The 230686-nt window shown below is 56.9% G+C and carries 195 protein-coding genes, 1 tRNA gene and 5 pseudogenes (1 of these 201 cut by a window edge); 110 read left to right on the forward strand and 91 right to left on the reverse strand.

Annotated features, from left to right (window positions below; translation table 11 throughout):
• Nucleotides 1–235 (forward strand): hypothetical protein (locus DSL70_RS22385; protein WP_205563115.1); only part of this gene is annotated, 235 nt, incomplete at its 5' end.
• Between the two features lie 282 nt (nt 236–517).
• Here the strand turns inward: DSL70_RS22385 and katG are convergent.
• Nucleotides 518–2695, reverse strand: a complete 2178-nt coding sequence (gene katG, locus DSL70_RS00010; RefSeq protein ID WP_119306535.1) for a catalase/peroxidase HPI — start codon at nt 2693–2695, stop codon at nt 518–520.
• 198 nt (nt 2696–2893) lie between these two features.
• On the opposite strand from katG, the gene DSL70_RS00015 reads away from it, so the two are divergent.
• Nucleotides 2894–3826, forward strand: coding sequence for a hydrogen peroxide-inducible genes activator (locus DSL70_RS00015; protein WP_119305857.1), 933 nt, complete (start codon nt 2894–2896; stop codon nt 3824–3826).
• Between the two features lie 33 nt (nt 3827–3859).
• On the opposite strand, the gene DSL70_RS00020 is transcribed toward DSL70_RS00015, so the two are convergent.
• From DSL70_RS00020 to DSL70_RS00045, 6 genes are all read right to left on the reverse strand, one after another.
• Nucleotides 3860–4585 carry a FadR/GntR family transcriptional regulator gene (locus tag DSL70_RS00020; RefSeq protein WP_119305858.1) on the reverse strand — a complete coding sequence of 242 codons (726 nt, stop codon included), beginning with the start codon at nt 4583–4585 and terminating at the stop codon, nt 3860–3862.
• Complete coding sequence (gene yjfF, locus DSL70_RS00025; RefSeq protein ID WP_119306536.1) at nt 4582–5571, reverse strand: galactofuranose ABC transporter, permease protein YjfF; 990 nt, start codon at nt 5569–5571, stop codon at nt 4582–4584. The genes DSL70_RS00020 and yjfF overlap by 4 nt, the downstream gene beginning before the upstream one ends.
• On the reverse strand, nt 5571–6638 hold the full coding sequence (locus tag DSL70_RS00030) for an ABC transporter permease (RefSeq protein WP_119306537.1): 1068 nt from the start codon (nt 6636–6638) through the stop codon (nt 5571–5573). Before DSL70_RS00030 ends, yjfF begins: the two co-directional genes overlap by 1 nt.
• Entirely contained in the window at nt 6638–8149 is a 1512-nt protein-coding gene (locus DSL70_RS00035) for a sugar ABC transporter ATP-binding protein (RefSeq protein ID WP_119305859.1), read from the reverse strand. Before DSL70_RS00035 ends, DSL70_RS00030 begins: the two co-directional genes overlap by 1 nt.
• A gap of 93 nt (nt 8150–8242) precedes the next feature.
• Complete coding sequence (gene ytfQ / locus DSL70_RS00040; RefSeq protein ID WP_119305860.1) at nt 8243–9196, reverse strand: galactofuranose ABC transporter, galactofuranose-binding protein YtfQ; 954 nt, start codon at nt 9194–9196, stop codon at nt 8243–8245.
• A gap of 259 nt (nt 9197–9455) precedes the next feature.
• On the reverse strand, nt 9456–10187 hold the full coding sequence (locus DSL70_RS00045) for a DUF1868 domain-containing protein (RefSeq protein ID WP_119305861.1): 732 nt from the start codon (nt 10185–10187) through the stop codon (nt 9456–9458).
• Between the two features lie 275 nt (nt 10188–10462).
• On the opposite strand from DSL70_RS00045, the gene DSL70_RS00050 reads away from it, so the two are divergent.
• Nucleotides 10463–10891 carry a secondary thiamine-phosphate synthase enzyme YjbQ gene (locus DSL70_RS00050; RefSeq protein ID WP_119306538.1) on the forward strand — a complete coding sequence of 143 codons (429 nt, stop codon included), beginning with the start codon at nt 10463–10465 and terminating at the stop codon, nt 10889–10891.
• 291 nt (nt 10892–11182) lie between these two features.
• On the forward strand, nt 11183–11965 hold the full coding sequence (locus DSL70_RS00055) for a protein-tyrosine phosphatase family protein (protein WP_245418049.1): 783 nt from the start codon (nt 11183–11185) through the stop codon (nt 11963–11965).
• 14 nt (nt 11966–11979) lie between these two features.
• On the opposite strand, the gene DSL70_RS00060 is transcribed toward DSL70_RS00055, so the two are convergent.
• Nucleotides 11980–12627 carry a hypothetical protein gene (locus DSL70_RS00060; protein ID WP_162916256.1) on the reverse strand — a complete coding sequence of 216 codons (648 nt, stop codon included), beginning with the start codon at nt 12625–12627 and terminating at the stop codon, nt 11980–11982.
• Between the two features lie 290 nt (nt 12628–12917).
• Between DSL70_RS00060 and DSL70_RS00065 the strand changes: the two genes are divergently transcribed.
• A complete protein-coding gene (locus DSL70_RS00065) occupies nt 12918–14492 on the forward strand; it encodes an inorganic phosphate transporter (RefSeq protein WP_119305863.1) in 1575 nt (524 codons plus the stop codon).
• Nucleotides 14493–14591: 99 nt separating this feature from the next.
• On the forward strand, nt 14592–16430 hold the full coding sequence (locus tag DSL70_RS00070; protein ID WP_119305864.1) for a Na/Pi cotransporter family protein: 1839 nt from the start codon (nt 14592–14594) through the stop codon (nt 16428–16430).
• A 76-nt stretch (nt 16431–16506) separates the two neighbouring features.
• On the opposite strand, the gene fghA is transcribed toward DSL70_RS00070, so the two are convergent.
• From fghA to DSL70_RS00100, 6 genes are all read right to left on the reverse strand, one after another.
• On the reverse strand, nt 16507–17337 hold the full coding sequence (gene fghA / locus DSL70_RS00075; RefSeq protein WP_119305865.1) for an S-formylglutathione hydrolase: 831 nt from the start codon (nt 17335–17337) through the stop codon (nt 16507–16509).
• Nucleotides 17338–17408: 71 nt separating this feature from the next.
• Nucleotides 17409–18518 (reverse strand): S-(hydroxymethyl)glutathione dehydrogenase/class III alcohol dehydrogenase, encoded by a 1110-nt coding sequence (locus DSL70_RS00080; protein ID WP_119305866.1) that lies wholly within the window; start codon nt 18516–18518, stop codon nt 17409–17411.
• A gap of 243 nt (nt 18519–18761) precedes the next feature.
• Nucleotides 18762–19028 carry a metal/formaldehyde-sensitive transcriptional repressor gene (locus DSL70_RS00085; RefSeq protein WP_119305867.1) on the reverse strand — a complete coding sequence of 89 codons (267 nt, stop codon included), beginning with the start codon at nt 19026–19028 and terminating at the stop codon, nt 18762–18764.
• 176 nt (nt 19029–19204) lie between these two features.
• Nucleotides 19205–20509 carry a TRAP transporter large permease gene (locus DSL70_RS00090; RefSeq protein ID WP_119305868.1) on the reverse strand — a complete coding sequence of 435 codons (1305 nt, stop codon included), beginning with the start codon at nt 20507–20509 and terminating at the stop codon, nt 19205–19207.
• Nucleotides 20510–20524: 15 nt separating this feature from the next.
• Complete coding sequence (locus tag DSL70_RS00095; RefSeq protein WP_205563116.1) at nt 20525–21031, reverse strand: TRAP transporter small permease; 507 nt, start codon at nt 21029–21031, stop codon at nt 20525–20527.
• Nucleotides 21032–21046: 15 nt separating this feature from the next.
• On the reverse strand, nt 21047–22036 hold the full coding sequence (locus DSL70_RS00100) for a sialic acid TRAP transporter substrate-binding protein SiaP (RefSeq protein ID WP_119305870.1): 990 nt from the start codon (nt 22034–22036) through the stop codon (nt 21047–21049).
• A gap of 186 nt (nt 22037–22222) precedes the next feature.
• On the opposite strand from DSL70_RS00100, the gene DSL70_RS00105 reads away from it, so the two are divergent.
• Genes DSL70_RS00105 through DSL70_RS00125 form a run of 5 tightly spaced genes read left to right on the forward strand, consistent with a single transcriptional unit; the run spans nt 22223 to nt 29821 of the window.
• Entirely contained in the window at nt 22223–23119 is an 897-nt protein-coding gene (locus DSL70_RS00105; protein ID WP_119305871.1) for a dihydrodipicolinate synthase family protein, read from the forward strand.
• A gap of 44 nt (nt 23120–23163) precedes the next feature.
• A complete protein-coding gene (locus DSL70_RS00110) occupies nt 23164–23826 on the forward strand; it encodes a GntR family transcriptional regulator (RefSeq protein ID WP_245418050.1) in 663 nt (220 codons plus the stop codon).
• Entirely contained in the window at nt 23827–26517 is a 2691-nt protein-coding gene (locus DSL70_RS00115; RefSeq protein ID WP_119305873.1) for an alpha-L-rhamnosidase, read from the forward strand.
• A gap of 58 nt (nt 26518–26575) precedes the next feature.
• A complete protein-coding gene (locus tag DSL70_RS00120; RefSeq protein ID WP_119305874.1) occupies nt 26576–28156 on the forward strand; it encodes an FGGY-family carbohydrate kinase in 1581 nt (526 codons plus the stop codon).
• Between the two features lie 24 nt (nt 28157–28180).
• Complete coding sequence (locus DSL70_RS00125; RefSeq protein ID WP_119305875.1) at nt 28181–29821, forward strand: signal transduction protein; 1641 nt, start codon at nt 28181–28183, stop codon at nt 29819–29821.
• 77 nt (nt 29822–29898) lie between these two features.
• On the opposite strand, the gene DSL70_RS00130 is transcribed toward DSL70_RS00125, so the two are convergent.
• The 8 genes from DSL70_RS00130 to DSL70_RS00165 form a co-directional block, all read right to left on the reverse strand.
• Complete coding sequence (locus DSL70_RS00130) at nt 29899–31068, reverse strand: Gfo/Idh/MocA family protein (RefSeq protein WP_119305876.1); 1170 nt, start codon at nt 31066–31068, stop codon at nt 29899–29901.
• Nucleotides 31069–31072: 4 nt separating this feature from the next.
• A complete protein-coding gene (locus DSL70_RS00135) occupies nt 31073–32131 on the reverse strand; it encodes a sugar phosphate isomerase/epimerase family protein (protein WP_119305877.1) in 1059 nt (352 codons plus the stop codon).
• Between the two features lie 4 nt (nt 32132–32135).
• Nucleotides 32136–33194: a LacI family DNA-binding transcriptional regulator gene (locus tag DSL70_RS00140; RefSeq protein WP_119305878.1), complete on the reverse strand. Its 1059-nt coding sequence runs from the start codon at nt 33192–33194 to the stop codon at nt 32136–32138.
• Nucleotides 33195–33199: 5 nt separating this feature from the next.
• Complete coding sequence (locus DSL70_RS00145) at nt 33200–34195, reverse strand: ABC transporter permease (RefSeq protein WP_119305879.1); 996 nt, start codon at nt 34193–34195, stop codon at nt 33200–33202.
• A 10-nt stretch (nt 34196–34205) separates the two neighbouring features.
• On the reverse strand, nt 34206–35174 hold the full coding sequence (locus tag DSL70_RS00150; protein WP_119305880.1) for an ABC transporter permease: 969 nt from the start codon (nt 35172–35174) through the stop codon (nt 34206–34208).
• Complete coding sequence (locus DSL70_RS00155; protein ID WP_119305881.1) at nt 35174–36670, reverse strand: sugar ABC transporter ATP-binding protein; 1497 nt, start codon at nt 36668–36670, stop codon at nt 35174–35176. The genes DSL70_RS00150 and DSL70_RS00155 overlap by 1 nt, the downstream gene beginning before the upstream one ends.
• Before the next feature lie 102 nt (nt 36671–36772).
• Nucleotides 36773–37795, reverse strand: coding sequence for a substrate-binding domain-containing protein (locus DSL70_RS00160; protein WP_119306540.1), 1023 nt, complete (start codon nt 37793–37795; stop codon nt 36773–36775).
• Between the two features lie 235 nt (nt 37796–38030).
• A complete protein-coding gene (locus DSL70_RS00165) occupies nt 38031–38714 on the reverse strand; it encodes a 4Fe-4S dicluster domain-containing protein (protein ID WP_119305882.1) in 684 nt (227 codons plus the stop codon).
• A 411-nt stretch (nt 38715–39125) separates the two neighbouring features.
• Between DSL70_RS00165 and DSL70_RS00170 the strand changes: the two genes are divergently transcribed.
• Nucleotides 39126–40184 carry an aldo/keto reductase gene (locus tag DSL70_RS00170; RefSeq protein ID WP_119305883.1) on the forward strand — a complete coding sequence of 353 codons (1059 nt, stop codon included), beginning with the start codon at nt 39126–39128 and terminating at the stop codon, nt 40182–40184.
• Nucleotides 40185–40287: 103 nt separating this feature from the next.
• Here DSL70_RS00170 and DSL70_RS00175 read toward each other — a convergent pair whose 3' ends face one another.
• From DSL70_RS00175 to DSL70_RS00190, 4 genes are all read right to left on the reverse strand, one after another.
• Nucleotides 40288–40809: a GNAT family N-acetyltransferase gene (locus DSL70_RS00175; RefSeq protein ID WP_205563117.1), complete on the reverse strand. Its 522-nt coding sequence runs from the start codon at nt 40807–40809 to the stop codon at nt 40288–40290.
• Nucleotides 40806–41864 carry a permease gene (locus DSL70_RS00180; RefSeq protein WP_119305884.1) on the reverse strand — a complete coding sequence of 353 codons (1059 nt, stop codon included), beginning with the start codon at nt 41862–41864 and terminating at the stop codon, nt 40806–40808. The genes DSL70_RS00175 and DSL70_RS00180 overlap by 4 nt, the downstream gene beginning before the upstream one ends.
• A gap of 49 nt (nt 41865–41913) precedes the next feature.
• Complete coding sequence (locus tag DSL70_RS00185; RefSeq protein WP_119305885.1) at nt 41914–42234, reverse strand: ArsR/SmtB family transcription factor; 321 nt, start codon at nt 42232–42234, stop codon at nt 41914–41916.
• A 133-nt stretch (nt 42235–42367) separates the two neighbouring features.
• The gene (locus DSL70_RS00190) at nt 42368–43216 is read right to left on the reverse strand and encodes a MurR/RpiR family transcriptional regulator (protein ID WP_119305886.1); all 849 of its coding nucleotides are present in this window, start codon (nt 43214–43216) and stop codon (nt 42368–42370) included.
• Nucleotides 43217–43321: 105 nt separating this feature from the next.
• On the opposite strand from DSL70_RS00190, the gene DSL70_RS00195 reads away from it, so the two are divergent.
• Genes DSL70_RS00195 through DSL70_RS00215 form a run of 5 tightly spaced genes read left to right on the forward strand, consistent with a single transcriptional unit; the run spans nt 43322 to nt 48200 of the window.
• Nucleotides 43322–44059 (forward strand): 5-formyltetrahydrofolate cyclo-ligase, encoded by a 738-nt coding sequence (locus tag DSL70_RS00195; RefSeq protein ID WP_119305887.1) that lies wholly within the window; start codon nt 43322–43324, stop codon nt 44057–44059.
• A gap of 39 nt (nt 44060–44098) precedes the next feature.
• Complete coding sequence (locus tag DSL70_RS00200; protein ID WP_119305888.1) at nt 44099–45073, forward strand: ABC transporter substrate-binding protein; 975 nt, start codon at nt 44099–44101, stop codon at nt 45071–45073.
• Complete coding sequence (locus tag DSL70_RS00205; RefSeq protein WP_119305889.1) at nt 45070–45840, forward strand: ABC transporter ATP-binding protein; 771 nt, start codon at nt 45070–45072, stop codon at nt 45838–45840. Before DSL70_RS00200 ends, DSL70_RS00205 begins: the two co-directional genes overlap by 4 nt.
• Entirely contained in the window at nt 45830–47440 is a 1611-nt protein-coding gene (locus DSL70_RS00210; protein ID WP_119305890.1) for an ABC transporter permease, read from the forward strand. Before DSL70_RS00205 ends, DSL70_RS00210 begins: the two co-directional genes overlap by 11 nt.
• A gap of 19 nt (nt 47441–47459) precedes the next feature.
• Nucleotides 47460–48200, forward strand: coding sequence for a 5-formyltetrahydrofolate cyclo-ligase (locus DSL70_RS00215; protein ID WP_119305891.1), 741 nt, complete (start codon nt 47460–47462; stop codon nt 48198–48200).
• A 209-nt stretch (nt 48201–48409) separates the two neighbouring features.
• Here DSL70_RS00215 and DSL70_RS00220 read toward each other — a convergent pair whose 3' ends face one another.
• Complete coding sequence (locus tag DSL70_RS00220; RefSeq protein ID WP_119305892.1) at nt 48410–49339, reverse strand: LysR family transcriptional regulator; 930 nt, start codon at nt 49337–49339, stop codon at nt 48410–48412.
• Nucleotides 49340–49457: 118 nt separating this feature from the next.
• On the opposite strand from DSL70_RS00220, the gene DSL70_RS00225 reads away from it, so the two are divergent.
• From DSL70_RS00225 to DSL70_RS00235, 3 genes are all read left to right on the forward strand, one after another.
• Nucleotides 49458–50324 carry an alpha/beta fold hydrolase gene (locus DSL70_RS00225; protein ID WP_119305893.1) on the forward strand — a complete coding sequence of 289 codons (867 nt, stop codon included), beginning with the start codon at nt 49458–49460 and terminating at the stop codon, nt 50322–50324.
• A 55-nt stretch (nt 50325–50379) separates the two neighbouring features.
• The gene (gene dcuC / locus DSL70_RS00230; protein ID WP_119305894.1) at nt 50380–51756 is read left to right on the forward strand and encodes a C4-dicarboxylate transporter DcuC; all 1377 of its coding nucleotides are present in this window, start codon (nt 50380–50382) and stop codon (nt 51754–51756) included.
• Between the two features lie 120 nt (nt 51757–51876).
• Complete coding sequence (locus DSL70_RS00235; RefSeq protein ID WP_119306542.1) at nt 51877–53010, forward strand: M20 family metallopeptidase; 1134 nt, start codon at nt 51877–51879, stop codon at nt 53008–53010.
• Between the two features lie 130 nt (nt 53011–53140).
• On the opposite strand, the gene DSL70_RS00240 is transcribed toward DSL70_RS00235, so the two are convergent.
• Nucleotides 53141–53449, reverse strand: coding sequence for a hypothetical protein (locus DSL70_RS00240; protein ID WP_162916257.1), 309 nt, complete (start codon nt 53447–53449; stop codon nt 53141–53143).
• Between the two features lie 346 nt (nt 53450–53795).
• Between DSL70_RS00240 and DSL70_RS22700 the strand changes: the two genes are divergently transcribed.
• Entirely contained in the window at nt 53796–53930 is a 135-nt protein-coding gene (locus DSL70_RS22700; protein WP_280955326.1) for a hypothetical protein, read from the forward strand.
• Between the two features lie 482 nt (nt 53931–54412).
• Nucleotides 54413–56533 carry a putative bifunctional diguanylate cyclase/phosphodiesterase gene (locus tag DSL70_RS00250; protein WP_119305897.1) on the forward strand — a complete coding sequence of 707 codons (2121 nt, stop codon included), beginning with the start codon at nt 54413–54415 and terminating at the stop codon, nt 56531–56533.
• 138 nt (nt 56534–56671) lie between these two features.
• Here the strand turns inward: DSL70_RS00250 and DSL70_RS00255 are convergent, their stop codons facing one another.
• The 12 genes from DSL70_RS00255 to DSL70_RS00310 all read right to left on the reverse strand — a co-directional run bounded on the left by DSL70_RS00255 (nt 56672) and on the right by DSL70_RS00310 (nt 69361).
• Nucleotides 56672–57838 (reverse strand): M20 aminoacylase family protein, encoded by a 1167-nt coding sequence (locus tag DSL70_RS00255; RefSeq protein ID WP_119305898.1) that lies wholly within the window; start codon nt 57836–57838, stop codon nt 56672–56674.
• Nucleotides 57839–57856: 18 nt separating this feature from the next.
• Nucleotides 57857–58318, reverse strand: coding sequence for an L-2-amino-thiazoline-4-carboxylic acid hydrolase (locus tag DSL70_RS00260; protein ID WP_119305899.1), 462 nt, complete (start codon nt 58316–58318; stop codon nt 57857–57859).
• Nucleotides 58319–58330: 12 nt separating this feature from the next.
• Nucleotides 58331–59641, reverse strand: a complete 1311-nt coding sequence (locus tag DSL70_RS00265) for an NAD(P)/FAD-dependent oxidoreductase (protein ID WP_119305900.1) — start codon at nt 59639–59641, stop codon at nt 58331–58333.
• Nucleotides 59642–59786: 145 nt separating this feature from the next.
• Nucleotides 59787–60503, reverse strand: coding sequence for an ABC transporter ATP-binding protein (locus tag DSL70_RS00270; protein WP_119305901.1), 717 nt, complete (start codon nt 60501–60503; stop codon nt 59787–59789).
• Nucleotides 60503–61258: an ABC transporter ATP-binding protein gene (locus DSL70_RS00275; RefSeq protein ID WP_119305902.1), complete on the reverse strand. Its 756-nt coding sequence runs from the start codon at nt 61256–61258 to the stop codon at nt 60503–60505. The genes DSL70_RS00270 and DSL70_RS00275 overlap by 1 nt, the downstream gene beginning before the upstream one ends.
• Nucleotides 61255–62253: a branched-chain amino acid ABC transporter permease gene (locus DSL70_RS00280; protein WP_119305903.1), complete on the reverse strand. Its 999-nt coding sequence runs from the start codon at nt 62251–62253 to the stop codon at nt 61255–61257. The genes DSL70_RS00275 and DSL70_RS00280 overlap by 4 nt, the downstream gene beginning before the upstream one ends.
• Nucleotides 62246–63160, reverse strand: coding sequence for a branched-chain amino acid ABC transporter permease (locus DSL70_RS00285; protein ID WP_119305904.1), 915 nt, complete (start codon nt 63158–63160; stop codon nt 62246–62248). Before DSL70_RS00285 ends, DSL70_RS00280 begins: the two co-directional genes overlap by 8 nt.
• A gap of 68 nt (nt 63161–63228) precedes the next feature.
• Entirely contained in the window at nt 63229–64341 is a 1113-nt protein-coding gene (locus DSL70_RS00290; RefSeq protein WP_119305905.1) for an ABC transporter substrate-binding protein, read from the reverse strand.
• Between the two features lie 166 nt (nt 64342–64507).
• Nucleotides 64508–65020, reverse strand: a complete 513-nt coding sequence (locus tag DSL70_RS00295) for an L-2-amino-thiazoline-4-carboxylic acid hydrolase (protein ID WP_119305906.1) — start codon at nt 65018–65020, stop codon at nt 64508–64510.
• Between the two features lie 950 nt (nt 65021–65970).
• Nucleotides 65971–67734, reverse strand: coding sequence for a dihydroxyacetone kinase subunit DhaL (dhaL, locus tag DSL70_RS00300; RefSeq protein ID WP_119306543.1), 1764 nt, complete (start codon nt 67732–67734; stop codon nt 65971–65973).
• Between the two features lie 86 nt (nt 67735–67820).
• Nucleotides 67821–68648 (reverse strand): sugar-binding transcriptional regulator, encoded by an 828-nt coding sequence (locus DSL70_RS00305; protein ID WP_245418051.1) that lies wholly within the window; start codon nt 68646–68648, stop codon nt 67821–67823.
• Between the two features lie 122 nt (nt 68649–68770).
• On the reverse strand, nt 68771–69361 hold the full coding sequence (locus DSL70_RS00310) for an SIS domain-containing protein (protein ID WP_342635276.1): 591 nt from the start codon (nt 69359–69361) through the stop codon (nt 68771–68773).
• Between the two features lie 151 nt (nt 69362–69512).
• Between DSL70_RS00310 and DSL70_RS00315 the strand changes: the two genes are divergently transcribed.
• The 5 genes from DSL70_RS00315 to dhaL (DSL70_RS00335) all read left to right on the forward strand — a co-directional run bounded on the left by DSL70_RS00315 (nt 69513) and on the right by dhaL (DSL70_RS00335) (nt 76040).
• The gene (locus tag DSL70_RS00315) at nt 69513–70460 is read left to right on the forward strand and encodes a substrate-binding domain-containing protein (RefSeq protein WP_119305909.1); all 948 of its coding nucleotides are present in this window, start codon (nt 69513–69515) and stop codon (nt 70458–70460) included.
• A gap of 169 nt (nt 70461–70629) precedes the next feature.
• Nucleotides 70630–72141: a sugar ABC transporter ATP-binding protein gene (locus DSL70_RS00320; RefSeq protein WP_119305910.1), complete on the forward strand. Its 1512-nt coding sequence runs from the start codon at nt 70630–70632 to the stop codon at nt 72139–72141.
• A complete protein-coding gene (locus DSL70_RS00325) occupies nt 72131–73093 on the forward strand; it encodes an ABC transporter permease (protein ID WP_119305911.1) in 963 nt (320 codons plus the stop codon). Before DSL70_RS00320 ends, DSL70_RS00325 begins: the two co-directional genes overlap by 11 nt.
• Nucleotides 73094–73223: 130 nt before the next feature.
• Nucleotides 73224–74105: a sugar phosphate isomerase/epimerase family protein gene (locus DSL70_RS00330; RefSeq protein ID WP_119305912.1), complete on the forward strand. Its 882-nt coding sequence runs from the start codon at nt 73224–73226 to the stop codon at nt 74103–74105.
• A gap of 78 nt (nt 74106–74183) precedes the next feature.
• The gene (gene dhaL / locus DSL70_RS00335) at nt 74184–76040 is read left to right on the forward strand and encodes a dihydroxyacetone kinase subunit DhaL (RefSeq protein WP_119305913.1); all 1857 of its coding nucleotides are present in this window, start codon (nt 74184–74186) and stop codon (nt 76038–76040) included.
• Between the two features lie 191 nt (nt 76041–76231).
• Here dhaL (DSL70_RS00335) and DSL70_RS00340 read toward each other — a convergent pair whose 3' ends face one another.
• From DSL70_RS00340 to DSL70_RS00355, 4 genes are all read right to left on the reverse strand, one after another.
• Nucleotides 76232–77512, reverse strand: a complete 1281-nt coding sequence (locus DSL70_RS00340) for a TRAP transporter large permease (protein ID WP_119305914.1) — start codon at nt 77510–77512, stop codon at nt 76232–76234.
• Nucleotides 77509–77985, reverse strand: a complete 477-nt coding sequence (locus DSL70_RS00345) for a TRAP transporter small permease (protein ID WP_119305915.1) — start codon at nt 77983–77985, stop codon at nt 77509–77511. The genes DSL70_RS00340 and DSL70_RS00345 overlap by 4 nt, the downstream gene beginning before the upstream one ends.
• A 103-nt stretch (nt 77986–78088) precedes the next feature.
• Nucleotides 78089–79063: a TRAP transporter substrate-binding protein gene (locus DSL70_RS00350; protein WP_119305916.1), complete on the reverse strand. Its 975-nt coding sequence runs from the start codon at nt 79061–79063 to the stop codon at nt 78089–78091.
• A gap of 49 nt (nt 79064–79112) precedes the next feature.
• Nucleotides 79113–79940: a phosphogluconate dehydrogenase C-terminal domain-containing protein gene (locus DSL70_RS00355; RefSeq protein ID WP_119305917.1), complete on the reverse strand. Its 828-nt coding sequence runs from the start codon at nt 79938–79940 to the stop codon at nt 79113–79115.
• A 151-nt stretch (nt 79941–80091) separates the two neighbouring features.
• Here DSL70_RS00355 and DSL70_RS00360 point away from each other — a divergent pair, with 151 nt between their 5' ends.
• Complete coding sequence (locus tag DSL70_RS00360) at nt 80092–81474, forward strand: four-carbon acid sugar kinase family protein (RefSeq protein WP_245418052.1); 1383 nt, start codon at nt 80092–80094, stop codon at nt 81472–81474.
• A 70-nt stretch (nt 81475–81544) separates the two neighbouring features.
• On the opposite strand, the gene nanR is transcribed toward DSL70_RS00360, so the two are convergent.
• Complete coding sequence (nanR, locus tag DSL70_RS00365) at nt 81545–82264, reverse strand: transcriptional regulator NanR (RefSeq protein WP_205563118.1); 720 nt, start codon at nt 82262–82264, stop codon at nt 81545–81547.
• Nucleotides 82265–82662: 398 nt separating this feature from the next.
• Here nanR and oiaX point away from each other — a divergent pair, with 398 nt between their 5' ends.
• From oiaX to DSL70_RS00385, 4 genes are all read left to right on the forward strand, one after another.
• The gene (gene oiaX / locus DSL70_RS00370) at nt 82663–83943 is read left to right on the forward strand and encodes a 3-oxo-isoapionate-4-phosphate decarboxylase OiaX (RefSeq protein ID WP_119305919.1); all 1281 of its coding nucleotides are present in this window, start codon (nt 82663–82665) and stop codon (nt 83941–83943) included.
• 76 nt (nt 83944–84019) lie between these two features.
• Entirely contained in the window at nt 84020–85201 is a 1182-nt protein-coding gene (locus DSL70_RS00375; protein ID WP_119305920.1) for an MFS transporter, read from the forward strand.
• Nucleotides 85202–85375: 174 nt separating this feature from the next.
• Nucleotides 85376–86140 (forward strand): DeoR/GlpR family DNA-binding transcription regulator, encoded by a 765-nt coding sequence (locus DSL70_RS00380; RefSeq protein ID WP_119305921.1) that lies wholly within the window; start codon nt 85376–85378, stop codon nt 86138–86140.
• A 3-nt stretch (nt 86141–86143) separates the two neighbouring features.
• Nucleotides 86144–86917: a triose-phosphate isomerase gene (locus DSL70_RS00385; protein WP_119305922.1), complete on the forward strand. Its 774-nt coding sequence runs from the start codon at nt 86144–86146 to the stop codon at nt 86915–86917.
• Between the two features lie 888 nt (nt 86918–87805).
• Here the strand turns inward: DSL70_RS00385 and DSL70_RS00390 are convergent.
• Complete coding sequence (locus DSL70_RS00390; RefSeq protein ID WP_119305923.1) at nt 87806–90085, reverse strand: heavy metal translocating P-type ATPase; 2280 nt, start codon at nt 90083–90085, stop codon at nt 87806–87808.
• Between the two features lie 422 nt (nt 90086–90507).
• On the opposite strand from DSL70_RS00390, the gene DSL70_RS00395 reads away from it, so the two are divergent.
• Nucleotides 90508–91005: a MoeA family protein gene (locus DSL70_RS00395; protein WP_162916258.1), complete on the forward strand. Its 498-nt coding sequence runs from the start codon at nt 90508–90510 to the stop codon at nt 91003–91005.
• Between the two features lie 320 nt (nt 91006–91325).
• Nucleotides 91326–91883 carry a helix-turn-helix domain-containing protein gene (locus tag DSL70_RS00405; RefSeq protein WP_119305926.1) on the forward strand — a complete coding sequence of 186 codons (558 nt, stop codon included), beginning with the start codon at nt 91326–91328 and terminating at the stop codon, nt 91881–91883.
• Between the two features lie 75 nt (nt 91884–91958).
• On the opposite strand, the gene DSL70_RS00410 is transcribed toward DSL70_RS00405, so the two are convergent.
• Nucleotides 91959–92816, reverse strand: coding sequence for a hypothetical protein (locus DSL70_RS00410; RefSeq protein WP_119305927.1), 858 nt, complete (start codon nt 92814–92816; stop codon nt 91959–91961).
• Between the two features lie 427 nt (nt 92817–93243).
• Between DSL70_RS00410 and DSL70_RS00420 the strand changes: the two genes are divergently transcribed.
• The 5 genes from DSL70_RS00420 (at nt 93244) to DSL70_RS00440 (ending at nt 98017) form a co-directional block, all read left to right on the forward strand.
• The gene (locus tag DSL70_RS00420; RefSeq protein WP_119305929.1) at nt 93244–94053 is read left to right on the forward strand and encodes an IclR family transcriptional regulator; all 810 of its coding nucleotides are present in this window, start codon (nt 93244–93246) and stop codon (nt 94051–94053) included.
• A 126-nt stretch (nt 94054–94179) separates the two neighbouring features.
• On the forward strand, nt 94180–94830 hold the full coding sequence (locus DSL70_RS00425; protein ID WP_119305930.1) for a 2-dehydro-3-deoxy-6-phosphogalactonate aldolase: 651 nt from the start codon (nt 94180–94182) through the stop codon (nt 94828–94830).
• 88 nt (nt 94831–94918) lie between these two features.
• Nucleotides 94919–95881: a Bug family tripartite tricarboxylate transporter substrate binding protein gene (locus tag DSL70_RS00430; protein WP_119305931.1), complete on the forward strand. Its 963-nt coding sequence runs from the start codon at nt 94919–94921 to the stop codon at nt 95879–95881.
• A gap of 74 nt (nt 95882–95955) precedes the next feature.
• The gene (locus tag DSL70_RS00435) at nt 95956–96477 is read left to right on the forward strand and encodes a tripartite tricarboxylate transporter TctB family protein (RefSeq protein ID WP_119305932.1); all 522 of its coding nucleotides are present in this window, start codon (nt 95956–95958) and stop codon (nt 96475–96477) included.
• Nucleotides 96478–96502: 25 nt separating this feature from the next.
• On the forward strand, nt 96503–98017 hold the full coding sequence (locus tag DSL70_RS00440; protein WP_119305933.1) for a tripartite tricarboxylate transporter permease: 1515 nt from the start codon (nt 96503–96505) through the stop codon (nt 98015–98017).
• Between the two features lie 250 nt (nt 98018–98267).
• Here the strand turns inward: DSL70_RS00440 and DSL70_RS22140 are convergent, their stop codons facing one another.
• A complete protein-coding gene (locus DSL70_RS22140) occupies nt 98268–98492 on the reverse strand; it encodes a hypothetical protein (RefSeq protein ID WP_162916259.1) in 225 nt (74 codons plus the stop codon).
• Between the two features lie 102 nt (nt 98493–98594).
• On the opposite strand from DSL70_RS22140, the gene DSL70_RS00445 reads away from it, so the two are divergent.
• Nucleotides 98595–99461, forward strand: a complete 867-nt coding sequence (locus DSL70_RS00445) for a GGDEF domain-containing protein (protein WP_245418082.1) — start codon at nt 98595–98597, stop codon at nt 99459–99461.
• Nucleotides 99462–99578: 117 nt separating this feature from the next.
• Here the strand turns inward: DSL70_RS00445 and DSL70_RS00450 are convergent, their stop codons facing one another.
• Nucleotides 99579–100649 carry an MFS transporter gene (locus DSL70_RS00450; RefSeq protein WP_119305935.1) on the reverse strand — a complete coding sequence of 357 codons (1071 nt, stop codon included), beginning with the start codon at nt 100647–100649 and terminating at the stop codon, nt 99579–99581.
• A 270-nt stretch (nt 100650–100919) separates the two neighbouring features.
• On the opposite strand from DSL70_RS00450, the pseudogene istB reads away from it, so the two are divergent.
• Nucleotides 100920–101493 (forward strand): annotated as a pseudogene (gene istB / locus DSL70_RS00455) (IS21-like element helper ATPase IstB); the annotation flags it as partial.
• A gap of 152 nt (nt 101494–101645) precedes the next feature.
• Nucleotides 101646–101780 (forward strand): annotated as a pseudogene (locus DSL70_RS00460) (DUF2384 domain-containing protein); the annotation flags it as partial.
• 234 nt (nt 101781–102014) lie between these two features.
• Here the strand turns inward: DSL70_RS00460 and DSL70_RS00465 are convergent.
• The gene (locus DSL70_RS00465; protein WP_119305937.1) at nt 102015–103220 is read right to left on the reverse strand and encodes an MFS transporter; all 1206 of its coding nucleotides are present in this window, start codon (nt 103218–103220) and stop codon (nt 102015–102017) included.
• Between the two features lie 136 nt (nt 103221–103356).
• On the opposite strand from DSL70_RS00465, the gene DSL70_RS00470 reads away from it, so the two are divergent.
• Nucleotides 103357–103938 (forward strand): TetR/AcrR family transcriptional regulator, encoded by a 582-nt coding sequence (locus tag DSL70_RS00470; RefSeq protein WP_119305938.1) that lies wholly within the window; start codon nt 103357–103359, stop codon nt 103936–103938.
• A gap of 525 nt (nt 103939–104463) precedes the next feature.
• On the opposite strand, the gene DSL70_RS00475 is transcribed toward DSL70_RS00470, so the two are convergent.
• The 4 genes from DSL70_RS00475 to DSL70_RS00490 form a co-directional block, all read right to left on the reverse strand.
• Complete coding sequence (locus tag DSL70_RS00475; RefSeq protein WP_162916261.1) at nt 104464–104973, reverse strand: hypothetical protein; 510 nt, start codon at nt 104971–104973, stop codon at nt 104464–104466.
• Nucleotides 104964–105416 carry a hypothetical protein gene (locus DSL70_RS00480; protein ID WP_119305940.1) on the reverse strand — a complete coding sequence of 151 codons (453 nt, stop codon included), beginning with the start codon at nt 105414–105416 and terminating at the stop codon, nt 104964–104966. Before DSL70_RS00480 ends, DSL70_RS00475 begins: the two co-directional genes overlap by 10 nt.
• A gap of 86 nt (nt 105417–105502) precedes the next feature.
• Nucleotides 105503–105997, reverse strand: a complete 495-nt coding sequence (locus tag DSL70_RS00485; RefSeq protein ID WP_119305941.1) for a hypothetical protein — start codon at nt 105995–105997, stop codon at nt 105503–105505.
• Nucleotides 105998–107126: 1129 nt separating this feature from the next.
• Nucleotides 107127–107216: transfer RNA gene (locus DSL70_RS00490), tRNA-Ser, on the reverse strand.
• 377 nt (nt 107217–107593) lie between these two features.
• Between DSL70_RS00490 and DSL70_RS00495 the strand changes: the two genes are divergently transcribed.
• Nucleotides 107594–107914, forward strand: a complete 321-nt coding sequence (locus DSL70_RS00495) for a hypothetical protein (RefSeq protein ID WP_162916262.1) — start codon at nt 107594–107596, stop codon at nt 107912–107914.
• A 182-nt stretch (nt 107915–108096) separates the two neighbouring features.
• Nucleotides 108097–108738 (forward strand): peptide-methionine (S)-S-oxide reductase MsrA, encoded by a 642-nt coding sequence (gene msrA, locus DSL70_RS00500; protein WP_119305943.1) that lies wholly within the window; start codon nt 108097–108099, stop codon nt 108736–108738.
• Between the two features lie 96 nt (nt 108739–108834).
• Here msrA and mepA read toward each other — a convergent pair whose 3' ends face one another.
• Nucleotides 108835–109803: a penicillin-insensitive murein endopeptidase gene (mepA, locus tag DSL70_RS00505; protein WP_119306545.1), complete on the reverse strand. Its 969-nt coding sequence runs from the start codon at nt 109801–109803 to the stop codon at nt 108835–108837.
• A 323-nt stretch (nt 109804–110126) separates the two neighbouring features.
• On the opposite strand from mepA, the gene DSL70_RS00510 reads away from it, so the two are divergent.
• Nucleotides 110127–110702, forward strand: coding sequence for a DUF2799 domain-containing protein (locus DSL70_RS00510; protein ID WP_162916263.1), 576 nt, complete (start codon nt 110127–110129; stop codon nt 110700–110702).
• 307 nt (nt 110703–111009) lie between these two features.
• Nucleotides 111010–111933: a GGDEF domain-containing response regulator gene (locus tag DSL70_RS00515; protein WP_119305945.1), complete on the forward strand. Its 924-nt coding sequence runs from the start codon at nt 111010–111012 to the stop codon at nt 111931–111933.
• Between the two features lie 110 nt (nt 111934–112043).
• Here DSL70_RS00515 and lepA read toward each other — a convergent pair whose 3' ends face one another.
• Together lepA and DSL70_RS00525 are read right to left on the reverse strand one after the other, a co-directional pair.
• Nucleotides 112044–113849: a translation elongation factor 4 gene (gene lepA, locus DSL70_RS00520; protein WP_119305946.1), complete on the reverse strand. Its 1806-nt coding sequence runs from the start codon at nt 113847–113849 to the stop codon at nt 112044–112046.
• Nucleotides 113850–114007: 158 nt separating this feature from the next.
• Entirely contained in the window at nt 114008–115120 is a 1113-nt protein-coding gene (locus DSL70_RS00525; protein WP_119305947.1) for a TRAP transporter substrate-binding protein, read from the reverse strand.
• 305 nt (nt 115121–115425) lie between these two features.
• Between DSL70_RS00525 and DSL70_RS00530 the strand changes: the two genes are divergently transcribed.
• The 4 genes from DSL70_RS00530 (at nt 115426) to DSL70_RS00545 (ending at nt 119075) form a co-directional block, all read left to right on the forward strand.
• Nucleotides 115426–115917, forward strand: coding sequence for an Lrp/AsnC family transcriptional regulator (locus tag DSL70_RS00530; RefSeq protein ID WP_119305948.1), 492 nt, complete (start codon nt 115426–115428; stop codon nt 115915–115917).
• A gap of 254 nt (nt 115918–116171) precedes the next feature.
• Nucleotides 116172–116411: a FeoA family protein gene (locus DSL70_RS00535; RefSeq protein WP_119305949.1), complete on the forward strand. Its 240-nt coding sequence runs from the start codon at nt 116172–116174 to the stop codon at nt 116409–116411.
• Between the two features lie 91 nt (nt 116412–116502).
• Complete coding sequence (gene feoB, locus DSL70_RS00540; RefSeq protein ID WP_119305950.1) at nt 116503–118842, forward strand: Fe(2+) transporter permease subunit FeoB; 2340 nt, start codon at nt 116503–116505, stop codon at nt 118840–118842.
• Nucleotides 118839–119075 (forward strand): FeoC-like transcriptional regulator, encoded by a 237-nt coding sequence (locus DSL70_RS00545; protein ID WP_119305951.1) that lies wholly within the window; start codon nt 118839–118841, stop codon nt 119073–119075. Before feoB ends, DSL70_RS00545 begins: the two co-directional genes overlap by 4 nt.
• Nucleotides 119076–119098: 23 nt before the next feature.
• Here DSL70_RS00545 and DSL70_RS00550 read toward each other — a convergent pair whose 3' ends face one another.
• From DSL70_RS00550 to infC, 8 genes are all read right to left on the reverse strand, one after another.
• Nucleotides 119099–119776, reverse strand: a complete 678-nt coding sequence (locus tag DSL70_RS00550; RefSeq protein WP_119305952.1) for a nucleotidyltransferase family protein — start codon at nt 119774–119776, stop codon at nt 119099–119101.
• 38 nt (nt 119777–119814) lie between these two features.
• Entirely contained in the window at nt 119815–120207 is a 393-nt protein-coding gene (locus DSL70_RS00555; protein ID WP_119305953.1) for an ASCH domain-containing protein, read from the reverse strand.
• Between the two features lie 72 nt (nt 120208–120279).
• A complete protein-coding gene (gene pheT / locus DSL70_RS00560; RefSeq protein WP_119305954.1) occupies nt 120280–122700 on the reverse strand; it encodes a phenylalanine--tRNA ligase subunit beta in 2421 nt (806 codons plus the stop codon).
• On the reverse strand, nt 122697–123779 hold the full coding sequence (gene pheS / locus DSL70_RS00565) for a phenylalanine--tRNA ligase subunit alpha (RefSeq protein WP_119306546.1): 1083 nt from the start codon (nt 123777–123779) through the stop codon (nt 122697–122699). Before pheS ends, pheT begins: the two co-directional genes overlap by 4 nt.
• A gap of 300 nt (nt 123780–124079) precedes the next feature.
• Nucleotides 124080–124439 (reverse strand): 50S ribosomal protein L20, encoded by a 360-nt coding sequence (rplT, locus tag DSL70_RS00570; RefSeq protein ID WP_119305955.1) that lies wholly within the window; start codon nt 124437–124439, stop codon nt 124080–124082.
• A gap of 45 nt (nt 124440–124484) precedes the next feature.
• On the reverse strand, nt 124485–124682 hold the full coding sequence (gene rpmI / locus DSL70_RS00575; protein WP_119305956.1) for a 50S ribosomal protein L35: 198 nt from the start codon (nt 124680–124682) through the stop codon (nt 124485–124487).
• Between the two features lie 379 nt (nt 124683–125061).
• A complete protein-coding gene (locus DSL70_RS00580) occupies nt 125062–125520 on the reverse strand; it encodes a TspO/MBR family protein (RefSeq protein ID WP_119305957.1) in 459 nt (152 codons plus the stop codon).
• 163 nt (nt 125521–125683) lie between these two features.
• A complete protein-coding gene (gene infC / locus DSL70_RS00585; protein WP_119305958.1) occupies nt 125684–126220 on the reverse strand; it encodes a translation initiation factor IF-3 in 537 nt (178 codons plus the stop codon).
• Between the two features lie 319 nt (nt 126221–126539).
• Here infC and focA point away from each other — a divergent pair, with 319 nt between their 5' ends.
• Nucleotides 126540–127400 (forward strand): formate transporter FocA, encoded by an 861-nt coding sequence (gene focA, locus DSL70_RS00590; protein WP_119305959.1) that lies wholly within the window; start codon nt 126540–126542, stop codon nt 127398–127400.
• Between the two features lie 73 nt (nt 127401–127473).
• Here focA and DSL70_RS00595 read toward each other — a convergent pair whose 3' ends face one another.
• Nucleotides 127474–128091 carry a LysE family translocator gene (locus tag DSL70_RS00595; RefSeq protein WP_119305960.1) on the reverse strand — a complete coding sequence of 206 codons (618 nt, stop codon included), beginning with the start codon at nt 128089–128091 and terminating at the stop codon, nt 127474–127476.
• Nucleotides 128092–128247: 156 nt separating this feature from the next.
• On the opposite strand from DSL70_RS00595, the gene DSL70_RS00600 reads away from it, so the two are divergent.
• Entirely contained in the window at nt 128248–129195 is a 948-nt protein-coding gene (locus DSL70_RS00600) for an AraC family transcriptional regulator (RefSeq protein ID WP_119305961.1), read from the forward strand.
• A 40-nt stretch (nt 129196–129235) separates the two neighbouring features.
• Here DSL70_RS00600 and DSL70_RS00605 read toward each other — a convergent pair whose 3' ends face one another.
• Nucleotides 129236–130417, reverse strand: a complete 1182-nt coding sequence (locus tag DSL70_RS00605) for a glycosyltransferase family 4 protein (RefSeq protein ID WP_119306547.1) — start codon at nt 130415–130417, stop codon at nt 129236–129238.
• A gap of 84 nt (nt 130418–130501) precedes the next feature.
• Here DSL70_RS00605 and DSL70_RS00610 point away from each other — a divergent pair, with 84 nt between their 5' ends.
• Nucleotides 130502–131317 (forward strand): alpha/beta hydrolase, encoded by an 816-nt coding sequence (locus DSL70_RS00610; RefSeq protein WP_119305962.1) that lies wholly within the window; start codon nt 130502–130504, stop codon nt 131315–131317.
• On the opposite strand, the gene DSL70_RS00615 is transcribed toward DSL70_RS00610, so the two are convergent.
• A complete protein-coding gene (locus DSL70_RS00615) occupies nt 131305–132234 on the reverse strand; it encodes a 5'-nucleotidase (protein WP_119305963.1) in 930 nt (309 codons plus the stop codon). The genes DSL70_RS00610 and DSL70_RS00615 overlap by 13 nt on opposite strands.
• A gap of 232 nt (nt 132235–132466) precedes the next feature.
• On the reverse strand, nt 132467–133771 hold the full coding sequence (locus DSL70_RS00620) for an aspartate aminotransferase family protein (protein ID WP_119305964.1): 1305 nt from the start codon (nt 133769–133771) through the stop codon (nt 132467–132469).
• A gap of 119 nt (nt 133772–133890) precedes the next feature.
• Between DSL70_RS00620 and DSL70_RS00625 the strand changes: the two genes are divergently transcribed.
• Entirely contained in the window at nt 133891–134739 is an 849-nt protein-coding gene (locus tag DSL70_RS00625) for a LysR family transcriptional regulator (protein ID WP_119305965.1), read from the forward strand.
• An 88-nt stretch (nt 134740–134827) separates the two neighbouring features.
• Here the strand turns inward: DSL70_RS00625 and DSL70_RS00630 are convergent, their stop codons facing one another.
• From DSL70_RS00630 to DSL70_RS00645, 4 genes are all read right to left on the reverse strand, one after another.
• A complete protein-coding gene (locus DSL70_RS00630) occupies nt 134828–136219 on the reverse strand; it encodes an NAD-dependent succinate-semialdehyde dehydrogenase (protein ID WP_119305966.1) in 1392 nt (463 codons plus the stop codon).
• Between the two features lie 508 nt (nt 136220–136727).
• Nucleotides 136728–138098, reverse strand: coding sequence for a tryptophanase (locus tag DSL70_RS00635; RefSeq protein ID WP_119305967.1), 1371 nt, complete (start codon nt 138096–138098; stop codon nt 136728–136730).
• A gap of 258 nt (nt 138099–138356) precedes the next feature.
• Nucleotides 138357–138719, reverse strand: a complete 363-nt coding sequence (locus DSL70_RS00640) for an MmcQ/YjbR family DNA-binding protein (protein WP_119305968.1) — start codon at nt 138717–138719, stop codon at nt 138357–138359.
• On the reverse strand, nt 138716–139648 hold the full coding sequence (locus DSL70_RS00645) for a LysR substrate-binding domain-containing protein (protein WP_119305969.1): 933 nt from the start codon (nt 139646–139648) through the stop codon (nt 138716–138718). Before DSL70_RS00645 ends, DSL70_RS00640 begins: the two co-directional genes overlap by 4 nt.
• A 123-nt stretch (nt 139649–139771) precedes the next feature.
• Here DSL70_RS00645 and DSL70_RS00650 point away from each other — a divergent pair, with 123 nt between their 5' ends.
• Nucleotides 139772–140428 carry a peroxiredoxin gene (locus DSL70_RS00650; RefSeq protein WP_119305970.1) on the forward strand — a complete coding sequence of 219 codons (657 nt, stop codon included), beginning with the start codon at nt 139772–139774 and terminating at the stop codon, nt 140426–140428.
• 93 nt (nt 140429–140521) lie between these two features.
• Here DSL70_RS00650 and DSL70_RS00655 read toward each other — a convergent pair whose 3' ends face one another.
• The gene (locus DSL70_RS00655) at nt 140522–142036 is read right to left on the reverse strand and encodes an ATP-binding protein (RefSeq protein ID WP_162916264.1); all 1515 of its coding nucleotides are present in this window, start codon (nt 142034–142036) and stop codon (nt 140522–140524) included.
• Nucleotides 142037–142372: 336 nt separating this feature from the next.
• Here DSL70_RS00655 and DSL70_RS00660 point away from each other — a divergent pair, with 336 nt between their 5' ends.
• The 10 genes from DSL70_RS00660 to rsgA all read left to right on the forward strand — a co-directional run bounded on the left by DSL70_RS00660 (nt 142373) and on the right by rsgA (nt 154265).
• Entirely contained in the window at nt 142373–143125 is a 753-nt protein-coding gene (locus tag DSL70_RS00660) for a pyrimidine 5'-nucleotidase (RefSeq protein WP_119305972.1), read from the forward strand.
• 419 nt (nt 143126–143544) lie between these two features.
• Complete coding sequence (gene rpsT, locus DSL70_RS00665; protein ID WP_119305973.1) at nt 143545–143811, forward strand: 30S ribosomal protein S20; 267 nt, start codon at nt 143545–143547, stop codon at nt 143809–143811.
• Nucleotides 143812–144508: 697 nt separating this feature from the next.
• Nucleotides 144509–144949, forward strand: coding sequence for a rhodanese-like domain-containing protein (locus DSL70_RS00670; RefSeq protein ID WP_119305974.1), 441 nt, complete (start codon nt 144509–144511; stop codon nt 144947–144949).
• 257 nt (nt 144950–145206) lie between these two features.
• Nucleotides 145207–146622 carry a chromosomal replication initiator protein DnaA gene (dnaA, locus tag DSL70_RS00675; RefSeq protein ID WP_245418053.1) on the forward strand — a complete coding sequence of 472 codons (1416 nt, stop codon included), beginning with the start codon at nt 145207–145209 and terminating at the stop codon, nt 146620–146622.
• A 195-nt stretch (nt 146623–146817) separates the two neighbouring features.
• The gene (gene dnaN / locus DSL70_RS00680; RefSeq protein WP_119305975.1) at nt 146818–147936 is read left to right on the forward strand and encodes a DNA polymerase III subunit beta; all 1119 of its coding nucleotides are present in this window, start codon (nt 146818–146820) and stop codon (nt 147934–147936) included.
• A gap of 180 nt (nt 147937–148116) precedes the next feature.
• Complete coding sequence (gene recF, locus DSL70_RS00685; protein ID WP_119306549.1) at nt 148117–149274, forward strand: DNA replication/repair protein RecF; 1158 nt, start codon at nt 148117–148119, stop codon at nt 149272–149274.
• Nucleotides 149275–149295: 21 nt separating this feature from the next.
• Complete coding sequence (locus tag DSL70_RS00690; RefSeq protein ID WP_119305976.1) at nt 149296–149724, forward strand: cytochrome c; 429 nt, start codon at nt 149296–149298, stop codon at nt 149722–149724.
• Nucleotides 149725–149894: 170 nt separating this feature from the next.
• Nucleotides 149895–152330, forward strand: coding sequence for a DNA topoisomerase (ATP-hydrolyzing) subunit B (gene gyrB, locus DSL70_RS00695; RefSeq protein WP_119305977.1), 2436 nt, complete (start codon nt 149895–149897; stop codon nt 152328–152330).
• A 98-nt stretch (nt 152331–152428) separates the two neighbouring features.
• A complete protein-coding gene (locus DSL70_RS00700) occupies nt 152429–152854 on the forward strand; it encodes a cupin domain-containing protein (protein WP_119305978.1) in 426 nt (141 codons plus the stop codon).
• Nucleotides 152855–153167: 313 nt separating this feature from the next.
• Nucleotides 153168–154265: a ribosome small subunit-dependent GTPase A gene (gene rsgA, locus DSL70_RS00705; protein WP_119305979.1), complete on the forward strand. Its 1098-nt coding sequence runs from the start codon at nt 153168–153170 to the stop codon at nt 154263–154265.
• A gap of 88 nt (nt 154266–154353) precedes the next feature.
• Here rsgA and DSL70_RS00710 read toward each other — a convergent pair whose 3' ends face one another.
• The 3 genes from DSL70_RS00710 to DSL70_RS00720 form a co-directional block, all read right to left on the reverse strand.
• Nucleotides 154354–154866, reverse strand: a complete 513-nt coding sequence (locus DSL70_RS00710) for a ferritin-like domain-containing protein (RefSeq protein WP_119305980.1) — start codon at nt 154864–154866, stop codon at nt 154354–154356.
• 213 nt (nt 154867–155079) lie between these two features.
• The gene (locus tag DSL70_RS00715) at nt 155080–155925 is read right to left on the reverse strand and encodes a fumarylacetoacetate hydrolase family protein (protein WP_119306550.1); all 846 of its coding nucleotides are present in this window, start codon (nt 155923–155925) and stop codon (nt 155080–155082) included.
• Between the two features lie 96 nt (nt 155926–156021).
• Complete coding sequence (locus tag DSL70_RS00720; RefSeq protein ID WP_205563119.1) at nt 156022–156993, reverse strand: quinone oxidoreductase family protein; 972 nt, start codon at nt 156991–156993, stop codon at nt 156022–156024.
• Between the two features lie 201 nt (nt 156994–157194).
• Here DSL70_RS00720 and DSL70_RS00725 point away from each other — a divergent pair, with 201 nt between their 5' ends.
• Together DSL70_RS00725 and olsB are read left to right on the forward strand one after the other, a co-directional pair.
• Complete coding sequence (locus DSL70_RS00725; RefSeq protein WP_119305981.1) at nt 157195–159555, forward strand: ATP-binding protein; 2361 nt, start codon at nt 157195–157197, stop codon at nt 159553–159555.
• Between the two features lie 256 nt (nt 159556–159811).
• Entirely contained in the window at nt 159812–160783 is a 972-nt protein-coding gene (gene olsB, locus DSL70_RS00730) for a l-ornithine N(alpha)-acyltransferase (RefSeq protein WP_245418054.1), read from the forward strand.
• Nucleotides 160784–160916: 133 nt separating this feature from the next.
• On the opposite strand, the gene DSL70_RS00735 is transcribed toward olsB, so the two are convergent.
• A complete protein-coding gene (locus tag DSL70_RS00735; protein ID WP_205563120.1) occupies nt 160917–163205 on the reverse strand; it encodes an NADP-dependent malic enzyme in 2289 nt (762 codons plus the stop codon).
• 398 nt (nt 163206–163603) lie between these two features.
• Between DSL70_RS00735 and mutS the strand changes: the two genes are divergently transcribed.
• The 14 genes from mutS to DSL70_RS00805 all read left to right on the forward strand — a co-directional run bounded on the left by mutS (nt 163604) and on the right by DSL70_RS00805 (nt 181189).
• Nucleotides 163604–166261 (forward strand): DNA mismatch repair protein MutS, encoded by a 2658-nt coding sequence (mutS, locus tag DSL70_RS00740; RefSeq protein ID WP_425359325.1) that lies wholly within the window; start codon nt 163604–163606, stop codon nt 166259–166261.
• A gap of 152 nt (nt 166262–166413) precedes the next feature.
• Nucleotides 166414–169215, forward strand: a complete 2802-nt coding sequence (locus DSL70_RS00745; RefSeq protein WP_119305984.1) for a [protein-PII] uridylyltransferase — start codon at nt 166414–166416, stop codon at nt 169213–169215.
• Nucleotides 169216–169469: 254 nt separating this feature from the next.
• Complete coding sequence (gene murJ / locus DSL70_RS00750; RefSeq protein ID WP_119305985.1) at nt 169470–171029, forward strand: murein biosynthesis integral membrane protein MurJ; 1560 nt, start codon at nt 169470–169472, stop codon at nt 171027–171029.
• A gap of 178 nt (nt 171030–171207) precedes the next feature.
• Nucleotides 171208–172284 (forward strand): tryptophan--tRNA ligase, encoded by a 1077-nt coding sequence (gene trpS / locus DSL70_RS00755; protein WP_119305986.1) that lies wholly within the window; start codon nt 171208–171210, stop codon nt 172282–172284.
• Between the two features lie 211 nt (nt 172285–172495).
• Entirely contained in the window at nt 172496–172996 is a 501-nt protein-coding gene (locus DSL70_RS00760) for a universal stress protein (protein WP_119305987.1), read from the forward strand.
• Nucleotides 172997–173222: 226 nt separating this feature from the next.
• Nucleotides 173223–173777 carry a NifU family protein gene (locus DSL70_RS00765; protein ID WP_119305988.1) on the forward strand — a complete coding sequence of 185 codons (555 nt, stop codon included), beginning with the start codon at nt 173223–173225 and terminating at the stop codon, nt 173775–173777.
• A gap of 41 nt (nt 173778–173818) precedes the next feature.
• Nucleotides 173819–174544 (forward strand): tRNA (adenosine(37)-N6)-threonylcarbamoyltransferase complex dimerization subunit type 1 TsaB, encoded by a 726-nt coding sequence (tsaB, locus tag DSL70_RS00770; RefSeq protein WP_119305989.1) that lies wholly within the window; start codon nt 173819–173821, stop codon nt 174542–174544.
• Nucleotides 174545–174687: 143 nt separating this feature from the next.
• Nucleotides 174688–175227 (forward strand): ribosomal protein S18-alanine N-acetyltransferase, encoded by a 540-nt coding sequence (gene rimI, locus DSL70_RS00775; RefSeq protein WP_119305990.1) that lies wholly within the window; start codon nt 174688–174690, stop codon nt 175225–175227.
• Nucleotides 175224–175655: a Fur family transcriptional regulator gene (locus DSL70_RS00780; RefSeq protein ID WP_119305991.1), complete on the forward strand. Its 432-nt coding sequence runs from the start codon at nt 175224–175226 to the stop codon at nt 175653–175655. The genes rimI and DSL70_RS00780 overlap by 4 nt, the downstream gene beginning before the upstream one ends.
• A 67-nt stretch (nt 175656–175722) precedes the next feature.
• Nucleotides 175723–176592 (forward strand): lyso-ornithine lipid O-acyltransferase, encoded by an 870-nt coding sequence (gene olsA / locus DSL70_RS00785; protein WP_205563121.1) that lies wholly within the window; start codon nt 175723–175725, stop codon nt 176590–176592.
• A gap of 168 nt (nt 176593–176760) precedes the next feature.
• Nucleotides 176761–178125, forward strand: coding sequence for a tRNA (N6-isopentenyl adenosine(37)-C2)-methylthiotransferase MiaB (miaB, locus tag DSL70_RS00790; RefSeq protein ID WP_119305992.1), 1365 nt, complete (start codon nt 176761–176763; stop codon nt 178123–178125).
• A gap of 176 nt (nt 178126–178301) precedes the next feature.
• Nucleotides 178302–179408, forward strand: coding sequence for a PhoH family protein (locus DSL70_RS00795; protein WP_119306554.1), 1107 nt, complete (start codon nt 178302–178304; stop codon nt 179406–179408).
• Complete coding sequence (ybeY, locus tag DSL70_RS00800) at nt 179405–179935, forward strand: rRNA maturation RNase YbeY (protein ID WP_119305993.1); 531 nt, start codon at nt 179405–179407, stop codon at nt 179933–179935. The genes DSL70_RS00795 and ybeY overlap by 4 nt, the downstream gene beginning before the upstream one ends.
• A gap of 84 nt (nt 179936–180019) precedes the next feature.
• Nucleotides 180020–181189: a transporter associated domain-containing protein gene (locus DSL70_RS00805; protein WP_119305994.1), complete on the forward strand. Its 1170-nt coding sequence runs from the start codon at nt 180020–180022 to the stop codon at nt 181187–181189.
• Between the two features lie 436 nt (nt 181190–181625).
• Here the strand turns inward: DSL70_RS00805 and irrA are convergent, their stop codons facing one another.
• Nucleotides 181626–182054: an iron response transcriptional regulator IrrA gene (irrA, locus tag DSL70_RS00810; protein ID WP_280955327.1), complete on the reverse strand. Its 429-nt coding sequence runs from the start codon at nt 182052–182054 to the stop codon at nt 181626–181628.
• A 595-nt stretch (nt 182055–182649) separates the two neighbouring features.
• On the opposite strand from irrA, the gene fabA reads away from it, so the two are divergent.
• The 18 genes and pseudogenes from fabA (at nt 182650) to pnp (ending at nt 204874) form a co-directional block, all read left to right on the forward strand.
• A complete protein-coding gene (fabA, locus tag DSL70_RS00815) occupies nt 182650–183159 on the forward strand; it encodes a 3-hydroxyacyl-[acyl-carrier-protein] dehydratase FabA (protein WP_119305995.1) in 510 nt (169 codons plus the stop codon).
• Between the two features lie 296 nt (nt 183160–183455).
• Nucleotides 183456–184673, forward strand: a complete 1218-nt coding sequence (gene fabB / locus DSL70_RS00820; protein ID WP_119305996.1) for a beta-ketoacyl-ACP synthase I — start codon at nt 183456–183458, stop codon at nt 184671–184673.
• A 12-nt stretch (nt 184674–184685) separates the two neighbouring features.
• On the forward strand, nt 184686–185501 hold the full coding sequence (fabI, locus tag DSL70_RS00825; protein WP_119305997.1) for an enoyl-ACP reductase FabI: 816 nt from the start codon (nt 184686–184688) through the stop codon (nt 185499–185501).
• A 263-nt stretch (nt 185502–185764) separates the two neighbouring features.
• Nucleotides 185765–187297 carry a putative bifunctional diguanylate cyclase/phosphodiesterase gene (locus tag DSL70_RS00830; RefSeq protein WP_119305998.1) on the forward strand — a complete coding sequence of 511 codons (1533 nt, stop codon included), beginning with the start codon at nt 185765–185767 and terminating at the stop codon, nt 187295–187297.
• A 331-nt stretch (nt 187298–187628) separates the two neighbouring features.
• Nucleotides 187629–189197, forward strand: a complete 1569-nt coding sequence (locus DSL70_RS00835) for a putative bifunctional diguanylate cyclase/phosphodiesterase (protein ID WP_119305999.1) — start codon at nt 187629–187631, stop codon at nt 189195–189197.
• A gap of 171 nt (nt 189198–189368) precedes the next feature.
• Nucleotides 189369–190958 (forward strand): apolipoprotein N-acyltransferase, encoded by a 1590-nt coding sequence (gene lnt, locus DSL70_RS00840; protein WP_119306000.1) that lies wholly within the window; start codon nt 189369–189371, stop codon nt 190956–190958.
• A gap of 180 nt (nt 190959–191138) precedes the next feature.
• Nucleotides 191139–191552, forward strand: coding sequence for a helix-turn-helix domain-containing protein (locus DSL70_RS00845; protein ID WP_119306001.1), 414 nt, complete (start codon nt 191139–191141; stop codon nt 191550–191552).
• 68 nt (nt 191553–191620) lie between these two features.
• Nucleotides 191621–192016, forward strand: coding sequence for a hypothetical protein (locus DSL70_RS00850; protein ID WP_162916265.1), 396 nt, complete (start codon nt 191621–191623; stop codon nt 192014–192016).
• Nucleotides 192006–193178, forward strand: coding sequence for a methionine adenosyltransferase (gene metK / locus DSL70_RS00855; protein ID WP_119306003.1), 1173 nt, complete (start codon nt 192006–192008; stop codon nt 193176–193178). Before DSL70_RS00850 ends, metK begins: the two co-directional genes overlap by 11 nt.
• Before the next feature lie 166 nt (nt 193179–193344).
• Nucleotides 193345–194082, forward strand: coding sequence for a tRNA (guanosine(46)-N7)-methyltransferase TrmB (trmB, locus tag DSL70_RS00860; RefSeq protein WP_119306556.1), 738 nt, complete (start codon nt 193345–193347; stop codon nt 194080–194082).
• Between the two features lie 325 nt (nt 194083–194407).
• Nucleotides 194408–195013: a ribosome maturation factor RimP gene (gene rimP, locus DSL70_RS00865; RefSeq protein ID WP_119306004.1), complete on the forward strand. Its 606-nt coding sequence runs from the start codon at nt 194408–194410 to the stop codon at nt 195011–195013.
• Nucleotides 195014–195025: 12 nt separating this feature from the next.
• Nucleotides 195026–196762: a transcription termination factor NusA gene (gene nusA / locus DSL70_RS00870; protein WP_119306005.1), complete on the forward strand. Its 1737-nt coding sequence runs from the start codon at nt 195026–195028 to the stop codon at nt 196760–196762.
• A gap of 76 nt (nt 196763–196838) precedes the next feature.
• Nucleotides 196839–197504, forward strand: a complete 666-nt coding sequence (locus DSL70_RS00875) for an RNA-binding protein (protein ID WP_119306006.1) — start codon at nt 196839–196841, stop codon at nt 197502–197504.
• A gap of 17 nt (nt 197505–197521) precedes the next feature.
• Nucleotides 197522–200434, forward strand: a pseudogene (gene infB, locus DSL70_RS00880) (translation initiation factor IF-2).
• 153 nt (nt 200435–200587) lie between these two features.
• The gene (gene rbfA / locus DSL70_RS00885) at nt 200588–201043 is read left to right on the forward strand and encodes a 30S ribosome-binding factor RbfA (RefSeq protein ID WP_119306008.1); all 456 of its coding nucleotides are present in this window, start codon (nt 200588–200590) and stop codon (nt 201041–201043) included.
• The gene (gene truB, locus DSL70_RS00890; RefSeq protein WP_119306009.1) at nt 201040–202086 is read left to right on the forward strand and encodes a tRNA pseudouridine(55) synthase TruB; all 1047 of its coding nucleotides are present in this window, start codon (nt 201040–201042) and stop codon (nt 202084–202086) included. The genes rbfA and truB overlap by 4 nt, the downstream gene beginning before the upstream one ends.
• Nucleotides 202087–202097: 11 nt before the next feature.
• The gene (gene rpsO, locus DSL70_RS00895) at nt 202098–202367 is read left to right on the forward strand and encodes a 30S ribosomal protein S15 (protein WP_119306010.1); all 270 of its coding nucleotides are present in this window, start codon (nt 202098–202100) and stop codon (nt 202365–202367) included.
• A gap of 377 nt (nt 202368–202744) precedes the next feature.
• Nucleotides 202745–204874 carry a polyribonucleotide nucleotidyltransferase gene (gene pnp / locus DSL70_RS00900; RefSeq protein WP_119306557.1) on the forward strand — a complete coding sequence of 710 codons (2130 nt, stop codon included), beginning with the start codon at nt 202745–202747 and terminating at the stop codon, nt 204872–204874.
• 92 nt (nt 204875–204966) lie between these two features.
• Here pnp and DSL70_RS00905 read toward each other — a convergent pair.
• Together DSL70_RS00905 and DSL70_RS00910 are read right to left on the reverse strand one after the other, a co-directional pair.
• Nucleotides 204967–205092, reverse strand: a pseudogene (locus DSL70_RS00905) (GNAT family N-acetyltransferase); the annotation flags it as partial.
• A gap of 29 nt (nt 205093–205121) precedes the next feature.
• On the reverse strand, nt 205122–205649 hold the full coding sequence (locus tag DSL70_RS00910; RefSeq protein WP_205563122.1) for an SH3 domain-containing protein: 528 nt from the start codon (nt 205647–205649) through the stop codon (nt 205122–205124).
• Between the two features lie 455 nt (nt 205650–206104).
• Between DSL70_RS00910 and DSL70_RS00920 the strand changes: the two genes are divergently transcribed.
• Nucleotides 206105–207094, forward strand: a complete 990-nt coding sequence (locus DSL70_RS00920; protein WP_119306012.1) for a 2-hydroxyacid dehydrogenase — start codon at nt 206105–206107, stop codon at nt 207092–207094.
• Nucleotides 207095–207136: 42 nt separating this feature from the next.
• Here DSL70_RS00920 and moeB read toward each other — a convergent pair whose 3' ends face one another.
• The 5 genes and pseudogenes from moeB to DSL70_RS00945 all read right to left on the reverse strand — a co-directional run bounded on the left by moeB (nt 207137) and on the right by DSL70_RS00945 (nt 212263).
• A complete protein-coding gene (moeB, locus tag DSL70_RS00925; RefSeq protein WP_205563123.1) occupies nt 207137–207886 on the reverse strand; it encodes a molybdopterin-synthase adenylyltransferase MoeB in 750 nt (249 codons plus the stop codon).
• Nucleotides 207887–207908: 22 nt separating this feature from the next.
• A complete protein-coding gene (locus tag DSL70_RS00930; protein ID WP_119306013.1) occupies nt 207909–208664 on the reverse strand; it encodes a DUF2259 domain-containing protein in 756 nt (251 codons plus the stop codon).
• 279 nt (nt 208665–208943) lie between these two features.
• Complete coding sequence (gene cysK, locus DSL70_RS00935) at nt 208944–209918, reverse strand: cysteine synthase A (protein WP_119306560.1); 975 nt, start codon at nt 209916–209918, stop codon at nt 208944–208946.
• A gap of 273 nt (nt 209919–210191) precedes the next feature.
• Nucleotides 210192–210377 (reverse strand): annotated as a pseudogene (locus DSL70_RS00940) (dUTP diphosphatase); the annotation flags it as partial.
• A gap of 431 nt (nt 210378–210808) precedes the next feature.
• Complete coding sequence (locus tag DSL70_RS00945) at nt 210809–212263, reverse strand: hypothetical protein (RefSeq protein WP_162916266.1); 1455 nt, start codon at nt 212261–212263, stop codon at nt 210809–210811.
• Between the two features lie 233 nt (nt 212264–212496).
• Between DSL70_RS00945 and DSL70_RS00950 the strand changes: the two genes are divergently transcribed.
• The 6 genes from DSL70_RS00950 to DSL70_RS00980 all read left to right on the forward strand — a co-directional run bounded on the left by DSL70_RS00950 (nt 212497) and on the right by DSL70_RS00980 (nt 220884).
• On the forward strand, nt 212497–215178 hold the full coding sequence (locus tag DSL70_RS00950) for a class I SAM-dependent DNA methyltransferase (protein WP_119306016.1): 2682 nt from the start codon (nt 212497–212499) through the stop codon (nt 215176–215178).
• Entirely contained in the window at nt 215179–217251 is a 2073-nt protein-coding gene (locus tag DSL70_RS00955) for a DEAD/DEAH box helicase (RefSeq protein ID WP_119306017.1), read from the forward strand.
• Nucleotides 217251–218459 (forward strand): GIY-YIG nuclease family protein, encoded by a 1209-nt coding sequence (locus DSL70_RS00960; protein WP_119306018.1) that lies wholly within the window; start codon nt 217251–217253, stop codon nt 218457–218459. The genes DSL70_RS00955 and DSL70_RS00960 overlap by 1 nt, the downstream gene beginning before the upstream one ends.
• Before the next feature lie 319 nt (nt 218460–218778).
• On the forward strand, nt 218779–219126 hold the full coding sequence (locus tag DSL70_RS00965) for an antitoxin Xre/MbcA/ParS toxin-binding domain-containing protein (protein ID WP_119306019.1): 348 nt from the start codon (nt 218779–218781) through the stop codon (nt 219124–219126).
• An 82-nt stretch (nt 219127–219208) separates the two neighbouring features.
• A complete protein-coding gene (locus DSL70_RS22850; protein ID WP_119306020.1) occupies nt 219209–219322 on the forward strand; it encodes an integrase core domain-containing protein in 114 nt (37 codons plus the stop codon).
• A 1004-nt stretch (nt 219323–220326) separates the two neighbouring features.
• Nucleotides 220327–220884: a recombinase family protein gene (locus tag DSL70_RS00980; protein WP_119306022.1), complete on the forward strand. Its 558-nt coding sequence runs from the start codon at nt 220327–220329 to the stop codon at nt 220882–220884.
• Nucleotides 220885–221364: 480 nt separating this feature from the next.
• On the opposite strand, the gene DSL70_RS00985 is transcribed toward DSL70_RS00980, so the two are convergent.
• Together DSL70_RS00985 and DSL70_RS00990 are read right to left on the reverse strand one after the other, a co-directional pair.
• Nucleotides 221365–223089 carry a UvrD-helicase domain-containing protein gene (locus tag DSL70_RS00985; protein ID WP_119306023.1) on the reverse strand — a complete coding sequence of 575 codons (1725 nt, stop codon included), beginning with the start codon at nt 223087–223089 and terminating at the stop codon, nt 221365–221367.
• Nucleotides 223086–224825, reverse strand: a complete 1740-nt coding sequence (locus DSL70_RS00990) for an ATP-dependent nuclease (protein ID WP_119306024.1) — start codon at nt 224823–224825, stop codon at nt 223086–223088. Before DSL70_RS00990 ends, DSL70_RS00985 begins: the two co-directional genes overlap by 4 nt.
• Nucleotides 224826–226160: 1335 nt before the next feature.
• On the opposite strand from DSL70_RS00990, the gene DSL70_RS00995 reads away from it, so the two are divergent.
• From DSL70_RS00995 to DSL70_RS01005, 3 genes are read left to right on the forward strand one after another with little or no spacing between them, the layout of a single operon-like run.
• Complete coding sequence (locus tag DSL70_RS00995) at nt 226161–227093, forward strand: restriction endonuclease (protein WP_119306025.1); 933 nt, start codon at nt 226161–226163, stop codon at nt 227091–227093.
• 44 nt (nt 227094–227137) lie between these two features.
• Nucleotides 227138–227422 carry a HigA family addiction module antitoxin gene (locus DSL70_RS01000; protein WP_119306561.1) on the forward strand — a complete coding sequence of 95 codons (285 nt, stop codon included), beginning with the start codon at nt 227138–227140 and terminating at the stop codon, nt 227420–227422.
• A gap of 57 nt (nt 227423–227479) precedes the next feature.
• Nucleotides 227480–227716, forward strand: a complete 237-nt coding sequence (locus DSL70_RS01005; protein ID WP_119306026.1) for a type II toxin-antitoxin system Phd/YefM family antitoxin — start codon at nt 227480–227482, stop codon at nt 227714–227716.
• Nucleotides 227717–227916: 200 nt separating this feature from the next.
• On the opposite strand, the gene DSL70_RS01010 is transcribed toward DSL70_RS01005, so the two are convergent.
• The 3 genes in view from DSL70_RS01010 to dut are tightly spaced (at most 30 nt apart) and all read right to left on the reverse strand, a layout consistent with a single transcriptional unit that may run on beyond the window.
• Nucleotides 227917–229953, reverse strand: a complete 2037-nt coding sequence (locus DSL70_RS01010) for an AAA family ATPase (RefSeq protein ID WP_119306027.1) — start codon at nt 229951–229953, stop codon at nt 227917–227919.
• On the reverse strand, nt 229928–230398 hold the full coding sequence (locus DSL70_RS01015; RefSeq protein WP_162916267.1) for a hypothetical protein: 471 nt from the start codon (nt 230396–230398) through the stop codon (nt 229928–229930). The genes DSL70_RS01010 and DSL70_RS01015 overlap by 26 nt, the downstream gene beginning before the upstream one ends.
• Before the next feature lie 30 nt (nt 230399–230428).
• Nucleotides 230429–230686 carry the 3' portion of a dUTP diphosphatase gene (gene dut / locus DSL70_RS01020; protein WP_119306029.1) on the reverse strand. 195 nt of this gene lie beyond the right edge of the window, so 258 of the gene's 453 nt are visible here — the last part of the coding sequence; its start codon lies beyond the right edge, outside the window — the gene reads right to left on this strand; its stop codon occupies nt 230429–230431.

Below are 230686 nucleotides of genomic sequence, written 5' to 3' on the forward strand. Positions count from 1 at the left end.
AAAAGACCAAAAGCCTTTTCTCAGAACTCAAAGCAAGCACCTAATCACTCGCCAAATTCCAAATTTTGAGGCGAACCGCCCCGCCGCCAGCAGCGCCGCCGCTGTCGATGAACGGACTTATAGACCCCACCCCAATCAGAGTCAAACAATAAAATACATTTTTATGACAACGTTTGAGGATAAAATTTTATGCCTCTCAAAAAGGCCAGATTTCTGCGGATTTTCTACTGTGTAAAAATTCAACAATTGCCCAGAGGATAAACAGGGGTGTGAATTTCTCCAACAAATATAGTGCCCACTTTCTATTCTCCAACCTTTTGGCCGCCTAGTTTTTTATCAGTTTCGTGACGGGACAAGGTCAACTTCCTGCTAAAATCTCTCTTTTCCATGGGCTCGGCCACCCCTTGCAGCGTCATCCGCCCTCGCTCAAAAGATGAAAGCGGCCCTCCTGTCAGAAGGACCGCTTTCCTGTTTTCAAATCTATGCTGGCTCTCTCATTATAGAGAGGCCCCCGGCTTCATGATTTCACATCAAACCGGTCAGCGTTCATGACCTTGGTCCAGGCAGCAACAAAGTCCTTGGCGAACTTCTCCTTGTTGTCGTCCTGGGCATAGACCTCGGCATAGGAGCGAAGAATGGAGTTGGAGCCGAAGACCAGATCAACGCGGGTTGCAGTCCACTTGACGGCGCCGGTCTTGCGGTCCTGGATCTCATAGGTGTTCTTGCCGGTTGGTACCCACTTATAGGCCATGTCGGTAAGGTTGACGAAGAAGTCGTTGCTCAGTGCACCTTCATTCTCCGTAAACACGCCATGCTTCGTGCCGCCATAGTTGGTTCCAAGCATTCTCATACCACCAATCAGAACGGTCATTTCCTTTGCCGTGAGACCAAGGAGCTGGGTGCGATCGAGCAGCATTTCTTCCGGGCTGACCACATAGTCCTTCTTGGCCCAGTTGCGATAGCCGTCGGCCAGCGGCTCAAGCGGATCAAAGGACGGAGCGTCGGTCATTGCCTCGGTCGCATCACCACGGCCCGGAACGAATGGCACCGCGATATCGAGTCCACCTGCCTTGATGGCTTTTTCCAGACCGACATTACCTGCCAGCACAATGGTGTCAGCGACGCTAATGCCAAACTCTGCGGCGATCGGTTCAAGGACTGCCAGAACCCTGCCCAGACGTCCGGGTTCATTGCCTTCCCAGTCCTTCTGCGGTGCAAGGCGAATGCGTGCCCCGTTGGCGCCACCGCGCATGTCCGATCCACGATAGGTGCGGGCGCTGTCCCATGCGGTTGCAACCATTTCGCCAACCGAGAGACCGCTCGCGGCGATCCTGGCTTTCACAGCGGCAATGTCATAGTCGGCCTTGCCAGCGGGAATCGGATCCTGCCAGATCAGGTCTTCCTCTGGCACCCAAGGACCGATGTAGCGGGCCTTCGGCCCCATGTCGCGGTGGGTCAGCTTGAACCACGCCCGAGCAAAGGTCTGAGAGAAATAATCGGGGTCGTTGATGAAACGCTGGCAGATCTCGTTATAGACAGGATCCATTTTCAGCGCCATGTCGGCATCGGTCATGATCGGCGCGCAGCGAATAGACGGATCCTCCACGTCGGCGGGCATGTCTTCCGGTTTCATGTCGATAGGCATCCACTGCCAGGCACCGGCCGGACTCTTCTTCAATTCCCATTCGTAGCCGAACAGATAATTGAAATAGCCCATGTCCCATTTGGTCGGTTCGTAGGTCCATGCACCTTCGATACCACTGACCACCGTGTCGCGCCCGATGCCGCGGCCCTTGGTGTTCATCCAGCCCATGCCCTGATATTCAGGACCTGAGGCTTCCGGATCCGGGCTCAGGTTTTCAGCGCGACCATTGCCGTGGCACTTGCCGATGGTATGGCCACCCGCAGTCAGAGCGACGGTTTCTTCATCGTCCATGGCCATGCGGGCAAAGGTTTCGCGCATCTGGGCCGCGGTCTTCAGCGGATCAGGACTGCCATTGACCCCTTCCGGGTTGACATAGATGAGACCCATCTGAACCGCAGCCAGCGGATTTTCCATGGTCTCCGGTTTTTCGACATCGCCATAGCGGCCATCGCTCGGAGCCAGCCATTCTTTTTCGGCGCCCCAATAGGTATCCTTTTCCGGATGCCAGATATCCTTGCGGCCAAAGCCAAAACCGAATGTTTTGAGACCGGCAACCTCATAGGCAATCGTGCCCGACAGGATGATCAGGTCAGCCCAGGAAAGCTTGTTGCCATATTTCTTCTTGATCGGCCAAAGCAGACGACGGCCCTTATCAGTGTTGACGTTGTCCGGCCAGGAGTTGAGCGGTGCAAAACGCTGGTTGCCGGTGCCACCGCCACCACGACCATCGGCCAGACGATAGGAACCGGCCGCATGCCATGCGACGCGAGCAAACATGCCAACATAGCTGCCCCAGTCGGCAGGCCACCAGTCCTGGCTGTCATTCATCAGGGCGCGCAGATCCTGTTTGACGGCCTCATAGTCGAGCGATTTGACTTCTTCGGTGTAATCGAAATCTTCACCATAGGGATTGGTCTTGGTGTCATGCTGGTGCAGAATGTCCAGATTGAGAGCATTCGGCCACCAGTCCATGACACCGGTTCCCATGGCGGTGTTGCTGCCGTGCATGACAGGGCATTTTCCAGTCGATTTGGTTTCGTTATGGTCCATTTGGTCCTCCAAAAAATCAATCAAACGTTTCTCGCGCACAAGACTGGCTTGCCGTTCCAATATTGATTGGCGGCCTTGTCTGAAGATCAACCGAGCCTGTACACCATTTTAGCGTGTCTTCTTGCCTTATGCTACGTCTACCAAACTCTATCCATTAAAGGAAATTGCATTTTCTAAGGATTGTGATAAGAATTTCTAATGATAAACCTATCCATGAAGCAGTTGCGCTATTTCGATGCCCTCGCCCGTCACAAGCATTTCGGGCGGGCAGCTGAAGATTGCGCGGTTACGCAGCCTGCCCTCTCCGTACAGATCAAGGAACTGGAAGCACTGATCGGTGCGCCGCTGGTCGAGCGCGGCCCGCGCCAGATCCACTTGACAGCACTCGGCAGCGCATTTGCAGAACGCGCCCAGCAGATTTTGCAATCGGTGAAGGAACTGGAGGATCTGGCCCGCAGCACGCACGGGCCGCTGGGCGGGCAGTTCCGCTTCGGCATCATCCCCACGGTTGCCCCTTATGTCCTGTCCGACTTCATAAAGACCATGGGCGACCGTTTTGCCGGACTGGAGCTGCGCCCGAGAGAGGCCAAGACCCGGCGGCTGATTGCCGACCTTCTCGATGCGCGCCTTGATGCCGCGATTGTCGCCTTGCCCATTTCCGAGCCATCGCTGGAAGAAGTACCTCTGTTCGAGGAAGAATTCGTGCTGCTGCGCCCCGAGGAGGATGCGCAAAGGCCGGTTCCCAATCCCGAGATGCTTCAGACGATGCGCCTGTTGTTACTGGAAGAAGGTCATTGTTTCAGGGATCAGGCCATTTCCTATTGCAACAGCAATGCCGCCCTGCCGCGCAACCTGATGGAAGGCAGCTCGCTGACGACGCTGGTGCAGATGGTGGGAGCAGGTATCGGCGTCACGCTGATCCCGGAAATGGCCGTTCGGGTGGAGATCCGCTCGGCGCCGGTATCCATCGCGCATCTGCCCGCGCCCGCGCCAACACGGACCATCGGCATGGTCTGGCGCCGCAGCAATCCGTTGCGACAGCAGTTCCTCGAGATCGCCGAGCTCTTCAAGGCGACAGCCACCGGCATCAGGAGTGCTCCGATCAATGATGAAAAGACATCGTCTGGCTGAGCGTACCGGATGGGTGCGGCTGCGATTTGAGCGTCAGGACAGATTTTCCCTGAACAGGACAATGGCATCGGCCATCGTTGCTTCCGCCCGCTCGGCGTCGCCCTGACGAATCGCGTCGACCAACTGACGATAGGTATCGATCGAAGCCTGCTGCATGTTGCCCGTGGCCTCGATGCGCGCCCGGTCATGGCCAATCCGATAGACAGAGAAAAGGGCTGCCTGCACCATATCACCCAGCGATGACAGGAACCGGTTTCTGGAAAGATGCAGGATAGAGGTGTGAAACTCGATATTGGCAACGGCATAGGCGACATGATCGGTTGCAGCCGCCATTCGCCTGAACTGCCGGGTCAGTTGTTCGCAATCGGCTGGCGAGGCGCGCCTTGCCACCATCGCGGACGCCGCTGGTTCGAAGATGAGACGAATTTCATGCAGTTCATTGAGAAAGGGGCCCGGCTTGCGCAGGCTTGCATGCCAGCGCAACACATCCGGGTCAAACATGCTCCAGTCCGAGGAGGGGCGCACACGCGTCCCAACCTTGGCTTTTGACTGCAGCAGCCCCTTGCCCACCAGAGTTTTCTTCGCTTCCCGGATGACCGTGCGGGATACGCCGAACATTTCTTCCAGATCGGGATCCAGCGGGATCATCGTCTGTTCTGCGTAGTCCCCCGAAACAATGGCCATTCCGAGCTGGTCAACGACCTTGGACGTATTGTTGAAGGCTTGTTGTGAGGTGCCTCCAGCGGACGTAAGGCTCATGATCGCATCGCGAATTCTGTTGCTGGTTTTCTTCTCGCCGTTGTCGCCCAAGCCAGTACCTTTTGAAGCATGATGAAGGTGAACAACAGGATGCCAATCACGATCTTGGTCCACCAGCTCGACAGGGTGCCATCAAAGACAATGTAAGTCTGGATCAGTCCCATGATAAGGATACCGAAGAATGTTCCAGCCACGAATCCCGTGCCACCGCTGAGCAATGTGCCACCAATCACAACCGCAGCAATTGCATCCAGTTCCACGCCGACTGTCGACAATGAATAGCCTGCTGATGTGTAAAGCGAATAGACGATTCCTGCAAGTCCCGCCAGTCCGCCGGATGTCGCATAGATGAGGATTGTCGTGCGGGCTATGGGCACGCCCATCAGCTGGGCCGTCTGAACTCCGCCGCCCAGCGCATAGACATTCTTGCCGAACTTCGTGCGGTGTAACACCACCATGGCTGCGATGAAGACAAGCAGCATCACGCCACCGATCAGTCTGAACCTCCCGCCACCGGGCGCTTTCCAGTAGATCGACTGCAGCACGTCATAAAACTCATGCGTGACGGGGACCGAATCCGTCGAGAGCACATAAGCGAGCCCACGCATGAGGAACATGCCGGCCAGCGTGACAATGAAGGCCGGCATCTCCAGATAGTGAACGATTGCCCCTTCTGCCGCACCGAAAGCGATCGTGATGGTCAGCACCAGACCGAAGGCAACCAGCGGATGAATGGACGTGTCCCGCAGGATAACGGCAATGAACACACCGGTGAAGGCGATGACCGAACCGACCGAGAGGTCGATCCCGCCCGTCAGGATGACGAAGGTCATGCCGACGGCCGTGATGCCCAGAAAGGCGTTGTCCGTCAGAAGGTTCGCGACAACCCGGGTCGAGAACATGCTGGGGAACTCCCAGATACAGAGCAGATAGGCGAGGAAAAAGGTCGCCATGGTCAGGTAAAGCGGCAGCCTTGGCGATTTCATCATGACAGACTCTCCCTAGCGGTCTGATTGTTCTTGTGGGATTTCTCGGCGCTTTTCTCGGCTCGTTCCTCAGTGGGCGCATGCGGCGGTGTGGAGGCACGGAACAGGTAGATCGCGTGCTGTACCGTCGGCGACTGGATGAACAGGATGACGATAATCAGCAGCGCCTTGATCACCAGGTTGAATTCCGGAGGCATGCCGGACAGGAGAATGACGGAGTTGACCGACTGGATGATGAGCGCCCCGAGCAGCGAGGCGACAATCGAAAACCGCCCCCCGAGCAGCGAGTTGCCACCGATGACGACGGCGAGGATGGCGTCAAGCTCCATCCACAGCCCGGCGTTGTTGGCGTCGGCCCCCTTGATGTCGGCGGCAACGACAACGCCCGCCAGCGCTGCGCAGAAGCCGGTGACCAGATAGACCGCCACCAGCAGCACGCGCGAGTTGATACCCGCCAGCCGTGAGGAGGTTTCATTGATACCGATAGCCTCGATGAGCATGCCCAGAGCGGTACGGCGCACCACATAGGTCACCAGACAGCCCATGATGATCCAGATCCAGACCGGGGTCGGCACGCCAAGGATCGTGCCAGCCCCCAGATGGATAAGGCCGGGGTTGATGAAGGTCATGATCTTGCCTTCGGTGATCAGCTGGGCAATTCCGCGCCCGGCCACCATCAGAACAAGCGTGGCGACAATCGGCTGCACCCGAAAGATGGCAACCAGAATGCCGTTCCATGACCCGCATGCAAGCCCGGCGGCAAGGGCGGCCAATAGTGCGGGGACCCAGCCCCCTCCTGCGGTAACCACACTTGCAGCAACCGCCCCGGCGATGGCCATGACCGCGCCGACCGAAAGATCAATACCCTTGGTGGCGATGACCAGTGTCATGCCGGTGGCCAGCAGGGCGACCGGCGCACCACGGTTCAGCACATCAATGATGTTGCCGAACAGGCGACCATTCTGGAATTCAATGGAGAAGAATCCCGGAAAAACGATAAAGTTCAGCAGAATGACGACTGCCAGAATGACCAGCTGCGGCGCAATGCGCCGGAGAGTATCGCTCATCATTGTTGCGCCCCTCCCTCCTCTGCGATGGATCTGACGATCGCACCAATGGAAATTTCATCGCCGCGCAATTCCCTGACCTGACGGCGATCCCGCAGAACCACAATGCGACTCGAATAGGTGATCAGCTCTTCCAGCTCTGACGAGGCGACGATCAGCGCCATGCCCTGGGCCCGGAGGGTCTGGATCAGTTCGATGATCTCGGCATGGGCACCAACATCGATGCCGCGGGTCGGTTCATCCAGAATGAGAATGTCCGGCTCGGTTGCCAGCCAGCGCGCAAGCAACGCCTTCTGCTGATTGCCACCCGAAAGCAACCGGATCGGCATGTCAAGGCTGGCGAGACGGATGTCGAGTTTCTTGACATAGTCTTCGGCGATCTTTTCTGCCTTGGCGCGGGTGATCGGACGCATCCAGCCGCGGCGGGCCTGCAGGGACAGGATGATATTCTCGCGCACCGAGAGGTCGCCGACGATGCCGTCCGTCTTGCGGTCTTCCGGGCAGAGTCCGAAGCCGAGATGGATGGCTGACCGGGGATTGTCGAGCTTGATCGGTTTGCCGTTGAGGCTGGCCGTACCCTGATCGGCGGGGGTCGAGCCGAAGATCACGCCCGCCGTTTCGCTGCGGCCCGAACCCAGCAGCCCGGCAAGGCCAATCACCTCACCCTTGTGCAGAATCATGTCGAACGGTTCGATGGTGCCGCGACGGCCATAGCTCTTGAGTTCCAGAATGGTCTCGCCAATGACGGCCTTGCCACGTTCCTTCTTTGCTTCCTCAAGCTCGCGGCCCAACATCATGGTGACGATTTCGGTTTGCGTCACGTCTGCCAGAACCCGCGTGCCGACGATGCGACCGTTGCGCAGGATCGTTGCCCTGTCAGAGATTTCGAACACCTGATCGAGAAAATGCGTGATGAAGACAACCGCCAGACCGCGCTCGGTGAGCTTACGGACAACGGAGAAGAGAAGATCGATCTCCTCGCGGTCGAGACTGGCCGTCGGCTCGTCAAGGATCAGCACCTTGCCCGCCAGTTCCACGGCGCGCGCAATGGCGACGACCTGCTGGATGGCGATGGAATAGCTGGAAAGCAGCAGCGAGGGGTCGATATCAAGCCCGAAGCCCGACAGGATTTCCTTCGAGCGCTTGAGCATGACCCGGTTATCGATCATGCCGTGGCGCATGGGCTGCCAGCCAAGGAAGAGATTCTCGGCAACCGTCATGTTGGAGAGCAGGTTGACTTCCTGATAGACCGTACCGATGCCAAGGGCGAGGCTGTCCTGCGGATCGCGCGGGTTGATCTCCTGACCGGCCAGTAGAATCGTGCCGGCGTCGCGTTTGTAGGCGCCTGTCAGACATTTGATGAGAGTGGATTTTCCCGCCCCGTTCTCACCCAGTAGGGCATGCACTTCACCGGGGTACAGAGAGAGGGAAACATCATCCAGCGCGATGGCGCCGGGGAAGAATTTGGAAATACCGGTCGCCTGTAGGACCGGCTCGGGGGTCATGGACATGGTTTGATCCTGAGGGCTACCAGAATTGGATGAAAAGCCGAGTGAACGTGATGATGGGCAGCCAAGGCTGCCCATCAAGACGAAAGTCAGAGATCAGTAACCCAGGCTCTTTTTCATTTCATAGACGGCTTTGTTGTCGTCTTTCTGAGTATAGAGCTTGGATTCGGTCTGTACCCATTTTTCTGGCAGGGTGCCATCTTTCCAGTAGGCGTCGAGGATGTCGAATGCCGGGCCAGCCATGTTCGGGGTCAACTCAACGGTGGCGTTTGCTTCGCCGTTGGCAATGGCCAGATGCATGTCAGGAACAGCGTCGATGGCGACAACCAGAATGTCGGAGCCCGGTTTGGCGCCAGCTTCCTTGATGGCCTGGATAGCACCAACGGCCATGTCGTCGTTGTGGGCATAAAGAGCGCAGATGTTGGCAGCGCCTTCAGCCTTCAGGAAGCTTTCCATGACCACTTTACCCTGAGCGCGGGTGAAGTCGCCGGTCTGGCTGCGAACGATCTTGAGGTTCGGAGCGTCGGCAATGGCCTTTTCAAAGCCCTTCTTGCGGTCGATGGCAGGAGAAGAGCCGGTGGTGCCCTGAAGCTCGACAATGCGGCAGTCCTTGCCTGCAACGGCTTCCTTGAGCCAGTTGCCAGCCACTTCACCTTCATAGACGGTGTCGGACGTAACGGCAGTCATGTAGAGGCTTGGGTCGGCGTCAACCTTGCGGTCGAGCAGAATGACGGGAATTTTGGCATCCTGAGCTTCTTCCAGAACAGCGTCCCAGCCGGTAGCAACCACCGGAGCCAGGAAGATGGCGTCAACGCCTTGTGCAATGAAGCCACGCAGAGCCTTGATCTGGTTTTCCTGTTTCTGCTGAGCATCAGCAAATTTCAGGGTCACGCCGCGTTCTTCGGCCTGCTGTTTGGTAACAGTGGTTTCAGCAGCGCGCCAACCGGATTCAGAACCGATCTGCGAGAAGCCGACAGTTTTGCCAGCAGCCATAGCTGTCATTGGCGCCAGAACGAGTGCACTGGCGAGCAGAATGGAGCTTAGTTTCATAGTTTCCTCCCTAACGAAAATATCTCCCAAAGCCATTAAGTAATACTTATTGAAAAGCGTAAATGGATGATCCGGCTACTTTCATGGCCTATTTCACCACAGCGTGCCTACTAAGGTCTCAACAATCTAAAAGAGAATGAGGCAGAAGGCCAATGATACAAAAATTCATGGCTCGGCGGTCGCATCAAAGGACAACCAGCAACGGGATCGCCTTTTGCCAAAATGGGCAATCCCGACAAAATGCCGGTAAAATTGCCAGCTAGAGCCGCAAAATCCGGTCAAATTGATGCATATTTTCGAAACTGCAAAACTCGACAGCAGGAATGTCGATGGTAATCAACTCGTCCCTGTAACGGGCAAACAGCCTGTCGCTTTCCTCGCTGATCGAGCGGGCTGTCCCGGGATCCGTGAAGGTCAGAGGGTAGGCCAATGTTATATGGAATATATAGGTATCGTGCGCATGATAGCGGATGGAGGTGATCCTCGACAGCTGATCCCGTATTTGTCTCAGCACCGTCTCGTCCGTTTCAGTTGCCCCGGCCACGGAGATCGAATGGAGTGCAAACAGATCCGTTGCGTCCACCTTCATCCCTTGCGGGAAGCTGTGTCCGGACAGGCTGTTGACGAAAATGTCCGTAACGACATCCCTGTCGGTCCCCGGCGGCACTGCAGCGGGCCAGCCCTCGGCAACGCTGGTGCAGCCGGGTGCCACGCCTTGAAACACAGTCATGTGCAGGCTTGCGGGCGGCAGAAACGTGAAATAGTGCCCGTAGGGGCCTGACCTGATCTCCTGTTGCAGCGCCCGCAACGCCCGATGCGCTCTTGATGTCGGGTCGATATGGCAAAGAAACGTGTTGCCCGGAAAGGGGAGACACACGCCCTGAGGCGTGAATTTGCCGCCACCGCCTTCGTCGGTGATCGCTGCCGGTCGCGGTGTTCGGCTGAGCTGGCCGGACATATAGAGCACCGGATCGGTATGCTTGATTGTCATCGTCTGATTGGTCCGTCATGCCAATAAAGAAAAACAAAGAGCCTTCAAAAAAAAGATCTTCCCTTTTCATAGCCCGCCCGCGTAAGCAAGGCCAGCCTTTCGATGCGGCTCCCCTGCCCGCCTTGATGATGTTGCCCTGCAGTCCACTCGATGGCAGATTGGCAAAGCGTGAGGTCAGGTCTTTTTGCTATTTCTCTCTATAGTATATAAGAAAGTGGCATTGCCGCTTTCAAAGCCCTTTGACGCCGATCACGCTCAACCTGTCGGGACCCATCATGTTCACTGTTCTCCACGAAACCCTTTCCTTGCGAACGTCAGGAAAGAGCATGCTCACCATAACCGGCGAGGTGTCCCGCTGGCTCAATGAGGCGGGTGCCGTCTCGGGGACGCTGACCGTCTTCTGCAAGCACACTTCGGCATCGCTGACCATTCAGGAGAATTTCGATCCGACCGTACAGCAGGACCTGTTGCAGTATCTTGACGATGCCGCGCCTGAAAGCCGCTATTACGAGCATTCGCTGGAAGGCCCTGATGACATGCCCGCCCACATCAAGACCATGCTAACCTCGGTCAGTCTGACCATTCCTGTCAATGCCGGACGCATGGCTCTGGGCCAATGGCAGGGGATCTATCTGCTCGAACACAGGGCAAGGGCCCACCTGCGCGAGATCCATCTTTGCTTTACCGGCCTTGCGCGGGACTAGGCGGCAACATTGACGCAAGGTCGAAAGGTTGCTAAGTCACTCCGGTTTGTGCGAAACACCGCTTCGGTTCCTTGGGCCGGTGTCACTGGAAGTGCGAGCAGGAACGATCTGTTGCTGTCCGAAAGTCGTTGTTTGCACACTCCCCATGCCTTAGGCAATATGGGTCATGAACCGAGTCGATGCGTTGCGATTTGCCGGACGGATTTGCTTGATCGCTTGCGGGCCATGATGGCTGACATTGTTGCGGACTGTAAGACCCCGTCTCCGACGATGGATAAAGGGAAATGCTGAGTGAGCTATTCACCTGACAATATACCGGAAACCATGCGGAAGGCGCCCTTGTCAAAGAGGGCGCGCAAAGCCGTCTACAAACAGATCGCCCGGCTGCGAGATACCATCTCGGATATGTCTCCGAACTGGTTGCGCCGTTTCTTCGCCCCGATCTATGACTATGCGGAAATGATCTTCGTCGATCACGGGATGTTCCGCACGCCTTATGCCAACCGGCACAAGGTTTCCGAGCGAGCCTGGCGCTCGTCCCAGCCGTGGCCCCATCAGATCCGCTACTATGCTCAGGAACTCGGCATCCGCACGATCCTCAATCTGCGCGGCCCGAGAGACTGCGGCAGTGACAGGCTGGAACGCAAGGCCTGCGAAGACTATGGCATTGTCATGCGGGACGATCTGCAGGTGCGCTCACGCGGGGCACCGTCCCGCACAACTATTCTCGGCCTGCGGGACTATTTCTCTTCGCTGCAATATCCCATCCTTCTGCATTGCAAGGCGGGAGCGGATCGGGCGAGCCTCATCTCGGCGCTTTATCTGATCATCATGGAAGACGTGCCGGTGGAAAAGGCCCGCGAGCAGCTTTCGATGCGGTTTGGCCATTTCAAGCAGGCCAAGACGGGGATTCTCGACCATTTCTTCGAGCAGTATCTCGCCTACAAGGCCGTCCATGACATCAGCTTCATGGAGTGGGTCGAAACCGTCTATGACGAAGACGGGCTTATGAACTCCTTCCAGTCGGAACGCTGGACCAGCCTGCTCGTCGACAGGATTCTCAATCGCGAATAGAGCGAGGTCGAGCCCTATTGCTCGGCTTCCAGAGTCTGCCGCATGACGCGATAGTCTCTGCGCTCGTCTTTCAGGCTCTCGACCTTCCATCTGAGCTCATCAATCTGTTTTTCATAGTCGGCGATCCGAGCGTCTGCCTCGCTGATCTTCCGGTCTGCGGCGTCTTCATTGTTGCGGATGGCATCAACAGCTGACTGAAACAGCGCCTCGATCCGGTTGAGATAGGCGCCATCCAGCACCGAGCGGGTTGCCGGGAAGCGGGTGCGTACATTGGTGACAAACCGCTTGAGGCTGATGCTCTCCCACTCGTCCCCATCTTCCTTGAGGCGGGCATTCTCGATCACCCAGTTAACCGACTCCTCAATGTCCGGTACCATGATCGACATGCGCAGCAGGGTGAATTCCTCGTCCTGATCCAGCCCCTCATAAGCACTGCCGAACAGCTTCTCGGCAAAGCCGCGATCCTCGCCTTTCAAGCCGCAATAGCGAGTCACGAATGTTTCCATCTTCATGTCCGACAGACTTTTGACAAAGCGCGTGTGAACGGCATTGCTGATCTCGGCCGGAGCCGGATTTTTCTCTTCGAGGCAGGCTGCCGCAGAAACGGTCATGGATGCGAGGGCAATCAGAAATGGAAAAATGGCTCTTAAGATCAACTGCATGATGTAGATGGAGTCCAACGGCTGGTTTTCAACAGGATGAGTGCACGGTGTGCACTCCTTTGCGGGCGTTCTTTCCCTTTTAATGCACGGGGTGCGCTTTGAGAAATTTATTTGTCGATTTCTCTGGAAATATCGACAAATTTCCGCCACTCCCTTCGTGGCTGACGCCACCAGCAGCCAACACAATAGCAGAAATTCATCTATGCAAAAGAGCGGACCTTTGCCTCCGAGGGCCTCATAGCCAGGGAGCAGCAACCGCCGGGGATGCAAAAAAGCTAAAGGCAGGCAATATGAAAGTTGGAGATTTTCTCAAGATCGAGAATGCAACTGATTTGAGCAGATCTGAAGTGGGGCGGCTGGGCACGGCCATTCTTTTCATGGTCGGTGTCATGATCTACGCTGGCACACAGTTTGCCCATGTAGAACAATCTTTCCTCCTGATCGCGGCCGCAGTGATCGGCGCTTACATGTCGCTGAACATCGGCGCCAACGACGTGGCCAACAACGTAGGTCCGGCGGTCGGCTCCTTCGCCATGACCCTGACCATGGCCATCATGATTGCAGCGGTCTTCGAGGCCGGTGGCGCCATCATCGCCGGTGGTGACGTGGTTCACACCGTCAAGAAGGGTATCATCGACCCGGCCAACATCGCCGATACCGATACCTTCATCTGGGTCATGATGGGCGCGCTTCTGGGCGCTGCAATCTGGCTCAATGCAGCGACCTGGCTTGGTGCGCCCGTGTCCACCACCCATTCGATTGTGGGTGGCGTGATGGGCGCCGGTATCGCGAGTGCCGGCTGGGATATCGTCAACTGGGACTCGATGTTCAAGATCGCATCCAGCTGGGTCATTTCCCCGCTTTGCGGCGGCGTCATTGCCGCACTGACACTCTATATTCTCAAGAAGCTGATCTTCTTCAAGGAAGACCCGATTTCGGCGGCGCGCCGGGTGATGCCATACATGATTTCGGTCATGGCCTGGGCTTTCACCACCTACATCTGCCTCAAGGGGATCAACCAGGTCGTCAAGGTCAACTTCTCGACCGCCGTGTCCATCGGAACTGCCGCCGCCGTTGTCTGCTTCTTCATCGTGCGGCCGATCATTGCCCGGGCCACGGACCGGATAGGCGAAGACCGCGACGGCGTGAACAAGCTGTTCACCATCCCGCTGATCTTCGCTGCCGCTCTGCTGAGTTTTGCCCATGGCGCCAACGATGTCGCCAACGCGGTTGGTCCGCTCGCCGGGATCGTCGAAGTGCTGACCGTCGATGGCGGCAACCACGCTCAGGTCAGCATCCCGCTTTGGGTGATGGTCATCGGTGCGCTCGGCATTTCCTTCGGTCTTGCCCTGTTTGGCCCCAAACTCATTCACACGGTGGGCTCTGAAATCACCGAACTCGACCGGTCTCGCGCCTTCTGCATCGCCCTTGCGGCAGCGATTACCGTGATCATCGCCAGCCAGCTCGGCATGCCGATCAGCTCGACCCATGTGGCACTGGGTGCCGTGTTCGGCGTCGGTTTCCTCAGGGAGTTTCTCGAACAGCGCATGAGCAAGGTGGTCGAGGACGTGCTCTCCAAACATGTGGGCAGCCCGTCGCTTGCCAAGGTGGAAATGGTTCTGGCCGAATTCCGCAACGCTCCGGCAGACGAAAAGAAACGCATGCTGGATGCCCTCAAGGCAATGGGGCCGGAAGCCGTGATCTCGGCCGCTCAGCGCAAGAAGCTGCGCAAGGCACTCAAACGCCAGCTGGTCAAGCGTTCGACACTGCTCAAGATCGCCTCGGCGTGGATCATCACGGTCCCCGTCTCCGGCGTGCTGGCTGCCCTGTTCTACTTCGCCCTCAGAGGCATGATGCTTCCTTAATGATTTGGGTGTACTCTGTGCGCTTATAGCCCGGTTCGCAGGCTGGCCATCGGGCCACCTGCCTGAACCGGGATAAAGGCGGACCGAGGTGACCCGTTCATGAAGAAAACGCTGCTGCCCATCATTCTGGTTCTCATGCTGGCCGCCTTCTGGGTCAGCATGGACTTTCAGGAAATCGCCGCCGGGGTGGCAGTCTTTCTGTTTGGCATGCTGATGCTGGAGGACGGGTTCAAACTGTTCTCCGGCGGATTTCTCGAAAAGATACTGGCACGGATGACAGGGTCCACCCTGCGATCCATCAGCTTCGGCGTTCTGACCACGTCCCTGATGCAGTCGAGCTCCCTCGTCTCGGTCATCACCATTTCCTTCCTTTCTGCCGGTCTCATCTCGCTGGTCGCCGGGGTCGGCATCATTTTCGGGGCCAATATCGGAACCACGACCGGGGCCTGGCTGATTGCCGGGTTCGGGCTCAAGGTCAAGATCTCCGCCTATGCGATGCCAATGCTGGCCATTGCCATCGTGCTTGTCTTCCAGCACAACAAATATCTGCGCGGGGCGGGCCATGTGCTGGCAGGGCTCGGATTTCTGTTTCTGGGTATCCATTTCATGAAAGAGGGCTTTGATGCCTTCAAGGACCAGTTCGACCTCACGCGGTTCGCGCTGTCAGGGGTGCTGGGGCTCATCGTCTACACGCTCGTCGGCTCCGCTGCCACCGTCGTCATGCAATCGAGCCACGCAACGATGGTGCTCATTCTGACGGCGCTGGCCGCCGGTCAGATCTCCTATGCCAATGCTCTCGCCCTCGCCATCGGGGCCAACATCGGCACCACCATCACCGCCATCATCGGCTCGCTGACCGCCAACTATCAGGGCAAGCGGCTGGCGCTGGCTCATCTGCTCTTCAATCTGGTCACGGCAAGTGTTGCGCTGGTATTCATCAACCAGTTGCGGCAGGTGGTCGATTTCATCAGCTTCGAGGTCGGCATTGCCAGCGATGACTATGCGCTGAAGCTGGCAGTGTTCCACACCATTTTCAACGTGCTGGGGGTGCTGATCATGGTGCCGCTGATGGGCCAGCTCATCGGTTTCCTCACCCGCCGAATCCCGGAACCCCGCACCGATGTCTCACAGCCCAAATATCTCAACGAGGCGGTGGATGCCTTCCCGGCGACCATTGAACTGGCCCTGCGCAAGGAAGTGCTGCATCTGCAGGACAATGCCGTCGAGCTGATCGCCCACGGGCTGAATATCCATCGCCACGAGCTATACGCCAGCGTTGATATCGCCCGGACCGTCCGGACCAGCCGGGCGACCTTCGAGATTGATATCGACGCCCGCTATGAGGCGCGCGTCAAGACGCTCTATTCAGCCATCGTCGACTTCACCTCGCGGGTCGGGGACAAGGATCTGCCGCATATGGAACTGGAACGAGCCTACCGCTTGCGCGATGCGGCAACTGCTATGGTGCGAGCGGTCAAGGCGATCAAGCATATGCGGCGCAATGCCAACCTGTTCACCCACAAGCCGATGGGAACGGCGACAGATCTTTACAACGGGCTGCGCATCGAGATTGCTCGGATCCTTGTCGAGCTGCACAAACTGAACCAGATGGAAGAGGCCGACCGCGACGGCGTCTGGCTGGAAGAGGAACTGGCGACCATCAAGAAGAACAAGAGCGCCACCACCCACATGGTTGAAGCCCATATCCGCGCTGGCGATCTGGAGATCCAGTCGGCGACCTCATTCCTCAACGATTCGGACTATGCCTACAAGGCCATGTCGGATCTGCTCAAGGCGGCAAGGGCGATCTATGCCGAACCGGAAAGCACCGAAGAACAGGTCGAGCGGGTGCTGCAGTCCGATGATACCGGCCCGAGGCTTGGCGTGCAGCCCCTTGATGAGGATCAGACAGACGAGCTTGAAGCGCATCCCGTCTAGGCAAGCAGCAAAAAGCCCCGCGCTTGGCACGGGGCTCTTGGTGTCTTGTGGCAAGGCTGCCATCTGCCGGATTTCGTCAGGCCTTCAGGGCGGCAGCGTGATGGGCGATATGCTCACCGATGAAGCTGGCGATGAAATAGTAGCTGTGATCATGACCCTTCTGCATGCGCAGAACCACCGGATGACCGACCCGGTTTGCCTCTTCGACAAACAGTTCAGGCTTCAGCTGTCCGGTCAGGAACTCGTCGGCGTCGCCCTGATCGATGAGAATTGGCAGGCGTTCTTCGGCAGTGGCCAGCAGGGCGGTTGCGTCATGGGCCCTCCATGCGTCCAGATTGGCTCCGAGATAGGCAGAGAAGGCCTTTTCCCCCCATGGTACCCTGGTGGGTGCGACGATGGGCGAGAAGGCCGAGACAGCCTTGTAGACACCCGGATGACGCAGCGCCAGCGTCAGTGCACCATGACCTCCCATGGAGTGCCCCATGATGGAGCGTTTGTCACTGGCGGGAAAATTGGCCTCAATCAAGGCTGGCAGCTCCTTCGTGACATAGTCTTCCATGCGGAAATGGCTTGCCCATGGTTCCTCGGTCGCATTGAGGTAGAAGCCGGCGCCCTGTCCCAGATCATAGGCCTCGTCATTGGCCACATCGCCGCCGCGCGGGCTGGTATCGGGCGCGACCAGAATCACCCCATGCTCGGCAGCATAGCGCTGGGCGCCAGCCTTGGTGATGAAATTCTGCTCGGTACAGGTCAGCCCGGACAGCCAGTAGATAACCGGCAGACGCGCGCCATCCTCATGCTCGGGCACAAAGACCGCAAACGACATGTCGCACGAAAGGGTCTGAGAGCTATGGCGATACACGCGCTGCGTACCACCGAAACTGGCGTGTTGTTCGATGCATTCCATGCTTTCACACTCCTGTTCTTGAAGCAAAGACGCGGCAGAAACCGCCGCGCCGGAAGGGTTTGCACGCGGGATCAGTATTTGATCACGGAGCGGATGGACTTGCCCTCATGCATGAGGTCGAAGGCATTGTTGATGTCATCAAGGGGCATGACGTGGGTGACGAATGGCGCAAGGTCGATGTCGCCATGCATGGCATCTTCCACCATGCCCGGCAGCTGGGTGCGCCCCTTGACGCCGCCGAAGGCCGAACCGAGCCAGCGACGGCCGGTCACCAGCTGGAACGGGCGGGTGGAAATCTCCTGCCCGGCACCGGCCACGCCGATGATCACCGACTGGCCCCAGCCGCGATGAGCGCATTCGAGCGCCGCGCGCATGACATTGACATTACCGATGCATTCAAAGGAATGGTCGACACCCCAGCCGGTCATCTCGATGATCACCTGCTGGATGGGCTTGTCGTGATCCTTGGGGTTGACGAAATCGGTCGCGCCGAACTGTTCGGCCAGCTTGAACTTGTCCGGGTTGGTGTCAACGGCGATGATGCGTCCAGCCTTGGCCTGACGGGCACCCTGAATGACCGCAAGACCAATGCCGCCCAGACCGAACACGGCAACGCTGTCGCCTTCCTGCACCTTGGCGGTGTTGTGCACGGCGCCGATGCCGGTGGTCACGCCACAGCCGAGGAGACAGACATGCTCGTGGTTGGCTTCCGGGTTGATCTTGGCAAGCGATACCTCAGCCACAACCGTATATTCGGAGAAGGTGGAGCAGCCCATATAGTGGTAGATCGGCTCACCATTGTAGGAGAAACGGGTGGTGCCATCCGGCATCAGGCCCTTGCCCTGCGTGGCGCGCACGGCAACGCAGAGGTTGGTCTTGCCGGACTTGCAGAATTCACATTCGCCGCATTCGGCGGTGTAAAGCGGAATGACATGATCGCCGGGGGCAACGGAGGTGACCCCTTCGCCGACTTCAACCACCACGCCTGCGCCCTCATGGCCGAGCACAGCAGGGAACACGCCTTCCGGATCGTCGCCGGAAAGGGTGAAGGCGTCGGTATGGCAGACGCCGGTGTCGGTGATGCGGATCAGCACTTCGCCCTTTTTGGGGGCAGCAACGTCGATTTCGACAATTTCAAGCGGCTTGCCAGGGCCGAAGGCAACGGCGGCACGAGATTTCATACGTGTATCCTTGATCAATGGTGTGGTCTGGGGTGTGGTCTGGACCGCAAGCTCGCCAGCCTTTTGTCTTCAAGCCAGAAGCAGGAGCGCAATGATGTGTCCTGATCTGGATTGCAAGACCCTTCAGACAGTCCATCCTGTGGCCTGTCTGGACCAGCGAGACCGCATCCGGTTTCTATAATTGTTTACAAGACCGACGCCTGCGCGCCGGGCTTTCTTCAGCGCACCATGACGGCACGCGATCTATTTGAGATAATTCCGAACAAGATGGAGCAACTCCTGCGTCTTCTTGCCGCCGGGGTCATCGGGGAAGATGAACTCCTCCCGGATGTGACCTTCCATCACTTCCACCATAAGCCCGTTGACCGCACCGCGAACCGCAGCGATCTGCTGCAGGATCGGTGTGCAGTCCATACCGGACTCGATGGCCCGTTCCAGCGCTTCGCATTGGCCTTTAATCCGGCGCACACGGGTCAACGCACGTTTCTTGTCCTCGGGACTTTTGGGCATCCTGTTCACCTTATCCTATACTGGGGTATAGTATACTGAGATACGTAAATATACAAGCCCTCGGACCTTGGCAAGACGGAAATTTCCTCTCGGGGAAAAGTCTGCGGCAAAATCAAAAAAACGGGCGGATCCGTTGAAGGATCCACCCGTTGTCTTTTATCTGTCCTCAAGGGATATCAGAGCATACCGGCATAGTGCGGGAGCCAGAGCACCAACTGCGGGAAGAAGGTCAGCAGCAGCAACAGCACAATCAGCAACCCGAGGAACAACCAGGCCTCACGGATCATTTCACCGAGCGGAATACCGTTGAGGGCCTTGATGATGAACAGCAGGATGCCATATGGCGGGGTCACCAGACCGATCATCATGTTGAACACCAGCACGATGCCAAGGTGATGCAGATCGATACCGAGGGCCAGAGCTGTCGGGATGAACAGCGGGGTCACCACCAGCATGATCGTCGAGCAATCGAGAACGCAGCCGAGCACGAGGAACAGGGCGTTAAGGATCAGCAGAAACTGGACGCGGTTGAGATCCATCGCATCAAAGAAGGCGAAGACCTGCTGCGGAACCTGCTCCACCGTGACGATATAGTTGAAGATATAGGCGCCGCACAGGACGATCGTGACAACGGCAGTCGTCTTGACGGTTTCCTTGACTACGGCAATGAAGGACCAGAAGCCGAGAACCCGATAGGCAAAGGCAGCCAGCAACAGGGCGTAGAAGGCGGAAACGGCAGCCGCTTCGGTCGGCGTGAAGGCACCCGAGTAGATACCACCCAGAAGGATGACCGGCATCAACAGGGCAGGCAGTGCACGAATGAGGATCAGCGGAAACGCCTTGAGCGGAATGGCCTCTTCAACCGGGAAACCACGCATCTTGGCCATGATGTAAACCGCAATACCCAGCGTGGTGCAAACCATGAGAGCCGGGATCACACCACCAAGGAACAGCACGCCCACCGACGTGGAGGAGATGAGGGCGTAGAAGATAACCGGGATGGACGGCGGAAAGATCGGCCCGACCACGGCAGACACCGCAGTGATCGCTCCGGCAAAACCGCGCGGATAACGGTCTTCCTTGATCATCATGTCCGTCAGGACCTTGCCAACGCCGGCAACGTCAGAGATGGCCGAGCCACTCATGCCGGAGAAGATAAGGGAGGTCATGATGTTGACCTGGGCCAGACCGCCAGGCACGCGCCCGACCAACGCCAGGGCAAAGGTGAGGATCCGGTCGGATACCTTGCCGGCATTCATGATATTGGCGGCGAAAATGAACAGGGGTACAGCCAGCGCAACGAAGTTGCCGAACACACCGTTCAGCACGTTCTCGGCGGCGAGCCCGACATCCTGCCCGGAGAAAAACAGATAGAAGATACTCGCGACAATCATCGAGATGCCCATGGGCAGCCCGGTAACCGTGATGCCAATCATGATGATCAGCATCAGACTGAGAGCGTGATCTGCGAAGAAGGTCATTCTAACCCAACCCTTTTAGATGAATTTTTCCCACTTCTTGCCCAACAGGCCATACAAACGGTAGGCCGCCTGAACGATGAACCCGAGAATGAACAGCATGTAGCAGCCGTAGATCCAGTACATGGGCAAACGCAGGACAGAGCTTTTCTTGCGCGTGAGGAATTGAAGATAATCCCAGGTCGCCGGCACCAGCAGCACGAATGCAACAAACAGTGCCACCATGGAAATGATGCAGAAGATCCGGCGGGTGTTGGGTCTGACGACGTCATAGACCACATCGAAGGAAACGTGGGACTGGACTGGCGTCATGAAAGCTGCGGCCCAGAATACGGTCCAAATGAATGCGATCATCGTGATTTCTTCTGTCCACAACAGGGGCGCATTCATCACGTAGCGATAGAAGATCTGTACGATGAATCCGCCAAAGGCGAACAGGAAGAGCAGGACGCCGATCGCGTCGGCCGCCTTTTTCAAAAGGCGACCGGTTGCGAGCAGCATATCCTTTGAAAGGATACCAGCCATGGCAGCAAATGCTCCTTATTCGGCCATTGCGTTGATCTTCTCAACCCAGCCTTCCGGCCAGTTCTTGGAACGATCAGAATTGAAGTAGAAGTCCTGCACGTGCTTGCGGAATGCAGCAACGTCAGGCTTCGTGACCTTCAGGCCCTTTTCCTTGAAGAAGTCGATGAGGCGAGCTTCTTCCTTGTAGCGGTTCTCGTTGTTCCAGTCGCAAGAAGCCTGGGCGGCTTCGGTCATGGCAGTCTTTTCGCTATCGCTAAGCTTTTCCCAGGTCTTGTTGTTGACTGCAATGTTCAGACCATCAACCAGGTGATCGGTCAGGGTGATCTGCTTGGTCACTTCGTAGAACTTTGCAGCTTCAACCGTAGGCAGAGGGTTGTCCTGAGCGTCGATGGTACCGGTCTGCAGACCAAGATAGACTTCGCCGAACGGCAGCGGTGTCGGGCTGGCGCCCAGTGCCTGACCGAGGAAGAGCCATGCATCGGAACCAGGCATACGCAGTTTGACACCTTTGAGATCGTCAGGGGTGTTGACTTCCTTCTCGGCGCGCAGGTTCAGCTCACGGGTACCCAGATAGCAGGTATCGAGCAGCTGGACATCCATGTCGCTGGAGACGGCTTCTTTCAGCTCGACGCCCAGATCGGAGTTGAGGAAGGTGCGATAGTGCTTGGCATTCTGGAACAGGTAGCCAGCGGTCAGAACGCTATACTGCGGAAGGTTGTCAGCGATCAGCTGGAATGACAGATAGGTCATTTCGGCGTTGCCGCGCTGCAGGGCATCAAGGTCTGCGCCTTGTGCAAACAGGGTGCCGGAATCATAGAGCTGAACGTCGAAACGGCCAGGAACCTTCTTTTCCAGTTCTTCCTTGAAGACCTGCATTGCCTTGGTATGCAGGTCCGAAGGAACCGAGGCAGTGGTGTATTTGATGGTGAGCTTGTCTTGAGCCGCTGCAGGAACAGCAAGGAATGTGCAGCAGAGGAGAGCGGCTGCGATACCACGAGACATCATGTTTGTCCTCCCGAACATAGATTGATCATGCACCAGAACCCTCCAGCTCCGGTGTATTGGATTAGCTCCAAGGGGCAGATTACCCCGTGAAAAATTGTTTGACCAGTTGATATTAACACTTATTGTATCAGTTATCAAATTGAGTATACTACATTCGATCAAAATGTTGATGGGAGGCATCACCTAATGTTGGAAACTTCCGACCTCAAAGGTGTCGTCGGTGCGGCCATTACGCCGTTCACCGAAGATCATGAAATCGAAATCGCACAGCTAAAAAGGCACTGTGATGCCCTGCTCGAAGCAGGCTGTGCATACACGTCCGTATTCGGAACCACGGGTGAAGGTCCTTCGCTCTCGGTTCGGCAGAAACTGGACGCTCTGCGCGCCATGGCCGACATGGGCATGGACATGTCCCGGCAGATTCCGGGCATCATGACCTCGTCTCTGGACGATGCTGTCGCCATGTATACCGAGGCGCACAAACTGGGTTGCCGTGCGGCCCTTATCATTCCGCCTTTCTATTACCGTAGCGTTGGTGTGGAAGGGGTTGCAGACTATTATGAAGCCCTTGTTGAAAAAGCCGGCAATCCGGGTCTCGACATCGTGCTCTACAACTTCCCGCACTTCAGCGGCATTCCTTTCAGCGTCGAACAGGTCAAGGCCGTTCAAAAGCGCATCGGTTCGCTGGTTGTCGGCATCAAGGATTCCACCGGCTATCTGCCCGGCGGGCTTGAACTGATCAAGGCATTCCCCGAGCTCTCCATCTTTACCGGCAGCGATGCCATTCTGCGCGACATGGTCGATGCCGGTGGAGCCGGGATGATCGGCGGCATGACGAACCCGTTTGCAAAGGACTGCGTGCAGTTGTATCGTGGCGGTGTTTCGGAAGGCTTCGTGAAACGCGCCACCCTGCGCATCGAAACGGTCGATGGCAATGGCGGTTTGAATGTGCTCAAGGCTCTGATGGCCAAAGTCTATGACAATCCTGCTTTTGCACGCACCATGCCCCCTATGGAGCCTCTGTCTTCCGAGAAGTTGGCTGCAATTGAAGCTGCCTTGGCGGAAGCTGAAAAGGCTCTCTGAAGGTGTCAAGGTGAAAGGGAAGTAAAGTGATGGCAGGTCGCGCAATGACGAAACCCGCAGATAGCTCTCGCAGCGTCAAGGAAACGGCGTACGAGCTGTTTCAGGCTGCCCTTTTCGAAGGGGCCCTGAAGTCAGGTCAACTCGTCAGCCAGAGGGACCTCGTCAATTTGCTGAACCTGTCCATCGGGGCCCTGCGTGAACTTCTGCCGCGTCTGGAATCGGAAGGTCTGATCACGGTCGTTCCCCAGCGCGGCATACAGATCACGGCGATTGACCTGCCGATGATCCGCGACGCCTTCCAGATGCGGGCTGCACTGGAACGCGAAGCGGTCATTCACGCGGTCAAGAACATGCCGGACAGTGTTCTGGAAGAACAGCGCCAGCGCCATCTCGATATTGTAGCCGCCGTGGAAAGCGGCCTGACGGAAGAAATCCTCAAGCGTGGCCAGCAGATCGACACGGATTTCCACAATGTGCTGATCCGTCTGACCAACAATGAAATCCTCATTCAGGCCTACAATATCAACGCCATCCGCATCAAGCTGATCCGCCATGATCGCATCAGCCTGACGGAACTCCTGCTCCCCCACACCTTCACCGACCACCTGGCTATCATCGACGCCATCGCCAAGCGCGACACCATTGCGGCAATCGAGGCGATGGATATCCATATCTCTCATGCTCGACAGAGGGCAACGGAGCTTTAGGTGACACTATCGAATATCGGGCAAGTCGGGGCGATCCTTGCGAAAGGCCTGAAATGCCAGCATCTTGCGCGCGTTCAGGGGCTGAATGATCGCAGGCCCTTCTTTAGCTGGGCGCTGGAGGAAAGCAGCTTTGCAACACGCAATGCCTGCCAGAGCGCATGGCGTCTGGTCATCGGCTCGACCAGAGCCTCGGTGCTGGACGGACAGGGATCGATCTGGGATTCGGGCAAGCGCTCTGGAAACGGCAATTTCACCTATCTTGACGAAGACCTGACACTACCGCGTGACAGTCACCTGTGGTGGAGTATTCAGGTCTGGGACGGGGAAGACAAGCCTTCGCAGATGGCCGAACCGGGCGAGATATTCACAGGTCTTGCGGCCGACGCCTTCAAGGCGAGCTGGATCGGGCGTTATTTCGTGCTGCCCGCAGGCCGCGATGTGCCTCAGGACAATCTCTACGACAACCGTTTTCAGGCCCGGCCAGCCGATTATCTGCGCCGCGAGATCAGGCTCGACGAGGCACCCGTCCGTGCGACCGCCTATCTTTCCGCCCTCGGGCTTTATGAATTCTACATCAACGGCAAGCGCATCGGAAACGATGTCATGGCGCCGGGCTGGACCGACTACCACACCCGCGTGGAATACCAGACCCATGATGTGACCGAGCATCTGGCCGCAGGCGACATCTGTCTTGGTGCCATTATCGGCGAGGGCTGGTATTCGGGCCGCATCGGCCACAACCAGCGCCGCGCCGGCAACCATTATGGCGGTCGTCCGGCTTTCCTGTGCCAGCTGCATCTGGAATATGCCGACGGACGCATCGAGACCATTCTCTCGGACGGCAACTGGATGACCCGGCAGGGACCGATCTGCTATTCCGATTTCCTCGCCGGAGAAATGGTGGATGCCCGCCTCTCCCTCGGCGACTGGTGCCAGTGCGGCATCGACACAACCTATTGGCAGCCGGTGGAAGAAATCATTCCCGAGCCAGGCCTGCCGCAGATTGATGCCTCCCGCTGCCAGCCGGCGCGCGAAGTGGCACGCCTTGCGCCCGAATCGGTGTTCATTCAGGACGCTCAAACCACCATCTACGACTTCGGCCAGAATCTCTCCGGCTATGTGGAAATGACGGTGAGGGCCAGCAAAGGCACGCGCTTCCTGTTGCGTCATGGTGAAATGCTGGACGCGGATGGCAGGCTCTATACCGAAAACCTGCGCTATGCGGTGTCGGAAGACATCTATATCGCCAGCGGCGAAGGCAAGGAAGTTTTCCACCCGCGTTTCACCTTCCACGGCTTCCAGTTTGTTGAGCTGACCATTGAAGGGGAAACCGAGGCCGAGCCGGATCTGATGGCCATCGCCATCCAGACCGATACCCCGGTCACCGGCCAGATGAAGACCGGTCACCCCATGGTCAACCAGTTGCTGTCGAACATCTTCTGGAGCCAGCGGGACAATTTCCTTTCCGTGCCCACCGACTGTCCACAGCGGGACGAACGCTATGGCTGGGCGGCGGACGCTCAGGTCTTCTGGCGCACGGCAGGCTATTTCATGGATATCTCGGCCTTCCTGACCAAATGGATGGAAGACCTGATCGACGGCCAATCCGACGAGGGCGTTTTCCCCGATGTGGCGCCGACCAAGCCGCTCAACCCCTATCGCCTGACGCCGCAACCGGGCGCTCCGGCATGGGGGGATGCGCCGATCATCATGGGCTGGATGCATTATCAGCGCTATGGTGACAAGGATCTGCTCGACCGCTGCTGGCACCCGTTTGTTGACTGGATGACCTATATCGAGCGGCACAACCCCGACGGCATCCGGCGCAGGGAAGTGCACAACAATTACGGCGACTGGCTCAGCATCGGACCGGCAACGGACCGCGACCTGGTCAACACCGCCTACTGGATCTATATCGCCGATCTGATGATCGATATCGCCAGCGCTCTAGGCAAGGAGCCCTTGCCATGGCGCACTCTTGCCGACCGGCTGCGCAAGGCCTTTATCAAGGCCTTTGTGATGGAAGACGGCAAATTGAAGGGCGATACCCAGACAGCCTATCTGCTGGCGCTCGATTTCAACATCCTGCCTGAAGATCTGCGCGGGGCCGCGGCGCGGCGGCTTGTCGACCTGATCGAAGCGGCAGGAGGGCATCTGCAGACTGGCTTTCTGGGGGTTCGCCACCTCTGCCCGGTGCTCAGCGACATCGGCGCGGAGGAGCTTGCCGTATCCCTGCTGCTCAAGGACACCTACCCCAGTTGGGGCTTTTCCATCAAGCATGGCGCCACCTCTATCTGGGAGCGCTGGGACGGCTGGACCGAGGAGAAGGGGTTCCAGAGCAAGGCCATGAACAGCTTCAACCACTATGCCTATGGCTCGGTGGGAGAATGGATCTGGTCACGGCTGGCGGGTATCGACTGGGACGTGGAGGCGCCGGGCTACCGCGCCCTCGTCATGCGGCCGATATTCGACAAGCGCATCGGCTTTGTGGAAGCCATTTACGACGCCCACACCGGGCGCATCGAGAGCCATTGGCATTTCAGGGAGAGTGATGTTGAATGGGCCATCGCCTTGCCACCGGGGGTTAGCGCCTCGGTAAGGCTTCCCGAGGCCATGACATCGGATCGCGGCAGCCAGTTTACGCTGGAGCCCGGTCATCATGTGATCAGGGCCTATCCGATCACAGCATAAACCAGCAAGAACGATCCCGTCCGGGCCGGTTGGCAAGGCGGGATCCGGGAGGAAAAACATGTATTACATCGGCATTGATGTCGGGTCTGCCAGCACGCGGACCGGGGTCTATGACGCAGGCGGCACCCGCCTTGCCTTTGCGACCCGCGCCATCAAACAGTTTCACCCCAAGGCCAATTTCGTCGAGCAGTCATCTGCCGACATCTGGGGAATGATCTGCGAGGCTACGAAAGAGGCCGTTCAAAAGGCCGGGATCGACCCCGCCCAGATCCGCTCCATCGGCTTTGATGCCACCTGCTCTCTGGTTGCCGTTGCAGAGGACGGATCGTCCATTTCGGTGTCTGAAGGCGGTTCCGCCGAGCAGGACATCATCATGTGGATGGACCATCGCGCGGACGCGGAAACGGCAGCCATCAACGCCACCGGCCACGATGCCCTGAAATATGTCGGCGGCGAAGTTTCCATCGAGATGGAACTGCCCAAGATCCTGTGGCTGAAAAAGAATTATCCCGATCGCTATGCCGCCGTCTGGCGCTTCTTCGACCTTGCCGACTATCTGGTCTGGCGCTGCACCGAGGGCGACACGGCAAGCACCTGTACCCTCACCTGCAAATGGAACTATCTGGCCCATGAAGGGCGCTTTCCGACCGACATGCTCGACGCCGTCGGCCTCACTGACTTGACGGCCAAGGTTCCGGCCAAGGTTCTGCCGCTTGGCGATTCCGCCGGTGTTCTTGGCAAGGTTGCAGCGTCCCAGCTCGGTCTGCCGGAAGGCATCACCATCGCCGCCGGCATCATCGATGCCCACGCCGGTGGGCTGGCGCTGATCGGAGCGGAGCCGGACGGTGGACTGGCGCTCATTTCAGGCACCTCCAACTGCCATATGATCGTCAATCAGAATCCTGTCATGGTTCCCGGCGTCTGGGGCCCCTATTTCGGCGCCATGCTGCCCGGCTTCTGGCTGGGAGAAGGCGGCCAGAGCGCAGCCGGATCGCTGGTCGAATGGACCATCCACCAGTGCGAGGCCTGGCCTCAGCTGCAGGAAGAGGCCAAGGCGGCGGGCAAGCATCCGATTGCCCTGCTCAATGAGTGGGTTGCCGATCTGGAATCCCGTGAGGCCAATCCGACTGCGGCCCTGCATGTGCTGGGTGACCATCATGGCAACCGCTCTCCGCGCGCCAATCCCCATGCTCGTGGCGTGGTCTCCGGCCTGACGCTGGAAACCGGACGCGACCAGCTGGCCCGGCTCTATCTGGCCACCCTGCAGGCCGTTGCCTATGGCACGCGCCACATCATCGAGGAAATGAGCAAGGCGGGCCATTCCATCAAGACTCTCTATGTCTGTGGTGGCGCAACCAAAAACCCGCTCTGGCTGAGAGAATATGCCAACATCACCGGTCGCGATATCCAGATGGCCAGTGAGGAGGATGTTGTCACCCTTGGCGCGGCGATCCTCGGCGCTGTGGCTTCAGGCGACTTCGCAAGCATTCCGGCCGCCAGTGCCGCTCTCGTCCAGCCGGGCGCCAGCGTCAAGGCCGATCCATCAACCGCTGCCTTCCATGCAGCAAAATATCAAGTCTATCTCAATCTCTATGACAACCGCGAACATCACAATGCGCTGATGGCTGCGGTCCTCTGATTTGCAATATTCGGGAGTTGAACCATGTTGAAATTGCCTGAACCGGCCGAGCTGATCACAGCTGGCGACAAGGAAATCCTGGTCGTCACCAACGCCGACCTGCGCGAAAGCGCCAACGTGCCTTGCTGGCCCGTTTACCAGAGCTTCTCCGAAGCGCTGGAAAAGGAGCTCAATGCCCAGGGCTACAAGATGAAGCGGGCCCATCCTTATCATGAAGACCGCAAGCACGGCTTCATCTCTTCCCAGAAGGAAGGCTCCGAGCTGTTCTCCCGCATCGATCCGGACGCTCCGCTGATCGTGCTGCTGACCGCCTGGCAGTATTCCCACCATATCGCGCCATCGCTTGCCAAGCATCGCGGCCCGATTCTGCTGATGGCAAACTTTGATGGCACCTGGCCGGGGCTCGTCGGCATGCTCTGCATGGCTGGCACCCTGACCTCTCTGGGTGTTTCCTATTCCCGCCTGTGGTCGGAAAAATGCGAAGACGAGTTCTTCAAACAGGGCCTGGCCACATGGCTAAAAGACGGCAAGCTTGAGCAGGACACCAGCTATCTCAGCGACGTGACTGCCGATCATCCGCTGATGAAAAGCGATGCCGGGCAGGATGGCGTCAAGGTTGGCGAATATATCCTCAAGCACAAGGCCATTCTCGGCCTGCATGACACCTTCTGCATGGGCATGATGAACGGCTTCTTCCCGGTCAAGGCTCTCACCGACATCGGCATGCCGCTTGAGTCTCTTTCCCAGTCGGCCCTGCTGGTCGAAATGGCAAAGGTTCCTGCCGAGCTGCGCGAAGACTGCCTCAAATTCTATGAAGACCGCGGCATGCAGTTCCAGTGGGGCAGCGACAACGCAACCGAGCTGACCCGCGAACAGGTGCTCGAACAGTGCGCCATGATGATTGCCATGGCCCGCATCACCACCCGCTTCGGCCTCACCGCCGTTGGCGTGCAGTATCAGCAGGGCCTCAAGGACTGCTGCGCCGCTTCCGACTTTGCCGAAGGCGCCATCGGTTCCACCGAACGCTTCCCGATCCCGGACGAAGACGGCTCCATCATCGCCGAAGGCAAGCCGATTCCGTGCATCAACGAAGTGGACATGGGCACCGCCATTCCGCAGGCCATGCTGTTCCGTCTGCTCGACGCCATGGGGCTTCCATCCGAAACCACCCTGCATGACGTCCGCTGGGGCAGCGAATTTGAAGGCACCTTCTACTGGGACTTCGAGATTTCCGGTTCCGTTCCGTTCGAACACCTCAAGGGTGGCATCAAGGGAGCCAAGGGCTTCCGTCAGCCAGCCATGTTCTTCCCCAAGGGTGGTTCGACCATTTCCGGCCAGTGCAAGGCAGGCACCTTCATCTGGGCGCGCGCCCACTATGAAGGCACCGAAGTGATCATGCACATCGGTACCGGCATGGGACATGAACTTCCGGAAGCCGAATTTACCCGTCGTCTTCTGGCCACCAACAAGGAATGGCCGCTGATGAACGCCACTCTCGATGGCATGGGCCGCGATGATCTGATGGCCGGACACCAGTCCAACCACATCACCATCGCCTATGTACCGGAAGACAAGCTGGCCTATGTGCTGAAGGCCTTCGTGGCCCAGGCTCTGACCCAGGGCATCAAGGTGAAGATTGCCGGTACGGCAAAAGACATGCTCTAGGCTCTCTTAAGTTAAAGAGACGAAGGGGATGCGGCACACCGCATCCCCTTTTTATTTCCTATCAGATCGTCGCCGTATCAGGCCTTGTCCTTGAGGGACACCCAAACGCCACCCTTTGCCGAAGATTCAAGGCTTGCGGTGACAAAGGCCAGACCGTTGACACCATCATTGGCATTCGGCACGAGAGCTGCCGCCTCGTTCTTCTCGATGGCATCCGCCGCATCGCGGTAGATATTGGCAAAGGCTTCCAGATAGCCTTCCGGGTGGGCGGCTGGGATACGGCTACCTGCCACGGCTGCCGGGGTATTCTCCACCCCGTTACGGCGCAGCAGGCGACGCGGTTCGCCAAGCGGCGTATACCACAGCTCTTCGGGCTTTTCCTGCCACCATTCAAGGCCGCCCTTGGCGCCATAGATACGCAGCGAGAGATTGTTGCCATTGCCAGCAACCACCTGACTGGCCCAGATCGAGCCGCGGGCCCCGTTGGCATAGCGCAGCAGCACACAGGCATCATCGTCAACCTTGCGGCCCGGCACCAGCGCCGTCAGCTCGGCCAGAATCTCGGTTGGCTCGACGCCAGCCACGAAGGCAGCCAGATTGTAGGAATGGGTGCCGATATCACCGATGGCTCCGCCCTGCCCGGCCTTCTTGGGGTCATTGCGCCAGTTGGCCCCTGCGGCTTCCGGGTCTTCATCCGGCGCGGCGAGCCAGTCCTGGGCATATTCCACCTGCACCCGGCGCAGCTCGCCGATGGCACCGTTGGCCACCATTTCGCGCGCCTGGCGCACCATCGGATAGCCGGTGTAGGTGTGAGTGAGGAACAGGGTCTTGCCGGTCTTCCTGACGGTCTCGGCCAGAATCTTCGCGTCTTCAAGCGACGTCGTCATCGGCTTTTCGCAAATCACGTGGAAGCCAGCTTCCAGAGCTGCCTTGGCCACCGGGAAATGCAGGAAGTTCGGCGTCACGATGGCGATCACGTCAGGCCGGTCTTGCCGTCCCGCTTCCGCCTTGATCATTTCCTCGTAATTGTCATAGGCACGTTCCGGCGCAATGCCGATGGCGACGGCAAAGGCCTTGCCGCGTTCGGGATCATTGTCCAGCGCTCCGGCGACCAGCTCGTAACGGTCATCAATGCGCGATGCGATCCGGTGAACCCCGCCGATGAAGGCGGTAACGCCACCACCCACCATGCCCAGCTTGAGCTTGCGGTGGCTTACGATCTTCATGTTGGTATCGTTGAGGGCCATGGGATCAGTCCTTTTCAAGGCCAAGCAGACGGCGGTTTGTGGCTTGATCCACGCCGGAGCTGGCAAAATCGTCAAATGCGTGTTCGGTCACGCGGATGATATGATCGGCAATGAAGGTTGCCCCTTCGCGGGCGCCGTCCTCAGGATGCTTGAGAGCGCATTCCCATTCAAGAACCGCCCAGCCGGGGAAGTCATACTGGGCCATTTTCGAAAAGATGGCCTTGAAGTCGACGGAACCGTCGCCCAGCGAACGGAAACGGCCCGGACGATCTACCCAAGACTGGTAGCCGCCGTATACACCGGAGCGGCCGCTGTATTGCAGTTCGGCATCTTTCACATGGAAGGCCTTGATGCGATCATGATAGATGTCGATGAAGGCCAGATAGTCCAGCGCCTGTAGCACGAAATGAGACGGATCATAGAGAATGTTGGCGCGGCTGTGGCCGCCCAGCTCCTCAAGGAAACGCTCGAAGGTCACCCCGTCGTGCAGATCCTCGCCCGGATGCAGTTCATAGGCGACATCGACGCCGATCTCCTCGTGATAGTCCAGAATCGGCTTCCAGCGTCTGGCCAGTTCGGAGAAGGCTTCTTCCACCAGACCGCCCGGGCGCTGTGGCCATGGATAAACGTAGGGCCATGCGAGGGCACCGGAAAAGCTGACGTGGGTCGCAAGACCGAGATTCTTCGAGATGAGACCGACCTTCTTGACATGGTCGACGGCCCAATCCTGCCGTGCCTTGGGGTTGCCACGGACAGCGGCGGGGGCAAAGGCATCGAACAGCGCGTCATAGGCCGGATGCACGGCGACCAGCTGGCCTTGAATGTGGGTCGACAGTTCGGTGATCTGCACGCCGATTTCAGCCAGCTTGCCCTTCAATTCGTCGCAATAGTCGGTGGAAGTGGCCGCCAGATCCAGATCAAACAGATTGTCGCCGGTCGGGATCTGCAAACCCTTGTAGCCCAGATCCGCAGCCCAGTGGGCAATGGCGAAAAGATCGTTGAACGGGGGCTTGTCTCCGACGAACTGAGCCAGAAACAGCCCGGGGCCTTTCAGTGTTTTCATAGGGTCAATCTCCTTGTTGCGTCCCCGATCTTGCGTCGTCGAAAGGCGCAACCGAATTTCGGGTAATGAGCTCGGTTGAAAATTGCTGATCCTCAAGCACTTCATTCCGGGCCAGCGGGTCTGCGGCTTGGGAGGAGAGCTTGCGGATCATCATCGCCATGGCAGCGCGTCCGATTTCGCGCCGTGGCTGGTAAACCGTTGTGAGGGGTGGATAGAAGATGGAGGCAATCAGTGTGTCGTCGAAACCGACAAGAGACACGTCTTCCGGAATCGAAAGTCCCTTTTCTCTCAGGGCACTGGCGGCACCGATGGCCATCTGGTCACTGGACGCAAAGATGGCACTGAACTGCCCCCCATCCGCCAGCAGCCGAGCCGTCTGGTCATAGCCCGCGTTGAGGCTGAAATCTCCCGGCATGATCAGGCTTTCGTCCACGGGCAATCCCGCCTTCTGGAGAGCCTGTCGATAGCCTTTCAGACGGGCCTTGCCAAGATACTCATTGAGCGGGCCGGTCAGGTGCACGATGCGCTTGTGTCCCTTGGCAATCAGATGGGCAACGGCCCCTTCGGCGGCGGCCACATTGTCCACCCGCACGGTCGGAGCCTTGAGACCATCGATTTCCTCAAGGGCCACGACAATCGGCGGCAACCGGTCCGTCTGTTCGAGCAGCTTCTGCGGAAAGCTGCCGATCATCAGGATGAGGCCATCAGCATGACACTCGCGCACAGCCTCGATATAGTGGGTGATGCGTTCGTCGTCTTCCCGCGCATCGCCCATCAGAACCTTGTAGCCAGCCGCAAATGCCGCCTCTTCAACCCCCTTGTAGATATCAAGATAGAAGGGGTTGGAGATATCACGCACCAGAAGAATGACGGTATTGCTCTTGCGCGAGCGAAACATGCTCGCCTGGCGATTGGGAACAAATCCGGTCTTCTCTACCGCATCCATCACCTTCTTGAGGGTCGCCTCACGCACCTTGTCCGGCTGGGCAAGGGCGCGGGAAACCGTGGCCGTAGAAACGCCTGCGGCCTTGGCAACATCGCGGATATTGGGCTGGTCAACCATGGTGATTAGATCCGTGCACTTTTCTGACGTCCATAGAACATGAGCAGCAGAAGCAGGGTGCCGCCAAAGATCAGCTGGCGGCCCCAGAATTCAAGATGCAGCGTTGTCAGAACGCTCTGCAGCAGAATCAAGGCAATTGCTCCCGCAACCGTCCCAATATAACCACCAGATCCACCCGCAAGGGAAGTGCCGCCGATGACAACCGCGATAATTGACGGCAACATATACTGGTCACCTACACTAATGAATGAGTTGCCTGTGTAACCGATAACAAAAACCCCGGTAAGACCGGCAAGTGCGCCGGAAAGACCGAACACGATGGTACGGATGGCCTTCACCGGCAACCCGACCAGACGGGCGGCCTGCGGGTTGGCTCCGACAGCATAGATGGACAGGCCGAACGCCGTGGCGCGCAGCATGAAGACCATGCCGATGATCAGCACCAGCCAGATGAACAGGATGCCCGGAATGCCGAAGACAACCGGCTGATTGATGAAGTTCATCAGGGCCGGGGCAGCATTGCCCGAAGGAATGCCACGCGAGAAGACCACAAGGCCGCCCTGAATGACCGAGGTCATGCCAAGGGTCATGACAAGGGGCGGAATGCGGATCAGGTTGACGCCCAGTCCGTTGACCATGCCGATGAGGAAGGTGACACCGCTGGCGACAATGACCGCCGGAATGATGCCGCCGTTGCTGCCGTCCATGACGTTGCCGGCGATGACAGCGCCAAGCGAGATCATGGCACCGACTGACAGATCGATGCCTTCGCCACCGGCCAGCACCACCAGATTCTGGCCAGCTGCAGCAAAGCCCAACAGGGCCGCAACCGTCAGCAGCTTGATGATCTGGTCGCCACGGGCAAAGCCGGGAGAGACCGCTTCACCGATACCCAGCAGGATGATGATGGCGAACAGGGCGAGCACCACGGGTTCGCGCAGGATCGCGGCAAGACGCAGACGGGCGTTTTCAGAGTTCATGTTGCTTGAAGTTTCAGACATTTCAATCTCCTCACTTGCGCGCCACGAGAACGCCGCCAGCCAGCGCGGCCAGAACGATCAGCCCCTGCACCAGCGTCTGATATTCGAAGGGCAGTCCGGCAAAGAAGATCACGTTGCCGATCATGCCGAGCAGCAGAGCCCCGAAGATGGAGCCAACAGCGCCACCGACGCCGCCTGACAGCATGGTGCCGCCCAGAACCACGGCCGAGATCGAGCCCATAGCAAGGCTCTGACCGAGCAGCGGGTCACCACTGGCCGTCTCACCCGTCAGGCACAGGGCCGCGAACCCGGCAAACAGGCCGCAGAGGGCAAAGGACAACAGCCGGGTGAAACTCATGTCGATACCGCTCTGGAACGCCCCGGCGCGGTTACCGCCGACAGCCTTCAAATGGCTTTCAAAGGGCCGACGCTTCATGATGAGCACAAAGACAAAACCAGCCACCAGGATCCAGAGTACCGTCGGAACGCCCAGAATGGTGCCGCCATAGGTCATCCAGTAGACATCGGGCACGGCAAGGCCCGCCTGCGGCAGGATCCACAGGGCCAGCGCCGAGAAGATGATGCCGGTGCCGAAGGTTGCGACCATCGGCTGCAGGCGTAGATAGCTGATCAGCAGGCCGTTGAAGGCGCCACAAAGCACCGCAACGACGAGACCTGCCACAAGGCCAATCGGCACGCTGGCGCTGTCGCCACCAGCCATGGCAATCACGCTTACGGTGACCACGTTGACCAGCGCCGCAATGGAACCGACAGACAGATCGATGTCCCCGCCCATGATGACGAAGGTCTGGCCGATCGCCACCAGAATGAGCGGCAGAAAGGTGGTCAGGTTGGAATGCAGCACCATGCCGTCAAAGAAAGATGGCTGCAGATACCAGTTGATGAGGATCAGGACCACAAGAAAGCCAAAGGCTACGAACCAGGCAGGCTTCTTGAGCGAGCCCGAAGCCGGTTTGGCTGCGGAAAGGGTGTTTTTCATCAGGCCTCTCCATAGGCTGCGCGGGTCAGATGGAAACTGTCCATCTCGGCGCCGGAAAGTTCGGTGACAATTGCCCCGTCGTTGAACACGGCAATTCGGTCGCAGTTGTCGAGCAGTTCGGATTCCTCGCTGGAATAGAGCAGAACGGCAACGCCGGAATCGGCCAGACCGCGAATGAGGGCGAACAGGTCGGCCTTGGCCGCAAGGTCGATGCCCTTGGTCGGGTCATCGAGCAGGATCAGCTGCGGATTGGTGGCCAACCAGCGGGCAATGAAGATCTTCTGCTGATTGCCGCCCGAAAGGGTGCCGATGGCATCGGTCATGCGGGCATATTTGGTCTTGAAGGCAGAAGCGACCCCGGCCAGTTGCGGCTGCAACTCCTTGGCACGCACCAGCTTGCGGCGTTCGCTGACCAGAATGGCGGCCGCCAGATTCTCAAAGATCGAGCGACCGGGAAGCGCAGCATCCGGGCCCCGGTCACCGGAGACATAGGCAATCTTGCGATGCACAGCATCGGCCGGTTTGCGAATGGACACGGGTTCGTTGTTCAACAACACCTCACCCGATGTGATCGGCAGGGCGCCGAACAGACTGCGCAACAGGGTCGATTGCCCCTGCCCCTGCAGGCCACCAAGACCGACGATCTCGCCGGGCGCCACGGAAAGAGAGACATTGTCAAGCTGAGCACTGCCAACCGCATCGAGCTTGAGCAGTGGCGCCTTGTCGTCCTCATCCCGGAGCTGTCGTTTGGGGGCCTTCTTCACATCCCCCACCATCATGTGCACCACATGTTCTGGTGTCGTGTCGGCAATGGTGGTTTCGGCCACAACAGCACCGTTTCGCATGATGGTCGCGTGATCGCAGATCTCGAACACTTCATCAAGGCGATGGGAAATAAAAATGGTGGAGACGCCTTCCTCGCGCTTCTTGCGCAGAATGTCAAAGAAGACTTTCACCTGTCGGCCATCGAGCGCAGCGGTTGCCTCATCCATGATGACGATGCGCGGCTCTTTGGCATAAACTTTCAGGATTTCAACGATCTGGCGTTGACCGGGGGTCAGATCCGCCACCAATGCATCGGGGCGGATATCGTCGCCAACCGCCTCCTTGAACATCTCCAGCAGCTTGAGCGTCTCGGCGCGCATCCTGTCGCGATCGATGAAGCCCAGACCATTGCGCGGTTCGCGCCTCAGAAAGATGTTGGCCTCAACTGACATTTTCGGGATCAGGCTCAACTCCTGATAAAACAGGGCAATACCCATCTGTTCGGCATCGCGCGGACTGCGGAAGGACACTTCCTTGCCGTCGATGAGAACGGTCCCGGAGGTGGGCGCATAGGCCCCGGCGACAATCTTGGACAGGGTGCTCTTGCCGCATCCATTGGCACCAAGCAGTGCGTGGATTTCCCCACGTTCAACCGTCAGGCGACCATCGGTCAACGCATGAACCTTGTCGAACCGCTTGGTGAGATCGCGCACCGTAATTGCTGGAGACATGACAATCCTCGGATTTTGCAAAGTCTGGACGCCCGCCCGCGATCAAGAATCGCGGGACGTTGAAATCCCTCATTGACGGGAGCAGGCGGGCGCCTGGTTCATTTATTTGAAGAAAGCTTCGGCTTCTTCCGGCGTGACAACGTCGCTCACGGACCAGTAGCCGGGCTTGTCTTTGGCTTCAGCGAGCTTTTCATCGAGGTTGTTGTTGTCGATGAACGGGATCGGAATGTAGATCGCGTTGCCATAGACACCTTCAAAGATGCCGTCCTTGAATTCCTTGCCCTGCATTTTCATCACGGCAACGTTGAGCGCGGAAGCCATAACGCCGGGAGGATTGACTGAAGCGGCAGAGTTCAGACCCTGTTCCTTCCAGGTCACCATGAAGTCCTTGCGGATTTCGCCGGTGGCGGCAATGCTGTCAGCCTTGTTGGCAGCCATGATGGAGCGCCATGCACCGGCAGCCATACCATCCTGCACCCATACGCCCTGAATGTCAGGATAGGTTGCGAGCAGGTTCTGCATGGCCTGCTGGCCCTGAGCCTGATCCCAGTTGGCGTTGGCTTCGTTCAGTACCTTGATGTCCGGATGAGCGGCGAAGGCTTCCTTGTAGCCTGCAACGCGCATTTCGTTGGCCGGGTTGCCTGCCACACCATTGATGGTGACCACATTGCCCTTGCCCTTGAGGGTTTCAGCCAGCCATTTGGCAGACTGGAAGGCCCACTGCTTCTGGTCGATGCCGACATAGATGGCATCCTTGGAAGAAACCTCTGCGTCTGTTGCAATGACCATGATGCCGCGTGCCTTGGCCTGTGCGAACACAGGATTGAACGCTGACGGGCTATTCGGATCGATGATGATCGCATCAACACCCTGGTTGATGAAATTGCGCACCTGGCCGACCTGACCCTGCGCGTCCACGTTGCCACTCTGGACAACGACTTCAACGTCTACGCCCTTGGCTTTCCATGCCTCGGCTGCGGCCTGTGCCTCTTCAATCATCTGGGTGCGCCATTCGCTGCCAACCCAGCCATTGGACAGTCCGATCTTGAAGCTTTCTGCATTCGCTACGGACGCAGAGACCCCTGCCGCAACCAACATGGTTGCAGCCAAAAACCATTTCTTCATCATATCGATTTCCTCCAACCAAACATAAATGTAACCGATTACATTTATGTTTCCATTTCCAAGGCACACGAGCCATGGTTGGGATATATTCATAATGTAATCGGTTACATTTGTCAATGCCTCAATCAAAGTCGCCGCTTTTGGGAAAAATGGCCGTGATTTCAATCCTATCCCTCTTTCGGGTGAAAGATCGAGCCAGAGCGGGATTGAAAATGTGATCCGGGACGAGGAGACCTCAGGAGAGGCTCTCGATTTCCTTGTGATAGAGACGCAGCGCCCGCATGTGGAAGGACGCCTGTTCAGGCGCAAGCTGATAGTCCTTGCCCACCGGGCAGGCACGACGGGCAAGGCAGCCGTTTGTCATGCAGTCCTCCGAATCCGGGCCTGCCAGATGGTCGGCGCAGAGCTTGATTTCCAGCCCCCTGTTTGAGAAGGCACCAACCGGACAAGCTCCAAGACACGGCGTGTCAACGCAGCTTTTACAGGGATGTTGCGTCTTTTCATGCTCGGGCAATTCCAGACGCTCTGCGAACAGAAGCGCTCCGCGGGTGGCGTGCCAGAGGCCATAGACAGGATGGATCTCGATGCGCAGGGGAGACTTGAAGCAAGTCCCGGTTCGCTTGTCCCATCGCTGGAAGGGATAATAGGGCCGGTCAAACGGAAAGACCGGATGCGCGCCGAACTGCCCGGCGATAACCTTAAGCCTGCGCTCGGTCCACTCATCCAGCGGGTGAGGGCAATCGGCCCGTTCCTTCTGGAATTCCTGCCACATGCGCGGACCAACGCTGCCAACGACAAGCAGGGTGGCCACTGCCTGCCCATCGGGTAACAGGGGGACATCATCAGCCGCCTCGGGATAAAAACCCCCACGCAGAAAAAAGCCGCACTGCTCCAGTGCATTTTCGAGCGCTGATTTCATTTTCTTCTCCGTGGCCCTGATTGGCGCTGAAACAAACCCGGCGCCATGCCTTGTTCATTCCGCCGATGCCTTTGGCGCCGCTACCCTAATCCCCTCTGTCATCGAATCGCAAGACGCAACGGCAGGAAAGCACCCGTGACCGTCCCAAGCGACGTGCTTTTTTCATCCATTGATCGGTCTTGAACGATTGAAATTTTCCCATATGCTCGTCATTCGGGATATGATGATTTCTCCAGACAGATCCGGTCGCCCCTCACATGAAGATCACAGAGGTTACGCAAGGGCCGAACACCCATCCGTCCGCACCGACCTTGCGCCATTCCAGCTCCGGCCGCCCCAATGGTTTACGCCGGAATTGACCCGCCAACATTCGTTCCAGAGGCTCCACCGGGATCACATGAGGACAGTTCGATGAAATATAATTATCTGGGCCGGTCAGGCCTCAAGGTATCGGCCCTGCAACTGGGCACAATGACCTTTGGTGGTGAAGGCTTCTTTGCCAAGGCAGGCAGCACCGGGCTTGAGGGCGCTCGCCGCCAGATTGCCATGGTGCTCGACGCCGGGGTCAACATGCTGGACACCTCCAACATCTATTCGGATGGTCTTTCGGAGGAAATCATCGGCGCGGCAATCGAGGGTCGGCGCAACGAGCTGTTGCTGGCAACCAAGGTGCGCTTCCCGACTGGCACAGGCCCCAATGACCGGGGCCTGTCGCGCCACCACATCATAGAGGCCTGCGAAGCGAGCCTCAAGCGGCTGAACACCGATCACATCGACCTCTACTGGTGTCACGAATGGGACGGCCAGACACCGGTTGAAGAAACCCTGCGGGCCATGGATGATCTGATGCAGGCTGGCAAGATCCGGTATCTCGGCGTTTCCAACTTTTCCGGCTGGCACATCATGAAATATCTCGGAGCCGCCGAGCGGGATCGTCTGGTGCGTCCCATCGCCCAGCAGATCCATTACACGCTACAGGCACGGGAAGCCGAGCAGGAACTGTTGCCCGTGGGGATCGATCAGGGTCTCGGCGCTGTGATCTGGTCGCCGCTCGCCTGTGGCCTGTTGACCGGCAAATACCGTCGCGGCCATCCGGACCCGGAAGGCACCCGCCGTGTCCTTGGCTGGACGGAACCACCGGTTTATGACATCGAGGCGCTCTATGATATTGTGGAAGTCCTGCTTGAGGTTGCCAATGCCTATGAGGGGGCGACGCCTGCACAGGTGGCTCTTGCCTGGCTGATAAGTCGGCCCGGCGTTGCCAGCGCCATTGTCGGCGCACGGTCCGATGAACAGTTGGCGGACAATCTCAAGGCCGTCGATCTCACGCTCGATGCCGAGGCTTTGGACAAGCTTGAAAAGGTCAGTCGCAAGCCGCTCGCCTATCCCTATTGGCACCAGCGGGTCACAGCTCCGGACCGCCTGTCGGAAGCCGATCTGTCACTGATCTCACCGCATCTTGACGACTAGGACTTCGGCTGTGTTCGTCACTGGCCACACCAAAAAACAGCAAAGCCCCTCGGGTTCTCCCGAGGGGCTTTTTGTATTCCAGTCTCGCCAGACAGTGTTGGCATCAGTCGATGCCGACGATCCTGCTGCGCCGCTCCATCATGATGGTGTCGCGCCATGTGCCCTTGAGCGGGCCAAAGCTCATGCGGCCGACCTTTTCCCGCGTCCCGACGGTTCTGAAGCCGCAGGCCCGGTGGAGGGCAAGGCTCGCTTCGTTTTCGGGAAAGATCTGGGCAATGAGGCTCCAGTAGCCCCGCTCCTCGGACAGCCGGATCAGCGCTTCGAGTGTAGCTCGTCCCACTCCCTGTCCCTTGCTGGCCGGTGCGATATAGATCGATACCTCTCCGACACCGCGGTAGACACACCGGTCTGAAACCATCGCAACACCGGCCCATCCGGCCAGTTGCCCATCCACCTCAGCAACAAGGGCAAATCCCTTGTCTTCCAGATAGGTCCGGGCGAATTTCTGCCAGTCGTAAGGGTCGGATCGGAATGAGGCATGTCCTGTTGCCAGCCCGGCAGCATCAATGGCAGAAAGAGCAGTGGCATCCTCCGCGCGTGTTGCCCTGAAACGGATACCCATCATGACAGCCACCCCTGAAACAACAGTCCGGCGAGGAAGGAGCCCGAAAGGGCCAGACCGATATAGAGCAGGAACACCGGCGGGCGGACCAACGCCCAGACGGCAATCGCGGCGGGCAGAGAACTGGCGCCCCCGGCAACAAGAAAGGCCAGCGCGGCTCCCCCGGCCATGCCCTGTTCCATCAGGCCATGAACCAGCGGCAGTGCTGCATAGCCGTTGAGATAGGCCGGGACGCCCACCAGCGCTGACATGCCGATAACGCCAATGCCATCACCGCCAAGGGTCCGGGCGACCAACTCACCGGGAACATAGGCGATCATCAGGCTTTCAAGAACAAAGGCCAGCGTCAGCCACTTGAGCAGGAAGACTGTCGTCTCGACGAACCGCCGCCTGAACATCTGTTTTCGGTCGCTATCCTGCCAGAAGGCCCAGGCCACCGGCTCAGCCTCAGGCCCCTTTTTCCGACTGCTGCAACACCCGCCGCAACCACTTGTCTTGCGCAATGGAGACGACAACAGACCGGCTCTCTCGGCGGCAAAGGTCACCCCGCCGCCCAGCAGGCCCAGCCCGATGGCCGCCAGCGTCTTGGCAATGGCGAATTGCCAGCCCATCACGCCTGCTGTCAGCATGAACATCGACGGATCCATCACCGGCGAGGCGAGCCAGAAGGCCATGACGGCGGAAACGGGAACCCCTGCCCCGAGCAACGCCGCGACCAGAGGGATCACGCCGCAGGAGCAGAAAGGCGACAATGCCCCCACCAGCGCGGCCATGACGATCATGACGGCGGGTGATCCGGCAAAGGCCCTTGCGATCAGGGCATCGGCACCCGAGGCTGTGGCATAGGCGCTGAGCAGAATGGACAGGATGAGGAATGGCCCGGTCTCTGTGAGGGAGGAGGCCACCAGGTTCAGCGTTGCCCGGCCCTGATCCGGAACCCAGATCAGCAAGGCAAGAATGATCGCGGCAGACAACAGCCAGACCAGCTGTCGTTTGGCGGCGGCACCCAGATTGCCCAAAAGGCTGTCCGGGGAGGTGGAAGCATAGGAGTCAAACAAAACTATATCTCCGGTTTTATAGTTTTTTAAAAGCCAAAGAAAAGAGGCCTCAGATGGCCTCTTCCCTGTTTTCCAGCGTCACGCCAGTGCAGCATTCCGACGTCAGAAAGCCGATCGTCTGGCGGACCGCATCGAAATCGACACGGCTCCTGACCTCACGACCATCACGCTCCTGAACGATCAGCCCTGCGCTGACGAGCGTCTTCAAATGATGTGCCAGGGTCGATGCAGGCAACCCCGTGGCGACAATCAGCTCTCCCACGATCAGTCCGTCGTCCCCTGCGCGGACGAGCAGACGGAAGATGCAAAGCCTTGCATCGTGACCAAGGGCAGAAAGAGCCGAGGCATAGGACTCGAGTGTATGCTTCATAAACGCAATATAACCGGTTTTATAGTTCTATCAAGAAAAAAGTTGGGGAGCCGGATTCGGCAGCCGCCAACCTGCGCTGCAGGGCATGGTGAAAACCCAATGCAATCAAGGGGAAACGTCTAAGGAACGAAAGCTAGTTGAAGCTGTCGAACTCTTCCTTGATGCTGTCGACAATTTCCGCCCGCTGCTGGGCGGACTTGCCTGCATGAGCCGCATAGGTCAGGGCGAGCAGGCGAACCGCGCTGCTCACGGCGGTGAGGGAAGCCCCAAGAGCAAAGCTTGTCACATGGCAGGGCAGCACCACCTTGGAGACGCGCTGCATCTCGAAAAGCGACGTCCGGTCGGTGATGGTCACTACATTGAGGCGGCTGGTCTTGGCGTAACTCAGGATCGATTTGAGCAGTGGAGGATGCGGGGGCAAAGTTATCAACAGCAACACGTCCTTCGGGCCGGTCATCGCCAGATCTTCCGCCCACGACCCCTGATTGATACCCAGCAGCATGACACTGTGGCGCAGCCGCGAAAACAGCAGGCGCACATAACGGGCAATTCCTTCTTCTGCCCCCAGCCCCAGCACCCAGACGCGCGGAGCCTTGTCGATCAGTTCGGCGGCTTCCCTTATCTTGTCGGAGCGCATTTCCTCGAAAGTGCGCGTCAGATTCTTCAGTTCCAGCTCCAGATGCGCTCCAATGGCCCGGCCCATGGCCATCTGATCGGAGTTGGTCACTGACAATTCATAGGGTTCGGACTGGTTGCGCTCCTCGCGGGCCTGAAGCTTCACTTCGTTGAAGTCGGCATAGCCCAGATGCTGGAAGAAGCGGGCCGCCGTTGCCTTGGAAACTCCTGCCATTTCAGCAATTTCGGTCGCCGAATGCGTGAGAATATCGTCCTGACGATCAAGGATCAGCTGCGCGAGCTTCTTCTCCCCCGCCGTCAGCTTGGCGTATCTCTCCTGAATTCTCAGCACAAGGCGCGATGCCATCAACTCCTCCGATTCTTTGCAGTAGCATAAAAAAACACTAGCAGCCCTCTTGCAATAATGAAACAACAGTTTCATGATTATGAAACAGAGAAACGAGAGGACAGCATGAGTCATTCACGGCTGATACGCAAGGGCATATGGCAGCGACTGAAAGATGTCGCCCGGGCCGACGTGCGCTTTCATCTCGATTTCTCCGAAGTCATTCCCGATTTTGACGGCTCCGATGTGGCCACCGGTCGCGTGTTGGCGCTGGATGCCTTCAAGGACTGCCAGCTTGCCTTCGTGACACCGGACAATTCCCTCACGCTGCTGCGCCAGAAGATGATCGAGGCGGGCATTCCTCTGGTCATGTCCACCTACAACATCCGTCGCGGCTTCCTCTATCTGGAGCCGGGTGTCGTGCCCAGGGGGGCCGAACTCTTTGCCTCATGGCTGGAGGGGATGGAGCATTTTGCAAAACCGGTGTCGCTGGAAGAGATCGCACGCAAGGGGCGGTTCGACTTTGCCGCGACCGGCGCATCTGCCGTTTCCTCCCGGGGCATCCGCTTTGGCAAGGGACATGTCTATTTCGATCTCGAATGGGGCATGTTCACGGATCTGGGTCTCATGGAGGAAAAAACGCCGGTTGTTTCCATCGTGCATGATGTGCAGGTGACCGACGAGAATGTCATCGCCAGCGACCTCGACATTGCCATCGACATGATCGCGACCCCGGAAAAGCTGATCCGGGTCGAACGAACCGAACGACGCCCACGCGGCATTCGCTGGGATCTTTTGAGCAAAGACCAAATTCTGGACATCCCGCCTCTGGCCGAGCTGGCCCGGATCAGGGGCGTTTTATAGCAACAACCACACTTCCCGAGACAAATGGAGACACTGAACATGAGACTTGCTCTGGACAGACGCCGATTTCTTTCCCTGATGGCAGCATCTGCCGCCCTGCCAACCATGGGCCGCTTTGCAAGCGCTGCATCGCCCTTTGCCTTTCAGGCTTCCTGGATCAACGATGCCGAATTCACCGGCTATTTCGTTGCCATGGACAAGGGCTACTATGCCGAGGAAGGTCTTGACCTTTCCTATGCATCCGGCGGCCCGGACGTCATTCCGGAAAGCACCATTATTGCAGGCAAGGCCGACCTCACGCTGACCACGCCGGACACCACCATCAAGGCGATCACCGAGCAAGGCGCACCGTTCAAGATCATCGGCACCCAGTATCAGAAGAACCCGATCGGTATCGTTTCTCTGGCCTCCAACCCGATCAAGACTCCTGAAGACCTCATCGGCAAGACCCTTGCCGTGCCGCCGGTCAACGTGATTTCCGTTGAAGCCATGCTGAAGATCTCCGGCGTCGATCGCTCCAAGATCAACATTGTGCCCTATGCCTATGATCCGACCCCGCTGATCAAGGGCGAAATCGACGCATCCCTCGACTTCACCACCAACGTGCCGTTCACCATCAAGCAGGCTGGCGCCGACGCGACCTCCTTCCTGCTCTATGATTTCGGCTTCACCATCTTCAACGACACCGTTGTTGTCACCGAAGAGACCCTGAAGACCAAACGCAAGGAACTGGTTTCCTTCCTCAGGGCTTCCCGCAAAGGCTGGGAAGAGAACTTCAAGGATCCGGCCGCCTATCCGCCGAAATTTGCTGACAGCTGGTTCAAGGGCACCGGTCGTTCCATCGACAACGAGCTCTATTTCAACAACGCCCAGAAGCCGCTGATCGAAGCCGCCGGCGGCATTTTCTCGATGAGCGAAGAAGCCATCGAAGCCAACATCAAGGCGCTTGCCGAAGTGGGCATTTCCGCCAAACGCGAACATTTCGACACCACGCTGCTGGAAGAAATTGCATGAGTGCCGAACACGGTATCACCATCAATCACGTGTCGCGATCCTTCAAGGGTCGCGGCGCGGTCGTTCAGGCCCTGAGCGATGTGTCCCTCGCCTGTCCGGAAGGCTCGTTCACGGCCCTGATCGGGCCGTCGGGCTGTGGCAAGTCGACCATCCTGCGGCTGGCGCTGGGGCTTGATGCTCCGGACACCGGCGATGTGATGATCAGCGGCATGACCCCATTCAAGGCGGCCAGAAGCGGCAAGACGGGTGTTGCCTTCCAGGATGCGGCACTGATGCCATGGCGCACCGTGGAAGACAATATCATGCTGCCCCTTGACGTGCTCGGGCACAAGCGGGCCGACTATCTGGCCGAGGTGGCCAAGCTGGTCGATCTGGTGGGGCTCAACGGTTTCGAAAAGGCACTGCCCGGCGAGCTGTCCGGTGGCATGCGCCAGCGCGCGGCCATCGCCCGTGCTCTCATCACCCGCCCGGAAATTCTCTTTCTGGATGAACCCTTTGGCGCGCTCGACCAGATCCTGCGCCGCCAGATGAACATCGAGCTGCAACGCATCTGGATGGAAAGCCGGGCAACAACCCTGCTGGTCACCCATGGCATCGACGAGGCCATTTTCCTTGCCGACCGTGTGGTGGTCATGCAGAGCAAGCCGGGGCGGATCAGCCGCGTCATCGATGTGCCGTTCGACCGGCCACGCAAGCCCGCCCTGTTTTCCGATCCTCGCTTCCATGCCCTTGAGAAGGAAATCGCGGAGGCGCTGGATGGCCAGTAACAGGACCGCTCCAGAGAGGTCCGACGCCCTCTCCCCGATCCGCAAGCTGCTGCACTCGTCCACCTTGCGCAACTGGCTCTTGCTGTTGATCATCTGGGAGATCATCGGTCAGTTGCGACTGGTTGCCGATGGTGCCCTGCCTGCGCCATCCGCCATTCTGGCGCGGCTGTGGGTCGACTGGTCCGACTATCCGCCGCATATTCTGGCGACACTGGAAGGGGCAAGCGCCGGCTTTCTCATCGGCAATGCCCTGGCGATTGCCGCAGGGGTGCTGTTCGCCATCTTCCCGATCACCCAGCGGCTGGCACGCGGGGTCAATGTGGCGTTGTTCGCCCTGCCGCCGATTGCCGTTTCGCCAATCCTTGTCATCACCTTCTCGGGCATGACGCCCCGTATCATTCTGGCGGCCATCGCCTGCTATTTCGTCACCATGAGCGCCACCGTAACCGGCATCCAGCAGACCGACCGACGCATTGTCGATGTGGTCCGGGCCTATGGCGGTCGCCAGTGGAAGACGCTTGTTCACGCGCAAATGCGCAGCGCCATCCCATCCATATTGGCGGGCCTCAGGATTGCGGCCCCCAATGCGGTTCTTGGCTCCATTCTAGCGGAGTTCGGCGGCGGCGGTCGGTATGGACTGGGGGTCTATCTGATCGGTTCGCTTGGCCGGGGCGAGCCCGACCGACTGTGGGGAATCGGTCTATCAGCAACTGTGATTGCGGGGCTCGCCTATCTCCTCTTCTCCCTGCTGGCAACCCGCCTCACAGGAGCATCCAAGGCCGTTACCGTGCCAGCCAGTCCGCCAGCAACCAAGGCCGAGAAAAATCCGCTGGTCGAAGCAGCTCTGATCACGGTGTCCTTTGCCTTGCCGTTCCTGTTATGGGGGCTGTTGCTCTCCATCATGGGCACTCCGGCGATGATCGCCAAGACGCCGCTTGGCGTGTTTGACTATCTGTTCATGATGCCCAACAGCCCGGCAAGCCTTGGCAAGCTGGCGATGGCCCTCAGCGAAACCCTGCCGATGACGATGATCGGCATGGCCATGGGGCTGTTCTTTGCCTTTGCGCTGGCGCTTTGTTCGGTGCTTTATCCGGCCATCATTCGCGGCTTCATGCCCGTGGCGCTGGTCACCCAGACCATGCCACTGGTCGCCTTGACGCCGCTGTTGGTGCTGATCCTCGGGCGCGGCCCCTCGGTCATCCTGTGGATCACCGTGTCGGTCACCTTCTTTCCGGCCTTCGTCACCATGGCACAAGGCCTGTCCATGGTGTCGCGCGCCGCCATCGAGGTGCCCAAGGCCTATGGTGCCGGACCGGTCAAGCAGCTCTGGCTGGTCTCCATTCCAGCCTCCCTGCCCTATCTGTTTGCCGCAACCCGGCTTGCGGTTCCCCGGGCGCTGCTGGGTGTGATGATTGCCGAGTGGCTCGCCACCGGCAAGGGCCTTGGCAATCTGCTCAACCAGTCCCGCGGCTACCTCGACTATGGCATGATCTGGTCGGTCGCAGTGGTTTCGGTGCTGATATCCGTTCTCTTCTATCAAATCGTGGTCGCCATCGAACATCGCGTGCTTACCAAGCGCGGCATGGCACCTGCACAATAAGACATCACGGAGTTTCCCCATGGATATTGTTGATCACAAGATCAAAGTCCGCGAGCGCGTTTGGCGCGAGTTGCGCAAGGTCGCTGTTCCCGACAGCCGCTTCCACTTCGATTTTGGCGAATTCATCGCCGATTTCGAAGGCGGCGAAGCAGCAGTTCAGCGGCTGGTTGACCATGAATACTACCAGAAATCGAACTATATCTTCATCACGCCGGACAACTGCCTCGACCGCCTGCGCCTCAAGGCGCTGGAAGACGGCAAGACGGTGCTGATGACGACCTATTCGATCAAGCGCGGCTTCTGGCTGCTCGATCCGAAGACGATTGCTCCGGAGCTCTATCTCTATGCCTCGACACTGGACGGCATGGAACGGGTTGGCCGACCGGTCAGCCTCAAGGAGCTCGCCGAGATGCCAAAGGTCGACTATATGGTCACCGGCACGGGCGCCATCAACACCAAGGGCATCCGCTTCGGCAAGGGCCATGGCTTCTTCGACAGCGAATGGGGCATGCTCTACCAGATCGGTCGGATCTCCACCGAAACCCCGTCGGCAGCCGTGGTGCATGATTGCCAGCTGCTGGAAGAGGAACTGACGCCGGATGTCTATGACACGGTTGCCGACGCCATCTTCACACCGACCCGGACCATTCTGGTCGATGGGCCACACAAGCCGACCTGCGGTATTCTGTGGGACCGTCTCGATCCGGTGATGTTCGAGACCATTCCGCCGCTGCAGGAACTCAAAGCCATGGGCCTGTGAGCTGACCAAAGGCGCATCTGGCCAAATACCTCGTATTGCGGCAGAGCCGTGTTTAAGCGCTCTATCCAGCCTTATATCCGTTTCGTGAAGGGTCCCCGCAGGTCTCCTGACACCGAAGGAAAGGCCCGTGTGACCCCTCTCGCACGGGCCTTTTCCTGTTTTCGAGCCAGCCCATCGCGTATCCTGATCCTGAGGCCTTGCGAGCAGCCTCACACCTCGCCCTTGCCCATGAGGGGAATGATCGAGCCATCGACCGCACACTCTGCCACCCGCTCGCGCAGCATCTCGGTCAGGCGCAGAACCATCGGGTCAGGATCATCATCGCGATGGCGAATTACCCCGAATGCCACCCAGCGGGTGGGCGACAGGGGACGGGTGGTAATCAGCCGGTCATCCATGGCCAGCACGCTCAGCCGATCAATGATGGTCACTCCGGCACCGTTGGCAACAAGATACTGGGCCATCTGCGAAGACCCGGCCAGCACTTCGTGCTCGATCCGCACGTCATGGGCATCGAACAGGGCGTCGGTCTGGCGCCGCAGCAACATGCCCGGAAATTGCTGCACCAGCGGCACGGTCGCCAGATCCTGAAGGGTCACCACCTCCTTCCGGGCAAAGGGATGGTCGGTGGGCATCAGCACCTCCAGCACCGTCCGGCCGATCGGCGTGCTCTCCGCAGCCCAGTGGGTGATAGGGACGTTGCCGAACCCCAGGTCATACTCCCGCCCGTTGATCCAGCTTTCGATATCCCGGTGCGACCGGATGTCGAGAGACAGTTTGACGTCGGGATTCTCGCGCGTGAACCGGGCGACGACGGGCGCCACCACCGACAGCGCGGCGCGCGGCATGGTCACCATCCGCAGCCGCTTGAGCCGATGGGCGCGGATTTCCTCGGCAATCCGCGGGATCTCGCTAAGACCGGCCAGAATCCGTCGAGCCTCGCGGTTGAAGGCTTGCCCCTCCTCGGTGAGATAGAGCCGCTGCTTTTCGCGCCGGAACAGCGAAATATGCAACTCGCTTTCCAGCAGCATGATCAGGCGACTGACCGCAGGCTGGCTCAGGTTCATCACCCGCGCCGCGCCGCTGACTGTTCCTTCCTGAACGACGGCGTTGAACGCTTGCAGCTCCTTGATATTCATGACGCAACCGATACTTCATCAGCAAATTTTATAATCTTATCGACACCATGCATTATGCATATGAACTGCCCGTCTTTACAGTGAAATCATCAAGACACTCAAAGAAACGAGGTACAGCATGTCCTCACAAGAGCCATCGCCCTGGTCGGCTCCGCTGATGGAACTGGTCCGGTCCCTGCCAGCGCGGCAGAGCGTGGAGGTCAACGGGCTGCCGATATCCTACCGCTCCATGGGCGAAGGCAGGCCAATTCTCTTTTTGCATGGCCTTCTGGGCAGTGCAGACAGCTGGCTGTTTCAGTTGCACGACCTGTCATCCCGCTACCAAATCATTTCGTGGGACGCGCCAGGCTATGGGCAATCCGCCGAAGTCGAACCGGACATCGAGGTGTTTGCCGAGCAGTTGCGCGGCTTCATCGCGAAACTGGCGCTGCCATCCCTGACCGTTGTCGGCCATTCCATGGGTGGAACGCTGGCGGCCCGGGTTGCCGCCGACCCTGAGCCGCGGATCGGGCGGGTGATCCTCTCCTGCACGCACCCGGGTTATGGCGAGCCTTTGGATACGCCCCCAACCGCCAAACTTGTCGACCGGATCCGCGCACTCAAGGAAGAAGGAGGCGAGGCCTACGGCCGGGAACGGGCCACCAACATGGTCGCCCATCCGGTGGATCCCTTCGCCCTGGAAACGGCAGCCTATGTCGCCTCAGGCACCAAGGCCGACGGCCTGTTCTCGGCAACGCGGATGCTGCAATTTGCCGATCTGCGCTCCTTCTACGAGAAGATCACGATCCCGATGCTGGTGCTTTTCGCCCAGAAGGATCCTGTCGTCCGGCCCGAACTTTCCGCCGAACTCAGGGCTCTGACACCACAGGCAACACAAAAGACATTGCCCAACGTGGGCCATGCGCCCTATCTGGAGGACAAGGAAAACTATGAACAGGTCATCACATCTTTCATCGAACATTCCTCCAGTCATTCCGAGCCATGAACGCCCGGATCCATCAGTCACACCTAGACCTGCTTAAAATCTGGGAGGAAAAAGTATGTTAGGTTTTCTCATCGGCCTTGTTGTCACGATTGTCGTGGCATGGCTCATCATCAAGAAATACCAGTCACACACCGTGCTGCTGCTGGCCGGCCTGCTGCTTCTTGCGCTGACGCTCGTTGTCGCACCCGAAAGCTCGATTCTGTTCAAGAAGGCCAAGTCGACGGGTCTGTCGCTGTTTGACATCTTCGACTATGTCCGCGGCTCGCTGGCCTATCGTGCGGCAGGGCTTGGCATGATCATCATGGCGGCCGGTGGCTTTGCCAAATACATGGACCATATCGGGGCCACGGATGCCATGGTCGATGTCGCCATTCGCCCGCTCAAGCTGCTGAACGCGCCTTACGTGGTGCTGGCGCTTGGCTATGCCGTCGGGCAGGTGCTCAACATCTTCATCCCCAGCGCCGCCGGCCTTGCCATGTTGCTGCTGGTCACCTTCTACCCGACCCTTGTCCGGCTGGGCGTCAGCCGCGCAGCAGCGGCTGCCATGATAGGCACCACCGCCGTGCTTGACCTTGGTCCGGCGTCCGGTGCGTCCAACCTTGCAGCCAAGACCGCCGAGCTTGATGTCGCGGTCTATTTTGCCCAGCATCAGCTGCCGGTAGGCATTGCCGCCATCATCGTCATCTCCATCCTGACCTATGTCAGCGCCCGCTATTTCGACAAGAAGGAAGGGCATGTGGTCGAAGCCGAGGCACACGATGTGGATCCGGCCAAGGCTGATGGCAAGAAGTCCGCACCAGCCTTCTATGCGCTGCTGCCGATGCTGCCGCTAGCGTTGATCCTCGTCTTCTCCAAGCTGCTCATCAGTTCGGTCAAGCTTGACGTTGTCACCGCCATGCTGATCGGTGCGCTCGTGGGTCTGGTCTGCGAAACCATCCGCCATCGCAATGGCAAGGCTGTCACCAAGGGCTTCATGGCCTTCTTTGACGGCATGGGCCAGATGTTTGCCCGCATCGTTTCCCTGATCGTCTGTGCCGAGGTATTTGCCGCCGGTCTGACGACCATCGGAATGGTCGACTTCCTGATCAACGCGGCCCAAGGGTCTGGTTTCGGTGTCACGGCCATGACCATCGTCATGTGCGCCATGGTCACGGTCATCGCAGTCATCACCGGCTCCGGCAATGCGGCCTTCTTCTCCTTCGGCCATCTTGCACCCAATATTGCTTCAAGCTTCGGAGCTGCCTCGGTCTCCATGCTGCTGCCGATGCAGCTGACCGCCGGTCTTGCCCGGTCCATGTCGCCGGTTGCCGGTGTCATCATCGCCGTCAGCGATGCCGGCCAATGCTCCCCTATCGACATCGTCCGTCGCACCGCCCTGCCTGTTGCAGGCGGCATCCTGACGGTCGTTCTGTTCGGGATCATCTTTGCCTGACGACTGGTCAAAGACGCTTTGGGGCAGTAGAGTGACGGTCCTCACCGGAGCCCTACTCCCCCGACCCTTTCTCAAACGATCAAAGGCGGCACCTGATGCCGCCCACAAAGAGGCATGACGATGAACCCTGCTGAGCTGGACCTTGAAGACTTTCTCAAAGATCTCGAATTTCTGGTCAATATCGATAGTGGCAGTGCGGACCTTGATGGCGTCAGTGCCGTGGCCGCCTTTTTCGAAGAGGAATTCACCAAGCTCGGCTGGCAGGTCATCCGGCGCGACGTCGGCTCCAACGTTGGCCCGTGCCTTGAAATCCTGAGCCCTGGCAACAGGAACGACCACGACATCCTGCTACTCGGCCACATGGATACCGTCTTTCCGAAGGGAACCGCTGCCGAGCGACCATTTCATATCGAAGGCAATCGGGCCTATGGCCCCGGTGTCATGGACATGAAATCAGGCGATCTCTTTGCCCTCTATCTGGCTCGGCTGTTTCACCGGACGGGAGAGGCCACGCCGTCCATCTGCCTTGCTCTCAACAGTCACGAGGAAATCGGCTCCGAACAGTCCCGCGGCTGGATTGAGGATCTGGCCCGGCGCAGTCACCATGCCTTCATTCTCGAACCGGGCCGCGCCAATGGCGATCTGGTCTTCGAACGCAAGGGCACCGGTCGCTATTGCCTCAATTTTCATGGCAAGGCAGCCCATTCCGGAGTTGATCCGCAGAACGGAGCGAGCGCCATCAATGAGCTTGCCCACTGGGTGACCGAACTGCACAAGCTGACGGATTTCGAGACCGGCCTGACGCTCAATGTCGGTCTCATCTCGGGCGGGACATCGGTCAATGCCATTGCAGAATCCGCCGAGGCCGAGGTTGATCTGCGCTTCGTCTCGCAAGATCAGGCCGAGCTGGTCGAGGTCCGCATCCGCGAAATGGCCCAGCATCCGTTTACCCCGAATGTCACCGTCTCCGTGACCGGCGGCGTTTCCCGCCCGCCGATGAATGCCTCCGATGACGCGCTGGTACTCTGTCGCAAGGTCGATGCCATCGCTGCGGAGCTGGGCGTCAGGATCGGCTGGCAGAAAACCGGTGGTGGATCCGATGGCAACTTCACCGCCGATGTCGGCATCCCGACCATTGACGGCATGGGGCCGGTAGGTGGTCGGGCACACAGCCGGGAGGAATATCTCGAGGTTGACAGCATCTGCGAACGCTTCGCCCTGCTTGCAGGCATCGTGCGGGCCCTGAAGGCCTGACGGTCGGGCTTCACACGGATCCCCCCTTGCTCTTAGCCCCTCACTTTGGCAGAAACAGCAGACCGTACCTGATCTTCGCTGGCGGCCTTGTCCATTTGCCTGAAAGGCGGCTCATTCGCCCACAAGCATGTCAGAAAAGCGGTTTGGGCGGCTTGCGACAGGGGCCGAGGATCAGCGGCGCTGTCTGGACAGTATAGCGGTCGCCGGGCAAAAGATTGCCGGTGTAGCGGATTTCCATGCCCTCATAGGGCGACAGATCCACGGTTCTGCCGTGGGCCCGGACCTTGATATGATATCCCCTTTGGCTGATGAATTTGCCTTGCAGCACGCAGCCCTCGATCACGCGCTTGACCGGTGCCGAGGCTTTGGTTGCTTCTATCGGCAGGCACAGACCGGCGCCTGTTGCCAGCAGGACTGCAATCAACGACAATCTGGACACAGTTTCCCCCTCCCCGCATCAGAAATTCCCCCCAAATCTTGCCGAAAAACGGTTCGGATTGCCATCATCTCTTTGCATGAATGTGTTGGAATTTAACGCGCATAGCTAATTGCAAGTCCAATGCAAAATCGCATATCTCAATTAAAGTATTGAAATTATGTCATATTTTTGAAAATTTAGACCTCAAGATCCCTGCACCATTGCGCATACCGGGACGCTAAATGCCTCGACATGCACTAAGCGCATGACTGTCTTGAGGTATCAGTTCTTTTCAGATAGCTCAGAGAGGAGCATAGTCAGGGCATAAGAAAGAAACAAACAAGCCAGACAGTTGAAAGGAAATAAAATGAACTTCTTTAACCGCGCATTCGAAAAAGTTGTATCTGCTCGTGAAGAACAGGCTCAGCGTTTTGTAGACGAATACATCTCCGCACACGGCATTGACGCAATGCTTGGTTCGATCTCCGATCCTCGTGACTAATAGCCACGAGGCTTCTCGAAGCCAGATGAAGAAATAATACTGAAAAGTATTTGCTCATTGCTTCAGAGAAGCGTCCGGGCGGGAAGAGACAACCGCCTTCGAAAAAATTGATAAAAAGCATACAAGTGGGTTCAGCCCGCTTTTTTAGTGTCCGTATTTCTGCGCGGACAGCATCTGGTGCATGACAGCCTGCCCTTCACCTGTCACGCCCAATGGCTCGGATGAGACAGATCTCCGGCTGTGCCCCAAAACGCCGTGCGCCTTCCGATTTCTCCCCGCTACCGTCGCTCCCTGCTGCGCAATCCCCCCAACCTGACACGCAACCATTGTTCATAGTCATGAATTTTCAAAATCATGGCGTGTAACAAAGAAATATTTACATCCCGATAACGCTGTTACAAATATTTCGTCCGGATCAATGGAATAGTAAGTATTGAAAGTTATTGATATAAATCAAACCCATGTTTCCGGAACCTATCTGAATGTTGACAGTTCTGAGCTGTATCTACACCGAACATGATCTTCTGCTCGTCGCTCTCGCAGCTCTGCTTTGTATCATCGGTTCCCTTGTCACCTTGCGCCTTGTGCGCCATGCCGTCGAATCCGAGTTGGGCCACCATTTTGGCTGGTTCTTTCTGGCAGCGGTCTCAGGTGGCGGCAGTGTCTGGGCGACGCATTTTGTTGCCATGCTGGCCTACAAGCCCAAGGCGGCGGTCTCCTTTGATCCAGCTCTGACCATCCTTTCGCTGGTGATCGCTATCGCCGGACTGCTTGGCAGCTTCTGCCTTTCCGGCTTCCGGCAAAGCCCCATCCGGACTGTGATCGGCGGCGCCTTTGTCGGCCTGACCTTTGCGACCATGCATTATACCGGCATGTTTGCCTATCGCATCGTGGGGCTTCTCACCTGGGACATGGGCCTCATCTGGGCCTCGATCCTCATCTCTGTCGCCCTGTCGATGTTCTTCAGCACCCTCATCTGGAAACCGGCCATCAGAAAGTTGCGCTTTCTGTCGGCCGTCATGACCATGGTTCTGAGCATCGTCGGATTGCACTTTACCGGCATGGCCGCCTTCACGGTCACGCCGATGACCACGTCGTTTCCGGATATTGACGCCAGTGCCATGATCTCGCTGGCAATGGCCATTGCGCTTGTCACGCTGATCATACTTGGCGCTGGCCTGACCAGCCATTTCATCGATTCACGGGTGCGCTCACATTCCAGGGAGGAATTGCATCACCTGACCAGCCACGATGTCCTGACCGGCATTCCCAACCGGGAAGGTTTCAAGCGCTACGTAAACAGCGCCATTGAAAGCGCAGAGCATTATGGGGTCAAGGTCGCAATCCTTGGCATCGACCTAAACCGCTTCAAGGAAATCAACGACCGGCTGGGCCATACGGCGGGCGACTTCACGTTGCACACGCTGGCAGGCCGGATGAAAACCATTCTCCGGGAGGATGAGTTTGTTGCGCGCATTGGCGGCGATGAATTTGCAGCAGTGAAATTCTTCCGCGAAAAAAGCACCATCGCCTCCTTCGCCGAACGCCTCGCCTTCGAGATTGCCCAGCCCATCGATATCGATGGGGTCAGGAATGAGGTCGGCGCCAGCTTGGGAGCGGCAATCTGGCCAGACGACGGAGAAACCTCGAGCGAGCTGGTCAACAATGCCAATCTGGCGATGTATCACGCCAAATGCTCCTTCATGAGCAAGCTCTGCTTTTACGATGCCGAAATCGGCGCAGACATGCGCAAGAAACGCAAGATGGCAGACGACCTCCGTCGGGCGCTGGATAATGACGAGCTGCAGCTGCACTATCAGGTGCAGAAATCCATGGGGCCGGAACGGGACATCCATGGCTTCGAAGCGCTGTTGCGCTGGACCCATCCTGACCTTGGCCCCATCTCGCCTGCGGTTTTCATTCCGGTAGCGGAAGAAAACGGCCTGATCTCGGCGCTTGGCCTTTGGGTGCTGAAGCGCGCCTGTGTGGATGCAGCAAGCTGGGATCCGCCCTATCGGGTGGCGGTCAACGTTTCTGCCGTGCAATTCATGGATCCCCATCTGCCTCAATATGTCGAGGATGTACTTGCCCTGACAGGCCTCAACCCGAGCCGCCTCGAGCTGGAGCTCACGGAAACGGCCCTTGTCAAGGACACGGCCAGATCCCTCGATATCATGCTGCAGGTCAAGGCTCTTGGTGTTGGCATTGCGCTGGATGATTTCGGCACGGGCTATTCGTCCCTGGAGATTCTCCGAACCTTTCCCTTTGACAAGATCAAGCTGGACAAGAGCTTCGTTGACGACATCAACAAGGACAGGTCGTCTCTTGCCATCGTGCGAGCGGTTCTGGCACTGGGCAAAAGCCTTTCGATCCCGGTGCTGGCAGAAGGCATCGAAACCGAAGAACAGATGGCCATTCTGCGCGATGAGGGCTGCGACGAGGGTCAGGGCTATCTGCTTGGTCGGCCTTCCTCATTGGAGAGCCTGCTGGATACGGGCAGCCTCGACAAGCTGGTCGCATCGGAAAGGGCAACCACCGCCGGGACCAGACATCCGGTCACGACTGACGACGCTCTTGCCCCGCTTCTGGCAAGAGCCGGGTAGCCATCCGTGCAACTGGCGCAGCCTCCCCGGAGTATCCTCCCCCCTTTCAACAAGAAAAGGCCGACCGGAAGGGAGCCCTTCCGGCCGGCCTCATATTTCGCAGCGGGCACCTCTCCGAGATGCCTGCTTTGGCAAAGGCTAAAGCGGCAACCTGTCCCGCACCAACTGGGCCCAGTAGGAGCAGCCCCATTTGATCACCTCGTCGTTGAAATCGAACTTGGGGTGATGCAGCTGGGCCGAAGGGCCATTGCCGACATGGATCATCGCACCCGGCACGGCATTGAGCATGAAGGCGAAGTCCTCGCCGCCTAGGGTTGGCGGCATGTCGATGCGGACCGCGTCATCGCCGGAGACCGAGCGGGCAGCCTTGGCCGCATGCTCGGTTGCCTCGTCATGGTTGACCATCACCGGATAGAGACGGCGGTAGTCCAACTCCCCGACGCAATTGTTGCCTTCGGCAATCTGCGCCACGATCTTGCCAAGGCGTGCCTCGACATGGTCACGGACAGCCTCGTTGAGGGTGCGGACGGTGCCCTTGATGTTGATCTCTTCGGGGATGACGTTGTAGGTGTCGTTGCTGGTGATGCCACAAAGGGAAACCACATGGGAGTCCAACGGGTTGACGGTGCGGGCGCTCATGCCGTTGATCGCCTGGATGATGGCCGCAACCGCCGGGAACGGGTCGATGGCATTATGCGGCTGGGCCGCATGACCACCCCGACCGGTCACCTTGATGTCGAACATGTCAACGGCGGCCATGCTTGGGCCCTTGCCGGTCACGAAATGGCCAACCGGTACATCGGGAATGTTGTGCATGCCATAGACTTCATCGCAGGGCCAACGCTCGAACAGGCCGTCATCGATCATCGCCTGAGCCCCGGCGCCGCCTTCTTCGGCGGGCTGGAAGATCACCAGCACCGTGCCGTCAAAGGCACGGCTCTCGACAAGATGCCTTGCAGCACCCAGCAGCATGGTGGTGTGGCCATCATGGCCGCAGGCATGCATCTTGCCCGGAACCTTCGAGGCGTGCGGCAGGCCGGTGGCTTCGACGATCGGCAGGGCATCCATATCGGCACGCAGACCGATGGTACGGCCCGACGTATTGCTCTGGCCATGGATGACACCGACAACACCGGTCTTGCCCAGCCCCTCGACCACCTCGTCGACGCCAGCGGCGCGCAGCGCTTCGGCCACTTTCTTCGAGGTCCGTTCCAGATCGTAAAGCAGTTCGGGATTCTCGTGCAAATCCCGCCGGAAAGCGGTCAGATCTTCGATTTCACGCGAGACCCAATTATCTACGGCCATATCCTGTTCTTCCTTCTCTCACTTCATCTTGTATCTGAAATCACAATGGGAGGCGCCCTTCATGATGGTCTGGGTGCGCTCCAGTTGGATGTCCGGGTTATAGCCGACACAGAAGTCGCCGTCACGGTTGCAAGACAAAAGATGGCCAATATCACCAAGCCCCATTTCCTTATACATTTCAGCGTAGCGGCACCGGGTGACATTGAAGTCCATCTGGTCCGGCTCGGTGACCAGCGTTTCGATCTGAAGAGCGTCTTCCTTGGTCCAGTTGGGAAGGATGTCGGCAAAGTCGGACAGGGTCGGGGCGTGGTCGAGCCCTTCTGCCATGGCCTTGCCCTGCTCGATGGCCGAGCGGGAGCAGGTTTCACCGATCACGGCTTCGGCTTCGGCGCGGCCGCTGCGTTCGGTGATCACATCCAGCACATGCTTCAAGATCATTGCCTCGATGCGGCGGCGTTCCAGAATAGGGATATCGTTCATGGTCAGGTCCTGTCAGCTTTTGTATTCCCGGTGGTCCTTGAATTTATACCAGGCAAGATAGTAAGGGGCGATAGCGCGGCCGATGGCGTGGAACGGCAACGGGTGCGGCGTGGTGGTCGGCAAGGCCAGCGAAGCGAGGTCTTCGCCGTTCGTGGCGCGGGCCATCTCACGGCCAAGCGAATAACCGAGCGCGACACCACGGCCGTTGCACCCGATCCAGGTCCAGCCGTTCGGGCCAAGGCTGTGAACGCGCGGGAAGCGATCCCAGTTCATGGAGAGATAGCCTTCCCAGACATGGGTCATTTTGGGTGGCGCAAGCTGTGGGAAGCTGTCGGCCAAATTGTTTGCGGCCTTGCGGGCCATGCGGGCGGCAAGGTCGCCAAAGCCCATGATGGCGCCACCGGTGATCAGCCGGTTATCGCGGTCATAATGGAAAAAGCGCAGGTCGCCACGGGTATCGGACACGGCCTGACGACCCGGCAGGATCGTGGCGCGCAGCTCATCACTCAACGGTTCGGTCGACATCTGCCAGGAAGAAACCGGCACGATGGAATGGGCAAGACGGCGGTTGAGCTTTGGTACCACTTCGCCGGTGTAGGCGTTGGTTGCCAGGATCAGAGCCCGGGCCTTGACCGAGCCCCGGTCAGTCTTGACGACCCACTGGGTGCCATCATGAGCGTAGGATACAACCGGCGTGGCCTCATGGATGGTCGCCCCTGCCCGTTCCACGGCAAGGGCCAGACCACGGGCCAGACCAAGCGGGTTGATGTGACCACCGGACGGGGTAAGCATGCCACCATACCAATGATCCGTGCCGAGCAGTTCGGTGGTCGCCTTGCGATCGAGATAGCGGGCATCAAGGCCAAACCGCTGCCATGCCTCGACGCGCTTCTGGCTCAGCTTCGTGCGCCCCGGCGTGTGGGCCGGCTGGAACCAGCCAGTCTGTTCGGCATCGGCATGGGAGACGATGTCTTCTTCCCGAATCGCGTCAAACAGGACATTGGCGGAAGCGCCGATCATCTGGGCAAAGAGGCGCCCGGTCTCGCCATAGCGCTGCACCCACATGTCCGGTTCGGCAGCGGTAAGGGTTGGAATAACCTGACCATTGTTGCGCCCGGAAGCGCCCCAGCCGATCGCCTTGCCTTCCAGCAAAACCACCTCACGTCCGGCCTTGGCCAGATGCAGAGCGGCGCCCAGTCCGGTGAAGCCGCCGCCAATCACCACCGTATCGGTTTCAATCGCCTCGGTGAGCGGAGCGGCCTCGGTACGGGCCGGTGCGGTGACGGCCCAGATGGAGGGAGGAAATGTGACTGGATTGCTCATGTCTTTTCTTTCACTGTTTAGACTGATCAAACGGCGTCGATTATCTGTTGAATCCAAGAAGTCAGAGGGTTTGACCCCTCTGCGGAGGTGCAAGAAGAAGGAAAATCCCGGCATGGGAGACACGCCGGAATGATTGCTCAGGCCCTCAGGCCTGTTCGTGAACATGACCGCCAAGGTAGGCATCGGCGACGCGCTTGTCACTCATCAGTGCATGGGCATCGCCCTCGATGACGATCTTGCCGTGCTCGATGACATAGGCCCGGTCGGAGATGCGCAGGGCCGCCTTGACATTCTGCTCGACGAGCAGAACGGCATAGCCTTCCTCGCGGATCTTGGTAACCAGCTCGCAGATGAAGCCAACCAGACGCGGCGCAAGGCCGAGGGATGGTTCATCGAGCAACAGGACCTTTGGCTTGCGCATCAGGGCGCGGCCGATACAGAGCATCTGCTGCTCGCCCCCGGACATGGAGCCTGCCTGCTGCTTGAGGCGTTCCTTGAGCACCGGAAACAGGGTCAGCACGTGATCCAGTTCCTGCCGACCAAGCGGCCCGGCCCCGAGAATGAGATTCTCCAGCACGGTCATGGTGGAGAAGATCTGCCGCCCTTCCGGCGCCTGCATGACACCGCGATCGACGATTTCGTGGCTCTTGAGCTTGGAGATGTCCTGCCCATCGAGCAGAATCTCGCCACCGGTGGCATGATAGATGCCCGAGATGCAGCGCATCAGCGAGGTCTTGCCGACCCCGTTGGCGCCCAGAACGGAGACAATGCCCTTTTCAGGAACGCCCACGGTGATGTCATGCAGGATTTCCTGAATGCCGATCTTGAGGGACAGGTTGTTGATTTCGAGAATATTGCTCATCAGTCGTCGCCTCCCAGATAGGCTTCCAGAACGGCAGGGTCCTGACGCACCTTGGCAGGCACGTCATCGGCGATTTTCCTGCCCGAGGCAAGCACGACAAGGCGCTGGCAAATGCCCATCACCAGCCCCATGTCATGCTCGACCAGCATGATCGTGAGGCCCGTCTTGTTGAGATCGGTGATGAACTGGGCCAGCTCCGCAGTCTCGGAATCGTTCATGCCCGCGGCCGGTTCATCAAGGATCAGCAGATCCGGTTTCATGGCCAGCGCCCGCGCGATTTCGAGATATTTGCGCTTGCCGTAGGACAGGTTGGCCGCCAGATCGTCAGCGTGCTCCTTGAGGCCGACCTTTTCCAACATCTCCCAGCTGCGCTCGGAAATTTCCCTGGCCTTGGCCCGCCCTCCCCAGAGTGCGGAGAAGGGGCTGACCCCGATCATGCCCAGTGCGCCGACGGAGATATTGTCGAACACGGTCATGTTGGGGAAGACACGCAGGTTCTGGAAGGTGCGGGACATGCCCCGGTGCGCGATCTTGTGCACCGGCAGGCCCGTGATGCTCTCGCCCTTGAAGCGGACATCGCCCGAAGACGGTGGCGTGAAGCCGGAGATCAGGTTGAACAGGGTGGTCTTGCCAGCCCCGTTCGGCCCGATCAGGCCGAACAGTTCGCCTTCTGAAACCTTGGTGGAGACATCATCGACAGCCCTCAGGCCACCGAAGACGCGGGTCAGGGAATCAAGTTCAAGTATGGTCGTCATTTCCAGCCGATCCCCTTCTCAGAATTGTCTTCCGACCAGGCCGAGCCGAGAATCCTGCGCGCAAAATTGAGCGCATTGACCTCGCCGAACAGGCCCTTGGGCAGGAACAGGATCGCGCCGAACATCAGAAGGCCTACGATGATGTTGCGAATGTCGCCGAAGTAACGCAGCACTTCCGGCAGCAGGATCAGCAACAGGGCACCGATCAGCACGCCCGGCAGAGAGCCGAGCCCTCCCACAACGACCATCGTCAGGATGAGGATCGACTGGGAGAAGTTGAAGTCGTTGGGCGAAATGTAGCCGGTGGTGTAGGCCCAGAGCGCCCCGGCGATGCCTGCGAAGAAGGCAGAAATCACGAAGGCCTGGATCTTCATCACGGTGACGTTGATGCCCATGGCAGCCGTGCACTGGTCGTCTTCACGCAGTGACCGCAGGGCATTGCCATAATAGGAATGGCTGAGACGGTTGAGAATGAGGATCGAGACGGCCGCAACAACGGCAACCACATAATAGATCCCCAGTTCACTGTTGATGGCATAGCCGAACAGATCGATGCCGTCGAACAGCATCACCCCGTTGGGACCATTGGTGACGTCGACCCAGTTCTGGAAGACCAGAAACAGCATCTGGCCGATGCCAAGCGTTGCGACGGCGAAGTAGATCGACATCAGACGCATGGTTGGCAGCGCCACCAGGAAGGCGACAAAAGCAGCCCCGATGCCCGCCAGCGGCAGACCGTAGGTGAAGCCGATGCCATATTTGGAGCCGAGCAGCGCGGCCACATAGGCACCAACGCCATAAAGGGAGGCATGACCCAGATGCAACAGGCCCGCCACACCAGTGACCAGATGCAGGGAGGCGGCCAGCAGCATGAAGACGAAGGCCAGTGTGGCGATCTGGTAATAGTAGCCCTTGCCGAGGCCTTCGAGCGCGAACGGAACCACGGCGAAGACGATAACCAGCAGCAGCAGCTTGATGAACAATGGTTTAGACACGTTCCCTCCTTGCTCCGAAGAGGCCTTGCGGGAAGAAGATCAGCGTAGCGAGCAGGAAGGCATAGGCAACCATGTCAGACCATACCGATGGCATGAAGCTGGTGGAAATGCTCTCGGCAAGACCGAGGATCATGGCAGAGACGACCGCGCCCGGAATGGAGCTGAGACCACCCATGACCATGGCAACAAAGGCCTTGATGCCCGGCGTGAAGCCCATGGCGGGGAAGATGGCGCCATAATAGAGCCCGACGAGAATCCCGGCGAGTGCCCCCATGCCCGAGCCGATGATAAAGGTGAAGATGATCGTCCGGTCAGTGTTGATGCCGCAGTATTTGGCACCCAGCGCATTGTTCGATACGGCACGGATGGACATGCCGATCGGGCTTTTCTTGAGCAGCCACTGCAGACCGCCCAGCATGATCAGCGTGATGGCCAGAATGATCAGGTCGCCATTGACGATAGTGATCGGGCCGATCTCGATCGGCTTGTTGATCAGGTAGGCCAGATCAATGGACTGGAACTGCGAGCCGAAGATCAGCTCCATGGCTTCGCGGGCGATGATCGACATGGCCAGAGACGACATCAGGGTCGCTTCGCGCATGGCGCGGGATTTCAGCGAGGCCTCATCGGAGAATCTGCGGAACGGACGGAAGGCAAGGCGTTCAAGTCCGAAACCGGCAAACGCACCCGCAGCCAGAGCAATGAACAGAACCACCAGAAGCGGCGGCGCAAAAGCCGTGATGGCCATCAGACCGGCAAAGGCGCCAATCGTGTAAACCTCGCCATGGGCAAAGTTCACCACATTGAGCACACCGAAGATAAGCGTGAAGCCGATCGCCATCAGCGCATAAATCATACCCAGCGAAACGCCAATGGCGAGCTGTTGCAAAATATAAGGATCGAACACGAAGGTCCCCCTTTTCTCTTATTGCCACCCGCCCGAAGACCGAGCTCCGGGCGGGATGGGGGATTGGGTTACTTCACTTCAACGAAAACGCCATCCTTGACGGTGGCCTTGGTGAGTTCCTTGAGAGGCTCGCCATTTTCATCGAAGGAGGTGTTGCCGGTGACACCCGGGAAGTCCTTGGTCGCAGCCACGGCATCGCGCAGGCTCTGACGGGTTACATCCGGATAGGCCTTGACGACAGCAGCCAGCATGATGTTGACAGCATCATAGGCCTGCGCAGGGAACTGACCCGGCGCATTGTCGTGGGTCTTTTTCCATTCGGTCACGAATTCCGTCACATTGGCATCGGCACGGGTCGGCAGGAAGGTTGCAGTCAGCTTGAGACCTTCGGCAGCAGCACCGGCCAGCTCGATCAGCTTGTCGTTATAGGCGGCAGAGGTGGAGTAGACAGGGATACCGGCATTGAGCTGGGCAACCTGTTTGAGGAACTGGGCACCGTCTTCATAGAAGAAACCGGTGTAGATGGCTTCCGGCTTCTGTTCTTCGATCTTGGTGATGATGGAACGGAAATCAGCCAGACCACGGTTGAAGAATTCGGTGTAGACGACTTCGCCGCCCATTTCCTTGAAAGGATCGACAAAGCCCTTGACCACGGACTGACCCCAGTCGGTCTGCTCGGCAATCACGGCGACTTTCTTGATGCCCTGATCGATCATCCACTTGGCGTTCACGCCACCTTCCTGATTCTGGGTGGTGATGTTGCGGAACTGCCATTCGGAGATCTTGGCGAAATCCGGGTGGGATGCGGTCTGGGACAGCTGAACCATGCCGGAGCGCTTGTAGACCTGGGCGGCAGCCATGGAGACAGTGGAAGTGAAGTCACCGAGGACGCCGACGATTTCCTTGTCGTCAACGAACTTGCGGGCGATGGTCACGCCTTCCTTGGCGTCGGAACGAGAGTCTTCATAGATGATTTCTACCGGCACCGGAATCTGGCCGGAAGCGTTGAACTTGGCAAGAGCGATTTCTGCAGCGTCCTTGAAGTCCTGGCCGTACTGGGCGGTGTTGCCGGTAAGGGGCAGCTGGTAGCCGATCTTGATGCTATCGGCAGCCTGCGAGGCGGCGGGCAGCATAACTGAAGCGACAGTGAGTGCCAAAAGCGTTCTGCGAGAAAGTTTCATAGCGAGTGTTCCCCAATGGGTTGGTAATCGGTGTACTAAGCGCCTGAAAAGTCAGGCCGAGGGAGGTGACGCCCGTTTTAACGGGTCTGTTTCAAGTCCGGTATTCCGGATCCTGCATTTCGACGTCCGGTTTGCCGGATCTGTCTGTATTATAAAAAGATGTTCTTCAAACGGCTTCGGCTTCAGAACCAGGTTTCACGATCAGGCGGCAGCAACCGGTGTCGCCGATCTTCCAGGTTTCGCCTTCAAAGGTGAAGCCGGCCTTGGTGAACATGCCTGCGTCAATGGCTCCGGCAGCCTTGCACAGCAGCTCAAGCGCTTCGCCCTTGCGGCCAGCAGCAACCCAGTTGTCCTTCAGCGGGCATTTGTGGAATTTGATTTCCATGCCTTCATGGTCGCACTTGCGCAGTTCTGGGCCAAACAGGTGGTCGCGGCAGGGGATGCCCTGCAGGAACTGTTCGGTCAGCCCTTCGATGTTTGCAGGGCCATGGGCCTGAAGCTTTTCGCCCATCTCTTCGCCAAGGCGATAGGTCGCCGCGCTCATCAGCTCGACGGCTTTGTCATTGCCAAAATTCTCGACCAGAACATCAAACATGAACATGTAGAATTTGGCACGCATCGCGTAGGCGCCAGAAAGCTGTTCAAGGGTGATTTCCGGGGTTTTGGTCTCTTCTGTCATCGGTCTCTCCAAATATGGTCCTGAGGTTTGACACCTTCTGGCTCTGATCGTTGGTGGCCAAGTGTGGCCGGTATGACGCTCCGTTACGGGGGCAACGGAATAATCTGAAAACTGTTGCAAATGCTTGATCGGTTCTATTCCAAAATGAAAGGTGCCAATCGGTTTGCGAACCGTATGATCAAGGGCACGCCCTCTGCTTCGAACTCAATTAAGAACAATTTGCAACAACAAAATTCAACCTCTAACTCTACAGGCACCCTTCCCGCTCGCCCACACGGGTGAAAATGCCTTAAAATTAGCCCTGCTTAAAATTTACGCATACAAACCTGTAAAGCGCAATTGAAACATTGTTTTCCAAACAAACTACAGCGAATTTGCCAAACAACCGCTTCGTGACGACTTGCTACACAAATTGAATAACCATTTTATTACATGAGGATAGAGACGATATCTCAGGCGCTGCAAGGCCATTGATGCCCATACAAGTTTGTGCGCCGGAGAACGGAAAGCCGTTTTCCTCCGCAAGCAGATCGACACCTCAGATTGCAAGGCGCGGGCAACACTCCCACCTTGGGTGGTATGGAGACCACAGGCCGGGGAGTGGAGTCTTGCGGAACAGACTTGTTGCAAGACAGGACAGCCAACTGCTTGATCTGTCAATTGATATTCGGAGAGGTCAAGAATTCAACCGCATGTCGGCTTGAGTCGGTGTCACCAGACACCACTGATGCGCAGGACAGCGAGATACATCGGAGAAGCCACGAGCGAGCCCGGCAGCAAGCATACAGCACCGGCCCACGATCAAAGGGGATTGGATCCATAAATCCGACAGCAGCCCAAGCGTGAGCAAGGGGCGTTTGCGGTCGCCGCCAATCACTCAAGCCGAGACAGTCCGCTACATCGGGAACGGCAGTGGAGCCCGTCGTTCCCGGAAACGATGAGACCGAAGGTCAGCCCTGATGGCTCAGTGCGTCGGTCATCGCCTGAAGAATGACATGAGCCGATTCCGCACCCGGATCGATATGACCGACAGACCGGGCGCCCAGCTTCTTGGACCGGCCCCGGCGGCTTTCCATGTCGCGCGTTGCATCGGCTCCGCGTCTGGCGCCTGCGGCGGCGGCGGCGATCACCGCCAGTGCATCGGCCTGCGCGTCCGCCGCCTTCTTGGCAGCCTCCACAGCAGGTGCCCAGGCATCAAGCATCGTCTTGTCGCCAACACTGGCACCGCCCCGGTCGAGAATGCCCAGAAGCATGCCCTCAACCCATGCCGCCATGGCCTTGGCATCCATGTTCAGACGATCGGAGACCGCCTTGCCAGCCCGCTTAAAGGCTCCGGCATAAAGCGGCCCGGAAGAGGCCCCCACCGCATCCAGAAAGGCCTTGGCAGTTCTGGTGCAGGTCTGCGAGATCGTGTCTTCATCGGGCGCAGCGTCGAGGCTCTTGACCACGGCGGTCCAGCCGATGTCCATGGTCACCCCATGATCGCCGTCGCCGATCACTCCATCAAGCTCGCTCAAACGGTCCTTTTCCCGAGCGATGGCCTCAGCTGCCGCATACATCATGCTTCTGAAAACCCTCGGCGTCACGGTGCCATCGGTCTTCAGGCTTGCGCGGTCTACCGTATCATCATGGTCATGGGTTTCGTAGATACGCGCTGTGTGTTTGCTACCGATCACGGGCTCTGGCGCACTACCCACGGTGAGGGCTGGCGTCCGGCAGGGATGATCAAGCAGAGCGCGCAGATCGTCATCGAGCTTCATCAGGGTGATCGATGCCCCAGCCATTTCCATCGAGGTGCAATATTCCCCCACCCAACTGTGATAGATCCGGACGCCGCGTTGCTTGAGGATCTGCGCCACCCGACGGTGAATGAGATAAAGCTCCATCTGGCCGGTTGCGCCCAGCCCGTTCACGAGAACGGCAACCTCATCACCGGCCGCAGGGGCCATTTCGCCAAGGATCATGTCCATCAGATTGTCGGTGACGTGATCGGCCGTTTCGACCTTGCTGCGACGCATCCCCGGCTCACCATGAAGCCCCATGCCGATTTCCATCTCGTCCGGGCCGATTTCGAAATTCGGTTTCAGCGTCTGGGGCATGGAACAGGCCGAAAGCGCAACGCCCATGGAAAGGGTGGCGGCATTGGCCTTGCTGGCTGCAGCAAAGACTTCGTCAAGCGACCGGCCCTGATCGGCGGCAGCGCCTGCGATTTTGAAAACAAAAAAATCGCCGGCGATGCCGCGACGTTCCCCGGCCTTGTCTTTGGGGGCGGAAGCCACATCATCGATCACGGCCACCGAGCGCACATCCATACCAAGCGCGGTGCATTCTTCCGCCGCCATGTTGAAGTTGAGGCAATCGCCCGTGTAGTTGCCGTAAAGAAAGACCAGCCCGGCCCCGCCGTCGGCTGCGATTGCGGCTTCCTTGATGTGTTCCGGCGAAGGAGAGGCAAAGACATTGCCGATCGCAGCCGCATCGGCAAGACCACGCCCGACATATCCGGCAAACGCAGGCTCATGTCCGGAGCCGCCACCGATGACAATGCCGACCTTGCCATCGCGCGGTCCATCGATTGCCACCACGGCCCGACCGGTTTCCCCTTCCAGTCGCAGAAGATCGGGATGGGCAGAAATCATCCCCTCGATCATCTCGGGAATGATCACTTCCGGCTTATTCATGAGCTTCTTGGTAGAATGCTCTTGACTGTTTGACATGTCTTCCTCCTCAATTATAAGCCGCTGGCAATTCATCTCCGCCTTAGCTTGCTTGTTGGTCTGTTGAGGCCTGCCCCCTGATGCCATCAGGTTTCATAGAGCAGCGCCCGGGCAACCGTCTCATCGGTCACCAGTCGATTGACATATTTCCCGCGCAGGATTGCGCGGATGATCGGCAACTTGCTTCGACCACCGGATGCCAGGATCGAGACAGGCTTTTCCCGCAGTTTTTCAGCAGGCAACGCCATGATCGACCGGTTCAGCGGGTGATCGATCACGTTGCCAGCCGGATCGAGGAAGAAGCCCAGCACCGAGCCGACGGCCTCTTTCTCAAGCAGTTCCGGCAAGGCCTGCTTGACGCGCGGCAGGCTCATGATCCTTGACCGGTGCGTGAGGTCTGCACAGGAAATCAGGCATGGCTGAACCACCTCGGCGTGATGCATTGCCTCCATCAGCATCTCGTCCTGCAGAAAGGAGTCCCGGTCGGCACTCGTCCGGCAGTAAATGGGCGCGGTCAGCGAGAAGCATTCCACGTCGATCGCATTGGCCATCGCTGTTGCGACTTCGGTGGTGTCATTACCGGACCCGCGCGTTGTCGCCCCCATCAGGCCAACCACATGGGACAGCTTGCCGTGATGGCCACTGAGCCGACGCACCGAGTAGCTGAGCGTCTTGCCCCAGCCGATGCCGACGCCATCATAGCGCCCCATATGGTTTTCCAGCATCTGACCGGCTGCCTCCCCGATCGTCCGCTGGGTTTCGTCATAGTCTTCAACCGCCGGTAAAACCGCGGCCTCTTCCAGGCCGTAGCGATGCTTTATGGCTTCCTCCAGCTTCACACACTCAACCAGCGGCAAACGCAAATCGACGATGACGGACCCGTCCGCCCTGATCTGCCCGATAATCCGGTTCACACGTAAACGTGTTACTTGTAACTTGTCGGCTATCTGCTGCTGGGTCATCCCACCAACAAAGTAAAACCACCCTATGCGCGCCCTCAGAAGGTCCGCTTCTATGTCTTGTGACTGATCGTTTTTCATTCGAGATTTGTATGGTTCTGTCGCATATTGTCCGTGCTGACAGCTAAAACTTGCCTCAGCTTCAAAATCAGACACTCGAATACTACATACTGTGCACCCTCGTAAAGCGACCCCATTGGAAGGGTGGAGGTTTTGGCCCCCATATCGTCAGCCATGGTCTGGGCCGGGATCACGAGGACATGGTCGGCAGCCCTGGCGCTCGCCCCATCCCTTTGCGCGGTAATACACAGGGTTGTAGCGCCAGCCTTGCTGGCTGTCTCGATGAGGGCCGAAACGGTGGAAAAATACCCCGGTCCCGCCGAGACAATCAGCAGATCTCCCTTGCCAAGCGGCGGTGTCGTCATGTCTCCCACAACGGACACCTTGAGGCCCAAGTGGAACAGCCGCATGGCGAAACCCTTGATCTGAAGACCCTCCCGACCGACACCATAGAGCGCAATCCGGTGAGCAGAGCTGATGACATCCACGGCTTGATCACAATTATTTTCATCAAGTTTATCAATTACTTGATTAAGTTCAGCAAGCGCATTCCGGCACAGTGTCTTCATGAGTTTCTCCCTCCCGCTTGAAATTTCAGCACCTTTCACGAGGCGTCATTTGCCAGAAGCATAACATATGTATTTTTCGATTTACATATGAAATGTTCTCTCCTATACTCTTTTCCGCAGACGCAAGTTCGGGAGGTACGGACTATTTTTTGCCACACGGCAAAGCTTCGTCTGCACTTGGAGGAAAAACATGAATAAACTTACAGTTGCGCTTCTTACTACAATTGCGATTTCCCTGCCGCAGGTGGCCTCGGCTGCTGACAAGGCTGGCATGGAGAAAAAGGACAGCTATCGCTTCGTCATCATTCCAAAGGTTGTGCACCCATGGTTCGACCTGGTGAATGACGGCGCCAAGCAGGCGGCCGCTGTCATCGAGGCCCAGACAGGCTCAAAAGTAAAAATCGACTACAGTGCACCGCAGCAGGCTGACGTTGTTCAGCAGAACCAGATCGTGGAAAGCTCGATCTCTACCCGTCCAGACGGCATCGCCATTGACCTTCTTGATGCCAGCGGCAACCGCGCTTCCCTTGAAGAAGCCATCGATCAGGGCATTCAGGTCACGGTTTTCGACTCGGTTCCGCCTGAAGGCATGAAACTCACCTCGATCGGCAACGACTTCTGCGAACAGGCCGAGATCGCCTCTCATCGTCTTGCTGAACTGCTCGGGGAAAAGGGCGAAGTCGCCATCATGATGGGCGTGCCAACAGCGCCGAACCACGCCATTCGCGCCGAATGCCACAAGAAGGTATTCGAGAGCTATCCGAACATGAAAGTCGTCGCCACCGGCATCGACAATGACAGCATCGAAACAGCCCAGAAGCAGGCCGCTGCCATCATGCAGGCCAATCCGAACCTGAAGGGCTGGGTTGCTTGTGATGCTGCCGGTCCAATCGGCATCGGTCAGGCCATTCAGGAAGCTGGCAAGGTCGGTGAAGTGAAGATGGTCGGTCTCGACAACCTGCCCGAAATGCTGCAGTTGATCCGGGATGGCGTTGCCGACAGCTCTTCGTCCACGAAACCACAGATGCAGGGCTACTGGGCCGTCATGGCCATGTGGCAACAGTCCATCGGCATTGAAACACCCAAATATCTCGACACGGGCATTGCTGTGCTGACCAAGGACAACATCGGCGAGTGATGCAATCAATGCCCGGTGGCCGGAGGGATTCCGCTCACCGGGCTCTTGCATCGGCCCTGGCAAGCAAAGCCGGGCTTCCGATCGATCGGACAGAATGCCGCACCAGCGGCTCCCCATCTGTATAGCCACGATTCTGTGCTGGTTCGTGGCACAGCCTTGAGACATCATCATGGCATTTCTAGAAGTTGAAGACTTGACGCGCGACTATCCGGGCGTTCGAGCTTTGAGCGAAGTGAGCCTCAAGCTTGAGTTGGGTCGCGTCCATATTCTGGCGGGCGAAAACGGTGCCGGAAAATCCACACTGGTGAAACTGGTAACAGGAACGGAAAACCCCAGCGGCGGGCGCATCCTGATTGACGGTCAGGATGCAAAGCTCAATCCGGACCTGCACCGCTTCGTCGCCTATGTGCCCCAGGAACTCAATCTGTTCCCGCATCTCACGGTATCCGAGAACCTGTTTCTCCCCTTCAGCCGATCCAGCCTGTCCGGACGACTGGTCAACCGGCGCCAGATGAACCGCGACGCGCAGAGCTATCTGGATCGCTTTGCCATTTCCGCAAAACCGGGTGAACTGGTCCGCGACATTTCGGTTCCCGAACAGCAGTTGCTTCAGATCGCCCGTGCATCGGTCAATGCGGACATGAAGGTGCTGATCCTTGACGAACCGACATCCTCGCTCACCTCCACGGAGATCGAGCGGGTGCTCGGCATCATCAAGGCCTTCCGCGACCAGAATCACGCGATCGTCTTCATTTCGCACAAGATCGATGAAGTGCTGGCCATCGGCGACGACTACACGGTCCTGCGCAACGGCTCAAAGGTGGCAGACGGCCAGATTGCCGATATCGATGAGGCTGGCCTGATCCGCGCCATGTCCGGCGAGGACATCGCCGCCAGCAAACATTTCCAGCCCGACATTCCGGACGAACAGTCCCCGCAGGTGCCGATCCTTGAAGTCTCCGGGCTCAGTGGCACCATGTTCAACGATGTCTCGTTCGCGCTTAGGCCGGGAGAAATCCTTGGCTTTGCCGGACTTCTGGGCGCGGGCCGCTCGGAAGTGATGCAGACGATCTTCGGCTATCTGAAAGCCAAGAGCGGCAGCGTCAAACTGAACGGCACGCCCATCCCGCTCGGCAAGACCAGCCAGTCCGTTCAGTCCGGGCTGCTCTATCTTTCCGAAGAACGCAAGCTGCATGGCATTCTGCCACAGTCAAGCCTGCGGGAAAATATCGGCATATCGATTCTTGACCAGATTTCGAACTGGACGGGTATCGATCTGGCATCCGAGCGCCAGAAGGTGCGCGATGTGGTGAAAGCCTATGACATCAAGGCGGCGGGCATTTCCCAGCAGATGTCGCATCTGTCGGGCGGCAACCAGCAGAAGGCGATCATCGGCCGGGCGATGGCGACAAGGCCCAAGGTACTCATCTTCGACGAGCCGACCAAGGGGATCGACGTTCGCACCAAAACCGAAATCTACAAGATCATGAAACGTCTTGCCGAAGAGGGGGTCGGAATCATTCTGGTTTCCTCTGAGATGGATGAATTGCGCAAGTGTTCCAACCGCATCATCACCATGTATTCCGGCAAGGTTACCGGATGTTTCGATTCCTCAACCACCAAAAACGAGACCCTGCTTGGAGCCATGTTCGGGTCGGAGGCAAACCCAGATGCAGCCTAATCCTTTCCTGTCTGTGTTACGCAACCCGCTTGTTGGGGTCTTCATCGCGCTGCTGGTGATCTTCGTCATTTCGGCCGTCGCATCGCCCTACTTCCTGACATCCTACAACATGTCCGTGGTGGCTCGTTCGCTCGCCTTTGTCGGCCTGATCACCATTGGTCAGTCGATGCTGATGATGCTTGGCGAACTTGATCTCTCGCTCGGTGTCATCGGCGGGCTCTGCGGCGTTGTCAGCGGCATGCTGATGATCAATCTCGGGCTCAACCCGTGGGTTGCCCTTTTGGCCTGCCTGCTGCTCGGCGCCGCGCTGGGCTGTTTCAACGGCCTGATGGTCACCGTTCTGAAGCTGCATTCGCTGGTGCTGACCATTGGTACGGCCGGTGTCTTCGGCGGCGCCAATCTGGTTCTGACCAAGGGCGTGGCCATCACCAACATCCCCAAGGAGATCCAGTTCCTTGGGCGTGGTGATCTGTTTGGCGTTCCGATGCCTTTCGTCGTCATGCTGATCGTGCTGATCATCGCTTCCTTCGTGATCATGAAGACACCGTTTGGCCGCTATATCTATGCCATCGGCGACAACACACCGGCAGCCCGCATGCTGGGCATCAAGGTAGACACCGTCCGGGTGCTGGTCTTCACCATCGCAGGCATGCTGGCCGCATTGGCTGGCCTGCTGATGGTCACGCGACTCGGCACGGCCCAGCCATCCATCGGCGAAACCTGGGTGCTGCCTCCCATTGCGGCGTCGGTGATTGGTGGCGTTGCCACGACCGGTGGCGTCGGTACACCGCTTGGTGCCATTCTCGGCGCAGCCATCATCGGAGTCATTGAGAATATCATCGTGCTGTTCGGCGTTTCGCCTTACTGGCAGGGGGTTGTCAGTGGCTTCATCGTTGTCTTGGCCATTTCCTTCGACTCCATCTCCCGGCGCTATATTCGCGGCGACCGCTAGAGCGGAAGGTGCGTCCCCGCCCCCTCCGCGGGATCGGGGACCAGCCCGCAAGGCATGCACAGCCAATATCGTTTTGGACGGCCAACTTTCGCCCAAAACCAGTTCCGTCATCTGACCTTGGGAGGAGAAAATGAAACTTGGTCTGAATTTGTCCTTTGCCATCAAACGCTGGATCGAGCCTGAACGGCTGGCGGCGCTGGTGGCGGACGAGCTGGATACGCGCTATGTGCAATTCACCTGGGACCTTGTCGATCCGGGCTGGCCCGAGGTAACGCGCGATGCGCTTGCCCGGCAGTATGCCAAGGCCTTCTCAAAGGCCGGAGTCATCGTTGAAAGCTCGTTTGGCGGACTTGCCTCCTATTCCTACAATCACCTGCTCGCACCGACCGCCGAATTGCGCGAACTGGGCAAGCTACACCTGCAAAACGCCATCGATATGACGGCGGCCATGGAAGTGCCTGCTGCCGGTATGCCTTTCGGCTCCTACAGTGCAGACGATGCGGTCAATCCGGCCCGCCGCGAGGAAATCTACAAGCAGGCTCTTGAGGCCTATGTCGAGCTGTCCCGGCACGCCAGAACGCAGGGCCTCAGCATGCTGATGGTCGAGCCGGTTCCTCTGGCCACGGAATTCCCGTCGTCCGCGACGGATGCCCTGCGGCTGATGAAGGATCTCGATGGACAAACCGATATTCCCGTCCGGCTGTGCGTTGACTGGGGTCATGCCCTGTTCAAGCCGCTGTTCGGCGACGATGCCAACATGGACCACTGGATGCAGACCTGTGGCGACTATATCGGAGCCTTCCATCTGCAACAGACCGATGGCCTCTATGACCGGCATTGGAACTTCACCCATGACGGCATCGTGACGCCACAGCTGTTGGCCGATTTCTGGGACCGCCATCAGCTCACGGATCAGACCTGCTTCATGGAAATCATCTATGCCTTCGAGGAAACCGACGAATTCGTTCTCTCGGACATGAAAAAAGCCATGGCGCTTTTCAAGAAGGTTTGACAGACCGGTTCGAAAGCACCTTAGATAGACCGGCAATCGGGATAGACCACGGCCATTCGAACACAGAAGTCCAATCAATTGAGCAAAACCAAGAAACTGATCAATGCCCCCGAAACCGTCATCCAGGACATGGTCGGGGGCATGCTTGCCGCCCATCGGGATCTTCTTGAACCGGTGGGCGTTTCCGGTCGTGTCATCCGCGCCAAGGACGGCCCCCGCAAGGGCAAGGTGGGGATTGTCATCGGCGGCGGCTCCGGGCATGAACCGGCCTTTGTCGGCTATGTCGGGCGCGGTCTGGCGGACGCGACAGCCATCGGCAACGTCTTCTCCTGCCCACCGCCAGACCCGATCATCGAGGCAGCGCGATCCGTTGAGGGTGGGGAAGGCATTCTGTTTCTCTTCGGCAACTATGACAGCGACGCGATGAACTTCGAGATGGCCGCCGAACAGCTGACCGAGGAAGGGATCCCGGTCGCATCGGTTCCCGTCACGGACGATGTGGCCTCGGCACCACCCGAACGCCGCAACGAGCGACGGGGCGTTGCTGGCGACTTCTTTGTGTTCAAGATCGTCGGGGCCGCCGCCGATCAGATGAAACCTCTTGAAGAGGTTGAACGCATTGCGCTGAAAGCCAACCACAACACCGCCACGATGGGTGTGGCCCTCAACTCCTGCTCCCTGCCCCAGACCCGCAAGCCCAATTTTGAAATTGGCGAGAACGAAATGGAAATCGGCATGGGGTTGCACGGCGAGCCCGGCATTCGGCGGCTGTCGCTGGACACGGCCAACGGGGTGACGGACCTCTTGATGGATTACATTCAGCAGGAATTGCGCCTTCAACCGGGCGAGCGCGTCGGGGTTCTGGTCAACGGGCTCGGCTCCACCACCCAGATGGAACTCTATATTCTCTATAACCGTCTGCAACAATGTCTGGACACACTGGGCGTGTCGATCCACCGCTCCTTCGTCGGCGAGTTCGCAACATCGCTGGATATGGGCGGCGCATCGATATCGCTTCTCAAGCTGGATGACGAGTTGGCAGAGCTGCTCGACCACCCTTGCAAGGCCGCCGGGTTGAGCGTCGGCATTCCACCTCAGCCAATCAGATTGGAAGACCGTCTGCCACTGGTCGCAAGCGAACGGCAGATAGCAGCATCCGGCAAGACAGATGGTGAACCACAGGAGGATGCTGTTTCATCCGGTGCCACACTGGCTGATCAAGCATCGGAAGAAACGCCCACAGACAGCGCAACTGCAATCACGGGCGACATTCTCGTCAACATGTTTCGGGCAGCCGCCATTGCCATTGAAGACAGGGCGGACTGGTTATCCGAGCTGGACGGTGTGATCGGCGATGGAGGCCACGGCATCACCATGGGACTTGGCTGGAAGGCGGTAAGGCAGGCCCTCAGGAACTATCCGTCCGGGCAGGATATTGATGTGATCTTCTGCTTCATCGCCGAGGTCTTTCTGAATGCGGTGGGCTCCACACCCGGCCCCCTCTATGCATCTGCGCTGAGAAACGCCGCCAAGGTTTCGTCCGGCCTCAAACAGCTGGACGCCGAGGCAACGGTCCGGTTTCTTGAGGCTGCGATGGAAGGCATCCGTGCCAGAGGCAAGGCCAACCCCGGCGACAAGACGATGCTGGATGCATGGTGGCCTGCGGCCAAGGCCGCACGCGCTGCGCTGGATAATGGTGCCGATATCACCGATTGTCTGCGCGCTGCCGCCAAGGGTGCCGAGAAGGGCATGAAACAGACCGCTGCCATTGCCGCCCGCTATGGCCGCTCATCCAAAATGGGCGAGCGATCACTGGGTCACATCGATCCGGGGGCAGCGTCCAGCTTTGTCGTGATCGACGCCCTGCGGCGGTCCTTCGAAGCCCAGACCCTTGACCCGGTTGAAAGCGCCGCCAGACCGGTGTTCCGGATCTGAGAGACCCGTTGCACGTCAGTGTCGAGTGGTGGATGTCCTGAGCCATCCACCCTCTCATGCCTTTGGGCAGGCGTTTTTGAGAGGCAACAAAAAACCTCCTGAACACCCTTGGCATCCAGAAGGTTAGCAGTCGTTGGGAGACTATGGTCATTTGCCAACACCGCGGCTTGGCACGGCGTTGGCAGGATTCGTCAGTGGCTCAACCCACCACCGGAGATGCCGATGGTGGCCGCCGGAACATAGGTGATGATCAGCAGGGTACAGACGACCACCAAAATCGGCCACAACAGGCTCGAAAACATCTTCTGAACCGGAATCTGGGCGACCTGCGCTGCTGCGAACAGGTTCACGCCGAGCGGCGGGGTGAACATGCCCAGCGCCAGATTGACAACAATCACGATGCCGAAGTGGACCGGATCAATGCCATATTGCAGGGCAACGGGCGTCAGGATCGGCGCCAGCACCAGAATGGCGGCAGACGTCTCGATGAACATGCCAACCACAAACAGCAGGGCGTTGATACCGAGCAGGAATGTTGTCGTGGACGAGAAGGTTTGCGTGGCCCAGTGCCCGACAGCCGTAGGCAGCCCGGAAAGGCTGATCAGGAAGCTGAAGAGCGACGCCGCTGCAATGATGAACATCACCGCACCCGAAGACATGGCCGCGCGGCGGAAGATTGATGGCAACTGGGCGAAGGTGATCTCCTTGTAAATGAAAATCGACAGCACCAGCGCATAGATTACCGAGACCGCAGCCGCTTCCGTTGGCGTGAAGATGCCGCCATAGATACCGCCAAGGATAATCGCCGGCATCAGCAGGGCACCAAAGGCTTCCCTGCCTGCGGTCAGGACGGATTTGCGATTTTCGCCGTCATTCTTGCCAACCCCGGTCAGGCGGCACCAGATCTGCACCATGATAACAAGGCCGATCACGATCATCACGCCGGGCACCAGACCTGCAATGAACAGCTTGGTGATCGAGGTTTCGGTCGAAACCGCATAGAGAATGAGGGGGACCGATGGGGGAATGATCACCCCAAGCTCGGCGGATGAAGCCTGAATGGCAGCGGCCATGGGGGTCGGATAGCCATGCTTGACCATGGCCGGTATGAGGATCGAGCCGATGGCAAAAGTAGTTGCCACGGACGAGCCGGAAATGGACGCAAAGACCATGCAGGTCAGCACGGTGGAGCTGGCCAGCCCCCCTTGCAGATTGCCGATCAGTGCCTTGACGAAGTCAACCAGCCGCGAGGAAATACCGCCATGGGTCATGATCATCCCGGCCAGGATGAAGAAGGGTACGGCCATCAGGGGGAAACTGTCGAGGCCGGTGAACATCTTTTGGGGGACAACCATCAGCGGCAGCACGGAGAACAGCTTGATGGAGAAGACCGAGGCCAGACCGATGGAGACCGCAACGGGAACGGATAGCGCAAAGAATCCGATCAGGAACAGAGCAAGAGCGGCATTCATTTCTCTTCCCTTTCAAGTTCGAAATGACGGAGCAGCAGACCGGGAATGGCAAAGAATGCGCCGACAGGAATGGCGAGATAGAATACCGACATGGACATATCGAGCATCGCAACGCGCTGATTGATCACGCGATGGGCCATCGCAAGACCGTACCAGAGCAGCACGACCAGAAAAGCCAGACTCAGAAGGGTCACCAGCCTTGTCATCCACATTTGCGGTGTGGGAGGCAGCAGTGACCGGACAAAGTCGATGGGTATCATCGTTCCAAAGCGAAACGCTGCCCCTGCGACCAAGAAAGTGGACCAGATGATGAGGCCCCGCGCGAGTACTTCTGTCCATACAGCAGCATCCCCCAGCAGAAACCGGGTCACCACCTGCACGAATACCAGGATTACAGCGAGGGCCAATAGAATTGCTGCAAGATTGTGCATCAACCGCACGAACCATTCTGCAGTCAGCTTTATTGCCGTCATGACTCCCTCCCGAGAACAAGGGGAATGCCTCCCCCTTCCCTCTGATAGCAAAACAAGAAGGAGGCCGTCTTGGTCAGGATGGCCCCCTCATCTTCAGATGCGCCTACTTCTGAGCATCACGGATGCGCTGGATCAGCTCCGCTCCATATTTGGGAGCATACTCATCATAGACAGGCTGAACCGCAGCAGCAAAGGCATCCTTGTCGACGTCGGTAACAACCTCCATGCCGTTGTCCTTCATCAACTGCACGCCGCTTGCTTCCTTGGCGGCCACCGTTGCTCGGGATGCTTCGGCAGCATCATGGGCGGCTTCCTTGACCCAGCCCTGCTCTTCTTCTGTCAGTTGATCCCAATGAACCTTGGACATCATGACAACAGCAGGGGAGTAGACATGGCCGGTCAGGGTCACATATTTCTGGATTTCCCACATGTGGTTGACCGTGATGATCGGGGTCGGGTTTTCCTGACCGTCGATCGTGCCCTGCTGCAAGGCCGTCAGAACTTCAGTCCAGCTCATCGGGGTTGGAGCAGCACCCAGTGCCTTGAACGCCGCGATATGGACCTCGTTTTCCATCGTCCGGAGCTTGATGCCCTTCAGATCGTCCGGAGTCTTGATCGGATGCTTGGAGTTGGTGATATGGCGGAAGCCGTTTTCGGCCCATGCCAGACCAACCAGTCCGGAATCGGACATCTGGTCAAGAAGCGACTGACCGATCTCGCCGTCCAGAACCTTGTGAGCCGATTCATAGCTCTTGAACAGGAACGGGAAGTCCAGTGCATAGACGTCAGGCACGAAGTTGCCGATCGGCCCGGTGGACGAGATGGTCATCTCGATGGCACCGATCTGCAGGCCTTCAACCACGTCACGCTCTCCTCCGAGCGCTCCGGCTGGTTTCAGGTCTACGGTGATGTCACCACCGGACAGCTTTTCGATCTTTGCCTTGAAGGCCTTGCCCGCATCACCATAGTGACTGTCCAGCGGCGGGGTAAAGCCCAGATTCAATGTCTTGGCATCGACCGGTGCCGTTGCCAGCATCAGCCCGGCAACAACGAAGGTAGAAGATAGAAGCTTGTTCATAGGTCGTCCTCCCTAGTTTTGACCATGAATATATGAAATTGTAAGCGTTTTAGGTAATACGTTTAACGCTGGCCATGATCTCCTCGGCTTTGAACACATTTTTCCAGTCATCCTTCATGAGAGTCGGGATGCCGAATTCGATTGCCTTGTTGCAGGCATCGGAGAATACGCCGTCGACTTCTTCAAAGATAACAGCTGCCAGAATGTTCATGTGGCCAAGCAGGAAGTCACGGGCACAGTCCTCGCTGACGCCCGTCTTGACAACCTCGTCCATCGCTTGCCGCATCACATAGAGAAGAGATGCACAAACGGTTTCCGAAAGACCCGGCTCCAGATAAGCCATCTGTTCAACCGTGCAGCGGTAGGTCGCCTTGATCGGGGCATAGATTGCACGGGCAATCTTGTCGCCCAGCTCGTAATGCTCTTCCGGCCCTTGCATGAGCGCGTTGACGACACTCTGTTTGGCATAAAGACCGCCGAAATGATCGTTGCGTGCTTCCTCGGTGCTTTCGTCGTTGAAAATCGTCGGATGGCACGGATGGGTGATGAAGTAGGAGATGTCGGCACGTTCCGGCAGATACCCGGCGTACGGGGCTGCGGCATCAAGGATCACGACCATTGTCCCCGGAGCGAGAGTCGGGATCAGCGAGGTTGCCAGTTTGCCGATCACCGTGTCCGGCACGGCCAGAATGACCACATCAGCGCCGTCGATGGCGGCTGCCTGATCAACGGCTTCAACCCCATGCTCGGCTTTCAGCTTCTGTTTGCCGGCATCCGAGACCTCAACGTGGCGAACTTCAAAATCGGTTTTGAGCAGATTGCGCCCCAAGCGCATGCCCATTTTTCCGCCCGCACCAAATAATGCGACTACTGTCATAGAAGGTATCCTCCCTAACTCTCAGTCAAACACCAAATTGTTCAACTGGTATGATGACATGATGATCATATGTGTATATATTTGAGCGACAAAGTCAACAGGGCGACCAAAATTGAGTCATTTATTCGCTGAAATTTATCGGGAGGAAGACTTGGAGCCACAATCAAACCCAGAAACCAGCTCGTCCAAACCATGGGTCACATGGTATGGGGACGACTTTACCGGCGCCGCTGCGACCATGGAGGTTCTGGCCTTCGCGGGGGTACCGACCATCCTGTTTACGGAAATCCCCTCGGACGACCTCAAACAACGGTTTTCCGGCGCTCTGGCCGTTGGCCTGGCCTCGACGGCCCGCTCAAAAAGCCCTCAGTGGATGCGCGACAATCTACCAGACGCCCTGAGCTGGCTGGACAGCTTCAAAGCCCCGATCTTGCACTACAAGGTCTGCTCCACCTTTGATTCCTCACCAGAGAGCGGCTCGATCGGAACGGCCATCGAGACAGCTCTGACCGTGCGCCCATCCCGCGGTGTGCCCCTGATTACGGCCGCCCCCCAGATGCGGCGCTATCAGGCTTTCGGTCATCTCTATGCAGGAACCTTCGAGGGAGTCTTCCGGCTCGACCGGCATCCGGTGATGGCGCGGCACCCGGTCACACCGATGAACGAATCCGATCTGCTGCGCCATCTGGCAGCGCAAACCGACCTGCCCTCCGGGCTCATCGATCTGGAGGCTCTGTGGTCCGATCCGCAGGCCGCCCTCGACAAGGCTCTGGCGGATGGCGCAAAGGTCCTGTCCATCGACTCGATGGAGGCAAGCTCGGAGGAAGCGGCAGGGCGGCTGCTTTGGACCAACCGCGAGGATCTGTCCTTCGTCGTCGGCAGTCAGGGCGTGGAATATGCCCTCGTCCGTCACTGGCTTGCAACCGGCCAGCTTGCTCCCTGCCCGCCAACGCCATCCCTTAAGGCTGTTGACAAGATCGTTGCCGTATCCGGCTCGGTCTCTCCAATGACAGCAGAACAGCTCAGCAATGCAGAAGTTGACGGCTTTGTCCTCATCCCGATCAACGTGGAACTGGCTTGCGGCTCCGACGAAGGGTTGCGGGACGAAATCGACCGCCTCGTACGCCTGTCGCTGGAAACGCTGGCAAGGGGCGCAAGCCCGCTTGTCTGCTCGGCGCGCGGTCCGGAAGATCCGGCCGTCGAGACCTTCCACCGCGCCCTGTCACAGAGCGGCATGGACATCGCAACAGCCAATGAGCGGATCGGCGTTTCCCTCGGTCGTGTTCTCGATGGTGTGTTGAGTGGCTCATCGGTGCGGCGGGCCGTCATTTCCGGTGGTGACACGTCAGGCTACGGCCTGCAGCAACTGGGCATTCAGGCACTGGAAGCAAAAGCAGCAACCATTCCCGGCGCCTCCATCTGTGTCGGCTACGGACAGACGCCACACGACGGACTGGAGATTGCCCTGAAAGGCGGACAGATGGGCACGAAGGACTTCTTCAGCTGGATCCGCCGCGGAGGCGGCGGCCACTAAAGCACTGGTCCATGAGCCAGAAGGCAACAAGGAGGCGCGGTTCACTCGGACAGCGCCTCTTATCGTTCGGTTAGCTGTTGTAGAGCCGGTTTGTACGATCGAGGTGATGCTGCATTTCCGACACGGCAGCATCCTCGTTGCCGGATTCGATATTGTCGACGATCTTGCCGTGCTCCTTGAGGGTGATCGCCTCATTGCCAGCCCAATGCAGCAGTTCATACTGATATTCCATCAGCCAGCGCAGCATGGCACTGGAGGCAGCCACAATGATCGGATTGCTGGTGATTTCAGCAATGCGCGTATGAAACAGAATGTCGACTTCAACAAAGACACCCGGATTGCCAAGTTCCTTTTCCTGCCGGTCAATCAGCGCCCTCAGGGCCTTGATGTCCTCTTCCTTTGCCATGCGCGTGGCTTCGCGGACGATACCGCGCTCGAACATGCGGCGAGCCTGCTTGAGATGTTCGAAATTCTTGGGAGCGGAATAGAGCAACAGCCGGGCAATCTCATTGACGTGATCAAGAACGGCGGTCGCAGTCACCTTGTTGACCCGCGATCGCTCGCCATGCTTGATTGTGATCAGGCCTTGCGTATGAAGCGCCTGCAACGCCTCCCGGACGGCGGGGCGCCCCACGCCAAAACGTTGCATCAGGTCCCGCTCCGATGGCAGATAGTCATCAGGCGTCAGTTCTCCGCTGCGGATCATGGAGCGCAACTCGTCCACAACCTGATCGGAAAGCTTCTGACGGACGATCTTGCGATCTCCCCTTTGGTCACCGAACTCGCTCACGGAACTTCCCTTCCTCAAAAATCTTATTCTTTATCTATAAGGCCCTGAATCTATAAGGCACTGACCGGTCACAGACCATCCCAGTCAAAACTGGGCGCGACGACCAAAATGTCGCACCCCCAAAGTCTTCGGATTTGGTGCGAATGCCAAATTCATCACCAGAACTCCGTCCGATGCAGAGAGAAGACCTCTGCGCAAAAAGTTCCCTTTAAGGATCTCCAAACAATCCTTCGGGATCTCCTGAAACAATACTTCACAGAGACACCGCCAATGGAACGCGCAATCTCCCCTATTTAACGCCTTCGGGAATCAAAGCAATGCACATTTTTGCTTGGCCTCATTTCTCAACTGGTATAATGATAATACCAGAATGAGAAAAGGTACACAGGAAAAGATCCATGCAAGACAAAAACACCGGGCAAGACAAAAACACCGGCAAGGACGTCATCAGGGTGACCTATCGGATCGAAACACCGGACAGTCCGGAGAAAATTGCCAACAAGATGGCTGGCGACCAGTCCACTGGCACATTTACCGAGTTGCCCGGTGAGTCGGAAGAAGTGCGGGCACGCTGCGCAGCCCATGTGGTGGATGTGCGGCCGCTGGAGCCGCACAGCTTTGCATCCATTCCCGAGCCCGCGACAGGCAAGCAGTATAATCGGGCCGACGTCGACATCGAATTCCCGCTCGAAGCGATCGGCACCGACATCGCAGCCCTTGCAACGATCGCCATCGGTGGTGCCTTTTCCATCCGTGGTGTCTCCGGCATTCGCATCATGGACATTGACCTGCCCGATGCCTGGCGGTGCCATCCGGGGCCGCAGTTCGGCATCGCTGGCTCTCGCAAGCTGATGGGCGTGGAGGAAGGGGTGATGATCGCCTCGATCATCAAGCCCTCGCTGGGGCTGCTGCCGGAAGAAACTGCACCAATCATCGCCGAATTGTGCGCGGCCGGTGTGGACTTCATCAAGGATGACGAAAAGCTGATGAGCCCGGGCTATTCGCCACTGGAAAAGCGTGTTGAAGCGTTCATGCCGGTCATAAGGGATCATGAACAAAAGACAGGCAAGAAGGTGATGTACGCCTTTGGCATTTCCTCCGCCGATCCGGATGAAATGATGCGCAACCACGACATTGTCCTGAAGGCGGGCGGCAATGCGGCCGTCATCAATATCAATTCCGTCGGCTATGGCGGCATGAGCTTCCTGCGCAAGCGGTCCTGCCTCTGCCTGCATGCCCACCGCAACGGCTGGGACATCATGACCCGCAACCCGGGCATGGGCATGGAGTTCTCCGCCTATCAGAAGATCTGGCGCCTGTTGGGCGTCGACCAGTTCCAGATCAATGGCATCCGGGCCAAATACTGGGAATCCGACGAAAGCTTCATCAAATCCTTCAAGGATTGCATGACGCCGATCTTTGACGAGAGCGACCGGCCTCTGCCTGTTGTCTGCTCGGGGCAATGGGGCGGACAGGCCGTCGACACCTATCAGCGCACCGGCAAGACCCTTGACCTGATGTATCTGGGCGGTGGCGGCATCCATGGCCATCCGGACGGGGTGGCCGCTGGTGTCCGCGCCATCCGGCAGGCATGGGAGGCAGCAGAAGAGGGGCAAACACTGGAACACAAAGCCAAAAGCTGTTCCGAACTGGCCGCCTCTCTGGCCAAGTGGGGTTGACAATGACTCCAATTCTGAAAATCTAGCCCGACGGGCAGAAGGCTCGGGACAGAAGAGCAAGCATCGGAAAAGACACATGAAACAGGACCTTAGCCTAACCTCAGGCCTTGATCGGGCTCAGGGGATACTCAGTGCTTCGGCTTTCGTCCTGCTTCTGGTGGGAACCAACACCCCCACCCCTCTTCTGCCCCTCTATCGCGATCAGTTGGGATTTTCGCCACTGGTGCTCACGCTGACCTATTCGACCTATGTCAGTGCGCTGGTGGTCGTGCTGTTCATCGCGTCCAGCCCGGCGATTGTGCGACGGGCACCGTTGATGCTGCTGTCGTCCCTGCTGGTGGCAATTCTGGCCGACATGCTGCTGGCCACCGGCGTGCAGCAAGGGGTTCTTGCCGGCCGGGTGCTGGCAGGAATTTCCGGCGGGATCGGCACCGGTGCAGCCGCAGCCCTGACGGTTTCCGTCTTCGGGGAGAAAGGCAGGGCGCTATCGGTGACCGGGAATCTGGGCGGTGCAATTCTGGGCACGTCACTTTGCCAGCTGGTCGTGTTTCTGACCGGCGTGCGTGCGGTATCCCTCAGTTTCGAAATCCACCTTACCATGTGCCTTGTGCTGCTTGTGCCGCTGTTCGGGGTGCTGTTCGCACGTCGCAAGAGCAATTCGGCGATTTTCGCCTATAGCGACAGCCACAAGTCATCCGTTCTGCCGGTTCTCCAACAGTTTCGCTGGGCGCTGTTCACTGGCTGTCTGGCATGGATTCTGATCAGCTGCTGCATCGTCTTCCTGCCGAGCTATTTTGCCGATCACGCCATGCCATTCGTTCAGGCCTTCGGCATTCCGCTGATGTTGACCGGCAGCCTTGGCGGGCAGCTGTTCAGCCCCAGACTGCGGCAGGTGGCCGGGTTTCTTTCCGGCATGTGGTGCATGCTGGTCGGTATCGGGCTGATCTTTGGCGGGGCCTGGCTGACCGTGGGGATAGCGAGTCTTGTCGGCTTCTGTCTGGTCGGGTTCGGCGCGGGCCTTGCCTATCGCTCGTCGCTCATGCTGCTGGTGCTCAGGGTTTCACCGGTGACTCAGGGGCGGATTTCTTCGCTCTATGCCGCCATCACCTATGGCGTTGCGGCTGTTGCCATCGTGCTCTCCGGCTTTCTGACGAGGGTCGCGGACATGTCAACAGTTGCCGACTATGTCTTCGTTTCGCTGCTTGTGTTGATCCTCATTGTCAATCGCCGCGCACCGAAACTCTCGGATCTGGACTGACTGGCCATCCGAGTTCCAATCAGGGATCTGACGATCCGTTCGACCGTCAGTCGATGAGTAGAATTCTGCAAACATAACGGCATTTCATCACAAAATAACAAAATAAAATTGATTATGTGATGTTTTGTGTTACAAATTATGAGCCCAATGAAATGCCGGGCAGGGGGAGATCGCATGAGAGGAGAAGACCGCAGGCAGTTCATCATGGACCTGCTGGTGGAACACAAGGCGGTTGATATCGACGATCTTGCTGAAAGATTCGGCGTATCGAAAATGACCATTCACCGCGATCTGGATGAACTGGAACAGACTGGCGTGCTGCGCAAGGTCCGGGGAGGCGCCACGGCCGACGCAGGCAACCAGTTTGAAAGCGATTTTCGTGTCCGTGTCCAACAGGATGCTGATGCCAAGGAACGGATCGCGCGCCAGGCCTTGTCCCTGATCGAGCCGGGCATGACGGTCATGGTCAATGATGGCTCGATGTCTGCCGTTCTCGGATCCATGCTGCCCCAACAAAGGCCCCTCACCGTCATAACCAACAATCAGTCCATCATCAGCACATTGCTGGGGGAAGCCGGAATAACATTGTTGGCCCTCGGAGGAATCTATTCATCCAAATACAACGCCTTTTGTGGCGTCGTGACCGAGGAAACACTGCACCGGCTGCGCGCCGATATCGCGTTCATTTCTGCGCCAGCCGCATCCGGACTGCAGGCATTTCACATGGATGACGCCATCGTGCAGACCAAACAGGCAATGATGCTTGCCGCCACGCGCAAATGTCTGCTGATCAATCACACCCGTTTCAACCGCACCGCCCTTCACTTTCTTGCCGACCTCAAGGCCTTTGACTGGATCATCACCGATGGCGAGCCAGAGGGCACCGTCTCCGAAGACCTGAAGAATGCCGGGTTGAACCTCACTGTTGCAAGGACCTGAACCATGACAACCACCCCTCGTTTCTGGATCGGCACAAGCTGGAAGATGAACAAGACGCTGGCCGAAGCCGTGACATTCGCCAACGGCCTCAAGGCTGCCGACGCCAATCGCGACCCGCGCATCCAGCGTTTTGTCGTGCCACCGTTCACGGCCGTGCGCGAAGTCAAGGCCATGCTGGCCACCACGTCCGTCAAGGTCGGAGCCCAGAACATGCATTGGTCGGAAGCTGGCGCCTGGACCGGAGAAGTCTCGCCCCTGATGCTCACCGACTGCAATCTTGATCTGGTGGAGCTGGGCCATTCCGAGCGCCGCGAATTCTTTGGCGAAACCAACGAAACGGTGGGCCTGAAGACCGAAGCTGCCGTGCGCCATGGCCTGACGCCTCTTATCTGCATCGGCGAGACCCTTGAGCAGAAAGAAGCTGGGCGGGCCCAGCAGGTTCTGGAAGAGGAAGTCCGCGGTGCGCTGGGCAAATTGACCGGCGACCAGAAGAAGGCAACCATCCTGCTTGCCTATGAGCCAGTATGGGCGATCGGCGACAAGGGCATTCCGGCCAGTTCCGACTATGCCGACGCCCGACAGGCCGAGATTCTCGCAGTGGCCGAGGACATGCTGGGCTATCGCCCGCTTTGCCTTTACGGCGGTTCGGTCAACCCCGGCAACTGCGAAGAGCTGATCAACTGCCCCAATATCGACGGCCTGTTCATCGGCCGGTCGGCATGGCAGGTGGAAGGCTACCTCGACATTCTCGATAAGTGCTCAAAGGCCATCCAGTAACAGTCAGGCCGTTGCCGTTCGATCTGGAGGAAGGAAACCCACGTTCCAAGGCAGGGAAGTCCATTGGAAAGAAGCGCTCCTGCGGCGCATGTCAACGGCGGAGTAAAAGCCGGCCATGAGGTGGCGCAAAAGTCGGCCACTTGCGCCGCAGGCATTCGACTGCCGGGAGGGCGTAGCCCGAGCGGGGGTTGAATGCCTGCGTGACGATTTTCCTTGAAGGGTTTTATGTGGCCTTTCGCGCCTTGCTTTGTGCAAGACGATGGATCTCGGTCTTTCCGGCGACGCCGACATATTCCTTCGGGACCCGCATCCTGAAATGGAAAGTCCCTTTACCGCGCTTGATCAAACCGCTCATGAATTGTACCCTTTTCACCGGTGTTGCAACGTCGTCCGGCCAACGACAGTTGCTACACTTTTTGCTACACATTCCGTTTGAATGCTCACAATGCAAGTAGGGCTAAACTTCTAGAGACAAAAAGAAAAATCAATATCGGCCAGATCCGCCAGAAGGACTGTCTCTCCGCAATGCCCCCTGTAAGGTATCGACTTTGCCGCAGGCATGTTGACCTTCCTCCACGGGCGAAGCGGTCGCGGCTCTCCGGTAGAGCTCGCGTGGGGCGACGTACCGACCAAGTCCGACATTCTCGTTTTATTCAATGATCGTATTCTCAGCCGTCTAGCAAACCTCATCTCTGAAGGTTTTGCGGACGTTGCTATCGAACGTCGTCGGCTCGGAAGGCTCCCTCTGGCTGCTGAAGATGCTGCGTTTGGCTCGAATGTCAGGTGCCGGGTAACAGCCTTGCAGCTTATGCCCGTGAACTGGTGTTGGCTGCGAGCATCTCGGACAGCCCTTGTCATTGGGAATACCATCATACCCGGAGGCGGCCTTCAGCTCTCTCTTGTTGGATCAAAGCGCAACAGCCGCAGCGCGTTGAGCGTGACCAGAACCGTGGCGCCCGTATCGGCGAGGATGGCGATCCAGAGCCCGGTGAAGCCCAGAATAGACGTTACGAGAAACACGCCCTTCAGCCCCAGTGCCAGCGTCACATTCTGGTGGATGTTGCCCATCGCCGCGCGCGCCAGACGGATCAGAGAAGGAATGTCGGTCACCCGGTCGCGCAGGATTGCCGCGTCGGCGGTTTCCAGCGCCACATCGGTGCCCGAGCCCATGGCAACGCCCACGCTCGCCTGCTTCAGCGCCGGAGCATCGTTGATGCCGTCACCGATCATCAGGACGCCCCCCTTCTTGCCCATCGCCCGAATGGCTTCCTGCTTGTCTTCCGGCATCATTCCGGCGCGATAATCCGTGCCGAGTTGTGCGGCAATGGCTTCGGCGGTTCGTGGATTGTCGCCGGTCAGGATGACAGGGGTAATCCCCATGTCCGTCAACTGGCGCATGGCCTCGGCCGCGTCATCCCGTGGCTCGTCGCGCAGCGCAATCAGGCCAAGCGGGCTGCCCGAGCGGAACACCGCAACCACGGTCTTGCCTTCGCCTTCGAGCGTCTCTGCCTGCCCTGCCTGTTCGGCATGCAGTCCGCCGACCTCTTGTGCATGGCGAGGCGAGGAAACCCAGACCGTCGCACCCTCGATCACCGCTTCCACTCCCTTGCCGACAATGGCGCGGGCATCGGATGCTGGAAGCGCCTTGATCCCCGCATCCTCTGCATGGCGCAGGATTGCCTGAGCCAGCGGATGCGACGACCCGGCCTCAACGCCTGCCGCGAGCGCCAGCAAATCGGGTTCCGCGACATCCGGGGCAGGAACGATATCGGTCACCTTCGGCTTGCCATGGGTCAGCGTCCCGGTCTTGTCAAAGGCGATGCGGTTGATACCGGCGGCAGCCTCGATCACCGCGCCGCCCTTCATCAACAGGCCCTTTTTTGCGCCCGAGGACAGAGCCGAGGCAATCGAGGCGGGAACGGAGATGACCAGCGCACAGGGGCAGCCGATCAGCAAGATTGCAAGACCACGATAGATCCATGTGTCCCAATCCGCCCCCATGGCCAACGGTGGAACGAGCACGACCAGCGCGGCCACGGCAACGATCACCGGCATGTACCAGCGGCTGAACCGATCGATGAACCGTTCGGTCGGTGCGCGGGCTTCCTCGGCCTCTTCGACGAGCTTGATGATGCGTGCGATGGTGTTGTCGGCAGCCGTTTTGGTCACCGTAATGCGGAGCGCGGCTTCGGTGTTGATCGAGCCGGCAAAGACCGCCTCTCCCGGCCCGCGGGTGATGGGAACGCTTTCGCCGGTGACCGGGCTTTCATCGATGCCACTCACGCCCTCGGCGATCTCGCCGTCTGCCGGAATGCGATCGCCGGGCCGAACCAGAACGGTCTGGCCGATTGCCAGCCGCTCAGCCGGAATTTCTTTGGTCTTGCCGTCCTTTTCCAGAAGCGCGATTTTGGGAACAAGATTGGCCAGAGCCCGAATTCCGTCTCTCGCCTTGCCTGCCGCCACGCCTTCAAGCACCTCGCCAACCGCAAACAGGAAGACGACAAGGGCGGCCTCTTCGGCAGCGCCAATGAACAGGGCTCCCACAGCGGCAATCGTCATCAGACTTTCAATGGTGAAAGGCTGGCCCAGCCGCAACGCCTCGAAAGCGCGCTTTGCGATGGGAGCAACGCCAATGAGGCAGGCGACGGTGAAGGCCCAATAGCCATAGGCGGTGGAGGTGAGCAATTCGAACACCCATGCAAGCCCGAGCAGAACGCCCGTGAAAAGCACCAAACGCCCCTTGCTGGTCTGATACCATCTCTTGCCACGGTCGGCAGGGTCGACATGACCATGCCCGATGGGATCATGGCTGGCATGGTCTTGGCTGGCGTGGTCATGCCCTGCATGATCATGTTTTGTGTGATCATGATTCTGCCCGCAACACCCGCCATGACAATGCGCCTCAGCTTGCGCTTCCATCTCGGTTGCCACTGCCGTTGGAGCGACACCGCGCTGTGTGATGCCGTATCCGAGCCGCTTGACGATGGTCTCGATTTCTTCCGGCGCTGTGCCATCAGGGGCAAGGTTGAGCGACAGGCGTTCACTCATCAGGGCGACCTTGACATCGCTGACACCCGGAAGGCGCTCGACCGCCTTGGTCACTTTCGCCGAGCAAGAGGCACAATCCATCCCGCTAACGGTCCATTCGCGACGTTCGACATTATCCATTTTCGTCTCTCCCGGCCCGGAAACGGTCCGGGCGTGTTGTGGTCGAGTCGATTCATACAAGCTCTAGTGACTAGAGCTTCAAGCTTTTTTTTGAGGGCGATGATTATAATTCACACAGCGTCAGCAGGTGAAATTAGCAAAGGGAGAAGTTCGACAACCATGCTGTCGCCGCACTGGGGTTTGCTTTTTGTCCCGGTCATGAACTCAATGGTGGAGTGCTGTCGATTGAAAATGGTCAAAGGCACGAAGCGGTTTTCGTGTCACCGCGTTGAAGGGAGCTGTGGTCCGGTTGATGCAACGAGACGCGAGAAACGGCGCGGAGGCATCCCGACGGTTCTGGTGAAGCGGTCAAAGCAAGCGGACCGCGACATGCCGGAGGCCCGGGCGAGGCTGGTGATTGTCCATGACCGGTGCGCATCTTCATGAATCAGCCTGAGCGCGGTGGCAATGCCGACGTCGGCAACCAAACCGACGCCTGCTGCGAAACAAAGGCCGGTCTAATTCCACTCGACAAGGCCGTTGCGTTGGCGCTTGCCCAGGTTTCTCCCATCTCCCAGACCGAACAGATCGACCTTGCCAAAGCGGTGAGCCGGATCGTGGCAGAGGATATGTTCGCACCTGAAGCCATGCCGTTTTTTGACAATTCAGCCATGGACGGATTTGCTCTTGCTCTTTCCGATCTCGGCGATGGCAACTCTCTCCCGCTGGCAGGTACCGTTGCTGCGGGGTCCGCGCCAAGGGATTTGCCGAAGGGTATGGCGTTGGAGATTTTCACCGGAGCTCCCTTTCCTTTCGGATGCGATACGATCGTCATGTTTGAAGACACGACTGTGGCCGGAGATCGCGTGCATTTTCAAAACCCACCGAAACCGGGGAGAAACATCCGCCGACAGGGGAGTGCTCAGCCTCTAGGGGCGTAACTTGTCAAGCGGGGGCAGCATATTGCTCCGCGTCATGTTGGCCTGCTCGCAGCCAACGGGTTTGGCGAGGTTATGGTTACGCGCCAGCCACGGGTTGCGGTGTTTTCAACTGGCGACGAACTTGCCGGTGGTGGCAAGATGGCCGATCAGATCCACGATGCCTGGGTTGACTTTGGCGGCGACTATGTATGCGAGTTGCCGTTTGAAGCTGGGTCTGTGCTTGACTGGTTGAAGCCCTCGGACGCGAGCAGGAGAAGGGCCTGCTTGACGAGCTTATCCTGACGACCAATGGCACCCAACTGGCCCGTTAAGCGCAGGCGTTGGTACAGGCTGGGGTGCGCCGGATCAATGTCTCGCTCGATACACTCGATCCCGGCAAATATGAAACAATCACCCGTCGCGGTCGGCTGAACCAAGTGGTCGATCAGCTTGGACAGGCACCCAAGCAAAAGAATTACCTGCCTTATGCGACATCCAAAGAACTTCAGAAAATTCTTGAAAAGCTGCGGAAAATCCCCGCAGATGATCGTTCGGTTGCAGAATGGGCCGAGTATATCAATACCACAGGCCGGACGCTGCAACGGCGATGCCTTGGTGAACTGGGGCTGACACTGGTTGAATGGCGCCAGCGATTGCGGTTCTTGCGGGCCGTTGAGGCGTTAACCGCCGGAGCGTCCATCCAGCAAGCAGCTTTCGAACTCGGATACAGTACGCCTTCAGCGTTTGTCGCGATGTTTCACCCAATGTCTGGCAAGCCCCCCGGACAGTATCGTTCATCCCACAAAATAGAGGCCAGCAACCGATCCGCATCGACGCAAAATAACGAAACGCTTGCAAGGGTCAGGGCAAGAGATCAAAGGGCTGACAATTGCACGTAGGCTTGCTTTGCTGCCGGGCAGATGTTGCCCTCTGGGCAAGGCTTGCCGGGAAGAATGTGAACGGTCAATCGAGCGTTAGATGGTGTATCCATACCGCTGCAAGATGTCGGCAACCGTACTTTTGTCCACAAAGCCTTTGTGAACGTCGTCAATGACGCCTTGTACAGCGCTTTCCGCACTCTTCATTGTGTCATAATTCGCATCATCCGGTGTCAGCATGATGTAGGAGTTGTCGGTGTGGCTGTAGATCAGTTTGACGTCTTGGCCATATTGCGCCCGGAGCTGGCGTTCGGCGTCGACGGTATTCATCAGAGTCTCAAGGCGCGATCTGCGCCCCTCCTCAACGGCCCGATCGGAATTGTTCATTTCCAAGGGAGTTTCGCTGCTCCAACGGCCGCGACTGTGAAGGAAATCCTCATTCATGTAGGCAGATGTGGCTCCCTCCGGCAGAGCCTCAAGGGCTTCGGTTTCAACCTCCATCATGACACCTTGCCTATCCAGCCTGATGATATTGCTGCCAGATTGTGACCCTTCCTGCAATCCTGCGTCACCTGTATTCTCAGTGCTGTCATCCATTGAGGCGATCACCGCCATCATGGACTTGGTCTCTGACGGGGAGAGTGTTCGAAGTAGAGACACGCCATCCCGAGCATCGACGCTATGCCCTGAGACGATGATCGATAGCCCATTGATATCAACAGATTGCACCGACGTGTCAGGGGATGCATCTTCCTGAAGTGCCAGAAGAGACGCCTGTGTTTCAGCGGTCAATGGCGGATTGGCGTAAGTGCCTTTCAACGCCTCCGGACGAGAATCGCTTTCTGCCTTTGTCACGTATGCTTGTTTCGAAGCATCTTCTGATTGGGGTGCGTTCGTCGCCATCAAACGGATAGGCTTCGTCGGAGATATCATGCCTGAAATGGGGAGCTGCATGGTGTGGCCTTCTCTAAAAACTACAAAACGGAAAGCAAAAGATGTGCCAAACCCTACTGCACATCCAAGATTGTGATCGGCAAAAGCTTTGCTCGTTGAGCGCCAACGGTCGCAGTGACACGCAGACAACACAGGGAGGGAGTATGGTGCTGCCCGTGTTCATCAGATTGCAGCTGAAACAACCCAAACAACACCAGGGCTTGCACCATATCGCTTTGTTGCGTCTGTTCGTCTTGGGATCCTCTCAGCCCTTTTCCAGAGAGCATCGAGGATGTCGCCATGGTTCTCGGAAAGCTGCTTTTGTTGGATGGCCATACAGTTGACTCAGCGGAAATTTTCCACCAACGTGTCTCACTATTTGAACTGATATTCTACTATTTGACATTTCTTATGCATGCTCCTAACACTTCCACAGGAGAAATTTTCAATGCAGCACAAAGTGGTTGAGCCATCAGTCAAGCCCTCTTCCCCAAAGGGAACGCAGACGCTTGCGCGTGGTTTGGAGATCTTGCAGATCGTCGCCTCAGATATAAAAGACGCCGGTGAGATCGCGCGTGCTGTCGGCATTCCGCGCAGTACTGCGCATCGGATGCTGTCCAGCCTGGTTCAGCTCGGCTATCTCTACAATCTGCCCAGTCACGGCTATCTGCTCGGTCCTGAGCTGGTTTTTCTTGGCCACAAGGCCAAGGAGCAGCAACCTCTTGCTCTCGTTGCCGAACCCCATCTAAAGGCGCTTGCAAGCAAAACCCGAGACACGGTGCATCTTGGCATCCCCGACGGGGTCGAGGTTTTTTATCTGTCCAAGATCAATGGTACACAAGGCGGCTTGGTGATGCGATCCAAGGTCGGACAGCGCATGCCGATGGCTTTTACCGGGCTTGGCAAGGCTCTGCTGATAGGCCTGCCGTCAGAGCTCTGGCGTGACTATTACGACCGGGGCTGCGCCATGCAGGCGGGCCATCCCGAGCGTGTGGCACCACGGCCATGGAAAGAGGTCGAGATTGACCTTGCCCGGTCGAAAGAAAAGGGCTTTGCCGTCGACATGGAAGAGAACGAGATCGGTATTCGCTGCGTGGCCGCTCCGATTTTCGATATTTCTGGCAAGCTGGTTGCCTCTATCAGTGTCGCAAGTGCCGTTCCCTTCATGCCTCTTGAACGCATGGACGAGCTTGCGCCGCTTGTGCGGGAAACATCGGCAGCCATTTCTCAGGATCTTGGGAGGCGTGATGTTGACTGACCAGGACTGGGGTGGACGTCCCTATGAAATTCGGAAGCTCCCTGCGCTGGGGGCGGGAATCCAGCGCCTGACGGGCTGTTCTGGCTCGCAAAGGCAGCCGGTTTGTTGGATTGAGGAAGAAGAAATATGTCAGACACTCTCTTAGATCGATTTGAAGTTGCCTTTGAACACCTGCCACTGGTTGCCATCATGCGCGGTGTTCGCCCGGATGAGGCCTTGCCACTGACACAGGTGCTTTACGATCAAGGGTTTCGTCTGATCGAGATTCCGCTCAATTCGCCCGATCCCTTCACCAGTATCGAAGCCGTTCGCAAGGCATTGCCGACAGATGCGCTGGTCGGTGCCGGTACGGTAACATCCGTGGACGAGGTGAGCCGACTTGCTGCCATCGGTGCCGATCTCGTGGTCATGCCGCATTCGGATAATGCAGTGATCAAGGCCGCTCGTGCAGCAGACATGATCTGCACGCCGGGTATTGCCACTCCGACGGAAGCGTTCGCTGCCCTTGCGGCCGGTGCCAACGCGCTCAAATGTTTTCCGGCAGAGTTGCTGGTTCCGGCAGTGGTCAAGGCCATCGGAACCATCCTGCCAAAGAACACAAAATTGTTGCCGGTTGGGGGCATCCGCCCGGACAACATGCATGAATTCCTCATGTCCGGAGCCGCAGGGTTCGGACTGGGAAGTGCGCTCTACAAGCCAGGTCTCACTGCGACCGAACTTGCCGAGCGTGCACAAAACTTCGTTACAGCCATCAGAAATGAACGGAAGGCCATGTAACGGGGATCTTATTGGCACCTCACAAATAATCGTGAAGGTGCAGAACAATGATAATGAATGATACGAGTTTACTCGGGAGGGTAATATTATGAATCGTCGTACACTCATGCTTGGCACAATTGTGGCTGCAGCAATGGGCTTGGTTGGGGTTCAGGCTCAGGCTGCGAGCTTTCCAAACAAGGGCATCGAACTGATTGTTCCTTATTCTGCTGGTGGTGGTACCGATCTGGTCGCCCGCGCCTTTGCTGATGCTGCCAACAAGCATCTTTCAAAAGCCATCGGCGTTGTGAACCGGACCGGTGGTGGTGGTGCCGTCGGCCTCACCGCGATCGCCAAGGCCCGCCCGAACGGATACACCGTCGGCATGGGCACTGCTGAAATCACCATGCTGCCACACATGGGCCTTGCCACCTTCAAGGCTGACGAGTTCAAGGCCGTTGCACAGCTCAACGCAGACCCGAGCGCCATCACCGTTCGCGCTGATGCACCATGGAACACCGTTGAGGAATTCCTTGCCTATGCAAAGGAACATCCCGGTGAAGTTCGCGTTGGCAACTCCGGCACCGGCGCCATCTGGCATCTTGCTGCCGAAGCCCTGTCCAAGGAAACCGGCGTCAAATTCAACAACGTTCCGTTCGAAGGGGCCAACCCGGCCGTAACGTCGCTGCTCGGCGGCCATATCGAAGCCGTATCCGTCAGCCCGGCTGAAGTTTCCAACTTCGTGAAAGCAGGGACCCTCAAGATGCTGGGTGTCATGGCTGACGAACGCGTCAAGGCCTTCCCTGATGTTCCGACCCTGAAGGAAGGCGGCATTGACCTTTCCATCGGCACCTGGCGCGGCATTGTCGTTCCGAACAAAGTGCCGGAAGACGCTCTGAAGGTTATTGGCGAAGTCACCAAACAGGCAGCTGACGATCCTGCATTCCAGGAACAGCTGGCCAAGATGAACCTCAACTTCTTCTATCTTGACGGCGAAGCTTTCCAGAAAAAGATCGCTCATGACGATGTTTACTACAAACAGCTCATGACTGACCTGGGTCTGGCAAAATAGGGGTTCGCTCCTGAGATAATCAGTTCCGGTGGCACTTCCTTGCGAATGCCGCCGGGCGCATTGGAGATCACACCATGAGCGCTTCAGCAACCAGTCAGAACGAAGATGCTGCTCTGACCAGGGGGGATCGGATCGGAACGCTTTGCTTTCTCGCTCTGATCATTGTCATTGCCCTCTGTTCTGTTTTTCTGACTTTCAGCTTTCCCCAAACCCCGCTTCCTACCGACATAGGTCCGGCCCGCTTTCCCAATATCTTTGCCTTCTTCCTGATCGTGCTTTGCGTGGCACAAATCGTCCTGACGCTGAAAAGCCCGGATGCCATCGCACCAACAGATGAAGCCACCCCGGACAGTAAACCGAATTACTGGCGAGTGCTGATTGGCGTGGGAGCAACCGTCCTGTGCATCTACGCGATGGCGTATCTGGGCTTCGAGATCTGCTCGATCCTCTATCTCTTTGCCCTCATGAGGCTTATGGGGCGACGCCAGTATCTCTGGAACGGCATCTTTGCCGTCCTGTTGTCCGCATCCATCTATCTGGTCTTTTCCTACGGGCTGAGTGTTCCACTTCCCGAGATAACCCTGTTCGATATGTAACGCTCGGCAGAAGGAGACTTTTACATTGCTCGACTATTCCATGCTTCTGCAGGGCGTTACCAATCTGGCAACTGATCCGGTTGCCCTGCTCTTTGCCATGCTGGGGGTTCTGCTCGGCATTTTCATTGGCGCCATGCCCGGCTTGACGGCCACCATGGGCGTCGCCATTCTGCTGCCCTTCACCTTCGGCATGGACCCGATTTCGGGTCTCCTGATGATCTGTGGTGTCTTTTTTGGCGGCGTCTATGCAGGTTCGGTGACTGCCATTCTGCTCAAAATCCCCGGCACCCCGGCGGCGGCAGCGACGGCTCTGGACGGCTATGAACTGACCAAACAGGGCAAGGCTTCCATCGCCCTTGGCACCGCCACGATGTCCTCCTTCCTTGGCGGGACGGGCAGTATTCTGGTGCTTATCTTCATGGCGCCGATTCTGGCCAACTTCGCTCTCAAGTTTTCCGCTTCCGAAAGTTTCGCTCTTGCCTGCTTTGGCCTGTCCATCATTTCCTCCATTGCAGGGCGCTATCCGATCAAGGGGCTGATTGCCGGCTTCATGGGTCTGTTGCTCGCCATGGTGGGGCTTGACCCGATGGGGGGCTTTCCTCGCTTCACCTTCGGTTTCAGCGAGCTCTATGAAGTGCCCTTCATCGCCGTGATGATCGGCCTGTTTGCTGCGGCGGAAGCCTTCAAGGCAATGGAAAACCCGGAATTCCGTGAAACCGCAACCACCGCGCTTGGGCGCTTGTTGCCGCCATGGATGCAATTCCGCAAGATCCTGCCGACCATCGGCCGCTCCACCATCCTGGGTGTCCTCATGGGCATGATCCCGGGGGCTGGCGCTGACGTGGCGGCCTTTGTTGCCTATAGCGAAGCCAAGCGCTTCAGCAAGACGCCGGAGAATTTCGGCAAAGGGGAGCTGGCCGGTGTTGCCGCCTGCGAGTCTGGTGCCAACGGCTGTACCGGTGGTGCCTTGCTGACCATGCTGACACTGGGCATTCCGGGTGATGCTGTCACCGCGATCATGCTCGGCGCCTTGACCCTGCAGGGGTTGCAACCTGGTCCCTTGCTGTTCCAGCAGCACTCGGACATGGTCTTCACGCTCTTCATCGGTATGCTCTTCTGCTACATCTGCATGCTGATTTTTGGCCTGTTGTCCTTGCGGGTGATCTCCAAGGTGCTGAAAGTTCCCAACGCAATCCTGACTCCAGCCATCCTGATCCTTTGCATTGTCGGCACTTACGCGCTCAACAATTCGCTGTTTGACGTTGGCATCATGCTGGTTGCAGGTGTTGTTGGCTACTTCATGCAGAAATGGGAGTTCCCGGCCTCTCCGGTTGTCTTGGCCCTGATCATGGGCCCAATGGCTGAAGCCAATTTCCGCAGGGCGTTGTCTCTGTCGAATGGCAGCTACGATTTTATCTACACGCGACCAATCACGATCGTGCTTTTGCTCGCTGCCATCCTGACGCTGTTCCTGCCCTTTATCCGCTATCTGCTCGGCAGATGGAAAAAAGGCAAGGCATCGAACGCATCAGTAGCGTGAAAGCTCTGTTGGCAATCAAACGAGAAGGGGGGCTTGATTCAGGCCCCCCTTTTTTGCTTATTGAGGAGCAAGTCTGGCTATGTGCGAAGGCCTCTTGAAGGGGAGGCTGAGAGGTGCCTATTCGGTTTCATTCGCAAAAACAATCCAGGATTGGATTGTGCATTTGTTCACCAATATGAGCTACTTAAGAACTTGGATACTCGTGTAGGGAATTTCTTCCATGTTCAAAGGTGACCTTGCTCAGACACATCTATATGCGCTGACCGATACCGAAATGGCGAGGACCGGATTGTCCCTTCGGTTCGATACTGAGCTGGAAAATCATTATCAAAATAGAATCAATACGTTGCGGAACAAGCAGTTTGTTCAGGTGGCGTTGATTTCTCTTCTGATCTTTGAGGCGATCTGTGTTGGCATTGTTGCCAAAGGGGAAGTCTTGCCGCAGCGTGTCGGCACGTTTCTCTTGGCGGCTCATCTTTTGGTTGTATTACCGACCCTGATGGCCACAGCATTGCTCCACTTCTTTCCGCAGAAAAAGTTCAGGCGAGAGTTCCTGTTTGCGGTGCTGTGTTTGTTTGTGTCCCTGGTGCCCGCAGTCAATCACAACTATCTCGCGGATAATGGCGCCATAGGAATCTATTTCGGGCAGGTGCTGGCCATCATCACGTTCAATATTGCCTTCCCCATGACGTTCAAATGCAAGGCGATCACCTCGGGCTTGGCGACGGTTGTCATGTCTCTTTCAGCGATCCTGTTTCTGGATGCTTCGTGGCATACTGTTTCGTCGATTATCGAGACCTATTTCTCTGCGATGATTTTTTCTCTGGTTGCAAGCTATCGCATCGAGAAGTCGGAACGAAACAGCTATCTGCTGATGCTGCGCGAGAATATCCGCAATCTGGTTATCCAGCAGCAGGCAGAAGAACTGGCACTGCTATCGCAAACCGATCCCTTGACAGAGCTGCCAAACCGCCGTGCCTTTGATATCCGTCTTGATTCTGAAATCCAGAAAGCAAAAGACAACGGGGCGCCAATTTCGGTCTTGATGATCGATATCGACCATTTCAAGAATTACAACGATTATTATGGACACCCGGCTGGCGATGCTTGCCTGAAACAGGTCGCAAGGGCCATCATGGAAGCGTGCGAGACGGGGTTTGCGGCCCGCATCGGAGGCGAAGAGTTCGCCGTCATCCTCGCTGGCCTTGACAACAGGCAAGCCGAAGCCGTTGCTGATCAAATATGCTGGACCATTCAGGCTCGTGGCATCGCACATGAAAAATCAGGCACTGCCAATGTTGTTACAGCAAGCATTGGCGTCGCGACCCAGACTGCAACCGAGGCTATGGATGCCAAGAGCCTTTTGATACAGGCCGATACCGCTCTCTATTTCAGCAAGAGCAATGGCCGCAACATGGTCAACTCCAGACAGAACGCCGCCTGAGCAGGGGGGCGGTTGACCATGCCGGTGCATGGGGGTCTTCACGCCAATGGATGTCTTTCGGACCAACCATGCCATAGCCTTCGACTGGACCGCTTTGCTTGTGCCGCGGCATCTTGCTCAAGCTTTTGGCTTGGACAGAAGCAGTGTGAAGGGAGCGGCAAACAGGAACGCAACCGCAAGCATCAGGAAGACATCATTCCAGGCCATGATCGAGGCTTGCTTCTGCACCTGCGCTGTAATGTTGTAAAGGGCAGCGACCTCACTATCCGTGTTCACACCAGAGAGCTGGGCCATGTAATTGGAGAGCATGGTCACCTGATCTGAAAAAATCTGGTTGGTGTTCGTCAACCGCTCCATCATCCACCAGTAATGCTTGTCATATCGTCCGTCCCATTGGGTGTTGATCAGGGCAAGCCCCACCGCTCCGCCCATGTTACGGAATACATTGAACTGGGCCGACCCGGCACTCACCATGTCGCGTGGCAAGGTGCCCAGAGACACGGTGGTAATGGTCACCAGATTGAGAATGAGACCAACGCCTCGTGTAATCTGAGGGGCCAGCAACTCGTTGAAGCCCACTTCCGTTGTCATGTGCGAGTTGAGATAGAGACCCAGACACACGAGGGCAAAGCCGCAGAAATGAATGACGCGGACGTCCAGTATTGTCTCGAGCTTCCCGACAATCGGAGCACTGAGAAACATCGCCAAACCGGTTACCGCCATGACATGACCGATTTGCATGGCGTTGTAACCCCGAATATGGGAGAGAAACTGTGGCACGATATAGGTTTGCCCAATCAGGCACATCCCCAGGACAAACGCGAGGATGCAGCCGACGGTGAAATTCCGGTTCGCAAAAACGCGCAATTCAATGGTCGGGTGTTCCGGTGTCAGGCTGCGCCAGACCAGCAATATCCCGGACGCTGCGGACAGAAAGGCAAACGCAACAATTAACCGGCTTTCAAACCAGTCTTTTCTGGCTCCTTCATCAAGGACAAATTCCAGCGAACCGAGGAAGCCGGCAACAAGCACGATGCTAAGAAAGTCGATCGTCTTGAACAGGTGCCAGTTGGGTCGGTCAATCCGGACAATCATCGGGAAGAAACCGAACATACCACCTTTGGGCTCAAAGGGCACATCAGCCCCTGCCATAGGCACACTTGATGACGGGGCTCCGGTGGCAGTCATTGCTGCTTGCCTTCTTTGGTGTTGATGTCAACGACAACTGACGTTCCGGGCCGCAGGGATGGCCCCTCGGTCGGTTCGATGGGATCCAGAATGATCTCGACCGGAATGCGCTGCACGATTTTGGTAAAGTGCCTGTTGCATTCTGTGGTGCGAGCAAGGCGAATTCAGACCCTGTTACCGGAGCAAGGCTATCGATATGTCCCTTGAACGTGGTTCCGCCGAGCATATCGGCGCTGACTGAGGCACTCGTGCCCTCGCGGAAGTGTTCAACTTGACAGCTTTGACTTCAAGGCGATACCGAGGCTCAACAAGATGCTGGTGCTGGAACTGGCGCGCTGCGAATGGGTTGACCGGCGCGAGAACGTCATTGCGCTGGGTCCCAGCGGAACCGGCAAGACCCATGTGGCGCTGGGCCTGGGGCTTGCTGCCTGCCAGAAAGGGATGAATGTCGGCTTCACCACCGCTGAGGCCCTGGTCAATGAACTGATGGAAGCGCGTGACGAGCGCCGCCTGTTGCGTGTCCAGAAGCAGATGGCAAACGTCAAGCTGCTGATCATCCCCTCTCGGACATGCAAGCATGTCCTGCCGGGCAACGGACGAATTGGGCTTCGTCCCTCTATCCAAAACCGGGGCGGAACTCCTCTTCGAGTTGATCTCGCCGCGATACGAACGGGGGGCGACACTGATCACCTCCAACCTGCCGTTCGATGAATGGACAGAGACCTTCGGAACCGAACGGCTCACCGGTGCATTGCTTGATCGCCTGACACATCACGTCAACATTCTGGAAATGAATGGCGAGAGCTATCGTCTTGCTCAAAGCAAGGCGCGAAAGGCCACATAAAACCCTTCAAGGAAAGTCGTCACGCAGGCATTCACCCCCCGCTCGGGCTACGCCCTCCCGGCAGTCGAATGCCTGCGGCGCAAGTGGCCGACTTTTGCGCCACCTCATGGCCGGCTTTTACTCCGCCGTTGACAATGACTGGGTCTGATCAGCGTGCAGCTCTTTGGTTTAAACATCAACCGATTCCCGGTTGGGCCGGAAAAACTGCGTTTGATTTGGTTGCCGAGCGCAAATCTGACAGTGTTCTTGCCTATTTGCTGTCGGTCCAATCAGGCGTCTATTCATAAGCGCATCTGCAATGCTCAGATTGGCATAATCATGACCAGATCTCATTGAGCCCATGGAAGAGGCGGCCCAGAGCCGCCGTTCGCCGACCTCTGAGGCTAAAAAATCAGCCTCCTCATTCCTGACATTCGACTAAAGCGCAGCATTTCGCTCCCAAGCTGTACGGATGGCTGAGAGTATCCAGAAGCAGCTTTATGATAGGCAGTTTGTGGTGTTTGCTTAAGTTCGCACAGGGGCTAGCTGGTTGAGGTTTGCTTTCTCCTCAGGGTGAGCCCCAATCCTATTGTGACCATCACGATCAGGCCCAGGACGTAGACATCAGCGACAACGGTCAGGTCGAGATTACGGGTAAGAAAACCAGCCAAAATGGTGGGCACACTATTGGCAAGGTAGCTCTGGAGGTAGAAAGCCGACATGAGACCTGCTCTCTCATCTGCCTTGGCCAGTGGCATAACGCTGCGCATCGCACCCAGAAATCCCAATCCGAAGCCACCACCGGCAATCATGGACCCCACAATCAGAAGGCTCGTCATGCTGGCATTGATGCCGATCAGTGTCACAACCAATCCTGCAAGCAATGAATAGGCACCGCCGATCAGGGCCGTGCGCGGCTTCGCATTGCTAAGCATCACAATGAACGCCGCTCCACTCAGCGTCAGAGCAGCAACGCTGATGCCGCCAAGCCAGACCGAGCTATCTCCGATTGCCTGTGAAATCAGAGTTGGCATCAAGGAAAGATAGAAGCCACCCATCGCCCAGAGAGCTACATTGATCGGAGTGACGGCCAGCAATTCTACACGCGCCGCATTGGGAATCGCGATACGCGCGCGCAGCGAGGCGATCGCTCCAGGGCGTGGTGCTCTCGTCTCAGGCACCATCCATGTGAAGACAGTTTGCGCAAGAAACGCAGCCAACAGCACTATGTAGACCAGATGCAAAGGAGCGGGAGCAAGCTGTACCAGCGCTGCGGTCCCCAGTGCCCCCAGCGCCATCCCACTCATCGGAGCTACGCTATTGATGAAGCCCCCGAGCTGTTGATCAAGATCGAGAAGTGCAGCACCGAGAGCCGCGGTTGCCAGTCCCGTCGCAACGCCCTGCATCACTCTGGCACCCAACAGCCAGTATGGGGACTGAGCAAACAGGAAGATGGTCATTGCCACAATCTCGATGCCAAGTGCCAGAGCAATGACCGGCCTGCGGCCAATGAAGTCCGACAGCTTGCCCGCGAACAGCAACGCAACGAGCAGCGCGATGGGATAGACACCAAAGATCAGCGTCAAGACGTCGGAAGAAAAAGCCCAATTGTGCTGATAGAGCCGATAGAGCGGTGTTGGTGCGCTGGAAGCCGCAAAAAAGGCGATCAGGGATAGAGAATGTATGATGGCGGTCAAGCGACCTGTTTGGCCGGTTGACTGGCAACTGGCATCGCAAAGGTTTGACATTTCTAAATTTTCCTGTAAAAGCTAATTTTGAGCGTTTACATATATAGAACGATCGCCCTTAAAGCAAATTATTAGCTTTAATTCCAATGTGTGAAAGAGGCCCACACGCAGGAATTGGAGTGGGAAGCAAAAAAACATGAATGATTTGAAGGCGACAAGGCCCGGAGGGCGGAGTGCTCGTATTCAACAGTCTGTGCATAACACCGTGCGAAACCTCATCGAAACGCAAGGCAGAGAGAGCCTGAATGTGCCACTCATCGCGCAGGCGGCAGGCGTAACGCCCTCGACAATCTATCGTCGTTGGGGTGACCTGGCGCAGCTGCTCTCGGATGTCGCCCTGGAACGTATGCAGCCTGATGCAGCTCCGGTGTCTACTGGATCATTGCGTGGAGATCTTGAGGTTTGGATTGAGGGCTACATTGAGGAGATGACCTCTGATGTCGGGCGAACAATACTCCGCGATATCCTGAGCAGCCCGAAGATTGAGAATGCCGATGCCTGCGCCAACTATATGCGTCAGCAATTTGACATCATGCTGGAAAGAGCAGCCGAGAGAGGCGAAGAGGTTCCATCCAGCGACGCGCTCATCAATCATTTGTTCGCGCCGATTGTGTACCGCCTCCTGTTTGCCTCGTCTCCACCCAACCTTGCATTTGCGAGGGAACTTATCGATGAAATGATGGTTACTGGAAAGAGCTGCGAACCGTCGAACTCGTAGTCGAGAAGCTTAATGACCGTCCGATTTTCCGGAAGCGCTTTCAGGTGCCATGAAATCTCGCTCTAGCACCAAATGTCTCCTTCGTCCGCTCACCCGTCATCTGGTCGATTGAAATACTGCACTTCGTTCGAACGGCAGGAATGCAGAAGTCATTTTGAGGCAGATGTCAGCTGGCGAGGGTCAGCAATGGACCGCGTTTTCCGGCCCCCGTTGAAGCATCAGCGCATGATCCCTCAATTCGAAGGTCTCTAATGGGCTCCGAGCGGCCTGATTCGCTGCATCATAGCCCGAAATTGCACATCTAGGATCGTGATTGGTATTCGCGGCCCAAAGGCGACGTGCGCTTGCGTTCTGATGCAGCAACGCTGCCGCCTAAAAGCTGCCATTAGATTTTGAAGCACCATCTACGCATTCAGGGCGTCAGTGCTACAAGACCTTGGGAGATCCAAAGAAAATGTCTGAATATATAAACGATAAAATCATGGTCCTAGACCACAATACTGCATAGTCACTTCTATCGCTATTTTATTCCTCTATCGCAAAAGTCAAGTTCTTCTGCTTCAATAAAGACATGTAAAATTTTAAATATTTGGATTTGCTGGAAAATCCAATTTCATAAACATTTGTCGATTTGCCAGAATGCCGAATCCTTATGGATTGAAAGCCTCCGCGAGGTGCTTTTTCCAGTAACACCGCGTCGATGTCGCTATATCTGATGAAGATCTGCTTGCGTGTCAGAATCGTTCGCGGGAGTTCCAGTCCATCAGCACCAAGATGGATGGCTCGACCGGAATGCCTCTGAGCCTTCCATGCGTTGAATAAAAGCAGAGCCAGTGCAACTGATCCAACTGCCCCTAGGCCCCAAATTGCAAATTCGAGTGGATGCGATGGAGAATTGGTAAGTCGACTATAGCTCATGAAGAAACAAAGGCCTGAAAAGACGAGAATTAGAAGCAGCATTGCCCAAGTTTGGCCCGTTTGAAGCCGATAAGGAAAATCAGCCTTGCCAAGCACCTCATCGCCATTCAATTCCATTGTAAAATCAGGTCCAAGAGCAGTAACACAAAGGTCAAGCAAACAATGGCATAAATTATGGATGTGACGCGTTTGGTGCGCCGCTTCTGGGCATATTCCTCTGCCTCAGATAGGAATATCCCATCTTCGACCAACAGTTTCTGCTGATTGTTGACTTGGGAAGGGAGATCGGCAAATAAACCGTACTTGCCCCACAAAGACCAGAATACTGTAAATCCGCCTAGTCCAAGCAACATTATGCAGAGCGCTATGTTGGAAGGAGCATCCAGCGTGACGGCGAAGACGATACCTGCGACGCAAAGCAAAACGCCAACCATGGCCTGTGAAATCTGGATAGAGCGAGCTTCAATCAGAGCCTTGTTATCGCACTGTTCGCAGCAGTAGAGAAACCGCAGACCATTTCCACCCCAGCCTCCCCCAACAGTGGCTCTCGTTGCCATCATTGTACCGCTTTTGCATTTGGGACAGCGCTTTGGCCTATTTGGCAAGCTTGTATAGCGTTGAGGAGAGCGATCCTCGGCCAGCCTTATCATTGTCCTGCCACCGGGTTATGAAAGGTGATGACTTCCACTCTCGCACTATTGGGGTCGGTGCAAAAATCATCCTGCCCGTCGGACCAGATTCTGATCTTCTGTGCTCCATTGAGGTCGTATTCCGAGCAACCCTGATTTGAAAGAAGCTGATAGTTTTGATTGCTACTGGAAATTACCAGTTGAACCGACTCTTCAGCCTTGAAAATGGTCACAGTATCGGAAATCACGGAGCAAGTTGCAGGTGGTTTTGCTCCTTCTGAGGGTGGTATCACCCAGATGGTTCGACCCGGGCTATAAAGGATATCCGTGCCGTAATCCTCGTTGAAATTGCCAACCCAGCCTTGTTCCTCCAATCTGTCCTTAACAAAGAAGCCGTCATCGCCAAAATCTTTGCAGATCTGTAGTCCCTGAGTGAAGCGTGCTTGCGATTGTTCCGCAAAAGCTGAGGTACAGATAAGGCCCAAGATACCCATAGCTAAAATAATTCGCATTACCCTGCCCCCTTTTGCTTAACACCACTCATGCAATCCGAGATACAATTGCCACTTAAAGAAGAACCGAGATAAATTGATTTGGTGAAAACAAATATTCGTCTCACCAAACCAATTTATAAATTTAGTTGTTTCTTGTTCTTATCCCACAATAGTTATTCCAACCACTATTGCCATAAATTTGCACTACATGTCGGGTCGCATCGGCACGTCCATATCTGAAGTTTGTCGAGAAATATTTCCCAGATCCATTGCCAGTTCCGCAAAACAGAAAATATGTGCCACCACTATTTCTTCCTGGCCAAACATTTGACGTCGACTTTATTCTGCCGTCTGTACCTATAATCACGTATCTATATTGAGCTGCTTGCGCATAAGCAGTCAGTAAAGAAGACGCAACAACTGTAAGTGACATCATCAAGATAATTGAAGAAAATTTCCTCATTTCCAAATCCCCACTTTCTAAATAACATTAAACCAACTCTAATGTTTCTGATTATATAAGTCACTCGACGGCTGAAAAATTGTCTATGAATGGTACATTTGTAGCCAAAAACTGTGAATTTATTCTAAGTTTTACATATTCAATCGAATTGTAATATTTACATTGACTGATAACCTGGAATTGTTATCACTAAATGCGCCTGTATTCTGTAGGCATGAGCTACTCCACACAAAGTGGACAGAAGCCATGTGGATTTATGCTATCGTGCTGATCTGCCTGATCAGGACTGCGAATTAAGACCGGTTCCTCGCTTAAACAGACTACGGTTACTAAAACGCTCCTCTAGCATTCCTGGATGGCTGCTTTGACCAGAAGAATCTGCGAACTCGCACCTGCGGGAAATGACCGCTTTCCGCCCGAAACAGGCCTGCGAGAAGCAGGCACAAAATCGCTCGTCGCAATTCGCGTAAATCGACCAATGCCGAGCTACTTGGCTCGAATGCATCCCTTGCAGGTTGAAGCGTTCAGTCAGTTCCACTCAACATGAAAGAATTGAAGAAAACCGTGGAAAGGGCCATAGACCTTTGCATAGGTTTGTGTAGCTTTTTTTTGGGGGGGGGTGCAGGGGATCTCGCATCAAGCGATTGAATTTACTATATAAATTCCAATTTATTGCTTGAAAAATGGCGGAGAGACAGGGATTCGAACCCTGGAGACGGTTACCCGCCTACACGCGTTCCAGGCGTGCGCCTTCGACCACTCGGCCACCTCTCCGTACCCTAAAGTGTGGGCGCACTATAGCCAAAAAAAGCGGGAACGCAAGCCACTAAAATTGCACCTGTTGACAGAAAACACAACTTCCTTGGCAATCCTGGCTAAAAATCTGTTTTTCTTTCGTAATTTCACTGTGCCGAACTGCTTTTACAGGGTGAAAACAGGCCGTCCAAGCTCCGGTGGGCCTTGCTGGCAGCAGAATCCGGTACTGATATCCCTGCTGCCTTTGAGATTGTGCGCAATCATCATAAAATGCACATTAATTTGAGATGATGCTGCAACAAATGTGATACCCAAGCGTTGATCATGAAGACTATAGTGATGAGACCTGAGGCGTCGCTTCTTGAGCAAGGCTTGGACTGTGAAAGGCGGGTTCGATGAGAGTCATACGATTTGTTTTTTCCTTCATCGGATTATGGATTTGCGCCTTAGCCCTCTTGGCTCTGGTGCTTGATGGTGTGCGATCGATTGCGGCCAACCGGATTGTCATGAAGCCGCTGGGCGAGACATGGTTCGAGATGCACCGGGAAAGCCTCAATCTGGCTCAGGCTGTCATCCAGCGCAATGTGCATCCCCTGATTTGGGATCCGGTGGTGCAGTGGATCCTGATGATGCCTGCCTGGCTGTTTGCGGCCATCATCGGACTGTTGTTTGTCTATCTGGGCAGAAAACGCCGCCCGAAGATGATCCGGATCTGATGGACGACCCTATCTATCAGTAAGCGGCCCGACCACGCCTTTTTGGGCTGACGACCGGTCAGGATCAGCGTGCTTTTGCCGTTGGCAAAAATCGGCCCATATGGCCATCGGCTTCGGCCTCAAAGTCTGACGTCCGCTATACCATCATTCACATTCACCGTTCAGCCGTGGAGGAATGCACCATGTTTGGATTACACCGTCGCAAGCTGGAAATGCCCAACAGGGAAGAGGCCCTGCCCGGCCGACAAACGCCCATCGCAACCGCCGAGACCCATTTTGTCCTCGGCCACCCGCTGCATCCGCCGTTCCCAGCCCATTGCGATATCATCGAGTTTGGCATGGGCTGCTTCTGGGGTGCAGAGCGGCTTTTCTGGCAGATGAACGGGGTTCACGTGACAGCCGTGGGATATAGTGGAGGCCATACCCCGAACCCGACCTATGAAGAGGTCTGCAGTGGCGGGACAGGACACGCCGAGACCGTTCTGGTGGTCTATGATCCGGAAATATTGCCTCTCTCCTTTCTGCTGGCCGTGTTCTGGGAACAGCATGATCCGACGCAGGGCATGCGGCAGGGCAACGATATCGGCACGCAATATCGCTCGGCGATCTACACCTATTCGGAAGAGCAATTGTCCGAGGCCCGGCAATCGCAGGCGCGCTATCAGGCCGAACTTGCCAAAAAGGGATATGGGCCGATCACCAGCGAAATCAGACCGCATGGGCCGTTCTATTATGCCGAGGCCTATCATCAGCAGTATCTTGCCAAAAATCCCGATGGCTATTGCGGGTTGGGCGGCACCGGCGTGCGCTGCCCCGGTTCATGAAGCTGCGGCGCTCGCCTATGGCTTGCCTCGGAATCTGGCCTCTGGATCTGGCCTCTGGCGTTCCCGTCAGAGGCCCGGTGAGACATATTCCGGCCTTCAGTTGACCAGCGGCCTCGGTTTGGGCAGAGCTGCTACGGGCGCATCATCCTCGATCGGGACATAGGGTGCCGAACCGACCGCGGCGGAGGCTACAGTAGCCCCAGGGGTCGGGCCTGCGGCGATCACCGCCTGACAGGCATCGGGCAGATCGGCCAGCGTCATGACATGCTTCTTGACGGGCGGCTTGTTGGGGTCGGGCTTCTTGGGCGTCCAGGGTTCGTCCGAGAGCCACCAGGCCAGTTCCTTGCCACAACCATCACCGGCTGGCGGCGGTGCCTGATCCTTGCAGCCCGGATTGCCGGGAGGGCAGGCCAGACGGACATGGAAGTGGTAGTAGTGGCCATACCAGGGGCGCACCTGCCGCAGCCAGGCGCGGTCATTCCCTGCCATGTCGCACAGGGCTTTCTTGATGCCGGGATGCACAAAGATGCGGGCAACTCCGGGGGTGGATGCGGCCCGCTTGATGAGACGGAACTGGGCCGATGTGAATTTGCTCGGATCAACGGAACGGGTGCCGTTCTTCAGCATCGAGATGGCGGAGACGGTTTCCCGTTCCTTCATGTCAAAGCGCTGTTCCGGCATCGGACGCAGCCAGATGTCGGCATCAAGCCCGATCTGGTGAGAGGCATGACCGGTTATCATCGGGCCGCCACGCGGCTGAGCTATATCGCCGACAAGCAATCCGTTCCAGCCGTCATGGGCCCTTGCATCCACTGCAAGCTTTTCCAGAAAGTCGATGAGCACCGGCTGCCCCCAGTTGCGATTGCGCGACAGGCGCATGGCCTGCCATGCCGGTCCATCAACAGGCAGGGCAACCGCCCCGGCCTGACAGCCCTTGGCATAGGACCCGATAGCGCGGGACTGGAGATTGGCGGGCAGTTTCTGCGCGCCGAAGAGCTGTTTGGCAGAGGTCTGGGCTGAAGCAGACCCCGTTGCCGCTCCGGCCATCAGCCCGGCCGCAACCATCGCCACGGCCAGCGGCGCCCAGCCAGAACGCCATGTGCGCCATGTGCGCCAACTTGCGCCCAGCCCGACCATTGCCGTATCTCTTGGCAACATATTGGAGAGTTTATCGAATTGCCTTTGCACTGTCTGTGGCACCATGGCCCGACTCCGCCTCGTGAACGTTTATCTCACCTGATCCTATACATAAATCATTAACCATATATAGACTGCAGAAAAGTTTCTTTGTGTCTTGACACATATCGCTCGCAAGCAGAGCATTCCGGTCAGAGATGAGATTTGCGGCTATTCAGCCACGCAAGACAATCACGGAGCCGAGACTTCTCATGCGTAGCCTTCTGACCTTCGCCCTTATTGTGCCGCTTCTGGCGGGCTGCGCCAGCCTGTCGCAGGAAGAATGCAAGATGGGCGATTGGGCCAGCGTCGGCACCAATGATGCCATGGAAGGCCGGACAACCGCCCGCTTCGAGGACCATCTCAAGGCTTGCGCCAAATATGATATCGTGCCGGATCAGAAGCTATACAACGAGGGCTATCAGAGGGGGCTGATTACCTATTGCACGCCATCGAACGGCTTTTCCGTCGGGCGCAATGGCTACAGCTACCAGCATATCTGTTCGCCGGCGAGTGAGCCTGAATTCATGCGTGGTTTCATGCGCGGCAGTGAACTGCACGAGGTGGAAACCGAGATCGCCGAGAAGGAACGGGAAATCTCCAGCCTGCGCCGGAACCGGGAAGAACTCATGGCGAACAGGGACAACCCCAAGGCCGCCAAACGTCTCGGATCATTGAGGAACGAGATGGAAGACTTGAAATGGGATTTGAGCTCCCTGCGTTTCAAGAGAGATCGGGCTCTTCTGGAAGCGGATCGCTTTTTGCAGTCGATCGATTCCGATATCTGACCCCACCGACACCAGCAGATCTTACGCGACGACCCGGCTTGAGAGCGTTGGGCGGAATCGCCTGACCAATCTCGGCATTCTGCGGTCAACCGTCGCACCATCGTCATTTTTTCCAAGTTCTGAATTCTGGCAACCAAATCTTTATTCTCTTTGCGTTTAACATCTCTCAGAGACTTTTTATTACGCAACTTTGATTTATTCCAAATTATTGAGATCTCTCCCATTATAGGGAAGCCTCGCTTTCCAATCCTGCTTCTGGCGATAAAGCTGGCAACGGGACACCTCAAGACCAAGTGTTGGAGACCGGATGAAAATTGTACTGGTTGAAGATAATTACGAGGACTGCAAAGCGGTTCGCACCATTCTGGAGCAACGGCGGGAGACCGTGTTCGCCTTCACCAATGGCGACGAGGCATGGAGCTTTGTCCAGCAGACAGCTGACATCGACGTTGTCATCGTCTCTCTCAATCTGAAAGACAACTCCGGGCTTGAAATATGCTGGAACTGCCGCATTCTGGCAACCGCGCGCAAGCCCATGTATGTGGTCGCCATTTCCGAGCAAACCAACGCCCATATTCTGGTGGAAGCACTGGACAGTGGCGCAGACGACTTCTTGCACAAGCCCTTGCAGGAGGAAATCCTGCTGGCCCGTCTGCGCGTCGCGGAACGGGTGGTCATGCTGCAGAAGCAGCTGGTCCAGCTGGCCAATCACGACTCCCTGACCAACCTCTATAATCGCCGCGCCTTTCTGGAGAAGACCCACGCCCTCATCGAGCGGCAGGATCCGGACAGTGCAGTCTCGGCCATCATGTTCGATCTCGACCATTTCAAATCGGTCAATGACCGCTTTGGCCATGATGCCGGTGATGAGGTCATCCGGACCGTCGCCAAGATCGCCTCGGCGGAGGGCGACCTGATCGGTCGTCTGGGGGGTGAGGAATTTGCGCTGATCAGCGAAAGCCAAAGCCTCTATTCGGCGGCCTGTCTAGCCAACCGGATCCGGGAGGCCATTGAAAAGACCGCGATCATGGCAGGCGGCAAGCTGATCAGGATCACCTCGAGCTTCGGGGTTGCGCGCTATTGCGCCGGTGATGATGTGGACAGCCTGCTCAAGCGTGCCGACATGGCGCTCTATCGCTCCAAGGGAAATGGCCGCAACATGGTGACCGTCGACAGGTCCGGCGCCTCACAGAACGAGCAACCCGCACCCCGCCGCACCAAACATGCTTGAGGCCGGAGCAGCAATCCGGCAGCGTCCGAACCTGGTCACCCGATGGCCACAACAAAAAACGGAGCCCGATTGAGCTCCGTCTGTTTCTTCAAATTGGCTGTGGCGCCTTGTCAGCTGTCCATCTTGAGGGCGGCGATGAAAGCTTCCTGCGGAATTTCCACCTTGCCGAACTGACGCATCTTCTTCTTGCCGGCCTTCTGCTTTTCCAGAAGCTTGCGCTTGCGGGTGGCGTCGCCGCCATAGCATTTGGCCGTCACGTCCTTGCGCATGGCCGAGATGGTCTCACGGGCAATCACCCGGCCACCAATCGCGGCCTGAATGGGGATCTTGAACATGTGACGCGGAATGAGATCCTTGAGCTTCTCGCACATGGACCGGCCGCGGATTTCCGCCTGTGAGCGGTGAACCAGCACCGACAGGGCATCGACCGGCTCGTCATTGACCAGAATCGACATCTTGACCAGATCGCCGGGGCGATAGTCGGACAGCTGATAGTCGAAGCTGGCGTAGCCCTTGGAGATCGACTTGAGGCGATCATAGAAGTCGAACACGACCTCGTTGAGCGGCAGATCATACTGGACCATGGCGCGCGAGCCGACATAGCTGAGGTCGGTCTGCACGCCGCGGCGGTCCTGACAGAGTTTCAGGATGGCACCGAGATATTCGTCCGGCGTCATGATGTTTGCCTTGATCCACGGCTCGCGAATCTCGGCAATCCGGACCACATCCGGCATGTCGGCCGGGTTGTGCAGGGTGATCTCTTCGCCGTTGGTCATCTTCATCTCATAGACCACGCTCGGAGCGGTGGCGATGAGATCCAGATCGAACTCGCGGCTGAGGCGCTCCTGAATGATTTCCAGATGCAGCAGGCCAAGGAAGCCACACCGGAAGCCGAAGCCAAGCGCGGCCGAGGTTTCCATCTCGAAGGAGAAGCTGGCGTCATTGAGGCGCAGCTTGCCCATCGCCTGACGCAGATCCTCGAAATCATTGGCGTCGACCGGGAACAGGCCGCAGAAAACCACCGGCTGGGCCGCGCGGAAACCAGCAAGTGGCTTCTCGCAAGGGCGCTTGACATGGGTGATGGTATCACCGACGCGCGTATCGGCCACTTCCTTGATCGAAGCGATCAGGAATCCGACCTCACCGGGACCAAGAACATCCACATCAACCATCTTCGGCGTGAAAATGCCGATGCGGTCGATGTCATAGGCAGCATTGGTGCCCATCATGCGGATCCGTTCGCCCTTGCGCAGCTCGCCGTCGATGATCCGTACGATCACCACAACGCCGAGATAGACGTCATAGTAGCTGTCGACCAGCATGGCCTTGAGCGGCGCTTCCTTGTCGCCTTCCGGCGCTGGCAGGCGATGGACGATGGCTTCGAGGGTTTCCTTGATGCCGATGCCCGATTTGGCGCTTGCCTCGATGGCGTTCGATGCGTCAATGCCAATCACATCCTCGATCTGCTCGCGCACCCGCTCCGGCTCGGCGGCCGGCAGGTCGATCTTGTTGAGAATGGGGACGATTTCATGATCGTTATCGATGGCCTGATAGACGTTTGCCAGGGTCTGGGCTTCCACCCCTTGCGAGGCGTCCACGACCAAGAGGGAGCCTTCACAGGCGGCCAGAGACCGGCTGACCTCATAGGCAAAGTCGACATGACCCGGCGTGTCCATCAGGTTCAGCGTATAGGTCTCGCCGTCATCTGCCAGATATTTCAGGGAAACGGTCTGGGCCTTGATGGTGATACCGCGTTCCTGCTCGATTTCCATGCTGTCGAGCACCTGCTCACGCATTTCACGGTCGCTCAAGCCCCCGGTTGCCTGAATCAGCCGGTCGGCGAGCGTGGACTTCCCATGATCGATATGCGCGATGATGGAGAAGTTGCGGATTTTTTCAAATTTTTGTTTGCTCATGGCAGCGCTTATACCCTTGCTCTCATGCACAGAGAAGAGAGAATTCCTGCCTTTCTCATGCTTGGCTCAAAAAATCCAGTCCCAAATGCAAAACCCGACCATAAAAGGCCGGGTTTATACAGATTCGGGGCCGGACTTCGGCGCGATGAGAGTAAAGGCTAGATCAGCCCCTTCTGGATCGCCATATGGCGCACCCGCACGATTTCCGCCTCGGCGACCATAATATAGTCGTCGGCGATATTGCGGTATTTCAGGAAGCTGTCGTAAATCTCGCCAGCCAGCGGCGAGCTTGCGGCCACTTCCTCGAGCACACCCTTGGTTTCCTTGGCCATGGCCATCATCAGTTCATCGGGCAGCTTGCGCAGCTGGACACCATCCTTGGCCAGCAGCTTCGGCAGGGACTCCGCGTTGTTATACTGATAGTCCGCCATGGTTTCGAGCGCTGTGGACTGGGCGGCTTCCTTGACGATCGCCTGCAAATCCTCCGGCAGCCCGAGATACTTGTCCTTGTTGACGATGATCTCAAGGCCTGCACCCGGTTCGTGGAAGGCGGGCAGATAGTAGTTGTGCACCACCTTGTAGAGGCCAAAGGCCAGATCGTTCCACGGGCCAACCCATTCGGCCGCGTCGATGGTGCCATTCTGCAGGGCGGAGAAGATATCTGTTGCTGGCAGCATCACGACCGACACGCCAAGACGGCGCATGACTTCACCACCGAGACCGGCGATGCGCATCTTGAGACCCTTCAGGTCATCAAGGGTCTTGAGTTCCTTGGCGAACCAGCCACCAGCCTGAGTGCCCGAAGCACCGGCGTAGAACGGAATGACATTGAACGGATCATAGGCCCGTTCCCAGAGCTCCTGCCCGCCACCAAAGCGCAGCCAGGCGGCATGCTCGATCTGGGTGAGGCCGAACGGCACACCGGTATAGAAATGGAAAGACGGATCCTTGCCCTGCCAGTAGTAGGAGGTTGCGTGGCCGATTTCGGCTGCGCCACTGGAAACGGCATCAAACACTTCAAGCGGCGGCACGAGCTCACCGGCGCCAAACACCTTGATGACCAGACGCCCGCCGGACATCTTGCCAACCCGCTCGGCAAACCGCACACCGTTGATCCCGACGCCCGGCAACTGCTTTGGCCACGACATCGGCATCTTCCAAACGATCGACTCGTTGGCTTTCACGACGGCCGGGCTGGCCAGCGTTGCCGCACCACCAACAGCAAGCCCGGTCAACACCGAACGGCGGTCCAGTGATCCACCTTTTTTCATTAAATTATCCTCCGACTGCAAAATGAACGTGAAATATTGTTATTTTGTCGGCCATGCTTGCACGACCTAGAGGCGAGCGCAAGATCTGGCCACGCTCGACCATTTCATTTCCTCATACAAATGCGCAGACTGTTTTCTTTTGCCATCCTATTTTGGTTTATATCTCGAATAAATGAGTGGATTACCGCCAAGGGTGCGCCGCATTCTCGCACTGTGTCGGTTTGACTACACAGCAATTTCCTGTAACTAGATAGTCTATTGCGGAATAATGTTTCGCATTCCCACTCAAAAAAGGATCTGAAAGCGTGCCGCGCAAAAGCTCCAAGCTCGATCGGATTGATCTGCACATCCTGGATGAGCTCCAGAAAAACGCCCGTATCACCAACAAGGCTCTTTCTGAGATCGTCGGTTTGTCGCCCAGCCCATGCCTGCAAAGGGTCAAGCGGTTGGAGGATATCGGCCTGATCAGCGGCTACCTCGGTCTTATCAATCTGGAAGCGCTTTGCCGCCATGTCACGGTGGTTGCGACCATCACGATCCGCGATCACGATCATTCCATCTTCTCGACCTTCGAAAAAGCCATCGCCGAACTGCCCGACGTGGTCGAGTGCCTGAAGATGTCCGGCTCCTTCGACTATCTGGTCCGCTTTGTCTGCACCGACATCCAGCGCTACCATTCCGTCACCGAAGACCTGCTCGTGCAGGTGGGCGGCAAGATGCAGATTGCCAGCCACGTGGTTTTGGACCAGACGAAACAATATCATGGAGTCGACCTTGAAGGTCTGGTTCACGGTTGATCATTTGTTTCTGTTAGACGCCGGCTGAGAAGCAGTATTTCTAAGGGTATATACTTAAACAAATAGTTGTTATCAAAGGATTCATCAAAAATCTGTATCTTTTTTTCAAGTTTTTAGCGTTTTTTGATGCATATCAATTGACATTGAAGCCATTTCGCACGATGAATTTGCAAGTCATTCTCAATTATTCGAACATCTGCCGTTTGGGGAAGTCGACAGACCGTCCGATCCAAGTGAAGAAACGGAGTTCATAAATGATTGCTACTCTCAATGATCTCACAATTGGAGATCATGGTCGTATCGCCAGGCTGGATATCTCCAACCGGGCATACAAACAGCAATTGATGGCTATGGGGCTGACCCGCGGAACAGAGTTCACGGTCATGCGCATTGCTCCTCTGGGAGACCCGATCGAAATCAAGATTCGCGGAAGCGCCTTGTCGCTGCGCAAGTCCGACACCATTGGTGTTCAGATCGAGACCGAAGACAAATAGTCCACTACCACGACGTTTCTCTAACAAATTCAATCGGAAGCAACGCTCCTGGTGCGGCAGCGAACGGTAGCGTTATGCATAGAGAAAGCTGATGACAGATATTCGTATCGCTTTTGCAGGGAATCCGAACTGCGGCAAGACAACGCTTTTCAACGCCCTGACGGGTGCCCGGCAGCGGGTCGGCAACTGGCCAGGGGTCACGATCGACCGCAAGGAAGGCCACTACAGCCACAATGGCAACACTGTGGTGATTGTCGATCTTCCCGGCACCTATTCTCTCGATACCACCTATTCAAGCGGTCTAGATGAGGCCATCGCCCGGGATTACATCCTGGAAGGCGAGGCCGATCTGGTCGTCAATATCGTTGACGCGGCCAATCTGGAACGCAACCTCTTTCTGACAACCCAGCTTCTGGATATGCGCGTCCCGATGATTGTAGCCCTGACCAAGACAGGTCTTGCGCGCAAGGAAGGGATCGAGATCGACGTCGACAAGCTGTCCGCGATGCTGAGGGTTCCCGTCATCTCCGTTGACCGGAAGGATCGCATCAATCAGGACAGGTTGAAGGGTCTGATTGAGGAAGCCGCAAGGGAAAAGGTCATCAGCGACGTTTCCGTAACCTATGATCCGGCGCTGGAAGAGGTTTTGGAGCGGCTGGAGGAATCCTTCTCCGCTATCGCACAGGCCAAGGGTGTCGACAAGCGCTGGCTGGCCGTGAAATCTCTTGGTGGCGACGGCAAGGCGCTGTCCTTCCTTGATGACCGGGCCGAGGCGCTGCTCAATGGCGAGATCACCCGGATTGTCGAGGAGCAGGACGAAGATGCCGACCTGCTGATTGCCGACGGGCGCTACAGTTTTGCCAATGATATGGCGCGCGAAGCCATTCGCCATATCCGTCAGGTGCCAAAGACCTGGACCGAGCGCATCGACGGTGTCGCTCTGGGCCGTATTCTGGGCATTCCGATCTTTCTGCTGACCATGTATGTGATGTTCCTGCTGACCATCAATCTGGCCGGAGCCTTCATCGATTTCTTCGATATTCTGGCTGGTACGGTCATTGTTGACGGTCCGGCCCACTGGATGGCCAGCATCGGCGCACCTGACTGGATGATTGCCATTCTGCCAAAGGGCATCGGCGTCGGCATCCAGACGGTTGCCACCTTCGTGCCGGTGGTTGCCTTCCTGTTTCTGTTCCTGACCATTCTGGAAGAGAGTGGCTACATGGCCCGTGCAGCCTTCGTCGTTGACCGCGCCATGATTTCCATCGGCCTGCCGGGCAAGAGCTTTGTTCCGATGCTGCTCGGGTTTGGCTGCAACGTGCCCGCCATCATGGCCTCCCGGACGCTGGACAACCCGCGCGACCGTATCGTGACCGCTCTCATGGCACCGTTCATGTCCTGTGGTGCCCGTCTGCCGGTCTACGCACTGTTTGCAGCGGCCTTCTTTCCGACCGGAGGCCAGAATCTGGTCTTCCTGCTCTATATCATCGGTATCCTGTTTGCCGTCTTCACGGGTCTCGTGCTCAAGAAGGCCGTGTTTGGTGGCAAGGCGCTGCCGTTCCTGATGGAGCTGCCCCCCTACCAGCTGCCAAGCATCTCGACGGCCCTTATCCGGACATGGGACCGGGTGAAGCAGTTCATTCTGGGTGCTGGCAAGGTGATTGTCGCCGTCGTCTTCTTCCTGAGCATTCTCAACTCGATGGCAATGGACGGCAGCTTCGGCCATGAAGACAGCGAGCATTCCGTGCTGGCTACCATCGGCAAATCCCTCACGCCGGTTGTCGAACCGCTCGGCATCCATGAAGAGAACTGGCCGGCAACGGTCGGGCTGTTCACCGGCGTCTTTGCCAAGGAAGCCGTGGTCGGAACGCTGAACTCCCTCTACAGCCAGATCGACGCCAGCAGCGCCGATGCGGCCGCCGCACCGGAAGAGGGTTTCGATTTCTTTGGCGGCATCGCGGATGCCTTTGCCACCATCCCGGCCAACCTCAGCGATCTGGCCGGAGCCCTTTCCGACCCGCTCGGAATGAGTGTTGGCGACGTGTCGACGCTCGACAGCGCAGCAGCTGAGCTGGAGGTCGACAACGCAACCTTCTCCGCCATGGTCGCCCGGTTCGACGGCAAGGTTGGGGCCTTCGCCTATCTCTTGCTGATCCTGCTCTATGTGCCATGCGTGGCCGCCGTCGGGGCCCTGTTCCGGGAAATTGGACGCAAATGGACCTTTTTCGGGATCGGCTGGACGACGCTCATGGGCTATTGCACCAGTGTCTTCGCCTATCAGGTGGGCACCTTCTCGCGCCATCCGCAAAGTTCGACGGCCTGGATCATCGTGACGGTCGCAGCCGTGGGGATCACCGTCGCTCTCATGTATTTCTTCAGCCACCGCAATCAGCGGCGGCCCGGTGAACTGGCAAGGAGCTCTGTATTATGATCTTGTCCGATGTCAATCGCTACCTGCGGGATCGCGGGCGGGCCAACACCTCCGATATCGCCCTGCATTTCGGAATAGCACCAACCGCCGTTGAGGGCATGTTGCAGACCCTGCAGGAACGCGGGCGCGTGCGTCCCCTGCCCGCTCAGGCGTCTCCCTGTGGCACATCCTGCTGCAATTGCTCCAGCAGTGCCTGTGCCTCGCAGATGTGGGAAGCCATCAAGAAACACTGACTGGTGACAGAGGCCGAAGTCTTCTAGGACAGCTGCTCTGAGGACAGAAACTCCGGGCGCATCGGCTCTCCGGTTTCCCAATCGAGGATTTTCAGCTCAGGCCAAAGGCGGGACATGCGTCTCGCCTTTTCTGCATAATGGGCCCGGTTGCTCTCCAGCCTGTGACAGGGGCGAATGGTGAGCGCAAAGATATCCTCCAGCCCATAAGGGGCGGCAATCGACAGACTGTCATCGCGCTCCAGCCGGACAGCCACCGCGTGGGTGGTGCACATGTAGAATTCCAGGCTCTCGTCCGTGGAAGACAGCTCGGGATAGGCGCCGCCAAATTTCTCCGGATACCACAGATGCACCCGCGCCTGATTGCGCACCTCGATGCGCCCCTTCCATGCGGCCAATGCCTCATCCACCTGTGCGATCACCGCGTCCTCGGCCTCCCATGAGCGGTCGGCCGGATCGTGGTAGGCGACGTCATAGTCCTTGATGCCATGGCCCTGTGGGCGGCCCGTCAGGCGGTTCCAGACGGTCTGGTAGATTGCACCGGAGACCAGCCGCCAGTCGGGCAGATCGAGCGTCCGCAGCCCTTCAAGAATCTCCATCAGCTGGTCATCCTCGCGAATGAAGCGGATCAGAAGACTGCGTCTTGTCTGCTCGTCCAGCGCCTCGTCATCCTTGTCCCTGCGCACCACAAACGGGCTATCCATGGCAACTCCTCACGGTATCATTTCAAAGGCAAACGGGATCAGCGTTCGAGAATCTCAAGCACTCTGAAGCGCTCGCAAACCAGTTTCATATCGGGAGAAAAGCCGCCATTGCGGGTGAAATAGTCCTTGTGGCCTTCCCGCCAAAAGTCATACGAGAGATCGCCTTCGCCCTCGGCACGAGCGAAAGCCTCGTCGACTTCATCGAACCGGCGAATGGTCACCTCAAGGGTTTCAATCATGACGGCGGGCCTGTTGAGGCCATCAAGCAGAATATAGACATCCCCAACCTTGGGCAGGGGAATATTGTTCTTTTCCATCAGGAGAAGCGAGTCGCAGGAAGCTGTTTTCCTGCCTTCAAGCACCAGAGCCAGAAGCGCATCGGCCAGTTCGGGCGTATCACCCATTGCGTAGGAATCGACAACGTCAACCATGGCTCACCCCCGCCAATGCCAGAAAGGAACATCCCGCAGCTCTCATGAACCGCGGGATGTCGGATGGGTCAATCAGCCGCGCAGCTCGCCGCCGGTTGCCTTGGCAACGGCTTCGACGATCTTCTTGGAGATGGCTTCCAGATCCTCGTCCGTCAGGGTCTTGTCCTTCGGCTGAAGGGAAACCTCGAAGGCGACGGACTTCTTGCCCGGCTCCATATGTTCCCCTTCATAGACGTCGAACAGGCTGACATCGGTGATCAGTTTCTTGTCGGCACTGGCCGCGGCCTTGAGCACCGTCGCTGCGGTCACTTCATGGGCAACCACGAAGGCGAAGTCACGACTCAGCGGCTGCAGGTCCGAAAGCTGCAGGGCAGCACGGGACTTGGCAGCCTTCTTCTTCGGTTCCGGCGCGGCCTCGATGATGATCTCGAATGCACAGACAGGGCCGTCGACTTTCATTGCATCGAGGATCTTCGGATGCAGTTCACCAAAGGTGCCGAGCACGACTTTCGGGCCAAGCTGGATCTTGCCGGAGCGACCCGGATGGTACCATTCAGGCCCACCGGCGACGATCTGCAGCTTGGAGCTGTCCAGCCCCATGGATTCCAGCACCGCCAAAGCATCCGCCCGCACGTCAAAGACATCAGCCTTCTTGGCCGGATCGCGCCAATGGCGACCGCTGCCTGCGATCTGGACGGCACCCCGGCGCAGACCGGTGGCATGGGTGAACTGGTCTTCCGGCTTGTCGCCAAGGAAGATCTGGCCAACCTCGAACAGGGCGAGGTCGTCAAAGCCGCGGTCGACGTTGCGCTGGGCCGCCAGCAGCAGGCCGGGCAACAGGCTCGGGCGCATGTCGGACAGATCGGCGGAGATCGGGTTGGTCAGGGCCAGTTCCGGCTTGCCACCACCGAACAGCTCGGCAAGGGACTTGTCGACAAACGACCATGTCACCGCTTCCACCATGCCCCGTGCAGCCAGTTGGCGGCGGGCCTGACGGATACGCTTCTGGCGCTCGGTCAGCGGCGGCTGGGTCACGGCGTTGTGCCGTGGCAGGGCTGCGGCAGGAACGCGGTCGACACCAACGATGCGGGCCACTTCCTCGACGATATCGGCCTTGCCGTGCACATCGGGACGGAAGGTCGGAACCGCAACCTTGACATGTTCGCCAACCCCGGAAACCCAGAAGCCGAGGCGCTTGAGTACGGTCTTGATTTCCAGCTCGGGCACATCGAGACCGGCGAGACGCTTGACCTCGGAGAGCGGGAAGTCGATGATCTTGTCAGAAATGGGCGCTTCACCGGCAACGACCATTCGGGATGGCTCGCCGCCACACAGATCCATCACCATCCTGGCTGCCAGATAGCCGCCGGGAATGACGAAGGACGGATCGACCGTGCGCTCGAAGCGATAACGCGCATCGGACTGGATGCCGAGGGCGCGACCGGAACGAGCCGTCCGGATCGGATCGAACCAGGCACATTCGATGAAGACATTGGTGGTTTCCGGCTGGGAGCCAGTGCCTTCGCCGCCCATGATGCCACCAAAGCCGACCGGGCCATTGTCGTCAGCGATGACGCAGATGTCCGTGCCTTCCTTGATCTCATATTCCTTGCCATCGAGCGCAACCATCTTCTCGCCCGGCTTGCCAAGGCGCACATGGATGTTGCCAGCCACCTTGTCTGCGTCATAGACATGCAGCGGACGGCCGCGATCGTAGGAAATGTAGTTGGTGATATCGACAAGAGCGTTGATCGGGCGAAGACCGATGGCCCGCAGACGCCGCTGCAGCCAGTCCGGGCTCGGGCCGTTCTTGACGCCCTTGACGTAAACGCCAGTGAAGATCGGGCAGATCGGGTTTTCGCCCTCTTCCTTCAGGACAACATCGAGCGGGCTGTCAAAGCTGCCTTCGATGACCGCCGGGTGATGCTCCTTGAGAGTGCCGATACCGGCACCAGCCAGATCACGGGCGACGCCATAGACGCCGAGCGCGTCACCGCGGTTTGGCGTGATGGCGATGTCGATCACCGGATCGTCAAGACCGAGCACAGGGGCAAACGGTTCGCCGAGCGGTGCATCGGCTGGCAGCTCGATGATGCCGTTATGCTCGTCGGAAATGCCCATTTCGCGCTCGGAGCACATCATGCCGTTGGATTCGACCCCACGGATGACGGTTGGCTTCAGCTTCATGCCATTGGCCGGAATGATGGAGCCGTTCTGGGCCAGAACAACCTTGATGCCAGCCCGTGCATTGGGAGCACCACAGACGATCTGCAGCACTTCCTTGCCGGTGTTGACCTTGCAGACATGCAAGCGATCGGCGTCGGGATGCTGGACGGCTTCCTCGACATAGGCAACAGTGAAATCCTTCAGCATTGCAGCCGTATCGATGACTTCCTCGACCTCAAGGCCGATGATGGTAAGCTTGTCGAGAATTTCCTCCAGAGACGCGTCGGTCTCCAGATAATCCTTCAGCCAGGACAGTGTGAATTTCATGAGGAAAGCCCTCCTACAAGTCCGGGAATGTCAAGGGGACGGAAGCCATAGTGATCGAGCCAGCGCTTATCACCGTTGAAGAAGGCTCTGAGGTCCGGCATGCCATATTTCAGCATGGCGATGCGGTCGATGCCCATGCCGAAGGCAAAACCGGTGTAGCGGTCCGGATCAAGATTGCAGTTGCGCAGCACATTCGGATGCACCATGCCGCAGCCAAGGATTTCGAGCCAGTCGTCACCCTCGCCGATGCGCAGTTCGTTGCCGACGCGCTGGCAGCCGATGTCGACTTCCATGGACGGTTCGGTGAAGGGGAAGTGGGAGGCGCGGAAGCGCATCTTGACACTGTCCACCTCGAAGAAGGCCTTGCAGAATTCTTCCAGCGTCCACTTCAGATGCCCCATGTGGATGCCTTCCTCGATGACGAGGCCTTCCACCTGATGGAACATCGGGGTGTGGGTCTGGTCGCTGTCGCAGCGATAGGTGCGGCCCGGGCAGATGACACGGATCGGCGGTTGCTGCGACATCATCGTGCGGATCTGCACCGGCGATGTGTGAGTGCGCAGAACCTTCTGGTTGCCTTCGGCGTCAACCGGAAGGAAGAAGGTGTCATGCTCCAGACGGGCCGGATGATCGGGCGGGAAGTTGAGCGCCGTGAAGTTGTAGAAGTCTTCCTCGATGTCGGGACCTTCAGCAACTGCGAACCCCATGTCGGCAAAGATTGCGGTCAGTTCGTCGGTCACCTGAGCAATCGGATGCACCCGGCCGTCAAATGTTGCGCCCATGCGGGTCGGCAAGGTGACGTCGACTGTCTCGCTTTGCAGGCGGGCGTTAAGCGCCTGATCCTTCAGGACTTCCTTGCGCGCGCCGAGCAGATCGCCAACCCGGTCTTTCAGACCGTTGAGGGCCGGGCCCATTTCCTTGCGCTCTTCCGGGCTCATCTTGCCCAGGGTTTTCATCAGTTCCGAGATCTTGCCCTTCTTGCCAAGAGCCGAGATGCGGACTTCTTCCAGTGCAGGCTCATCAGTGGCCGCTTCAATAGCGGCGGAGATCTCCTGCTCGAGTGATTTGAGTTCCGACATAATCATTCCGTTTTGGGCCATTCCGTATGGACCGGTCTGACCGGGCTTCTACCCTACGAGACTTTGCTGTGTGCGTTGTAACAGATTGGCAGGGACAATAAAGGGCCTTTTCCTCACTTAATCCCCTCAATCTCCCCGAGAAAAAATAAAAACCCGCCTCGACTGCTCGACGCGGGTTTTCAAACCTTGCAAATATTCGTGCGCCGATACGAAATCTCTACAATTCCAGCTGGAATTGCCAGTATTTCGGCCTCAACACGACTTCCTGCAAAAAGCGATGCTTTTTAACCGGAATGCGCCTTAGGCGGCAGCAGAAGATTTGGCTTTCTCAACCAGGCTTGCAAAAGCCTCTGGCTGATGAATTGCCATATCCGAGAGGACCTTGCGGTCGATTTCGATGCCAGCCTTGTTGAGGCCGTCGATAAATCGACCATAGGTCAGGCCCTGTTCACGAACAGCGGCGTTGATACGCTGGATCCACAGAGCGCGGAAGTTGCGCTTCTTGGTCTTGCGGTCGCGATATGCGTACTGGCCAGCTTTTTCAACGGCCTGTTTCGCAATGCGAATGGTTGAACGACGGGCGCCATAGTAACCTTTGGCAGCCTTGAGGGTCTTTTTGTGACGGGCATGAGCCGTTACACCGCGTTTTACACGTGCCATGATTTTATCTCCTTTACCAGAATGCTGTTCTCAAGCTACTCGCGCTTATTTGTAAGGCAGGTACTGCTTGACGATCTTTGCATCCTGCTCGCTGAGAGTGGTGGTACCACGTGCTTTGCGGATGAATTTGGTGGTGCGCTTGATCATGCCGTGGCGTTTGCCAGCCTGTGCGGTCACGACCTTGCCAGAACCGGTTACCTTGAAGCGTTTCTTGGCACCGGACTTAGTCTTCAGCTTGGGCATTTTGCTCTCCTGAAATCCTTGGCGGACTGTTGTTCTTGATGAAGCTCGAAGATGAAGGCAGCTGCCTCGAAAGGCATCCGATCCGTCCATCCCGGATTGAGCATTTCCAACTCCCCACGGCAGCCCTAAATTCAGCCGGGCGAGTCGTTTCCTTCTGCACACTGCGCTGCCCCCTCATCTCGAGAGACCGAGCACTACGCGTACAGACTGGCGGGTTATACCGATGCGCGCGAAGGGAATCAAGAGGCAAAGCAAAAGAATCTGACAGGGAAATGAAGCCTTCAGCCGTCTCCTTTCCCGCTCTGCCCCGGCATGGGCTCAGGCTCGGGCACAGGCCGGGGTACAGGCCGGGGTACAGGCCGAAGTGCAGACCGGGACATCAATTCAGGACATAGATGCCCGCATTGAGGTAGCTGGCGTAGGAAACCCAAACGAAATAGGGGGCAAACAGGGCCACAGACACCGGATCCCATCGGCGCGCCCGCGCCATGAAAGCCGCAATTGCGAGCAGCAACATGATAATGATAACAAGAGCCGCTCCGGCAAGCTGCCAGCCAAAGAAAACCGGGCTCCAGATAAAATTGAGCAGCATCTGGAATAGCCAGATCCGGAACAGGCCCTTGCTGTCCTTGGCGCCAAACACCCGGGCACCAACAATGCCGATGAGCGCATAGAGAATGGTCCATGCCGGTGCGAACAGCCAGTTGGGCGGGGTGAAGGGCGGCTTGGCCAATGCCTGATACCATGGACCGGGAATGGTGATGACACCAATCAACAAGCCACCCCCCATGGAAAGGGCGAGAAATGCGGGGTATGTGATCCATCCGGGTCGTTTCATGAGGCCTTGCGACTCCTTGTCGGAAACTTCTTCTGTCTAGGGCAAACGGCAGCGCGGAGAAAAGGTTCCCTACCATGCTGGCGGACTTTATACGGCGCAATAAAAAACCCGGATCAAACGATCCGGGTTGTTGGCGAAATAGAGCATTTTGCCCAGTAAACACTTATTTCGGAGCAAGGATCATGATCATCTGGCGGCCTTCGAGCTTAGGCTCCAGTTCAACCTTGGTGCGGTCGGCCATCTCGGCCTTGACTTTCTGCAAGAGCTCCATGCCAAGACCCTGATGGGCCATTTCGCGACCACGAAAGCGCAAGGTGAATTTGACCTTGTCACCGTCTTCGACAAAGCGGTTAGCGCTGCGAATTTTCACTTCATAATCGTGGGTGTCAATGTTCGGCCGCATCTTGACTTCTTTGACTTCAACGACTTTCTGTTTCTTGCGCGCTTCAGCGGCTTTCTTCTGTGCCTGATATTTGTAGCGGCCGTAGTCCATGATCTTGCAGACCGGCGGCTTTGCATTCGGCGAAATCTCTACCAGATCCAGACCGGCCTCGGCGGCCATGTCGAGGGCCTGCCTGGTGGGGATGGATCCGTGGTTGGTGCCCTCATCATCGATGAGCTGCACTTCGTCAATTCGAATTTGAGTATTGATGCGCGGTCCCGTTTCGCGGGTCGCTTGCGCTCTATTTGGGCGGCGAATGGTCGTAATCTCCTGTTTATTGCAACAATGGCGTCAGATACATATGCCGCAGCTTGCCTTGCCTTTCAAGCCCTGCCTTGGATCTGGCCCCGAGATAAGGGTGCAAACACCCCTCCTTTCACAAGCTAGTGCACAATTCGGCATGAATGGAAGGAATTACAAGACATTTCGCGCAACAAAAAGTTCTGCTATGCAAAATAAGCATGCCGTTGGATGACCAAAATCAACGATATACGACGTTCGTATGATAAAGAGCGAGCAGATTTCATTGGGCGCCCGTCGCCCCATTGCACAATCCAAGAGCAGAAAAGTCTAGTCCATGACCGAAACGCCAGATTTTCAATTCGACGCCCTGATGCCCGCAGCAATGGCCAAAAAGGCCGAGGATGTCGGTGTCTACAAAGCAACCAAACAGCCTATGACCACCTTCGTGCTGGCCATGACCGCTGGAGCCTTCATCGGCATCGCCTTTGTCTTCTACACGGTCGTCACCACCGGCAACAGCAACATGGGCTGGGGTGCAAACAAGTTTATCGGCGGTCTTGCCTTCAGCCTCGGACTGATGCTGGTCGTCGTCAATGGCGGCGACCTGTTCACGAGTTCCGTACTGACGGTCGTTGCCAAGGCAAGCAAGAAGATCACCTGGGGACAGCTCGCCAAAAACTGGTGCGTTGTCTATGCCGGCAACTTTGTCGGTGCCATTGGTCTGGTCGCCATCATGCAGATCGCCCAGCACTATGAACAGGGCAATGGCTCTCTGGGGCTGAACTACATGCATGTTGCCCAGCACAAGCTGCACCATGGCTTCTTTCAGGCTGTGGCTCTGGGCACCATGTGCAACGTGATGGTCTGCCTTGGCGTCTGGATGTCCTATGCTGGCCGTTCGGTCACTGACAAGCTGCTCGCCGTGACCCTTCCCGTTGCCATGTTCGTTGCTTCCGGCTTCGAGCACTGCGTCGCCAACATGTTCCAGATCCCAATGGCCATCATGACCAAGACCTTTGCAGGCCCTGAATTCTGGGAAGCCACAGGCACCACGGCCGCCGATTTCGCCGACCTGACGTGGAGCAACTTTGTCATCGACAACCTGATCCCCGTTACCATCGGCAACATTTTGGGCGGTGGCGTGCTGGTCGGACTGGTCTACTGGTTCATCTATCTGCGGCCGCAGAAACACTAAAGAACAGGCACTGACGACAAGCTCAGTCAAGGATACCTGAAAGCCTGATCCACCCGGATCAGGCTTTTTCCTTTTATCCCATATGGATCAACATCGGCACCATGCTTGCCACCAGCAGAAGCGCCATGATCCGGTTGAACCACAGCAGCCGGTTGTTCCTGGAGAGGTGCTGGCGAAAGGCTGCGCCTGATACGGCCCAAACACCGATGGAGGGAATGTTGACTACGGCAAAGACGGCCACCAGCACGATGAGATTGCCGAGATAGTCCGCTTCGGTCATGTAGGTCACCGTCACCAGCAGGGCGACGGTCCATGCCTTGGGGTTGAGCAGTTGCAACAGGGCGGCCTGAATGAAGGATATCGGCTTGACCAGTTCCTCTCCCTGCTTGCCGTCATCAGCTCCCAGAGATCGAACACCAGAAATCTTGTAGGCCAGCCAGAGGATATAGGCGCCGCAAGCAATGCGCAGGCCGGTTTCCACCATCGGTGCCTGTTTGAGCAGTTGCCCCAGACCGAGCCCGACGGCGAATACCATCGACAGAAAGCCGAACGAGACCCCGAAAATCAGCGGCAGGGAGCGCAGGACCCCGAAGTTGGCCCCCGATGCCAGCAGCAGAAAGTTGGCCGGGCCGGGCGAAATGGACATGACAAAGGCAAATCCAATAAGGGCAATGATCATTTCCAGAGGCATGTTTGGGTCGCTCCACGAAGAATTACAGGATGGCTACGAGCGAGCAGTCAGATGTCGGATGGCTGTGCCCGCGACAGCCAGCTTGCCGGATTGGCGATTGCTTGTTAATGATTGAAAATCCCTCATTCTTAGCCGATCGTCCAGAAAGCGGCACGCATGCATAAGAACGACCTGATTTCCGACATCTTTTCCACACTGCGCCTCACGGGGCAGCTCTATTTTCGGGCACAACTGTCCGGACCGTTTGCAATTTCCATCCCCGCATCGCAACGGCATATCCGCTTCCATATCGTGCTGAACGGATCCGGCTGGCTTGGCATGGAGGGGGAGGCCCCGGTCGCCTTCGAGAAGGGCGACATCTTGCTGGTTCCCCACGGGGCGACACAGACCATTACCGCAACCCCGGATCTGGCACCGACCTCCCTTGGCGCGCTGATTGCCGGAGGGGCCTTGCGTGACGGCCTGCTAAAGGTTGGAGAGGAGCGGGAGAAGGCCGCCCTGTTGTGCGGTTTCCTGCAGTTTGACGAGGAAATCGAGCATCCGGTGCTGGCGCTGTTGCCGACCCACCTGCATCTGAGGCCCGAGGACATGGGCAGCGCGCCATGGATGCGGTCAACGCTGGATCTGATCTCGATGGAAGCCAACCGGGCAGGACAGGGCATGGCGGCGATTGTCAGTCGGCTGATCGAGGTCATCTTCATTCAGACTGTCCGGGAGCTTGCCCTCAACGCCACCGACGAGACCAAAGGCTTCCTCAGAGCCCTGTCCGACAAGGCGATTGCCCGCAGCCTCAGCGCCATCCACGCCGAACCGGAACGCAAATGGCGTATCGAAGATCTGGCGGCGCTGGCCGGACAGTCCCGCTCGGCCTTTGCCCGCAACTTCAGCGAGGAAGTGGGCCAGACGCCGATGGACTATCTCAGGAACTGGCGGCTGACCAGAGCCCGCATGCTGCTCACCACCACCCATCTGTCGATGGATGATGTCGCCAGCCAATGCGGTTATGACAGTGTGCCGTCCTTCTCGCGCAGTTTCAAGCGGGCGTTCCACATCGGTCCGGGCAGTTTCCGCCGAACCGGCAACCAGATCATGGATATCGGCTGACACTGCGGCCTTCATCCCGTCAGCCTTCGCGGCCTCAGTCTTAGTGACCAGACAGATCGCAGCCGAGCAGCTGGTCATAGACCGCAAGGGTCTGCTGGCCCATGGAACGCAGCGAGAAACAGGCCTCTATCAATCCCCTAGCAAAGGGGGCGACCGCCTTTTTCTGCTCCTCGGACATGGCAAGGGTGTCGGCGATGGCCTGCTGCCAGCCTTCCGCATCATTATGGCGGATCACCTTGGCAATCCATTGGCCCTCCGGCACATCGGGAGGCGCGGCAACCACTTCTGGCTGGGCTCCGAGATCGCCGACAAGGGTCGGCTTGCCCATGGCCAGACTTTCCGCTGCCGATCGCCCGAAAGTTTCCGCATCCTGACTGGGCACGATCACCATGGTTGCCAGAGCATAGGCGGCGGGCATGTCCTTGCAATGGCCCACCCGGCTGACGCAATCGGCTACATCATGCTCGGCGATCAGGCGATCCAGTTCGGCCACATAGCTCTCCCGTCCCTGTTCATCGCCGATCAGCAGCAACTGGAAGGCCGGACCAATGGCCTTTTTCAGAGCGCCCATCACCGGAATGATGAAGCTCTGGCCCTTCCAGCGGGTGAGGCGGGAGGGCAGGATGAGCACCGGGCGATCATCCACTCCCCATTGCTGGCGCAGGGCTTCAACGCGCTCCGGCGCCACAGTGTTAATGTCGAACTGCTCCATGTCGACGCCGCGATGGATGGTCACGATGCGATTTTCGGCATCCGGGTTGCGTTCCCTGACCAGACGCGCCGTGTAGTGGGAGTTGGCAATGACGATATCGCCCTTGGCCATGACCGAATTATAGAAGGCCTTCAGCCGCCCCTTCTGGCTGTAGGCCCCGTGATAGGTGGTCACAAACGGCACACCGGCCCGATGGGCGGCAATCATCGCACTCCAGGCCGGGGCGCGCGAGCGGGCATGGACGAGATCGACCCCCTGCTCGCGGATCATACGCTCGATGGTGCGGGCATTGGACAGCAGGATCGCCAGGGGATTCTTGCTCCGTCCCTTGAGAGGCAGCAGCTTGCCACCAACCGCTTCCAACTCGCCCACCAGTCGGCCCGGTTCAGCCGCCACCAGTGCCGTGCCGCCAGCTCTGGTGATCGCGGCAGCGATATCCACCGTTCCGCGCTCCACGCCACCGGAATCGAGCCAAGGGATAACCTGAAGAATTGTTGGGGCTTTCGTCATGCGGTCCACCGCGCTATGTAACTGGCGTTGCCGTCGCCGCGCTTGCCAACGGTGCCGATTGAAATCTTTTCCGGAGACATAGCAATGTCAGCCCCCCAAAAGCAAACCCTCCTTGTCGGAAACCACTCACAAGGGGACGCCCATCCCCGCGAAATTGCCTTCAAACAGCGATCCGCAGCCAAAAGCGGGCTGCCGGGCCTGTTCTGGATGAATGGCTACATGTCGAACATGGAAGGCGACAAGGCACTGGCGCTGGATGGCTGGGCGACGGAAAAGGGCTGCGGCTACACCCGCTTTGACTATTCCGGCCACGGGGTATCAGGTGGCGCCTTTCGGGATGGCACCATTTCGCGATGGCTTGAAGAAAGTCTTGCGGTGTTTGATGACCAGACCGCAGGCCCTCAGATCATCTGTGGCTCGTCAATGGGCGGCTGGCTGGCGCTGTTGCTGACAAAGACACATATCGCACGAGTCGGGCTCAACAACAGCCGCATCAAGGGCCTCGTTCTCATCGCCCCGGCCATCGACATGACCAAGGCGCTGATGTGGGACAGGTTCGATGATGCCGCAAGAGCCGAAATGGCCGCGACGGGGGTCTATCTGCGGCCGAGCATCTATGGTGACGGCCCTTACGAAATAACCGCTGAGCTTATTGAGGATGGCATGAGCCATCTTCTGGGCGATGACCTCATTGAGACCGGCTGTCCGGTGCACATTCTGCAAGGGGTAAAGGACGACACCGTGCCCTGGCACTCATCGGTGGATCTTGTCGCCCGACTGGCACAGGATGATGTCAAGCTGACGCTGGTCAAGGATGGCGACCATCGCCTCTCCCGCCCGAACGATCTCGCTCTGCTGCTCAGAGCTGTCGAGACCCTGCTCGCACGCTATTTTTCCTGATTTGCGATACCAAATGGGATGTGCACTAAAGATACGCCGTCTACATTCTGGTCTAAATGTGAGCGCTGATCATCAAAAAACATATGCGGTTTAAACACTTCTAGAATTCTCGCCTTTTTCATACCCCCTAAGAAGAAGGTTTCGTCAGGGCTTACTCCCCACGCTTCTAGGGTTGTTATCACCCTCTCATGAGCAGGAGAATTCCTGGCCGTAATTATTGCAGTTCGGATAAATCTTTTATAGTTACAATCCTCCTTTTCCTTTTTTATCTCAATGTCTTGCAATTTAGATATTTTTTTGAAGAAATCTGCCAACGGCCCAGAAAGTAGAGGAATAGCCGACTGCTCATCCTCTTGCTTATGAAACGTCGTCAATCCAAGCTCCTGCACAACGGCTTCGGAACGATCATCTGCGATCACTCCATCGAAATCGAACGCAATTCGCAGCTCATCACTTTCTTCTTCCTTCATATTATGGTTGGGAAGAACTAAACCAGCAGGATATCTCGCCTCAATCGCCCTTTTTACATCTTCCTTATTGGCAGATAGAAAGAGCGATGCGTTAAACGCTGGAATATACGCATATGGAGACTTTCCTTGCAAAAATGCTGCTCTCGAAATTTCCAGCCCATAGTGTCGAATTGACCGGAAAACCCTTTTTCCAGTGGCGGGAGAATTTCTAGACAGAACAACAACCTCCACCGGCTTTTCCTTGTTATTTACCTCATTTATTTGCAAGAACTTTTTTATGAATGAAAAGGCAAACCCCTCTTTAAGAGGTTTATCTAGATTTTGTTCTTGATATTCCTTGTAAGAGTCATGGCCTTTTTCTTTAAATATTTTATCAGGCTTTTCTAAATCAAACAGTGCGCTTGAAGACACTGCAATGACCAATTTATCTTCTATTGGGTAGGCCATAATCTCTTTCCACAAACTGAATAATACACCACCGTTATACAGTCAGTCTGGTGCAATATCAATTTAGTGCAACTTAGCTTTATGGTGATTTATATTCGGCAGCAGAAATCTGTTCGTAATTCAATTCTAAGCAACAGGCACCATCTTCACAGATAAGTGACACCAATTGCAATTCTCCAGACCAAGCAACACCGCGGAATCCCTGACTTTCCGTGGTGCATTAATTTAGAACCTATTTCGTGGCAGCGACCATCGAGTCGGAAATGATGTTGAGCGCCTTGTCGATTTCTTCGGCGGAAACCGTCAGCGGTGGCGCGATGCGGAAGACGCCGCCCATGCCGGGGAGCTTGACCACATTCATGCTGAGGCCGCGCAGCATGGCTTCTTCCATGATCTTCGTGCCCAACTCATAGCCCGGGGCCTTGGTTTCCTGATCCTTGACCACTTCAAGACCGATGAGCAGACCACGACCGCGCACATCGCCGATGCAGTTGAACTGTTTTTGCAGCTCCAAGAGGCCATTGCGCATCTGGGCACCGCGCTCGATGGCCTTGTCGACCAGCCCGTCGCGGGCCACCACATCCAGCACGGTGTTGCCGATGGCGGCGGGCAGCGGGTCGGAGACATGGGTGGTGTAGAACAGGAAGCCGCGCTCGTGGGCCTTTTCCTCGATCTCCTTGCTGGTCATGATCGCGGCCAGCGGCAGACCGGCGCCGAGGGTCTTGGACAGGCTCATGATGTCAGGAGTGACGCCATCGCGCTGGAAGGCGAACATGGTGCCGGTGCGGCCAACGCCGGTCTGGGCTTCGTCGAGGATGAGCAGCATGCCGCGCTCTTCACACTTCTTCTTGAGGGCCGCCAGATAGCCAAGTGGCAACTCGATGATGCCACCGCTCGACAGGATCGGCTCGGCAATGAAGGCGGCCAGCTTACCCGAGGTCTGGCAATCGATGAGGCGGAAGGCGTCATCGAGTTCCGTCTGCCAGTCAAGACTGCCGTCGGCATGCTTGAAGCGTGGGCGGTAGGCGTCCGGTGCGGGAATGACGAAAGAACCGACAGATGCCGGTCCATAGCCGAAACGGCCAGCGGAATAGGTGGCAGAGGCGGCTGCGCCGGTCATGCCATGCCAGCTCTGGGCGAACGCAACGATCTCGTGGCCACCGGTCACCAGCTTGGCCATGCGAATGGCGGCTTCGTTGGATTCGGCACCGGTCGTCACCAGCATGACGCGATCAAGCCCCGGAGCAAGCTCGGCAAGGCGCGTGGCAAGATCAACCACCGGGCGGGAGAGCATACCGGAGAAGAGATGGGCAACCGTCGACATCTGCCGGTTGACGGTGGCAACGATATCAGGGTGGGAATGGCCCAGCAGGGCGCTCATCTGGCCCGATGTGAAATCGAGAATGGCGCGGCCATCGGCGTCATAGACATAGTTGCCCTCGGCGCGTTCAATGATCAGCTTTTCGAAGGCGGAACCATAGCGGATCAAATGGTTGTTGGCGCGGTCCCAAAAGGCCGGATCATCATTCAAGGACATGCTGTTTCTCTCTGGTGGTGTCTCTGATGGACTGTTGTTGATTGCTCCCAGCTTTAGCAAGCCTTGCATATTCAGGCAAATTGATATTATTTAGATCCGATATCAATTGGATTTATATCATGCAGCCTCTCGACATCGCCTTGCTGAGCAATTTCGTCATTGTCGCCCAGACCGGCTCGATCAGTCTCGCCGCCCAGCAGGTTGGGCGCACCCAATCGGCGCTGAGCATGCAGATGCATCGGCTGGAAGACCAGCTTGGCAAGGCCCTACTGCACCGCACCGGCGCAGGCGTCCGGCTGACTGCGGCGGGGGAAAAGCTGCTGATCCATGCCGAGGCGCTACTGGCCCGGCATGATGACATGCTGATGGACATGACCGGCACCGCGCTTCGTGGCTCGATCAGCCTTGGCTGCACGGAAGACTATGCCAGCGCCTTCCTGCCGCAGCTTCTGGGCAGCTTCTGCGCACGCTATCCGGACATCGATCTGCGGCTGGTCTGTGCCCCGTCCACCGACCTCAGACCGCAGCTGCAACAGCGCATGCTGGACATGGCGCTGGTCTCGCTGCCCTCGGCAGAGGCGGACGGGGTGATCCGCGAGGAACAGCTGGTGTGGGTGGCCAACGAAGCGGCACCGGCAATCCTTTCGGCTCCGATTCTACCGCTCGCCCTGCCGACCCCGAGCACCATCGACTATCGCGCCGCCTGCACCGTCATGGAGGCGATCAACCGCCGCTATCGGGTGGCCTATGCCAGCAACAGTCTGGCCGGTCTTCTGGCCATTGCCCGTTCGGGGCACGCTATCAGCGTTCTGACCAGAAGTGCCGTGCCGCAGGATCTGCATATCGTCGCGCAGGATCTACCGCCCCTGCCAGCCATTGGCATCACGCTGGAGCTGGCCGACCAGCGCAGTTCCGCCGCCGTCACGGCCCTTGCCGACCATATCCGGACCACCCTGCCGGAGTTGTGAAATCCGCAGGCATCAAAACATGAAAAAGCCCGGACAGGGCTGCTGTCCGGGCGTCTTCATCAGTTGGATAGGGTCAGGCCAGGATGGATCAGAATGGCGCGTCGATGTCGACAACACCAATCAGCTTGTGGTTGACGAACTCGGTCAGGCCGAGGTCGAGCAGTTCGCGGCCATAGCCGGAGCGGCGGATACCGCCGAAGGGCAGATCGGCCTCAACCTTGGTCGGATGGTTGACGAACACCATGCCGGTTGAAATCTGGGCTGCAACCTCTGCCCCATGCTTTTCATCGGACGAGAAAACCGAGCCACCCAGACCGAACGGCGTGTCGTTGGCGATGCGGATCGCATCCGCCTCATCCTTTGCCCGGAAGAGCATGGAAACAGGGCCGAAGAATTCCCAGTAGCGAGCCGGGTTTTCATCGCCAAGATCGCTGAGGATGGTCGGCTGGACAAACGCCCCCTTGGTTGGAACGGCCGGGCCGACTTGCTCGGCTTTTGCGCCTTGTGCAACGGCCTTTTTGATCTGTGCCTTGACGTCATCGGCAGCCTTCTGGGACGACAGCGGAGCAAGGGTGGTGTTCGGATCGAACGGATCGCCTGCCACCAGCTTGGCAACTCCAGCCTTGTATTTCTCAAGGAACGCGTCATAGACCTCATCGACGATGATCATGCGTTTGGAGGACACGCAGACCTGACCACCGTTCCAGTGGCGGCCGAATACGGCCCAGTCGACGGCCTTGTCGATATCGGCATCCTTGAGCACGACGAAGGCATCGGCGCCGCCCAGTTCCATGGTGGATTTCTTGAGCGCCTTGCCAGCCTGAGCGGCAACAATCGAGCCCGCTGCTTCCGAACCGGTGAGGGCAACGCCGTGCACGCGCGGGTCGTTGATGATCATTTCGATCTGCGAGCGGGTTGCATAGAGGTTGGTGAAGGCTCCTTGCGGCAGACCGGCTTCCTGCATCAGCTTTTCAAAGGCGGCGGCGCTCTGTGGCACGTTGGAGGCATGCTTGAGGAGCAGCACGTTGCCAGCGGAAAGCTGCGGAGCCAGAATGCGGGCAATCTGATAGTAAGGGAAGTTCCAAGGCTCAATGGCCAGCAGCACGCCAAGCGGTTCATGCACCAGCGTTGCGTCGCCTTCGGCAGGGTCAAGCACCGGAAGTTTGCGCGGCTGCAGCAGCTTTTCAGCGTTGCGGACATAATATTCCAGGATCTTGGCCGACAGCTCTACCTCGGCTTTCGCCTCGGCGGTGATCTTGCCCATTTCCAGGGTCAGCAGCCTAGCGTGTTCGTCAGCATTGGCGCGCAGCAGATCGGCAGCCTTCTGCAAGATCTTTGCGCGTTCGGCAAAGCCGGTCTTGCGCCAAGCCAGAAAGGCGTGGTGTGCCTTGTCAATGGCTGCGCTGACTTCTGCATCCGTTGCATCCGGGAAGGAAGCAACCTGTTCGCCCGTGTATGGATTAATCGTTGCATATGCCATGATCTTTCCTCTCCTATCTTCTGCCCCTTGCGCTGGCTGGCCGCTGGTTTTCACGCCAGCCACGCGTCGGGCTTATTTCATGTTTCTTGTGTTGGTCTTTGACCGGTCGGAAGGCTGGCGGGGAAGTATCGGCAAGGACCGGCGCTTCTGTGGGCACCGAGGGCTTCCAATCTCTTTCAGCCGGGCAACGATCAAATCCTTTGTTCGTGAACAGGAAGAAGCCGCTTGTTGTTTTCGGAAAAGCTTCATTCGCTGTGCATGTTTTGGATATAGGCACCCGAAATGATCGAAGCAATTCATGCCAAGTCATCGGACTGATGACAAATTTGCATGGAACACACGGGTGTAATACGCGTTGCTGACGCTTAAGAGGCAGGCTCCGAGAGCGGTCGCACCATGGCGACACCGGCCACAAAGGGCTGGCAGGAAGAGGCAAGAGCATAAAGAAAAGGCGCGTCAGCAAATTGGGCTGACGCGCCTTCGCACAATCTGGTGAGCCCAGTCGGAGTTAGCTTTCCAGAGGTGCGAAGCTGCAGGTGAAATGCCGCATCAGTTTCGGTTCCCTGATGATCTTGAACCCCCTTAGCTGATCCTTTTCAGCCGCGAGCATTTCAAAGGCTTCCACCACGTAATCTGCGTGGGATTGGGTGTAGGTACGGCGTGGGAAGGCCAGACGCACCAGTTCCATGGCCGCCGGTTTTTCCGATCCGTCGGTCTGGCGACCAAACATTACCGAGCCGATTTCGCAGGAACGGATGCCGCCAATCTCATAGAGCTTGCAGGCCACCGTATGTGCCGGATATTTCAGCGGATCGATATGCGGCAGCCAGCTTTTGGCATCGACAAACACCGCATGGCCGCCAGCCGGCTTGACCACCGGAATGCCGAGGGCATCGAGTTTCTCGATGATATACTCATTGGTGCGGATGCGATATCTGAGATAGTCCTCGTCAATGATCTCATGCAGACCCTGCGCCAGCGCTTCCAGATCGCGCCCGGCCAGTCCGCCATAGGTCGGGAAGCCTTCGGTCTGGATGAGACGGACACGGGCCTGATCGGCAATGGCGTCGTCGTTGAAGGCGATCCAGCCACCGATGTTGCCAAAGGCGTCCTTCTTGGCGCTCATGGTCATGCCGTCAGCGACGGAGAAACAGTCGCGGACGATATCCTTGATGGAGCGATGCTTCTGGCCTTCCTCGCGCTGCTTGATGAACCAGGCATTTTCCGAAAAGCGGCAGCCGTCGATAATGAAGGGCTTGCCATATTTGTGGGCGAGCGCTGCAACGCCGCGGATGTTTTCAAGGCTGACCGGCTGGCCGCCACCGGCGTTGTTGGTGATGGTGATCATCACCATCGGCACGCTGTCGCCCTTCTCCTCCAGAAAGGCTTCCAGCCTGGCAAGATCCATGTTGCCCTTGAACGGGAACAGGGATGCCGGGTTCTTGCCCTCCTCGATCACCAAATCATAGGCCTCGGCGCCCGACGCCTCGATATTGCCACGGGTGGTGTCGAAATGGGTGTTGGAGGGCACATGCTTGCCAGCGCCGCCATAGATGGAAACCAGAATGGCCTCTGCCGCCCGTCCCTGATGGGTCGGGATGATATGGGTGAAGGGCATCAGTTCCTGCACACTGTCGCGGAAGCGATAGTAGGAGGGGGATCCGGCGTAGCTCTCGTCACCGCGCATGACGGCGGCCCACTGCTCGGCACTCATGGCCCCGGTGCCCGAGTCGGTCAGCAGGTCGATGATCACGTCTTCTGATTTGAGCGCAAAGAGATTGTAATCCGCAGCCTTGAGCTTGGCCTCGCGCTCGGTGCGCGTGGTCATGCGAATAGGTTCTACCGATTTGATGCGGAAGGGTTCGATAATGGTTTTCATCACTGTATCTCCGGTCTGATCAGCCCGGAGTCGTGACCATGAAACCATGTTCGATGTGAACGTCCGGGCTGTGCGCCGCGGTTGCCCTCCTCGATGCCGGTTGCCCTGATAGGGTGTCAGGTTCCGACAGGATGACCGCGCTCAGCGCCGAAAGGTTTACGAGCGGAAGTGTGGCAAATCAGTCCCGACGGGTCAAGCCATCAGAATTGCGCTTTTCACCGCCATTTTGCAGCGACAACCGTTTCTGATCCGGTTCGACTATGACAAAAAGCCTAGTTCGGTACGCAGTTTGCGGGTAAGTCGACTGGCAATAATCGCGTGGGCGGCGTCGAGATGCTGCCTGATAGCGTCGTCATCCATGGCGTCAGGGGCTTGAAGCTGGACCCATTTGGCACGGGCCAGGTGCGGTGCGGGGATGATGCCGGGTTCGTCGCTCAGGATTTCATAGGCCATGTCGGAGCATTTGAAACTGATCCTGACAAAGCCCTCACCTTTTGCTTCCGGGCTGCAGAGCGCAAAGATCTTGCCGCCAATTTTCCAGACCGAACAGCCGCCCCACTGCACCACGTTGGTGGCATGACGAAGAGTGGCGCAATGGGCATCAAATGCGGTGCGATTCATGAAGGACTCCCGTCGTGATGGTTGGCCTTGTCTGCCCTGAGGCTGTTTCGGGCGGCGATGATCAGGTCTCCCAGCGCGCGGAAGTCATCCTTGCGGGTGGAAGACTTGCGCCAGACCATGGTGACCTTGCGCGGCAGCGAGGTTGGCAGGTCGATCTCCACCACCTCATGAGCCCGGGTCAGGCCCGCATCAATGGCGACATTGGGGATCAACGTCGAGCCGAGGCCCTCTTCCACCATCGCCAAGAGGGTGGCAAGGCTGGTCGCGTCGAACTCGGCATCCTTGTTGAGCAGGCCCGGAAAGGCCGAAAGTGCATGCTGCTGCAGGCAATGGCCCCGTTCAAGCAGCATCAACGGCTCGCCCTTCAGCATCTTGCCGTCTGCCTCAGTCCTCTGCGCCAGCTTGTGGTTCATCGGGGTCACCAGATGGTAGCCATCCTCGAACAGCTCCAGCGTCTCCAGATCACCCACATCATGGGGCAGCGCGATCAGAGCCACATCAAGGCGACCGCTTTTGAGCCCCTCCAGCAACTGGTCGGTCAGTTCCTCGCGCAGATAGAGCCGCAAATGGGGATGCGCGCTGCGCAACAGGGGCCGCAATCGGGGCAGCAGAAACGGGCCGATGGTCGGAATGACGCCCAGATGCATATCACCGGCCATGGCTTCGGATTCCAGCGCGGCCATTTCCACCAGTGACTGGGTATCGGCCAATATCTTGCGCGATTGTTCAACGATCTTGCGGCCGATCGGAGTCATGATCACCGAGCGCTTGGACCGCTCGGCCAGCGTGACACCAAGGATCATTTCCAGCTCCTTGAGCCCGGCGCTGAGGGTCGACTGGGTCACGTTGCAACGCTTCGCCGCATTGCTGAAGTGCAATTCGTCCGCTAAGGCAATCAGGAAGGTGAGTTGGCGCAGAGATGGTTGCATTTCTCTTATCGATTTTTTCGATTAATTCGTCAAAAATAACTCATTTCACTAATAATTAGAAGGTTGCTAGGGTGCCGTCAACCCAATCAAGGCATTTGTCCTGTCAAAAAAGGAGTATTTTATATGCAAGATATTGAAACCCCGGTAGAAGCACCGGCATTTCCGCAGCTCAACAAACGCGCTCCGGATTTTTGCGCAAATACCACCGCAGGTATCAAGAAGCTGTCCGATTATGAAGGCAAATGGCTGATCCTCTTCTCCCATCCCGCTGACTTCACACCGGTCTGCTCGACTGAATTCATGGCCTTCGCCAATGCCTATGAGACCTTCCAGAGCATGAACTGCGATCTGCTCGGTCTGTCCATCGACAGCATCCATTCCCACATCGCCTGGGTGCGCAGCATAAAGGAAAACTGGGGCGTCGACATCAAGTTCCCGATCATCGACGACATTCCGATGACCGTCGCCAAGGCCTATGGCATGATCCATCCGGGCGCCAGCGACACCTCTGCGGTTCGGGCAACCTTCCTCATTGATCCGAAGGGTATCCTGCGCGCCATGGTCTACTATCCAATGTCCAACGGTCGTTCGATTCCTGAATTCGTCCGCCTGCTGGCCGCCTTGCAGACAACCGACGCCAACCAATGCGCAACGCCTGAGGGCTGGCAGCCGGGCGACAAGGTCATCGTACCGCCGCCGTCCACTGTCGAAGGGGCCGCAAAGCGCGCTTCCGAAGGCTACGAGACTGTTGACTGGTATTTCTCCAAAAAGGCGCTCTGAGACATTCTGAAAATGCTTCGACGGGCGGGCGGATCCTGAGGGTCCGGCCGCCCTTTTCTTTGCCTTGATCGGAGGGGGCAGGGCATTCGCCTTTCAGTTTCTTGGCAGGCTGATTTCGAAATGGGCGCCCGGAACCCGGTCCAGCAGGCGAATCGTGCCGCCATGGGCGCGGATGATTTCAGCGGCGATGGCCAGCCCCAGTCCGGTGCCCCCCTTGCGGGCAGAGCCCTGAAACGGCCGGAACAGGTTGGCGCGGGCAGCTGCCGGAACGCCGGGGCCCGTATCGGACACCTCAATGATCGTCCGGCCCTTTTCGATGCGTGCAGCCAGCTCCAGTCGGCAAATCACGGCCTCTTCCTTGCGATATTGCATCACGTCCACCGCGTTGCGGCACAAGTTCATCAGCACACGGAAGAGCTGGCCGGGATCCGCATAGATTTCGAGGTCTTCAGGGATATGGTTGGAAAAGGTGAGGCGCGAAGCCTCGGACAGATCGAGCAGGTCGCGCATTTCCTCGCCGAGCTGGTGGAGATTCAACAGGCGTTTTTCCGGCGGCGCTTCCTGAGCCTTGCCATAGGACATCACGGCGCGGGAATAATCCACGGCCCGATCCAGCGTGCCCATCAGCTTTGGCACCACCCGTTGCACCGTGGGATCGTCGAGCATCGACAGGCGATCGGAAAACAGCTGGGCCGAGGCGATGATGTTGCGCAGGTCATGGTTGATCTTGGAGACGGCGAGCCCGAGGTCGGCCAGACGCCGCTGCTTGTAGAGGGTCTTGGCAAGAATGCCTTCCATTTCGCCAAGCTGCATTTCGATCATGCCGATTTCATCGCGCCGCCGCGAGGGCTTCATGACGGCGTTGCTATCCTCGGGGTTGGACGTGAAGCGGGCCATATTGTCCAGAACCCTCAGGATCGGACGCACCAGCAGGGCGCGCAGCGACAGATAGACAAGCCCCGCCGTCATCACCGAAATGACCAGCGAGAGCAGCAGGATATTGATCGAGAAGCGGATCATGTCGCGACGCAGACCGGTCTCGTCAAAGACCATCTCCACCATGCCCTGATTGTCCTTGGTCTGGCCAACGACGCGAATCGTCCGCCCCTTGCCAAACAGCAGCGTATCAAAAGCGGCAGCGATCATCTCGGGCGGCCCCATCATCTGGATATTGTCATCCCGCATGATCGTGCCGGGCATGTCGACCATGGCCAGAAGGCGCCGCTCGCCCTTGTTGCGCAAACCGAGGGTCTGGACATTCAGCCGGTCGAGCAGTTCCTGCTCGATGGCCTTGTCCTTGAGGTCGTCGGAGGCATTGGTATAGACCAGCGCCGCGACCTCGGCCAACTCCAGCTTGCGGGTGAGCCAGTCGACGCGAAACTTGGAGATGGAGGGCACGAAAATCAGGATTTCGCTGAGCATGACGAAGATGATCGTCAACAGCAACAGTTTGGTCGACAGGCCGAAACGCGGATACCCCTTGTCCCGGTCACCGGCCTTGTCGGCCTTCTCGCCACCCGGGTTTTCGGCGGACGAAGACGGCAGGGTCGGCTGGTCCGGCTGACCATGCCCGTCTTCGTCTTTCCTGTGCTGCCTCACCTCATCCATAGCAGATTGCCCTTGATCTCTTGCCCCGTTTGGCCTTTCATGGCGCCCGTTCCATGCGCGTCCTGCCTTTACCGACCTGAAAAAGATGGCTTTTTTGGGCACAATTGACGCACTTCTATCTAATGCAGGGCTTTTACCCATTGGCAAGCGCTTTCGGCAAGGACAGTGAATCGCCGCCTTTTCCCCATGCGCGCCACCAACGACCAAAGTCAGGTCTGGCGCAAACCCGGTTCACACTTGGTTATGAGTTGGTTTCGTGGCATCGTCCCGGCTCGCCTGCCCTTGTCGCGGACCATGATTCCCGACGTGGAAAGCCCGGCACACTTGGAGATATTGATGCACGCTAAGTCCGAATCCGGCACCACCCTGAACGAAAGCTTCAGGGACATCGACAGCTGGATCTTCGATCTGGACAACACACTCTATCCGCGCCACGTCGACCTGTTCGCGCAGATGGAGGTCAAGATGAATGAATTCGTATCCAGCCTTCTGGGGCTGACGCTGGAGGATGCTTCCCACCTGCGCCACAGCTATTACAAGCAATATGGCACCACCCTGCGCGGACTGATGATCGAACATCACATTCAGGCCGACGACTTTCTTGAATATGTTCACGACATCGACCACAGCGTGGTGGAGCCGGACCCGCTATTGGCCAGTGCGCTGCGGTCCCTGCCCGGCAAACGCTATATCTATACCAACGGTACGCAGGATCATGCCCGCAAGGTTTCGGAGCGGCTGGGCATCACCGAATATTTCCATGACGTATTCGACATCGTCTGGGCCGGGCTTGATCCCAAACCCAACCGGGCACCCTATGAACGCCTGCTGGCGCAGACTGGCATCAAGGCCGAGCGGGCTGCGATGTTCGAGGATCTGGCCCGCAACCTCAAGGTTCCGGCAGAGCTGGGCATGACTTGTGTGCTCATCGTACCCGACCAGATGCGAGCGGTGTTTGAGGGGCGCTGGGACGCGGAAGGCAGCGAAGCGCCCTTCGTCCATCATGTGACTGACAATCTAGGGCAGTTCCTGACGGACGTGCTGACGGCAACCGGACGAAGGCAAGAGCAGTCACCGGCCAAGCCATAGATATCCGGAAGGGCGCGGAAGCGGAACGCTGCCACCGGGCCGCGGGTTGGAGCCAGTCGGGAGAATCAACCCTCCGGCAGAGCCTTTGCTGCCGCGCGGCTTGAGGGAATCCCTCAAGAATCCGAAAAAGGCCGGTTTCTGCGCCTTTCCTCCATCTCAGCGGTTGACGCGCCCTACAAGTTTGACTATAAGCGCGCATCAATGGGCGGCTCGCAAGTGCCGCCTTTTGCTGTCGATCGCCATCCCGGACCCTGAAGGCTCCTTGCGGTGGCAGTGACAAGTCGAGAAAGCAAGGCGCAACCCCGTCTTGCATGGTTGGCTGCTCGTCCTTCCTGGCCTGTTCAGATTTGAGGGCTGATGTGATGTAGCGGCATGAGCAGATCGGAAAAGATCTGCATGTTAAACAAGGATAGGGCTCAATGGCCAATACAGTTTCCGCCAAAAAGGCGACCCGTAAAATCGCACGCAAGACCGCTGTCAACAAGGCACGCCGGACCCGCGTTCGTACCTACCTGCGTTTCGTTGAAGAAGCCATCGCTGCTGGCGATCAGGCTGTTGCTTCCGAAGCTCTGCGTAAAGCCCAGTCCGAACTGATGAGCGCCGTTGCCAAAGGCGTCTTCCACGTTAACACCGCTTCTCGCAAAATCTCCCGTCTGTCCAAGCGCGTCAAGGCTCTGGCTGACTAATCGGGATTCCTCCTGTTTCAAAGCCCGGTTTCTGCCGGGCTTTTTTATGGGAGCCGTCACGATTCTGCAACAAACTGCGGTTGTCCTGACGAATCCGATTCTATCGTTCCCCTTTTGATCGCATAACTGAAATATGAATATATTTCAGTCATTTAGATAACGATCCGCATGCAGAGACAACGTGGAACGCGATTCTCTTTAAGGTCAATATGGGAAGCGACAAAAAAAAATTGCGCTGCGTTGAATCTGCATAATGTTACTGTTTGGTGACAGAAGCCGAGGAGTCGCAAAGGGATAGCCCGGTCAAGGAAAAACTGCCCGATTGGAGTCCGTTTGCCTGAGGCCAATCGGGGCGCAGAATCTGATTTCGTTCTTCTTGCACCGCCTCGTCCGGCTGTGTATGGTCGGACATCGCAGGAACAGGGTTGCAAAGAAGAGCAAAAGCCTACCGGTGCCCACTGGACACGTCCGGGTCTTTGCTAAAAACCAATGAGTGCAACCATCAAGGAAAGGTCGCCTCGCAAGAGCGGTGCACCTCATTCGCGGGCTCTGCGAGCAGCAGGGTCAGGGGTCGACGTCCGGATGTTCTTGCCAAATCGGAGCAAGAACCGTTTGTATCTCACGGTCATGCCCATGAACCGTTTGTTCAGTTGCGTGATCTGGTGGCCATGTGCCACCCGAACAGGAGTATTTGTCTTTGAGTGGAACGGCGCCCTATGCAGGTGACATTGATGTTCTGACTGCCTGGCAGCAGATCTCCGAGGATCCGAAGGCTGTGCTCGTGGACGTGCGTACCCATGCGGAATGGTCCTATGTCGGCATGCCGGTGCTGAACCATCCCGACCGGGAGGTGCTTCTGGTGGAGTGGCTTTCCTATCCTGACATGGCGGTTCATGGCGATTTTGCCGACCGGCTGCTGCAGGAGCTTGCAGACAGGGATGTGGCAGCAGACAGCGCCATCTATTTCCTCTGCCGTTCTGGCGCCCGGTCCAGACATGCGGCGATCGAAATGACACGGCGGTGGAGCGGGCCCTGCTTCAATATCGCTGCGGGGTTCGAGGGCGATCTTGACGATGCGCTGCATCGATCGAGTTGTAACGGATGGAAGCATGCCGGGTTGCCCTGGCGGCAGTTCTGAGACACGTCAAGATGTTTCGAATTGCCCGGGCCGGCACCCGGATTTGGAAAATTCAACTTGGCCGTGGAGAGAAGAGCGAGATAAAACTCGCCGGAATTGCGGCTTATCAAGGAAACAGCTGTTTTTGGCGGCTATTAGGCTAGAACAACAAAATGACAATACAGCAGACGGCCACAAAGGGAAATGTTGACATGGAGATGAGGGCGGCAACTCATCAGACCTTTCCCGGGGCTGACTCCCTGGAAGAGGAGCCTTCGGTGAAAGTTGGCAAGGAAGAATGGGACCGCGTCAAGAAGAGACTACGCGCGGAACTCGGAGAAGACGTGTTTTCCAGCTGGTTTGCCAGCGTGGAGATCGAGGACGAACAGAACGGTCTGGTGATCCTTTCCGTTTCCACCCGGTTCCTCAAATCGTGGATTCAGTCGCATTATGGCGATCTGCTGATGGCCCTGTGGCGCGAGGAATGTGAACAGGTGCGTCGCATCGATCTGTTCGTCCGCGGGGCCGTTCGTCCCAAGACGGTGCAGAACAAGGTTCAGCCCAAGGCGCCTGAAGCAGTCATCAAGGATCCCGGCTTTGCGCGCCCTGCTGCGGCTGTCGCGGTCGGTCAGGATCAGGACCAGCTCGGCGGTTCGCCGCTTGACCCGCGTCTGACGTTCGAAACCTTTGTCGTCGGCCAGTCCAACACGCTCGCCCATGCCGCAGCCAAGCAGGTTGCCATGGCCCAGCCCGGCCAGCCGGTTTCCTTCAACCCGCTTTTCCTGCATGCCTCCGTCGGGCTCGGCAAGACCCATCTGTTGCAGGCCATCGCATGGGAAGCCAAGAAGTCCAATCCGACCGCCCGCGTGCTCTATCTGACCGCCGAACGCTTCATGTACAGCTTCGTACAGGCCCTCAAGAGCCAGGCCGCGCTTGATTTCAAGGATACCCTCCGGGATATCGACATCCTGCTGATCGACGATCTGCAGTTCCTTCAGGGCAAGAGCATCCAGCAGGAATTCTGCCATACGCTCAACAGCCTCATCGACGGTGCCCGTCAGGTGGTGGTTGCCGCCGACCGTCCGCCGGTTGAGCTTGAAAGCCTTGACGAACGCGTCCGGTCGCGCCTTGCCGGTGGTCTGGTCAGCGAATTGCAGCCGCTGGAAAAGGAGCTGCGTCGCTCCATACTGGCTGATCGTGCAACGCAGGCAGCCCGCCGCGATCCGAACCTGACCATTCCGGAACTGGTGCTGGATCATGTGGCCGGGATCATCCGGTCCAACGGTCGTGATCTGGACGGTGCCTTCAACCGTCTGATGGCTCACAACCAGCTGACCGGTGCCCCGATCTCCATAGAGATGGCCGAACAGGCCCTCAAGGATCTGGTTCGCTCCAAGGAGCCGCGCCGTATCCGCATCGAAGACATTCAGCGTGTCGTGTCCAAGCATTACAACGTATCCCGTTCGGATCTGTTGTCTTCGCGCCGGACCCGCACAATCGTCCGTCCGCGCCAGATCGCCATGTATCTGTCAAAGATGCTGACGCCGCGCTCCCTGCCGGAAATCGGCCGTCGTTTCGGTGGTCGCGACCACACCACGGTTCTGCATGCGGTCCGCAAGATCGAGGAGCTGGCAGCGTCAGACAACACTTTGCAGCAGGAAATCGAAATGCTGAAACGGAACATCGCCGAATAGGTGGTGCCGTTAGGCATATGGCTTAAGCAAGCCTGCCGATTGCTGCGAAAATGTGGAAGAAACATGAGGGGATCGCACCAGAATCGGGCCGATCCCCTTGCCTTATCCGGGAAGACGAGGCACAGTTGCTTCCCCGCCTTTGCTGGTCATCGTCGGGCATAAGTAGTTGATGTATTGATGTAGGGAAATTGGGATATGAAAGTCACTCTCGAACGGGCAACCCTGTTGAAGTCGCTGAACCATGTCCATCGGGTTGTGGAACGTCGTAACACTATTCCGATCCTGTCCAACGTGCTTTTGCGCGCAGAAGGGGGCGATCTGGTTTTCAAGGCAACCGACCTTGATCTGGAAGTGCTCGAGACAGCACCAGCAATGGTGGAGATTGGTGGCGCGACCACGGTGCCGGCACACATGCTTTATGACATCGTGCGCAAGCTGCCCGACGGCTCTCAGGTGACACTGGAAACCAACGAGGAGCAGACCGCTCTGGCAATCGTTGCCGGACGCTCCCATTTCACCTTGCAGATCCTGCCGGTGACGGATTTCCCGGACATCACGGCCGGTGAATTCTCCAACCATTTCACCATTCCGGCGCTGGACCTAAAGCGGTTGATCGATCATACCCAGTTTGCGATCTCGACCGAGGAAACCCGCTATTATCTCAACGGCATCTACATGCACAGCCTCAATGCCGATGGTGGATCGGTGCTGCGCGCCGTGGCAACCGATGGCCATCGTCTGGCTCAGGCCCAGCTGCCCGCTCCGGCTGGAGCTCAGGGCATGCCGGGCGTGATCGTGCCGCGCAAGACCGTTTCAGAAGTGCAGAAGCTGATCGAGGATCCGGAAGCCAACATTGCCGTTGAACTGTCGGAAACCAAGATCCGCCTGACCATCGGCCCTGTCGTCCTTACCTCCAAGCTGATCGACGGCACCTTCCCGGACTATGAAAAAGTCATTCCGAAGGGCAACGACAAGGTGATGAAGATCGAGAATGCGCTGTTCGCCCAGGCGGTGGATCGCGTGTCAACGGTCTCCAACGAACGCGGCCGCGCGGTCAAGCTCAGCCTTCAGCCCAACAGTCTGGTGCTTTCGGTCTCCAACCCGGATTCAGGCACGGCGACCGACGAGCTGACCGTCGAATATGACGCCGAACCTATGGAAATCGGCTTCAACGCCCGCTATCTGCTGGATATCACCAACCAGCTGGAGAGCAGCAGCGCCCAGTTTCGTCTGGCCGACTCTGGCTCGCCGACCCTCATTCAGGACGATGGCGACAACAACACGCTCTATGTGCTGATGCCGATGCGCGTCTAGCCGGTCTCACGAGACCGCGAAAATTGTGAAAGATGCATGGGGCATTTCCTTTCGAAATGCCCTATTCTTTTTTCACCCGATTCTCCTCTGCGACCGCACGGATCGAACCTTGCGGGCTGACCAACCGAAGGATATGCGACCTTGAAGACAGATCCGACCGGCTCCGACCTGACCGCTCAGATGGTGCGGCCCGTCGACAGGGTGACGGTTTCGACGATCAGTCTTTCCAATTTTCGCAATTATGCCTCGTTGCAGCTGCCCCTTTCGGGCTGCCATGTGGTGCTGACCGGACCGAACGGGTCGGGCAAGACCAATCTTCTGGAGGCCATATCCTTTCTCTCTCCCGGTCGCGGCATGCGGCGGGTTGCCTATACGGAAATTGCTCGCGAACAGTCTCCTGAGGGAAGCTGGGCGGTTTCTGTGGCACTTGACGGCCCCATGGGGGAAATCAAGCTCGGAACGGGATTGCAGAATGGTCCCGATGGCCTGTTGCAACGCCGGATCAGGATCAACGGCGCGACGGCCAAGTCGGCGGAGAGCCTTTCCGATCACATCTCGGTGCTGTGGTTGACCCCGCAGATGGACAGCCTTTTCATTGGAGCAGCTTCCGAACGGCGCAAGTGGCTCGACCGGATGGTGCTTGCCATTGACAAGGCGCATGGTACGCGGGTCAATGCTTTCGAGAAGGCGATGCGCCAGCGCAATCGGCTGCTCGAAGAAGCCCCCCACGAGACTGTCTGGTTGGACGGTATCGAAGCGCAGATGGCCGAGTTCGGTTCGGCCATTGCAACTGCGCGGGCGGAATTGATTTCGCTTCTGAATCGATCCTTGTCGATCCTTCATGGAGAAGACGGCACCAGCGCCTTTCCCAATGCCCTTCTGGGGCTCGAGGGCGTTCTGGAAAGCGAGGCCTTTGCCCGCCCGGCCATCGAGAGTGAGGAACATTATCGCACGGTCCTCAAGCAAGGACGAGGGCGGGACAGGGCTGCGGGCCGGACCCTGATTGGGCCGCATCGCTCCGACCTGCTCGTGCGGCATGGTCCCAAAGACATGGTGGCGGCGAAATGCTCGACCGGTGAGCAGAAGGCCCTGTTGCTGGGCATCGTTCTGGGCCACGCCCATCTTGTGGCGGAGCGGGCGGGGCGCACGCCCGTGGTGCTGTTGGACGAGGTGGCGGCCCATCTGGACGAGGCCCGAAGGCTGGCCCTGTTCGATCTTCTGGACAGGCTCGGCTGTCAGGCCTTCGTAACCGGAACGGATGACAGGATCTTTTTACCACTTGGACAGCGAGCCGAGCGCTTCCATGTTTCCTGTGGTACAATCGAGGCCATCGAATAACCTTCACGAAGCGGGGCCATCATGGCGCGAAAACGGCGTATTCCTTTTGCCAGATCAAGAAACAGCCTCATTTTCATGTTTGTGTCGCTGTTCATCCTGCTTCTGATGCTCTCAAGCGGTGACTTCTTCTCGGACAAGGACGCCGACAAGACGCTCCCGACCCTCGACAGCACCCAAATCCGCAAGGAAGGCCTGAAGCTCTACAATGCCAATTGCCTGAGCTGCCACGGGGTTGGTGGCCGCAGCACCAGCTTTGGTCCGGCGCTGATCAACCGGATCTATTTCCGGGGCAATCTTTCCGATCGGGCCTTCATTCAGGCCGTGACCTATGGTGCGCCGGAGCGCAACTGGGATTACGGTCCGATGGATCCTGTGGAGGGTCTGAGCCAGACCGAAGTCGCCATGATTCTGGCCTATGTGCGTTCGGAGCAAGAAAGGGGCGAAAAGTAATGAAATTCAATATCTTACAAGAATAGTGGCTTTACCCCTCCTTTCAAAGGGCAAACTCTTCACAATAGCAGGCCGAGATAGTCACGTTCAGTGGGCTAGAAGCGGTTGAATGCGGCGAAAAACCTCGTATAAGTGAAGGGTTAGCCGTAGCTTAAGGATGACTGATTCGCATGAGCGATACTGAAAACACCCCCCAGAATGCAAACTCTGAATATGGCGCTGATTCCATCAAGGTCCTCAAGGGTCTGGATGCCGTTCGCAAGCGCCCGGGCATGTATATCGGGGACACGGACGATGGGTCAGGTTTGCACCACATGGTCTATGAGGTGGTGGACAACGCCATTGACGAAGCTCTGGGTGGATATGCGGATCTTGTGACCGTGACCCTCAACGCCGACGGATCTGTCACCGTGACCGACAACGGCCGCGGAATCCCAACTGACATTCACCATGAAGAAGGGGTTTCCGCAGCAGAGGTCATCATGACCCAGCTGCATGCAGGCGGCAAGTTCGACCAGAACAGCTACAAGGTTTCCGGCGGTCTGCACGGCGTGGGTGTGTCCGTGGTCAACGCCCTGTCGACCAAGCTCAAGCTGCGCATCTGGCGCAACGACCAGGAACATGAAATCGACTTCGAGCATGGCAACGCCACCGGCCCGCTGCGCGTGATCGGCCCGACAACCGGCAAGAAGGGGACCGAGGTCACCTTCACACCGAGCCCGGAGACCTTCACCCATATCGAATTCAACTTTGCGACCCTTGAGCATCGCCTGCGTGAGCTGGCCTTCCTCAACTCCGGTGTGCGCATCCTGCTGACCGACAATCGCGGTGCCGACAAGCAGGAAGTCGAGATGCTCTATGAGGGTGGTCTGGAAGCCTTTGTCCGCTGGCTCGACCGCACCAAGAAACCACTCATCGAGAAGCCGCTGTATGTTTCCGCCGAAAAAGATGGCATCACTGTCGAGGCTGCGCTGTGGTGGAACGACAGCTATCATGAAAATGTGCTGTGCTTCACCAACAACATTCCGCAGCGCGATGGCGGCACCCATCTTGCCGGCTTCCGCGCCGCACTGACCCGTCAGATCACCTCCTACGCCGAAAGCTCCGGTCTGCTGAAACGCGAAAAGGTCAACCCCTCGGGTGATGACTGCCGCGAAGGCCTGAGCTGTGTGCTGTCGGTAAAGGTTCCGGATCCGAAATTTTCGTCCCAGACCAAGGACAAGCTGGTCTCCTCCGAGGTGCGCCCGGTTGTCGAGAACCTGCTCAACGCCGCCCTTGGCGAGTGGCTGGAAGAAAACCCCAACGAAGGCAAGACCATCGTTTCCAAGGTGGTGGAAGCCGCTGCGGCCCGCGAGGCAGCCCGCAAGGCACGTGAGCTGACCCGCCGCAAGGGCGCGCTCGACATCGCCTCCCTGCCCGGCAAGCTGGCCGACTGTCAGGAACGCGATCCGGCCAAATCCGAACTGTTCCTGGTGGAGGGCGATTCCGCAGGCGGGTCGGCCAAACAGGGCCGTCACCGTTCCAATCAGGCCATTCTTCCCCTGCGCGGCAAGATCCTCAACGTGGAACGCGCCCGCTTTGACCGCATGCTCTCCAGTCAGGAAATCGGCACGCTGATCACCGCCCTTGGCACCGGCATCGGCAAGGACGAATTCAACCCGGACAAGCTGCGCTATCACAAGATCATCATCATGACCGATGCTGACGTCGACGGCGCCCACATCCGGACCCTGTTGCTGACCTTCTTCTTCCGCCAGATGCCTGAGCTGGTCGAGGGTGGCCATCTCTATATCGCCCAGCCGCCGCTCTACAAGGTCAAGCGCGGCCAGTCGGAACAGTATCTCAAGGACGAAAAGGCATTCGAGGACTATCTGATCGACACCGGCATCGAGGAAGCGGTTTTGACCACGGGCTCGGGCATCGAGCGCGCCGGTCGCGACCTCCGGGTTCTGCTGAATGAATCCCGCACCTTCTCGGCAACGCTGGAAGGGCTGCATTCGCGCTACAATCGAGCAGTGGTAGAGCAGTCGGCCATCAGTGGCCTGTTCGATCCGGCCATCGCCGAGAACGAAACCCTGATTCAGGAAGCCATGGCGCGGGTCTGCCGCCGTCTCGACCGGATGGCCGAAGAAACCGAACGTGGCTGGGAAGGCCATGTCAACGAAGAAGGCTCCTATGTCTTCGAGCGCATCGTGCGTGGTGTCAAGGATGCTGCCGTGCTCGACGCAGCGCTGCTCCACTCGGCCGATGCCATCAAGCTCAACAAACTCGGCGAGGACATCAAGGAGAATTTCGACTACGGCACCGTCATGCGCCGCCGCGAAAAGGAATATGTCGTCTATGGTCCGGGCTCCCTGCTCAAGGAAGTCTATGGACTTGGCCGCAAGGGTATTTCGATGCAGCGCTATAAAGGGCTGGGCGAGATGAACGCCGAACAGCTCTGGGAAACCACGCTCGATCCGGAAGCCCGCACCCTGTTGCAGGTACGCGTGCAGGAAGCCGACGATGCGGATGACATTTTCGCCAAGCTGATGGGGGACGACGTGGAGCCCCGGCGAAACTTCATTCAGGACAACGCCCTCAACGTGGCGAACCTCGATATCTGATCAGAGAAAGGCGCACCGGGTTGCGCCTTTTCTTTTTCGTGCCGGACCAATTGGCCTTCGGCCGAGCTTTGGTGACTGGGCAGTTTCGGAGAACAGCAATGGATGATGCAGACGCAATTGTCAAAAAGCTTGGCATGCAGCCTCACCCGGAAGGGGGCTATTTCATCCAGACCTTTCGCGACGAGGAAGGGCCGGAAGGGCGCGGTCATTCAACGGTCATCTACTATCTGCTGAAGACTGAGCAGCGGTCACACTGGCATCGGGTTGACGCCGTCGAGGTCTGGTTCTGGCAGGCAGGCGCACCACTTGAGCTTAGCTTCTCAAAGGACGGGACCGGAACCGAAACATTGATTCTCGGACCGGATATTCTGGCAGACCAACAGCCTCAAGGCATCGTGCCACGCCACGTCTGGCAGTCCGCCCGCTCCCTCGGAGCATGGAGCCTTGTCAGTTGCATGGTGGCGCCAGGCTTCCTGTTCGAGGGTTTCGAGATGGCCGAACCAGACTGGACACCTGCACCTTAGGTCTCTGAAACGGACCTTTCCATCCCGCCAGACAGGGGCTTCGATTGGCCCTGACGTGGCTGAAGAGCAACAGGTCTTGCGGCAAACCCGCTCTGAGGTTGCCATGAGGATGACAAATCCCGTTGCCTGAAGTAAACTGGCGCCATTCATCATGATCACCGGGCTATTTGCCCGAAAGGAGGGTATTTATGAGTGTCATAACTGTCTTCCGGGTCAATTGCGGTTGAGCCATGTGCTCCCTCTCTTGCCTGGACCATAACGGCCCTGCCGAAAGGCTCGCGCCGCACGTATTTTTAATGCTAAAGGCAAGACAATGACGTCTTTCGAAGATTTTCTTGGCAAAGCACCCGAGCCAAAGCAGGGCTGGTCGCTTGCCGATCTGGGATTTACTGCCCATTTCATGAGCCAGCTCGACATGGATGAGCTGGAACAGCTGACCCCTTACCGGATTTCTGAAATCCAGCGCTCTGTCGTCGTCGGGTTGGGGGCATCTGACAGCCGCTCCCTGCGCACCCCACACAAGGTGCCGACCTCGACCTATGGGGTCGGCGACTGGGTTCTGGCCGATCACACCGATCAGATCATCCGTCGCCTCGAACCGCGCACCGAGCTCAAGCGCCGGGCGGCTGGCACTGGGGTTTCCGAACAGATCATGGCTGCCAATGTGGATGTCCTGTTCATCGTTACCTCCTGCAATGATGATTTCAAACTGGCCCGCATCGAGCGGTTTCTGGCGCTGGCGCGGGATGCCGATGTCACCCCGGTGGTGCTCATCACCAAAATCGACCTGTGCGACGATCCCGCCTCCTTCGTCGAACCCGCAAAGGGGCTGATGGAAGGCCTCGATGTACTCGGGCTCAATGCCAAGGATCCGGACGTAGTCTCGCAGCTTGCGCCGTGGTGCCACAAGGGCCAGACCATCGCCATGGTCGGCTCATCGGGGGTTGGCAAGACCACACTGCTCAACGCCTTCACGGGGCGAACGGACGCGACGCAGGAAATCCGCGAGGATGACTCCAAAGGGCGGCACACGACGACCTACCGGTCGCTGCACCCCACCGTCAACGGCGCCTGGCTGGTGGACACACCGGGTATTCGGGCTTTGCGGCTGCACGAAAAGAGCACGGGCATCGAACAGGTGTTTGATGACGTTGTCGAACTGGCAACCCAGTGCAAGTTCCGCAACTGCCGCCATGAAAATGAGCCCGGCTGTGCCATTCAGGAGGCCATCACGGCAGGTTCGCTGGATGCCGAGCGTCTTGAGCGCTGGCGCAAGCTGGAGGCCGAGGATATGCGGAACACCGAAACAGTGGCCCAAAGCCGTCGCAAATCCAAGGCATTCGGCAAGATGGTCAAGAACGCGGCCAAGGAAGCAGACCGCTTCAGAGGGCGAGATCGCGAGGATTTCTGATCATCGGAACGGGAGCGAATCGTTCCTGATTTTATGAAAATGAAAAGGGGCCACGCTCGTGGCCCCTTTTTCATGGTGCACCATACCGTCAGCGCGCGGCACAGCGCTGAAAGGCGGGCAAATGCTTCTGCTGGGACGCATCGCTCAGCGTATTAAACGCCGCCGTGATGTCGGCATAGTCCTTGACTGCAGGCAACAGCCTGTCGGTATAGAGACCGGCATTGTCGATTTCGGCCGTGACGCCCATCGTGCAGGCCTCTGCCAGCGTCGCCGGAACCGCAGCTCGGATTCCGACTGATTTCAGCTCGGTGTTGGCCGGAATGTCCACGCCATACTGTGTCATGATGTCGATGAGGATGGCCTGATGCATCTGTTCGGCGCGGATGATGTTGGCAAAAGGCCGCACGGCACCAAATTTTTCCATCACGGCGTCATAGAAGGCCTCGGCGTGATACTCATCCTGCAAGGCAGTGGTGAGCGCCGCTGCGACCGGCTGCGGCACGCTGCTGTCGGCCGCATTGGCGGGACCAGCAAAAAGCCCCGCGGCGATCAGCGCGGACATCAACACGGCCTTGGCTGTGGAGCGGGTGGTGGTGATCATGATCTATTTCCTCCGAGATCATCGGCCCGACTGCAGAGGTCTGGCATGATTGTGTTGGCATCATTATTTTCGATAATTCAAATATAATGATGGAACGGGAGAGAAATAGGGCAGCAACGCGGGAGAAGTGTAATCACACAGTCAGATTGTGTAACCCTTTGTCGTCAGGGGTGGAGCTTTGCCCCACCCGCCATTGCAGCGCGCCGATGCCGGTCAATCGGAATAGGCAAGCACGGTCTGGGCCTGTTCGCCAAGTCCTTCGATGCCCAACCGGATTGTGTCACCCGCCTTGAGGAATTGCTGCGGCTTCATGCCCATGCCGACGCCTGGTGGCGTGCCGGTGGTGATGATGTCGCCTGCGCGCAGACTGACAAAGCGACTGAGATGGGCAATGATCTGGGGCACGGTAAAGATCATGCGGGCCGTTGTGCCGCGCTGTTTGGCTTCGCCGTTGACATCGAGCCAAAGGTTGAGCTGCTGCGGGTCGGCCACTTCATCACGGGTAACGAGCCACGGGCCGACGGGACCGAAGCCATCGCAGGATTTGCCCTTGACCCACTGACCACCATGATTGTTCTGGAAATCCCGTTCGGAAATGTCGTTGACTACGCAATAGCCGGCAACCATGTCAAGCGCATCTTCCTCGCTGACGTGGCGGACGGTCTGGTTGATGACCACGCCCAACTCCACTTCCCAGTCCATCTGGGTCGAGCCCTTCGGCATCATGACCGGATCATTGGGGCCGGTCGGATCGCAGACTTTCATGAAGACAATCGGGTTTTCCGGCGGTGCGATCCCGACTTCGGCGGCGTGGTCGCTGTAGTTGACGCCGATGCAGAAGAAGCGCTGGATGGTGCCGACGCAAGGCGCGATACGGACCCCTTCGGGCACAACGGGAAGCGTTGAAAGATCAAGAGCAGCAATCGCCTTGAAGGCAGCGGGGCTCAACTGGTCCGGTCCCAGATCGGGCATGTGGCCAGACAGATCGCGGCCGACGCCATCGGCGTCGAGAATGGCCGGTTTCTCGGCCCCTGCCTCACCAAATCGAAATAGCTTCATGCAATAGTCCTCCTTGATCAATCCATTCTTCAAATGCTGTGGGGCCATCACCGGGATGATGCCCGGCGACGAGCCCTTCTGTTGTTCAGGCTGATCTTAGGGGATCAGCACCAGAGAGCCGGTCGTCTTGCGGCTTTGCAGATCAATGTGGGCCTTGGCAGCGTCAGCCAGGGCGTATTCTGTCGGTTCGGCGAGCTTGATGCTGCCCGCGGAAATAGCCGCGAACAGATCCTGACTGGCCGCGTCCAGAGCCTTGCGCGTGGCAATGAAATGGGCCAGCGTCGGACGGGTCACCATCAGCGAGCCCTTGGTGGCCAGAATACCCAGATTGACCCCGTCGACCGCACCGGATGCGTTGCCGAAGCTGATCATCAGGCCGCGCGGGCGCAGGCAGTCGAGGCTGTCGACAAAGGTGTCCTTGCCGACGCCATCAAATACCACCGGAAGCTTGGCGCCATCGTTGATTTCCAAGACCCGTTCCGGAACCGATTCGGTTCGATAGTTGATGACATGGTCACAGCCGAGCGCCTTGACCAGTTCGGCCTTTTCCTCGGAGCCGACCGTGCCGATGACCGTTGCGCCGAGCGCCTTGAGCCATTGCACGGCGATCTGGCCCACCCCGCCCGCAGCGGCGTGGAACAGCACCGTCTCGCCTGCCTTGACTGGATAGATCTGGCGGATGAGATATTGCACTGTGAGACCCTTGAGCATGCAGGATGCCGCTGTCTTGGCCGGAATGCTGGTCGGCAGCAACACGGCAGTTGCAGCATTGATGACATTGTGCGTGGCATAGGAACCGATCGGCCCGGAGCAATAGGCAACCCGATCACCGATCCGTACGCCGGTCACATCCTCTCCGATCGCTTCCACAAGGCCAGCGGCCTCGCCACCGAGCCCGGTGGGCATGGGCAGCTTGTAAAGACCCGAACGGTGATAGGTGTCGATGAAATTCACGCCAATGGCCTCGTGGCGTACGAGAATCTGGTCCGGCTTCAGCTCGGGAATGTCCCGTTCCACGAGCTGCATCTGGTCCGGTCCTCCGTGAGCGTTGATCTCGATTCGAGACATCTTGCGCATCATATCCCCCGATCATGATTTTGGTTTCTCTGCAAATCGATCTATGAAATTATGCCAGTGGAGCGAAATTGCAACGTCTTTCTATGCTTTGGTCGGACTGGGGACGGCCTGAAGACGAACTGGCGGTACATGACAACAATTTGGTCACTGCCTTGTGCTAACAAGAGTGAAGAGACATAGCCGGAAGATTTCATGCCACATCCTCGCACCCTGTTCGAAGCACCAGCCAGGCGGCCACACAAAGCCCGCTTTCTGCTGATTCCGCTCGGATTTCTGCTGTTCGCAGGTGGTGCCTTCGCACTCACTCTTGGCGGCGCCATGATCTGGGTCGGCGCGCTGGTCTGGCTGATCTGCGGCGCACTGGCTGCCGTTCTGATCCTGCAGTCGGTTGGCCGTGCAACGTTGCGGCCGGAACGGGAGGAAGCGCTGCGCGCCCAGATGGAACAGCTGGACCTTGCGTGCGAAAATCTTCTCGACCAGAACTGGGAACTGCGCGAGGCGGAGCAGAAATACAAGGCGCTTCTGACCCGGCAGGGAGACATCATCCTGCATCTGGACAAACAGGGCGAAGTGCTGTTTGCCAATGCGCCGTTCGAGACCTATTTCGAGGGCAGCACGACCCGCTCGCCCTTCAGGCTTGACGCTGCCGAGGCAACCGGGCTGGAGGTGGATGGCACCAGCGACAACAGCCCTGGCCACGATCCATTGTGGGAAAAGCAAATAGAGACCCGCACCGGGCCGCAGTGGTTCCGCTGGACAGAAACGCTGATGCGCTCGGTGCACAAGGACAGTGGCACGCGGCTGGTCATTGCCCGCGACATTTCCGCCTTCCGCAAGGTGGAAGCGGCGAGCGAGGCCAAATCCCGCTTTCTTGCCACCATCAGTCACGAAATGCGCACCCCGCTCAACGGCATCATCGGCATGGCCAATCTGCTGGAATCGACCCCCCTTTCCGCCGAGCAGGCCAGTTACAGTCAGGCCCTGCGGCAATCGGGAACGGCGCTTCTGGCGCTGGTCAATGACGTGCTCGATCTTTCCCGTATCGAGGCAGGCAAGATGACCCTTTCCTATGAGTGGAGCTCGCCGACGCGCCTGATGGAAGACGTGGTCGAGCTGCTGGCGCCGGATGCGCAGGAAAAGGGTCTGTCCGTTGCCTCGTGGGTCGGCGCCAATGTGCCCGACAAGCTGCTGATCGACCCGGTTCGGGTGCGGCAGATTCTGGTCAATCTGCTGGGCAATGCCATCAAGTTCACCGCCGAGGGTGCCATCAATCTGTCGCTGTCGCTGGAGGGCGAACCGGTCGAGGGAGAAATGGTGACGCTGGTGATGGCTGTGCGGGACACAGGCCCGGGCATCGCCGAAGAGATGCATGCCCGCCTGTTCGAGGAATTCGAGCAGGCCGACACCACGCGGTCTCGCCAGCATGAGGGGACCGGGCTCGGCCTTGCCATTTCCCGCCGTCTGGCCCGCATGATGGATGGCGACATCAACCTGTCGAGTGTTGCAGGCAAGGGCTCGACCTTCAGCCTGCGTATTGAGGCAGCCTGGCTCAATGACGAGGCCCCGGAGGCGGATGACCCGGCGGCGATGGACATTCCGTCAATTCTTCACGGCGATATTCTGGTCGGCATCGACCTGACCAAGGCTGACGAGCGGGCACTGTTTGCCTATTGCCACGACTGGGGCATCACCTTTCATGCCTTCAGCTTTGAGCAATGGCGCACGGCGGGCCGGGAGATCGCGCCCGATCACCTGCTGATCAACGGCGCAGAGCCGGACAAGGCCACGGAAATCTTCGCCGAATTCGACCCCATGCGGGGCGGTCGTCTCACCCGACCGCTGCCACGCAGCCGGATCATCCTGCTTGAGCCGGGCGAGCGCCGGATCATTCCGCAAATGCGCAACTGCGGCATCAGTGCCTATCTGGTCAAGCCGGTACGCCAGCTTTCGTTGCGGCAGGCCCTGTTGGGGCATCCGGATCACCACCCCGACCATCATGTCGATCAGGCCAGCCGAACCAATGAGACCGAGGGGCGCTTTCCGGCAGACGAGCGGCCTCACAGTGCCACCGCCTCTGCCATCCCCCCCGCCAGCACGGAGCCAACAGATAAGAGCAAATCGGTGGACCTTGCGGTAAAGGCATCCGAAAGACCTGCCCGTATCCTGCTGGTCGAGGACAATGCCATCAATGCCCTGCTGGCCCGCACGGTGCTGGACAAGGCAGGCATGAAAACCTGTCTTGTCGGGTCGGGAGCAGAAGCCCTTGAAGCCTATGGCAAGGATGCCCCCTTTGATCTGGCGCTGCTCGATCTGCACATGCCGGACATGGACGGGCTGACACTGTTCGATGCGATGCTGGCCATCGACAGGGAACGAGGCCACACTGTGCCCAAGCTCGCCTTTACCGCAGATGCGCTGCAAGAAACCCGCGCCGCCTGTCTGGAACGGGGCTTTGCGGACTATATTATCAAGCCGGTACAGCCGGAAGAACTTGTCGAAATACTCCGTCGGGTTCTTGATAAAAGAGACACATGTCACAAAACTGTACTATAATTTCTTTAGGGGTCCGCTAGATGAAATAATTGGTCTCGTTTCGCTTCCCACATGATTCGGGCATGGAGTTGGTGTTTGATCTCGGTCTTTGGTAGAGGAACCTGTGGCAAATCAAATATCTAAGTCCACGACCATGCTATGTGGCGCACGTTACGAACCTGAAGGCCCGCACGATTAAGACGGGCCGCGCATAATCGACATTGTAAGCGCAGCGAATCGATCGCCCGGCTCTTGATCGTCTAGGAGGACGAAAACGATGGCCATGCTGGATAACAATACCGATTTTGACATCGGTGGCGCGCCCTGCCCGCCGCCTCCAGTGCTTAAACCAAACCTTTCCAGCAAGCTGATGGCGGCCCTGAGGCGCAACCGGCTCCGGGATGGTTATCCCATCAGCAGCAAGCCCATCACACTTGGACGCGTGGGGTCGCTGGAAATCCGTCTGGCCCAGACCGAGCGCGAAATCCGCAAGGCCCAGCGCCTGCGCTACAAGGTATTCTACAAGGAAATGGCTGCCAAACCGGACAGCCAGACCAAGTTCACCCGTCGCGATGCCGACGCCTATGACGCCATTTGCGACCATCTACTGGTGCTCGATCACGAGCCGCCGAAAAAGAAGTTCCGCCGTCACGAACCGCGGATCGTGGGTACATACCGTCTGTTGCGTCAGGAAATGGCCAACCTCTATGGCGGTTTCTACACCGCTTCAGAATTCAATATCAGCCCCGTCATCAACAACCATCCGGACCGTCGCTTTCTGGAGCTGGGCCGCTCCTGCGTCCTCAAGGACTATCGCACCAAACGCACAATCGAACTGCTGTGGCAGGGGATCTGGGCCTATGTGCAGATTCACAAGATCGACGTGATGATCGGCTGCGCCTCCATTCAGGGCACCAATCCGAAGGAACTGGCAGAACCGCTCACGTTTCTGTCAAAGCTGGGCAAGGCCCCGGATGAATGGTCCGTCGGCGCCCTGCCGCACCTCAGCGTGCCGCTGGAACAGATGAACCCGGACGAGATCAACGATAAGGCCGCGCTGCGTCGCCTGCCGCCCCTGCTCAAGGCCTATATGCGGCTTGGCTGCTATTTCAGCACCAACGCCATGGTCGATCACCAGTTCGGCACCACCGATGTGCTCATCGTTCTGCCGGTGGAAAACATGGACCCGAAATATATCGAGCATTACAGCACGGCCAATGTGAAAGACGCAGTCGCCATGCATCAGTAAGGGATGCCCGGCGGAGGGATCCTGACCTTCGGGCAAGCTTTGCTGACAGCTTGAGCGCTGCATAACAAAAAAAGGGGGAGCATCGGGTGATGCTTCCCCTTTCTTTTTTCGACGATTGAACTCCCGAGAAGAATCAGGAGCCCAGATTGTAGGCGGCCAGAGCGGCCATGTTGACGATGTCCACGTCCTTGGCACCGAGTGGCAGGATCTGGATCGGCTTGTCCAGACCAACCAGCAGCGGACCGAGGATCGTTGCGCCACCGAGTTCCTGCAGCATCTTGGTCGAGATCGAGGCAGCATGGAAGGCTGGCATGACGAGCACGTTGGCAGCCCCGGACAGGCGGCAGAACGGATAGGTCTGCATCAGGTCCGGGTTGAGGGCCACATCGGCGGCCATTTCACCGTCATATTCGAAGTCGACGCGACGACGGTCGAGAATCTTGACCGCCTCACGCATGTTGTCAGAGCGCTCGCCAGCCGGATGACCGAAGGTGGAATAGGCCAGCATGGCAACGCGTGGCTCGATACCGAGCTTGCGGGCAACCCCCGAGGCTTCCTCGGCGATGTCGGCCAGCTCCTGCGCCGTCGGCATTTCATGCACGGCTGTGTCAGCCACCAGCACCGTGCGGCCCTTGCACAGGGCGATGGTAACGCCGATCACCCGATGGCCCGGATGCGGATCGATGACCTTCTGCACGTCTTCCAGCACGATGGAATAGTTCCGGGTCACACCGGAAATCATCGCATCGGCATCACCCATGGCAACCATGGAGGCAGCAAAGATGTTGCGGTCACTGTTCACCATCCGCAGGCAGTCACGATAGAGGTAGCCCTGACGCTGCAGGCGACGATAGAGATGCTCCGCATAGGCATCGCCCCGTTCGGAAACGCGAGCGTTGACCAGTTCCAGCCCGGGGCGATCCAGATCGATTCCGGCCTCTTCCGCCGTCTTGCGGATCAGATTGTCCCGACCGACAAGAATGGCCGTGCCGAGCTGGTCGTTGGCAAAAGCAACGGCGGCGCGGATGACCTGTTCCTCTTCACCCTCGGTAAAGACAACCCGCTTGGGATTACGACGGACCTTGGAATAGACCCCCTGCAGGGTGGCCGCCAACGGGTCGCGCCGGGCATGCAGCTGCTGGGCATAGGCATCAAGATCAACGATCGGTCGACGGGCCACACCGGTTTCCATGGCCGCCTTGGCAACAGCTGGCGGGATGGAACTGATGAGGCGCGGGTCGAACGGGACCGGGATGATGTAATCGGGGCCGAATTTCGGGCGATCCTTGCCCTGATAGGCACTCACCACCTCGTCCGGCACATCTTCCTGAGCCAGAGCCGCAAGAGCGCGGGCTGCTGCGACCTTCATTTCCTCGTTGATGCCGGTTGCCCGCACATCAAGCGCACCGCGGAAGATGTAGGGGAAGCCGAGCACGTTGTTGACCTGGTTGGGGTAGTCCGAGCGACCGGTTGCGACGATGGCATCGGGGCGGGCCGACTTGGCTTCTTCCGGTGTGATTTCCGGATCCGGGTTGGCCATGGCGAAAATGATCGGCGACGGAGCCATTTCGGCCACCATGTCCGGGGTCAGCGCGCCCTTGACCGACACGCCGAAGAATACGTCAGCGCCCTTGAGGGCTTCAGCCAGACTGCGGGCCTCGGTTGGCACCGCGTGTTTGGACTTCCACTGGTTCATGCCTTCCTTGCGGCCTTCATAGATCGGCCCCTTGGTATCGCACAGGATGACATTCTGGTGGGGAATGCCCATGGCCTTGACCAGTTCGATACAGGCGATACCGGCGGCACCGGCGCCGTTGCAGACAACCTTGGTATCCTTGAGTTCGCGGCCCGTCAGCTTCAGCGCATTGAGAAGGCCGGCGGCGGCGATGATGGCTGTCCCATGCTGGTCGTCATGGAACACCGGAATGTCCATCATTTCCTTGAGCTGCTGCTCGATGATGAAACACTCGGGTGCCTTGATGTCCTCAAGGTTGATGCCACCGAAAGACGGCCCCAGGTAGCGCACGGCGTTGATGAAATCATCGGGATCGGACGCATCGACTTCAAGGTCGATGGAATCCACGTCGGCGAAACGCTTGAACAGAACAGCCTTGCCTTCCATCACCGGCTTGGATGCCAGCGGTCCCAGATTGCCGAGTCCGAGAATGGCAGAGCCGTTCGAGATGACCGCGACGATGTTGCCACGCGCCGTATAGTCGAAGGCACGGGAGGGGTCTTCTGCGATGGCCCGTACCGGGGCGGCAACACCGGGCGAATAGGCCAGGGAAAGATCGCGCTGGGTAGCCATCGGCTTCGTCGCCACGATTTCTATTTTCCCCGGTCTGCCCTTCTGATGGAAGAGCAATGCCTCTTCATCAGTCACAGTCACACTTATAATGGGGTTGTCTTGATCCACCTTCACTGTAGTCTCCAATCATTTTTTGGCACAGCTTTTTTATGTAAAGCGTCTTATCCCTGGCTACTCAGTCAAACCTCGCACGGCTCCGCTCCTCCAGAACATGCGAATAATCAAAAATAGAAAATTTAATAATCTGACTGGTCGAATTTTGTGAGCAATAGTAGATGCTCTCCCATATCTCGCCATATTAGGGTAAGCAGTTATTCACATTACACCTTCGTCTTAGGTGAAACAATTCGTCAAAATGGCTCAGTGGTGGCCCTCAAGCAGAGGACTTGATAGATTGCCGCCGATTGGCACCCTCAGATTCGCGATAACCACGGAAGCACCAGAAATACATGTCGAGCGCCGGGCAAGAAAAATCATCTGCAAACGAAACTCCATCCCCAAAGGCAACGCCGATGATGGAGCAGTATATCGAGATCAAGACGGCCAATCCCGACAGCCTGCTGTTCTATCGCATGGGCGACTTCTACGAGCTGTTTTTTGACGATGCGCGCGAGGCTTCGCAGGCGCTGGGCATCACGCTGACCAAACGCGGCAAGCATCTGGGCGAAGATATTCCGATGTGCGGTGTGCCTATTCACGCAGCCGAAGGCTATCTGGAGCGGCTGATCGCGCTCGGCTACAAGGTGGCGGTCTGCGAACAGACCGAAGACCCGGCCGAGGCCAAGAAGCGCGGCGCAAAATCGGTCGTCAAGCGCGACGTCATCCGCCTGATCACGCCGGGCACCCTCACCGAGGACAGCCTGCTCGATGCCTCCAGCTCGAACTATCTGGCCGCCATAGCCCGGGTCAAGTCCGGTGATGAGGGGCAGCTTTACGGCCTTTCATGGCTCGAGCTTTCCACCGGCGACTATGGCGTTCTGGCGCTGGATAACTTGCGCCTTGGGGCAGAGCTGGCACGGATCGACGCCCGCGAGGTGATCATTGCCGATCACATGCTGATGGACGAGGACATCCGGCCGCTGAAGGATACGCTTCGGGCCAGTTTCTCGCCGGTGCCGCGCGCCTTCTTTGACGGGGCGACGGCAGAAGACCGGCTGCTCGACTATTTCGGGCTGTCGACACTGGATGGCCATGGCCTTTATCAACGGGTCGAACTGATGGCGGCAAGCGCCATTCTGGCCTATGTCGAGAAGACCCAGCTTGGTGCCCGACCACCGCTCAACCCGCCGGTGCGGGAGCTTTCCGGCCGGACGATGGCTATCGATTCGGCCACCCGCGCCAACCTTGAGCTGGTCCGGACCCTCTCGGGCGACAAGAAGGGCAGCCTCCTGTCAGTGATCGACCGCACGGTAACCGGCGGCGGATCGCGCCTGTTGTCTGCACGACTGGCAGCACCCTTGGCCGATCTGGCGCCCATTCTGGAGCGGCAGGATTCGGTCGGCTGGTTTCTGGAGAACAGCCGCATCAGGGAAGACCTGCTGGACGATCTGAAGTCCGCACCGGACATGCTGCGGGCGCTGTCGCGGCTGGCGCTGGATCGCGGTGGCCCACGGGATATCGGCGCCATTCGCAGCGGCTTCGACACGGTGCTGAGCCTTGTCGGCCATATGGTCAGCTCGGCGGATGAGGCGAACCTGCCCGCAGAGCTTGAGGAGGCACGTCAGGCGTTGACCGCGATGCCGCGACAGCTCGGCGACCTGCTCGTCGGGGCGCTTGATGACGAACTGCCGCTGCAGAAGCGCGACGGCGGTTTCGTGCGTCGGGGCTATGACGGCAGCCTTGATGAATTGCGGTCGCTGCGCGACGAAAGCCGCAGGGTCATTGCCTCGCTGCAGGCCAATTATGCGGAGCTGAGCGGCATCAAGTCGGTCAAGGTCAAGCACAACAACGTGCTGGGCTATTTCATTGAGGTCACCGCCAACAATGCCGACCGGCTTATGTCCGCACCGCTCAACGAGACCTTCATCCATCGCCAGACCCTTGCCAACGCGGTGCGTTTTACCACCACCGAACTGGCCGATCTGGAAGCGCGCATCGCCTCGGCGGGTGCCAAGGTCGTGGCCATTGAGCTGGAGATTTTCGAGCATCTGCGCGAAGCGGTGCTCTCGGCGCAGGAGATCATCAAGAAGGCCGCCCGCGCCATTGCCGTGCTCGATGTTTCCATTGCCCTTGCCCGCCTTGCCGAGGAGCGGAACTATTGCCGACCACGGGTCGATGACAGTCTGGCCTTCGATATCCGCAATGGCCGCCACCCGGTGGTGGAACTGGCGCTGCAGCGCGAGGGCGACGACCCCTTCGTCGCCAACGATTGTGACCTCAGCCCCGCTGGAAGCCACCTTCATGGCCGCATCTGGCTGATGACCGGCCCCAACATGGCCGGTAAATCGACCTTCCTAAGGCAAAATGCGCTGATTGCCATTCTCGCCCAGATGGGATCGTTCGTTCCCGCAGAGACGGCCCACATCGGCCTTGTCGACCGGCTGTTCTCCCGTGTTGGTGCCGCCGATGATCTGGCACGAGGCCGCTCCACCTTCATGGTGGAAATGGTCGAGACGGCCGCCATCCTCAATCAGGCAGGCGAACGATCCCTCGTCATTCTGGACGAGATCGGTCGCGGCACGGCGACCTTTGACGGCCTGTCCATCGCCTGGGCAACCATCGAAAACCTGCATGAAGTCAACCGGGCCCGCGCCCTGTTTGCCACCCATTACCACGAGCTGACAGTGCTGCATGAAAAGCTGCCACGGCTCATCAACGCCACCGTCAAGGTCAAGGAATGGCAGGGTGAAGTGGTGTTCCTGCACCAGATCGTGCCGGGTGCTGCCGACCGCTCCTATGGCATTCAGGTGGCCAAGCTCGCCGGGCTGCCCGAGCCGGTCATTGCCCGCGCCCGTGATGTGTTGCAACATCTGGAAGAGGGCGACCGCCAGTCACCGGCAACGACCATTGACGATCTGCCGCTGTTCTCCGTCTCCGTGCAGAAGAGCCAGCCCAAGGCGGAAGAGAAGGATGACCTGCGAGACGCGCTGAAGAGGATCGACCCGGACGACCTCAGCCCGCGTGAAGCCCACGAGGCGCTCTATCGCCTCAAAGCCCTGTTGCAGGACTGATTGCAGATTGCAAGGGAATGGCAGGGAGCTGGTTTGCGCATCCCTGCCGCTATACTATATTGAAACGCATGTTATTTTGATCGGCTTAACCAGAAATCAAGTGTATTTATGGCATTGCTTGACACCAGCGATAAACGACAAGGCTAACGAACATGAACATTGCCCCCCAGAATGATGGTCTGATTGACGTTGAAGCGACCAAGGCGAAGCTGGAAACAATCGTTGCGGATCACGGGGGAGACGCAAAGGATTTCAAGACCAGAGCGGAAGTCCTCAAGCTCCTGAAAGAGACCTTGCACAATGGCCGTGTTCAGGCCGAGAAGCTGCTCAATGAAGACGGCCTCGGCATTCTGTGCGCCATCCGGCTTTCCTATCTGGAAGACCAGATCATCACGATCATTCATCGCTTTGCCATCGAGCATGTCTATCCCGCCGATAACCGCACGTCTTCCGAACATCTGGCCGTGGTTGCCGTTGGCGGCTATGGCCGGGCGACGCTGGCGCCGCACTCGGACATCGACCTGCTGTTCCTTCTACCCTACAAACAGACCCCGTGGGGCGAGAGCGTTGTCGAATATATCCTCTACATGCTGTGGGATCTAGGCCAGAAGGTTGGCCATGCGACCCGCACGCTGAATGATTGCGTGCGCCTGTCCCGTGGTGACATGACAATCCGGACAGCCATTCTCGAAGCCCGTTTCATCGATGGCGAAAAGAAGCTCTATGACGAGCTGATCGAGAAATTCGACAAGGACGTGCTGCGCAACACCTCCGCCGAATTCATTGCCGCCAAACTGGCCGAACGCGACGCCCGCCACAATCAGCAGGGCAACTCGCGCTACATGGTCGAGCCGAACATCAAGGAAGGCAAGGGCGGCCTGCGCGACATCCAGACCCTGTTCTGGATCGGACAGTATGCCTATCGCGTACGTCGGGCGCGCGCCCTGATCAAGGCTGGGGTCTTTACCGAACAGGAATACAACCGCTTCAAGAAGGCCAACAACCATCTCTGGACGGTGCGCTGCCATCTGCATTTTCTGACCGACCGCCCCGAGGAGCGCCTGTCGTTTGACGTTCAGCGCGAGCTGTCGACCCGCCTTGGCTATCGCAAGCGTCCGGGCCAGAATGGCGTTGAACGCTTCATGAAGCATTATTTCCTTGTGGCCCGGGAAGTGGGCGAGATCACCCGCGTGTTCTGCTCTGCGCTGGAGGAGGACTTCGGCCAGTCGGCACCGGGCATCAACCGCTTTTTCGCAGCCATTCCCCTGCCATCAGCCTTCAAGCGCCGCAAGGTGCGCAACGCCGACGGGTTCCTGGTGGATCATGGCCGCATTTCCGTCGAGAGCCCTGAGACCTTCACCAAGGATCCGCGCAACCTCCTGAAAATCTTCGAGCTGGCCGACCGGGACAATGTTTCGTTCCATCCGGACGCCATGCAGGCCATTCATCGCAACCTGCATCTCATCGATAATGATCTGCGCAACGACCCGGAAGCCAACGCCATCTTCCTGCGCATCCTGACTTCCCGGCGCGACCCGGAGAGCATTCTGCGGCGGATGACCGAATCCGGCGTTCTGGGCAAGTTCATTCCGGAGTTTGGCAAGATCGTCGCGATGATGCAGTTCAACATGTATCACCACTATACGGTGGACGAGCATCTGCTGCGGGCGGTGGGCATCCTGTCGGAGATCGAGAAGCAGGAACTGGGCGACGAGCATCCGCTGGCCCATGATTTCGTGCTCGATATCAAGGATCGCGTCGTGCTCTATGTCGCGGTGTTCCTGCATGACATCGCCAAGGGACGCCCGGAAAGCCATTCGACGGCTGGCGCCAAAGTGGCGATGGAGCTTTGCCCGCGCCTCGGCCTCAATGAAGAACAGACCGAGCAGGTTTCCTGGCTGGTGCAGGAACATCTGACCATGAGTCAGGTTTCCCAGTCCCGCGACCTTTCGGACCGCAAGACCATTCTCGACTTCTGCGCTGTCGTTCAGACGATGGAACAGATGCGCATGCTGCTGATCCTGACGATTGCCGATATCAAGGCAGTCGGCCCCGGGGTGTGGAACGGCTGGAAGGGCCAGTTGTTGCGCACGCTCTATACCGAATCCGAGCCGATCCTGACCGGTGGCCATTCGCAGAAGAGCCGCGATGCCCGCGTGGCCGCCATGAAGGAGCGCGTTGCCAGCCGCCTCACCGGCTGGAGCGAGGCGGAGATCGCCAGCTATCTCAATCTACATTACGAGGCCTACTGGTCGCGGACCGATGTCGACAGCGCGGTGGAACATGCCGAACTGATCCGTCAGGCCGACCGGGAGAACAAGAAGGTGGCCACCGCCATCAAGCCATACGAGTTCGAAGGCATCACCGAAATCACCATTCTCGCTCCCGACCATCCGCGCCTGTTGTCGATGATCGCCGGAGCCTGCGCGGCAGCCGGAGCCAACATCGTTGACGCCATGGTCTTCACGACGACCGACGGCCGGGCGCTCGATACCATCCTGATCAACCGCGAATTCGGCGAGGATCACGACGAGCGTCGCCGCGCCAACCGCATCGTCGATCTGCTGGTTCAGGTGCTGAAGGGCGAAACCCGTCTGCCGCCGCTGGTCAAGCAGAAGGAAAGCCACAAGAAGCGCTACAAGACCTTCCGCACCAAATCGAAGGTATCGGTCAACAACGAACTGTCCAACCGGTCAACGGTTGTCGAGGTCGAAGGCATGGATCGCTCGGGGCTGCTGTCGGCGCTCACCCGCACCCTGTCCTCGCTCAATCTCGATATCGCCTCGGCCCATATCACCACCTATGGCGAGCGCATCGTCGATGCCTTCTATGTCACGGACCTGACGGGTGCGAAAATCACCAATCCCGACCGTAAAAAAGCCATCGAAGAGCGCATGATGGAGGCCCTGACCGGCAAGCCGAAGGAACAACCGGGCGATCAGGCTGGTCGCTAGAGGCTGCTATCGACGGAATGCTGTAGACAGCGCCTCGGGCTAGTGGCGAAAGACGGCAATTGCGATTGAAACCGCCAGCAACAGGTCTATAAGGGCGTTTGGCCATTTCGGGGTCTGTTTTCGGAGCCCCCGGTCCTGAATGCTAAGGCCAGTCTTGGGGGCCAGTTTTGGGGGCCAGTCTTGGGGGCCAGTCCATGGGGGATGCGTGCCGAGTGCGCCGTTTGGGCCGTTGGGGCTGAGAGAAGGATCCTGGCATGTCGATGCTGAAGAATTTTGCCACCGTCGGTGTGGCCACGCTGGCCAGCCGGGCGCTGGGCTTTGTCCGGGATATCATGATTGCGGCAACGCTGGGTTCCGGCCCGGTGGCCGACGCCTTCTTCGTAGCCTTCCGCCTGCCCAATCTTTTCCGTCGCCTGTTTGCCGAAGGGGCGTTCAATTCGGCCTTCATCCCCATTTTTGCCGGATCGTTGCAGGAAGACGGCCCGCATGGTGCGCGGCGCGTGGCCGAAGAGATCCTCGCCGGGCTACTCATGGTGCTGATCATCTTCACCGCGCTTGCCGAAATCGCCATGCCGTGGATGATCCATATTCTTGCCCCGGGGTTCAACGAGGATCCGGCCAAATTCGATCTGGCGGTGGTGCTGACGCAGATCACCTTCCCCTATCTGCTCTGCATGTCGGTGATTGCCTTCCTGTCGGGCATTCTCAATTCGCTGGGCCGGTTTGCGGCGGCGGCCTTTGCGCCGGTGCTGCTCAACGTCGTGCTGATCGGCACCCTGCTGCTGATCCTGTTCTTCAAGGTAAGCGACGGGCCGACCGCAGGCTATTTCCTCGCATGGGGTGTGTTTGCCGCCGGGTTCGTTCAGCTTGCGGCGCTGGTCTGGTCGCTGTTGCGGGCCGGTTTCCCCATCAGCTTCCGCCGCCCCGCCTATACGAGCCACGTCAAGTCGCTGCTCAAGCTTGGCATTCCGGGCATCGTGGCCGGTGGCGTCACCCAGCTCAACATCACCATCGGCACGATCATCGCCTCCTTTCAGGCCGGGGCGGTTTCCTATCTCTATTATGCCGACCGCATCTATCAGCTGCCGCTCGGTGTTGTCGGCATCGCCATTGGCGTGGTGCTGCTGCCGGATCTGACGCGCAAGGTGCGGGCGGGCAACGAGGTGGCCGTCGACTATGCCCAGAACCGGGCGATGGAATTTGCCATGTTCCTGACGTTGCCTGCAGCGATTGCGCTGGCCGTCATTCCTGCCCCGATCATCGCCGTGCTGTTCCAGCGCGGCCAGTTCACGTCCGATGCGACCCACATGACTGCGATGGCGCTGGCCGCCTATGCCTTCGGCCTGCCTGCCTTCGTGCTCAACAAGGTGCTGTCGCCGGGCTTCTTTGCCCGGCAGGATACCAAGACCCCGATGCAGTTCGCCACCATCGGCATGGTCATCAATGTCGCCGGCTCGCTCATTTTGTTCCCCTTCCTTGCGCATGTGGGTATCGCCATTGCCACCACGGCAGCGGGCTGGATCAATGCCCTACTGCTCGGCATCACCCTGTGGCGGCGCGGCCATTTTCGGGCCGACCCCATGCTGATCCGGCGGCTGATCCTGTTTTCCCTCTCTTCGCTGATCATGGGCGGCGGGATCTACTGGCTGAGCGGGGTCATGGCTCCGTGGCTGCATGCCCCCCATCTGTCGACCCGGCTGGGCGCTCTGGCGGGGCTTGTTCTCTCCGGTGTCCTGCTGTTTCTGGTCGCAACCATCGGCTCGGGTGCTTTCTCCTTGAGAGAATTCAAGACCCGCTTCAACCGCAAGTCTTAGTGACTAACCGGTAGCGGCGGCAGGAATTGACTTGCATCCGCTTCTTCCTTGTCCGATAACCCACGGGCCGCACGGATCCCGCCGCGCTCAACTGACGTGGAATATGTGACCGTGCGGCATCTTTTTTACCTCCCCCTCGCGTTTCCAACCGCCTGGGCAACATTACGAGGATTTCCAAATGGCCAGTTTCGAGCCACGCGTTTTCTCCGGCATTCAGCCATCGGGCAACCTGCATCTGGGCAACTATCTTGGTGCCATCACCAAGTTTGTTGACCTTCAGGCTTCCTACAATTGTATTTTCTCTGTTGTCGACATGCATGCGATCACCGTCACTCAGGACCCTGAGGGCCTGATGCGCCGCACCCGCGAAGTCACCGCAGGCTTCCTTGCTTCCGGCATCGACCCGGAAAAGCACATCGTCTTCAACCAGAGCCGTGTTTCCGCCCATGCCGAACTGGGCTGGATCTTCAACTGCGTGGCACGCATGGGTTGGCTTTCGCGCATGACCCAGTTCAAGGACAAGGCAGGCAAGAACCGGGACAATGTCTCGACCGGCCTGTTCGTCTATCCGAACCTGATGTCCGCCGATATCCTTATCTACAAGGCCACCCATGTGCCGGTTGGTGAAGACCAGAAGCAGCATGTGGAACTGTGCCGCGATACCGCCCAGAAGTTCAACGTCGATTATGCTGACCGCATTGCGGCTCTTGGCTATGGCGTCGACAATGAGGGACGCAACGAAACCACTGATCCGGAAAAGGTCTTCTTCCCGTTGACCGAACCGCTGATCGGTGGCCCGGCTCCGCGCGTCATGTCACTGCGCGATGGCTCCAAGAAGATGTCGTCATCCGATGCCTCCGACAAGGCCCGCATCAACCTGACTGACGACGCAGAAACCATCTCCTTGAAGATTCGCAAGGCAAAGACCGATCCGGCCGCCCTGCCAAGCGAACTTGATGGCCTTGCCGGTCGCCCGGAAGCATCCAACCTGGTTGGCATCTATGCTGCCCTGTCCGGCAAGAGCAAAGAAGATGTTCTACGCGAATTCGGCGGCGCGGAATTCTCCACCTTCAAACCCGCGCTGGTTGATCTGTCGGTTGAGAAGCTTTCCCCGATCACCGAAGAGATGCGTCGACTGATGGATGACCCGGGTCACATCGATGCGGTTCTCGCAAAGGGGGCCGAAAAGGCCCGTGCCATTGCCAACCCGATCCTCGATCAAGTCAAGGACATCGTCGGCTTCATTCGCAGCTGATGGTTCAGTGATGGCTTAGGCCATTTTGTTTCGTCACCGAAACAGATAGCAGTCAACCCGACGCCCAATTTCATCTGGACGCCGGGTTGTTTTTTGTCAATTATGTTGATCTATTGTCGGCCCGGTCCTTTATGGTGGTTATCCGTGAAAGGCTGGGCACTTCACCAACGCGGCTCTTGCCCAGACGCGCGCGACATGGCAGGTTCATTTCATGATGATGAAACGCACAATTCACGACGAAGGCCACTTCCGAAAGTTTCTTGTCGTAGTCGATGACACCGAGGAATGTGATCGCGCCGTTACCTATGCCACCTACCGGGCTGCCGCTACCGGCGGAGCGCTGGTGATGATGGTGGCTGTCGAGCTTGAACATTTCAACCACTGGCTTGGTGTGAAAGAGATCATGCTGGCGGAAGCGCACGAGGCTGCTCAGGAGCGCCTCGCCCAGTTCAAGGAACGGGTTGATGAAATCGCCCCGATCCCGACGGAATGCGTCGTCCGCGAAGGCAAGGTCGCCGAACAGATCACGGCTCTGATCGAGGAAGACAAGGATATCGGCATTCTGGTCCTGGCCGCCGCCGTTGGTTCCAAGGAAGGCCCCGGCCCTCTGGTCTCGTCGATTTCAAGCCAGTCGGGCAAGGCATCTTTCCCGCTGCCTGTGACCATTGTGCCGGGCGATCTGTCCGACGCCGACATCATGGCGATCTGCTAGGGCAACCGATCCGGGCATTCGGCGAGAAAACGGGGAAAGATGCCGTAATTCGGCATTCCTGCCTGGCATCATTCTTGAAGATTACACCGGAAATCCTATGTAATTCAGCAATGCAGAGCTTGAAAAAGGTGCTCGACTTTTTCACTCATTCCTACGCATAATGGCATATATGACGCGGAGCCGCACCACAGACTGAGACGACGCCTGCGCTCCAGAAGGAAACACTATGTTTATTCAGACCGAAGCGACACCCAATCCTGCGACCCTGAAATTCCTCCCCGGGAAGGTCGTTCTGGAGTCCGGTACCATGGATTTTCGCTCAGCCAGCGAAGCAGCCGTTTCTCCCCTTGCTGAAAAACTCTTCACGATTGATGGCGTGGAAGGGGTTTTCTTCGGCTTCGATTTCGTTTCCATCACCAAGGGCGATGCCGACTGGCAGCACATCAAGCCAGCCATTCTTGGCGCCATCATGGAACATTTCATGTCCGGCCAGTCCATCGTCAAGCATGACGAGGCAACTCCGACCGGCGGTGAGGACTTTGATGAGGCCGACGCTGAAATCGTTGCCACCATCAAGGAACTGCTCGATACCCGCGTCCGCCCTGCCGTATCGCAGGATGGTGGCGACATCACCTTCCACGGCTATCGTGACGGCGTGGTCTATCTGACCATGCGCGGCGCCTGTGCCGGTTGCCCTTCGGCCACCGCGACGCTGAAACATGGCATCGAGAATCTCCTGCGCCATTTCATTCCAGACGTTCAGGAAGTCCAGCAGGTCTGATCCGGCCCGCATCTCCAAAGACATGAGACGGGCGGAGCCGCATGATCGTGAGCAAAGAGCGTGAAATCTGTCTGGCGCTGGATACAGCGCTGGAAGCCTGTTCGGTCGGGCTGGGTATCCGGGAGCAGGGCGAAACCGAAAGCTTCGGTCGGTCCATCATGCTCGGGCGTGGCCACGCCGAACATCTGATGAGCGAACTGGCGGCGCTGCTGGCAGAAGCCGGACTGACCTACAAGGATCTTGACCGGATCGCCGTGACGATCGGTCCTGGCAGTTTCACCGGCCTGCGCGTCGGGCTGGCAACCGCCCGTGCTCTGGGGCTGGCGCTCAAAATTCCGGTGATCGGTGCTTCCAGCCTGCTGGCGTTGGCCCTGACCGCCCGCAAGGCCGGTCACACCGGAAGCGTTGCCGCGCTGGTGGATGCTCGCCGCAATCAGATCTATGGTCAGGTTTTTGCCCTCGCTGCCAATGGCGATGCGCCCTCGCCCCTCTCAGACGCCAGTGCGGAGACTGCTGCGGATTTTGCTGCTCTCTGCGCAAAGCAGGCCAATCTGTTGATGGTTGGAAGCGGTGCTGCTCTCGTAAGGCAGGCGGCAGACGACCATGGTCTTGATGGCATACCGGGCCTTGAGGCAACCTGCCCGGACATGACGGCCCTTGCCCGCTGGGCGCTTGATCAGCCGATACCGCAGGAATCACCCGCGCCGCTCTATCTCAGAGGGCCCGACGCCAAACCGCAGGCCTCCAAGGCAATCGCTCACAGGTAAATTTCCGTCGCAATGCGACATTTGGGGGTCTGGATCCCGCGCCGGCCAGATGAAATCATGAAAGTGGTGATTCCGCCAGAAACCTTACGATCCTGCCTCAATCTACCGGCCAAGCGAAAGCGGCCCTGCCTGGGAAGAAGAACGTGATTTTTCCGCTGAAGACGACATCCCTTGTCATGCCTGCCGGCTTCGCCGATATGGAAGAATTGGCTGAAATCCACGCCCGCTGCTTCTCGCGCGGATGGTCCTCAAGCGAGTTTCAGTCGCTGCTGTTGGACAAGCATGTCGAGGCGCTGGTGCTGCGCCGGACGACCCTGAGGATTACCGACAAGCCGGTGGGGTTTGTGCTGGCGCGTTCGGTTGTCGACGAGGCGGAAATCCTGACCATCGCGGTCGATCCGGATCATCAGAAAAGCGGCTGCGGCCGGCAGTTGATGCAGGAAATGATCCGCCAGCTCTATGCCAACCGCATTTCCAAGCTCTTTCTGGAAGTGGATGCGCACAACAAAGCTGCATTATCCCTTTACGAACGCTTCGGTTTCACTAAAGTGGGGGAACGCAAGGGATATTATCTCCACGACAACGGGCAGGCATCGACCGCCTGGATCATGCAGATCGAACCACTTGGCAAGCGTCGCATACTGGGCACCCCCGAAGGGGAAGAGAAGGCATCATCGCTATGACAACAGACACCAAGACGACCATAGAAGAATTGTGCGCCAAGTCTGGCATGCGGATGACCGAACAAAGACGGGTGATCGCCCGTGTTCTCGATCACGCCATGGACCATCCTGATGTCGAGGAACTCTATGCCCGCTCGGTCAAGATCGACAGCAATATCTCCATTTCCACGGTCTATCGCACGGTCAAGCTGTTCGAGGATAGCGGCATCATCGAGCGGCATGATTTCCGGGATGGCCGGTCGCGTTATGAAACCATCACCGAAGAACATCATGATCACCTGATCAACCTGCGCACCGGCAAGGTCATCGAGTTCCGGGATGCGGAAATCGAGCGCCTGCAGGAAGAAGTCGCACGCCGCCTCGGTTTCAAGCTTGTTGATCACAGGCTCGAGCTTTATGGTGTGCCGTTAGAAGAATCAGACAAATAGTGCCCAGCCTTTGCCTTTGGTCGGGACCAGACCAGATCCCATGGTCATCTGATCGAGGTTTTCGTGCATGACAATTCTACGGTCCCGGTCCAACCAACCGCGCTTTTCCCTTTCCTCCGTCCGCGCCTCCATCGCGGTGACGATGATTGCGCTGGTCGCGATTGTGCTGATTCCGCTACAGTATCTTTCCGTTACGCTGAACTTGCCGAGCAAGCGCTGGATTCCCGTGCTGTTCCACCGGGTCGGCTGCTTCACCCTGGGGATTCGCAAGACGATCAACGGCAAGCCGATCCGTGACGGCGCGGTGCTGATCACTGCCAACCATTGTTCATGGACCGATATTGTCGTGTTGGGCAGCCTGCAGCCGCTGTCCTTCATTGCCAAATCCGAGGTGGCCAACTGGCCCATTTTCGGGCTGTTTGCCAAACTGCAGCGCTCGATCTTCGTCAATCGCACCAAGCGCTCGGCGACCGGAGCCGTGGCCCGCGAGATTGCCCGGCGCCTCAAGGAAGGTGATGCCATGGTGTTGTTTGCCGAAGGCACCTCGTCGGACGGCAACCGGGTGCTCCCCTTCCGCTCTGCCCTGATCGGTGCAGCCAAGGCGGCGATGACCTCCGACCCGAACGGCCCGGCCATCGAGGGCAAGGTCTGGATTCAGCCGCTGTCGATCGCCTACACCGCGCTGCATGGCCTGCCGATGGGCCGCCAGCACCGTCCCATGGCGGCCTGGTATGGCGACATGGATCTGGTGCCGCATCTGTGGGCCCTGATGAAGGAAGGCGCGCTCGACGTCACCCTCACCTATGGTGACCCGATCCTGTTCGATCCAAACATCGACCGCAAGGATGCTGCCAGAGCCGCCGAGACATCGGTCCGCCAGACCATGCTGCACGATCTGCATCACTACAGCAGCAGGCGGCGGCGCAAGGACCGGTGATGTTCTTTGGCAACGGATTCACCAAATCGCGACCTTTGCGGGCCAATTTCAGCCCTTTTCCCTTTGCAAGAACGGGAAAACGCGCTACAGGCTTTGCTCTGAAAAATGACTGACCTTCCCGAGCCCCCTGACGCTCTGAGACACGAACGAGACCCGGACAAGCCCGATATGACTGCTTTTGAAGACAAGAAAGTCTTTGTGAAAACCTATGGCTGCCAGATGAACGTCTATGATTCCAACCGGATGATGGACAGCCTGGCGACCAAGGGATACAGCCCGACCGAAACCATGGAAGATGCGGATCTGGTGATCCTCAACACCTGCCATATTCGCGAGAAGGCCGCAGAGAAGGTCTATTCCGAGCTTGGCCGCATTCGTCAGGTCAAGGAGAAGCGGGCAAAGGACGGCAAGGGCGACATGAAAATCGGCATCGCCGGATGCGTGGCGCAGGCCGAGGGGCAGGAAATCATCCGCCGTGCCCCCGTGGTTGATCTGGTGGTGGGGCCTCAGGCCTACCACAAGCTGCCCGACCTGCTCGAAAAGGCGAGCCACGGCGAGCGCGTGGTGGAAACCGACTTCCCGCTTGAGGACAAGTTCGCCGTTCTGCCCGATGCCCGCAAGGACGTCACCCGCAAGCGCGGTGTCAGCGCCTTCCTGACCGTTCAGGAAGGTTGCGACAAATTCTGCAGTTTCTGTGTTGTGCCCTATACGCGCGGTGCCGAGGTTTCGCGTCCTGTCAGCCAGATCCTGCATGAAGCGGAAAAACTGGCTTCTGCCGGTGTGCGCGAGCTTTCGCTGCTTGGGCAGAATGTCAACGCCTATCACGGCGAAAGCCAGGATGGCAGCGACTGGGGCCTTGGTGAACTGCTGTTCCGGCTTGCCGAAATCGATGGCATCGACCGGTTGCGCTATACCACCAGCCATCCGCGCGACATGGACGACAGCCTGATGGCAGCCCATCGGGATCTCGACATCCTGATGCCCTATCTGCATCTGCCGGTTCAGGCGGGGTCGGACCGGGTGCTGAAGGCGATGAATCGCCAGCATACCTATGACGACTATGTCCGACTTATCGACCGGATTCGCACTGCACGGCCAGACATTGCCCTTTCAGGCGATTTCATCGTCGGCTTTCCCGGCGAGACGGACGAGGACTTCGAGGACACCATGCGCATCGTGCGCGAGGTGACCTATGCTTCGGCCTTCAGCTTCAAATATTCGCCGCGCCCCGGCACGCCGGCGGCCGACAGCGAGGAGCAGGTTGAAGAAGCGGTCAAGTCCGAGCGCCTCTATCGTTTGCAGGAGCTGCTCAACCAGCAGCAGAAGGATTTCAATGCGTCCAAGGTCGGCACGGAAATGACCGTGCTTCTGGAGCGCAAGGGACGCGAGCCGGGCCAGTTGGTCGGCAAGTCGCCCTGGCTGCAGGCTGTGCAAGTGGATGCAGACGAAGAATTGATTGGTGAAATTGTCACAGTTAAAGTGGATACTCTGGGAAGCAACAGCCTGTTTGGCACCATGATCAATCGGCCATGACAAAGAGCCGTAGCATGCCGAATGGTTGTCTCAGGTTCAATTTGGTTTGAAGGGATAAGCGTTTGAGCGATCAGCGTCGCGATAAAAGCAAAAACCGGGACAAGACTTACAAGTCGAAAGAATTCAAGAAGAGCTGGGATCCGGCGGCCAGTCAGGCCTTGTCCGCAGCGTCCGACATGGGCCATATCGTCCTGTCTTATGATGACAACCGTCTGGCAGCCGACCTGTTCGGCGAGTATGACCAGAATCTTGCGCGCATCGAACAGAAGATGGGCATTGAAGCCATCGCACGCGGCAACCGGGTGACCATCAAGGGGCCGAGCGATCTGTGCGATCAGGCCAAGCGGGTGCTCGATTCCCTCTATTACCGCCTGCAGGAAGGCGAAGTGATCGAACAGGCCGACGTCGACGGCGCCATTCGCATGGCCGAGGCCTCGGACGAGCAACTGGTACTGCCGCAGCTGATGCCGGACAATGGCGAGGGCGCAGGCAAGATGCATTTTGCCCAGATCGCCACCCGCAAGAAGAAGCTGACAGCCCGGACGGCGACGCAGGATGCCTATATCCGTGCCATGGACAGGGCCGATCTGATTTTTGGCACCGGCCCGGCCGGTACTGGCAAGACCTATCTGGCCGTCGCCTATGCCGCAGCCCTTCTGGAGCGTGGCGTGGTGGAGCGGATCATCCTCTCCCGCCCTGCAGTGGAAGCCGGCGAACGTCTCGGCTTTCTGCCCGGCGACATGAAGGAAAAGGTCGATCCCTATCTGCGACCGCTTTATGACGCTCTTTACGACATGATGCCCGCCGACAAGGTCGAGCGTGAAATCGAAGCCAAGGTCATCGAGATCGCGCCGCTCGCCTTCATGCGTGGCCGGACGCTTTCCAATGCCGCAGTCATTCTCGACGAGGCCCAGAACACCACATCGATGCAGATGAAGATGTTCCTGACCCGCCTTGGTGAAAATTCGAAAATGATCGTCACCGGCGACCCCAGCCAGATCGACCTGCCGAGCGGCGAGTTGTCCGGTTTGGTTCAGGCCATGGAACTGCTTGCCGACATCCCGTCGATCGTGCGCGTGCAATTCACGGCAAAGGATGTGGTCCGCCATGAGCTGGTGGCCCGCATCGTCAATGCCTATGACGAGGATTCCCGTCGACGTGCCAAGGCCCGCCGGGTGCTCGGCCGTGAGCGCATGCACAAGCTGGAAGTGGAAGAGCATCTGACCCCGGCAGACTACGCCGGAGCATCGGACGAGGCGATCTACGATGAGGATGAGGCATGAGCACACACCTGTCCCAGCCGGTTAGCCTTGACCGTGACCTGCTCGTTGAAGCCGAGATCTGGCAGACTGTGCCGGATCTGGAGGCTGTCATCGAACGCGCGCTTGAGGCCGGATTGCGCCATGTGATCGAGGAAGAAGGCATTGCCTTTCTGCCCGACAGCGAAGTGTCGCTGGTGTTCACCGACGATGCAGCCATTCGCATTCTCAACGCCGAGCACCGCGGCAAGGACAAGGCCACCAACGTGTTGTCCTTTCCGATTGACGAAGACGCCGAGGTCTTCGGACCGATGCTCGGTGATATTGTGTTCGCCTATGAAACCGTAGAGCGAGAATCCGCCGAACTGGGGGTTGAAATCCGTGATCACCTGACACATCTGTGTTTACATGGTTTTTTACATCTCTTGGGGTATGATCACATAGAGCCGGATGAAGCAGACAAGATGGAAAGCGTCGAGATTGCGATTCTGGCGAAGCTGGGACTCCCCAATCCCTATGAGGGGACAATCCCTCTGGATATTCTGGACTGATCGAATGCCCCATTCGTCTGTCCCTACATTTGCAACTGCATTGAGAGCGCTGCCGCGTGAGGCGGCCTGTGCGCCGGAACGAGCATGAACGACCCCGACCCTTCTTTATCGACGACGTCTTCCAAGGCCGACAGGCCCACGAATGACACCAAGACCGACAGCGCTGACGCGGACCCACACCAACCGCGACAGAACTGGTTTTCCCGGCTGGTTCAAGGCTGGCTGTCAGGCCTGACCAATCCTTCCCTGCGATCGCAGATGGAAGGGGCGCTGGCCGACGAGAACAACAATGACCAGACCTTTTCCGCCGAGGAAAAGGCGATGCTGCGCAATATTCTCGAACTGAGAGAAATGCGGGTCAGCGACGTCATGGTTCCCCGCGCTGATATCGATGCGGTCGAAGACGCAGTCACGCTGGGAACATTGCTGGCGGTTTATCAGGATGTCGGCCATTCGCGCTTGCCGGTCTATCGGGAAACCCTCGATGACCCTGTGGGCATGGTTCACATCAAGGACGTGCTGTCGCTGCTCACCAAGGAATGCAGCATTCCGGAGGAAACCGAAAGCCCGGCGCTCGATTCCATGGAAGGCTCATCGGCCAGTGTCCACTATGCTTCAGACACGGCGCAGACGCTCACCAACATGCCGCGCACCCTTTCCAACATCAATCTCGATCGCCCGCTCAAGGATCTCGGCGTCATACGCGACGTGCTTTTCGTCCCACCCTCGATGCAGGCCATCGACCTGATGGCGACGATGCGGGCGGCGCGCACCCAGATGGCGCTGGTCATCGATGAGTATGGCGGCACCGATGGGCTGGTATCGCTGGAAGACGTGGTTGAGACGGTTGTCGGCGATATCGAGGACGAGCATGACGACGAGGACGAGGTCTTCATCGCCAGTGCCGGTCCGAATCTGTTCATCGCAGACGCCAAGGCGGAGCTTGATGATGTGGTCGAGGCGATCGGCACGTCGCTGCCGTTCGATGACGTTTCGATGGAAGATGTCGACACGCTCGGCGGCTTCATCTTCACGCTCATCGGCCGCATTCCGGTCCGAGGCGAGCTGATCACCGTCAAGGATGGCCTTGAATTCGAGATCATGGAAGCAGACCGCAGGCGTATTCGCCGGGTCAAGATCCGATTCAAGCCGACCAAGAAGCCGATCAAGCGGACCTTCACACTGCATCGCGGATCGGAACCGGACGCCGAGGCGGAGAAGCAGGATCAGAAGAGCGACGCCGCTGCCGAGTGATTTCACTGGCATCAGCGAACATCGGGGGCCTCGGCCCCCGTTCGTTTATCCGAAGTGGAAGAAACTATCGCTACAAATGGCTGTACCGAGTGGCGTGCTGATCTGGTGCTACGGCTCTGAGGCGTACTGCCGCAAGAGACATTTTGTCAGCTTCGGCTGGGGAAAGATCGCCCTTTCAGCGTCGTTGTCACCCGTCCTTGCCCGGCAACCATAGGACACTGAGCAGCTATTGTCGCGGCCAGACGCGCAAAGACAGCCCGGCGAAAACCCGCTCTCTCACGCCAAAGGCCCGACAGGACCCGCCAGGGAAAGACAATCCGGTCTTGCATGTGATGGCATGGTTCAGGGTAGATTTAGGGCATTCAGACGAATACGCGGGAACGTTCACGCCTCCCGCGGTGGGATGATCAAGACATCCCGACGGCAATCTGTTGGATTAGCAGGCCTTCTTGCGCAGGCGGACCACGACGTCGACCCGGGTGATTTCCATGCCTTCCGGGACTTCCGGCAATTCGGAAACGCGCATGCCTCCGGGAATGTCGACAACCTTGCCTTCGTCTTCCATGAAGAAGTGATAGTGATCGGAAACGTTTGTATCAAAATAGGTTTTCGTTCCCTCTACGGCCACTTCGCGCAACAGGCCGGCTTCGGTGAACTGATGCAGCGTGTTGTAGACAGTTGCCAGAGAGACGGAAACACTGACCCGCTCTGCTTCCTCGTGCAAACGCTCGGCGGAGACATGACGATCGCCCTTGGCAAACAGCAATTCCGCAAGAGACAATCTTTGGCGTGTCGGGCGCAGCCCTGCTCCCACAAGCATATCCCGAGCGGACCGCTTATCGAATTTATGGAGCTGTGAGGTCATGGCATTGGTCCTTGATATTCGTTTCACCTGATCGCGTATGCAGCAAGTCCTCTCGCGCCTTCCCCGAAAGGGCCTTTTGCGATCAGATCGGATGGAAAAGATATAGAGCTTTTTGGCCCAATCGGCAAGACAACTAAGGAAAATCGCATAGAAATCATCCCTTAGAACCAATAATTTCTACCCTATTTCCATTTCTTTTCTCAATATTTGAATGATTGCAAGCTCCTTGTTCCGAAATCCTTCCGCCCGCACGGGGCAAATGTGCGTAACCGGCTTGAAAGACTTCGCGCTTCAATCTAAATGAAGGGCAGTAAAGACCCCTTGAACGTACGCAGCAGGCCGCACGGGTCCGGCCCGCCTCGAATGCAGCTTTCAAATGTTAACTTTATCGTTTGCACGCCTAGTGCTTGTGCCCATAAAAGGCTATAAGCGTAGCACGAAGAGCAAACTTGCGATCAACATGGCCAAGTGCGTACAAAGAGACAGGATCGGGCCTGCGCCTTCCCTTTTCGGGAACCGTCTCCCGGATCCTGCGCGTTAGACTATTCCGCCCTCAAGGATGGGTGGATAGAAGAAGGATAAGAGTGGAAACCGTATGGAACAGCGCCAATCCAGCTACACCTATGAAGAAATTCTAACCTGCAGCCGCGGCGAAATGTTCGGCCCTGGTAATCCTCAGTTGCCACTGCCACCGATGCTGATGCTGGATCGGATCACCCACATTTCCGAAGAAGGCGGCGAGCACAACAAGGGCATGATCCGCGCAGAATATGACATCAATCCAGAGCGCTGGTTCTTTGATTGCCACTTTGCCGGCGACCCTGTCATGCCCGGCTGCCTTGGTCTGGATGCCCTGTGGCAGATGACCGGTTTCTATCTTGGCTGGCTGGGTCTTGAAGGCAAGGGCCGTGCGATCTCCGTTGGCGAGATCAAATTCTCGGGCATGATCACGCCCAAGACCAAGCTGGTGGAATTTGGCGTCGATTTCAAGCGCGTCATGAAAGGCCGCCTCAACCTGAGCATTGGCGACGGCTGGGTGAAGGCTGACGGCGACGTGGTTTTCGTTGCCAAGGATCTGCGCGTCGGAGCCTTCAAGGACGCCTGAGCAGAGCCCTTTCGAGCAGCCGGCTTCAGGTTCGGGCCGAAAAGGGATCAGGTTGCAAGGCACGAAAAATCCAGTCTGGTCTTCTCGTGCCACTTTTCTGGCCCTTTTCTGGCTCATTGATCCAGCCTCAGGAGACCTCTTGAAGGCCTTTTGGTGAAATATGGCCTTATAGAGGTGTTGCAGCTGCTGACAAGAACACATATCAAGTGAGACTAATTCGGTCATGGCGTCGTGCAAGGCGTTTCCATTCCATGACCTGGCGAATTGAGCCCCGAATTTACAGTGAGGCCCCGATTATGAGACGTGTAGTCATTTCCGGCTTGGGTATTGTTTCCTCCATCGGCAACGATGCCGAAGCCGTTACCGCATCCCTGCGTGATGCAAAATCCGGTATTTCCTTCTCGCAGGATTTTGCCGATCATGGATTCCGCTGTCAGGTCTGGGGTGCCCCGGACATCGACACCACCGATCTGGTTGACCGGCGCGCCAAGCGGTTCCTTTCCAAGGGCGGCGAATGGAACCATGTTGCCATGAAGCAGGCCATCGCCGATTCAGGTCTTGAAGAGAGCGACATCACCAACGAACGCACCGGCATCATCATGGGGTCTGGCGGTCCATCCACCCAGACCGTCGTGCAGGCTGCCGACATCACCCGCACCAACGGCTCGCCGAAACGCATCGGGCCTTTTGCCGTGCCAAAAGCCATGTCCTCGACCGCATCGGCAACCCTTGCCACCTGGTTCAAGATCCACGGCGTCAACTATTCGATCTCTTCGGCCTGTTCGACCTCGGCCCACTGCATCGGCAACGCCTATGAACTGATCCAGTTCGGCAAGCAGGACATCATCTTTGCCGGTGGCCACGAAGATCTCGACTGGACCATGTCCAACCTGTTCGACGCCATGGGTGCCATGACCTCGAAATACAATGACACTCCGGCAACCGCTTCCCGTGCCTATGACGTTTCCCGCGACGGCTTTGCCATTGCCGGTGGCGCTGGTGTGCTGGTTGTCGAAGAGCTGGAGCATGCCAAGGCCCGCGGTGCAAAGATCTATGCCGAAATCGTTGGCTATGGTGCAACATCCGACGGCTATGACATGGTGGCTCCGAGCGGGGAAGGCGCAAAACGCTGCATGCGTCTGGCCATGTCCACCGTCTCCGAGAAGGTCGACTATATCAACTGCCATGGCACATCGACGGTTGTTGGCGATACCGCTGAAATCGGTGCGATCCGCGAAGTGTTCGGCAGTGATCAGCCTTATATCGCCTCCACCAAATCGCTCACCGGCCATTCGCTCGGTGCTGCCGGTGTTCAGGAATCGATCTACTCGCTGCTGATGATGCAGGCCGGGTTTGTGGGCGAATCCGCCCATATCACCGAGCTCGACCCGGACTTTGCCGACATGAACATCGTGCGTCAGCGCATCGACAAACCGATTGACGTTGCCCTTTCCAACAGCTTCGGCTTTGGCGGCACCAACGCCACGCTGATCTTCCAGCGCTACAACGGATAAGGCTGCCTGAGCATGAGTGGACTTATGGAAGGAAAACGCGGCCTGATCATGGGGGTCGCGAACGCCAATTCAATCGCCTGGGGCATTTCCCAGGCGCTGCATGACAACGGTGCCGAGCTCGCCTTCACCTATCAGGGCGATGCCCTTGGCAAGCGGGTCAAGCCGCTGGCGGAATCGGTCAATTCAGACATTGTCCTGCCCTGTGACGTCGAGGATCTGGACTCTCTGGATGCCGTGTTTGCGGTGCTCAAGGAAAAATGGGGCACGATCGACTTCATCGTTCATGCCATCGGCTTTTCCGACAAGAGTGAATTGCGCGGTCGCTACGCCGACACCTCACGGGACAATTTCTCCCGCACGATGGTCATTTCCTGCTTCTCCTTCACCGAAGCGGCCAAGCGGGCGGCAGATCTGATGCCCAATGGTGGCTCGATGATCACCCTGACCTATGCCGGCTCCACCCGCGTCATGCCCAACTATAACGTGATGGGCGTTGCCAAGGCCGGTCTGGAAGCGTCTGTCCGCTATCTGGCCAATGACTTCGGCCCATCGGGCATTCGGGTCAACGCCATCTCCGCCGGGCCTGTCCGCACGCTGGCAGGAAACGGCATTGCCGACGCCCGCCAGATGTACAGCTACCAGCGCGACAATAGCCCCTTGCGAGATGTCTGCACCATCGAAGACGTTGGCGGGGCTGCCCTTTATCTGCTCTCCGACCTTTCCCGCAAGGTGACCGGGCAAGTGCAATTTGTCGATTCCGGTTACAGCGCTGTTTCGATGCCAACCGTCGAAACACTGGGCAAGTTGGACAAGCTTGAAAAAGAATGACAGGGCAGGTAAATCGCGCCTCACCTGCTGCCTTTCCTTGGCTACAAAGAATAAAAGAGGGATTTTCCCTCTTTTTTGTTCACGATTGACAATTCAGTTGCGAATTAATTGCAATCAGCATCCAATAATTCAGAGAACTTGACGTTTTACTTTTGATCGTCAAGCTTCGACCCCGAAATAATAAATTGTTTACCATACCCTTTAGTCCGGGATTAGCTTGTTTGCTGTAGGATCCTGTCCAATATCAGGCTCCGGAGCATATTATGATCAGTTTTTTCTCCAAGCGTGACCGCCTATTCGGCAGGGAAATTGCAGCACTGGCAGTTTTGCTTATAGCTAACTTTGTTTGCGCCATCACGGTCTCTATCATCTTTCAGAATCGCGATGCGGAAACGCAATCGATGGTACAGCTCGCCACGGTCGCGGTGATCTCCATGTTGTCCTGTGTGGTTCTGCTGCAGTTGAACAGCTCCCGCATGGCAGCCGTACAGGCCATGGGAACCCTCGAGGCCAAGGACAAGTTGACCGGACTTGCCAACCGCGAAGCCTTTCAGCATCACCTGAAAGACCGCATGGAGAGTGGCAAGAGCGACCCCTTCATCCTACTGCTGCTTGATCTTGACCGCTTCAAGGAGCTGAATGCTTTCCTCGGTTACAGCTCAGCCGATCAGCTGCTGCACCAATTTGCCGAACGCCTGAGCAAGCTGGCCAAGATGGATGGCGATGCCGCGCGTATCGGCGGTGATGAGTTTGCTCTCATCATGCCCTATAACGGCACCAATGCGAGCCTGCATGCGGAGGTGCGGAAGTTCTTCGATGCACTTTACAAGACCTATATGTGCAACAAGCAGTCCGTCGAGTTGACCGTTTCGGTCGGCACCACCCTTTTCCCTGATGACGGCCGCGACCCGGAGAGCCTCAACCAGAATGCCTATTTTGCCCTGCAGCGTGCCAAGAAGGAAGGCCACAACCGGGTCTGCTGCTACGACGAAGTCGCCGACTCCAAGATGATGGACTATCACTTCCTGTCGCAGGACATGGACCGCGCCCTGCAGGAGGGTGAGTTCGCTGTCTATTTCCAGCCGCAGTTCAGCTTTGCGACCGGCAAGCAGACCGGGTTTGAGGCGCTGGTTCGCTGGCTGCACAAGGACCGCGGCATGATTTCGCCAGGTGTGTTCATCCCGATTGCCGAACAGAACGGGTTGATCGTGCCGCTTTCCGAGTTTGTCCTGCGCAAGGCCTGCCAGATAGCGGCCCAATGGGTCAACCCGCTCAAGGTGGCTGTCAATCTCTCACCCATCCAGATGCGCCAATGCGTCATTTCGGATCTGGTCGCCGACGTCCTTCTGGAAACCGGGCTGGACCCTAGGCGGCTGGAGCTTGAGGTGACGGAAAGCCTGTTCATCGATATCAATGATGCGCTTTCCTCGGACCTTCTGCACTTGCAACGACGTGGCATTTCGATTGCGCTTGATGATTTTGGCACAGGCTATTCTTCGCTTGCCTATCTGACCAGCTTTCCGTTCGACAAGATCAAGATTGATCGGTCATTTGTCGAAAATCTGGCCACCGACGACAGCTCGATGGCGATCATCTCGGCAGTCATCGGGATGGGCAAGAGCCTGAACATGCAGATCACGGCGGAAGGGATCGAGGACCAGCAGACCTATGATATCCTGCGCCTTGCCGGCGTCGATCAGGCTCAGGGGTTCCTGTTGGGCAAACCACGGGACATTACGGCCGAACCGGGAGAGGAAATGCAACTTGAGGAACCGGTCCGGTCAGCCGTTGCCTGAGAAATGGAGACGAGGCGGGCCGATCCACCTTTCTGACGGCAAGTCGCGACATGTTTTCGCACTTTTCCACGAAGATTTTCGCCTCTCTCAGCTCGGGAATATCCCGCAGGCGGCCTGTCATTTGGTCGGAATAGCAAGTCTTCATGCACTCATTGCGCCTTGGCAAGAAGATCCATCAAGTCTGCTCTACTATATCGTCAAGCCATTCAAAAAAACTATGGATCACTTACATTGATATAGTTTGGAACCATTTGTTAACCAACAAAGTTCCTTTTTTCTTCAGAAAGTTCGACTAGGTTTGTTGACAGGTTTGGCTAAAAAGAGCAATCCAATGCAGGAACCGTCGACCATTTACAAGCCGATTGATCCCGATACAGGCGTGAAGACCAAATTCATCGTCTTTCTGGCCATAATTGTTCTAGCTCTGCTGGTGTCAAACCATCAGAGCATCGCAGTTCGACAGATTCCGCTCATCGTTCTGACGGGGCTGATCGGTTACTATTATGTGTTCATCGACTTGGCCCAGAAACGTCGCCGCGAAACCATGCGCCGCGTCATTGACGAGATCAAGTCGCGGGACAGCCTGACGGATCTGTCCAATCGCCAGCTCTTTCTCTCGGCAGTCTATCAGCGGCTCAAAAGCGCGGAGTATCAGAACACCCCCTTTGCCCTTCTGCTGATCGATATCGATCGCTTCAAGGAACTTGATACCATCCTTGGCACCGAGAATGGGGATCTTTTGTTGCAGGAGTTTGCCCAGCGTCTTTCCCACTTCCAGCAGAACAAAAGCATGGTGGCGCGACTGTCAGGCAATGAGTTCGCCATTGTCATTGACCAGCTTGGCACCAGCACCTCCTTTGAACAGCGCATCCAGATCCTGCATTCCTATCTCAAACAGCCCTATCGCTTCCATGGCCGCCCGATCGACATCACGGTTTCCGGCGGCTATGTCCAGTTCCCCAAGCACGGCTACCGGGTTGGTGCGCTGTTGCAAAAAGCCAAACTGGCGCTGCTGCGCGCCAAACAGGATGGCCGCAACCAGATCTGCTGTTTTGAACAGCGACAGGATGTCCGCGCCCATCTGGATCACGAGATTTCGCAGGAGATGGGGAAGTCCATTGCCCTTGGCGAATTCAAGCTGCACTTCCAGCCACAGTTCAGTATCGCCACTGGCAAGCAGACTGGTTTTGAAGCCCTGATGCGCTGGCAACATCCGACACGCGGCTGGATTTCGCCGGAAACCTTCATCCAGATTGCCGAACGCAACGGCCTCATTATGCCTCTGTCCGAGTTCGCCTTACGCGAATCCTGCAAAAGGGCGGCGCAATGGTCCCAGCCCCTGCGGGTCGCGGTCAATCTGTCACCGATCCAGTTCAAGAAGACCGACCTTGTGCAGATGGTGGTCAGCATCCTCAAGGACACAGGCTTGCCGCCGGAACGTCTGGAACTGGAAGTAACCGAAAGCCTGTTCATCCAGAGCAACAAGCGCACGATCGAAACCCTCAAGCAATTGCGCGAAATGGGCATTACCATCGCTCTTGACGATTTCGGAACCGGCTATTCTTCCCTGAGCTATCTGTCGTCCTTCCCGATTGACAAGATCAAGATCGACCGATCCTTCGTCCGCGATCTGACCACCAGCAACGGCAACATGGCCATCATCTCGGCGATGATCGGCATTGGCCGAAGCCTCGACATCGAGATTCTGGCCGAAGGCATCGAGGACAAGGAAACGCTGGATATGCTGCGCATTGCTGGCTGTCAGGAGGCTCAGGGCTATTATCTGGGCCGCCCGCGGGACCTCGATACCGAGCCCGGCTTTGAAATGACCCGGAGCGAAACCACACCGGAATCAGCCCAGAAACTCCATCTGGTCCGCAATCCCTATCTCTGCGCCTGATTTCATCGCGCCACGCCTGCGGTCCAGCTTTTCCAGACAAAAGGACAGCAGGGTCGGAGCCGCCCTAGTTTGGGCTAGATTCTGGCCAATATTGCTTTGATTGAAGCAATCAACTCCTATACCAATGGGCGAACGATCCTGTTCTGATTCTTTGCCGAGCGGCCCCAAGTCATGGCGTTTCTGATATCCAGTCTTGTTCTGCTAGATGGCTGGCGCCGTCTGCTCATCGCCTTTGTGTTCGGCGCGTTGTCGAGCCTTGCCCAAGCCCCGTTGGGATGGTTCCCGCTGCTCTGGATCACGATCCCGGTGTTCATCTGGCTCATGGATTCCGCAGCACTTGGCAAAAGCCCACGACAGGCCTTCTGGTCGATGGTTCGGGTCGGCTGGAGCTTCGGCCTAGGCTTCTTCCTCTTCACTTTCTACTGGATCGGAGCGTCCTTCCTTGTCGAGGCCGACATCTACGGCTGGATGATGCCCTTTGCCATCTTCTTCTTTGCCGCCGGGCTCGCCCTGTTCTGGGCACTGGCTGCCGGTCTCGTTGCGCCGGTTTGGTCGGCCTCGCCCCTGCGCGTCGTCTGGCTGGCGCTGAGCTGGTCGGCGATGGAGTGGCTTCGTGGAACCGTGTTCACAGGGCTGCCATGGGGCGGCATCGGCCAGGCGCTGACCTCGCAGACCGTGACGATGCAGATTCTGGCGCTGATCGGTTCCCAGAGCATGACATTGCTGGCGCCCATCCTCTTCGCGCTGCCGGTGTTTGTCTTTGCCAGCCCTGACTATCGCAAGACCGGACTGTCGCTCTCAGCCATCGCCGCGTTGCTGTTTGCGGGCCAGCTGGCCTACGGGGTGCAACGGCTGAGCCAGCCGGTTCCGGCGGCAGACAAGCCCGTCGTCGTGCGGATCATCCAGCCCAACATCCCACAGAAAGAGAAATGGAAGCCGGAAAACCGGTCATGGATCTTCGACCGTCTGCTGGCGCTGACCACCCTTGATCAGGCGAGCACCCCGCTTGAGGATGTGAACCTGTTCGTCTGGCCCGAGACGGCGGTTCCCTTCTACCTGATCGAGCAGCCAAACGGCCTGACCGCCATCGCCAAGGCCCTGCCGGACAAGGCAACATTGATGACGGGAGCCATCCGCCGGGAGACCGCTTTTACCACTGACGAACAAGTTTACAATTCCATCTACCAACTGGCCGGAGACGGTCTGGTCGTCGCCTCCTATGACAAAGTCCATCTGGTGCCATTCGGAGAGTATCTGCCGATGCTCGACTGGTTGAAGGCGATTGGCCTTGGCCATCTGGCCGAGCAGGCATCCGGTTTTACCGCCGGAACGAAAAGAAAGCTGCTCGGGGACGATAAACTGGGGAAAATTCTACCTTTGATTTGCTACGAAATCGCCTTTCCCAGCGAGATTCGTTCCTACCCGGCAGGGGCAGACATGATTGTAAATGTTACGAATGATGCCTGGTTTGGCTCAACCGCTGGCCCCTGGCAGCATATGCATCTGGCTCGCATGCGGGCGGTTGAAACCGGGCTGCCGGTCATTCGTGCTGCAAATACAGGCATTTCGGCAATCTTCGACCCCATGGGCAGGGTCGTTCAAAAACTGGATCTTCAGACCGATGGCATTCTGCAGGCCACCGTACCGGGTGCCCTGCCGCCGACCATCTATGAAAGATTCGGTGACCGAATGTTTCTATTCCTATGGTTGTTGACCGGTGGCTTCACGTTAATCATTCAAAGAAAATCCCGAATCCCCTAATTGTAATAATTGACATATAGCATTAATACACGGCACTATTGTAAAATCCTGTTCTCTATAGCAAAAGGCGCATCCAGATTGCAGGATAAAACGCGGGAAGCGGAACCCGCAAATAACCAGACCGACGTGTAAAAAAATTTGTCACACAGAACAACACGTCACGACAAAAAAGAGAGCCAAATGGCCAGTAAAAAAGCACCGAACCCAATTGACGTCTATGTTGGAAGTCGTGTCCGGCTTCGCCGTATGATGCTTTCTATGAGCCAAGAAAAACTTGGAGAGCATCTGGGCATTACCTTCCAGCAGATTCAAAAATATGAAAAAGGAACCAACCGTATAGGCGCAAGCCGTCTTCAGCACATTGCAACCGTGCTGGAGGTACCCGTTTCCTTTTTCTTCGAAGATGCCCCAGGTACCCCCCAAGAAGCTCAGGGCCTCGCAGAATCGAAGTCGGAAAACTATGTCATCGACTTCCTGTCCTCTTCAGAGGGTTTGCAGTTGAACCGCTCCTTCGTACAGATCAAGGACCAGAAGGTGCGACGCAAGATCGTCGAACTGGTCCGCGAGATCGCCGGAGAGGACGCAGAAAGCTAAGCAGATTTGTTCGAACCGTGCGTTCAGCAGATGTCGCTATCTTTCAAGAGGAGTGGTTGGGACACCCCGTGTCGCTCGGCCACTCCTTTTTTTGTTCCGGGTTGCGACTGGCGATCGCCGTATCCGGTTCTGTGGCGGGCTTGTCAGCGGACGTCTTGATCGCTCTTGACGTCTTGATCGCTCTTGACGTCTTGATCGCTCTTGACGTCTTGATCGCTCTTGACGTCTTGATCCCTTGGCCCGCTTCTTCACTCGCGTCTGACTGGCCGCTGTTGATCCTGCCAAATGATCACCGTGGCTGCCGCCCGCATCTTCTCCCTGACAAAGAATCCCAGATTTCTCAAGTTGTTGGACAAGAATTCGCAAATGGCGGTTTTTCTTTGCATTGCGTCAGGTTTCTTGATGTGATAACGACATGCAGAAACCTTTATATCACAGAAAAAGACATTCCCCATGGCCCGTAAAGAATATCTGTTTACCAGTGAGTCCGTATCCGAAGGACATCCGGACAAGATCTGTGACCGTATCTCAGACGCGATCGTTGACGAGTTTATCAGAGCGGATCCGCATGCGCGCTGTGCTGTTGAAACCATGGCCACAACCAACAAGGTCGTTCTTGCTGGCGAGGTCCGGGGGCCTGCCGAAATCGACAGCCATCTGATGGAAAAGGCCGCCCGTCGCGTGATCCGCGAAATCGGCTATGAACAGGACGGCTTCCATTGGGAAAAGGCGGACATCGATATCTATGTGCATGAGCAGTCTGCGGACATCGCTCAGGGCGTCGATGAAGCCGAGGGCAAGGATGAAGGCGCAGGCGACCAGGGGATCATGTTCGGCTATGCCGTCAATGAAACCCCCGAGCTGATGCCTGCTCCGATCCTCTACGCCCACAAGATCCTGCGCCTGATCGCCGAAGCGCGCCATTCCGGCACGGAGACACGCCTCGGTCCGGACGCCAAGAGCCAGTTGACCCTGCGCTATGTCGACGGCAAGCCGGTGGATGTTGCCTCGGTCGTGCTCTCGACCCAGCATTTCGATGGCAGCCTCACCTCTTCGGACATTCGCGAGATCGTAACGCCCTATATCACCGAAGCACTGCCTGAAGGCTGGCTGACGGAAAAGACCGTCTGGCACGTCAACCCGACCGGCAAGTTCGTCATTGGCGGACCGGACGGCGACGCTGGCCTCACAGGCCGCAAGATCATCGTCGACACCTATGGCGGTGCTGCGCCCCATGGTGGCGGTGCCTTCTCGGGCAAGGACCCGACCAAGGTTGACCGCTCGGCTGCCTATGTTGCCCGCTATCTGGCCAAGAACGTGGTTGCTGCCGGCTATGCCGACCGTTGCTCGATCCAGCTGGCCTATGCCATCGGCGTTTCCGAACCGCTGTCACTCTATGTTGACACCTACGGCACCGGCACGGTTCGTGATTCCGTAATCGAGAAGGCGCTTTGGGCGACGGTTCCCCTGACGCCGCGCGGCATCCGCACCCATCTTGGCCTCAACAAGCCGATCTACGAGCGCACCGCCGCTTATGGCCACTTTGGCCGCGAGCCGGAGGCAGACGGCGGCTTCTCCTGGGAGAAGACTGATATCGTCGACGCCCTTCAGAAGGCCATCGGCTGATAGCTTCGGCCAGCCACAGGACCACGACAGAGCTGTTTCTGGCCTGCCCGGACGGATGTGTTTTCACGACGCATCGTGAACCAGGCAGGCCAAACTGCTATTTTCGGCAGCGCGCCGATCATCCTTTGCCCCCAGTGAGCCAACTAGTTGCATGCAGTCCACATCCATGAGTCCAGACCTCCCCGAATTGCCCAAATTCCGCCCGTCGCAATCCCGTCTGATCGAAAAGCAGATCGAGACCAGTTTCTTCGGTCGCCGCAAGGGCAAGTCTCTCAGCCCGTCCCAGCAGCGGCTGATGGACGAGCTGTTGCCAAAGATCAGCCTCAATCCGACCCGTCCCATCAGCTCTGCAACGGCGCTGTTTGACCATGCCCCCAAAGAAGTCTGGATGGAAATCGGCTTTGGCGGCGGCGAACATCTGGTTCGACAGGCTGAAACGAACCGGGAGATTGGACTCATCGGCTGCGAACCGTTTGTCAACGGCGTGGTCAAGGCGCTGGCGGTGATCGAGGAAAGGGCGCTGGAGAATATCCGCATCTATGACGAGGATGCTGCGCATATTCTGGACTGGCTGCCGGAAGCCTCTCTCGACAAGGTGTTCCTGCTCTATCCCGATCCGTGGCACAAAAAGCGCCACTGGAAGCGGCGTTTTGTCTCGGACCGCAATCTTGAACGCATCGCCCGGGTGCTCAAACCGGGGGGAATCTTCCGCTTTGCCTCCGATATCGAGACCTATGTCAGCTGGACGCTTGATCATGTTGGCCGATGCAATGCGCTGGAAGAAAGGGCTTCTTCACCGGAAGAACGGCTGGTTGCCTGGCCCGACTGGCAGCGCACCCGCTATGAAGCCAAAGCTTTTCGCGAAGGCAGAAAGCCGCAATATCTGACGTTTCATCGCATCTAGAAGAGATTCTTCTGTCATACCTGTAAAAACCCTTGCTTTTTACGGTCTTTCTGTTGTATAGACGTCTCAAAATCTAGACATGCTGTTTAGAGTGGGCCAAGACAAGGACCCGCTCTTTTTTATTAGGTAAATACCGATCCGGCAGTCAGGTCTGGTTAAACAGGTGATGATCGTCCGGTATGCTGTCCCGTCTCCACCAAGGGAGAAACGACAGGCCCCAGCGGCTGGCGCATAGCGGAAAAGCAGTTGCCTTCACTTTAAACAACCCCGGTCCGTGCATAGGCAAGCGGACCCCGGTGTAGTGAAATGGAGACAGGCTTTCCCGATGGTTGAGAGCAGTCAGGTAAAAGCAGGAACCGAGCCACGCCTCGTTCTCGAAAAGGGGCTGGAGGCACGCATTGCCCGCATCGTCGAACCCGCGATCGTGGATCTGGGCTTCGATCTGGTTCGGGTCAGGATCACCGGCCAGCATGGCTGTACCGTGCAGATCATGGCCGAGGAAACCGACGGCACAATGACGATTGATGGCTGCGAGACCGTGTCGCGCGCCCTTTCTCCCCTGCTTGATGTCGAAGATCCAATTGACGGCGAGTATTATCTTGAGGTTTCCTCTCCCGGTATCGACCGTCCGCTTGTGCGCGTCCGTGATTTCGTCGCATGGAGCGGCCATGACGCCAAGATCGAACTGTCCGTTCCGATTGACGGTCGCCGACGCTACCGGGGGTTCCTTGATGGCGTCGACGGAGACATGCTGAAGCTGGTCCTGCCGGATGCACCGCAGGACAGTGACCCGAATGTGCGTCTGCCGCTTTCGGATCTGGCCGACGCCAAACTTGTAATGACCGATAAACTCATGGAGCTGGCGCTCAAAGCTCAGCCCTCCGAACCGGCCGAGGTGGATGAAGCCACCGATGCTGACAGCCACGAATAGGAGACACTGACAATGGCAATCAGTGCAAACCGTCTTGAACTTTTGCAAATCGCAGATGCTGTGGCGCGCGAAAAGTCGATTGATCGCATGATCGTGATCGGGGCCATGGAGGACGCGATCCAGAAAGCGGCGCGCTCCCGTTATGGTCAGGAGACCGAAATCAAGGCAACCATCAACCCGCGCACCGGCGAAACCCGGCTTGAGCGGCTGCTGGAAGTTGTTGACGTGGTTGAGGATTACGCCACCCAGATTTCGCTGGTTGACGCCAAGGAAAAGAAACCGGACGCCCAGATCGGCGACATCGTATCCGATCTGCTGCCGCCGCTCGAGTTTGGCCGCATCTCCGCCCAGTCAGCCAAGCAGGTCATCGTGCAGAAAGTTCGCGAAGCCGAGCGTGATCACCAGTATGACGAATTCAAGGATCGCCAGTTCGATATCGTCAACGGTCAGGTCAAGCGCGTTGAATATGGCAATGTGACGGTCGATCTTTCCGGCAGTGAAGCCATTGTTCGCCGTGACGAACTGATTGCCCGCGAAGCCTTCCGTCCGGGCGACCGCATTCGCGCCATCATCTATGATGTCCGCCGCGAACAGCGTGGCCCGCAGATCTTCCTGTCCAGAACACATCCACAGTTCATGGCAAAGTTGTTTGCACAGGAAGTGCCGGAGATCTATGATGGCATCATTACCATCAAGTCGGTAGCGCGTGATCCTGGCTCCCGTGCCAAGATTGCCGTCGTTTCCAGTGACAGTTCAATTGATCCGGTCGGTGCCTGCGTGGGTATGCGCGGATCTCGCGTGCAGGCCGTGGTCAACGAGCTGCAAGGCGAGAAGATCGACATCATTCCGTGGTCCGAAGATCCTGCGACCTTCATCGTCAACGCCCTGCAGCCAGCTGAAGTGGCCAAGGTGGTGCTGGACGAAGACAGCGAGCGGATCGAGGTTGTCGTACCGAATGATCAGCTGTCTCTGGCCATCGGCCGCCGCGGTCAGAATGTGCGTCTTGCTTCCCAGCTGACCGGCTGGGACATCGACATCATGACCGAGGAAGAAGAATCCGAACGTCGCCAGAAGGAATTCAACGAACGGGCCCAGCTGTTCATGCAGGCTCTTGACGTGGATGACATCGTGGCACAGCTGCTCGCTTCCGAAGGCTTTACCTCGATCGAGGAAGTGGCCTATGTGGATGCAAGTGAAGTCTCCGATATCGAAGGCTTCGACGAAGACACCGCTCTGGAAATCCAGAGACGCGCCAACGAATATCTTGAAGCGGAAGCGGAAAAGCAGAATGAAGAGCGTATCGCTCTTGGCGTTTCCGATGACCTGCTTGAAATCTCCGGCCTGACGCTGCCGATGCTGGTGGCTCTCGGCCATGACGGCATCAAGACCATCGAAGATCTTGCCGGCTGTGCAACCGACGATCTGGTTGGCTGGACCGAGCGGCACAATGGCGAAGTCAAACGCTTCAAGGGCGTCCTGTCCGATTTCGACATTTCGCGCCAGGAAGCCGAAGACATCATCATGCTGACCCGCGTTGCGGCTGGCTGGATTGATCCTTCCGAGCTGCTGAGCGAAGAGGAAGCGGCCGAATATGAACAGATGGAAGCCGAAGACGACGACGAAATCGATCTGACCGACGAGATGTCTGACGACATCGAGGCTGATGACAGCGAGGAAGGCGATTTCGAAGACGACGACGTTTCCGACGAAGACGAGGAAGACGACTCTGAAGAAGAGGAAAAAGACTGAAACCGTCCACTTCCGTCGCGGAAATGCAATTGAATTGCGACAGGATTTGACAAAAATGGCCTTGAGAGGATAAACCGTGCCGCAAAAGAGCGAACAGACGACAAGACAATGTCTGGTGACACGGGAAAGCCTTCCCAAAGACCAAATGATACGGTTTGTTCTGGCTCCCGATCTCAGTGTTGTTCCAGATTTGAAAATGCGGTTACCCGGGCGCGGTGTCTGGGTAACGGCGCGGCAGGATCTGGTGAAGCAGGCGGCGGACAAGGGATTGTTTGCCCGCGGCTTCAAACAGAAAGTGCAAAAATGTGACGGTCTTGATCAGCTCGTCACAGGCCTGATGGAAAAGGGGTGTCTGTCTGCCCTTTCCATGACACGCAAGGCCGGTCAGATCATAACCGGATTTGCAAAGGTCGAAACGTGCATTGCACAAAGGGGTGCAATTGGACTAATACATGCGGCAGATGCCGCAGAGGATGGACAGAAAAAACTGGCTCAGGCCGTACGACGCCATTATGGCAGCGACTGCGAATTACCCGTTGTTCGCAGATTCAGCGCTGAGGCGTTAAGCACCGCGCTTGGGTATGGAAATGTGGTACATGCTGCCTTGCTCGCCGGTTCGGCGAGCGGGAGCTTCATCAAACAGGTTGCGATGCTTGACGCCTATTCGCAACCAATTGAACCGGATTCTAGCAGCGGCCCGGACGACCGGTCTGCTGGACAGGCCTCCACTTGGGGGCAGTGAAGGGTATTGACCGAGAAATGAGCAACGAAAACAGCAGCGACAACAATAGCCCATCAGAGAAAAAGACACTGTCTCTGGGCAAAAATGTGGGGCAAGGCACCGTACGCCAGAGCTTTTCTCATGGCCGATCGAAGGCGGTTGTCGTTGAAAAGCGAAAGCGGCGCTTCACTGCACCGGGCGATGCCAAACCCGCTGTGGCTGGCAAGCCTGTAGCGGACTCTGCTCCTGTGCCCAGCGATCAGCCTTCTGCCGCCTCCGGTCAGGCACAGGCTCAGACCCCGGAACAGCGTTCCGGCGGTGGCCATGCCGGCAATCAGGGCAAGGGCAACAACGGTGGGCGCGGACAGCGTCAGCGCAACCGTAACGGCAATGGCCAGAATCAGGGCGGTGGCAACAACCCTTCTGGACAGCGCAACCTGACTTCTTCCGAGAATGCGAAACGCCTTCAAGCGCTTGAAGCGGCGAAAGTCCGCGCGCGCGAGATGGAACAGCGCAAGAAAGAGGACGAAGCCAGACGCAAGGCAGACGAAGCGCGTCAGGCTGAAGAAGAAGCGCGTCGCAAGGTCGAAGAAGAAGCCAAACGCAAGGCTGAAGAGGCCGCCGCTGCTGCCAAGAAGGCTGAAGACGAGCGCAAGGCACTGGAAGAAGCCAAGGTTGAAAAGACCGAGGTCAAGACCGAAGAATCCGATGCTGCCAACAAGGAACAGCCAGCTCAGGCCAAAAAACCTGTCAAGCACGAGCGCAGCAGCAAACACCCCGAGCGTCCGGCCCGTACCGAAACCAAGGAAGGCGACGACAAGCGTCCCGTCAAGGCTCGCGGCCGTCGCGACGACGATGATGATCGGTCCGGCGCCCGTCCGGGTGCCAAGATCAACCGGCCGCAGCGCGGTGGTGTGCGCACGGTCGCTGGCGACAGCTTCATCGCACCGGACGCATCCGCCGAAGGCAAGCCGGGTGCGAAGACACTCAAGCCCGTGCCGAAAAAGCCGCGTGTGGAAGAAGCCGCCCGGGTTGCTCCGCCAGCCAAGCCGCGCACGGATGACCGTCGTCGTGGCAAGTTGACGCTGACCAACGCACTCAACACCGAAGAACAGCGCGAACGGTCGCTGGCCTCCATGCGTCGCCGTCGTGCGAAGCAAAAGGGTGCGATAAATGACGTTCAGCGTGAAAAGGTCTTCCGCGAAGTGATCATTCCTGAAACCATCACGGTACAGGAACTGGCACAGCGCATGACCGAACGCGCCGTCGATGTCATCAAGATCCTGATGAAGCAGGGCATGATGGTCAAGACCGTCGACGTTCTGGATGCCGATACCGCGCAGCTGGTTGCCGAGGAACTCGGCCATACCGTCAAGCGCGTTTCTGCAGCGGACGTTGAAGAAGGTCTCTATGACAACAGCGACAGCGAGGACGATCTGGTATCCCGTCCGGCAGTGGTCACCATCATGGGCCACGTCGACCACGGCAAGACTTCTCTTCTGGACGCCATTCGCCACGCCAACGTGGTGAAAGGGGAAGCCGGTGGCATCACCCAGCATATCGGTGCCTATCAGGTTGAGCAGAACGGCCAGAAGATCACCTTCATCGATACTCCGGGCCACGCTGCCTTCACCGAAATGCGTGCCCGTGGTGCCCAGTCGACCGATATCGTCATTCTGGTGGTTGCTGCCGACGACGGCGTGATGCCGCAGACGATCGAAGCAATCAACCATGCCCGCGCTGCCGAAGTGCCGATCATTGTTGCCATCAACAAGATCGACCTGCCAGCCGCCGACCCGTCACGGGTTCGCAACGAGCTGCTGCAGCATGGCGTCTTTGTTGAAGGCATGGGCGGCGATGTCCTTGAGGTGGAAGTTTCGGCCAAGCAGAAACTGCATCTGGATGACCTTCTGGAAACCATCCTCATGCAGTCCGAAATGCTCGAACTGAAGGCCAACCCGGATCGGACCGCTGACGGTATCGTGGTCGAAGCCAAGCTCGACAAGGGTCGTGGCCCGGTTGCCACCGTTCTGGTTCAGAACGGTACGCTGAAAGTCGGTGACATTGTTGTTGCCGGTGAGCAGTGGGGCAAGGTTCGCGCCCTCATCGACGATAAGGGCGACAAGGTTGACGCTGCGGAGCCGTCCAAGCCAGTCGAGATTCTCGGCTTTGATGCTGCGCCGGATGCCGGTGACCAGTTCGCTGTGGTGGAAACGGAAGGCCGTGCTCGCGAGATCACCGACTACCGTATCCGCAAGAACAAGGACCTGGCAGCTGCCAAGGCAAACCGCGGTTCTCTGGAACAGATGCTCAGCAACCTGAGGGAAAGCGGCGACAGCCAGTCCTTCCCGCTGGTTATCAAGGGCGACGTGAAGGGGTCTGTCGAAGCCATCATCGGTGCTCTGGAAGCCATCGGCAACGACGAGGTATCGGTTCAGATCCTGCACTCCGGTGTTGGCGGTGTGACCGAATCCGACGTGACCCTTGCTGCCGCCTCAGGCGCTCCGATCATCGCCTTCAACGTCCGTGCCAACGCACAGGCCAAGATGGCAGCCGAGCAGAAGGGCGTCGAGATCCGCTACTATAACATCATCTACGATCTCACCGATGATGTGAAAGCGGCGATGTCCGGCATGCTCAGCCCGGAAGTTCGCGAAACCTTCATCGGCTACGCCGAAATCCTGGAAGTGTTCAATATTTCCAAGGTCGGCAAGGTCGCAGGTTGTCGCGTCACCGAAGGTGTCGTGGAACGTGGAACCGGCGTGCGCCTGCTGCGCGACAACGTCGTCATCCACACCGGCAAGCTTTCCACCCTCAAGCGCTTCAAGGACGAAGTCAAGGAAGTGCATGTGGGTCAGGAATGCGGCATGGCCTTTGAAGGCTATCAGGACCTCAGGGCTGGCGATCAGATCGAGTGCTTCCGCGTCGAAGAGATCGCAAGATCGCTCTAGGGCTACTGCTCTTAACGCAAATCAACAAAGGTCAAGGGATTCCCTTGACCTTTGCCGTTTTTCCTATATGTAACGCGTGTAGCCTCATGGCTCCGTGTTTCCAGGTCTGGCCGGTCCAATCCCGCCCATGGCCTCCAACTTTTGGGATATATTATGGGACGTGGTTCTCGAAAGGGCGGCGGTATGTCGTCCCAGCGTCAGTTGCGTGTTGGCGAACTGGTGCGAAAATCCTTATCCGAATGCCTTACCCGGGGCGAGATCATCGATCCGTTCCTCGAGAAATTCGTCATCTCCATCGCCGAGGTGCGCATGAGCCCGGACCTGACGCTGGCCACCGCCTTCGTCATGCCGCTTGGCGCGCCCGGTCAGGAAGATGCCGTGGTCGAAGCCCTCAACAGCCACAAGAAATTCCTGCGTGGCCGTCTGGGGCGCGACCTGACGCTCAAGCATACGCCCGATCTGCGCTTCCGCTATGACGAGACCTTCGATGAAGCCTCGCGTATCGATGCGCTGCTCAACTCGCCGCTTGTCCAGCGGGACCTGCATCACGACGATGCCCCGGCAGACAATGAAGAAGAGATGGACGACGACGGGCAGGAGAAGTCATGAGCGACAACCAGACCAACGAACAGGCTGTTGCCAGCCAGCAGGACAGCGAAGCACCACGCCCCAAGAAGCAGAAGAAGCAACAGTTCCGTGCCAAGCGGCGGACCGACGTGCATGGCTGGATCGCACTCGACAAGCCGCTCAACATGACCTCCACCCAGGCCGTTGGCGCGATCAAGCGCATTTTCAACGTCAAGAAGGCTGGCCATGCAGGGACCCTCGACCCGCTGGCGTCCGGCTGCCTGCCCATTGCCATCGGTGAGGCCACCAAGACCGTCTCCTTCGTCATGGACGGCTTCAAGGAATATGAATTCACGGTGCGCTGGGGCGAGGAAACCTCGACGGACGACGCTGAAGGGGAGCTGATCGACAGCTCGGCCCATCGCCCGACCGAAGAGGAAATCGAAGAAGCCCTTGAGCATTTTTCTGGCGAGATCATGCAGGTTCCCCCTGCCTTCTCGGCCATCAAGGTCAACGGAGAACGCGCCTATGATCTGGCGCGCGACGGCGAAGAGGTCAATCTCGCCGCCCGTCCGGTGACCATCCATCATCTGGAGCTGCTCGAAGCCCCGGACGAGGATACTGCAGTTTTTGTCGCCGAATGTTCCAAGGGGACCTATGTCAGGTCGCTGGCTCGGGATATTGGGCGGCATCTTGGTACGCGCGGCCATGTCATAGCCCTGCGTCGGCTCATTTCCGGACCATTTACCGAAGAAATGCTTATTTCGCTGGACGATCTGGAACAGTTGAGCCATAGTGCGCCCGGCGAGCCCGGGCTCGCCACTGCCTTGCTTCCCGTTGAGACCGCGCTGGACGACATCCCGGCCCTGGCCATAAACAGGAATGCCGCAGCAAGACTACGCCGAGGTCAATCGGTATTGCTGCGTGGACAGGAAGCTCCGATCGACGGTCACATTTCGGCCATGCATGCAGGTTTGCTGGTGGCCATCTGTGAGGTGATCGAAGGAGAACTCTGGCCTAGGCGCGTCTTCAATCTGCCCGAGCATCAGCCCGACTTTTCGAGCGATGCCGAGCCAAATAACTAAAGGAGAAACCGATGTCGATTACTGCTGAACGCAAGCAAGAACTCATCAAGGAATACGCCACCAAAGAAGGCGATACCGGTTCCCCAGAGGTACAGGTCGCAGTTCTTTCCGAGCGGATTGCCAATCTGACCGAGCATTTCAAGTCTCACAAGAAAGACAACCACTCCCGTCGTGGCCTCCTGAAACTGGTTTCCCAGCGTCGTAAACTGCTTGACTATGTCAAGGCCAAGGACGAAGCACGGTATCAGTCTCTGATCGAGCGTCTCGGACTGCGTCGTTAATTCTCTGATAAACGCGGTGGCCTGCTGGTCGCCGCGTTTTCATATTGTGCGATCCGCCTTTCACTGTTGCTTTTATTTTGTTAACGGGTTTGGCGTTACCAACAGATCGTAGGCATTCGCTGTTCCGCTCGTGAGCGTGAACGAATGCCCCAAGGGGAAACCCTTCCGTTGCTCTGGCATATGGTTGCCAGAGTGGTTAAACAGAATCAGTGCTATCGGATGACCTGATTCATCATCGTTCACAGGCAGGATTGCCAGCCGCTTTGATCAAGCACCAAGGGTGCTGGAGCTGCTCGTTGTCTTGCCCGTGACCAAAGAAATTCAGTCTGATGCTCCTTTATGTCCGATGTGCCGGAGCATCCAAGAAAGGACATTCCATGTTCGATATTCAACGTGAAGAAATCGATTGGGGCGGGCAGAAGCTCGTTCTGGAAACCGGTCAGATTGCGCGTCAGGCAGACGGCGCAGTCCTGGCTTCCCTCGGCGAAACCACTGTTCTGGCAACCGTTGTTTCCGCCAAACAGCCCAAGCCGGGCCTCGACTTCTTTCCCCTGACCGTAAACTATCAGGAAAAGACCTACGCTGCCGGCAAGATCCCGGGTGGCTATTTCAAGCGTGAAGGCCGTCCGAGCGAAAAGGAAACCCTCGTTTCCCGTCTGATCGACCGCCCGATCCGTCCGCTGTTCGTCGATGGCTACAAATGCGAAACCCAGGTGATCGTCACCGTTGTCAGCCATGACATGGTCAATGACCCGGACATTCTGGCCATGGTTGCTGCTTCCGCAGCACTGTGCATTTCCGGCGTTCCCTTCATGGGCCCGATCGGCGGCGCTCGCGTCGGCCTGATCAACGACGAATTCGTGCTCAACCCGGGCATCGACCAGATGGAAGACAGCAAGCTGGATCTGGTTGTTGCCGGTACCAATGACGCCGTTCTGATGGTGGAATCCGAAGCCCAGAACCTGTCCGAAGAAACCATGCTGAACGCCGTGATGTTCGGTCACCGCGGTTTCCAGCCGGTCATTGAAGCCATCATCCGTCTGGCTGAAAAGGCTGCCAAGGAACCACGTGCATTCTCCATGCCGGACTATTCCGAACTGGCTGCCAAGGTTGAAGACATCGCTGGCGAAGACCTGCAGGCCGCTTTCAAGATTGCTGCCAAGACCGAGCGCTATGCTGCTGTTGACGCTGCCAAGGCAAAGGTCATGGCTGCCCTGTGCAACCCGGAAGACGAAAACGCAGCAGACGCTGTTGTTGTCGGCGACCTGTTCAAGAAGGCAGAAGCCAAGATCGTTCGCGGTCAGATCATCAAGACCGGCAGCCGCATCGACGGCCGTGATCTGAAGACCGTTCGCCCGATCGTTTCCGAAGTTGGCAAGCTGCCACGCACCCACGGTTCTGCCCTGTTCACCCGCGGTGAAACGCAGGCTCTGGTCGTTGCCACGCTGGGCACCGGCGATGACGAGCAGTTCGTCGATTCGCTGGCTGGCACCTACAAGGAAACCTTCCTGCTGCATTACAACTTCCCTCCGTTCTCGGTTGGTGAAGCTGGTCGTATCGGCTCTCCGGGCCGTCGCGAAATCGGTCATGGCAAGCTGGCATGGCGCGCCGTTCATCCGATGCTGCCTGCCCATCATGAATTCCCTTACACCCTGCGTGTTGTTTCCGACATCACCGAATCCAACGGCTCGTCTTCCATGGCGACCGTTTGCGGCACCTCTCTGGCGCTGATGGATGCGGGCGTTCCTCTGAAGGCTCCTGTTGCCGGTATCGCAATGGGCCTGATCAAGGAAGGCGACGACTTTGCTGTTCTTTCCGACATCCTTGGTGACGAAGATCACCTCGGCGACATGGACTTCAAGGTTGCCGGTACGTCTGAAGGCATCACCTCGCTGCAGATGGACATCAAGATCGACGGTATCACCGAAGAGATCATGAAGGTCGCTCTGGAGCAGGCCAAAGGTGGCCGTCTCCACATTCTGGGCGAAATGAGCAAGGCGCTCGGCGAAGCCCGTCCGGAAGTTGGCGAGTTTGCACCGCGCATCGAAACCCTGAAGATCGCGGTCGACAAGATCCGTGAAGTCATCGGTTCCGGCGGCAAGGTCATCCGCGAAATCGTCGAGAAAACCGGCGCCAAGGTCGACATCAGCGACGACGGCACCATCAAGGTTGCTTCTTCCGACGGTGCAGCCATCACCGCTGCGATCAACTGGATCAACTCCATTGCTGCCGAACCTGAGGTTGGCGCGATCTACAAGGGCAAGGTCGTCAAGACCGTTGACTTTGGTGCATTCGTGAACTTCTTCGGCGCCCGCGATGGCCTGGTTCACATCTCCCAGCTGACCCCGCAGCGCACCAACAAGGTGACCGACGTTGTGAAGGAAGGCGATAGCGTCTTCGTCAAGCTGCTCGGCTTTGATGACCGCGGCAAGGTTCGCCTGTCCATGAAAGTGGTTGATCAGGAAACCGGTGAAGAGATGAAACAGGAAGAGAAGAAGGAAGACTAAGGTCTTCTCTTTCCCTGCATGAATGAAAAAGGCGCTCCCATGATCATGGTGAGCGCCTTTTCTTTGGCCTTTTAGCCTCTTCAATGCCAACGCTACCCGACCCGCGGTGCAATGCGCCGTATCTGATAGCCGGTCTTTGAAGCTTCAAATCCAGCCTTGCGATAGAAGGCATGGGTTTCCGGCTTTTGCGATCCGGTCAGCAGCATCACCTTGTAGCAGCCCTGCCTTCGCAATCGCGAATGGTCCGTCAGTTGACTTCTTCATTCGGGTAGACACCCCACAACAGGTTGGACTTCAGCCAGCCGCTGTAGTTGCGGACGGAGACCTCGCACCAGCCGTTTTCGCATTCCTTGATATCCACCTGCACACCGATCTGGGCCTTGGCGGTTACGCCTGCTTCTTCGGTGGGATCCTTGCGCAGGGAGACCAGCGTACCGGCCGTCTGCCATGGGCTGATCAGGGCCGTCCGGCGGCCGGAAAGCAGCGAATGATAGACCCAGCCCTCCTCACCTTCGGAATCGCGGATCTGGCGCCAGTTTTCAAATTCATGCACGATTTCGACCGGCAGCCCGGCGCGGCGGAAAATCCACTTCACCTTGTGGTCAGTCGAGGGGCCACCACGCACATTGACGCGATCGGATTTCAGAGACACAAACCGGGGAACCTTGAGCCCGGATGGCCCTATGCTGGTCCCCTGTGCCTGCGCTGACAGACAGGTTCCTGCGACAAGGCCCATCACCAGCATCCATCCTGCAATGACTATTCTCTTGCTCATCATGCCTCTGCACGTTGTTCTGCTATTTGGCGTCTCTTTTTGCGATAGGATGAAATTACACCATCGCGATAAAGAATCTTTTAACCCTCAATCATCTGTCGTGCTGTTTCAGCAAGGGCCGTTGGAACCCTGTGGTTCGGCACGCATAAAACCATGGGATGACTGGTCATGACCGGGGCATTCCCTATAGCATTCACATCCGTGATGTGTGCCTGAAATCCTTGCAGAATTTCGCAAATTGGCACAGACTTGAAAAGCCCGACAAAATGTCCTTTCATTTGAAACGGCATTCGGACTTTTCAAATCGGACGGCGTGCCAACCCCACGCTGAAACAAGACGATAGTCACCTGGATACGCTTCCGGGGAAAGGTGATGGCCGGAGAAGACACGGGACTTCCCGCTGGCCGCTCCTCAAGGAAGCGGAGATGCTATGAGGCAGGAATAGGGCAAACCTATGGCGAGACAAAAGCCGATCGTGATCGTGACCCGCAAGCTTCCGGCCGCTGTGGAAACGCGGATGCGCGAGCTGTTCGATACCCAGCTCAAGGAAGATGACAAGCCCATGAGTCAGGCGCAGCTGGTGGAAGCGGTCAAGCATGCGGATATTCTGGTGCCCACGGTCACCGACAGGATCGATGCCCATCTGCTGTCCCAGGCCGGGGAACGGCTGAAGCTCATTGCCAACTTCGGCAATGGCATCGACAATATCGACGTATTGGCGGCCAATGCCCGCAACATCACCGTTACCAACACCCCCGGTGTGCTGACCGAGGACACCGCAGACATGGCGATGTCACTCATTCTTGCAGTGCCGAGGCGCTTTGCCGAGGGCATGCTCTATCTCAAGGAGCACAAGGACTGGCCGGGCTGGTCACCAACCTGGATGCTGGGCAAGCGGGTGTGGGGCAAGCGGCTCGGCATCATCGGCATGGGGCGCATCGGTCAGGCCGTCGCCCGCCGAGCCAGAGCCTTCGGCATGCAGATCCACTATCACAATCGCCGCCGTCTGCCTGAAGAAACCGAATATGAGCTGGAAGCCACCTATTGGGAAAGTCTTGACCAGATGCTGGCGCGGATGGATGTGATCTCGATCCACTGTCCGCACACGCCCGCCACCTTCCATCTGCTCTCGGCCCGCCGCCTCAAGCTGATAAACAAGGATGCCTATATCGTCAACACGGCCCGTGGCGAGGTGATCGACGAGACGACGCTGGCACGGATGATCGAGAATGGCGAGATTGCAGGTGCAGGCCTTGATGTGTTCGAGAACGAACCCAAGATCAATCCCAAGCTGGCCAAGTCCGATCGGGTCGTGCTGATGCCGCACATGGGCTCGGCAACCGAAGAGGGTCGCATGGACATGGGCGAGAAGGTCATCATCAACATAAAGGCCTTCATCGATGGCCATCGCCCACCAGACAAGGTCCTGCCATCCATGCTCTAGGTTATTCGTTCCGGAACCGGTCTGATCCTTTTATCGAGCAGGCTACGATTGCTTCCGGCGATAACGGATGGTCTCGAAACGGGCCGAGCGGGCGTCATAGAGCACGAGACGCCCGACGAGCCCCTGCCCCAGCCCGACAATCTCCTTGATCACCTCAAGGGCCATCATGGAGCCCATGACGCCGGTGAGCGCCCCAAGGACACCCGCCTCGGCGCAAGCGGGAATGGTGCCTTCCGCCGGTCGACTCGGAAACAAATCGCGATAACGCGGATTTGGCCTGCCCTTGTCGTCCAGTTCATAGGGCTTGAGGGTCGTGAGAGACCCGTCATACATGCCCACCGCTCCGGTAATCAGCGGCTTGCAGGCCGCCTCGCAGAGATCGGCCATCAGATAGCGGGTGGAGAAATTGTCGGTTCCGTCAACCACGATATCAAAGCGCGCGACCAGATCCGCGCCGTTGGCCTCATCAAGGCGCAGGGCGTGCGGTTCGACGGTGACATGCGGGTTGATCCGCTTTAGGCTGCCTGCAGCGCTCTCCACCTTGCTTGTCCCGACGGCTTCGCTATCGTGGATGATCTGACGCTGCAGGTTGGACAGAGACACCTTGTCGTCATCGATGATCCCCAGCGTTCCCACTCCGGCAGCGGCCAGATAGGCCAGCAGGGGTGAGCCCAGACCACCGGCGCCAATCACCAGCACTCTTGCCGCCTTCAGCTTCTGCTGCCCCGGCCCGCCTACGTCCCTGAGCAGAATGTGGCGGGCATAGCGCTGCAGTTCCTCGTTACTCAACATGGTGATTTTTCCTGCTAACCGGTCAAAAAGTGAAAGGCACCGCGATATAGCGCAAATTCTGCCCGTCGTCACTCTGGCTGAATACACCGATTAGCGCAACTGCATGCGTCTCGGCAACAAGGCGTGTCGGTGCAAAGACAGCGGAGATATGATAGTCGAGCGGGCATCCGCGCGACTGCGGTGCGCTTTCCTCATCATGCAGGTTGCGGGTTTCACCGGTGGGCGTGGTCAGAGTCAGGGAAAATCCAGTGACCATGCCATTATTTGTTTCGCACCCGGAAAGATCCTTGACATTCTTCGTCTCAAGTCGAAGCTCATAGGGCGTTGGCGCAGTTGTCAGCAGGGGCTGGGCCGTCTGTTGAAAGCGCACCACGGTCTTGTCACCCATTTCGCTGATGGGCGAGGCCGCCATCAGGACACCGGAGTTGGAAATCTGGTATTGCTGCATGATCGGAGTTGCCTCCTGAAAGGCCTTGACCCGCGCCAACAGTGGCGTTTCGCCCTCTTCTTCCAGCCGGACCCGGATTGGCGTGTCCGGCACCCACTTGTCCGTTGCCAGATCGACAATATAGATATTCGAATAGGGATAATGGGGGCCGCCCTCGACACCAAACTCCTCAAAGGCAAAATAGCGTCCGCGTTCGTCATCCGAGAAGCCATGAGAGCGGAATTCGGCGGCGTCCCCGGCCCGGGCTGCGCCTGTTATGGAGAGCGCACCCATAATGGCTCCAATAGCAAGAACGCCTGTCGCAACGAGGACGTTTGAAAGTCTGGTCATTCACCTCACCATTCTGTTTGCTGTTTGATTCAGTCCCTGGAGCATGTCACCACGCACGCCGCGCCTTTCGGCTGAGGACCTGCGAGACCCTTGGCCCCCGATAAACAGGGCGGCATAAGCCCTTCAGCCTGACAGCCACCGTCCGAACCGCCAAAGTGATTCACTCAACGCACGCAAACCATAGCACAAATAGAAAAAGACCGCGGCGAGGAATTCTCTCCCGGCCACGGTCTCACAAGGTCTTGAATTGTTTTGGAGCTGAAACAGCCCCCGCTTCACTTAAGCGCCAATGCCATCAAACAAGGCAGTGGACAGATAGCGCTCGGCAAAGCTCGGGATGATGATGACGATATTCTTGCCAGCATATTCGTCCCGCTTGCCGATTTCGATGGCAGCCGCAAGAGCAGCACCGGAAGAAATGCCGACCGGTACGCCTTCCGTCCGCGCCAGATCACGCGAAAAGGCAAAGGCGTCTTCGTTGGAGACGGTTACCACTTCGTCGATCAGGCTGGTATCGAGCACGTCAGGCACAAAGCCTGCGCCAATGCCCTGAATCTTGTGCGGGCCTGGCTTGCCACCAGAGAGAACCGGGCTGTCGGTCGGCTCGACCGCAATCACCTTGACCTCAGGCTTGCGGGCCTTCAGTTCGGACCCGACACCGGTGATGGTACCGCCGGTGCCGACGCCGGAGACCAGCGCATCCACTTCGCCGTTGGTATCGTTCCAGATCTCGACCGCAGTGGTATTGCGGTGAATTTCCGGGTTGGCCGGATTCTGGAACTGCTGTGGGATGACGGAATGTTCGATCTCGCCCAGCAGCTCTTCAGCGCGGGCAATGGCGCCTTTCATGCCCTTCGGCCCCTCGGTGAGCACGAGCTCTGCACCGAGATAGGCAAACATCTTGCGACGCTCGACGGACATGGTTTCAGGCATGACGAGGATCAGGCGATAACCCTTCGCCGCAGCGGTGAAGGCCAGCGCGATGCCGGTGTTGCCGGAAGTCGGTTCGATCAGGGTGGTCTTGCCCGGAGCGATCTTGCCCTCGGCTTCCATCGCCTCGATCATGTTGACGCCGATGCGATCCTTGACACTTGAGAGCGGGTTGAAGAATTCGAGCTTGCCGAGCAGGTTGGCCTTGACGCCATATTTGGCAGCAATCTTGTCAAAACGAACAAGCGGGGTGTCGCCGATGGTATCGATGATGGAATCATAGATGCGGCCGCGGCCTTCGGTTTTCTTTGGGGTATGAGCCATTGTGGGATCCTCGCAATTGGAAACATCGCGCATCCTGTCTAGCCGGATTTGATAAGCTTCGGCGAGCGGGCGGATATTCTTCTCTAACATTAAATCTCTTGCACATAATGTAGGTAATTTGGCGCGAGACTACGAGAAATCCTGTACCAACTTGCGGTAGGGAATAGAAAAATCCGCCTATAATCGTTGAGAAAATCAGAAATTCAGACCCCTCTTCAAAAGAGAGGCCTTCTGTGCCAGAAAATTATTCTACTGAACGGCCCTTATCCGTGGTCATTTCTTCTTGTGGCCGGTCGAGCCAAAACCACCCTTGCCACGCTCGGTTTCATCAAGGCTGTCCACCTCAACAACCTTCATGTGCAGCACCGAGGCGATGACCATCTGGGCGATGCGCATGCCGCGCTCGACGACGAAATCCTCTTCGCCGTGGTTGATCATCAGGACCTTGACCTCGCCGCGGTTACTCGCGGTAGAAAATAGTTACGTAGGTTGGAGAGTTGGCTATTTCCTTTCGTAACGGTTTTTATTCCGTTTCATAAAGCCTCCATTGATGTAGATATGGCCGGGTGTTTTCATATTTGACCCACGTCACTACGATAGCGCGTCCAGATTTCTCACGCTTCGATACGCCTTGGCCGAAGGTTTCTTTGCCTTCCTTAATACAAGAACCTAGGCAACATGCAAACTACAGCCCTGTATCGTATAGAGTTTGAGATAGACAGTATCGATGCAGATGAGTGTCTCGTCGAAATCCTTTATGCTAGGGGCTCTGGCCATTATTGCCAAACACTGGAAGAGCTCTTTCTTTTCTTCATTGATGGGTTTTTGCCATGGGACGATCCTTGAAACCTGTGAGCCGAACAGCGTTACCCTTCATGTAAAACGTGAAACTACTCTTCCCCATCATCGGATTGAGGATATTGGGGTTCGTATCGCTCGTTTGGTGTTTTCCAGGCAAGGAAAAAGTCTAAAGGGTCTTGGGTGCCAATAAAATCTCGAGCCAGCTTGAGACGCTCTTGTACCTCAATTCTTTTGCCCTCTGGCAAACCGTTCGCTTTCTTCTCTGCCTGCTCAAAAAAGCGTTCGATCTCAACAACCCTCCCCCATTCTTGAATAATTGTTTTCAGCTGTTCTTCACTTTCAGTGATGGACTCCTCAACTTTGCGCTGGTCGTCTTTTCTGCGCCAGCGTTCCATCTGCTCTTCCCACTCACGGCGCTTTCGCTCTGCTTCCTGTTCGGCTCTCTGTCGTTCCTTTTTGACCGTGGAGACGCTGCTCTCGATTTTCTTCACGATAGCATCGACATCTTTGCCAAGCAGATCTTTCCCGGTTTCATGAAATTCCAGCACCCAATCTGTACCCCTATACGGCGAGTAGACAACAAGCCGAAGTCGACCGGACGGCCGATCTTCCGTCCTCGTCCATGATCGCTCCAACATATAGCTCGGCAATTTCAGTTTCTGAAACTCAGAAGCTTTGAGGTATTCCCCATTTACATAATGTAGAAGTTTTCGTTCTGAAATTTCGACAATTACCAATCCGAAGCAAATACCATTGACCTCGACGACAGTTGGTCTCAGAGGCGACCATTTTCCATAACTGCTATAATTGCGTGCCTCGCGTTTTTCTCGTTCGTCTATCTCAGGTCTGAAAAATTCTGCGTCCTTGTGTGCGATGGAAACACTGTGTCCCGAGGCTTCAAAAGCAAGAAATAAGTCCTTTGCAAATTGGAGCGATTTGTCGAGACATGCCTGAGAGGTAAATATATCTACCAGCAATTGCTTGTAAGGCTTTAGATATCCTTGACGCTCGATGTTGCGGGTATTTTCGAAATGCTCGCGAGCACCAATCAACAAAGGGTGGAATTTCCGAATTGGCTTCCGGGCTCTTGCCTTTGACCCTGATTTATCTTCCTGCTCTTTGTTAGAACGGGATTTCGCTTTTACCGCCGTTGATTTGGATTTTCCCTTTGATCGTGACGCGATGGCTGCCCTTTTTCGAACAACCTCGGATGGATCCCAGGTCAACAGCGCCTCGCCCGTCGGTTCTGGTAACGGTTCCTGAGGTGGCGCTTTTCCATATTCCAGTTTGCCCCAATAGCCCTGGGGCGGACGTGGAACTTCCATCAACTTACATATCTGAGCAATCTTAAGACCATTGGTTTTGAAATCCTCTCCGATCTTATTCATGGGCCTTGCCCAAACCAGATCGTAAAGCTCCTTTCTGGTTACCATATCAATCAAGCCTTTATTCTTGAACGCCTCTATTTCGACGAATAACGAAATTGGCGTCTGATCATTTTTGTGCAGGTTTTGAAACAGTATCGAGTTTTGTATCAGCGCCAAGTGTTTCCTTTTGCCCAAGTTGTTACACCCGGATCATGGAAATTTGAAAACAACTGCAGTCTTTCTACATCCCTGATTCCAGTAATTCCCCGCCTGACCAGATCATTGGTCTTGTTCAAGAGACCTGTCTGAAGTGCGACCTTCTGGTGACTTGCTGCACATCATGGTTGTTTTTGGTGGCATTTCTCAACCTCGTGATTTACCAATAGGGCAATGTAATTAGAGGCCTATTGATGAACCCGACTGAAATTTTTGACGCGTTAGCTGACATCGCTTCCCAACCCTTTAATGCCGAAGAATTTCCATTTGCATTTGCGGAAGCAACCGATGCAGCGAAAGCGGCCGTTTCCAAGCTACGAAATGGATCGACCAACAAGTCGGATTTGCCTGGTGGGGTTCTTTTCAATAAGAAATTTCACTATGCACCGGCCCTTGTCGGATTGAGCGATGTAACGCTGGACCAACTACGGGACTCCAAGAAGACCAAAGCCTCAAAGCCTGCGATCCTTATTGCGACAGACGGCGAGATGATCGCAGCGGAGCATCCGGTTTCGGGTGATACGCTGCATTGTCGTTTCGAGGAGCTTGGCGACAATTTCGGCTTCTTTCTGCCGGCTGCCGGCAAAGAGCGGTACAGTGCCGTTGAAGAAAACCCTGTCGATGTGAAGGCAACAGGCAAGTTGGCGCGTCTCTATGATGCGTTAATCAAGGCCAATCCGGACTGGGGTTCAGACGAAAGACGTCATGAGATGAACCAGCTCATGATGCGGCTCATTTTCTGCATGTTTGCGGAGGATGTTGGCATCTTTCCTGACAATCAGTTTTCACGCCTGCTTTTTACCTATGCCGGTGATAAAGGCGAAGAAGCGCGGGAAACTATCACGCACGCCTTTCTGGCCATGAACAGGCCCAAAGACAAACGCAAAGAGTTGCCCAGCTGGACCGCTGAATTGGAGTATGTGAACGGTGGTCTGTTCTCTGGCACGATCGATGTTCCGCGTTTCGATCTGGTGGCCTTTCGTTATTTAAAAGAGGCCTGCAAGCTCGATTGGCGCAAGATCAACCCTGATATTTTCGGGTCGATGATCCAATCAGTCGCGGATCCCAAACAGCGCTCTGAGCTGGGAATGCACTACACTTCGGTGCCGAATATCATGAAGGTGATCGGCCCACTGTTTCTTGATGATCTAGATGCCGAGATTCAAAAGTCTTGGGACAGGTCCAAAGCCTTGCAACAGGTAATGGATCGGATGTCGCGCATGCGCATTTTTGATCCAGCCTGCGGCTCCGGCAACTTTCTTGTTGTTTCCTATCGTGAGCTGAGGGCCCGGGAAACCCGGATCCTGCAGCGATTGGAAGAATTGAATGGACCCGGTTCGTTACAAATGTTCTCTGCCATTCCGATAAGCAATTTCTACGGGATCGAAATTGACGATTTTGCAGCAGAAACAGCAAAGCTAGCCCTCTTCATTGCGGAGTATCAGGCCAATACTGGCTTTGCCAATGTGTTTGGTCGGCGCCCAGCCGCTTTGCCTTTAAGAGACTCGGCTGAAATTCGAACGGCAAATTCTTTGCAGCAAAATTGGGATGAGGCATGTCCACCGCCGGCTCCGGATGAACAGGTGTTTATTGCTGGGAACCCGCCTTGGGTTTGGTCAAATGATCAAACAGATGAACAAAAATCCGATATGAAATTGGTCTTTTCAGAACACACCAAAACATTTTCGACGCTGGACTATGTATCTTGCTGGTTTGTAAAAGCAAGCACCTACATGAATTCACACCGATGTGTTTCGGCATTTGTTTCCACAAATTCAATTTGTCAGGGACAATCTGTATTCTATTTATGGAATACATTAAGAAAACTTGGAATTTCGATAAAATTTGCGCATACAACATTCCAATGGTCAAATAATGCCAAATCAAACGCAACGGTCGATTGTGTCGTGGTGGGAATTCAGTCTGGCAATAGTGGTCGCTGCAGAATTTTTTCCGACAATATTGCGTCTGAATGTCGCTCGATTTCTCCCTACCTAATTCCAGATATCGATGTCATCGTCAGAAAAGCGAGCCATAGTTTATTTGGTTTGCCTGTCATGGACTACGGCTCCAAACCTATAGATGGTGGCAATTTGATTATGAGTGCTCAAGAAGCGGAGTCTCTAGTCGAGAAACATCCGGAAGCAGAGCGGTTCATTAGAAGGCTTTACGGATCTGAAGAATTAATTCACGACAAACTTCGCTACTATCTCCACATAGACGATGAAGCATTGCCAAACGCGAAGGCAATTCCCGAAGTGAAGAGAAGAATAGAGGCCGTACAAGATATGCGCCTCAAGAGCTCTGACCCGGGCGCTCAGAAGTATGCGGACCGACCACATCAGTTCAGAGAACATCGCTCTATTGAGAGTATCGCAATTTATCTACCTGCCGTTTCATCTGAGAATAGGCCTTTTCTGACCCCAATCACAGGTGGGGCTGAGACCGGCTGCACAAATCGGAATTTTGTTCTTTATGATGCGCCTGTCTGGAGTTTTGCAATCATCTCCAGCACACTGCATCGCTTATGGGTTCTAACGGTATGTGGTAAATTGCAAAAGCGCCCAAACTATTCCAACACTCTTGGCTGGAATACCTTTCCTGTGCCGAAATTTACTCAAACGCAGCTAGACGCTCTCTCCGCCTCCGCACGCCGCATTTTGAAATGTCGCTATTCTCATCATCCCAAAACAATCGCTGAGCTTTATGATCCTGACAAGATGCCGGACGATCTTCGTGCCGAACATCAAAAGAACGACGATCTTTTGGAGGAGATGTATATCGGTCGCCCCTTCCGCAACGACACGGAACGCCTCGAAAAGCTGTTCAAGCTTTATGCTGCCAAGATCAAGTCTCTTGAAAAGAAAGCTCAGTAAATGGTTGAGATGCTCAATGTCACCTATGGCAAATCGACGGCAAAAACCAACGCTCTTGGTCAACGCCCCATGCAGGCACGCGCCTATGATGCAAGAGCAGCACAATTCCTGCTGCTAAAGGCACCACCAGCAGCGGGCAAAAGCCGCGCTCTCATGTTTATCGCTCTGGACAAGATGCTTCATCAAGGGCTCGACAAAACCATAGTCTGTGTTCCCGAGACGTCCATCGGCGGTTCCTTTCGCTCGACAGACCTGCAGAGTTACGGTTTTGAAGCTGATTGGGAAGTTGAGGATCGCTGGAACCTTTGCCTCTCGGGGGATGACGCTGACAAGGCCAAAGTGAAAGCATTCGAAGCTTTCATCGAGAGTGACGCCAAGGTCCTTGTCTGCACACATGCAACATTCCGGTTCGGTTTTGATGAAGTGATGAAAAATCGTGGGATCGATGCTTTTGACAACTGCTTTGTCGCCATTGATGAGTTCCACCACGTTTCCGCATCCGACAATAACCGTCTCGGCGTTATTCTGCGCAGCCTGATCAATCGCGATCAATGCCACATCATGGCGATGACAGGCAGCTATTTCCGCGGAGACAGTGACCCTGTACTGCGCCCCGAAGATGAAGACCGGTTCCGCAAGGTCGTCTACAGCTATTACGAACAGCTGGAGAGCTATGAGTTCCTGAAAGCGCTGGGCATCAACTACGAGTTCTATAAAGGCAATTATGTAAATGGGTTGCCGGGCGTGCTTGATCCAGACAAGAAGACAATCATTCATATCCCTCATCGTGGTTCATCCGAGGCCTTTGACGACAAATTCAATGAAGTCGGCAAGATCATAGATTCTATCGGAACCATCGTGGGGCGGGATCCTGAAACCGGATTTGATCTTGTTCGGCGGCCAGATGGTCGTGTGTTGAAGATCGCAGATCTGGTTGACGATGGGCCTGGACGAGACATCGTCAAAGTCGCCTTGGCAAAAGAATTAAAGAAGCCAGACGGAAAACGAGACGATGTTGCAGATAGGGATAAGGTCGACATCATCATCGCTCTGGGCATGGCCAAGGAAGGTTTCGACTGGGTTTGGTGCGAACACGCTCTGACGATCGGTTATCGATCATCCCTCACAGAAATCGTACAGATAATCGGGCGTGCAACTCGTGATGCACCAGGGAAGCCACGCGCGATTTTTACCAATCTGGTCGCAGAACCCGGCGTCGAGACCAGCGTCGTTACCGACGCCGTCAACGATATGCTGAAAGCCATTTCAGGCTCGCTTCTCATGGAGCAGGTTTTGGCACCCAATTTCAAATTCTACCGTCGAGAAGACGGAGATGTGAGAGCTCCAATCGATATTGATGAAGAAGGCGTCATAACCATCGGCATCAAGGGCCTTGTCGAACCTCCTACCGCCAGAGCCAAAGAAATTTGCGAGAAGGATATGGAAGACCTGATGGCCACCGCTTATCAGGAAATGGATCGTCGAGTTCTTTCTCCGGACACGGCCCCTGAAGTGGCAACCCAGATGGTCCTGACAGAGATTATTGAACGCCGATATGATGGCCTTGATGATAATGAAACTGAGTCTGTAAGACAGAATCTGGCTGCACGCATGAACATTCTTACACTGGCAAGGCGTGATGCTGAAAGCGGGTTTGCAGAAGCTCAGGAGGCCTTTACCGGCACCCCGAGCACCGAGGATGCCAGCGAAGAGGAAGTGCAAGACAGTGCTCCCAATACGCTGCTCCAGATGGTCAAGAAGTTCATCAATGTTCGGGATATCGACATTGAGCTGATAGATAGCGTCAATGCTTTTCAAGAGCGTTTCGAAGTTGCTTCTAAACAGCTTAATGCTGAGCTTCTATCACACGTTCAGACTGCTATGGTTGCGCTACGCGTAAACATGACGGGCGATGAAGCGCGAACCCTGTGGCCTCGCATCAAAGCCTTTCGCGCAACAGAAGGCAGAGAACCCAATGTCCATTCGCCCGATCCTCTCGAGAAAAGAATGGCCGAAGCCCTCGCATGGCTAAAAGCCGAGAAGGCGAGAAGAATGCGTGAAGGTGCTGTGTGATGTCCCGTCCCACACTTGATGATATTTTTGCGGAAAATGATGAATACGGGCTGCTGGAAGTCAATCTGCGTTCAGGCCACTCTTCTTCAACTTCGGATCATGGGGTTGGTACCCTAAAACAGGTTGGTGCGTTTTTCGAGTCCCATGGCCGCATTCCTGATCCTGATGCAGATGATCTGGATGAAATGCGTCTTGGCTCTATCTGGGAAGCGATCAAGAAAGATCCCACGCCGGAAATGCTGGAAGCTGACCACTATGACCTGCTGAAAAATGCTGTCACTACAAACTCGAAGTCCTGGCGCGAACTTCCCGATGAGGTTGACGTGCCCGCAAGTCTGGACGACATATTCGACGATGATGATCTTGATATCGATATGTCGCTAATCGACCTGAAGCACTCCACTCCTGCATCCGAGCGACACTTGCCAGACCACAGAGCAGAATTTGTTCCCTGTCCGGATTTCGAACAGTTCAGAGAACGCTTCGAAACAGTTCAACAAGAAATGGATGACGGGACACGACAGGTTCTCCCTGTCAAAAAGTGGGCGATCATCGAGCCGCTGGAAGGTGATTTTTTTATCAGAAATGGCCTACTTGCGATGATCGCAGAGAAGTCAGAGATGACACAACGCGGCGGCGCGCGTGAACACCGTTTGAGAGTGATCTTTTCGAATGGCATGGAGAGTGATCCGCTGATGTCATCATTTCGCAAATCGCTGAACGATGACAAGACAGCGCGTACAATTCAAAAGCGAGGCCTTGGCCCTCTTGATCCTGAATGGGAAAACGATCAATTAGAGCTGTCTGGTACCATTTATGTTGCTCGGTCACTCTCGGAAGACCCTGCGATCAAGGAGCAGCGAATGATCCTGCACAAAATTGGTGTTACCAGTCAGGATGTTCGACGAAGGGTCGCGGACGCTAAAAATGATCCAACTTTCTTGTTGGCTCCCGTTGAGATTGTTGCGACCTACGAGCTGCGAAATTTATCCCGCCGAAAAGTCGAGAACCTGCTCCATCGTTTCTTCGCACCAGCGCAACCGTCACAACTGTTCGTGTTGGATCGATTTGGCAAAAAGGTCTCTCCAAAGGAGTGGTTTTATGTTTTGCCGGAGCATATCGGCCAAGCCGTAAAACTGATTCAGGACGGAACCCTGCATCTGTATCAATACGATGCTTCGACGCAAAAGATATCAATCAAGACTTAGAATCTTAGATTTCAATGAGAACTGATGGAGTGCGCGCGCCCGCACGGCAGCATCTAAACGAGCCAGACAATCTGGCTGCTCACTGGCACCGTTGCTGCCCTCGATACGGTTCCCTGCAAATACAGTAGGCCATCATCAATCGAATGCAATCCAAAATCGAATTTTTCGGTCAACTGTTGGCCCAGTATCTTTCAAATGCGGCATTGGGCAGACAATGGTATTTGGTCAGAGGAGGCTTGAATTGTTTGAATGACAAGCACAGACTGTAATTGTCTCAAACGGAATTCTGCGGCTAGCCTTTCAAAAAGGTTCTTCAAATATGCCAAATAAGCCCAGCGATAGTACAAAACCAATTGTGTCCGCACCGGAAATTACCGCACGGTTTGGGATTACGCAGGCAGAATTGGCGCAGTTGACCGGAGTTGATCATCGTGCATTTTCTAAGAATGAGGTTAAACGGAAATTGGATGAAGCAGTTAGGCCACTAGCACGTATATTCACCATGGCGTCCGAAATGACAGGATCTGATGAACAGGCAGCTCTTTGGTTTAAACATAAGCCAATTCCTGGTTGGGCAGGAAAAACTGCATTTGATTTGGTTTCCGCGCGGAAAGCAGATCAGGTCCTTGCTTATTTGGAGGCGGTACAATTAGGTGCCTATTCATAAATTGATTGCAGCTGTTTAGGTATTTGATCCCAGGCTTTGATGATGCCTCTTTCTCATCAGAGATGGCTTACGGGCCTGTCGGATGATCAAGGACTGGATGGTATTCTACAACACCAAACGCCCACATTCGGCGCTTGCAGGGCGGGAACCCGACGACGCATACCGGGCCAGCTTGGATGAGCAACACGCAGCATGAAACCTAAACACGATACACCTTAGAAATGCTGCGAACCAGTCCGAAAAAATGGGACCAGTTCAAAGATTGAATTCGCAAAACAGTGAAGCCTGTACCCCGCTCTGATGGCCCATCATGCCCCGCCCCTCCATTCTCAAATGAATTGAATCAGGACTTCAACACCAAAGCAACGCCTACTTTTTCAACGGAATCGGCCCAATCTGGTCATTCAGCTGTCGTCATGATCCTAGAAGCGACATCCTTATTACTGACATTCGAGCAACCTGCAGCATTTTCAGCGACCAGATGACAGGTGAGCGGACGAAGGGGACATTCGATGCAGTGCAACGTTTTCGCAGTGAATTGAGGATGGGCCATCGTAGTCTCCTTGCCTCATTTTTAGGGGACAAGGTGTCTACAATTCTAGGGGCAATTCAGAGCTATAGCAGAGGCTATCGCTGTGCTCGAGAAAAGAACATCGAGTTCACTGGCCTAAGTGGCAGGAAGACTGAGCTTCTCGACTGCTCCTCAGAGTTTTTGCAACAGAGCCGAGAAAAATTGACCAAAGGCGAGAAAGGAAAACGCTATTTGTTGCAAAATAACAAAAAACCCCATCGCAAGGATGAGGTTTTCTGCTAGAATTTATTGCTTATGACAGGATCCCAATTTTCAGGTAGCAGCCGCAGCCATCTACACTCCTGTATCTCTTCGTCTTTCGACTACTTTACCAACTAAATAACTAATTGGTGCATGAGGAGGGCGTTCTCACCTCATAAGCTATGAGGCATATATCGCATTTTTCCTCCAAAAATCAAGAGTTTTGCGATCCATGCCCGATGCTTTTGTCTCAGCTAAGAATTTTGGCCACCCATAGTTGAGACTGAAGTCCAATATTCGCATGTGTGGAGTCTTAAAATTTATAACATAGTAGACACTTCCCTGCTGGCACGATACAGTGTCTCTTAAATCGTAAAACGCATCCTTAATAGACGATTTGTCTATGAATCGATTTAGAAGACATTTCCATGCGACTGTTCGGCTACGCTCGTGTTTCGACCTCCCAGCAGTCTCTTGAGATCCAGGTGAACGCCCTCAAGGAAGCCGGCGTTCTGGAGAGCCGGATCTTTTCTGACAAGGAGTCAGGCAGTCATCTCGACAGGGAAGGTCTTCATCTGCTCCGGATCAAAGTGGAGGGAGGGGATGTCATCCTGATCAAGAAGCTGGATCGTCTCGGCCGAAACACCGAAGACATGATCAAGCTGATCAAGGAATTCGACCAGATGGGTGTATCGATCCGGTTCCTCGATGACGGCATCAGCACAGAAGGCACGATGGGGAAGATGGTGGTCACCATTCTGTCTGCGGTTGCTGAGGCCGAGCGGCAGCGGATCTTGGAGCGTACCAATGAAGGTCGACTGGAGGCCAAGGCCAAAGGTGTTCGCTTTGGTCGCAAACCAAGCGTCGACCGGAAGGCTGTTCGCACTCTCTATTCGCAAGGTGTGGGAGCAACTGAGATTGCCGGTCGGCTCAAGATCGGGCGTTCGACCGTCTATAAGGTGTTGGGTTCTCAAGCCGAGGGCTGAACGGCGGCTGTGCGGAGATTCCGTTGAAAAAGTCGATATTCACTACTTCAAATCAGGTATTGTAGAACTTCATTCCCTTGTTCTTAAAAATCTGGATTTTAATCCGCTTCAGAGTCATTGTGAGAAATTGAATTCTAGGATTTAGGCAAGAAATTTGAATGCGGCCCTTTTTCAACGGAATCCGGACTTTCGAGACGTTCACTGCAGCGCCGAAATTTCATGGTACCGGCGGGCTGTCCTGGCAAATCGGGCGGGAAGCTGTCGTTCGCTGCGCTGGACACGAACGGCAGCAATGTACAGGAAGAGAATTTTGCCAAGTCTTGCAACCGACTCAAAGTCGAATGTTGCAACAGTTGAATGCTGCAAGGCGGCACTCACAGAAGAGGAGGTTAGCAACCCAGCCCGGCATTCGCGGCGAAACCTGTCCATAGAGCCCTATGTGTGGAATCAAAAACCCCCTCCGGCTGGCTAATCGCGAAGCTATTTACCACCGGCTCTTTTAAAACCAAGTGCATGAAGTTTATGCGCGTAATTTCCAATGTTGGCGGCAGGAACGCCCAAGACAAAAAGATCGCGCGCTCTCGTGAGTGCGACGTACCCAATCTTGCCTACCTCAGTATTCGTTCCTTCGAGGAATTCATCGAGATGCGAGCGGTTGCAGATATACAAAACCCCTCCGATGCTTTCCCCTTTGACTTTGTGAACGGTCGAGACGCGGAAATTTGGCAGATCCTCCCCTCCTAAATCAGCGCCTCGAATAAGCGGGCGATTGAATAATTTCCGTTTGGCCAGCTTAGCTTTCCAATTGTCTCCAGCCTTCAAACCGTAATCATCGGAGAGCGTGGTGAGAAGCGCTTCCATCCTCTCGCGAAGCGCTGGCTGCCACTCGGTCTTTGCCACAAGAGAAGCGGACGGCAACCCGCTTGTCGCATCTTTCACGAACGTCCACAGCGTCCTTCGCAGCATATGGGAACTCTTATCATCGCCTCTGCAGCTGACAAGGTCGGAGAGTAGATCCCCATGAGTCTCGTCTAGCAAGCCTACAACGCCAGCGCAGCAATGCTTGAAAGCGTCACCGTAACGGAGGAACTTGTCTCTTTCGATCGCGGCTTCCACGAATTTTCGTAAGACGCCCTGTCCTTGTATTTCTTCACTTCCTGCCCACTCGTCAGCCCATTTTGCCGACCTACAGAGCACAGCTGCATCATTAATTGATATACCTGCATCTTTTAAAAGCGCCGCAAAGGACTTCAGCGCACTGTCTTTTTCTGTCTTCTTGTATGCAAAATAATATGCACCTGACAGAGTTTCCGGTTCTGTGCGCTGAGGGTTGTCGGTGCGTCCTGAAAGTTCATTTGCAATTGAGACGATGCTCGGAACAGATCTAAAATTGATCTCGAGCGTCCGACCCTCAACATCTTTACGATCCGCATATTGACCAAGAAAAGTGCCTGTTGCCCCCGAGAATTCATAGATACCTTGGTTTACGTCCCCAATAAGGGATACCTGTGAGCCGGCATCTTGCAGTGCGGTAAGGATGAGTTCGTGCAGCTTGCCGATGTCTTGTGCTTCATCAACAAGAATGTGCGGATAGCGGCGCGCGAGAGCACGCTTGACCAATGGCTGGTCTACAAGGACTTTGAGAGCCCAAAGGTTTCCCAGTGCATGCGAATAAGCACCAATTTGCGCCAGCTTGCTTATGGCGTCTTTGGCTGTTTTCTTATCAACCACGGTGTTGGCTCGTCCAATTTCATATTGAAGCCCACCTCCTTCCCTGCTTGTGAGTTTAATGTCAGTTGTTGGGTGTGGCCTTTTGTCAATCCAAACTTGGAAGCTTGCTAAGAAGGGCTCACTACCGTGCACGAGGAAAGGCGTTCTGTTGCACTTCATAGCGAGATGCCCATGGGGGCGGATAATATTTGAGGTAATGAAAGCGTCGACCGTTGATATCTCGATGCCTCCTTTGCGAACGAATTTGGCTTCCTCCTGCAATAGGGCATCGTAGTCCCGATTGAAGGTGTCAACGGCCACGTTGGAAAAGGATAGAAGAGCAATGTGGCCGTGGTTATCTTCAAGTAGCTCGCGCATAGCCGCGAGCCGCCGCACTGCTGTCGTTGTCTTTCCGCTCCCAGCGCAAGCGGTAACCGCCATTGACTTGAGGGGCGCCTCGATGATCTCCCGCTGTTGCTTCGACAAATCGATCATGGTTTGCACGCATGCTTTACGGCTTCAGCGATGTAAGTTGGGATTGCAATCTTAAGATGGTTATCATCAATTTGTGCTGCTAGTGCCTGTGCAAATGCTCCCTTCTGCACATTCTTTTTCCCTTTTGGTCGTTCGAACATTCCCGAAAACAGCGCCTCTGCTTTCTGGCGATCATCCACTTTCGATCCAACCTCAACTTCCAAATCAGCGCCGATGTTGGGATGTAGTTCCTTTAGGGCCGCCAGCATGGCCGATCTGTTTTCTTCATGCAGGGCGAAATCGTATTCAAAAGTCTTCTGTCCATGAAAGATTCTGACAAACGTGTCCTCATGCGTCTTCATATCCTTCGTGTTGCTTGAGATCGTGATGGCTTCGGTTGCAGACGGATAGTGAGCGTGGCTTTTGCCGTGTTCATCGATTATGACTGGATCTGCATCCGTGATGACAGCAACAGGTACTTTGATCGCTTTTTCTCCAAACAGAGGCAAAAAGGAATCGAAGTTCAACCCCTCAACACTGATCAGGCTAACACCGTAATTACGCAAGTCATAGCCAGCCTTCTTTGCCAGCAGATCTATCATCATCAACTCGGCTGCGCCTTCCACAAAGATGATGCGACGTGCGAAGAATAATTCAGCGCGTGTTACGTCTAGGTATCGCATCAACTTCTCTTTTTTGCCCTTTGCAAAACTAACTGCCCTCGGATGAAAGACATCCACACCTGTCTCGGTCTCGACAAGGCATTCGACAACGTCAAGATCCGCGATGCTGGCAAAGTTTGGAGAGTGACTTGTCACAAAGACTTGGACGGATTGCTCGCCTTCTGCGACTTCTATTTCTGACAGGTACCGCAATAATACGGCTTGTAACTGCGGGTGGAGGTGCGCCTCAGGCTCTTCGACAATCAAGCTGCGATAAGCCGAGTCTGCATTTTTTGCAAGTTCGCTTAAAACCACAGCCATAAAGATCAAGTTGTTGTAGCCAAGGCCGTTACGTTCGATTTCGAAATTGTCGACTAGTAGCGAAAGGCGCGAGGCAAATTTTGTGAAATCAGATCCGCTGAGTTCGACCGCAAGCAACTGGGCAAGTTGATCGCCTAACATGCTCTTGTGGCGCCCAATTATCGCTGCTTGTGTCTCAACAACCGGCTTTAGCGCTTTTATCTCTTTGTCGAGATTTTTGAGCTTCTCGGCGATCTGTTCTTTGCCTGCGTCATCAGAAAGAATATGCATCAAGCGAGACAACTGGCTTGAGCGACACGGCCTAAGTCCAAGCTCTGCATCGCGAAGTGGTTGCAAATACACGCTACGCAGGTTTTCCAACATGGTGGAAGTCATTGCGATGTCATGATGGATGCCGCAAACTTTTCTCGACCTTAGCCGCCCGGATTTATCCGCATTGCCATAGGTTACCCTGATGAGAACCTCCGCATTTCCGTCGCTATCTATCTTCAATCCATGCAAGAAATCGGCTTCGTCATCGAGCGATAGATCCTTGAAGACATAGTCAAAGTCAATGTCTCCCGCAGCGGCTGCTCCCTTGGGGAGGTGGATGTCGTCGACACTGAAGCGCGGATAGGGGGCATCGGTCCCGGCTAGAAGTGATCTCAGAGCGTCAACAACGGCTGTTTTCCCAATGTTGTTAGGCCCAACTAAGATGTTTAATCCAGGCGCAAACTCTACCGTTGCAGATTTTATTCGGCGAAAATTGGTGATGGTAAGTGATGCCAGATACATTTCTGGTCCTTAAAAAAGTTGCATTTGTATCTTTGGCGAATCAAATTGCGATGAGCCCAGTATTTTCCAAAATACTTTCATAATTTTACCGGCACTTTCAACTATCAATTGTAGCGATGAGCTGATCGCCTTCATGCTGTTTCTTCCAATTTCGCGCCATGCCTGCGGCTTTCAATGAAGCATGCAAACTAACTACCGCGGTCGCGCTTTAGTAGACCGCCAAGATTGGTACATTGCATAGGTCTCAAGGTTCCGCCTCTGCGCTTGAAAACCCAGCAAAACAAACTAAATCATAGTGTTCTTCGCCCACACGTCAGCCATGCCTCAATGATCGTTCTGCGCTGGGAGCGGTCGTTCCCTGCGCTTCGTGCGAATGGCGGCTCTGGGCCGCAGTTTCCGAGCGCCCCTTTCGCGCATGCGAAACACCCCGCTATTTTCAATGTCGAGTTTGGGCTCAAACCGGACTGGTACAGTGCATTTTCACCGGAAATGGCTCATCTGGGGCCGTGATTGGTATTCGCGGCCCAGTCCGGCCGTTCGTTCCATTGATCAGCAATGCGCTGCACCCCCTCCGAAGCAGACATTTTTCGAGCCCGCAGTCAGAAGCCTCTGCCTAGGCGAGTCAAACTAGCCATCGGAACAGAATATTCCAAAGCTATTCCGAACGACGAACCCAAACCGATGGATCATCGTTGGGCTCTCCTTAAAACTGGCAGAGACTTGGGGCGCAGGTCACGGACACTCTGCGTTCGACCAAAAACTCTGAAGAGGCTGTGAGATTGGCTGTACGATGAAAAAATTAGAAAGAGAGTATCATTCCAGATTTTTAAATCAGTTGGCTGAAGAGCCAACTTCACACAACATACCTGCGGCATGTCATCATAGACACTCAGTCTCAGAACAACTCTTCGACGACCATTAAGTATTCAAGTTGTTCTTCACGTATCAATCTTCCCCCTTTCACAATTATCCAAGACATATTAAGTTGCCCGCAGGATGGATCTATTCACCATCCCGGGGCGTGAGAACCCCTCACGAAGCGGCCGATGTCGGCCGAAATGACATCTCCTCGATCTTTGGTCGGGGAGGCTTCAGCGCATGTCCAGAGCTCCGGCTTAAAGGCTGTAGCGGTCGTCTTCGTGCGGCTTCTCAACTCCCCGGTCACCAAGTCATTCTTGGTGACCAATTCCTTGGATTGAGAAGAGTAGGGAGTGCAATGTCGAGCTGGAACCTCAAGGTAAAATCAACTGAAACAGCATGGTCTCGCGTAAAAGGCCAAAGCAGAGCATCGTGTCAAAAATCATTGGCATCGCAAAACCATAAGCGCACGGCAAGATGACCATTCCAGGCTATCAATCATTAATGCTTCCGGTCTTGCGTTATGCGGCTCAGGCGGAACAACGAGTTCCGCCTCTTGCCGAGAAGATTGCTGTCGACTTTGATCTGTCAGCTGCAGAATGCGAAAAGATGCTACAGAATGGCGGCCAGAGTATTCTCAAAAATCGGATACACTGGGCGAAATACTATATGCACAAAGCTGGATTGGTTGATTGTCCCGCGCGAGGACGTTTCATCGCCTCCGATGCAGGCAAACGACTGCTGGCAACAAATCCGCAGCGGCTGGACTATCAACACCTTTTGTCCATCCCACAATTTGCCGCTTACCATGCGGCGAACAAGAAACAAGGAAATGTTGCCTCTACACGTTCGAAATATGGTCACGATACAGCGAAAGAAGCATCGACCCCAGAGGAGCAGATTGAAGATGCATTTGTAGCCCTTAACACGGCTCTTCAAACCGAATTGCTTGATCGAATTCGGGAGAATTCTCCAGCATTCTTTGAGCAGGTAATCGTCGATCTTCTCATTGCCATGGGATATGGCGGGTCTCATAAAAACGCAGCAGAGCAATTGGGCAGATCTGGGGATGGTGGCGTGGACGGCGTCATTAATGAAGATCGACTGGGTCTTGATCGCATATATGTTCAGGCCAAGAGACATGCTTCGTCGAACAAGATCGGAAGGCCGGACATGCAGGCATTTGTTGGCTCTCTGGTTGGTTTCGGCGCAACAAAAGGTGTTTTCGTGACCACTTCATCCTTCACTGACAGTGCGACGAAATATACGAGAAGTCTGCCACAACGCGTGATACAAATAGACGGAGTCCGGTTGGCGGAGCTGATGATTGAACATGGTGTGGGTACCCGAGCCTATCGCACCATTCAGGTTCAGCGCCTAGACGAAGACTTCTTTTCTGAAGACGGATAGAACCGGCCAGCAGAATGTTCCCCGGCGCGAATAAGGACAGAGCAATGCCGAAATCATCGAATATACCGACGGATCATTTGCCAAACCCTCATCCTGGAGAAATTCTGCAGGAAGAGTTTCTGAAGCCTATGAACCTGAGCCGGGACGATCTTGCACGAGCTGTTCATGCACCTTGCAGACAAGTTGACGAGATCGTTCTTGGAAAACGAGCGATTTCTGCAGATATGGATCGACGATTTGCCCGCTACTTTGGTCTGTCCGAGGGCTTTTTCCTCGGGCTGCAATCTGATTATGATCTGTTGGAACACCGGCGCGATACAGTCAAATGACCGGTTCGTCATCGCTGACGGTACAAAAAATATCGTAGAGAAAATCAGGGTTATAATATGCAGGTCAATATTCTCGAAGCGAAAGCCAAACTCTCGGAGCTTGTCCAGAGAAGCGTTGCCGGCGAAGAAGTGATTATCACCAAAGCGGGTGAGCCTCTTGTGCGACTTATCAAATACGAGGTAGAGCCCAATCCTCGCAGGTTGGGCCTTTATAAGGAGGCTGGTATTTCAATGGGTGAAGGTATCCATGATGGTGATGTCGAGCTCGCCGTTATGTTCGGGATGGAAATATGATGAGGCGACCGCTTCTGGAAACTCTGTCATCATTGGCGGTACAGAAACTGGGAATCCGCGTTACCAGAAGAGACATATCGTCCATTTCTTAGAAATTGGCCCTATGGGCCAATGCGTCTCAGTTCGGCTTGACACTTGGCGGTCCGCTCGAACCAAGACGCGACCAAACGGACACTCCGTAAACGTACTGAGAACTCAGTTCAGTTTTTGCGCATTATATTGCTTTGACTCAATGCAATTAGCCGCTCAGATAGCGTTGTTTGCCGCATCTCACTTTCGGCACGCTGCAAGCCAGCTTCGATACTGTCCAAATCACCAATCAGGACAATTTGTTCAACTGCCCTTGTTATTGCCGTGTAGATCAATGACCTATCAAGGATCCTTGATTGGAATACAGGAATAATCACGCGGTCCCATTGGCTTCCTTGAGCCTTATGAACACTGATAGCGTAAGCAAGTTCTATGTATTCAGCGTCATATTGGGTCAGTTCCAACTTTTGACCATCCAAATCAACCAATGCTTTGCCATCAGGCAGCCTTCTAAGATATCGCCCCATAGACCCATTCTGAAGATTGCGATCATAATCATTCTTAGTCCAGATCACAGGATCTCCCACCTTGATATCTAACCGACCTGGAAAGCTATCTCGACTATTACCACGCCAGTTTGAGAATGTGTGATTGATAGCTTCAATGCCTGCATCTCCAGCCTTGATGGGACTGATGATTTGCGTTTCCCCCCTTGTAGAGGTGATTTCTTTGCCAACATTCATGATGCATTGAATGGCATCGCCAACTTCACAAGGAACAAAACTCACACCTGGCGCACGACCGTCAAATGACTTCAATTCAGGCATTCGCCCAGTTCTGATTGCTTTTGCAACAATTGGAATTCCACTTGAATCTGTCTGACGCAAAACCCGATCAAGAAACGTTCGAGGTACCATGCTGGATTCGATCAGTGTATGGAATACAAGACCAAATCCGATCGGGGGAAGCTGAGCAGGATCACCAACAAGCAACAGATTGCCTTGTCCAAGGCGCCTTAAAACACGATAAAAAGTGGGCAAATCCACCATCGACGCTTCATCAATAATGACACAGCTCTCTGGACCAAGTTCTGTGAAGTCATCACTAAAGCTCATCAAAAACTTCGCAATTGTAGATGTTGGCCGCCCAGTGGCTTCTGAGATGCGTTTAGCCGCACGACCCGACAGAGCCATCAAATGCAATTCTCGACCATAAGTCTCAGCAAGATCAGCAATTGTTCTGAGGACCGTAGTTTTACCAGCACCAGCATATCCGGCAAGAAGGCTCAAACGGTTTGTTAAAGCCATGCCAATGGCCTCCCGCTGCCGGTCTGTCAGAGACCATTGTGACGCTTCGTCAAATGATGCTAAAAATTCATCAATCTGATGTGGTTGGATTTGACTTGCAATCAGATCTGTTTGTGCTGATTGACCTGCAATTTCCGTGATCCGATCCGCGCAATAAGCTTCCATAAGGGCTGCTCCAACAGGTTGAAGCCCATTCCCCCACACCATTGCCCCAGCGTCATCCAAAGCAGCTTGAGCTGCCTTGAGCGGATCACTTTTTCCTTGGAATAACCGATTGATCTCATTGCGAAGCTTTTGCCCTCGTACAATCGTGTGCTTTTCATCAAGGCCTTGATAAAGGACTGCTTCAACTGCCCCTACCTGCCATCTGCGATCATCGACAGTCAGGCCCATGGCTCTGGCAATGCGAACAACCTGTTTCCATCCAATCCAACCCACCAATAGAAATGGATTGGCCCGGATAGAAGAAGCGCCTGCGGCTCCCCATGCTTTTACAATGTCAGCGGCAATCTTGGCATCAACGCCAATTTCATCCAGCCATTGAGCCAGATCCATTTCTGCAATCATTTCTGGATAAACAGCCAGAAGCGTATCTGCTATCTTTTCCGGCAAAACTTGATAGATAATAGCTCGACTATTGTGGCCTTCTTGCCCCATCGAAACTGAAGACAAAACCTGATGAAGCGAAGCGCCGAACGTCTTGCGAAGAGCAGCCGCACGCTTTTCACCTATTCCTTCAAAACGAGGATCTCGGCATAAAACTCGCTCCAGAGTGGAGACTGCGTAGAGGTGCTCAATTGCCCCTTCCCGTAGAAAAGTCTCATTCTCTTCAGCGATGCAGTGGCTCCGTGTAGCAATTAAACAATCAGGTTCCTTATTCAGATTTCCGATATTGTTCATCAAAAAATCCCGGTTCAAGTTTAATCCGACGCCCCATCGGCACCTGCTCGTTTAACAAAACACCTGCCTGTTTCATCTTACGCTTGAGATCAAAATTCTCTGCCTTCAAAACGGCAACCATCTGTCCAAGCCGATTGTTCTCCTGCTGCAACCTGCGCACTTCTGCTTGATCCACCTCGCCAATTGAAGCACCAGCAATATCACTTGATCCATTGCGACGTTCTTTGATGCTGTACAACAATCCCTTCTCGGTCGCGTAGTCACGCAGCCTTTGCTGGAAAGCTGGGTTGTCTTGAAGCACATGCCGCCCCACTCCCTTGGGCCCGATACGCTTCAGAATCTCCATATGAGCAAGAGCACCTTTGTTGGTTGGCAAAATCTTGCCTTCCTGCTCTGAGGCATCAATCAATTCCTCAAGCCATTGGAGATTCTCGTCTCCCGCCATTGCCCCCCGCCGTTTTGCCATCAATATTTTCTATCCCTTGACCCCAGTAGACCCAAACCCACCCGTGCCGCGATCGGTTTCGCTCAATGTATCAACCTCGACTATTTGAGGCCTCAGTATCGGAGCGATTACTGCTTGAGCAATACGGTCGCCATGAACGATAGTAAAGGCTTCCTTTCCCGCATTGAGCAGGGCTACTTTAACGGGACCTCTATAATCTTCGTCCACGGTCCCTGGGCTATTTGGAATCATCAGACCCTGCTTAACAGCAAGACCCGATCTGGGCCG

The sequence above is a fragment of the Cohaesibacter haloalkalitolerans genome, assembly GCF_003574655.1.
GTDB lineage: Bacteria > Pseudomonadota > Alphaproteobacteria > Rhizobiales > Cohaesibacteraceae > Cohaesibacter > Cohaesibacter haloalkalitolerans.

Bases quoted from the DNA above. Each gene is read 5' to 3' on its own strand.
- katG (WP_119306535.1), bottom strand. From the start codon at position 2,695: ATGGACCATAACGAAACCAAATCGACTGGAAAATGCCCTGTCATGCAC.
- DSL70_RS00015 (WP_119305857.1), top strand. From the start codon at position 2,894: ATGATAAACCTATCCATGAAGCAGTTGCGCTATTTCGATGCCCTCGCC.
- DSL70_RS00020 (WP_119305858.1), bottom strand. From the start codon at position 4,585: ATGAGCCTTACGTCCGCTGGAGGCACCTCACAACAAGCCTTCAACAAT.
- yjfF (WP_119306536.1), bottom strand. From the start codon at position 5,571: ATGAAATCGCCAAGGCTGCCGCTTTACCTGACCATGGCGACCTTTTTC.
- DSL70_RS00030 (WP_119306537.1), bottom strand. From the start codon at position 6,638: ATGAGCGATACTCTCCGGCGCATTGCGCCGCAGCTGGTCATTCTGGCA.
- DSL70_RS00035 (WP_119305859.1), bottom strand. From the start codon at position 8,149: ATGTCCATGACCCCCGAGCCGGTCCTACAGGCGACCGGTATTTCCAAA.
- ytfQ (WP_119305860.1), bottom strand. From the start codon at position 9,196: ATGAAACTAAGCTCCATTCTGCTCGCCAGTGCACTCGTTCTGGCGCCA.
- DSL70_RS00045 (WP_119305861.1), bottom strand. From the start codon at position 10,187: ATGACAATCAAGCATACCGATCCGGTGCTCTATATGTCCGGCCAGCTC.
- DSL70_RS00050 (WP_119306538.1), top strand. From the start codon at position 10,463: ATGTTCACTGTTCTCCACGAAACCCTTTCCTTGCGAACGTCAGGAAAG.
- DSL70_RS00060 (WP_162916256.1), bottom strand. From the start codon at position 12,627: ATGCAGTTGATCTTAAGAGCCATTTTTCCATTTCTGATTGCCCTCGCA.
- DSL70_RS00065 (WP_119305863.1), top strand. From the start codon at position 12,918: ATGAAAGTTGGAGATTTTCTCAAGATCGAGAATGCAACTGATTTGAGC.
- DSL70_RS00070 (WP_119305864.1), top strand. From the start codon at position 14,592: ATGAAGAAAACGCTGCTGCCCATCATTCTGGTTCTCATGCTGGCCGCC.
- fghA (WP_119305865.1), bottom strand. From the start codon at position 17,337: ATGGAATGCATCGAACAACACGCCAGTTTCGGTGGTACGCAGCGCGTG.
- DSL70_RS00080 (WP_119305866.1), bottom strand. From the start codon at position 18,518: ATGAAATCTCGTGCCGCCGTTGCCTTCGGCCCTGGCAAGCCGCTTGAA.
- DSL70_RS00085 (WP_119305867.1), bottom strand. From the start codon at position 19,028: ATGCCCAAAAGTCCCGAGGACAAGAAACGTGCGTTGACCCGTGTGCGC.
- DSL70_RS00090 (WP_119305868.1), bottom strand. From the start codon at position 20,509: ATGACCTTCTTCGCAGATCACGCTCTCAGTCTGATGCTGATCATCATG.
- DSL70_RS00095 (WP_205563116.1), bottom strand. From the start codon at position 21,031: ATGGCTGGTATCCTTTCAAAGGATATGCTGCTCGCAACCGGTCGCCTT.
- DSL70_RS00100 (WP_119305870.1), bottom strand. From the start codon at position 22,036: ATGATGTCTCGTGGTATCGCAGCCGCTCTCCTCTGCTGCACATTCCTT.
- DSL70_RS00105 (WP_119305871.1), top strand. From the start codon at position 22,223: ATGTTGGAAACTTCCGACCTCAAAGGTGTCGTCGGTGCGGCCATTACG.
- DSL70_RS00110 (WP_245418050.1), top strand. From the start codon at position 23,164: ATGACGAAACCCGCAGATAGCTCTCGCAGCGTCAAGGAAACGGCGTAC.
- DSL70_RS00120 (WP_119305874.1), top strand. From the start codon at position 26,576: ATGTATTACATCGGCATTGATGTCGGGTCTGCCAGCACGCGGACCGGG.
- DSL70_RS00125 (WP_119305875.1), top strand. From the start codon at position 28,181: ATGTTGAAATTGCCTGAACCGGCCGAGCTGATCACAGCTGGCGACAAG.
- DSL70_RS00130 (WP_119305876.1), bottom strand. From the start codon at position 31,068: ATGGCCCTCAACGATACCAACATGAAGATCGTAAGCCACCGCAAGCTC.
- DSL70_RS00135 (WP_119305877.1), bottom strand. From the start codon at position 32,131: ATGAAAACACTGAAAGGCCCCGGGCTGTTTCTGGCTCAGTTCGTCGGA.
- DSL70_RS00140 (WP_119305878.1), bottom strand. From the start codon at position 33,194: ATGGTTGACCAGCCCAATATCCGCGATGTTGCCAAGGCCGCAGGCGTT.
- DSL70_RS00145 (WP_119305879.1), bottom strand. From the start codon at position 34,195: ATGTCTGAAACTTCAAGCAACATGAACTCTGAAAACGCCCGTCTGCGT.
- DSL70_RS00150 (WP_119305880.1), bottom strand. From the start codon at position 35,174: ATGAAAAACACCCTTTCCGCAGCCAAACCGGCTTCGGGCTCGCTCAAG.
- DSL70_RS00155 (WP_119305881.1), bottom strand. From the start codon at position 36,670: ATGTCTCCAGCAATTACGGTGCGCGATCTCACCAAGCGGTTCGACAAG.
- DSL70_RS00160 (WP_119306540.1), bottom strand. From the start codon at position 37,795: ATGAAGAAATGGTTTTTGGCTGCAACCATGTTGGTTGCGGCAGGGGTC.
- DSL70_RS00165 (WP_119305882.1), bottom strand. From the start codon at position 38,714: ATGAAATCAGCGCTCGAAAATGCACTGGAGCAGTGCGGCTTTTTTCTG.
- DSL70_RS00170 (WP_119305883.1), top strand. From the start codon at position 39,126: ATGAAATATAATTATCTGGGCCGGTCAGGCCTCAAGGTATCGGCCCTG.
- DSL70_RS00175 (WP_205563117.1), bottom strand. From the start codon at position 40,809: ATGATGGGTATCCGTTTCAGGGCAACACGCGCGGAGGATGCCACTGCT.
- DSL70_RS00185 (WP_119305885.1), bottom strand. From the start codon at position 42,234: ATGAAGCATACACTCGAGTCCTATGCCTCGGCTCTTTCTGCCCTTGGT.
- DSL70_RS00190 (WP_119305886.1), bottom strand. From the start codon at position 43,216: ATGGCATCGCGCCTTGTGCTGAGAATTCAGGAGAGATACGCCAAGCTG.
- DSL70_RS00195 (WP_119305887.1), top strand. From the start codon at position 43,322: ATGAGTCATTCACGGCTGATACGCAAGGGCATATGGCAGCGACTGAAA.
- DSL70_RS00200 (WP_119305888.1), top strand. From the start codon at position 44,099: ATGAGACTTGCTCTGGACAGACGCCGATTTCTTTCCCTGATGGCAGCA.
- DSL70_RS00205 (WP_119305889.1), top strand. From the start codon at position 45,070: ATGAGTGCCGAACACGGTATCACCATCAATCACGTGTCGCGATCCTTC.
- DSL70_RS00210 (WP_119305890.1), top strand. From the start codon at position 45,830: ATGGCCAGTAACAGGACCGCTCCAGAGAGGTCCGACGCCCTCTCCCCG.
- DSL70_RS00215 (WP_119305891.1), top strand. From the start codon at position 47,460: ATGGATATTGTTGATCACAAGATCAAAGTCCGCGAGCGCGTTTGGCGC.
- DSL70_RS00220 (WP_119305892.1), bottom strand. From the start codon at position 49,339: ATGAATATCAAGGAGCTGCAAGCGTTCAACGCCGTCGTTCAGGAAGGA.
- DSL70_RS00225 (WP_119305893.1), top strand. From the start codon at position 49,458: ATGTCCTCACAAGAGCCATCGCCCTGGTCGGCTCCGCTGATGGAACTG.
- dcuC (WP_119305894.1), top strand. From the start codon at position 50,380: ATGTTAGGTTTTCTCATCGGCCTTGTTGTCACGATTGTCGTGGCATGG.
- DSL70_RS00235 (WP_119306542.1), top strand. From the start codon at position 51,877: ATGAACCCTGCTGAGCTGGACCTTGAAGACTTTCTCAAAGATCTCGAA.
- DSL70_RS22700 (WP_280955326.1), top strand. From the start codon at position 53,796: ATGAACTTCTTTAACCGCGCATTCGAAAAAGTTGTATCTGCTCGTGAA.
- DSL70_RS00250 (WP_119305897.1), top strand. From the start codon at position 54,413: ATGTTGACAGTTCTGAGCTGTATCTACACCGAACATGATCTTCTGCTC.
- DSL70_RS00255 (WP_119305898.1), bottom strand. From the start codon at position 57,838: ATGGCCGTAGATAATTGGGTCTCGCGTGAAATCGAAGATCTGACCGCT.
- DSL70_RS00260 (WP_119305899.1), bottom strand. From the start codon at position 58,318: ATGAACGATATCCCTATTCTGGAACGCCGCCGCATCGAGGCAATGATC.
- DSL70_RS00265 (WP_119305900.1), bottom strand. From the start codon at position 59,641: ATGAGCAATCCAGTCACATTTCCTCCCTCCATCTGGGCCGTCACCGCA.
- DSL70_RS00270 (WP_119305901.1), bottom strand. From the start codon at position 60,503: ATGAGCAATATTCTCGAAATCAACAACCTGTCCCTCAAGATCGGCATT.
- DSL70_RS00275 (WP_119305902.1), bottom strand. From the start codon at position 61,258: ATGACGACCATACTTGAACTTGATTCCCTGACCCGCGTCTTCGGTGGC.
- DSL70_RS00290 (WP_119305905.1), bottom strand. From the start codon at position 64,341: ATGAAACTTTCTCGCAGAACGCTTTTGGCACTCACTGTCGCTTCAGTT.
- DSL70_RS00295 (WP_119305906.1), bottom strand. From the start codon at position 65,020: ATGACAGAAGAGACCAAAACCCCGGAAATCACCCTTGAACAGCTTTCT.
- dhaL (WP_119306543.1), bottom strand. From the start codon at position 67,734: ATGTCAAACAGTCAAGAGCATTCTACCAAGAAGCTCATGAATAAGCCG.
- DSL70_RS00315 (WP_119305909.1), top strand. From the start codon at position 69,513: ATGAATAAACTTACAGTTGCGCTTCTTACTACAATTGCGATTTCCCTG.
- DSL70_RS00320 (WP_119305910.1), top strand. From the start codon at position 70,630: ATGGCATTTCTAGAAGTTGAAGACTTGACGCGCGACTATCCGGGCGTT.
- DSL70_RS00325 (WP_119305911.1), top strand. From the start codon at position 72,131: ATGCAGCCTAATCCTTTCCTGTCTGTGTTACGCAACCCGCTTGTTGGG.
- DSL70_RS00330 (WP_119305912.1), top strand. From the start codon at position 73,224: ATGAAACTTGGTCTGAATTTGTCCTTTGCCATCAAACGCTGGATCGAG.
- DSL70_RS00340 (WP_119305914.1), bottom strand. From the start codon at position 77,512: ATGAATGCCGCTCTTGCTCTGTTCCTGATCGGATTCTTTGCGCTATCC.
- DSL70_RS00345 (WP_119305915.1), bottom strand. From the start codon at position 77,985: ATGACGGCAATAAAGCTGACTGCAGAATGGTTCGTGCGGTTGATGCAC.
- DSL70_RS00350 (WP_119305916.1), bottom strand. From the start codon at position 79,063: ATGAACAAGCTTCTATCTTCTACCTTCGTTGTTGCCGGGCTGATGCTG.
- DSL70_RS00355 (WP_119305917.1), bottom strand. From the start codon at position 79,940: ATGACAGTAGTCGCATTATTTGGTGCGGGCGGAAAAATGGGCATGCGC.
- oiaX (WP_119305919.1), top strand. From the start codon at position 82,663: ATGCAAGACAAAAACACCGGGCAAGACAAAAACACCGGCAAGGACGTC.
- DSL70_RS00375 (WP_119305920.1), top strand. From the start codon at position 84,020: ATGAAACAGGACCTTAGCCTAACCTCAGGCCTTGATCGGGCTCAGGGG.
- DSL70_RS00380 (WP_119305921.1), top strand. From the start codon at position 85,376: ATGAGAGGAGAAGACCGCAGGCAGTTCATCATGGACCTGCTGGTGGAA.
- DSL70_RS00385 (WP_119305922.1), top strand. From the start codon at position 86,144: ATGACAACCACCCCTCGTTTCTGGATCGGCACAAGCTGGAAGATGAAC.
- DSL70_RS00390 (WP_119305923.1), bottom strand. From the start codon at position 90,085: ATGGATAATGTCGAACGTCGCGAATGGACCGTTAGCGGGATGGATTGT.
- DSL70_RS00395 (WP_162916258.1), top strand. From the start codon at position 90,508: ATGAATCAGCCTGAGCGCGGTGGCAATGCCGACGTCGGCAACCAAACC.
- DSL70_RS00410 (WP_119305927.1), bottom strand. From the start codon at position 92,816: ATGCAGCTCCCCATTTCAGGCATGATATCTCCGACGAAGCCTATCCGT.
- DSL70_RS00420 (WP_119305929.1), top strand. From the start codon at position 93,244: ATGCAGCACAAAGTGGTTGAGCCATCAGTCAAGCCCTCTTCCCCAAAG.
- DSL70_RS00425 (WP_119305930.1), top strand. From the start codon at position 94,180: ATGTCAGACACTCTCTTAGATCGATTTGAAGTTGCCTTTGAACACCTG.
- DSL70_RS00430 (WP_119305931.1), top strand. From the start codon at position 94,919: ATGAATCGTCGTACACTCATGCTTGGCACAATTGTGGCTGCAGCAATG.
- DSL70_RS00435 (WP_119305932.1), top strand. From the start codon at position 95,956: ATGAGCGCTTCAGCAACCAGTCAGAACGAAGATGCTGCTCTGACCAGG.
- DSL70_RS22140 (WP_162916259.1), bottom strand. From the start codon at position 98,492: ATGAGCCGCCAAGAGAAACGTGCCGACACGCTGCGGCAAGACTTCCCC.
- DSL70_RS00450 (WP_119305935.1), bottom strand. From the start codon at position 100,649: ATGACTGCCACCGGAGCCCCGTCATCAAGTGTGCCTATGGCAGGGGCT.
- DSL70_RS00465 (WP_119305937.1), bottom strand. From the start codon at position 103,220: ATGTCAAACCTTTGCGATGCCAGTTGCCAGTCAACCGGCCAAACAGGT.
- DSL70_RS00470 (WP_119305938.1), top strand. From the start codon at position 103,357: ATGAATGATTTGAAGGCGACAAGGCCCGGAGGGCGGAGTGCTCGTATT.
- DSL70_RS00475 (WP_162916261.1), bottom strand. From the start codon at position 104,973: ATGGAATTGAATGGCGATGAGGTGCTTGGCAAGGCTGATTTTCCTTAT.
- DSL70_RS00480 (WP_119305940.1), bottom strand. From the start codon at position 105,416: ATGATGGCAACGAGAGCCACTGTTGGGGGAGGCTGGGGTGGAAATGGT.
- DSL70_RS00485 (WP_119305941.1), bottom strand. From the start codon at position 105,997: ATGCGAATTATTTTAGCTATGGGTATCTTGGGCCTTATCTGTACCTCA.
- DSL70_RS00495 (WP_162916262.1), top strand. From the start codon at position 107,594: ATGAGAGTCATACGATTTGTTTTTTCCTTCATCGGATTATGGATTTGC.
- msrA (WP_119305943.1), top strand. From the start codon at position 108,097: ATGTTTGGATTACACCGTCGCAAGCTGGAAATGCCCAACAGGGAAGAG.
- mepA (WP_119306545.1), bottom strand. From the start codon at position 109,803: ATGGTTGCGGCCGGGCTGATGGCCGGAGCGGCAACGGGGTCTGCTTCA.
- DSL70_RS00510 (WP_162916263.1), top strand. From the start codon at position 110,127: ATGCGTAGCCTTCTGACCTTCGCCCTTATTGTGCCGCTTCTGGCGGGC.
- DSL70_RS00515 (WP_119305945.1), top strand. From the start codon at position 111,010: ATGAAAATTGTACTGGTTGAAGATAATTACGAGGACTGCAAAGCGGTT.
- lepA (WP_119305946.1), bottom strand. From the start codon at position 113,849: ATGAGCAAACAAAAATTTGAAAAAATCCGCAACTTCTCCATCATCGCG.
- DSL70_RS00525 (WP_119305947.1), bottom strand. From the start codon at position 115,120: ATGAAAAAAGGTGGATCACTGGACCGCCGTTCGGTGTTGACCGGGCTT.
- DSL70_RS00535 (WP_119305949.1), top strand. From the start codon at position 116,172: ATGATTGCTACTCTCAATGATCTCACAATTGGAGATCATGGTCGTATC.
- feoB (WP_119305950.1), top strand. From the start codon at position 116,503: ATGACAGATATTCGTATCGCTTTTGCAGGGAATCCGAACTGCGGCAAG.
- DSL70_RS00545 (WP_119305951.1), top strand. From the start codon at position 118,839: ATGATCTTGTCCGATGTCAATCGCTACCTGCGGGATCGCGGGCGGGCC.
- DSL70_RS00550 (WP_119305952.1), bottom strand. From the start codon at position 119,776: ATGGATAGCCCGTTTGTGGTGCGCAGGGACAAGGATGACGAGGCGCTG.
- DSL70_RS00555 (WP_119305953.1), bottom strand. From the start codon at position 120,207: ATGGTTGACGTTGTCGATTCCTACGCAATGGGTGATACGCCCGAACTG.
- pheT (WP_119305954.1), bottom strand. From the start codon at position 122,700: ATGAAATTCACACTGTCCTGGCTGAAGGATTATCTGGAGACCGACGCG.
- pheS (WP_119306546.1), bottom strand. From the start codon at position 123,779: ATGTCGGAACTCAAATCACTCGAGCAGGAGATCTCCGCCGCTATTGAA.
- rplT (WP_119305955.1), bottom strand. From the start codon at position 124,439: ATGGCACGTGTAAAACGCGGTGTAACGGCTCATGCCCGTCACAAAAAG.
- rpmI (WP_119305956.1), bottom strand. From the start codon at position 124,682: ATGCCCAAGCTGAAGACTAAGTCCGGTGCCAAGAAACGCTTCAAGGTA.
- DSL70_RS00580 (WP_119305957.1), bottom strand. From the start codon at position 125,520: ATGAAACGACCCGGATGGATCACATACCCCGCATTTCTCGCCCTTTCC.
- focA (WP_119305959.1), top strand. From the start codon at position 126,540: ATGACCGAAACGCCAGATTTTCAATTCGACGCCCTGATGCCCGCAGCA.
- DSL70_RS00595 (WP_119305960.1), bottom strand. From the start codon at position 128,091: ATGCCTCTGGAAATGATCATTGCCCTTATTGGATTTGCCTTTGTCATG.
- DSL70_RS00600 (WP_119305961.1), top strand. From the start codon at position 128,248: ATGCATAAGAACGACCTGATTTCCGACATCTTTTCCACACTGCGCCTC.
- DSL70_RS00605 (WP_119306547.1), bottom strand. From the start codon at position 130,417: ATGACGAAAGCCCCAACAATTCTTCAGGTTATCCCTTGGCTCGATTCC.
- DSL70_RS00610 (WP_119305962.1), top strand. From the start codon at position 130,502: ATGTCAGCCCCCCAAAAGCAAACCCTCCTTGTCGGAAACCACTCACAA.
- DSL70_RS00615 (WP_119305963.1), bottom strand. From the start codon at position 132,234: ATGGCCTACCCAATAGAAGATAAATTGGTCATTGCAGTGTCTTCAAGC.
- DSL70_RS00620 (WP_119305964.1), bottom strand. From the start codon at position 133,771: ATGTCCTTGAATGATGATCCGGCCTTTTGGGACCGCGCCAACAACCAT.
- DSL70_RS00625 (WP_119305965.1), top strand. From the start codon at position 133,891: ATGCAGCCTCTCGACATCGCCTTGCTGAGCAATTTCGTCATTGTCGCC.
- DSL70_RS00630 (WP_119305966.1), bottom strand. From the start codon at position 136,219: ATGGCATATGCAACGATTAATCCATACACGGGCGAACAGGTTGCTTCC.
- DSL70_RS00635 (WP_119305967.1), bottom strand. From the start codon at position 138,098: ATGAAAACCATTATCGAACCCTTCCGCATCAAATCGGTAGAACCTATT.
- DSL70_RS00640 (WP_119305968.1), bottom strand. From the start codon at position 138,719: ATGAATCGCACCGCATTTGATGCCCATTGCGCCACTCTTCGTCATGCC.
- DSL70_RS00645 (WP_119305969.1), bottom strand. From the start codon at position 139,648: ATGCAACCATCTCTGCGCCAACTCACCTTCCTGATTGCCTTAGCGGAC.
- DSL70_RS00650 (WP_119305970.1), top strand. From the start codon at position 139,772: ATGCAAGATATTGAAACCCCGGTAGAAGCACCGGCATTTCCGCAGCTC.
- DSL70_RS00655 (WP_162916264.1), bottom strand. From the start codon at position 142,036: ATGGATGAGGTGAGGCAGCACAGGAAAGACGAAGACGGGCATGGTCAG.
- DSL70_RS00660 (WP_119305972.1), top strand. From the start codon at position 142,373: ATGCACGCTAAGTCCGAATCCGGCACCACCCTGAACGAAAGCTTCAGG.
- rpsT (WP_119305973.1), top strand. From the start codon at position 143,545: ATGGCCAATACAGTTTCCGCCAAAAAGGCGACCCGTAAAATCGCACGC.
- dnaN (WP_119305975.1), top strand. From the start codon at position 146,818: ATGAAAGTCACTCTCGAACGGGCAACCCTGTTGAAGTCGCTGAACCAT.
- recF (WP_119306549.1), top strand. From the start codon at position 148,117: ATGGTGCGGCCCGTCGACAGGGTGACGGTTTCGACGATCAGTCTTTCC.
- DSL70_RS00690 (WP_119305976.1), top strand. From the start codon at position 149,296: ATGGCGCGAAAACGGCGTATTCCTTTTGCCAGATCAAGAAACAGCCTC.
- gyrB (WP_119305977.1), top strand. From the start codon at position 149,895: ATGAGCGATACTGAAAACACCCCCCAGAATGCAAACTCTGAATATGGC.
- DSL70_RS00700 (WP_119305978.1), top strand. From the start codon at position 152,429: ATGGATGATGCAGACGCAATTGTCAAAAAGCTTGGCATGCAGCCTCAC.
- rsgA (WP_119305979.1), top strand. From the start codon at position 153,168: ATGACGTCTTTCGAAGATTTTCTTGGCAAAGCACCCGAGCCAAAGCAG.
- DSL70_RS00710 (WP_119305980.1), bottom strand. From the start codon at position 154,866: ATGATCACCACCACCCGCTCCACAGCCAAGGCCGTGTTGATGTCCGCG.
- DSL70_RS00715 (WP_119306550.1), bottom strand. From the start codon at position 155,925: ATGAAGCTATTTCGATTTGGTGAGGCAGGGGCCGAGAAACCGGCCATT.
- DSL70_RS00720 (WP_205563119.1), bottom strand. From the start codon at position 156,993: ATGTCTCGAATCGAGATCAACGCTCACGGAGGACCGGACCAGATGCAG.
- DSL70_RS00725 (WP_119305981.1), top strand. From the start codon at position 157,195: ATGCCACATCCTCGCACCCTGTTCGAAGCACCAGCCAGGCGGCCACAC.
- olsB (WP_245418054.1), top strand. From the start codon at position 159,812: ATGGCCATGCTGGATAACAATACCGATTTTGACATCGGTGGCGCGCCC.
- mutS (WP_425359325.1), top strand. From the start codon at position 163,604: ATGATGGAGCAGTATATCGAGATCAAGACGGCCAATCCCGACAGCCTG.
- DSL70_RS00745 (WP_119305984.1), top strand. From the start codon at position 166,414: ATGAACATTGCCCCCCAGAATGATGGTCTGATTGACGTTGAAGCGACC.
- murJ (WP_119305985.1), top strand. From the start codon at position 169,470: ATGTCGATGCTGAAGAATTTTGCCACCGTCGGTGTGGCCACGCTGGCC.
- trpS (WP_119305986.1), top strand. From the start codon at position 171,208: ATGGCCAGTTTCGAGCCACGCGTTTTCTCCGGCATTCAGCCATCGGGC.
- DSL70_RS00760 (WP_119305987.1), top strand. From the start codon at position 172,496: ATGATGATGAAACGCACAATTCACGACGAAGGCCACTTCCGAAAGTTT.
- DSL70_RS00765 (WP_119305988.1), top strand. From the start codon at position 173,223: ATGTTTATTCAGACCGAAGCGACACCCAATCCTGCGACCCTGAAATTC.
- tsaB (WP_119305989.1), top strand. From the start codon at position 173,819: ATGATCGTGAGCAAAGAGCGTGAAATCTGTCTGGCGCTGGATACAGCG.
- DSL70_RS00780 (WP_119305991.1), top strand. From the start codon at position 175,224: ATGACAACAGACACCAAGACGACCATAGAAGAATTGTGCGCCAAGTCT.
- olsA (WP_205563121.1), top strand. From the start codon at position 175,723: ATGACAATTCTACGGTCCCGGTCCAACCAACCGCGCTTTTCCCTTTCC.
- miaB (WP_119305992.1), top strand. From the start codon at position 176,761: ATGACTGCTTTTGAAGACAAGAAAGTCTTTGTGAAAACCTATGGCTGC.
- DSL70_RS00795 (WP_119306554.1), top strand. From the start codon at position 178,302: ATGGGCCATATCGTCCTGTCTTATGATGACAACCGTCTGGCAGCCGAC.
- ybeY (WP_119305993.1), top strand. From the start codon at position 179,405: ATGAGCACACACCTGTCCCAGCCGGTTAGCCTTGACCGTGACCTGCTC.
- DSL70_RS00805 (WP_119305994.1), top strand. From the start codon at position 180,020: ATGAACGACCCCGACCCTTCTTTATCGACGACGTCTTCCAAGGCCGAC.
- irrA (WP_280955327.1), bottom strand. From the start codon at position 182,054: ATGACCTCACAGCTCCATAAATTCGATAAGCGGTCCGCTCGGGATATG.
- fabA (WP_119305995.1), top strand. From the start codon at position 182,650: ATGGAACAGCGCCAATCCAGCTACACCTATGAAGAAATTCTAACCTGC.
- fabB (WP_119305996.1), top strand. From the start codon at position 183,456: ATGAGACGTGTAGTCATTTCCGGCTTGGGTATTGTTTCCTCCATCGGC.
- fabI (WP_119305997.1), top strand. From the start codon at position 184,686: ATGAGTGGACTTATGGAAGGAAAACGCGGCCTGATCATGGGGGTCGCG.
- DSL70_RS00830 (WP_119305998.1), top strand. From the start codon at position 185,765: ATGATCAGTTTTTTCTCCAAGCGTGACCGCCTATTCGGCAGGGAAATT.
- DSL70_RS00835 (WP_119305999.1), top strand. From the start codon at position 187,629: ATGCAGGAACCGTCGACCATTTACAAGCCGATTGATCCCGATACAGGC.
- lnt (WP_119306000.1), top strand. From the start codon at position 189,369: ATGGCGTTTCTGATATCCAGTCTTGTTCTGCTAGATGGCTGGCGCCGT.
- DSL70_RS00845 (WP_119306001.1), top strand. From the start codon at position 191,139: ATGGCCAGTAAAAAAGCACCGAACCCAATTGACGTCTATGTTGGAAGT.
- metK (WP_119306003.1), top strand. From the start codon at position 192,006: ATGGCCCGTAAAGAATATCTGTTTACCAGTGAGTCCGTATCCGAAGGA.
- trmB (WP_119306556.1), top strand. From the start codon at position 193,345: ATGAGTCCAGACCTCCCCGAATTGCCCAAATTCCGCCCGTCGCAATCC.
- rimP (WP_119306004.1), top strand. From the start codon at position 194,408: ATGGTTGAGAGCAGTCAGGTAAAAGCAGGAACCGAGCCACGCCTCGTT.
- nusA (WP_119306005.1), top strand. From the start codon at position 195,026: ATGGCAATCAGTGCAAACCGTCTTGAACTTTTGCAAATCGCAGATGCT.
- rbfA (WP_119306008.1), top strand. From the start codon at position 200,588: ATGGGACGTGGTTCTCGAAAGGGCGGCGGTATGTCGTCCCAGCGTCAG.
- truB (WP_119306009.1), top strand. From the start codon at position 201,040: ATGAGCGACAACCAGACCAACGAACAGGCTGTTGCCAGCCAGCAGGAC.
- rpsO (WP_119306010.1), top strand. From the start codon at position 202,098: ATGTCGATTACTGCTGAACGCAAGCAAGAACTCATCAAGGAATACGCC.
- pnp (WP_119306557.1), top strand. From the start codon at position 202,745: ATGTTCGATATTCAACGTGAAGAAATCGATTGGGGCGGGCAGAAGCTC.
- DSL70_RS00910 (WP_205563122.1), bottom strand. From the start codon at position 205,649: ATGAGCAAGAGAATAGTCATTGCAGGATGGATGCTGGTGATGGGCCTT.
- DSL70_RS00920 (WP_119306012.1), top strand. From the start codon at position 206,105: ATGGCGAGACAAAAGCCGATCGTGATCGTGACCCGCAAGCTTCCGGCC.
- moeB (WP_205563123.1), bottom strand. From the start codon at position 207,886: ATGTTGAGTAACGAGGAACTGCAGCGCTATGCCCGCCACATTCTGCTC.
- DSL70_RS00930 (WP_119306013.1), bottom strand. From the start codon at position 208,664: ATGACCAGACTTTCAAACGTCCTCGTTGCGACAGGCGTTCTTGCTATT.
- cysK (WP_119306560.1), bottom strand. From the start codon at position 209,918: ATGGCTCATACCCCAAAGAAAACCGAAGGCCGCGGCCGCATCTATGAT.
- DSL70_RS00950 (WP_119306016.1), top strand. From the start codon at position 212,497: ATGAACCCGACTGAAATTTTTGACGCGTTAGCTGACATCGCTTCCCAA.
- DSL70_RS00955 (WP_119306017.1), top strand. From the start codon at position 215,179: ATGGTTGAGATGCTCAATGTCACCTATGGCAAATCGACGGCAAAAACC.
- DSL70_RS00960 (WP_119306018.1), top strand. From the start codon at position 217,251: ATGTCCCGTCCCACACTTGATGATATTTTTGCGGAAAATGATGAATAC.
- DSL70_RS00965 (WP_119306019.1), top strand. From the start codon at position 218,779: ATGCCAAATAAGCCCAGCGATAGTACAAAACCAATTGTGTCCGCACCG.
- DSL70_RS22850 (WP_119306020.1), top strand. From the start codon at position 219,209: ATGATCAAGGACTGGATGGTATTCTACAACACCAAACGCCCACATTCG.
- DSL70_RS00980 (WP_119306022.1), top strand. From the start codon at position 220,327: ATGCGACTGTTCGGCTACGCTCGTGTTTCGACCTCCCAGCAGTCTCTT.
- DSL70_RS00985 (WP_119306023.1), bottom strand. From the start codon at position 223,089: ATGATCGATTTGTCGAAGCAACAGCGGGAGATCATCGAGGCGCCCCTC.
- DSL70_RS00990 (WP_119306024.1), bottom strand. From the start codon at position 224,825: ATGTATCTGGCATCACTTACCATCACCAATTTTCGCCGAATAAAATCT.
- DSL70_RS00995 (WP_119306025.1), top strand. From the start codon at position 226,161: ATGACCATTCCAGGCTATCAATCATTAATGCTTCCGGTCTTGCGTTAT.
- DSL70_RS01000 (WP_119306561.1), top strand. From the start codon at position 227,138: ATGCCGAAATCATCGAATATACCGACGGATCATTTGCCAAACCCTCAT.
- DSL70_RS01005 (WP_119306026.1), top strand. From the start codon at position 227,480: ATGCAGGTCAATATTCTCGAAGCGAAAGCCAAACTCTCGGAGCTTGTC.
- DSL70_RS01010 (WP_119306027.1), bottom strand. From the start codon at position 229,953: ATGAACAATATCGGAAATCTGAATAAGGAACCTGATTGTTTAATTGCT.
- DSL70_RS01015 (WP_162916267.1), bottom strand. From the start codon at position 230,398: ATGGCGGGAGACGAGAATCTCCAATGGCTTGAGGAATTGATTGATGCC.